This window comes from [Clostridium] scindens (genome assembly GCF_019597925.1).
Classification (GTDB): domain Bacteria; phylum Bacillota; class Clostridia; order Lachnospirales; family Lachnospiraceae; genus Clostridium_AP.
The window spans coordinates 1,393,015-1,623,700 of sequence record NZ_CP080442.1; the positions used below are offsets into that span (position 1 = coordinate 1,393,015).

Below are 230,686 nucleotides of genomic sequence, written 5' to 3' on the forward strand. Positions count from 1 at the left end.
GAAAAAGCGGCAGTGCAGATGGCCCATAGGATTTACCCTGCCATCGATGGCGCTGCCTGGTTCCGACCGCTGTCCGGGGAGGATGATCTGGCGGAGGTATTCAGGCTGGCCTGCTAGAGGTATTGCAAATTGGGAATGGAAGGAGGGCATCGGGAGAACCTGATGTCGTGAAAAACGATGAGCCAAAGTACGATAGCGATCATTATTATATTGATCATAACAGTTTTATATGCAACCGAAGTGTTTCCGCTGGCTGTCACCTCGCTTCTTGCCATGTCCGCGATGGTGGTCACGGGAATCATTGATTGGACGGAGGCTTTTTCCGGGTTCTCTTCTTCCATTGTGCTGATGCTCATAGGCGTGTGCATTATCGGAGAGGCCTTTTTTACCACAGGGCTGGCAGAATCCCTGGGAAATATGCTCAAAAGATTTGCGGATCTGAAAGAGAAATATTTTGTGGTCATCGTATATGTAGTGGCATCCCTGATGTCAGCCTTTTTGAATGCATCTGCGGTTATGGCGATCCTGATGCCGGTGGTTGACAGCCTGGTCTTTTCCACAGACGGGAAGATATCCAGAAAGCATACCTATCTTGCCATGGGGATTGGCTCCATATTTGGCGCGAATCTTTCCATTATCGGGTCTACGTCCATGTACATGGCCCATACTTTGCTGAAGGAATCAGACGGAGCAGGAATGACATTCTTCGAGCCTGCGCTATCGGGGGCTGCGGCTTGTATCGTGGGCATGCTGATCTATCTGACCTTCGGCTATAATTACCAGAAGAGATGCTTTGATTTTAAAGAGAGGCTGCCGGAAATCATGACGCGGACGAATGCATGCAGTTCCAGGGAAATCCGGGAAAGAAGTATGACCTATAAGCCATGGAAGCGCAACTTTGTGGCGCTTACCATGATTGGCTGTATCATTGCGTTTATCTGCGGCTATGATATTGGCGGCGTGGCAATCATCGGCGCCAGCATCGTGATGGCGGCAAGATGCATCAGCGAGCGCAGGGCCTACCAAGGGGTCAGCTGGGAGACGGTATTCATAACGGCGGCATCCATGGGATTTGCAGCCGGCGTAGGAAAGAGCGGCGCCGGGGAAGAGATCGCGAATTTCGTGATCAGAGCCAGCGGCAGGATTGGAGAGACCAGTGTTGGCATGTGCATGCTCATTCTGGTGCTGAGCACAGTCCTTTCAAATTTTATGTCCAACATCGGCGTAGTCGTCTTGATTGTGCCTATCTGCCTGAAACTTGCCGCAACCATGGGAGTGGACGCGACACCCTTTGTTATGGCCTGTGCCATCGGAACGAATGTATCTGTGGCTACGCCAGTCTGCGTAGGACCGATTACCGTTACCACGGTGGCCGGGTACCGATTCAAGGATTATGTGAGGGTGGGAGGCCTGTTCAATTTGCTGGCTACCATTGTAACGGGGATTTCGCTTTGGGCGGTCTATTATAGATAAATGCAGGATCAATGAAAAGAGGGCCGGATTTTATTCCGGTCCTCTTTTTATAATGGAGTCTCTATGATAGCTTGTAATATCAGTACCCAATTGTTGGTAAAGTTCCTTGACGGAGAGGCCCTTTTCCTTGACAGTTAGAAGTTCCTCGTTGGTAACGCCTATAAATTCTACAAAATCTACGGCTCCATTCGGCGTGTCTATCTTCTCGATCTTTGGCTCTGGAATCGTAATAAAGCCTGTAATGTTGGAGTTCATCTGCGTATCAATGCCCTGGGTCTGGCCGGTATAGACAAATTCATACGCGTGAAACAACTCGCCTTTTGTAAAAGTGATTCGGGCAAGGGACTGAAGAATGCTGCAGATTCCCTTGATTTCGGCCTCTTCATCCTCGTAGGAGCCCTTTTCCAGCTTGAATGTAAATTCCATCCCGTAACCGCTGATCTCTGGTTCATCTGTTTCCTTTTCATAGATTTCTGACAGTCCATAGGTTATGAAATGCCAGTAATCGCCTCCGTCGTAGATGCTGATGCCATCCAGAGGATCATTTCCGCCAAGCCGCCATTTTATCAGTGTTCCGTAATGCCTGGGGTTCTCTTGGCCAGGATACAAGGCATCAAATGCTTCTGAAATGGCGTCCCAGCCGGGCGCCTCTGAGTTTTCGCCTTGCACCTCTTGCTGAGGAGGTTCGTTAGCTTCCTTTTTTCTTTTGAATTTATCTAAGATTCCCATACATTTATATCCTTTATATGCTTGCTGATATATAGTTCCATGCCATAACCAACTGGGTATGACCTTATATAGAAGTATAATTGGGCTTATTCCTTGCGTCAAGCAGGAAAGAAACGAGATAAAAATGATTGGAATTGGCTAAACCAGATACCAAAAATGAAAAAACAAAAAATGTGCATAAAAAGCGAAAGAATAATAGTGCATTATACACAAAAATATTGCTTTAAATTGACAAATATTCTATAAAATATTATAATAATCATACAATGACAGAAAAATAACAAAAACTGGTATGACCAGAAAAGGAGTTGTGAGTGATGGGAGAATTCAGGGTTCTTGAAATCAAGCAGAGCGTTTTTGCGGATAATGACAGGCGTGCAAAGGAACTGAGGAAAGAATTAAAAGAAAAGAAGGTATTTCTGCTGAATCTTATGTCTTCGCCGGGATCAGGAAAGACGACGACTCTGTCGCGTACGATCGAGCGGCTGAAAGACGAGATGAAGATCGGCGTTATGGAGGCAGACATCGATTCCGATGTGGATGCGAAGACGATTGCCAGCCTCGGAGTTAAGGCAATCCAGCTTCATACCGGAGGTATGTGCCATCTGGATGCAGATATGACGGCGCAGGGACTTGCCGGACTGGAGACTGGAGATGTGGAACTTGCCATTCTGGAAAATGTGGGCAATCTGGTATGTCCGGCGGAATTTGATACGGGAGCGGTAAAGAATGCCATGATTCTAAGCGTGCCGGAGGGAGACGATAAGCCGCTTAAATATCCGCTCATGTTTTCCATCTGCGATGTAGTCCTTATTAACAAGATTGACGTGCTGCCGTATTTTGATTTCGATATGGAGGCATGCAGGAAGAATATTCTGATGCGTAATCCCAATGCACGGATCATTCCAATCTGTGCCCGTACCGGGGAAGGCATGGAGGAATGGACGGACTGGCTGAGAGATCAGGTAAAAGAATGGAACGCATAGCGGACAAAAAGATAAGCGGAGAGGAGAGAGAATGTCAGAACGAAGGGAATTGATTTTGCAGTTGGGTCAGATGATCACAGACCGGATCGGCCATAAAGTGACTATGGAGGATCCGGAATACTGGGGGCTTGCCTGTATCGTCACCGATGAGATGGCAGAAGTAGCGTTAAAGATGAAGGTGCGAAAGCCTATGACGTTTGAGCAGATGCTGAAGGCTACGGGGAAAGAGGAAAAAAAGCTTCAGGAACTGCTGGATGAAATGAGCCGGGTAGGGCTTATCGAATACAACTGGGAGAATCCAAAGCGGGAGAAGCAGTATGTGCTTCCGATGTTCGTGCCGGGCAGCGCGGAATTCACCAATATGAATAAGCAGCAGCTGGAAGAGCATCCGGAACTGGGCAGGTTCTTCGAGCGGATGTCCAGGCTTCCTTTGGAGAAGGTAACCCCTATGGTTCCTCCGGGAGGCGCAGGCATCGGCATGCATGTCATACCAGTGGAGAAAGCCATTGAGATGGAGAATCAATCCATTGATATCGAGCATATCTCCCATTGGCTTAAGAAGTATGACGGCAAATACGCCGCAAGCCCCTGCTCCTGCCGAATGTCCCGCCAGACTTATGATGAAGGCTGCGCCGATGATCCCGAAGACTGGTGCATCGCGGTAGGAGATATGGCGGACTATGTGGTGGAGACGAATAAGGGTGGAAGATATATTACATACGACGAAGTGATGGAGATTCTTAAGCGTGCGGAGGATAACGGGTTCGTGCATCAGATTACCAACATTGACGGCGAGAACAAGATATTTGCCATCTGTAACTGCAATGTGAATGTCTGCTATGCCCTTCGGACCTCCCAACTGTTTAACACCCCCAATATGTCCCGCTCTGCCTATGTGGCAAGAGTGGAGACGCAGGACTGCGTAGCCTGCGGACGCTGCGTGGAGTATTGTCCGGCAGGCGCGGTCAAGCTGGGACAGAAGTTGTGCACCAAGGATGGTCCCGTCTCCTATCCGAAGCATGAACTTCCGGACGGCGCAAAATGGGGACCGGAGAAATGGGATGAGGACTACAGGGATAAGAACCGGATCAATTGCTATGATACCGGAACGGCTCCATGCAAGACCGCCTGTCCGGCGCACATCGCGGTACAGGGATATCTGAAGAAGGCAGCCCAGGGCAAGTACAGGGACGCGCTGGCGCTGATCAAAAAGGAGAACCCATTCCCCGCAGTCTGCGGGCATGTGTGCAACCGCCGATGCGAAGATGCATGTACCCGGGGAACGGTGGACCAGGCAGTGGCCATCGACGAAGTGAAGAAGTTTATCGCCCGGCAGGATCTGGAAGCAGAGAACCGGTATATTCCGCCAATCGTTCCTCCTACGACAGGACGGCTGTTCGAAGAGAAGATCGCGATCATCGGAGGCGGCCCGGCCGGACTAAGCTGCGCATTCTATCTGGCGGAGAAGGGATATCGTCCGGTGGTATTCGAGAAGAATGAGAAGCCGGGAGGCATGCTGGTGTATGGCATTCCATCGTTTAAACTGGAAAAGGATGTGGTGGATGCGGAGATAGAGATTATCCGCCAGATGGGCGTTGAGATACGCTGCGGCATCGAGGTGGGAAAGGATATCACCCTGGATGAACTGCGCGCCCAGGGATATCAGGCTTTCTATCTTGCCATAGGGTGCCAGGGAGGAAGGCTGGCAGGCATCCCTGGCGAGACGGCAGAAGGCGTGATGACGGCGGTAGACTTCCTTCGCAAGACGGGAGCAGATGAGTCCTATCCGATAGAGGGACGCACGGTCGTTGTGGGCGGCGGAAATGTAGCGATCGATGTGGCACGCACCGCGACAAGATGCGGCGCTTCGGAAGTGTCTATGTATTGTCTGGAAGGCAGGGACATTATGCCGGCATCCGCAGAAGAAGTAGAGGAAGCAGAGGAAGAAGGAATCGCGGTGAACTGCGGCTGGGGGCCAAAAGAAATATTGACGCAGGATGGGAAGGTCACTGGCATCGTATTCAAGAAATGCCTGTCCGTGTTCAATGAAGAAAAGCGCTTTGCTCCGGTCTATGATGAAGAAGATACGGTTACGGTTCCCTGCGAGCGAGTGTTCTTAAGCATTGGACAGAGCATCCAGTGGGGAGAACTGCTGAATGGTTCCAAAGTAGAACTTGGAAGAGGAAATGCGGCGGTAGCGGATCCGGTGACCTATCAAAGTTCCGAGCCGGATATCTTTGTAGGCGGCGATGTATACACAGGCCCTAAATTCGCGATTGACGCCATTGCGGCGGGCAAGGAAGGGGCCATCTCCATCCACAGGTTTGTGCAGCCTCGCAGCAGCCTTACCATCGGAAGGAACCGGCGTCAGTTTATCGAACTGGATAAAGAGAATATCAAGCTGGACGCCTATGACAATTCCTCGCGCCAGATACCGGGAATCGATGAAGCCATTGATCGGCGCAAGTCATTCAGGGATGCGCGCAAGACATTTACGGAAGAACAGGTGAAGATTGAGACTGCCCGGTGCCTGGGCTGCGGCGCGTCTGTCGTGGACGAGAATAAGTGTATCGGCTGCGGCGTGTGCACGACAAAATGCGAATTTGACGCGATCCATCTTTACCGCGAACATCCGGAATGCAGTAAAATGTACCGGTCTGAGGATAAGTTCAAGGCAATCCTGCCATATGCGATGAAGCGGGGACTTAAGATCAAGTTCGGAAGGAAGAGCCAGTGATAGAAAGGAACGGTAGATTATGCACGAACTGGGAATCGTATTTCATATCATCGACAGCCTGGAATCGGTGGGCAGGGAAAACCAGCTTACCCAGGTGGCAAATGTAACCCTGGAAATCGGGGAAGTCTCAGGCGTAGTGGATTCTTATTTAAAAGACTGCTGGAAATGGGCATCTGAAAAATCGTCTCTGCTGCGGGGAGCCAAACTGATCACCCAGGAGATTCCAGCAGTGACATATTGCGAGGACTGCCATCAGACCTATGGAACGGTGGAGCACGGAAAGGTATGTCCATTCTGCTCCGGTGGAAATACATATCTGGTGGCAGGAAACGAATTTAATATCAAGGAAATAGAAGCATGCTGAGAAAGAGGGAGGGATAATCATGCTATTTCAAATCTATGGAGAGAATGCCGGCTGGCAGCTGCTGGGATGGCTATTGGTATTTGCGGGACTGATACTTGCGAATGAACTGGCAAGACGTACGAAGATGGGAGGGATATTCTGCTTTCTGATCGTGCCGGCAGCATTGACCGTGTACTTCATTGCCATCTATGTTGGCGCGGCAAACGGCGCGGAGTGGGCGCTTAATAATCCTACCTATGTACATATGAACAGCTGGTTCCACTATGCAAAACTATACGCGGCTACCGCGGGATGTATTGGTTTCATGATGCTGAAGTATAAGTGGAAGATCGGCAAGACTAACTGGTTCAAGGTGTTCCCGTTTGTGATCGTGGCAATCAATATCCTGATCGCGGTTGTAAGCGACTTTGAGTCTGGCGTCAGAGGCGCAATGGCCCTGGCAGAGTATGGGGACCGCTGGTGGCTGTCATCCGAGAATGTATGGCTGTATGGCGGATGGTGGAACTGGGTCAACGGAATCGCCGGCATATTAAATATCCTGTGTATGACAGGATGGTGGGGAATCTATTCCTCCAAAGACAAAAAGGATATGCTGTGGCCAGATATGACCTGGTGCTTTATCATAGCCTATGACCTGTGGAACTTCGAGTATACTTATAACAACCTTCCGACCCACGCATGGTACTGCGGACTGGCGCTTCTGCTGGCTCCTACTTTTGCCAATGCGCTGTGGAACAAGGGCGGATGGATTCAGAACCGTGCCAATACGCTGGCATTGTGGTGCATGTTCGCGCAGGTATTCCCAATGTTCCAGGATACCAGCCGGTTCGCCACGATACCGATCCTGTATTCCGATGGATTTATGGATGCGGCCACAAGACCTGCGGCAGCTGATCCGACCATGCAGGGCGTAGTGGCATTGCTGGCACTGGCAGCGAATGTGATCTGCCTGGCTGTGATTATCAAGCGGTCAAAACAGCAGAAGAAGAACCCCTATAAGAACGAGATCTTCACGGATCAGAAAGATTTCCAGATTGCAATGGAGAGAGCGGAGGTATAAGGGAGGGATTTGTGGATTGGTGGACGCCGGGGCGGCAGAAGCGGGTTTTCTGCGACGTTCCGGCACCTGCGGCTAGTCCACCGGTATGTAAGTCTGCAGAAGAGTTGTCATAGGACTCCTCTCCTGCGGACTAACATATCGGGGACGGATCCTCCGGATGCCTTCACTTACCTTCGAAAACCCGCTTCTGCCGCCCCGGCTTGCGCCAATTTGCTGGCAATCCGCGAGGAGTGCGGGCGTTAAGGTACACTTTGCAGGTAGTGGATTGTGGCAGAGGAGCGGTTGAAAGAGGGGATAAGAGCAGGGGTTTTTAGTTAGAGATTAGACAATACTGATATTTTAGAGATAAGCCTACAGCGGGAGCGATGGAGTCGGTTCTGCTGTAGGCTTATTTTATTGGAGTTAGACAGGTCGAGGCCGCAAAAAAAGTTTCGGCGTAAGGTGTGCATGTGGGGCAGCGCGGGCGCTGAATCGCCGGTAAATTGTCGGGAGCCCGGGGGTGTCTGGGGAATTCTGGAGGTAAGCGGATGGGACGAAGAATCCGCGCCTGAGATGTTAGCCTGCAAAAGAGGAGTCAGCCGACGACTCTTTCGCAGGGTTACAGATCAGTGCGTTAGTCGCAGTCCCAGGAGCGTCGGAAGAATCCCCCAGACACCCCCGGGCGGTCGCCAACTTGCCAAGATTCCTTTACTCGTAATAGATCTGCCGGCTTCCGCTGATGCATTCGCCAAGGGAATAATTAATCCACTCGATGGCGCCTTTGGTGTCCCGGTTGCGGATATAGGTCCACATGGCATAGTTGCTCTCGTAGAGGGACTGGATGCCATAGAGGTCGCAGTAGCGCTCCCACATCGTGAAGATAGGAGCCCGGAAGGACTGGAAGATCAGTGGGAGCAGGGTGTTCTGGGATGCCAGGGCGAATTCATGCTGGAATTCGAACGCGGCCTGGATTGCCTCTTGATTGTCTTTGGCATCCCGAATCTGCTCGATGATTTCCAGAAGCACCTGCACTTCCTCGTCGCTGATACGGTCAATACACAGTTGGGCGGCCAGAGTGTCAAGCGCGATTCGCACTTCAAAGATGGAGCGGATTTCTTCGTTCCGGATGCGGCCTCCGTTGTATTTCATTATGGACATCAAGGTGTCCAAGGTTCCCTTGCGTCGGTAATCGGCCACATAGGTTCCGCTTCTTGGCTTTACGATAAGGAAGCCTTTCTTTTCCAGTTCAGAGATGCCGCTGTTTACGACGGCGCGGCTTACCTGCATCATTTCTGCCAGCTGGCGTTCGGGAGGCAGTTTTTCGCCAATTTTTAGTTTGCCGGACAGAATCATATGTTCCAGCTGGTCTACGAAGAGTTCCCGCAGAGACGGAGAACTGATCTTTTGAAATTCCATGAAATCCCCTCCTTTGTACTGGCTTGATTGTATCATATACCATTGGACGGTTCAAGAAATTGGAAGTATATTGGCGCAAACCACTTATTTAAGAAGTGACAGCCAGACGGCGTAAAAATGTAAGGACAATGAAAGGTTCCGGAAATGTCCACGTAAGGATGGCGTGATAGAATTTTCCTAGAAAGAGATAGGAGGATACTATGAGACGAAGAATGATTACGATAATACTAATATCCGGATGCATGATGTTCCTGGCCACAGGCTGTTCCAAGGCTCAGATCATAAAACAGTATGACAATGTGCTGCAGTCCATCGGAGAGAAAAGCATTACAAAGAACCGGAAGCTGCAAGGGGAGCGAAAACTTGGGGAAGATAGTTATGTGGGGAGCTATAAGGCAGATTATGAGTCCTTTAGCGGAGAAGAAATCGTGTTCGGGGGAACAGGACTTTCGCGGGATGCGGGAAATAAAATTAAGGTCTCCTGCAAGATTGAGGCGGAAAACGGCACGGCGAAGATCACCTTCCAATCAGGAATGGAGGATGCAAGAATATTGTGCGATGGCACAGGGGAACATACGGAGACGATAGAACTGCCCCCTGCCAGCAACTATCTGAAAATCGAGGGGAAAGATTTTACCGGGACAATCGAACTGGACAGCGAATAGGAGAAACAGAGGCATGATCTGGCAGCGGGACCAAAAGGTAGGCGCATCCCGAAAGCCGAGATTGTGGATATGCCATTGAGGATCAAGATTGTCGGACAAGAAGGACTCCGGGAATGCGTGGAGGGATGCCCTGGGTTTTCGGGACGCTTTGTCCAGGCCATCCACTCCATCGAAGAAGTGCGGTTAACGCAGCAGAGGCAGGCTTCCGGTCAATTTATTAATCTTCTTTTTGCTGCCACATATGGCAAGGCCGATATACTTAAGATCCGTTTCGGACGTAGCGGCCATCTTTTCTATGAATTCTTCATAAATATTGCAGCATTGGGCCTGTTCTGTGAAGTCTACCACCGTCAGGTCTTCGTAGTCCGTGGTGAATAGCTTGGTTCTTAAGTCGTTCAGCAGTTGCGCATTTCCTTTCAGGATGGGAACAGGAAATTGGATGATTCCGATATGGGAGTTTCCTTCCTTATCGGCAACATCCCTTCCTACCACATCCGGCATCTTCATGCCCATTGTAATTCCAAGAATGGCGGCGGTATTGGCAATTATGCCCAGCGGGAGCGCCTCGTCGATAATCATTACGCATTTTTCGTTTTCCAGATTCATAGCTATATCCTCATTTCCATTTTAAATTTCATGCGATAAATATCATGCACCATTCTATTTTACTTGGCATTAGAATTCATTTCTTGTAAGATATCTTCAATTTTATAAATTCAACTTCAAATGCAGAAATTTTAGTAGGCCCTGATTATACGGGGCTTCTTTTGGCTTGCATGTTGACTTTGCGACAGGCGTGTCTTATAATGCAATTACAGACACGTGTGTCGTAAAAAGTGAGAAAAGAAAAGGAGTTTGATATGAACAGAAAGGGAATGGAGACAAGGCAGCATATAAAGACTAAGGCCTGCCAGCTGTTTGCCAAAAAAGGATTTAAGGAAGTGACGATGAAGGATATCTGCGAGGCTACAGGATTAAGCCGTGGCGGGCTATACTGCCATTATGACAGTACTGTCCGGATATTCGATGAGATTCTGAATGACTTTATGGATACCCAGGATGAAGAATTTCGCTCTAAAATGCAGGAAGGGATGTCTGCTGTAGAGATACTGGACGATGTTCTTGATCGTTACAGGGCAGAGATGATCGATCGCGAGGCATCCTTGAGCGTCGCGATTTTCGAGTACTTCAGCGGGAGAGGGAACGCTTGCGGGGAAAATCCTCTGTATCAGCAGTACCTGTCTTCACGAAGGATGTGGGAGGAATTGATCCAGTATGGCATTGACAGGAAGGAGTTCTACCAGGTAGACAAGACAGCGGTATTTGATCTGATCGTGTTTTCCTATCAAGGGGTGCGGATGTACAGCCGGATCATGACCATTACAGAGGATATTCCGCTGCGGATCATGTCTCAGATCAGGAAGATCTTAGTAAGGAGGAAAGGATAATGGCAACTGTATTTGAAAATTATGATGCTGCCAGGACAGCGTTTATCAATCCTGGAGATTGCGTAAAGGCAAAGGAAAACTTTCCGGAAGTCTGCGTCACGACTTTTTCAGAGAATATTATCGAAGATTTTGCCAAAAAGAATTCTGCAGAACAAATCGCGGAGCTATACACGGCAAACGGAGTGCTGCCAGTCTATGGCATCGAATATGCAGGGATAAGAATGGCTTTCTTTCTATCCAGGGTAGGCGCGCCGGCCTGTGTGGCAGGACTGGAAGAGGTGATTGCCATGGGAGCGGGAAAGATGGTTATCTTTGGCTGCTGCGGCGTTCTGGATGAGGTGGCGGTGCAAGATAAGATCATTATTCCCAGCAGTACCATCCGGGATGAAGGAACCAGCTACCATTATCTTCCCGCCGGGGAGGAAATCGGGCTGGAGGATTCCTGCGCCGGGGTATTGGAGGACTGCCTCTTAAAGACTGGAATACCTTATGTTAAAGGAAAGATCTGGACGACGGATGGAATTTACCGGGAGACTCATAGACGCTTGAAAGAGAGGAAGGAACAGGGATGTATTGCGGTTGAGATGGAATGTTCCGCTATATTGGCAGTGTGCAGGTTCAGAGGTGTTCCGGCCATCCAGTTTCTATATGGAGCGGATAGCCTTTCGACAGACAAATGGGAGCCCAGGGATCTGATGGATTATGGAATCAGGGAATGCGACAGATATATGGCCCTTGCGCTGGAATGCGGGGCTAGATTGTAGCCGGAGCCTCCTGATATCCAGGAAAATAAAGAATAATCATAAAATCCAAAGAGAATCTTTCAGATATGTTAAGAATTACTCCAAGGAAATCTTTAGAATTGGCGAGTAAGATAAGGACAAAGATGAAGAAAGAATGGGGGAAGGAACATGAACGTACTTATACTCAGCAGTCAATTCGGGATGGGCCATCAGATGGCAGCAAAGGCAATTGGAGAAGAGATTCTTAAGTTGGATAAAGATGCAAATGTTATAGAACTTGATTTATTAAGATATTATTATCCAAAGGCAAGCCGATACATTTTCCGGCTGTTCCAGATGATGGTGGAACATTGCTATGGGATATATAATCTGGTATATAAGACAACCGGAAAATTGAAGGTAGATCTGAAGCCTATGGGCATTAATCTCTACAGGAAACTGGAAAAATTGATGGAGGATCATCATCCGGACATGATCGTATGCACCTTGCCGCTGTGTGCCAAGTCGATTGCCTCGTATATGGAAAAGACCGGGAAGCATATTCCGCTGGTCACCTGCATTACGGATATCAGCATCCATCCGGAGTGGATCACGCCTCAGACGGATGCTTATCTGGCGCCGACGAAAGAGGTCAAGGAGAATCTGGTACGCAATGGCGCCCGCCCGGAGCAGATATTCGTTACAGGAATTCCGGTCAGGCAGCAATTCCTGGGAGAAGTGCCGAAACGGGATAAGGAGCAGAAAAAGATACTCATAATGGGAGGAGGGCTTGGAATTATCCCGAATCTGGATCAGCTGATGCAGATGCTCCACCGTATGCCGGGCATCACAGCAACCGTAATAACCGGGAAAAACCGAAAGGCTTATGAAGCGTTCCAGGGAAAATATGAAGATATTGAAGTACTTGGATACACGGAGAATATCAGCAAATATATGAAAGAAGCAGACCTTGTAATAACAAAAGCGGGAGGAATTACGCTCTTTGAGCTGATCCATTGCCAGGTACCTCTGTTCGTCATCCACCCCTTCCTTGAGCAGGAAGTGAACAATGCAAGATACGCCCAGAATATGGGGATTGCAAAGGTTATATGGAATAAAAACAGTAATTTTCTCCAAATATTAGAGGAATTCTTATCCGATGGAAGACAATGGGAGCAGATGGCGGAGAATATAAGCAGGGCAAAAGACGAGATTATGGAATGGAACCTGGATGATGCGATGAATACGGTGATGGAAAGGATGGCGGCATAATGAAGAAAATGATATTGATGGCTGCATTAGCGGGCGCGTTAGGCTACAGCATCCTCCCATCATTCGGACTCAGGCATTATCAGAGCCTGCGCTGCAGGAAGAACAATGAAGGCAAGATTCTCTTTCTGACCTTTGATGACGGGCCAAGCGAGGCATATACGGAGGCTTTGCTTGACCTGCTTGATGAATATGATATCAAGGCATCCTTCTTTGTAGTGGCAGAATTTGCGCAGAAGAATCCGCGGATCATCCTGAGGGCCAAAAAGGAAGGCCACCTTATTGGCATTCATTCTGTGAATCATCAGAACGCGCTTTTTCGGGGGAATAGATTTGCCTTTTCTGACCTGGCAGCATCCATTCTGACTTTGAAGAAATTAGGATGCGAAGCAAGATATTACCGTCCGCCGTGGGGCCACCTGAATCTATTCATTCTGCACTGGGTAAAGAAGATGAATCTGAAACTTGTATTTTGGGATGTTATGGCCCAGGACTGGGCAGCGGACGCCACGCCGGCATCCATCCGCACGAAGCTGCTTCGGCGCGTTTATCCGGGCGCCGTCATCTGCCTGCATGATGGAAGAGGCGCCGCGGGAGCGCCTGGAAGGACCATAGAAGCATTGAGAGACGCGCTTCCCCAATTGCTGCGGGAAGGGTATGAATTTAAGAGGCTAGACCAATATGAATGATACGATATCAATAAAAAAGACAGGAAAACAGATACTGGTATTTCTCTTTTTTCTTTTTTTGATTTTTTTCTTTCTTTTTAAAGGAAAAGACGTAAGCCAGATACTTAAGATCGCCGCTTCTGCTTCCTTTCCTGCTATTGTGGCAGGAATTGCCATGGCTGGAGCCTTTAACCTCTCAGAAGGCTTGAATCTTGGCATTCTGCTAAAGGCGATGGGCCATAAGGTGTCTTTTGCCCAAGGGATGAAGTATGCCTATATGGGATTCTTTTTCAGTTCCATCACTCCTTCGTCTACAGGGGGACAGCCGATGCAGCTCTATGCGATGAAAAAGGATGGAATAGACCTGTCCCATGGCTCGCTGGCACTTTTGATGGAACTTGCCAGCTTCCAGGCCATGGCGTTCTTGTTTGAACTATTCGCGGTGGCTATGATTCCTGTGCTGGGGATAAGCCTGCCAGCGACGATCAAGATCCTGGTCGTTGCCGGATTTATCATGAACGCGGCTTTTGTCGCTTTCCTGCTGGTGGTGATTTTCTCGGAATGGATGGGGCAAAGGATATTCGGCCTGGTAAAAAAGATCTTGCCGCGACTCCCATTTGTGAAGGAAGAGACCAAGAGCCAATGGATTAGGAAAATGGAAGAGGGGCTTCTGGAATTCCATGCCTGCGCCCTATTGATGAAGGAACATAAGAAGGCCATCGCAAAGATGTGCATTATCAGCGCAGGCCAGATTATCTGCTGGTTTGGCGTGCCGTATATGGTGTATCTGGCGCTGGGGTATCAGGGGAGTTCCTTCCTCCATATCTTTGTACTGCAGATTCTGATCTATATGTCCTCGTCCCTTCTGCCGCTGCCGGGAGCCATGGGCATCAGCGAATATGCCTTCCTTCAGCTGTTCGGAAGCATTTACAGTGGCAGTTCCATGACGGCGGCGGTTCTTTTAAGCCGGGGGATCAGTTTCTACTTCCTGCTTGCATTGAGCGGCATCATGCTGCTTCTCATCTACGGCGCTGCGCGGCAGCGCAAATGTAATACTATTTTTTCCTGATTTTTCTATACTTTAAGCAAGCCATGGGGTATAATGGGAAAATAAGATTTTAAACAGAGAGGTTAGAGACAGAATGAGCAGGAATGATAGAGATACGAATGTAAAACAGGATACGATGGAGAAAATGCGTAATTCTGAAGCAGTCTATGTGATTTTATCGGATTATACGCATATGCCATATGTGGCTTGCGATCCTAAGACTTTTGATGACCAGGTGTTCTTATATTTTAAAGAGGACGATGCCAAAGAAGCGGTGGGAAGATTTGCCGGGAACCAGGAGAGTACCCGTGCGGCAAAACTTGAGAAGAATGGGTTCCTTGCATTTTATACGAATCTTTTCGCGATGGGAGTGAACTGTATCAAGATGAACCAGGGGACCAGCCAGGAAGTGGATGTCCAGCTGGGAGAACTGGTGAGAAGGCCGGAGGCGGACAAATTGCCGCAAGGGCAGGTGAGGATCGAGAATCCTGAACTTCATCTGACTGCCCTGTATTATATGCAGGAACTGCGAAAAAGCCAGGATGGAGGAACCGATCAATTAAAGGAATTGAATGAGGAATTAATGATTCATTTCAAAGAGGGCAGATATATCGTCGCGGTGCAGGAGGGACAGGGAATCCCGATGCTGCAGAAAGAGGGGAAGATATACCAGCCATTATTCACTGACTTCCAGGAATTCCAGAAGTTTAACAGGGAGAAGAAGTTCAAGACAGCAGTCGTAGAAGCCGGCAAGATAACAGAATTCCTTTCATCACAGGCGGTTGGCGTAGTCATTAATCCGATGGGCGTAAACCTTCTGCTGAACATTGCAAGATAAGGAAATGGCAATGCAAACAAGAGCGAGGAGGAAAAGCGTATGACAGAGTGGTCATTGGTGACGGAAGTTATTGCGCTGCTACTGCTGGAAATACTTCTGATGAATCTTGCCGCATATAAAACCCCAGCGACCCACTCTATAAGAATGTACAGAAACTGCCTGTTTATATCGGTGGGCACGATTCTGTGCGATATGCTATGTATCGTCCTCCTGCATGGAGGATTTTTGGTTCCTAAAGCAGTGAATATATTTACCAACTCGGTATACTTCTGGCTTACTGTTATCATGAGTTCATCCATAGCACTCTATATATTTGAAAAGATGCTGGAGCATGTGTATGACCGTTACTGTATCGTGCGTGCGCGAGTGCTGCTGACGATCCTGGTGATCGTCTATACGATGCTTGTGATCATCAATGTGCCTGCCGGGCTGCTCTTTTGGCTTGACGGGAAGGGGGCTTATCACAGAGGGCCTTTGAATACGGTGGGCTATGGATTCGTATTTATTGAAATGATATTGGTATTTATATGTTTTGCAAGGCACCGCTCCAGCGTATCGAAGGAGATGAAGCATGCGCTTAAGACGATTCCTCCGCTGCTGGCTATTCTGGTTGCGATTCAGCTATTGAATCAGGGCCTGCTGCTGAACGGCATTATGGCTGCTGTTGTGGATGTAATCTTGTATGTCAGCTTCTTCAGCCAGCGCCGCGAAAGCGACAGCGTGACAGGCGTAGGCAACCGGGATGGATTCTTTTCAGAACTAGCGCTGCGGATTGCCGGAAAGCAGCAATTCCAGGTGATTCTGGCCATTCCAAGGGATTTTGGACTGATCAATCAAAGATATGGCCATCAGATAGGAAATGAATTCTTATATTCCATTGCAGCATGGATGGAAGAACATTATAAGGAAGCGGCAGCCTTCCGGTACATAGGAGTTTCATTTGCGCTGGTGCTTCCCTATAGCGGGAGGGAGCAGGCGGAAAAGTATGTGAAAGAATTAATGGACCGGTTCCAGGAGCCCTGGAAGATTGGCCCTTGCGAAGAGAGCATAACTACGGTATTCAGCGATCTGATCTGTATGGAAGACGATCTGGGCGAGAATCAGGTTATGGAATTCCTCGATTATATGCTCTCGCTGACCAAGCGCTCGACGCAGCAGTATATGCATTTTGACGACGCTTTGACGGAAGGCTTCTTCCGAAGAAGAATGGTTGCACAGACTGTACGCGGGGCATTGAGGGAGCAGCTGTTCGAAGTATGGTATCAGCCGGTCTATGCGCCGGGCAAAAAGAAATACGTATCTCTTGAGGCGCTGGTGCGGCTGAAGGATAGGAATGGATGCTTCATTTCTCCGGCCGAATTCATTCCAATCGCGGAGGAAATAGGAGTCGTCAATGAGATTTTCTGGCTGGTAATAGAAGAAGTGTTCGGCTTTTTAAAAGAACACGAAGATCTGGATATCGAGACTATATCCATCAATATGTCTATGGAACAGTTTGATAATCCGCAGTTATGCCAGAGTATAGAAGCGATATTTAAGAAATGGATGATCTCTCCGGAAAAGATCCGGTTTGAGATAACGGAACGCATGATATCGGAAGACGCGGTCAAAGCAAAAGAGACGGTGCAGCAGATGGCGGACTTAGGATTCTGGTTCTATCTGGATGACTTTGGTATTGGATACTCTAATTTTGCGACCGTTTCTCAGTTTCACTTTGAATGCATTAAGCTTGATAGAAGCCTGGTGGATGTAATGGAGGAAGGCCCTAAAGGATTTGACCTGGTACGGGGATTGATCCAGCTATTCCACAATATGGGCATGCAGGTCGTGGCCGAAGGCGCGGAAACATACCGGCAGGCGGATATGCTGATCGGGATGGGGGCAGACCGGATCCAGGGATTCTATTACGCCAGGCCGATGCCGGCGGACAAGCTGATAGAGTTCTTAAAAAGAGAGCAATAGCCCGGACAGGGCGCGGGATATGAAAAGGCCAGGCAGCGTATCGCTCCCTGGCCTTTGCCATAATCTCATTTCGTGTAGTTCTTTTAAATATCTAAATCAAATCTTGCTTTATATATATAAAAGGTACAACTAAATTCCGATTAGTGCTTTGAAATTAAAGTCTTGTTACGTTAACTGCCTGAGGTCCTTTTGCTCCTTCAGTTACATCGTATTCTACTTCCTGTCCTTCTTCCAGTGACTTGAAGCCATCCATGTTAAGTCCTGAGTAGTGTACGAATACGTCGTTTCCAGCCTCATCAGAGATGAAACCGTAGCCTTTTTGGTTGTTGAACCATTTTACTGTACCTTTCATTACGATACCTCCATAAAAATAAAAAATAAATAATTAGATACCGCATTATCCATAAAACTCATCTATAGATAATACCCCGTCAGATTAGCATATATTTATAAAAAAGTCAATGGAGTTGACAATATTTTTATTATTTTTCACAAAAAACCGGACATGAGAATTGCCTTGGGCCACTTTTTCAGATACAATGAATATTAAGAACAATTAGGAAAGAAATGAGAGGCCTATGAAAATATCGACAAAGGGAATCTACGCATTGGAGATCATTACGGACCTGGCCATGCATACAGAGAATGGAGCGCTGGAAAGCATCGGCAATATTGCCAGGAGAAGAGGGCTTTCAGTCAAATACTCCGAACGCCTGATCAAGGAACTGAAGGATCAAGGCCTGGTGCTCAGCCTAAGAGGCGCCCATGGGGGTTACTGCCTGGGAAGGGATGCCGGGGAGATAACGGTCAGGGAAGTGCTGCAGGCTGAAGAAGGAGAACTGGCGCCTGTGGAGTGCCTGACGAAGGAGACTACTTGCGGAATCGACTGCAATACCTGTGCCACCCGGGAGATATGGAGCCAGATATGGCAGATCATTCTCGATACGGCACAGGAGGTGACGATCGGGGATATTATCGAAAAGTCAAAAAGTTTGAGATAAGTATTGACATATGGAAAAAATAGGTGTATAAAATAACTCATATAAAACCTATTGGTTTAGTAGGATATAGAGGAGGAAGCATGAAGATATCAACGAAAGGAAGATATGGCCTTCGGGCATTGGCTGATCTTGCGGCATATTCGCAGGGCGAGCCTATCGCGCTTGCTATGGTGGCTGCCCGCCAGAAGATATCGCTGAATTATCTGGAGCAAGTATTCGGACAGCTTCGGAAGGCTGGACTGGTGCGAAGCATCAAAGGGCCTAGCGGAGGATATCTGCTGGCAAAGCCGGCAAAAGATATTACGGTGAAGGAGATACTGGAAGTCCTGGAGGGGCCATTCTCCATCGTGGGAGAAGAAATAGACAGAAGCGGCCAGGATGCCATGCAGCTGGCGATCAAGAGCCTGGTGTGGGATGAGATCGACGCCCGGATCAATGAGTTCATGGAGAAGCGTACGCTGGAACATCTGGTAAACGAGTATAAAAGCTATCAGGAGAGTCAGGATATGATGTACTATATCTGATATTTTTAGAAAGTTAAATCCTACTATACTGATAAGTAATATATGTTATGAAAATTATAAAGAAAGAAGGACAACGATATGAGCCAGAGAAAAGAATTGAGATTTGAAACGTTACAGCTGCATGTAGGGCAGGAACAGCCGGATCCGGCAACAGATGCAAGGGCAGTTCCGATCTATCAGACTACGTCCTATGTATTCCGCGACTGCCAGCATGCCGCGGACAGATTCGGACTTGCGGATGCAGGCAATATATATGGAAGGCTGACCAATTCCACGCAAGACGTGTTCGAGAAGCGGATGGCGGCTTTGGAAGGCGGGGCAGCAGCTCTTGGAGTTGCCTCAGGAGCGGCGGCCATCACTTATACATTCCAGAATCTGGCACAGGCAGGAGATCATATCGTGGCCAGCAAGTACATATATGGCGGTTCCTATAATCTTCTGGAACATACGCTTCCAACCCAGGGGATTGCCACTACATTCATAGATCCGGACGAAGAGGGCGCGTGGGAGGCTGCGATCCAGGAGAATACCAAGGCATTGTTCGTGGAATCCATCGGCAATCCTGGCGCTAATCTGGTGGATCTTGAGAAGGTGGCAGAGATTGCCCACAGGCACGGCATCGTACTGGTCATGGACAGCACGTTTGCTACGCCATACCTTCTGCGCCCGTTTGCGTATGGGGCGGACATTGTGGTACATTCCGCCACCAAGTTTATCGGAGGCCATGGCACGGCTCTTGGCGGCGTCATTATCGATGGCGGCCGTTTCGACTGGGAGGCATCCGGGAAGTATCCGCAGCTGACTGAGCCGGATCCCAGCTATCATGGCGTGATATTTACCAAAGCGGCAGGGGAGGCGGCATTTGTGACCAGAATCCGCGCGGTGCTGCTAAGGGATATGGGAGCGACCATCGCGCCGCTTCATGCGTTTTTATTCCTGCAAGGGATAGAAACCTTGTCTCTTAGGGTGGAGCGCCATGTACAAAATGCATTAAAAGTAGTAGAATATCTTGAGAAGCATCCCAAGGTAGAGCGGGTGAACCATCCGGCGCTGCCAGGCAGCAGATATCATGGCTTGTATCAGAGATATTTTCCAAAGGGAGGCGCATCCATCTTTACTTTCGAGATCAAGGGCGGGGAGGAAGAGGCCAGAAGATTCATCGATCACTTGCAGATATTCTCTTTGCTTGCCAATGTGGCTGATGTGAAATCCCTGGTGATCCATCCGGCCAGTACCACCCATTCCCAGATGACGGAGGGAGAACTAAAAGCCTCGGGGATTCAAAAGAATACAATACGCCTTTCCATCGGAACAGAGCATATTGATGACATTATTGAAGATCTTGAACAGGCATTTCAGGCAGTATAGACGGTGATAGAACGCATATCATGGAAGAAGGACGATTTATTATATTAATATGGAGGAGACAGACATGGGAAAAATATATCAGAATGTAGAAGCATTAATTGGAAGGACGCCTCTAATGGAGGTGTCGAGGATTGAAGAGGAGGAAAAACTAAAAGCCAGGATCTACGCAAAACTGGAACTATTCAATCCGGCGGGAAGCGTGAAGGACAGAGTAGCGTTCTCCATGATCCTGGATGCGGAGGAGAAGGGGCTGATCGGCCCCGGAGCGACGATCATTGAGCCAACCAGCGGCAATACCGGTATCGGCCTGGCTGCCATAGCCGCGTCAAGAGGATACAAGGCCATATTCACCATGCCGGAGACGATGAGCATTGAGAGAAGGAAACTCTTAAAGGGCTATGGAGCCGAGATTGTGCTAACGGACGGCAAGGCTGGCATGACAGGAGCGATAAAGAAGGCAGAGGAACTGGCAGGCGAGATGGACAATGCCATTGTCCTGGGCCAGTTTGTGAATGAATCCAACCCCAGAGCGCACATCAATACTACCGGGCCGGAGATCTGGGAGGATACGGAGGGGAAGGTAGATATATTCGTGGCTGGCGTAGGAACAGGGGGGACGATTACAGGAACCGGCAGATACCTCAAGGAAAAGAATCCGCTGATCCAGGTAGTAGCAGTAGAGCCAACCGATTCTCCCGTACTCTCGGGCGGCAAGCCAGGGCCTCATGGCCTGCAGGGGATCGGTGCGGGATTCGTGCCAGAGATTCTGGATACGGATATCTATGATGAGATCTTAAAGGTGGAGAATGAGGAGGCCTATCAGGCTGCCCGCCTGGTCGCAAGGAAGCAGGGGATTCTGGTGGGGATCTCTTCAGGGGCCGCGCTTCACGCTGCGATCCAGTTGGCGAAGAGGCCGCAGAACGCAGGAAAGACCATCGTCGCGCTGCTTCCGGACACGGGCGAGAGATACCTTTCAACCCCGCTGTTTGACTAATCATTTCTCTTGACGAAACGCCCGTAAGCGTGTAAAGTATATAGTGCTAATTACCAATAAAAGATACGAATGAAACAGTAGAGGGTATAAGGTATGATTACACTGACGGGGAAAAAGGTGTCCGAGGGCATAGCCATCGGGAAACTGACTTTTTACAAGAGAGATACAAAGGAAAATCGCCGCATCTATGTAAAGGATGTGGAGAAAGAGGTCATGCGTTTCCAGAAGGCCCGGCAGAAGGCAATATTGGAATTGAAGATTCTCTATGACACAGCGGCGAAGGAAGTGGGAGAAGCCAATGCCGCCATTTTTGAGATGCAGCAGGCAATCCTGGAAGACCAGGATTTTATAGATCAGATTACGAATATCATCGCAACCCAGAAGCTGAATGCAGAATATGCCGTCCAAAGCGTAGCGGAAGGCTTTATATCAGATGCGGTAGCGAAGGAGAAAGACTATGTGCAAGGACACGATGCAGACGTGAAAGATGTGGCAAACCGTGTCCTTCGCATTCTGTCCAGAGGCTGGAAGGACAAGATGCTGACGGATGAGCCTTTTGTACTGGCGGCGGGCGAACTGTACCCGAGCGAGGCAGTGCAGCTGGATAAGACCAAGGTGCTGGGATTCGCTACGCGGTATGGAACGATCAATTCCCATACGGCGGTACTGGCGCGCACGAAAGGAATCCCCTCTGTTATCGGACTTGGGGAGGCGCTTAAGAAAGATTACGAAGGCAAGACGATCATCGTTGACGGTTTTGAAGGCAAGGTTTATATTGAGCCTGATTATACTACGATTACCAGGATGAAGCAGAAGCAGGATGAGAAGCACACTCATGTGAAGAACCTGGAGCGTCTGAAGGGAAAGGACAATATTACCCAGAGCGGACAGCGGATTGATGTCTGCGCCAATATTGGAAGCCGGGAAGACGTAGAGAATGTTATCCGCTGCGACGCAGGCGGAATTGGACTGTTCAGGAGCGAATTTTTGTATATGGAGAATGGGGCCAAGCCTCCGACAGAGGAACAGCAGTTCCAGGCTTACAAACTGGCGGCGGAATCCATGGGCGCGAAAAAGGTGGTTATCCGTACTGCCGACCTTGGAGGAGACAAAGTGGCGGAATGCCTGGATCTGGGCGAGGATGACAATCCAGCCATAGGGTATCGTGGAATCCGCGTCTCCCTGGATAAGGAAGAACTATTCAAGACCCAGCTGCGGGCAATTCTGCGGGCATCCGCATTCGGAAATCTGTCGATCATGTTTCCGATGATAACATCCATTGAAGAAGTGACACATGCCAAAGTCATGCTGGAAAGAGCCAAGAGGGAATTAAAGGATGAAAAAACTTCCTTTGATGAGGAGATCCCTGTAGGCGTTATGATCGAGACTCCGGCGGCTGTCATGATAAGCGGAGAATTAGCCAGAGAGGTTGATTTCTTCAGTATTGGAACCAACGATCTGTCCCAGCTTACTCTGGGGATGGACAGGCAGAACAGAAGGCTTGATAAGTTCTATGATCCTCGTCATCCGGCATTGCTTAAGATGATTCGGATTATTGCCAATAATGTTCATCTGGAAGGCAAGCATATCAGCATCTGCGGAGATCTGGCAGCAGATTTGGAACTGACGGAATATTTTATCCAGATAGGAATCGACGAACTGTCGGTGGCTCCGAACCAAGTACTGAGCCTTCGCAAGAAGATCAGAGAAATTCAGTAAATTCAGATAAGATGATAGAGAATAAGAATAAGAATCACCATGATATCACATGATAATCATGGTGATTTTTCTTTTGCGCCAGCTGTCTATTGTGCATAATTTTTGCCGGTGTGATTTGGTGATTATTTTTGACTGAATATGATTGACTTTGACTGAAAGTGATTGTATCATAAGGATAAAGATGAACGAAATTGAATGAAGTTGAACGAATATGACTGAGGGAGGGACAGGAGATGCTGGCAGAAGAACGCTACAATGAGATATTAAGGCTTGTAAATGAGAAAAAGACGGTTACCGTACAGGAATTGACGGAGGTGCTTGATACTTCCGAATCGACGATCCGCAGAGATCTGACCACGCTTCATAAGAAGGGAAGCCTGATCAAAGTGCACGGAGGGGCCACGGCTCTTAGCGTGGAAGGAATGACCAGGGACGCATCCCTCACTGTTCGCAGAGATATGAATATAGAGGAAAAGGTAGCAATCGCGAAGTATGCGGCAGCTCTGATTGAAAAGGATGATTTTGTCTATCTGGATGCGGGAAGCAGCGTAGATCTGATGATCGACTATATCGTAGAGCAGGAAGCCATCTATGTCACCAACGCGATTGGCCATGCGCAGAAATTGTTGCAGAAAGGGTGCAGGGTCTTTCTGCTGGGCGGCGAGTTAAAAGAAGTGACAGAGGCAATCGTAGGCGCAGAGGCGATCGACAGCCTGAAAAGATATAACTTTACAAAAGGCTTTTTCGGGGCTAACGGAGTACATAGGGAGCGCGGCCTGACGACGCCGGATATTACAGAAGCGCTGGTGAAGGAAAAGGCAATGGAACAGTGCGCGAACCGCTATGTACTGGCGGATTCTACCAAGATCAACCAGATCTCTTCGGTGACCTTCGCCGGATTTGAGGAAGGAATGATCCTGACTACCAGGCTGCGGGATGCGTCCTACAAGGCATGCAAGAATATATTGGAGGTTGGATAAAACATGATTTATACGGTAACATTTAACCCTTCCCTGGATTACGTCATCCAGACGGAAGAACTGGTGCCCGGCAGGATTAACCGGACCACCCATGAATGCATCTACCCGGGAGGAAAGGGAAACAATGTATCAGTGATACTGTCAAACCTGGGACTAAAGAGCAAGGCCCTTGGGTTCGTGGCCGGCTTTACCGGCGAAGCCCTTGAGAAGATGCTCAATGATTATGGGTGCTACACGGATTTTATCAAATTAAAAGAAGGATTTACGCGGATCAATGTAAAAGTCAATGCAAAGGAAGAGACGGAGATCAATGGACAGGGCCCGGTGATTACCAATGAGGCGATCGATCTTTTGTATGAGAAGCTGGATCAGCTGGAGGAAGGGGATGTACTAGTGCTTGCGGGAAGCATTCCCAATACGCTGCCCTCGGATATGTATGAGCGGATCATGGAAAGACTTGAAGGCAGGAATATCCGGGTGGCGGTAGATGCCACAAAGGAACTGCTGCTAAATGTGCTAAAATACCATCCTTTCCTGATAAAGCCCAACAATCATGAACTGGGCGAGATGTTTGGAACTACCATTGAGACGCAGGAAGAGATCATCGAATATGCGGGAAGACTAAAGGAGATGGGGGCCAGGAATGTGCTGGTGTCAATGGCCGGTGACGGCGCGCTTCTCCTGGCGGAGGACGGAAGCATTCATAGCGGGAAGCCTCCCAAAGGCAAGGTACTCAATTCCGTAGGGGCAGGCGATTCTATGGTGGCGGGATTTTTAACCGGATACCTGAATACCGGAGATTATGAAAAGGCGTTCAGACTGGGAGTCGCAACCGGAAGTGCAACGGCATTTCTTTATTGGCTGGCAGCCAAAGAGGATGTAGCGAGGCTGCTTAATGAGGATCCAAAGGAATATGGATTATAGGAGGGAAAAAGAGATGAAAATTGTAGACTTGCTCAGGAAAGAGAGCATTAACCTAAATGGAGAGGTCCGCTCAAAGAAGGAGACCATTGACCAGATGGTAGATCTTATGGCTGCGGGAGGCAACATTGCGGACGTGGATATATACAGAGAAGGCGTATATAAAAGAGAAGAGGAAGGTACCACGGGGATTGGGGAAGGAATCGCGATCCCGCACGCCAAGACTGATGCCGTCAAGGCACCGGGGCTAGCGGCCATGGTGGTGAAGGAAGGCGTGGACTATGATTCTCTGGATGGAGAGCAGGTTCATTTGATCTTCCTGATTGCCGCGCCGAATACAGAAGACAATGTTCATCTGGAAGTATTGAGCAGGCTTTCCATGCTGCTGATGGATGACGGATTCCGTGAGAATCTTATGAGTGCCGGGACAAAGGAGGAATTCCTGGGCTATATCGACGCCGCGGAAAAAGAGAAGTTCCCCGAAGAATCCAAAGAGCAGAAGGAAAATGATAAAGAGGATAAAAAGGCTATCAGATTCTGGCAGTCACCGCGTGCCCGACCGGTATCGCCCATACCTATATGGCGGCCGAAAGCCTGGAGAACAAGGCGAAAGAGATGGGCTACACGATCAAAGTCGAGACCAACGGGTCAGGCGGGGATAAAAATGTGCTGACAGCCGATGAGATCGCCGGATGCGACTGCATCATCATCGCTGCGGATAAGGATGTAAAGATGGCAAGATTCGATGGCAAGCCAGTCATTATTACGAAGGTTGCTAACGGAATCAGCAAAGCAGAAGAACTGATTACGGAAGCCATGAGCGGCAAGGCGCCAATCTATCGCAGCAAAGGCACGGATGAGGCGGCGTTAAGCCAGGACGGGGAAGGCCTGGGAAGAAAGATCTACAAAAGCCTGATGAACGGCGTATCCCATATGCTTCCATTCGTGATCGGCGGCGGCATCCTGATCGCCCTGTCCTTCCTGGTGGACAGCGCCAATGCGGGAGCCGCGGACTTTGGATCCGGGACGCCGCTTGCGTTGTTCTTCCATACGGTGGGCAATACTGCGTTTGGCATGATGTTCCCAATCCTGGCCGGATATATCGCGATGGCAATTGCGGACAGGCCGGCGCTGATGCCCGGCATCGTGGGCGGATTACTTGCCAAGGCGGGAACATCCGTATTCCTGCCGGAAGACCAGTGGGTATCTTCCGGCTTCTTCGGAGCGCTGATTGCCGGCTTCGTTGCAGGCTACCTGATGGTGCTGATTAAGAAACTGCTAGATAAGCTGCCCAAATCCCTGGAAGGCACCAAGCCGGTACTGCTGTATCCTTTCCTTGGCATCCTGGCAATGGGGGCGATTATGATATTCCTTGTAAACCCTCCGGTAGGAGCCTTTAATACCTGGCTGAATGATATGCTGGCAGGCATGGGAGAATCCAGCAAGATCCTGCTGGGAGCCGTCTTAGGCGGGATGATGTCCATTGACTTCGGAGGACCATTCAACAAGGCGGCCTATGTGTTCGGAACAGCGGCCATTGCAAGCGGCCAGATTGACATCATGGCAGCAGTCATGATCGGGGGCATGACGCCGCCAATCGGCATCGCGCTGGCGACGACCTTCTTTAAAAACCGGTTTACCAAGAGTGAGAAGCAGACCACGGTTACGAACTATATCATGGGTCTATCCTTTATTACGGAAGGGGCCATTCCTTTTGCGGCATCCGATCCGCTAAGAATCATACCTCCATGCGTAGTGGGCTCTGCTGTGGCAGGGGCATTGTCCATGGCATTTGGATGTGGTTCAAGAGCTCCTCACGGAGGAATCTTCGTTATCGGGATCGTGGAGAATGCGCCGATGTTTCTTCTGGCGCTGGCAATCGGGGCCGTGGTAACCATGGCAGGAATTATACTTTTGAAAAAACCGCTTCCTGTAGAAAAACAATAGACAGCGAAAATAAAAATAATTATAATAAAGAAGAGGAGAATGAAACGATGAAAGAATTCCAGTACACCATTACGGACCCGGAGGGAATCCATGCAAGACCAGCTGGCCTGCTGGTTAAGAAGGCCAACGAATTTACATCCAAGATTATGATTGGAAAGGGCGGCAAAAGCGCGGATGCCAAGAGAATCTTTGGAGTTATGGGCCTTGGAGCCAAAAAAGGCGACGAGATATTCATGACGGCAGAAGGCGCGGATGAGGATACAGCGGCCCAGGCACTGGAAACATTTTTAAAAGAGAACCTGTAAAAGGGGATGATGAAAAGATGATTACACTAACAGGAAAAAGCGTATTTGGCGGAGTCGCAATCGGCAAGATTGCATTTTACAAACGAAATGAGATTACGATCAAAAGGATTCATGTGGATGATACCGAAGGGGAAGTAAAGAGATTCGAGACGGCGAAGGAAAAGGCAGTGGCCCAGCTTCAGGAATTATATGATAAGGCGATGGAGGACGTGGGCGAATCCAATGCCATGATATTCGAGATCCATCAGATGATGCTGGAGGACCTGGACTATGTAGAGTCTATCGTAAATATCATTACCACCCAGGAAGTGAATGCCGAATATGCTATTGGCACCACGGCAGATAACTTTGCAGCCATGTTCCAGGCTATGGATGATGCATATATGCAAGGACGGGCAGCCGATGTAAAGGATGTATCCGAACGGCTTCTTCAGGTGCTGTCCGATAACAGCACCGATGCAATGAAGATGGATGAGCCGGCGATCATCGCTGCGGATGACCTGGTTCCAAGCGAGACGGTACAGCTGGATAAAGAGAAAGTACTGTCCTTCATCACCATGCATGGATCTGCCAATTCACATACTGCCATTCTTGCAAGGACGATGAACATACCAGCAGTGATTTCTCTTGGAGAAGACCTGAAAAAGGAGTATGACGGGAAACTTGCCATTGTTGACGGACTGGAAGGAAAGGTCTACATCGAGCCGGATGCAAAGACCATGGAGGCCATGCAGGAAAAGCAGAGGAAGGACCAGGAGCAGAAGGAACTTCTGGAGCAGTTAAAAGGCAAGGAGAACATAACAAAGAGCGGACAGAAGGTAAATCTGTACGCGAATATCGGGAACCTTGCCGATGTAGGCGCTGTTCTCAAAAATGACGCTGGCGGCATCGGGCTGTTTCGAAGCGAGTTCCTCTATCTGGAAAGCGAGACGTATCCGACAGAAGAACAGCAATTTTCCGTATATAAGACGGTGGCGGAGAATATGGCCGGCAGAAAGGTCATTATCCGAACCCTGGATATCGGCGCTGACAAGCAGGTGGATTACTTTGGGCTTTGCAAGGAAGAGAATCCGGCTATGGGATACCGGGCAATCCGTATCTGCCTTACAAGGCCGGAGATATTCAAGACCCAGCTTAGGGCATTGTACCGGGCATCCGCATTCGGACAGATCGCGATCATGTTTCCTATGATCATCTCGGTTAATGAAGTGCGAAGAATCAAGGAAATCATTGAGGAAGTGAAGAAGGAACTGACGGAAGAAGGGATTGCCTTCCGGGAGGATGTAGAGCTGGGCGTCATGATCGAGACGCCGGCGGCAGTCATGGTGAGCCGGGAACTGGCAAAGGAGGTTGATTTCTTCAGTGTCGGAACCAACGACCTGACGCAGTATACGCTGGCGATCGACCGCCAGAACCAGCAATTGGACGCATTCTACGACTCCCATCACCCCGCGGTCCTGGAGATGATCCGCATGGCAGCGGCGAATGCCCATGCAGAAGGAAAATGGATTGGCATCTGCGGGGAACTGGCGGCGGACTTAAGCCTTACGGAGACATTCCTTGAGATGAAGATTGACGAGCTTTCCGTGGCGCCTGGCATGGTGCTGCCACTTAGAAAACGGATCAGGGAAGCCCGGTAATAGTTATTGATAACAATAATTAATAGATAGACCCATTTACTTTATGGGTCTATTTTGTTAATATTAACTTGTTATTGTTTCTAATGATGAGAGACGAAAAGGAGGGAAACACATGTTAGAAAAGTTTTTTAAACTGAGTGAGAATGGCACGGATGTAAAGACTGAGATCCTGGCCGGAATCACGACATTTATGACAATGGCCTATATCCTTGCTGTTAATCCCAGCATTCTTTCCGCTACAGGAATGGATCAGGGAGCCGTATTTACTGCTACGGCGCTGGCATCTTTGATTGGCACATTGCTGATGGCATTATTTGCGAATTATCCGTTTGCACTGGCTCCGGGCATGGGACTGAATGCTTACTTTGCATACACGGTTGTCCTGGGAATGGGATACAGCTGGGAGGTTGCGCTTACCGCCGTATTCGTGGAAGGTATTATATTTATCATCCTTTCGCTTACCAACGTGCGTGAAGCGATCTTCAATGCGATTCCGAAGAACTTAAAGGCTGCTGTCAGCGTAGGTATTGGTCTGTTTATCGCATTTATCGGCCTGCAGAACGCAAAGATCGTTATCGGAGGCTCCACGCTTCTCCAACTGTTCTCTGTGGACAAGTACAATGAGGCAAATGGAGTGGCAGCATCCTTTAATGATGTAGGAATCACGGTACTTCTTGCGATTATTGGCATTATCATTACCGGAATCCTTGTAATCAAGAACATCAAAGGCAATATCCTGTGGGGCATCCTGATTACTTGGCTGCTTGGAATCATCTGCCAGTTTGCCGGCTTATACGTTCCAAATCCGGAACTTGGATTCTACGGGCTGCTTCCTGATTTCAGCAGCGGACTGTCAGTGCCAAGCCTTGCGCCGATATTCTGCAAGCTTGACTTTACAGGAATCTTCTCATTGAACTTTATTGTTGTAATCTTTGCATTCCTGTTTGTTGATATGTTTGACACCATTGGAACATTGATCGGCGTATCATCCAAGGCAAATATGCTGGATGAAAACGGCAAGCTGCCACGTATCAAAGGCGCGCTTCTTGCAGATGCGGTTGGTACGACGGCAGGCGCACTGCTTGGTACTTCTACTACCACGACATTCGTAGAGAGTGCATCCGGCGTATCAGAAGGCGGAAGAACAGGCCTTACGGCAGTGACTACGGCGATCCTGTTTGGGCTTGCCCTGTTCCTGTCGCCAATCTTCCTCGCGATTCCTTCTTTCGCGACAGCGCCGGCTCTGGTAGTCGTAGGATTCTATATGCTGACTAACGTTGTCAACATCGACTTTGACGATATCGCAGAAGCGCTTCCTTGCTATATCTGTATTCTGGCAATGCCATTCTTTTACAGCATTTCAGAAGGTATCTCCATGGGAGTCATCTCTTATGTAGCCTTGAATCTTTTGACAGGAAAGGCTAAGGAGAAGAAGATCAGCATACTGATGTATGTGCTGGCAGTATTATTTATATTGAAATATATATTCCTGTAAAATATAATGGGAATAGGAGATTTGAACGACAAGGGACCGGAATTTCCGGTCCCTTTTTTAAAAGGAGGTAAGGGAATGGACAGAAAGTATATGGAGATACCAGTGGTGAAGCAGATCGCGGAGGCAGAAGAAGTAGGATGGGTGAATCCAAAATGGAGGCCATGGAGTGAGGCAAAGGATAGCCTTGGCATATCGATGGAGGACATTGAGGACGCAGAGGCGAGACTTTTACGCTTTGCTCCCTTTATAATGAAATGCTTCCCGGAGACAGCGGAGCGAAATGGGCTGATTGAATCCGCCCTGACACCGATACCGAAGATGCAGGAATTTCTGAACCAGACGTATGGAGATCCGATTCAGGGACGTCTCCTTCTGAAGCAGGACAGCCACCTGGCAGTGGCTGGCTCTGTGAAGGCAAGGGGAGGGATATACGAAGTGCTGAAGCATACGGAAGACCTGGCTTTGGAAGCAGGGCTTATCACGCTTGAAGATGACTATTCCAAACTGGCAATGGATGAATCCAGGGAATTCTTCAGCCAGTATACCATACAAGTAGGCTCTACCGGCAACCTGGGCCTGAGTATTGGAATCGCCAGCGCGGCGGTGGGGTATGAAGTTATCGTGCATATGTCTGCGGACGCAAAGCAATGGAAGAAGGATATGCTGCGAAGCCATGGAGTAAAAGTGGTGGAATATGAGTCGGATTACAGCGAGGCAGTAAAGAATGGCAGAAAGGAATCAGACGCCAATCCGAAGAGCTACTTTGTGGATGATGAGAATTCCAAGAATCTATTCATGGGATATGCAGTGGCCGCGAAGCGCCTGATCGGACAGATGGAAGAACTGGGCATCCAGGTGGATGAAGAGCATCCATTGTTTGTCTATATTCCCTGCGGCGTAGGCGGCGCTCCAGGTGGCGTGACGTTTGGCCTGAAGGAGATATGGGGGGATCATGTGCATGTGTTCTTTGTAGAGCCTACCCAGGCTCCTTGCATGATCCTTGGAATGGCGACCGGGCTCCACAATCAGATCTGCGTGCAGGATGCAGGGCTTACCGGGCTCACCCATGCAGACGGCCTGGCGGTGGGGCGTCCGTCGGGATTCGTAGGAAAGGTTATGGAGCCTCTGCTAAGCGGCGAATTTACGCTGAAGGATCAATGGCTCTATGAATATATGAGGGCTTTATGGGATACGGAGAATATCTTCATCGAGCCAAGTTCCTGCGCGGCATTTGAGGGACCGCTGAAACTTATGCGTTATGATGAGACTCGGAAGTATATCAAGGAACATGGCCTGGAGGACAAGATGGAGCAGTCTGTCCATATCGCGTGGGCGACCGGAGGAAAACTGGTTCCGGAAGATATCCGTGAAGAGTATAAGAATACATATCTGGACTAGGACAGAAGGCAGGAGGAGAAAAAATGGAATTCAGTCATTTTGATGAGGATGGCAATGCGGTAATGGTAGATGTCTCCGGCAAAGAAATCACGCAAAGGAGAGCCCTGGCGGAGGGAAAGATCCGGGTAAGCCGGGAAGTGTTTGAAGCCATCGCCGGCAGGAAGGTGAAGAAGGGCGATGTGCTGACGGTAGCCCAAGTGGCAGGGATTATGGGAACGAAGAGGACGGCGGAACTGATTCCTATGTGCCATCTGCTGAATCTTACCAACTCGGAAGTCAGGTTCGAGATGAACCCCGAAGAACTTGAGATCAAGGCCTTCTGCCAGGTTAAGACGGAAGGAAAGACAGGGGTGGAGATGGAGGCGCTGACCGGCGTGTCGACGGCGCTTCTGACCATATATGACATGTGCAAGGCCATTGACAAGCGGATGGTGATCGAAGAGATCCATCTCTGTGAAAAGAGCGGCGGCAAAAGCGGAACATTTATGTTTGAAAAGTAGAGGAGAACGGGATATGGCGGCAGACAGGGTAGAAAAACTATTAAAGAAGCAGGCATTCCAATATGAGATCAGGGACTGCGAGCGGGATTTCGAGAGCACGGAAGATTCCATGGAGCTGCTCCATATCCCGGCGGAAAAGATTGCAAAGACGCTGGCCTTTGCTGCGCCTATCGGGGCTAATATAATCATATTGTCAGGGGATGCCAGAATCGACAATGCAAAGTACGAGAAATGCTTCAAAGTTAAGCGCATCGTGCTGGATGAGGAGGACCTGTTGGACTATACGGGCTGCAGGCCTGGCTCCGTTAGCCCTATCGCTCTTCCCAATAAGCGGGCAAAGGTCTATATGGACATTTCCCTGCAAAGATATATGGATGAATATGTATATACATCCGGCGGCACAGGAAACAGCGCCATCGGCATCTGCAGCAGAGATCTGTACCAAGTGACCGCATGCAAGGGCTGGGTAGATATAGGTACAGGCTGGAAGAAAGAAATGGCAGATGAAGAAGAATAGTCTTCCCCTAGAGCCGGATCAGCATGGTTACCGTGAAGGTATCCTCCGTGTAGGAGATATCCAGCGTGCCATTATATCGATCTATGATTTCACGTATATTTCGGATGCCGAGTCCATGGGACTTGGCATCTTTTTTGTCCGACAGGATATGGCCGTTTTTCTCCACGATGGGGTTTGCCTTCTGGTTCGAGATCTCATAGCTGAAGTAGCCGGAATCCGTGGAACGGGCCTTTACGGAGATCTTTCTTGCGGCAGGCTCTCTGATCTTCAGGGAAGCCTCTATGGCATTGTCCAGAGTATTGGAGAACAAGGAGCAGAGGCTGACAGAGTCGATGCTCTGTATATTATGGAGATCGACATGGAAGAAGCAGTCAATGCCTTGCCCGACTGCCTGGCTGTATTTGGCATTAAGAACGGCATTGACGATGCTGTTCTTGCAGAATACCCGGTTTTGCACGGCAATCTGGGACTCTACTTCTTTAAAATATTCTTCGGCTTCCATTCTGTTTTCGGAATAAAAAAGATCCTTTATCACACTTAAGTGATGATTCATGTCATGGCGTAACTTACGGATCTCCGTCTGATTGCGTTCCAGTTCTTCATAATATTCCTGCTGCAGCTTCAGGTTATTCCGCTCTGCCTCAAGGCGGATGCTGTTGGAAAAATATCCGGCCAGGCAGAGGCTTCCTATGTTGGTAATGATGCAGGCCAGGGCGCATAGCCAGATCTTGTAGCTTTGTGCCGGCGCATAGTAGATGACGGTAGTGATGCTGACCAGCGAAGCCAGACAGACCGTGCCCAGCAAGATCCAGGTGTTCTGGTCGAAGAGCCTGCTGAAATCATAAAGTCTCTGGTGGAAAAGCCTATACAGCACATACCAGAAGAGGATATGCAGGAATGCATCTGACAAATAACAGAATATGCTTGCAAAAAGTGTGGCATCTAAAGATAAATATACTACACCCAACAGATCCTGGATGAGAAAATTTAATGAGATGACCAGCGGATAAAAGATTGCCACCGACGCAAGCTTGGGTAAGGCTCTTCCTTTGAACGCAACCAGCATCAGCGCGGTAAACCACAGAAGATCTAAGGTCACATTGAACATATCGTTGGTAAAGATGGTCATTCCAAAGAGAAAGTAGCAGGATACGCCTATGACGGCGGTCCAGAACTTTCCGTCCTTTCTTGGAACTACAGAGTACAGCAGTCTGCAGAAAAAAGGAAGCCCAAAGGCGTACAGGCATTTGGAAAAGACTTCTATTATTGTGGATACGGACTCTTGATTTTGCATTTTTTTCCTCCCTTATTGGAGCAGCGCCCGGGCAAAGGCGATCTCCAATTGCTGTCTGTAAGTCCTGCTGACAGGCAGGAAATGATCCCCGCACACGCATCCGTCAGGTTCCAGGGCTGTGATGTGGTTGAGGTTTGCCAGATATCGGTTATGAATTCGGATGAAATAGTCCGGCAGCTGCTTTTCTACTTCTCCCAGTTTTCCATAAAAGTCCAGTTTCCCATCTGCTGTTAAGATGGAGATCTTTCTTCGGTCGCTGCAAAAGGCCAGGATCTGTTTTAATGGGACTCTCAAGATGCCGGATTTCTGCTCAACCGTATAGAACTGCTCGCCCAGATTGCCAAGCAGTTTTAATGCCTGTTCTAACACCTCCAGGATTTTCCGGTCTTCGTAAGGCTTCAGGATATAGTGGAATGCATGGACGTCATAGCCCTGGAATACAAAGTCAGGGTAAGCGGTCACGAAGATCAGGATGGTGTCGGACTCCATCCGCCTTAAGGAGCGCGCAGTCTCCATGCCATTTAGTCCATCCATCTCAATATCCAGAAAGAGGATATCAAGTCCATCCGTCTGGGAGCCTGCGAGCAATGCCTCGCCGGAAGCATATTCCAGGATGCGGTATTCTTCCCCCCAGTAGCTGAAGCTTCCTTTCAAGCGGGACTCTCAATGCCTTTTGCATCTTTGGGTCGTCATCGCATATTCCGATCGTGATCATATTTCCACCGTCTCCTTATCATGCCTCTGCCGTCAGGCAGAAGGCTTCTAAACGATATTATACAGAAATATCCGGGTTTTGCAAACTTTACAGAAACCATGTCAAACTTGACATCCTGAAGGAAGATATCCTTGCTCTCTTCTTCTAGAATAGAAGGCAGAAAGAAGAAGGGAGCAATCATTATGTTAAAAGTAGAGCATTTAACCAAAAGCTATCAGACCGGAAGCCAGGTATATCCGGTCCTTAAGGATATATCGCTGGAAGTGGAAAAAGGAGAGTTCGTGGCTGTCATGGGGCCTTCCGGCAGCGGTAAGACTACGCTTTTAAACTGCATTTCCTGCTTTATTCCTTACGAAGACGGGAGCATCCTGCTGGCAGGCAAGGATCTGTCAGGGCTTAAGGAGGAAGGGCTTGCAAAGGTCCGTAATCAGAGCATGGGGTTTGTGTTCCAGGACTTTATGCTGCTGGACGGCTTGAGCGTATTCGAGAATATCTGCCTGCCCCAGATCATTGCGAAGCGGCCGATTCCTCAGATGGAGGCAAAGGCCAGGCATATCTGCAGCCTGTTCGGTATTGAAAAAATTATGGAGAAGTATCCGGCGGATATCTCAGGCGGGGAGAAGCAGAGGACAGCTGTCGCAAGGGCCCTGATGAACCAGCCCTACGTGATTCTGGCCGATGAGCCTACCGGCAATCTGGACAGCAAGTCCTGCAAGGCAGTGATTGATGCATTTCTCCAGGCCAGATCAGAGATGGACGCCACCATATTCATGGTGACCCATGACAGTTATGCGGCATCCTTCTGTGACCGGGTGATCGTGCTTAAGGATGGCAAGGTCCATGGCGAGTTGAAAAGAACTGGTACCAGAAGAGCGTTCATGGATGAACTGCTGAACACCATAAGGGAACTGGGAGGGGATTCGGATGACGATGAATAAGATTCTAGAGAAATTGCGGAAGGAGAATAAGGACCAGTACAGGATTCTTGGCATCTGCATCTTCCTGTCCATCCTTCTGGTATCTTCTTACGCTATGATGTATTTTTCGCCCGCCATCCAAAAGATGCTGCCGGAGGGAGGCGATACGAGAAAACTATGCTGGCTGATGTTCGGCGTGACGGTAGCCGGCTGTACCATATTCACGATATACGGATCGAGTTTGTTTTTTAAATACAAAAGCAGGGAATTCGGAGTGCTTCTGGCGCTGGGAGAGCGGAAGAAGCAGCTGGCCGGCTGCCTGGCAAGAGAACTCGCCGCTGTGATCCTGGGCTATATGCTGCTGGGCATTATCGGCGCCTTCCCTATATCCTTCCTTATCTGGAAGGGATTCCAGGCCTTGCTCCTTGATGCCCGGAATCTTAGGTACAGTATCAGTATGATGGGAATCGCCGCGGGCGTCCTTTTTGCCTGTCTGCTTGCTTGCTGCATATTTGCCGCCGGATACCGTTTTATCAGGCGGGCAGATATTATGGAGATTCTGAAAACCCAGCGAAAGAGCGAGATCGTAAAAGATATCAGGCCATGGACAGGAAAACTAGGCCTGGCCTGCGTAATAATAGGCCTGGCGCTTACGATGGCCGTGCCGCCGATATGGGCCAGGGTGTTTCATCATCAAGCATCCCCGCTTTGGAATGGAGCCTATCTGATCAGCGCCGCGGGCCTATATCTATTCCTCCTAAGCGCGGTAGGCAGGACAAAAAAGGGACGCCATCCGGAAAAATATTATAAAAATATTATTTCCACCAATCTAATGCGATTCACGGCAAGACAGACGACAAAGAATATGTGCGTGATCGCGATGCTGATCTTCGTACTGCTGATCTCTGCTTTTTGGGGAATGCAGTATTATGATTCTGCATTCCGAAACGGTGAAAATGCTCCGGTCGATTATTCCCTGCATTATCCGGCGGCAGAACAGCAGATTACGAAAGAAGAGATCTATGATCTGGCAGACAGGCATGGGGTAGAAATCACAGATTATAAGGAAGCACAGGCAGCAGAACTTCTGATCATCTACGCCGGCACCGAATTAAACGATGACGGGGAATACTATGATGTGAAGAGGGAAAAATATGCCACATTCCTTTCTGCCTCTGAATTTTCCAGAATCGCGGGGGAACCGGTGTCTTTGAAGCCGGGAGAGTATAAAGCCATTGTCCAGCAGAACTATCAGGAAGAGATATGGGCAAAGCCGGAATGCCTGCTGAAGGTGGCAAGCCCGGCTGCCGGGGAAGAAATGGAGCCGGTTTATAAAGGAACGGTCGCATTCGATAATCTGACACGCGTAAGCGATCCATTTGCATTTATCCTGTCTGATGCGGATTATGCATCGTATACCGCTGGCCTTACAGAGGATAACAAAGAGGATATGGTTTTCTTTAACGTGAAGGATGTGATGGATACTTATCCATTCGCCAAAGAACTGGAAGAAGAATATATCGCGCATGCCACAGATATCTCGGACCATTATTTTCTTTATGATGCCCGCGAAGAAGAACTTGCAAAAAAAGCAGGGGAACCCTACACATATTCAGGCAGGGTAGGGATGACGGCGGACAATCCGGAACTTCTTCAGGACTGGAAATATGCGCCTGCCTTCAAAGTTCTTACAAAAGGGGAGGTTATGCAGATGATTGCGGTATTCGTGATGCTTAGCGCCTACATTGCGATAATTGCCCTGGCGGCAATCGGGGTTATGACTTATGTAAGAAGCGTTACCATTGCTGTCGATAACAGGCAGCTGTTCGAGGATATGAAGAAGCTGGGGGCCAGCCGGGATTATGAGACGCGGGTGGTAAAAGTACAGCTTCGCAAGATCTTCTTATATCCCGGTATCGCAGGATGCGGGATATCCCTGGTCTTTACGGTCCTGATGCTCTTTTTTAACAATATGCGCCTGGAAATTGAAGAAATCAGGCTGATCGGAATCGAGAGCATTATGATTGGGGCATCCGCCATCTTCCTGTACGTACTGTACCGGATCTCTTTTCGGAAGATGAGAAGCATGCTGGATCTATAGGGAAACAAAATAGTGATAGTGTTTGCAAACTTTTTGTCCATGGACTGCTTATATTTTGCAATTAAAAAAGAACTCTACAAGTTGTAAGATGCCGTGTGATTTTCCAATGTCGCGTCCTGTAAAATGTTAAAGTTGTATCAATCGATACGATACTTTGGCAGATATGATAAGCCAAAGGAAAAGAAAGGAAGGAAAAGTTCATGAAACTTGTACAGGACAAAATTACAATTATCACAGGCGGAACCCGTGGAATCGGATTCGCAGCAGCAAAACTCTTTATTGAGAATGGAGCAAAAGTCTCCATATTTGGCGAGACCCAGGAAGAGGTAGACACAGCGCTGGCTCAGTTAAAGGAACTCTATCCGGAGGAAGAGGTATTAGGATTCGCTCCAGACCTTACATCAAGAGATGCTGTTATGGCAGCAGTTGGAACGGTTGCACAGAAGTACGGAAGACTGGATGTCATGATCAACAACGCAGGCATTACAATGAATTCTGTATTCTCCAGGGTATCAGAAGAGGATTTCAAAAATATAATGGACATCAATGTTAACGGCGTATTCAATGGCGCATGGTCTGCTTATCAGTGCATGAAAGATGCAAAGCAGGGCGTTATCATCAATACGGCATCTGTAACCGGAATCTATGGTTCCTTATCAGGAATCGGATATCCTACCAGCAAGGCGGGCGTAATCGGCCTGACTCATGGTCTTGGAAGAGAGATTATCCGTAAGAACATCCGTGTAGTTGGCGTTGCACCTGGCGTTGTAGATACAGATATGACGAAGGGGCTTCCACCGGAGATCCTGGAGGACTACTTGAAGACACTGCCAATGAAGAGAATGCTTAAGCCGGAAGAGATCGCGAATGTATATCTGTTCCTTGCATCCGACCTGGCTAGCGGCATCACGGCTACGACGATCAGCGTAGATGGGGCTTACAGGCCATAGAAAAGACATACTGCTATTAATTCCATAGTTCATACTCCAAGAACAGGCAGGCAAGAGGCATTTGCGTTTTAGCGCGGATGCCCCGGGCCTGCCTGATTTAATTCAGCTGGTATATCATGAAATTCAGATATGCGGCGAACAGGCACCATATAAGGTAGGGGATCTGTAGATAGGCGGCAACAGGACTTATCTTGTGAAACTGATATATCATCAGGGCTATGAGGATGATAAGCACGAGAAGCCATAAAAATGCAAAGAGGTACATGGAAAAGCCGAAAAAGAATATGCTCCAGAGGAAGTTGAAGAACAGCTGGATAAAATATAGTCGAAGCGCCTTATTCTTTTCAGGAGTTTCGGATTCATAGATTATATAAGAAGATATCCCCATTAATATATATAATATGGTCCAGACGATGGGAAATAGGAAGGACGGAGGACTAAGAGGCGGCTTATTCAATGCCAAATAGGCCGCCGAATTGCCGCTTAAGAGAGCAGACAAGGATCCTGCCGCAAGAGGAATAAGGATAAAAATAATGAGAGCGCTTTTGTTTTTGATGTTCATATATACCGGCTCCAGGCATGACTTTCAATATTATATGAAAAATCTCCGGGAAATATGAACGGTATCTCCGGCTTTACTTGCCGCTCTTTGACTTGCCCGCCGTCTCTTTGAGCAGTTCCAGGAATTCTTCCCTGGCGGGGTTCATGCTGTTCTCCATATAGATTACGGAACATCCGGTGTTCAATGTGCGTCCGGCCATGGGAACGTAGCGAAGTCCATCCATGGGCATATCCTTCATGCAGGCGGGGACAATGCCAAAGCCAATATCAGATTTGGCAAGCAGAGCCATGCTGTAGTAATCGTTGGCATAGATTACTTCGTTGCTGCCCAGGCCGAGAATATTCATGACATTCCATATCTGCCATTCATAGGAGATGATGTCATTCTCTATCGTTCGAAGCATTGGCTTTCCCGTAAGACTAGCGGGTTCCAGGCTGTCCTGCTGCGCCAGTTCATTGTCCGCGCTCAGAAGAAACAGGCATTCATCCTTCCTCAGGGGATGGACTTTGAGCCATTGGCTATAATTGCGGTCGTAGTCGGATACTACCGCCAGGTCCAGATATCCATCTTCCAGCTGCTGCAGGACTTTCCTCTTTTTCTTTCCATAGATGAGATCTACCTGGATAGATGGATGGTCCTTATAGAACTGGCTTACGATGGGCGTGATGGCAAACTGTTCGTATGCGCCGGGATACCCGATCTTAATCAGAGGCTTATCCTCTTGCGAAACCTGGCGGGCATGGGAGATGGCCTGGTTGTAGTCTGCCATAATGTACTGGCAGCGCTTATAGAGATAGCCCCCGGCTTTGGTAAGCGTCACGCCGGTATTGCTTCTGTGAAAGAGCTGGAAGCCCAGCTCGTCTTCATATTTCTTGATCTGCAGGCTCATGGCAGTCTGGGATATGAACTGTTCATTGGCAGCCTCTGTAAAGTTCAGATATTTGGCGGCGGAAAGAAAAAATGGGAGCCGTTTGATGCTCATATGAATACCTCCTATCGTGGGAAGGATGCCAGGCATCCTTCTTTTTTTCATTCTACCATAAATTAAACTTATTGCGGGGGATTAATTTTAAATTATACAGCCTGAATTATAAGTGTTAGAATGAACTTAATAAAAAATGTTATTAAAATAACAAATGGTAAAAATAAGGAGGAAATGTTATGGCACATTATGTTCCAGGCGCTTATGAAGGCATCGGCCGCGGATACCGCGGCAAACTTATCGTGAATGTAACCGTTACAGAAGAAAGGATTGAAAAGATTCAGATCGTCAAGCACAAGGAGGTGCGAGGTCTTGCATGGGATCTTCCCACCTCTCCGATCGAGGTCATCCCTCCACAGATTATCGAATACCAGTCGCTGAATATTCCACTGGTAAATGGTGCGGATCTGACCAGCGCGGCCATACTGGACGCGGTTGCGGCCGCTCTGAAAGCAGCAGGGGCAACGGATGAGGACATAGAACAGCTAAGACAAGCGCCGGGGCCTGAGGCTCCAGAGCCAAAGGACGAGGTGCGCACGGTTGATGTTGCCGTATTCGGCGCAGGCGCAGGCGGACTGGCGGCAGCAATCGAAGCAAAGGAAGGCGGCGCGGACGTCATCCTGATCGAGAAGCAGGGAATTACAGGAGGCTCCACGGCGCGTTCCGGCGGAAAACTTCTGGGCGCAGGCACCAAATGGCAGAAGGAGCAGGGGATCTATGACACGAAAGAGATGTGCTATGACTATTTGATGGAAGTAGGAAACCGCAGGGGAGACTTTATGGATGCATCCAAGAACCGTTACCTTGTAGAGCATCTGAATGAGACCCTGGATTGGCTGGGAACGATGGGCTACCAGGTTCAGGACGTGGAGGCGATCCATGTATCCCTTCAGCCATGGAGAGTACATAACAGCATGGGCGGCGGCGGACAGACCAACGGCCAGGGCGGAGAGATTACCACTCCCCTTACCCATCATTATGTAGACAAACTGGGCGGTGAGATTCTATATAATACGGCGCTTAAAGAATTGCTTACCGATGAAAACGGTACTGTAAACGGGGCAGTGTGCGAGAAGCTTGACGGTTCAAAACTTACGGTATACGCCAAGAAAGGCGTGATCCTTGCCACCGGAGGATATTCCCGCAATAAAGAGATGTGCGCGCGTTACCCGGTAGCCCATTATTTCTCAACCACTCCAAAGAGCAATGTAGGAGAGGGGCTGATAGCGGCAGAGAAGATCGGCGCCCGCAACTTCGTGCATCCGGGAATCCAGGTGGTTTATACCAGCCTGACCTGCGGCATCGGCATCAATGACGAGTCCGGGCTGATTGTCAATGAACGCGGAGAGCGTGTGGTGAATGAGTGGAGCTACCAGTATCATGTATCCGATGCGCTGGCGGCCTCCGGAAGCAATTGCGGATGGTACATTACCAGCGGCGACGAGCCTTACAGCGGCGTACAGTATGGGTTCAAGCAGGCAGTGGAAGGAACCAGCAGGGATAAGGCGGCGGACAGCATCGAAGAACTGGCGGCAATGATAAAATGCGATCCTGCCGTTCTGCGCGCTACATTTGACCGGTACAGCGAGCTGGTTGACAAGGGCGTGGACGAAGACTTTGGAAAGCCATCCAGATTCCTGCATCCTATCAATGGGCCGAAATATGCAGCCCTCAGGCTTCACCCTTGCGTTACGGTTACCTTTGGAGGCCTGGAGACGGATGTAGCCGCACGGGTGCTGGATACAGAAGGAAGGCCGATACCTGGCCTGTATGCTGCTGGCGAAGTTGCCGATACGGGCATGTTCGGGACAGAGTATCCTACCTGCGGCACATCCATAGGCGGCGCATTGTTCTACGGCAGAATCGCCGGACGGGTAGCATCGGGACAGTCAATGCTTTAAAGAACATGAAGAGATAGATTGTGTAGTATGGAAAGGAGATTATAGGAATGAAAGGAACAGGCCTTAACAATTTTCCCCAGTTCGGCGTGATGGAGGGAGTCAAGATTCTGGTATGCGGCGGCGCGATCGCGGGACCCTTCGGGGCTACGCTGCTAGGAGAGATCGGAGCGGAAGTCGTACATTTTGAATCGCCGAAGAACCCGGACAGCGTCCGGGGGCATTATGGATATTCCCAGAATCACCGCAACCAGCTGTCCATGGTTGCCGATATGAAGACGCCGGAGGGCCTTGAGATATTTAAGAAATTGATCAAGTGGACGGACATCTTCATTGAGTCATCCAAAGGAGGCACCTACGAGAAAATGGGCCTTACGGATGAGGTCCTCTGGGAGATCAATCCCCGGCTGGCAATCGTGCATGTTTCCGGATTCGGCCAGACCGGCGTGCCGGAGTATATCGGCCGCGCTTCTTATGATGCGGTGGGGCAGGCATTCTCAGGCTATATGAGTTTTAACGGCACGCCCAAAGAGGCTATGAAGGTATCTCCTTATCTTAGTGATTATGTGACGGCCCTTAATACATGCTGGACAGCATTGGCCGCTTATGTACATGTGCTTCGCACAGGCAAGGGAGAATCCGTGGATGTGGCCCAGTATGAGTCGCTGGCGCGGATTCTGGATACGCGTCCTATGGAATACTTTACCGATGGGAAAGAATTTCCGCGTACGGGCAATAAGGATACCCAGGCTGCCCTGTTCAGTTTCTATACGTGCAAGGACGGCGGCGAGATATTCATCGGAATGAACGGCTATGGGCCTGTTCGCAGGGGGTATCCCCTGATCGGCCTGCCCAAGCCAGGGGATGGAGATCCGGAGATCGACGAGATCCTGTCTGGCTGGATGGCTGACACGGATCTGGGACGAAGGCTGGAGGCAGCCATGGAGAAATTCGTCTCAGAGCATACGGTAGATGAAGTGGAAAAGATCATGCTGGAGAACCAGATTCCATGCCAGAAAGTCTATACCCTCAAAGATTGTGCAAAAGATCCGCACTGGAAGGCAAGAGATATCTTTGTCGAGTGGGATGACCCTATGATGGGAAGGGTAAAAGGCCTTGGTATCATCAATAAGTGGAAGAATAATCCGGGCGAGATCAAATGGGGCGCCCCTCTGTTCGGTGAGAATAACGAGGAGGTGCTCAAAGATCTGGGCTATACCGAGGAAGAGATTGAAGATTTTGCCAAACGGGGCATTACGGCATCCTTTGACTTTGATCAGACGTATGAAATATATAAGCTCGAAGAACTATTTCCGCATTACAGGGAAGGATTTACCGAACGTTGGAAAAAGGAGGAAGAATAGTATGAGATTTGAAGGAAAAGCAGTCATTGTCACGGGCGCAAGTTCTGGCATTGGGCGCGCCTGCGCAAAGATTTTTGCAATGGAAGGCGCCAAGGTTGTTGCTGCGGCCCGCCGGCTGGATAGGCTGGAAGCGCTGAAGGCAGAAGTAGAGGCAGAAGGAGGAGCAGGCTGCATCCTGCCTCTTCAGACGGACGTGCGCGTTCCAAAGCAGATTGACAGAATGTTCGATACCTGCCTTGAAGAATTCGGGCATCTGGATATCCTGGTTAATAATGCCGGAGTACTGGATGGACAGCTGCCGATACATGAGACCTCCCAGGAAATCTATGACTACGAATATGAGACCAACCAGCGCGCGGTCTACCTGGGCTGCCAGCGCGCGATCAAGATATTCCTGGAGCAGGGAACGCCTGCCAACATCGTGAATGTTGCGTCTGCGGCGTCCATACGCGGATTGAAAGGCGGCGCCACATATGTTATGACCAAGCATGCCGTGCTGGGCCTTACTCGGAACCTCTCGGTCAGCTTCTATGAGAAAGGGATCCGCTGCAACTGCATCCTGCCTTGCAATATCAAGACAGAGATAAACCGCGCGGCCAGAGAGAAGAATATCGGCATCCTGGAGTGGCAGCTTCGGGCGGGCAATGCCGCGCCGCTTCATACGATCACTCCTCCGGTGGAGGGAGCCAAGCCGATTCTGGGACAGCCGGAGGATTGCGCCAATATCATCACATTCCTGGCAGATGATAAGGCAGCCCGCTATATCTCCGGCGCAGAAGTAAAGGTGGATGCGGGATTCCTGAATATGTAACGCCTTATGTCCGCTTTGCCTTGTGATTTCGCTCTGTATTCTGTATAATAGGGAAAGAAATTGCGAAGAGGAGCAGGCGATAAAGATGAATTTGCTGACAATGGAACATATAACGAAGTCTTATACGGACCGGGTGCTTCTGGACGATGTAGGATTCAGCATCAATGAGAATGAAAAGATCGGCGTAATCGGGATTAACGGGATGGGCAAGTCCACGCTGCTTAAGGTGGCAGCCGGGATCGAGCCATGCGATTCGGGAAAGATCAGCATGGGCGGCCAGGTGAAGATCTGCTATCTGCCCCAGACCCCTGTCTTTCAGGAAGGAACCACGATACTGAAGGCTGCGGTGGAGGGCAATGTGGATGAATTGAACCGCTGGACCATAGAGGCGGATGCCAAGGCCATGCTGAACCGGCTGGGATTCACGGATTATGAGGAACGTATCGGGCACATGTCAGGCGGGCAGAAGAAGCGGGTGGCTCTGGTCAATGCGCTTCTTACGCCTGCGGACATCCTGGTATTGGACGAGCCGACCAACCACCTGGACAATGCGATGTCCGAGTGGCTGGAAGAGTATCTGATCAGTTTCCGGGGAGCCATCCTGATGGTGACCCATGACCGTTATTTCCTGGACCGGGTGGCTACCAGGATCGTGGAAGTGGATCAGGGCAAGATATACAATTATCCGGGCAACTATTCTCAGTTCGTACGCCTGAAAGAGGAGCGCCAGAACATGGCGCTGGCAACAGAGCGCAAGCGAAAGAGCATCCTGAAGACGGAACTGGAGTGGCTAAGCCGTGGGGCCCGGGCAAGAAGCACGAAGCAGAAGGCTCACATAGACCGCATCAAGGCCATGCAGGAGATCCGGGATATCCAGGAAGAAAAGCGGGTTGCCATGGATTCCGTGGCATCCAGGATGGGCAATAAGACCATCGAGCTTGCGGGTATATCCAAATCTTATGATGACAGGAAATTGATAGAGGATTACAGCTACATCTTTCTGAAAAACGACCGCATCGGCATCATCGGGCCAAATGGGTGCGGAAAATCCACGCTCCTTCGGATTATCAATGGGATCGTAAAGCCGGACGCGGGCAGTTTGGATATAGGACAGACGATCCGCATGGGATATTTCTCCCAGGAGAATGAATACATGGATGATTCCATGCGGGTCATTGACTATGTCAAAGAAGTGGGAGAGTATATCACGACTTCCGACGGCAAGATCACTGCCTCTCAGATGCTGGAAAACTTCCTGTTTGACGGGGCGCTTCAGTGGTCGAAGATCGAGAAACTCTCCGGCGGGGAAAAGCGCAGGCTGTATCTGCTGCGGATTCTGATGGGCGCGCCCAATGTGCTGATCTTAGATGAGCCAACCAACGATCTGGACATTCAGACGCTGACCATACTGGAGGATTATCTGGACCGGTTTGACGGCATCATCATCGTCGTATCCCATGACCGCTATTTCCTGGACCGTACGGTGAACCGTATCTTTTCTTTTGAAGGGGACGGCGTGATCCGCCAGTTCGAAGGCGGCTACTCCGATTATCTGATCCGTAAAGAATTAGAAGCGCTTCCAGAGGAAATGGATGCACCCGGCGCAAGAAAGGAAAGCCGGGATGACAGGACGCCTAATGTGGAAGAAAGTCCGGCAGAGAATTCGAAGGACACGTGGAAGAAGCGTGATAAGAAATTAAGGTTCAGTTTTAAAGAGCAGCGTGAATTTGAGGCTATTGACGATGAGATTGCAGCCCTGGAAGCGAAGATAGAGGAACTTGACAGCCGGATAGCGGCAAATGCGACCAATTCAGCCAGGCTTAATGAACTGCTTAAGGATAAGGAAGAGATGGAGCAGAAACTGGAAGAAAAGATGGAGAGATGGGTATATTTGAATGACTTGAATGAACAGATCCAGAAGTCCCAATCCGGCATGTAAAATCCATTGACGGTTTTTTAATCCTATGATACGATAGATTTATAAAAAATGAAATAACTGGAAACTTATATAGGTTCATAATCGGTTGAACGTTTCTACCAACTACCGGAATAGTTGTCTATAAGTATCCGCATGAGAAGTCTGCGGATATCTTGCGGACTTCGGGAAAGGAGGATATTGCCGATGAATGAACCTATTTTTATTTTACGGGGGGATATCTGCTACAGCAGGAATCTGACGGAGCTGGCAGTCATGAAGCAAGGCTATGTGATCTGCAAAGAGGGGGTATCCCTGGGGGTATGCCAGGAATTGCCCGGAGAGTATCAGAATCTTCCTATCAGGGACTGTGGAGAAGATCTGATCCTGCCGGGGCTGTGTGATCTGCACGTCCATGCGCCCCAGTATACTTTCCGGGGACTGGGAATGGATCTGGAACTTCTGGACTGGCTGAATGAGCATACATTTCCAGAGGAAGGCAAGTACCAGGATCTGGAATATGCCAGAAAGGCATATGGAGACTTTGTACATAATTTGAAGGAAAGCGCGACGACAAGGGCCTGCATATTCGGAACTATCCATGTGCCAGCAACGGAACTTCTAATGGATATGCTGGAGGCGTCGGGCCTGCATACTATGGTAGGAAAAGTGAATATGGACCGCAATTGTCCGGCTTATCTGATAGAAAAGAGCGCGGACATATCCGCGGAAGATACCGTAGAATGGATTAAGGACTGTAAGAAGCGCTACCAGATTACCCGGCCGATCCTGACGCCGCGGTTTATTCCCAGCTGCAGCGACGCTTTGATGGAGAATCTCAAGAAGGTGCAGATGCATTTTGGCCTTCCGGTACAGTCCCATCTGTCGGAGAATCAAAGCGAGGTGGCGTGGGTGCAGGAACTGTGTCCCCAGTCAGAATTCTATGGGGATGCCTATGACCGGTTCGGGCTGTTTGGGGCAGACTGCAGCACGGTGATGGCCCACTGCGTATACTCAGACGTGAGGGAGCGCAGGCGCATGAAGGAAAATGGCGTCTATGTGGCCCATTGCCCGGAGTCTAATATGAATCTGTCTTCCGGCATCGCGCCGGTACGGGCATTTCTTAATGAGGGAATTCCTGTCGGGCTTGGAAGCGATGTGGCAGGAGGAACGAGCGAAGATATCTTTGCCGCCATGGCACATGCCATCCAGGCGTCGAAGCTCAGGTGGAGGCTGGTGGATGATACGTTAAAGCCTCTGACGGCTATAGAAGCATTCTATCTTGGAACCAAGGGCGGCGGCTCCTTCTTTGGCAAGGTGGGAAGCCTGGAAGAAGGATATGAATTCGATGTGCTCATCGTCGATGACAGCGCCATCTCCAGCCGGGATATGGAGGTGAAAGAGCGGCTGGAGCGCCTGATTTATCTTAGCGGGGGCGCGAAGATCAAGGGAAAATATGTAGCAGGAAAAGAGATATTCTGGAGGTGATAGGATGGAGGAACGCAGAGAAGTTATTGGCGCCAGCGTAAAGAGGGTGGATGCCTTTGACAAGGTTACGGGCTATGCAAAGTATACGGATGACCTCTGCGACAAAGGCGCATATATCGCGAAGATATTGCATTCTACGGTCGCAAACGGGAGGGTGACATCAATAGATGCGGACGAGGCCAGAAAGATACCGGGCGTGATCAAGGTGGTTACTTGCTTTGACGTGCCGAAGAATTACTTCCCTACCGCAGGCCACCCCTGGTCTACGCAGGAAAGTCATCAGGACGTGGCGGACCGCCTGATGCTGACGGACCGGGTCCGTTTCTACGGTGACGATGTGGCCGCGGTCATTGCAGAAGACGAGGTGGCGGCCAGCCAGGCCCTTCGGGCCATTCAGGTACAGTATGAGGAGTATCCCTTCGTGCTGGATGTACAGGAGGCCATGGAAGAAGGCGCGCCCAGGCTTCATGAGGAATATCCGGGGAATGTACTGAAGCATACCAGCATCCGGAACGGGAACTACGAGGAGGCAATCAAGGAGATGGGCCTGATCAAAGTGGAGGGATGGTACGATACGCCTTCCGTGCAGCACTGCCATATCGAGAACTTTATCTGCTACGCTTATCAGGCCAATCATAAGATGAATGTGGTCAGTTCGACCCAGATCCCGCATATCGTAAGGAGGGTCGTAGGCCAGGCGCTGGGAGTCCCCTGGGGCAAGGTAAGAGTCATCAAGCCATACATAGGGGGAGGATTCGGCAATAAGCAGGATGTGCTCTATGAACCGCTGTGCGCTTATCTAAGCCAGGTGACGGGAGGCCATCTGGTCAAGCTGGATGTAAGCAGGGAAGAGACCTTTGCCTGCAACCGGGTAAGGCATGCTATCCGAAGCCATATTATATCCTATGTCAGGCCGGACGGGACATTCGTGGCCAGGAAACTGGAGGCGTTCTCCAATCAGGGGGCCTACGCGTCCCATGGTCACAGCGTAGTGGCAAAGGGAATGGGCGCGTTCCCGCAGCTGTATCCCTGCCCGAATGTGGAGGCAGATTCCTATACGGTATTTACCAACCGCCCGGTGGCAGGCGCCATGAGAGGATATGGGATTCCCCAGGCTATGTTTGCCGTGGAAAGCCACACGGACGACGTGGCAAAGGCGATTGGCATGTCCCCGCTGGAATTCAGGAGAAAGAACCTGATGCCGAAGGGATTCGTGGATGGATTCTCTAAGAACGAGAATTATGAGGACACCTTCAGCCAATGCATGGATAAGGCGATCGCGCATACGGATTATGTCAGGAAGGCAGAAGCGTATGGCAATCAGACGGGAAATATCAGGAAGGGCATTGGCATTGCGGCTTTCTGGTACAATACGGCGGTGTGGCCGATCTCTTTGGAGTCCTCTTCCTGTCGCATGGTACTGAACCAGGATGGGTCCATCCAGATTCAGCTTGGAGAGACGGAGATTGGACAGGGGGCGGATACGGCGTTTGCCCAGATGGCAGCTTCGACGCTGGGAATCCCGCTGGAAGATGTCCATGTGATATCCAATCAGGACACGGATCTTACGCCATTTGGAACGGGGGCCTACGCTTCCAGGCAGACGTATGTGGGCGGCTTTTCGATCCAGCAGACCGCGCTCCTTCTAAAGGAGAAGATCTTAGGCTATGCCCATGAGATGACAAGGATGCCCGCTGGAATTCTAGATATTGTGGACGGGATGATCGTTAGAAAGTCGGATGGAAGAGAACTGCTGTCCATGGAAGAACTGGCGCTGGAAGCATTCTACAGCCTGAGCCACAGCCAGCATATAACGGCGGAGAGCACCTATCAGATCAAAAGCAATGCTTATTCCTTTGGATGCACGGTTGCGGAAGTGGAAGTAGACATCGAGGCCTGCAAGGTCAAGCTGGTGGATGCAGTCAATGTCCATGACTGCGGCAGGCTGATCAACCCGGCGCTGGCCAAGGCTCAGGTTCACGGCGGGATGAGCATGGGAATCGGATATGGCCTGTCAGAATGCCTGAAGTTCGATCCCAAGACCGGAAAGACGTTGAACGGAACGCTATTGGACTATAAGCTGTCCACAACCATGGACCACCCGGAACTTAAGGCAGACTTTGTAGAAAACTATGAGCCTACCAGCGCGTACGGAACGAAAGCGCTGGGAGAGCCTCCGGTCTGTTCCGTGGCTCCAGCTATCCGCAATGCAGTATTCAACGCGACAGGAGTCGGCGTAGACACGCTGCCTCTAAGTCCCCATGTCTTATTCGAGGAATTTCGGAAAGGAGGGCTTCTGGATGTATGATATAAAAGCATTATATGAGGCAGATAATATATCGCATGCAATTCAATTACTAAAGGAGCACCCGGAGGCTTTGATCATCGCAGGAGGAAGCGATGTCCTGATCCAGATCCGGGAAGGCAAGAGGGCTGGAGAAGAACTGGTCAGCATCTATGGATTGGATGAACTGCGGGGCGTGAAGATGGAAGAAGATGGAACCATCCGCATCGGTTCCCTCACCAGCTTCTCCCATATTACGAAGGATGAAGTGATTAAGAAGTACATCCATGTATTGGGCGAGGCTGTCGATAAGGTGGGCGGTCCGCAGATACGGAATATCGGAACCATCGGCGGCAATACCTGCAATGGAGTGACCTCGGCAGATTCGGCCTCCACCCTATTCGCCTGGGATGCCATTATTGAACTGACAGGGCCGCAGGGCGTAAGAAAGGTGCCGATCCAGGAGTTCTATATCAAGGCCGGGAAGGTAGATCTAAGACCTGCGGAGATTCAGACAGCCATCCTGATACCGAAGGAATCTTACGATGGCTATAAGGGCCACTATATTAAATATGCCATGCGCAATGCCATGGATATCGCAACGCTTGGATGTTCCGTGAATGTAAAATTATCCGCGGACAGACAGATGATTGAAGATGCCAGGATCGCCTACGGCGTCGCAGGGCCCGTGCCTATGCGCGCGCCGTCGGCAGAGAAGGCGGTGGCAGGGTGCAAGGTGTCAGCCGAAAGCGTCGAACGGTTCGCAAAAGAAGTTCTAAAAGATATCCGTCCAAGGGACAGCTGGCGCGCCAGCAAGGCATTTCGGGAGCATATCTCCTATGTGCTGGCAAAACGTGCCCTTACGGAAGCGATTGAGAGGTCAGGAGGTGCGGTGGTATGAGTGACAGGCAGTTCAAAAGAATTCATTGTACCATTAACGGGAGAGAAGTGGAAACCATGATAGATGTCCGCGCTTCGCTGACAGACCTTCTTCGCAATGATTTCCGGCTTACCAGCGTAAAGAAAGGATGCGAAGTGGGCGAATGCGGAGCCTGCAATGTGATCATAGACGGCGAGTGCTTTAATTCCTGCATCTATCTGGCTGCGTGGGCGGACGGAAAGAATATCCGCACGCTGGAAAGCCTGATGGGGCCGGATGGGGAACTATCTGACATCCAGCAGGCATTTATCGATGAGACGGCCGTGCAGTGCGGCTTCTGTACGCCGGGCTTTATTATGAGCGCGGTGGAGATCCTGGAGTCAGGAAAGGAATATTCAAGAGAAGAATTAAGAAAGATGCTTTCCGGACATCTGTGCCGGTGCACTGGGTATGAAAATATCATTAACGCAGTGGAGAAGACCATGAAAAAAAGGCTGGGCATTTAAATTGTCCGCGTCAGCACCTGACTAAGAGAGGAGCTGACGCGGATATTCTTATTGGAATTATATATTACAAGAATTCAATGCCTGCCACAGCCTGCTGCCGGAAAGCGGCATATTCTTCGGCAAGGACAAGGATATCCTGCCGCCGGATGTGTGTATCCCACAGAGCGGCCTTGATGTCCATGCCCTTTCCTTTCTTGCGGCTGTTCCAGATGCCTACGATCTCTCCGCGGTAAATGATGGCGCCCGGGTTTGCTACCAGCTGCCAGATTTTCCGGTGCAAAGACTTGTCCGGCTGCAGTATGAGGCGGTCACGCTGGTCGAGATAGGGATCGTGGCCGCCCAGGAAGAGAAGTTCCTTTTGGAGCGGAGAAGGCGAAAAAAGGCGCTCTCTGTCAGAGGACAGGATGAATGCCTTCTTGCCCAGTGCAAGGACCGGCTCCATTTCTTCTTCTACGGCTTTCCACAGCCTTTTTCCCTGGGAGTTGGAGCATCCCAGCCAGCGGATGAACATATCGAGGGTCGCAGGCCCATAGCAGTGCAGGAACTTGCGGACCAGCCTTTGGGGAGCATCCGCCCTCACCTGCATGGGATGGCCCACCCAATTTTTATAGGAAGTAAAGGCGGGCGTGGTTTTTTGGCGTTTTGCGAATACTACCAGGCCGTGAAAGGAACAGGGACGAAGAAGGAAAGACACCACCGCGCCGCCGACCGTCTGCCTGTTTGGATCCCCATACATGGAAGGCTGGTTCCACAAGTCCTGTTTCCGGGCCGGTAGAAACGGCAGCATCCAGCTAGCCAGGGTCTGATCCAGGGAATTCTTGCTGATGATCAAGGCATCATCCAGCCTTGGCATGACTCGCATCAATAATTCCAGCAGTTCGTCAAAATCCATCTGTAGATACTCAAGGGCAAGGGAGATGCCGCTGGTATAGATCCAGGGTTCTTTTTCACCTCCATGATCTATAGAAGCTAGCGAATAGAGGAAGACATCGCTTTCCGCTTCCGGGAATACTACCGGTGCTCCTCGATAGCTCCATGCCTGCAGAAGCAGCCTGTCCTTATTAAGCAAGTCTTCCATCTGCGACATGGTGCAGCCGGGAACCCGGTTATGAAGCGCAGTTTCCCATGCGCCTGGCGGCGTATTCTGCATGCCGCATGCTCCTGCGAGCATGGCAATGTCCGACATCTGGTAATCTGCATCCAGATGATGGGAATGAAGTCGGAAATTTCGTATTTGTTCAATGGCTGGCTCTTTCATGTGTGGGATCCTTTTTCTCCTTTTTAATCTTAACTACTTGTGCCTGAGTTCTATGTCTAGAATACATCGATTTCTAATGTCTCGCAATATCCTCTTTGGAATCCTGGATGAAACTGCCTGTTTCAGGCAAATAATAGAATGATAGAAAGATGATTGAAGACAACAATATATTGTGGTATGATGTTGAGTGGAATCAATAAATTGTATGTGAGGTAGACGTGTATATGAGAATCAGCAAGAGGAACGGAACAAACGAAGCGTATTGCCCGGAAAAGATCAAGCGGGCAGTCAGCCTGGCATTCCAAAGTGTAGGAAATCTGCTTTCTGATGAAGAGGCAGACAGGCTTCTTAAGAATGTAGAGCAAAAGATTGATGATAGAGTTACAGATGAGCCATCCGTATCCGTGGAAGAGATTCAGGATTTTGTGGAACAGGCGCTGATGGAAGCAAACCATTATAAAGCATTAAAAAGTTACATTTTATACAGAGAGGAGCGTGCTAGGAAGCGAAAGTCAAGAAAGAAGCTGGCTGACAAGATTCCGTCCTTTGACCGGCTGGCTTTAGTACTGGCGGAGATCCAGAAGGAATTTACGCAGGAAGAGTATGACCTGGAGCATCTGTATGCCAAGTTCCAGGCTTTTGGAAAGCCGGAACTTGACGACCAGGAGAAACTTTCTATGCTGATCAAGGCGGCGGTAGAACTGACGACCCAGGAAGCGCCCCAATGGGAGATGATCGCGGCCAGGCTTCTGATGCTGGACTTTGATCAAAAATTGGAAAAGAATATGAGACGCTGCCATATCGAATGCTTCTATGACAAACTGGCATATCTGACGGAACAGGGATTATACGGAGACTATATCTTAAAAGCATATGACAGGGACGAGATCGAGCGTCTGGCCCTTTTTATCGAGCCAAAGCGGAATCACCTGTTTACTTATAGCGGGCTTGAACTGCTGCTTGGCAGATATGTAATCCGCACGGGAAAGGGAGTGCCGATGGAATCGCCTCAGGAAATGTTTCTGGGGATCGCCATGCATCTTGCCATGAAGGAGAAAAAGGACAGGGAATCGTGGGTGAAGCGATTCTATGATATGCTAAGTCAGCTGAAGGTGACGATGGCCACACCAACGTTATCCAATGCAAGAAAGCCCTATCACCAGCTGTCTTCCTGCTTTATAGACACGGTGCCGGACAGTCTGGATGGAATTTACAGAAGCATTGACAATTTTGCCAAGGTCAGCAAATTCGGCGGCGGCATGGGCATGTATTTCGGAAAGGTGCGGGCCAGCGGCAGCGCGATCCGCGGATTCGAGGGGGCAGCAGGGGGCGTTATCCGCTGGATCAGGCTGGCCAATGATACCGCGGTCGCGGTGGATCAACTGGGCATGCGCCAGGGCGCGGTTGCGGTCTATCTGGACGTATGGCACCGGGATCTTCCGGAATTCCTTGGCCTAAGGACGAATAACGGGGACGACAGGATGAAGGCTCACGACGTATTCCCGGCAGTCTGCTATCCGGACTACTTCTGGAAGGAAGCGAGGGATAACATCGAAGGAGACTGGTATCTGATGTGTCCTCATGAGATACTGACGGTGAAGGGCTATGCGCTGGAAGACTATTTTGGAGAAGAATGGGAAAAAAGGTATCAGGACTGCGTCCGGGATTCCCGGATACAGAAAAGGGTCATTCCCATCAAGGATATTATAAGGCTGATCATCAAAAGCGCGGTGGAGACGGGAACGCCTTTTACGTTCAACCGGGATACGGTAAACCGTGCCAATCCCAACAGCCACAAGGGAATCATCTACTGCAGCAACCTGTGTACGGAGATCGCGCAGAATATGAGCGCCATCGAGCAGGTGGAGCAGAAGATTGAAGAGATCGATGGGGAGACGGTGGTGGTGACGGTTACAAAGCCGGGCGAATTCGTGGTGTGCAACCTTGCCAGCCTCTCCCTTGGAAGATTGGATCTTGCGGATGAGGAGGAGATAGCCTATATAACGGAGAGCGCCGTAAGAGCATTGGATAATGTGATCGACCTGAATTTCTTCCCGGTTCCCTATGCCAGGATCAATAACCGAAAATACCGGCCCATCGGGCTGGGAGTCAGCGGCTATCACCACATGCTGGCCAAGCATGAGATTGCCTGGGAGAGCGAGGAGCATCTGGAATTTGTCGAGAAGGTGTTTGCCGATATCCACTATGCTGCCATAAAGGCCAGCAGCAGGAGTGCCAGGGAAAAGGGAAGTTACGAATATTTTGAAGGAAGCGGATGGCAGAACGGCAGCTACTTTGCCGACCGGGAACTTACGGATGGCCGGTGGGAGGAACTGCGGGCGAAAGTGGCGGAATATGGCCTTAGAAACGGCTATCTTCTGGCCGTGGCGCCTACCAGCAGCACCAGCATCATTGCCGGTACCACCGCGGGGCTGGATCCGATCATGAGCCGATACTTCCTGGAAGAGAAGAAGAATGGCCTGATGCCCCGGGTAGCGCCGGAACTTTCCATGGATAACTTCTGGTATTATAAGAATGCCCATTATATTGACCAGTCCTGGTCCGTGCGGGCATGCGGAGTCAGGCAGCGGCATATTGACCAGGCCCAGAGCATGAATCTGTATATTACCAATGAGTATACCTTCCGGAAAGTGCTGGATCTCTATATACTGGCCTGGGAAGAGGGCGTTAAGACCATCTATTATATCCGCTCCAAGAGTCTGGAAGTGGAAGAATGCGAAGTATGCTCTTCATAAATATTCGAAGAAGACGGAGGAAACGATATGTCTGAATTAATGAAAAAGCCGCTGTTTAATCCATCCGGGGATACGCAGGTGAATAAGCGCAGGATGATAGGCGGCAATACGACGAATCTGAATGATTTTAACAATATGAAGTACGACTGGGTCAGCGACTGGTACCGGCAGGCCATGAATAACTTCTGGATACCGGAAGAGATCAACATGGGCGTGGATATCAAGGATTACCGAAAACTGCCGCAGGCAGAGCGGAGAGCCTATGACAAGATCCTGTCCTTCCTGATCTTCCTGGACAGCATCCAGACGGCGAACCTGCCAAATATCGGGGAATACATTACGGCAAATGAAGTGAACCTGTGCCTGTCCATCCAGACCTTCCAGGAGGCTGTGCACAGCCAGAGCTACAGCTATATGCTGGATACCATCTGCGAGCCTCAGGAGCGGAACGATGTCCTGTACCAGTGGAAGGAGGACCAGCACCTTCTTAAGAGGAATGAGTTTATTGGCAATCTGTACAATGAATTCCAGAAGAAGAAGGATGCAGGCGTGCTGGTTAAGACGCTGGTAGCCAACTATATTCTGGAAGGAATCTATTTTTACAGCGGATTCATGTTCTTCTATAATCTGGGAAGGAATAACCGGATGCCCGGCTCTGTCCAGGAGATCCGATATATCAACCGGGATGAGAATACCCATCTGTGGCTGTTCCGCAATATCCTGCTGGAACTTAAGAAAGAAGAGCCGCAATTATTTACGGAAAGCCGGATAGAAGAATACCGGGAGATGATAAAGGAAGGGTGCCAGCAGGAAATCAGCTGGGGGCATTACGTGATCGGTGACGATATCCAGGGATTGAACCGGGATATGATTACGGATTATATCCAGTATCTTGGAAACCTGAGGTGTACCAATCTGGGTTTTGCGCCAATCTATGAAGGGCACGTAAAAGAGCCGGACAGCATGTCCTGGGTAAGCCAGTTTTCCAATGCCAATATGATCAAGACGGATTTTTTTGAGGCGAGAAGCACGGCTTACGCAAAAAGCAGCGCTTTGGTGGATGATTTATAGAAAGGGGCCTAAAAACAGTGGAATATCAGTGGACAAAGCAAGACGGCGCATACCAGGAATCTGACGTGCCTGCAAGACAGAACTGCCGGATCAATATTATGACGGAAGAGGAATTTCAGGAAAAGTTCCCGGTATTATTGTGCAGAGGGTTCATAGGCGGTAAGGTGAGCCATAACCGATTCTGCAAGGCAGACCGGCTGAATAAGACGGTCGCGGGGACCTTTTCCATTCCTTTGAAGGAATCCCCGTCAAAGGAAAAGACTACATTTGGATTCTGCATGAGGAAGGAAGAACTGATATTTATCGACGATGCTGGCAAGGTAAGGCAGATCCTGGATGAGATGCAAGGGTATCCGCTGACGGACAGTTCCTCTCCGGCCTTGCTGCTGTTTGACTTTATGGAGTATCTTCTGAAGGATGATATGATATTTTTGCAGGAGTATGAAGAACGGCTGACAAGGCTGGAAGAAGAGCTTCTGAATGGAAAGGCGGAAGGATTTGACCGTAAAATCCTGTCTTTTCGCAAGGAATTATCCGCATTAAGCGCCTATTATGAACAACTGTCGGACATGGGAGAGACGCTGCAGCAGAATGCGGCGGAGCAGGGAGATGAAAAGGACAGCCTGCTTTTCGGCCTGTATTCAGATAAGGCAGGGCGTCTGTATTCTGCCGTCCAGATGCTGAAGGAATATTCCATGCAGTTAAGAGAGATGCACCAGACCCAGATAGACGTGCGCCAGAATGAGATCATGAAGATGCTTACGGTGGTCACCACCGTATTCATGCCGCTTACGCTGGTGGCGGGATGGTATGGGATGAATTTTGTCAATATGCCGGAACTGGCATCCCCTTATGGCTATATTGTTATCTGTGCCATCTGCCTGCTGGTCATCGTTGTGGAGATTCTGATATTCAAGATCAAAGGATGGTTTAAGTAGAATGAATACAGAAGAGCCAGAGGAAGGAATCGCGGTATGGATTCTCCTCTGGCTCTTCTGCTGAAGTGCAATTATGGTAAAATGTGCTTTTTATAAATGAAAGGTGGTTCCGGTGGTTCCCCTGACGGCCTCCCGGGCCTTCTCAAGCAGCGTGATCAAGGCGGTTCGCCCTTCCTTGGAACTTGCAAAGTCTACGGCTGCCTGTACTTTGGGGAGCATGGAGCCCGGCGCGAAATGGCCTTCTTCCATATACTGCCTGGCTTCGTCTATAGACAGATCGCCAAGCCATTTCTCCTCTGGCTTTCCAAAGTTGATCGCCACTTTTTCAACCGCGGTCAGGATGATGAGATAGTCCGCGTCCAGTTCTTTGGCAAGCAGGCAGCTGGCGAAATCTTTATCGATGACGGCGCTTGCGCCTTTGAGGTGATTGCCCTGACGGACGACAGGAATGCCGCCTCCGCCGCAGGCAATGACCAGATCGCCGGATTCTACCATGTTCCTTATGGTGCCGATCTCTATGATTTCCACTGGCTTGGGGGAAGCAACCACGCGGCGGTAGCCGCGGCCGGAATCCTCCATCATGATATAGTCGTATTTCTCTTCCATCTCCCGGGCCTGTTCGGCGGATACGAACTTGCCGATTGGCTTGGAGGGACTCTGGAAGGCCGGATCGTTCTCATCCACGCGTACCTGGGTGATCATGGTAGCAACGGGAATGTCTGTGATGCCTCGGTTCAGCAGTTCTTCGCGTAGCGCGTTCTGCAAGTCATAGCCGATATAAGCCTGGCTCATGGCCACACAGACGGAGAGAGGAGTATTGGGCTGCTCTTTATCTTCATGTGTCAGAGCAATCATGGCATTGTTCACCATGCCGACCTGTGGTCCGTTTCCGTGTGCGACGACGACTTCGCAGCCTTCCTCTATGAGATCCACGATTGCTTTGGCGGTAATCTTAACAGCTGCCATCTGTTCCGGCAGGGTGTTCCCGAGCGCATTGCCGCCAAGCGCGATTACAATTCTTTTCTTTTTTGCCATAGGTTAAGCCTCCGCTTCTTATTTGAATACTCTTGGCTTTCCGTTTTCTTCCAGTTTTTTTAGGACTTGTGCTGGATCAGCGAATTTGGCCAGGAAGATCATGGCAGCTATGATATAAGGCTTATAGCTGGCTTCCTTGTATAATGGGGTACGGTAGCGGTCGAATACGCTTGCGTCCACTTCGCCGGTCTCGCAGCTTACGCCAGTGATATCCGCCGGCAGGCAGTGCAGATAGAGCGCCTTGCCGTCTTTGGTGGTGGACATCAGTTCTTCCGTGCATGCCCAGTCCTTATGCTGGGCATTCTGTGCCAGAAGTTCTTTCTCAAGAGCATCTATGCCAGCCTGGTCGCCCTGCGCATAGAGTTCGGTTCTCTGTTCCATTGCCGCAAAAGGAGCCCAGCTCTTTGGATAGACGATATCGGCATCTTTGAAGGCTTCTGCCATACTGTTGGTCTTGGTATAAGAGCCGCCGGATTTCTTTGCGTTTTCCGCCGCCACAGCCTCGACTTCCGGGAATACTTCGTATCCTTCAGGGTGCGCCAGCACGACGTCCATTCCAAATCGTGTCATCAGTCCGATGACGCCCTGCGGAACAGAGAGCGGCTTTCCATAGGAAGGAGAGTAAGCCCAGGTCATGGCAAGCTTCTTGCCTTTTAGGTTTTCTACGCCGCCGAATTCGTGGATGATATGAAGCATATCTGCCATTACCTGCGTGGGATGGTCAATGTCGCACTGAAGGTTGACAAGGGTAGGCTTCTGCTCCAGGATGCCATCCTTATGACCCTGGGTAACGGAATCCACCACTTCGTGCATGTAGGCGTTTCCTTTGCCAATGTACATATCATCCCGGATGCCGATGACATCGGCCATGAAGGAGATCATGTTGGCTGTCTCGCGGACCGTCTCGCCGTGGGCGATCTGGGACTTGCCCTCGTCCAGATCCTGTACCTTAAGGCCTAAGAGGTTGCAGGCAGAAGCGAAGGAGAAGCGGGTGCGGGTGGAGTTGTCACGGAATAAGGAGATGCCAAGGCCGCTTTCGAATACCTTCGTGGAGATATTATTCTCCCGCATGTAGCGGAGCGCGTCCGCCAGCGTAAATACGGCTTCTATCTCGTCGTCCGTCTTCTCCCAGGTGAGGAAGAAGTCTCCATTGTACATTTCCTTAAAGTTCAGTCTGTTTAATTTATCAATATAATCCTGTAATGTTTTCATAATTTATATCCTCCTGATATTGTGATACTAAGATACAAAGGGCTGCCTGGGGCAAGAGCCTACTTGCAGTACATGGCTGGCAGGGCCGCATAGACGGCGGCGCACCTTACCAGATCGTCTTTCCAGGTCTTTTCATTGGGAGCGTGGGCCTGAGCCTCGGCACCGGGGCCAAATCCTATACAGGGGATTCCGTTTCTTCCCATGATGGATACGCCGTTGGTGGAGAAGGTCCATTTGTCAGTCAGGGGCCTGTTGATCCGGGATGGAGCCGTCTCTTCATTTCCCAGGCGCTTGTCGCCGTAGAGTCCTTTATAGGCTGCCTCCAGAGCCTTGGTCACTTTATGGTCTTCTGGAATGACCCAGGTCGGGAAATAGCATTCGATGGGATAGACGCATCCGGTGTAGGATGGACGGTCATAATTGTACATGGATACTTCTACATCGTCTCCATACTTCTGTACGCTTGGCAGCCCGCGGATCTCATCCAGGCAGCTCTCCCAAGTCTCGCCTGCGGTCATGCGGCGGTCCAGAGAGACTGCGCAGGAGTCTGCAACGGCGCAGCGGCTGGGAGAGGTGTAGAAGATCTGGGAAACCGTGACGGTCCCTTGGCCGAGGAAGCGGGCCTCTTTCCACTCTGGATTATATTTCTCATCCAGCATCTTTACCAATCCTTTGATGCTGGTTTTTTCATCTGCGTCATTCTCATTTAACGCGCGGATCTCCTGCAGGATATCGGCCATCTTGTAGATCGCATTGTCTCCGCGCTCCGGAGCGGAGCCGTGGCAGGATACGCCTTTTACATCCACGCGGATCTCCATGCGTCCCCGCTGCCCGCGGTAGATGCCGCCGTCGGTAGGCTCGGTGGATACGACGAATTCAGGCTTTACGCCGTCCTCGTTGATGATGTACTGCCAGCAGAGGCCGTCACAGTCTTCTTCCTGGACGGTTCCAGTGACTACGACCCGGTATGTATCATCCAGAAGTCCCAGATCCTTCATGATCTTTGCTCCATATACGGCAGATACGATGCCGCCGCACTGATCAGAAGTTCCGCGTCCGCCAATCTCTGTCTCGGACTCAAAGCCTTCATAAGGGTCGAACTCCCAGTTGTCGATGTTGCCAATGCCTACCGTGTCGATGTGGGCGTCGTAGCCGATCAGCGTCTTGCCGGTTCCCATATAGCCCAGCACATTACCCTGTGGATCAATCTCTACCTTGTCAAAGTCTAATTTGCGCATCTCCTCTGCGATCCGGTCAATGTGGGCTTTCTCATCGCAGCTTTCTCCCGGGAATTTGACGATATCCCTTAAGAATCTGGTCATATCCGCCTCATATTTTTGCGCCGCTTCTTTTATCTGATTAAAATCTAACATCTTTTTTACCTCCTATATGCCTTCAAATGGTTCTTTATCGGTTCCACATAAGCCTTCCCAGACGATTTCCCGGTAACGGTCCGGATCGGTATCGCCTTCTGAGGATACCAGCAGGACTTCGGAACTGTCATCCAGCTTCAGTGCATCCCTTAACTCTCTATACTCGGGCTTGGTCATAAGGGCTGCAACCAGTCCCATGGTGACGGAGCCGGATTCGCCGGAGAAGACTCTGTCATCGCCGCGAAGAGGCGCCCCATAGATGCGTGTGCCGTTGGCGCTTACCCAGTCCGGGCAGGATACGAACGCGTCCGCATGATTTCTCAGGATATCCCAGGATACGGTGTTGGCTTCCCCGCAGGCGAGGCCGGCCATGATAGTCAGCATATCCCCGGTGACATCGATTCTGCTTCCGTCGCCCTTGACGGCAGAGCGGTAGAGGCAGTCGGCAGCCATGGCTTCCACGACGACCATGATGGGAGGATTCTCTTTAAAGCGGTTGGCAAAATATCCGATGACCGCTCCTGCAAGGGATCCGACGCCAGCCTGGATAAAGATATGGGTTGGACGGCATCCATCCTTGGCAAGCTGCTGGTCAGCCTCCAGGGCAAGGGTTCCGTAGCCCTGCATGATCCAGGTAGGAATCTCTTCATAGCCTTCCCATGCAGTATCCTGCACCATAATGCCATGTTCCGTATTCTCGGCTTCCCTGGCGGCCATCCGCACGCAGTCGTCATAGTTGAGATCTTCGATGGTTACGGTGGCATTTTCTTTTGCGATATTTTCAAGACGGGTCTGGGTAGAGCCTTTCGGCATTCTTACCACGCATTTCTGGCCCAGCTTGTTGGCAGCCCAGGCAATGCCTCTTCCGTGATTGCCGTCGGTCGCGGTAAAGAAGGTGGCCTGGCCGAATTCTTCTCGCAGTTCTTTGGAAGTAAGCACATTATAAGGAACCTCGCTTACATCCTTTCCCAACTGCTGCGCGATGTATCTTGCGATGGCGTAGGAACCCCCCAATACTTTGAAGGCATTCAGGCCAAAACGGTAAGACTCGTCTTTGACGTACAGCCGTTTCAGGCCCAAGTACTCCGCCAGATTGGAAAGCCTGGTCAGCGGGGTCACGCTATACTGGGGAAAACTTTGATGAAAGGCGTGCGCCTTCGCCATCTCTTCCTCCGACATATTGCTTACTTGCAGGTCATCCGTCTTTGGCATGGTATTGAGTGTCCATTTTAATTGATTATCTGATGCTTTGCTCATGATCGATCTCCTCCAAATCATATATTTACTTGTTGATATCTACATAACTATAGAGCGTGTACTTGGAGATGCCAAAGTATTTGGCAACTTTATCTCCAGATTTTGTAATAAGAAAGGCGCCTGCATCATTCAGGAAATTGATTGCCTTAATCTTATCTTCCTTGCTCATCAGAGGTACAGGTACTCCGACCAGCGCTACGGACTGCTCGATTAATTCATCCAGAAGTTCGTTCACGTCGTGGGTGATCCGTCTTGGCGAGTTGGAATCTTCGCTGCCGGATTCCTCCGGAACCTTGCAGGCGGTGAGAGAGTGGATGCTCCCTTCCAGAGCCAGAAGGTTGGTGATGTCGTAATTAATAGATAGTATATAGCGCGGTTTTCCGCTGTCGTCGTTAATATAGATGGTACTGGACTTTAAGATGCGTCCGCTGTCCGTCTTGGTCAGGTAGGATAGTCTGTCGGCAAGCGGTCCGTCCTGATGGCGGATTGCATTGAGCACCGCGCCGGACGGCCCGTCGCCTACCTTCCTTCCTGTAATATGGCCATTTTCAATATGGACAATGGAACTTTCCGCTACATTGCGTGCCAGATCGTGGACCACGACTTCGCAGTTATCGCCGAACTGGGCTGCAAGTCCTGTAGCAATCTGTTTTAACATGTCTAACCTGGACCCTGCCATGATCGTACCTCCTTCGTAAGGTTTTTCGTCTCCCTAAGTTCATCATAGCAGATAATTTTAGAAAATCAATAGAAAATCTAAAAATTTTTTAGGAAACAAAAATATTTTTGTAAAATCCATTGCAATTTATATATAATGATGATAATATGGTAGAAACAGAAGGGTTCTTTGTAAAAAGTGTACGAAAAACAGCAAAGGAACAGAAGAGAAATATTAAGCAGAATGCCGGGTTGCATGGTCTTTCCTGCCTGATGCGGACAGAGAAATCGACAGATATCCGAATCCCAAATCCGCAGGGAAGAACCGGCAAATATCAGTCTTTCGTATATTGGTTCGGTCTCCCCGGTCTTGGAGCCTTTATACAAGAGACAGAAACTACAATTTTATAACGCAGACTGCGAAGATGCCGGTGGGCGCCATGGGAACGGCCGGTGTCCGGGCGGTCTGCAGCAAGGCTCTCCCTGGATAGTCAAGGGAGATAACCGGGAGGTAGAAATGGATACACGCGAAGTAAGTAAAGCAGGAGATGCCTTATTTAAGCTGGACGGAAAGCCTACGGCCCGTCAGGCATTTCCCCTGGCACTGCAGCATGTGGTAGCCATGGTCGTAGGATGTGTAACCCCGGCAATTATAATAGGAGGAATCGCGCAAAGAAAAGGCGAGATCAGCCAGGCGGATATTACGGTTCTGGTGCAGTCAGCGCTTCTGATCGCAGGCATATCCACCCTGATCCAGCTGATTTCCTTCAAGTATACGATAGGCTCCGGGCTGCCGGTCATTATCGGGGTCAGTTTTGCCTATCTTGCAAGCCTGCAGGGGATTGCGGAGCAGTTTGACCTTGCAACCTTGTTCGGAGCCCAGCTGGCTGGCTCCCTGGCTGCCATACTGGTGGGAATATTTATTAAGAGACTCAGATTCCTGTTTCCGCCTATGGTGACAGGCACGGTGGTATTCGTAATTGGGATTACGCTGTACCCTACAGCCATCAACTATATGGCAGGGGGAAGCGGAAGCAAGGATTACGGCAGCTGGCAGAACTGGACGATCGCGCTTGTGACGCTGGCGATTGTCACGATCCTGAATCATTTCGGAAAAGGCGCGGTGAAGCTATCTTCCATATTACTTGGAATCCTGGCCGGCTACGGCATGGCCATGTTTCTTGGAATGATTGACTTTATGCCGGTACAGCAGGCAGAATGGTTCCATCTGGCGAAGCCGTTTCATTTTGGAATCAGATTTGAGCCTTCTTCTATTATTACGATGGCTATTCTCTATATCATCAATTCCGTACAGGCCATCGGAGATTTTACTGCCACCACGGAAGGCGGCCTTGGCAGGGAGCCTGCGGGCAGGGAACTGTCAGGAGGCATCATAGGCAATGGCTTGGGAAGCATGATCGGGGCCTGCATCGGCGGCCTTCCGACGGCGACATTCAGCCAGAATGTAGGAATTGTGGCGACAACCAAGGTTGTGGCAAAAAGGGTATTCTATATGGCGTCAGGGATTATCCTGGCAGCTGGGATCATACCGAAGTTCGCATCCGTGCTTGCGACGATTCCGGCCTGCGTGCTTGGTGGGGCGACGATCAGCGTATTCTCATCCATAGCTATGACGGGAATGAAGCTGATCGCGAAGGAAAAGATGGGATACCGTAATTCGGCAGTGGTAGGACTTGGCGTTGCCTTAGGCGTGGGAATTACTCTGGTGCCGGAGTCATTGGCCATGTTTCCGGGATGGGTAACCCTGATTTTCGGAAAATCAGCGGTGGTACTATCCACGATCGTAACGGTGGTGCTAAACCAGGTACTTCCAAAAGAACAAGAAGAAGCAGCAGAATAGGAGGCGGACATATGTTAATAATCGGAAATGGAAAGACCATTACAAGGGACGCTAATCTCCCTTTTATAGAGGACGGGGCAGTGGCTATCGAGGGAACCCGGATCAAAGAAATAGGAGCCACCAAAGATATGAAAGAGAAATATAAGGATGCAGAATACATAGATGCCAGAGGCGGAGTCATCATGCCGGCGTTCATCAATGCCCATGAGCATATCTACAGCGCCATGGCCAGAGGATTAAGTATTAAGGGCTATCATCCGAAAGGGTTCCTGGACATCCTGGATGGCCAGTGGTGGACCATCGACAGGAAACTTACGCCAGAACAGATTCGATACAGCGCGGCTGACACCATGATCTCCTGTATCCGCAACGGCGTGACAACGATCTTCGATCATCATGCAAGTTTCGGGCATATCAAAGACAGCCTGTTTACCATCGCGGAGGTGGCGAAGGAACTGGGCGTACGCTCCTGCCTGTGTTATGAAGTATCGGACCGGGACGGCATGGAGAAGGCAAAAGAGGCGGTCATGGAAAATGCGGCGTTTATCAAGTATGCGCTTCAGGATGACTCAGATATGCTGGCAGGAATGATGGGAATGCATGCGCAGTTTACCATCTCGGACGCGACTATGGAACTGGCAGCTGCCAATAAGCCAAAAGAGACAGGCTATCATATCCATGTGGCCGAAGGAATCGAAGACCTTCATGACTGCCTGAAGAAGTATGGCAAGCGGATCGTGGACCGGCTGATGGATTGGGATATTCTGGGAGAGAAGACGCTGCTTGGCCACTGTATCTATATTAATTCCCACGAGATGGATCTAATCAAGGAGACGGGCACGATGGTGGTCCATAATCCAGAATCCAATATGGGCAATGCCTGTGGCTGTCCCCCGACTATGGAGCTGGTGCGCCGCGGGATACTGACCGGACTTGGAACCGACGGGTATACCCACGATATGACGGAATCCTACAAGGTAGCCAACGTGCTGCATAAGCATCACCTGTGCGATCCCAATGCGGCATGGGGCGAAGTGCCCAGGATGCTTTTTGAGAACAACGCCGTTATTGCTGGCCGCTATTTTAAAGCGCCTCTTGGCGTGCTGAAAGAAGGGGCCGCGGCAGATGTGATCGTCGTAGACTATAATCCGCCCACCCACCTGGATGAGAACAATATCAATGGCCATATTTTATTTGGAATGACCGGGAGAGATGTGGTGACCACCGTCGGAAACGGCAAGGTACTTATGAAGGACCGGGAAGTGAAAGTGATCGATGTAGAAGAAACCATGGCAAGATGCAGGGAAGAGTCTGCGAAACTGTGGAAGAGCATCAATGATTAGGAGGAAGGGTATATGAGCGATATTATGACATGCATGCCTTTTGAGCAATTGTTAGATTGGATCAGGACAGAGCATGATACAAAAGGAACCGTATTTGGAGTACGCCGACCTTATGTGGCGGCAGAAGGCAGGAACCTGTCCATCTTCGGAAGAAATCTGGAGACGCCCATCGGCCCGGCTGCCGGGCCAAACAGCCAGCTGGCCCAGAACATTGCGGCAGCCTATTATGCGGGCAGCCGATTCTTTGAACTGAAGACGGTGCAGATCATGGACGGCGCGGAACTGGCGGCATGCGTAAATAAGCCGTGCATCAAAGCGGATGACGAGTGTTATAACTGCGAGTGGTCCACCGAATTGTATGTGCCTCAGGCACAGGAAGAATATATCAAGGCGTGGTTCCTACTGGCATTCATGGCCAGGGAGTATGGCCTTGGCAGCATGGACGGCTACCAGTTCAACATCAGCGTAGGCTATGATCTGGCAGGAATCAAGTCGAAGAAGATTGACACCTTTATCGAAAGCATGAAGGATGCATCTGCTACCGAGACGTTCAGGGAATGCAGGCAGTATCTTCTGGACCATGTGTCGGAGTTTCAAAATGTGGCGAAGGAAGATATTGAAGGGATATCAGCCTGCATCTGTAACTCAGCCACCATCTCCACGCTGCATGGATGTCCGCCTCAGGAAATTGAAAGTATTGCCGACTATCTGCTAAAAGAAAAGAAGATGCATACATTCATCAAGTGCAATCCTACGCTGCTTGGCTATGAGTTTGCCCGGGAAACGCTTAATAAGATGGGATATGACTATGTGGCGTTCGGGCGCTTCCATTTTGAAGACGATCTTCAATATGAGGATGCCATCCCAATGCTTGGAAGACTGATGGAACTGGCAAAGAGCCTGGATCTGGAATTCGGGGTCAAGATTACGAATACCTTCCCGGTGGATGTTAAGGCCGGGGAACTGCCAAGCGAAGAGATGTATATGTCAGGAAAGTCTCTGTATCCCTTATCCATCTCGCTGGCCGCAAAATTGTCCGAAGCATTTGAAGGGCACCTTCGCATCGCCTATTCCGGAGGCGCGGACGCGTTTAATATAGGCAAGATCGTGGGAACTGGCGTGTGGCCGGTAACGGTAGCCACTACCATCTTAAAGCCCGGCGGATACCAGAGGCTTAAGCAGATGGCAGAGACGCTGGACGATATGGGGGTTTTGCCTTTTAAAGGAATCGATGTAGAAGCACTGAAGCGGGTAGCGGAAGATGCCATTACAGACAGGCATCATGTAAAGCCGGCAAAACTGCCGGTATCCAGGAAGTCGAAGGAAAAGGTTCCGCTTCTTGACTGCTACACGGCACCTTGCGAGGATGCCTGTCCCATCCACCAGGAAGTCAGCACCTATATGCAGCTGGCAGGGGAAGAGAAATATAAGGAGGCACTGCAGGTTATCCTGAACCGGAATGCGCTGCCATTTATTACGGGAACCATCTGCGCCCACGGCTGCCAGAGCCATTGCACGCGCAACTTCTATGAGTCGCCGGTACAGATCCGCGATACCAAGCTGGAGTGTGCAAAAGCCGCATATGAGTCTGTTCTTTCCTCTCTGAAAAAGGAGGATTGCTGCCATAAGAAGGTGGCCATCGTTGGAGGAGGTCCATCCGGCATGGCGGCAGCCTTCTATCTTGCAAGGATGGGGGCTGACGTCGCCATCTATGAAAAGCGGCAGAAACTGGGCGGAATCGTGAGCGCGGTGATTCCGGACTTTCGGATTGATGACAGCGTGATTGAAAAGGATGCTGCTCTGCTTGAGAAACTGGGGGTTAAGGTTTTCTATGGCAGGGAAGTGACTTCCGTCAAGGAACTTCAGGAAGAATATGATGCGGTTATTCTTGCCGTAGGCGCGTATAAGCGGGGACAGTTCAAGCTGGATGGCAAGGAAGTAAGAAATGCGCTGGAGTTTCTGGAAGAATTCAATCGGGCGAAGGGAACTGTCAATCTTGGCAAACATGTGGTGGTGATCGGAGGCGGCAATACGGCCATGGATACGGCCAGGGCAGCCAAGCGGTGCGCGGGCGTAGAGCACGTCTACCTGGCATACCGGCGCACGAAGCGGTATATGCCGGCAGACGAGCATGAACTTCTGCTGGCGATTGAGGACGGGGTGGAGTTTAAAGAACTGCTGGCTCCGGACCGGATGGAAGAAGGCCGCCTGATCTGCAAGGTGACGAGGCTTGGCGAGCCAGATAGCTCCGGACGCGCCAGTGTCATCGTAACGGATCAGACAGAGGAAGTTCCTGCGGATACGGTGATCGCGGCAGTCGGCGAACAGGTTCCTACCGACTTCTATGAAGCCAACGGCATCCATGTGGACGGCAAGGGCCGCGCCCTGGTAAGCGATTCTCTGGAGACAAATCGGAAGGGCGTTTATGTGATCGGAGATGGATTATTCGGACCATCCTTGGTGGTAAAGGGCATGGCCAATGCAATAAAGGCAGCGGAATCTATTCTGGGCATGGAAATATCCGGCAGTATGGCGAGGGCAGCCAGGGAAGAAGAGATCTACGCAAAGAAGGGAATTCTCGCGGAACCGGGACAGAAGGAGGCGGACAGATGCCTAAGCTGCTCTACCGTATGCGAAAACTGCGTGGATGTCTGTCCAAACCGGGCAAATATATCCATTCACGTGCCGGGTATGGACAAAAGGCAGGTCATCCATGTAGACTATATGTGTAATGAGTGTGGTAACTGCAAGAGTTTCTGTCCATATGAAAGCGCGCCTTATCTGGATAAGTTTACCCTGTTCGCCAGCGAGGAAGATATGGCAGACAGCAGGAATGAGGGATTTACAGTGCTGGATAGGGAAAAGGCCTCCTGCAAGGTGCGGTATCTGGGCGAAGAGTTCGCATGGGAAAAGGGAAAAGATGCGAAGCTTCCGCTGGGCCTTATGAGACTGATAGAGACCGTGTGCAGAGACTATATATATTTACTCTATAAATAATAACTAAGATTTGTATAGAAAGAAGGCAGATGCTATGAAACGATTATTCCGCGGCGGCACCGTGGTAAGCGGTGACGGACTTAAGAAAATGGATGTCCTGGTGAAGGGTGAGAAGATTCTTGCCATGGGCGAGGATCTGGAATTTAAAGACGCAGAGATAGTAGACGTGACGGGGAAACTACTGTTTCCTGGGTTCATTGACCCGCATACCCACATGGATCTGGAGGTGTCGGGTACCGTGACTGCTGACGGGTTTGATACAGGAACCAAGGCAGAAATCGCAGGAGGCACCACCTGCATCATCGACTTTGCCACTCAGAATAAGGGGGAGAGCCTTTCCTTTGCCCTTCAGCACTGGCATGAAAAGGCGGACGGCAAGGCCAGCTGTGATTATGCGTTCCATCTCGCCCTGTCGGACTGGAGGGAAGAGATCTGCGAGGAACTGGAAGCGGTGGCAGCAGGCGGAATACATTCGTTCAAACTATATATGACATACGATGCCATGATGGTAGATGATAAAAGCATGTATGAGGTTCTTCTAAGGCTTAAGGAACTGGGCGGGATCGCAGGCGTGCACTGCGAGAACCATGGCATCATCGGGGCAAGGCTTGATGAGACGCTAAGGAACAAAGGTTCCAGGAAAAATGTGGCGGATTATCCGGATACCAGGCCGGCCCTGGCTGAGGCCGAGGCAATCGGCCGTCTGCTTAAGATAGCCAGATGCGTGGATGCTCCGGTCATCATCGTGCATCTAAGTTCCAAGGAAGGATACGAAGAGATCCGAAGTGCAAGGGAGGCAGGGCAGACGGTGTATGTGGAGACCTGTCCGCAGTACCTTCTGCTGGATAGAAGCAGATATGAGCTGGAAGGACAGGAAGCCAGGAAATATATGATCGCACCTCCTTTAAGGAATCAGGAAGACCAGGAAGTACTGTGGAATGCCCTGAAGGAGGGAACGATACAGACGATTGGAACAGACCACTGCAGTTTTACCGCCCAGCAGAAGGAGATGGGGGCAGAAGACTTCTCCAAAACGCCATGCGGCATGCCAGGCGCACAAGAGCGTCCGGCGCTCATCTATCATTTCGGCGTGAATGAAGGAAGGATTACTTTGGAGCAGATGTGCAGCTATCTGGCGGAGAATCCGGCGAAACTGTACCACCTTTATCCAAGGAAAGGGGCAATCCTGCCGGGAAGCGACGCGGATATCGTGGTGTGGAATCCTGAGACTGCGTGGACTCTTGCCGCCGAAAACCAGCAGTCGGCATCCGGGTTCTGCCCGATGGAAGGAACGCAGGTCAAAGGAAGGGCAGAGCAGGTCTATCTGCGGGGAACCCTGGTGGCGGAAAATGGCGAGGTGAAAGAGGCATATCAAGGAACGTATGTAAAGGCAGAAGCATGAGGATAGAAAGTTTTATAGAGGACGGCTGGAAAAAGCAAGGCAGCCTGTATGAAGCACTAGGATTGAATAACAGAGAGCCCGGGATTCTCTCGGTCGTGGGAGCAGGAGGAAAGACGACGGTAATTGCCAGGCTTATGAAAGAGCATGAAAAGAGAGGCATTCCCGTCGTGGTATCCACCACTACCCACATCCAGCAGATCCAAGCATCTTATTTCCTGGATAAGCCGTCCGTGCAACGCATGAGACAGATTCTGAAGGATACGGGAAAGGTCTGGATGGGAGATCCCTGCGGGAATGGAAAGATCCAAGCATTTCCGGAACAGGAACAGAAGAAACTGCTTGACGAGGCAATTGCGATGGGAGCCTGCGTGCTAATTGAGGCAGATGGCGCGAAAGGGCGTCCCTGCAAGGCGCCGGCGGACTACGAGCCGGTACTTCATCCCGATTCGGTCCTGGTGCTGTCGGTCTATGGGCTGCAGGCAATCGGCGCAGCCATCGAAGATTCCTGCCTGAGAGTTGATAAGGTGGAGGAAATATTGGGAAAGAGTGGTCAGGACATCCTGACCACTCATGATATAGCGATATTAGCCGCAAGCCGAAAAGGCGGAAGAAAAGGCGTTGCCTCTTCTATGGATTATCAGGTGATTCTGAATCAGGCAGACGATGAAAGGTTAAAAGAGGCAGCGGCTGGAATCGGAGAGGAACTTTTCCGGCAAGGCGTTCGAAGAGTACACAGGACGACGGGGCTGTCAGAAGAGACCGAACAGTTACGGGTACCGGGGCAGACAAGAATAGGCGGGCAGGAGGAGACAGAAGAATGAAGATCTTGATAAAAGGCGCGGGGGATCTGGCCACAGGAATTGCGGCGAGGCTGCATGCGTGCGGTTATAAGATAGTGATGACAGAGATCGCGGTTCCTCTTACTGTGCGAAGATCTGTTGCATTTTCCAGAGCGGTCTATGAAGGGGAAGCCCAGGTGGAGGATGTGCGCGCGGTACTGGTGCGGGACCTTAAAGGAGCCGAAAAGGTGCTGGAAGAAGGCCGGATTGCGGTGATCGTGGATGAGACCGCAAGCATACGGGAAGCATATCAGCCGGAAGTCGTGATCGACGCGGTGATGGCAAAGCGTAATATAGGGACCTGCATCACGGATGCGCCTTTGGTCATCGGAATTGGCCCGGGCTTCACCGCAGGAGAGGACTGCCACTTTGTCATTGAGACGAAGCGGGGGCACGATCTTGGACGGGTGATTGCGAAAGGGTGTGCTATCCCTGATACGGGCGTGCCAGGAGAGATCGGAGGATATGCGTCCGAACGGCTGATACGCGCCCAGGCGGACGGAATCATGGAGCCTTGCGCCACGATCGGCGATGTGGTGGAAAAAGGACAGAAGGTGGCAGAGACAGGCAGCGCCGCAGTATATGCCGAGATGACGGGAATTGTCCGGGGAATGCTGCAGCCGGGCGTGCGTGTGACAAAGGGATTAAAAATCGGCGATATTGACGCGCGCCAGTGCCGGGAGTATTGCGAGAGCATATCGGATAAGGCGAGGAGCATCGGCGGAGGCGTGCTGGAGGCAGTGACAAGGTATGAGCGGCAGAAATATGAATGGGGCAGCAAGTATGCCATCATCCTTCTGGCTGCCGGAAGCAGTGTCAGGTATGGCGCCAACAAGCTGCTTGAGGAGACGAAAGGCATGCCCATGTACCAGCATATGCTGAAAGTCTTAAGCGCGTTTCCGGCCCTTTATAGGATTGTGGTGAGCCGCTATCCTGAGATTCTTGAGGATGCCGAAAGGCTGGGCATGCAGGCGGTTGTAAATCAGCAGCCCGCGCTTGGCATTTCCCATTCCCTGATTCTGGGCCTTCGGGAGGCCATGGCAGAAAATCCGGAACTGAAAGGCGTCCTGTTCGCCGTGTGCGACCAGCCGGAACTTAAGGCCGATACCATCAGCCGCCTGCTGCGAAAGGCACAGGAGAATCCCGGGAAGATCGTATGCGCGGGAAGGAACGGACGGCCAGGGAATCCAGTAGTCTGGGATCAGAGATACTTTAAGGAATTGCTTGGCCTTGCCGGAGATACCGGAGGACGCCAGGTAATGAAAAATTATCCCGGGGACATCCTGGTATTGGAGACGGCAAAGGAAGAACTGCGGGATATAGACAGGAAAGAAGATATGACCGAGTAGGGAGGGGTTCTATGTATCGGTTACATATAAATGGACAAATTTATGAGTCAGAGACGGATAAGAAGCTTATCCGGTACTTAAGGGATGACCTTCGCCTGACATCGGTAAAGGACGGATGCAGCGAAGGCGCATGCGGCACATGCACGGTGATTGTGGACGGGAAGGCTACAAGGGCATGTATTCCGATGGTGTCAAAGATGGAAGGAAAGAAGATTCTTACGGTGGAAGGATTAAGCCAGCGGGAAAAGGACGTATATGGCTATGCTTTTGCCAAGGCAGGGGCTGTACAGTGCGGGTTCTGCATCCCGGGAATGGTCATGTGCGCCAAGGCTCTGCTGGATGTAAACCCGGCTCCTGACAGGCTGGAAGTCATAGCGGCAATCCGTAATAATGTCTGTCGGTGCACCGGCTATAAGAAGATCATTGAGGCGATTCTTTTAAGCGCCCGGATCTTAAGAGAAGGTCTTCCGGTGGAGGAAGAGCAGGGAAAGGTTCCTGTGGGAATGGCCATGCAGAGGATCGACGCGCGAGAAAAGGTGCTGGGGACGGGGGAATACCCGGACGACGTCTATCTGGAGGGCATGATCTATGCAAGCGCGGTCAGATCCAAGTATCCCAGGGCCCGGGTGCTGGCGATCCATACAAAGAAAGCCCGGGGACTGCAAGGGGTCGTAGGCGTATTTACCGCCAACGACATTCCCGGCGATATCAAGGTGGGCCATCTGAAGCAGGATTGGGATGCCCTGATCCCGGTAGGAGGAATGACTCATTATCTGGGAGATGCCATCTGCCTGGTGGCAGCGGAAAGCATGGAAGTGCTGGAAGAGGCGAAGAGCCTGGTGGAAGTGGACTATGAAGTGCAGGAAGGGGTATTCGACCCATTCGAGGCCCTTAAAGAAGGCGCTCCAAAGGTTCATGAAAGCGGCAATATATTGGCCCATGAACATCTGATAAGGGGAGACGCAGGCCAGGCAATCGCCGGGGCAAAGTATAAGGTGACCAATCATTATGAGACCCCCTGGACAGAACACGCCTTCCTGGAGCCGGAGACAGCGGTGGCAATGCCTTTTGACGACGGGGTATTCATCTACTCTACAGACCAGGGAACCTATGACACGCAGCATGAGTGCTCCTTGATGCTGGGCCTTCCCAGGGAAAAGATCATTGTGGAAAATAAACTGGTGGGAGGCGGATTCGGCGGCAAGGAAGACGTGACCGTGCAGCACCATGCGGCGCTGGTCGCTTATCTGACCAAGCGGATCGTGAAGGTGAAATTGACCAGGAAAGAGAGCATCCTGATTCATCCAAAGCGCCATCCGATGTGGATTGACGTGACTACGGCCTGTGACGAAGAGGGATACCTGGTAGGGATGAAAGCAAAAGTAGTGTCAGATACCGGCGCTTACGCATCCCTTGGCGGGCCGGTGCTCCAGCGGGCCTGTACCCATGCGGCCGGACCCTATAACTTCCAGAACATAGACATCGACGGTACGGCAGTCTATACCAATAACCCTCCGGCAGGGGCATTTCGTGGATTCGGCGTGACCCAGACCTGCTTTGCGTCGGAGATGAATTTGAACCAGCTGGCGGAAATGGTGGGGATCTCGCCATGGGAGATTCGCTACCGCAACGCGATCCGTCCGGGACAGGTACTGCCAAATGGCCAGATTGCGGATCCTTCCACAGCAGTGGCAGAGACGCTGGAAGCGGTAAAAGACATCTATGACAGCGAGCCTTATGCCGGAATCGCCTGTGCAATGAAGAATGCGGGCGTGGGCGTAGGACTGCCGGACTGGGGACGCTGCCGCCTGCTGGTCAAGGAAGGGAAGGTCCAGATTCATACCGGCGCTTCCTGCATCGGGCAGGGACTAGGCAGCGTGCTGGTGCAGGTGCTATCGGAAACCACAGGCCTTACGCTTGACGAGATCGAATACTGCAGGCCGAATACTTCCATGGCTCCGGATTCCGGCACCACATCCGGCTCCAGGCAGACGCTGGTAACCGGAGAGGCAGCCAGGCGGGCGGCCTTGAAACTGTGCGAGGACTTAAAAGAGCATAGCCTGGGTGGGCTGGAAGGAAAGGAATATTATGGAGAGTATCTGGCAAAGACGGATAAGATGGGGGCGGACGTGCAAAACCCCGTATCCCATGTGGCCTACGGATACGCCACCCAGCTGTGCGCGCTGAATGAGGACGGAACCGTGAAGAAAATGGCGGCGGCCCATGCCCTTGGCAAGGCGGTCAATCCGCTGAGCGTGGAAGGCCAGATTGAAGGCGGCGTAGTCATGGGCATGGGATTCGCCCTGACGGAGAGGTTCCCTCTGGAAGAGGGGATGCCGAAGGCGAAATTCGGAACCCTGGGGCTGTTCAAAGCAGACAAGGTTCCCAAATTACAGTCTATTATTGTGGAGAAGCCGGGCATCGAGGAGGCATACGGGGCAATCGGAATCGGAGAGATCACTTCTATTCCGACGGCGCCTGCCATAGCCGGGGCATATTACAGATGGAACGGCAAGTTCCAGACGCAGCTGCCTCTGGAGGGAACGCCCTATAAGAAATAATACATAAAGCAACTTTAGGTCTGGAGGTCCTTTGAATGAAATGTGGAATAACGGATATTGCCAGGATACTGGGAATTACGACCAGCGCGATCCGGTATTTTGAAAAAGAGCATCTGATCAACGTGGGAAAAGAGAAGAACGGGCACCGCTATTATAATGAAGAGGATGTATTCCGGCTTCTTTCCTACACAAAATACCGGTCCATGGAGATTCCGATGAAACAGATCGTAACGCAGTTCAGCGGCGAAGAAAATAACTGGAAGAAGATCTGCGAAAGGGAGATAGAGGCAAGGAACGCGGCTCTTGAAAAAGCGCGTCATTATCAGGAACTGGCCGCTAATATAAAGGAGCATATCAAAAGCATCCAATTGATTGAGAGACTGAACGGAAGATATGAGTTTGACAAGTCCCCGGGGATCATCTTTGCACAGGATGACATCGGCGGCTGGCTTCCGAAAGAACGTGACAGGCAGGACATGGTAAAGCAGTGGGTAAAGAATATGCCGGAAGTCTGCCTTGCCGTGCGCAGAAGTTCGGATGAGAGCAGTGGCTTTGGCTATATCATCGACGCTGACAGCCCCTTGAAGGAACAACTCCCGATGGGGCTTAAAGTTCTGAGGCTTAACGCGGCTTCCTGCCTCCACACGATTGTAAAGGCAGAGGATGATTTTGCATTCCATCCCCAGAAGTGCTTCCACGGCGCATATGAGTATGCTAAGGGCAGAAACTTTCAGGTCTGCGGCCAGCCGTGGGGGAAGATCCTTCTTGTCGAAGTGGAGAGAGGCCAGCATCTGCATACCTATGTGGAACTGTGGATGCCAATTTGTTAAATAATTCCCAATTAAGGCTTGCAAGTAAAGGAACTTTATATGATAGGATGAACTTAAAGAAAGATGGATCCAATCTTTTGCAACTATTGAATATGAATGCAAAGGGGTAAAGAATTATGATGAAAGAGAATCATAAGATATTGTTCGAACCTATCAAGATCGGCAAGCTTGAATTAAAGAACCGATATGTCATGGCTCCGATGGGGCCCGGCGGACTCTGCGATGAGCAGGGCTGCTATAATGAAAAAGGTGTGGAGTACTATGTAAGGCGTGCCCAGGGCGGTACCGGGCTGATTATGACGGGCGTTACCTATGTGGAGAATGAGATCGAGAAATGCGTGATGCCTTCTATGCCTTGTCCTACCGTCAATCCATTAAACTTTATCAAGACGGCAAAGCCAATGACAGAAAGAGTCCATGCCTATGGGGCAAAAATATTTTCCCAGCTTTCCGGAGGCTTCGGGAGAGTCAGCATCCCAAGCATCGTAGGGAAGGTGGCGGTAGGGCCATCCCCTATTCCGCACCGGTTTCTGGATGATGTCATCTGCCGGGAACTTACGGTAGAAGAGATACATACTTATATCAGAAAGTTTGCCGAGGCAGCGGCAGTCTGTAAAAAGGCGGGATTCGACGGCGTTGAGATCCATGCCGTTCATGAAGGATATCTGCTGGACCAGTTTGCAATCTCATTCTACAATCAGAGGACGGATGAATATGGCGGTTCTCTGGCAAACAGACTCCGGTTTGCGACGGAGATCGTGCAGGCGATCAAGCAGGAATGCGGCCAGGATTATCCGGTTTCCCTCAGATACAGTCTCAAGAGTTTCGTAAAAGACTGGAGAGAGGGCGCGCTTCCAGGCGAAGAATTCCAGGAAAAGGGACGGGACATCGAAGAAGGAAAAGAGGCTGCAAGACTTCTTGTAGAAGCAGGCTACGATGCGTTGAACGCGGATGTAGGCACCTATGATTCCTGGTACTGGAACCATCCGCCGATGTATCATGAGAAAGGAATGTATCTTCCTTACAATGAAATTCTCAAGACGGTGGTTGACGTTCCGGTCATTACGGCAGGACGTATGGAAAATCCGGATCTGGCCAGCGAAGCTATAAGGAAGGGCCAGACGGATATGATCGCTCTTGGGAGGCCGCTCCTTGCAGACCCGGATATTCCGAACAAGATCATGCGTGGAGAATTTGAAGAGGTACGTCCCTGCCTTTCCTGCCAGGAAGGATGTATGGGAAGGCTGGCGGCCTACGCTCAGATTTCCTGCGCTGTCAATCCTGCGTGTGGCCGGGAGGCGGAGTATGGCCTGACACCGGCTATGGCATCCAAGGAGATATTGATCGTGGGAGGCGGAGTTGCAGGAATGGAAGCAGCCAGAGTCAGCGCGATGAGGGGCCATAAGGTGACCTTATGCGAGAAGGCCTCATCTCTGGGCGGCAATTTGATCCCAGGCGGAGCGCCTGGATTCAAAGAAGACGACCATGCCTTGATCCGCTGGTATGATCTCCAGTTAAAGAAACTTGGAGTCGATGTACAGCTTAATAAGACGATTACCATAGAAGAATTAAAAGCGTCCAAGGCGGACGAGATCATTCTGGCTACGGGCTCTAACCCGAAGATGCTGAAGATTCCGGGAGCAGAGATGCTTGCTGCCGAGGATGTCCTCACAGAGAAGGCGGATGCGGGAAAATCTACGATTATTATCGGCGGAGGACTGGTTGGATGCGAGACTGCCCTGTGGCTGAAAAAGGACAGGAACGTAGATGTCACCATCGTGGAACTTATGCAGGATATCTTAAGCGTGGGCGGGCCTTTATGCTCGGCGAATAAGGATATGCTTCAAGATCTGCTGAAATTCCATAAGATCGATATTCTTACCGGCAGCTGCGTGACGGAAAAGACGGCAGAAGGCTACCGGGTAAAGACTCCGGACGGAGAGAAGACGATCTCTGCCGACACGGTAATCTGCGCGGTAGGCTATGCGCCTGAACGAGGAATTTATGAAGAAATCAAGGCATCCATGCCATACGTGCATCTGCTCGGGGATGCGGAACAGGTGAGCAACATCATGTACGCAATATGGAATGCGTATGAATTGGCCAGAAATATATAGATGGATCAAGACAGCGTTATCCGGACCGATCCGGCAATCCTTTTAAGGAACTGCCGGATTGGTCCTTTTTTGATATGTTCTGGCAATGTATGCTGACTTAGAGTATAATAGGAGTAACATTTAGGGAGGGCATGAGATTATGTGGACTAGAGAACAATTGAAGAGGAATGGAAAGTTTGCTTTTCAGAGAAATTACTGGCCTTGCGTAGGCGTAACTTTTATTATGATGGTGGTGTCAGCCGTTTTTAGCGTAGGCAGTTCCTGGGGGAACCGGAGATATTCGATATCTGCCACCAATTATTATAACAGCGGCCATCATCTTTACAGTCACAGCTATACCAGATATTTTCCCAGGGTCGGGGTGGCAATGGGCATCGTCATATTGCTGGTGGCTCTGCTTGTCGCGCTGCTTCGGATATTTATAGGGAATCTTCTGGAAGTCGGCGGCAAGCGTTTCTTTATATTGAATAAGAATGGAACCCCGGATGTGGCCACCATATTTGACGGATTCAAGTCCGGACATTACGGGAATATCGTGCTGACAATATTTCTGAGGGACCTGTTTATATCCCTTTGGACTCTGCTTTTAGTAATACCGGGAATTGTCAAGATTTATGAGTATCTTATGGTGCCTTATATCCTGGCGGAGAATCCGGCAATGGATAGAAAATCGGCTTTTGCGATCAGCAAGCGGATGATGGATGGGGAAAAACTGAAGGCATTTGAACTTACGCTTTCTTTTCTGGGCTGGTACTTCCTGTCCCTGATCACCTGCGGGATAGTGGGGATCTTCTTTGTGAATCCATATGCGGAGGCAACAATGGCGGAACTGTATGCCTATAATAAGGCAAAGGCATTCCAGGAAGGATATATCAGGTAGCATCAACGCGCGTGCTTAGAATAGTCAAGGAGGGGCAGTTATGGAACTGGAAAGATACCGTCTGTGCGCAGAGGCGGCAAAGAAGAATGCGAAGGCAGAACTTGTGCTTAAGAATGCAAATGTGGTCAATGTATTTACCGGAGAAGTCATCAAAGGGGATGTGGCTATAGCAGAGGGCATCGTCGTGGGCGTAGGCCAATTTGATGGAATTGAGGAAAGAGATATGGAGGGAAAATACCTCTGTCCGGGATTCATCGACAGCCATCTCCATCTGGAGTCTACGCTGGTGACGCCTTCTGAACTGATTGGCCAGGCGGTGCAGTGCGGCACCACGACCTATATTGTGGATCCCCATGAATCTGCCAATGTATCAGGGGCGGCGGGAATTGACTATATACTGGAACAGACCGAGAATGTGGAGGCGAATGTGTATGTGATGATGCCTTCCTGCGTGCCGTCTACGGAATTTGATGATAATGGATGTGAATTTACGGCCGATAAGATGAAGCCTTATCTGGATCATCCCCGGATACTCGGCCTGGGGGAAGTGATGGACTATGTATCCGTGGTAAGCGGGGATGCCAGGATGCACGAGAAACTGGATCTATTTCAGGGGAGGACATTGGATGGCCATGCGCCAGGGCTTGGCGACGAGGATATGGCAGCGTATGCAATGGCTGGAATCGCTACGGATCATGAATGCACGGACTTTGATTATGCGCTGAAAGAACGCCGCTTAGGCATGCAGATCTTAATCCGGGAAGGCAGCGCCGCCAGGAATCTGGAGGCAATCGTGAAGGGAATCGTAGAGCATGGAATCAGTACGGAAGGCTTCTGCTTCTGTACGGACGACAAGCATATAGAAGAGATTCAAAAAGATGGGCATATTAATTATAACGTTAAGAAGGCCGTGGAATTAGGCATCCCTGCCGTACAGGCAATCCAGATGGCCACGGTCAATGCGGCAAAATGCTATGGGCTTCGGCATATCGGGGCGATTGCGCCGGGATACCAGGCCGACATCGTGGTGCTGGATGATCTATGCAGCATGAATGTCAGCGAAGTGTTCTTTAAAGGGAAGAAAGCAGGCGGGAATGAACTGGATAAGAGAAGAGAATGCCCGAGTGGACTGAAGCACACGATACATCTGGAGAACTTCTCAAAAGAATGCCTGAAGCTTCCGCTGCAAGGGAAGCGTGCGCATGTCATCCAGATGGAGGAAGGACAGATCACCACGAAGGACCTTGTATGCCAGGTTCCGGGAGAGAAGGAGTTCGAGGCAGACCAAGAATTCAATAAGATTGCCGTGATCGAGCGGCATAAAGGAACCGGCAGAACCGGAGTCGGCATCCTGTCCGGGTTCGGGCTTCGCGGCGGCGCCATCGCTTCCAGCGTCTCCCATGATTCCCACAATATCATCGTCGTAGGAGATAATGATGCGGATATGGAACTGGCGGTCAACGAGCTGGTACGCACCCAGGGCGGCTATACCATCGTCGAGAATGGAGCGGTGTCTATGACGCTGGCGCTTCCAATCATGGGGCTTATGAGCGACGCAGGATATGAAAATGTCAATGCCACGCTTAAGAAGATGCTGGCAAAAGCGCATCAGATGGGCGTTCCGAAGGGGATGGAGCCATTCATAACCCTGTCTTTCATGGCTCTTCCGGTGATACCACAACTGCGGATCACGCCCAGGGGACTATTTAGCGTCTCCGAGTTTTGCCTGCTTGATACAATTAGAAATGGAGAAGACAATGGCAATTAACAGATCAATGAGAATGGTACTAAAAGCACTGTCGTTTGACGGAATAGAGGTAGAGGCTTCCCGGCATCTCGCGAATCTTAAGGCGATCGATCCTATGAAGATATTCTACCGTACCATGGATTATAAGATATATAATGATGACTATGAGATTCCGGTAAGGATCTACCTGCCAAGGGAAAAGGAGACGGAAGGCCTGCCGGTCATGCTGTTCTTCCATGGCGGTGGCTGGGTCACTGAGAGCATCGATAATTACGAGCGCATCTGTGCCAGAATGGCGGAGGCCACGAATCATATCGTGGTATCCGTGGGCTACCGGCTGGCCCCGGAATATAAGTTCCCGATTGGCTTAAATGACTGCTATGCGGTGGCCAAGGCCGTGTATACGAATCGCTTCATTCTGGAGGCGGACCCGGATAGGATTACGCTGATCGGAGACAGCGCGGGAGGAAATCTTGCGGCAGCATTGTCGCTGATGGCAAGAGATAAGGGAGAATTCCTGCCAAAGCGGCAGATCCTGATTTATCCGGCTACGTACTGCGACTATGGGGAGAATACGCCTTTTCGCTCCGTGCGGGAGAATGGGAGCGATTATCTTCTGACAGCCGGAAAGATGCAGGATTATATCAATCTGTATGCTTCCTGCGAGGAGGATAAGAAAAATAAATATTTCGCGCCTCTAAGGGAGCGGGATTTTTCGAATCAGCCAAAGACATTGATCCTTACAGCAGAATATGACCCCCTCAGAGATGAAGGGGAAGCATACGGCAAGCGGCTTGCCAATGCCGGAAACGAAGTGGAGATCCACCGGATCAAGGACGCGCTCCACGGGTATTTTGCTCTTGGAATCAAGTATTACCATGTCCAGGAAAGTTTTGAGATTATCAATCAGTTTTTAAGGGAGGACTAGCCAGTGTTTCAGCAAAAAAGGGCATATTGGAGGAATCTGGATAATGCAGCGAAGTTATTTTCCGCCACAAGCAGTCCGAAAGATACCCGGGTATTCCGGTTCTACTGCATATTGAAAGAAGAGATCGATCCAGAACTTTTGCAGGAGGCATTAAACCGGACGGTCAAACGATATCCGGTATTCCTGTCTGTCATGCGAAAGGGGCTGTTCTGGCATTACCTGGAAAAGAGCGAGCTAAGGCCGGTTGTTAGAGAAGAGTACAAGGAGCCCTGCAGCTGCCTGTATGTAAGAGACAAGAAGGCGCTTCTGTTTGAAGTGACATATTATCACAACCGGATCAATTTTGAAGTGTTCCACGCCTTGACGGACGGAACCGGGGCTACCCAGTTTTTGCGGGAACTGGTGAAGAATTACCTGCATCTCGCGCACCAGGAGGATGGCCTTGCAGATGTGATACTGACGGATGAAAAGGTTACGATACGCGATCAGGAAGACGACAGTTTCAGCAAATATTACAATCCGGATATGAAAAGGAGCAAAAAGAAAAAGCCGCATGCCTACCAGATAAAAAAGATGCGCAAAGAATATGACGAGTTACGCGTAATCGAAGGCACGGCATCGGTAAAAGATGTGCTTGCGGTATCCCGGGAAAAGGGCGTGTCTATGACGGTGCTGCTTACGGCAGTCTATCTGTGCGCGATCCATGAGGAGATGTCCAAGCTTCAGGAAAAGCGGCCGGTAATATTGATGGTGCCGGTGAATCTGAGGAAGGTATTTCCATCGGATTCCATGCTGAACTTTTTCGGATATATTGAGCCATTCCACAAATTTGGAGAAGGCCGTGACGAATTTTCGCAGATATTGGAAGAAGTAAAAGAATATTTTGATGAAAATCTAAAAAAGGAACAGATTGCCCGTGGAATGAATGAATTAATCGCCTTCGAGAAGAATAGGATTCTAAGATGGGCGCCTCTGGAACTTAAGAATCCCTGCATAAAAGTAGGAGCAAAGATGGCAGAAAAGGAAGTGACGGCAATCTTTTCCAATATGAGCGCGGTCAGGATGCCAAAGGAATATACGCCGTATATCGAGCGCTTCGGCGTCTATACAAGCACGCCGAAGGTTGAACTGTGCGTCTGCTCATTTCAGGATGTGCTTTCCTTTGGCTTCACATCCCGGTATGACAGTTCCAATATCCAGCGTAATTTTTACCGTATCTTGGAGGAACTAGGAATTCCCAGCAAGATTGAAAAGCCGGATTTCCCGGAAGAGGTAAAGCCGAATTATGAAGGAATGAAGTTCTTTAAGGTGTTCTCATTCTGCTGCATCGCGGCAGTCGTCATAGGGATCATGGGAAATGCCATATTTACGCCTGAAAGGTACTGGGCAGCATTTGTCGCGGCGGGGGCGCTTAGCATGTGGTTTGCCCTGGCCGTGGGATATCTGAAGCGGCATAACCTGCTTAAGAACGCCATGTGGCAGCTGCTTGTGGTGACGATTGGGTGTATCCTATGGGACTTGTGCACCGGATGGCATGGATGGTCGGTGAATTATGTGTTGCCGGGCGTATGCATAATCATCCAGATCTCCATGATGATCATATCAAAGATTCAATCCCATTCGCCGCGGGAGTATATGATCTATTATGTCATGGCAGCGGGATACGGGATTCTACTTCCGTTCATACTATTATTGACAAAGGTCATCACGTTTACTGCCCCGGCGGTGGTGTGCGTGGGATTCAGCTTCTTATTCCTGCTTGCGCTTATCCTGTTTAAGGGACGGGAGTTCAAGGAAGAGATGCATAAGAAGCTGCATGTATAAAAATGGCATGTATAAAAAAGCATGTAAAAAGGAGCATGATTCTATGGGAAAACGAGTATTCCTGATTGTACTGGACAGCGTTGGAGTAGGCGAAGCGCCGGATGCGGGCAAGTTTGACGATGTCGGATGCGATACATTTGGCACCTGTGTCCGAAGCGGCAAACTGAAGGTGCCGAACCTGGAAGCCTTAGGCATCTATAATATCCAGGGGACATCTTTTTACAATCCGGGGAAAGAGGTGGCCGGATGTTATGGCCGTATGCAGGAGAAGTCGGCAGGAAAGGATACGACGGTAGGGCACTGGGAGATCGCGGGCGTCGTGTCAGAAAAAGCAATGCCTACCTATCCCCATGGATTTCCGGAGGAAATTATTGAGGAATTTGAAATGAGCACCGGAAGAGGAACGCTGTGTAATCTTCCATACTCCGGGACAGATGTAATACGGGATTATGGAAGGGAGCATGTCCGTACCGGAAAACTGATCGTCTATACTTCCGCGGATAGCGTATTCCAGGTTGCGGCCCATGAAGATGTGATCCCTCTGGAAGAATTATATGAGGACTGCCGGAAGGCAAGAGCCATACTGAAAGGCGAGCACGGCGTAGGACGCGTGATCGCAAGGCCCTTTGTTGGAGAATATCCGGATTATGCAAGGACGGTGAACCGCCATGATTTTTCCCTGGAACCGCCAGGACAGACGATTCTGGATGCGCTTAGGGAGGCAGGATATGCGGTCATCGGCGTAGGCAAGATCTATGATATCTTTGCAGGAAAAGGGATAACCGAGACCTATCCCAATGAAGGGAATACCCGGAATATGGAACGAACCCTGGAATTGACAGACAGAGATTTCGAAGGGCTGTGCTTCGTGAATCTGGTCGACTTTGACATGATGTACGGGCACAGGAATGATATCGACGGGTATGTAGCGGCGCTCAATGAAGTGGATATCCAGATTGGGCGGCTGATGGAGAAGATGGGGCCTGAGGATCTGCTGATGATTACGGCTGACCATGGGTGCGACCCAGGCTTTAAAGGCACGGATCACAGCAGGGAATATACGCCCTGCCTGTGTTACGGCAGGAATCTAAAGAAAGGAATCGACCTTGGCACCAGAAGCAGTTTTGCTGATATCGCGCAGACGATCGCAGACATATTCGGGGTGGCATACGGAGGTGACGGAGAAAGTTTTTACAAAAATATTCTTACATCAAAAAAATTTGCATGATATAATATAGCGTATAGAGGAATTATGTCGGTATAAAAAGAACTTCATAGATGTAGGTCCGAACAGGAGGGAATTATGTGTTTAAGATTGGTGATTATGTAACTCATTATAAAGAAGGGGTCTGTGAAGTAATTGATATCGGAAAACTGGACATGAGATGTTCAGACAGGAAGAAGGAATATTATACGCTGAAGCCATTATATGATACCGGTGGAACATTGTATATGCCAGTTGCCAACGAAAGAAACCAGATACGGGGAGTCATCACTCACGACGAAGCCCAGGCTTTGATAGAGGATATCCCGAATATTGAAGCGCTGTGGGTGACAGACGAGAAGAAGCGGGAATCCTTATATAAGGAAGCGGTATTTAAGAATCAATGCAAGGAATGGATCGCGATTATCAAGACATCCTATCTGCGCAAGATGGATCGTTTGTCTTCCGGGAAAAAATCAATAAATGTAGACGATAAATACCTGAGCATCGCAGAGCAGTTCCTGTATGGGGAACTGGCTGTGGCTCTTGCAATACCTAAGGAAAAGATTCGCGAGTATATTACAGAGCGAATGGGAAAACTGGAGGCATAGGAGAAGAAGGCTTCCTGCAGCTTGCTGCGGGGGCCTTTTTTATAGTATTCGGGAGCTGAGGAGACTGAATATAGAAAGTGAAATGATAGAGTAACAGAAAATATAAAAATAATTGAAAAACATATTGACAAATCAGTGGAAATATACTAATATTATAAACAAATAATAGACGAGGCAAAAAAACAAATAGTTCTATAGTATATTCGTTTGGAGTCAGTTTATTATTTCAAAGATTTGAAGAGCATTGTATCATTTATAAAGGATTTTGGAAAGATATTTTATCAGAGGATAAATCATAGTTTCAAAATAAAATAATTATAAATGTGAAGATGCAGATTCAAATTATAGTTTATGAAAGGGAGGTACAGACCGCCAAAGAATTAAACTATGAATGCTGATTCAGGTTAATGGACTTGAGGAAGGCACAGATCGGAAAGCAGAGTACCGTGAGATGGAGATCAAAAGATTGAAACAGTAACGGGAAAGTTATATGCCGGAAGATGGAATGCCAGAAGAGGAGGTTAAGAGGAATCAGTAAAAAAATTACCAGACCCTGTATACAGGAGAAAGAGGTAAGAATGATTGAAGAATCAAAGTAAAGATGGGTATCAATGTAAGATTAGTTGATACCCATCTTTACTGTTGTATTTTAGAAGATGATCCGAATAATAGAGAAAGGAAATGTATGAGTATTCAAAGGTAATATCATATAAACACTACTATGCAGATTGATATACAGGCAGTCATGAAACTCCCTGCTCTTGCGGAAAGCAATTTCGCGGCAGGGAAAGAAGGAAGGCATACGAAGGTAAAAGGAGTCACCGTGCTCGAAATTACGGATCTGGATGACCAGGGCAGCGATCTGCTGAGCATTCACGAGGGAGATCTGGTACTGAGCGCTTGCAATGATATCAGGGATGATCTAGAGAAGCAGCTGCTTCTGGTTCAAGTGCTTAAGAAGTGCAAGGCCTCGGGGCTCGTATTGTTCTACGTGGGCGAGGTAATCCGCAATCTTGATGCAGAGGTGCTTAGACTCTGCGACCAGCTTAGTTTTCCCTTGATCTGTCCTCGGGGAAAGAGGGGAAAGCGGCTGGAATACTCTTCTGTGATATCGGAGGTAACAGCCTTGCTGCTGCAGAAAGGCAAGCAACAGGAGAAGCGGGAGAGGGAGAATATAAACGAACTGCTTAAAATGGTACAGGATGGAAAATCGCTGCAAGAAGGGCTGGCTTACATCAGCGGCCAGTACGGAATATCCGTTGTAATTCTGAATGAGAGAAGGTCGGCAGCGTTTGCTGCCGGGGAACGCCAGGAATACTTAAGAACGGCAGTCTTAGAAGAACTCAAGGATTTTGAATGTAAGAGAGTGCGGTTTATCAAAGAGCAGTTCTGGCTCTGCTTCTGCGAGAACGAGGGTGTAGAGATTGAGAAAAGCGTGAAGTATTCTGTATTTTCTATTCTGGAATTTTCTCTGGAACTTTGGCAGAACGAGCTGGTATCCCAGAGCAAGAAGGAACTGATCCGGGCAATTGTCCGGGGGAGAGAGGAATATGCCCAGACTCTCGCAAAAGAGCAGGGAATCGACCTTGGGAAAATCAGAGGATTCTTTCTGCTGTCGGAGGACATGCCAGAAGAGGCCTTCGAGAAATTTCAGGAATTTGCAGAGGAAACAGCCAAGTGGCACGGAGTCCGGCTGGTGAAAAGCGGATACCAGAAAGTTAAGGTATTTCTGATGTTTACGGCGTATGCGTTTCCCATTCTGGAATTCTTTCATACGCTGGAGGCGGAACTTCCTGGAGAGGCTATATTGCTGGCTTGCCATACGAATATGGAAAAAGAACTGTTCCTTCTGCTGCCCAGGGCCGTAGAATTCTACGCATTTCTGGGAAGGATATATGGAAAGAGGAAGGCATTGGGCAGATACGAATTGCAGATGTGCATGCAATACAGACTGCTTGCGGAAGGCAAGGAGAAGCAAGTGCTTTGCCTCTATGATTCCATGCTGTCCGTCTTAAAGGATTATGATGAGAAAAATAACAGCAGTATTGTGGATACACTGCTGGAAGTGATGCTGAACCATGCGATGAACCTTAAGAAAGCAGCGGAAAATATGTTTGTCCACTATAATACGGTCCAATACCGCATTAAGAAAATAGAAGATCTGCTCCAGATGAATATTAAGTCGCCGGAAGACTTGAGCGCGCTGTATATGACAGCGCTGCGGGAAGCCTGCCTGCGTATTGGTGAAAACTGACAAAAAAAGCAGCCCCTTTTTGGTAGAAGGGGTTGTTTTTTTTATAACAGCAGGCTGTGCTGTTTAGTTTTATTACAATTGTAAATCGACCGCTTCTGACATAGAATCAGCATATCCTAACACAATAAAGAAAGGCGGTAGAAAAATGGCTACTATGAAATTAACCAATCAGGAACAGGTGGAAGACTTTGTCAGGGGGTGCACCCTGTACGCAACAGGCGGCGGCGGACTCCCGGAAAACGGAATCGTTTCGCTTATGAGCGAGATTGAGAAGAATGGAAGCGTAGGCTGGACGGATGTTACGGAGATTCCGGATGACGTATTGGCTGTCTGTCCGTTCCTTATGGGATCCATCGCGCCTCATGACGAGTACACCATAAAAGAAATGGAAGGCTTTGGATATACAGAAGGGGTCAACAAAGAAAAGGAGAGGCTTGCCAAGGCGATTCAGGAACTGGAGGACTATACTGGAAAAAAACTTGGAGTCGTGGTACCTATCGAACTTGCGGGAGCCAATACATCGGGTCCTGTATCAGCGGGCAGTTCCCTGGGCATGCTTGCCGTAGATGGAGATTACTGCGGAAGGGCAATTCCTGAGATCCTTCAGATTACTCCATATCTGAACGGAAAGGAATGCCTGCCAGTGACTTCCGTGGATGAGTGGGGAAATACGTGTATCATTAAGGATGCCGTGAATCTGCGGGTAGTCGAAAAAATCGGCAAGCTGATCAGCGCTGGAGGCTATGGCCTGGCAGGACAGGCAGGATTCGTCATGACAGGCAAGGAGTTAAAAGAGACGGTGATTCCAGGCACGCTGACGAAAGCCTATGAAGTGGGAAGATTTATACGCGAGGCAAGGGAAGCCGGAGAAACGCAGATGGTAAAGAAACTGGCGGAGAAGATCGGGGCTTATATTCTTGCAGAAGGAACGGTCGTGTCGGTGGAAGATGAGGATAGAGAAGGATATTACTGGGGAACAATTACAGTACGCAGCATAGAAGACGAAGAGTTTAAAATCTGGTTTAAAAATGAAAACCATGTATGCTGGAAAAACGGACAGCCTTATGTCTCCAGCCCGGATTTGATCTGCATCGTTGACAAAGATACGGCAGAGCCTATTCCTAATCCTAAGATGAAAGGAGCGAAAGAAGTGACGATTCTGGCGCTTCCATGCAAGCCGCAGCTTAGAGAGGAAAAGATTAAGAATGTACTGTGTCCGAAGTATTTTGGATTTGAGGATATTGAGTATGTACCTGTAGAGACTGTGATGGAAGGAAAGTAAAGAAAGGGTAGAAGAATGAGAGAAAATGCAAAGCAGGAGATGCCTGTGGAAGATCAGTTTTATGATTATCCAGACAGGCCGGTTCCTGCAGATAAGCGTAGGACACAGTTAAACATTGCGGTAGTGACTACTGGCATGGCCGTTGCCATGTCAACCTTGTATACCGGTTCGGCGCTGGCTGAGGTAATGTCTTATAGGGACGGCGTCATTTCGATACTGGCAGGCTGCGTCATCTTGATGGTGATCGCCACGCTTACCGGAAATATCGGGGCGGATCATGGCGTTTCTACATCCATGCTGGCGAGACATCCCTTTGGAAGAAAAGGATCGAATATCGTAGGCCTCATTCTTGCGATATCCATGCTCGGCTGGTTTTCCTATCAGTGCGGCTATTTTGGGGAGACCATCTCCCTTCTGCTTCCCGGGCATCTGCTGACCAGTCCGGTGGCTGCTACAATTTGGGGAGGAATTTTCATGATGTCTACGGCTATCGTAGGGTATAAGGGGATGACTTATCTGAGCATGGCGGCAGCGCCGCTTTTGCTGGGCATGTGCCTGTACTGCGGAGTAATGGCAGTATCTCAGACGGGAATGCAGACAATCATGTCACAGAATCCGGAACATCCGGCGGGCATTGGAATAGGGATTACCATCGTGGTGGGCGGCTGGATTACAGGCGCTGTGCTGCAGCCGGATATCTCCAGATATGCCAGAAACAGAATGCATAATACCAGAGGCGTACTGATGGCAATCATCGTATTCGCGGCTGCCAACTGGGGCGGATTCGTCATAGCAAAAGCCACAAGAAGTTCTTCTATAATGGAAGGCCTGCAGCTTCTGGGAATGGGCACGATTGGTCTTCTGATCGTCGTGCTGGGGCAGTGGACGAGCAATGATAACAACCTGTACTCAGCAGCTTTGGCTATTATCAACGTGAAGCCTGGCATCAACAAGCATATTGTATCTGCGGTGTGCGGCGTCGTATTTACCTTGCTGGCAGTGACAGGAATACAGAATCATTTTGTGGGATTTCTATCTTTGCTCGGAACTTTCCTGCCGCCGATCGGAACCGTGCTCGTAGCGGACTATAACCTGGGCAGGAAAAAGAAAGAGTATCATTTTGAAGGGACGGAAATCTTTGCGGACTATAAGCCGCTGGCCTTTATCTCCATCATTTTAGGAGGGGGAATCGCATACGTGATTCCTTGGGGATCGACGGCGATCAACTCCATGATTGTCACATTCATCATTTATGTGGCAGGCGATAAGATCATGGCATTGGCAAGTTCTGATGAAGGAGCAGAAAATGAAGCGTGAGATAAAAAGACGAATTGACCAGTACCTGGAGCAGACGGAAAAGCAGATGCTTGACGGAATCAAAAGAAGCGTACAAATACAGAGTGTAAAAGGGGAGCCTTCCAAGGAGGCTCCTTTTGGAGAAGGACCCAGATTGGCGCTGCTTGACGCACTAAAGCAGGCAGACGAATTGGGATTTAAGACAGAGAATCTGGACAGCCGGATCGGGTTTGCGGAGTATGGGGCCGGAGAAGAGATGGTTGCGGTGCTGGGACATCTGGACGTAGTGCCGGCTATCGGCGAGTGGACGCATGATCCATTTTGCGCAGAGATATATGACGGCATGCTGTATGGCAGAGGCGTGCTGGATGATAAGGGACCGGTGATAGGCGCGTTGTACGCGCTTGCCGCAGTCAGGCACAGCGGAGTGGACTTAAAAAGAAGAATCCGCGTGATTATGGGGACGGACGAGGAAAGCGGCTCGTCCTGTGTCGCGTACTATAAAGAGAGAAAGCAGGAACTTCCGGTGGCAGGATTTACGCCGGATGCCTGCTTCCCGGTTATTTTCTGTGAGAAAGGCTGCCTGGTATTTGAAATCGGATGCGAACTGTCAAAAGAGACCCTGGGAAGGCTTCAGAAATTCCGGGGCGGTACCGCGCCTAATGTGGTTATGGAGGAGTTTGAAATCCATATGCTGACGGAAGGAGGCTCATGTTCCATGTATAAGAAGGGAAAGAGCGCCCATGCCGCCGCGCCTTCTCTTGGCATCAATGCCGGAGTGGCTGCCGCAAAAGAACTGGCACAAGTAAGACTGGCACCCGAGATAGACGATATGATGAGATTCATTGCGGATTACATTGGAGATGAGACGCAAGGAAAAGGCCTTGGGATCGATTATACAGACGAGGAGACCGGCTGCGTATCTGTTAATCTGGGAATTCTGGGAATCCGGGAAGGCCGGGCATATCTGACGCTGGATATCCGGTATCCCAACAATGCTGACCCGGAATGGATAAAAAAAGAAGTGGAAAGAAAAGTAAGTTCCCGGAATCTGGAAATACAGAGCATAAGACATTCGCCTCTTATGTACCTCTCCAAAGAATCTGCGCTTATTAAAACCCTGATGAATGTATACGAGCAGGAGATGGGAGCGGGAGCAAAGCCTGTTGCGATCGGAGGCGGAACCTATGCAAAGTCATTTTCCAATATGGCGGCATTCGGGCCGCTTTTCCCGGGACAGAAGGATTGCATCCACCAGCCGGATGAACAGGTGGAGGTGGAACTGCTTAAGAAGGCCGTGCGCATGATGGCGTATGCGATGGCAGAACTTGCGCAGGCAGAGGAGGTGAACGAATGGATGTAAGTATTTTCAGCGTGCTGGGACCCGTGATGATCGGACCGTCCAGCTCGCATACGGCAGGGGCTGCCAGGCTGTCAAAGGCGGCTGCCAGGATTGCGGGTGGCCGGATTAAAAAGGTCTCATTTGGGCTGCACGGCTCATTTGCCAAAACGTATAAAGGACATGCCACGGATAAAGCGCTGCTTGCCGGGGTGCTGGGCCTGGACGAACAGGATGAGAATATCATCCGCAGTTATGAACTGGCTGACAAGTCAGGGCTTAAGTATGAATTTTATACGACGGATCTGGGAGACGTCCATGAGAATTCGGTAAAAATGGACTTTTTGATGCAGGATGGGCGGACCGTCTCCGTGACTGGCTCATCCGTAGGCGGAGGAGAGATAGAAATTCTGGAAAAGAGATATGGCAGCTTGTTTTAAACGAAAAAGGAGAAGATAGAATGTACCATAATTTCAGCGAGTTACAAGATTACTGCAACCGCAGCCACGTACTTTTGTGGGAGGCAGTACTGAAAAATGAAATCAGGATTACCCATGAGCCAAAAGAACTGATCTATGACAGGGCCAGAAGACGTCTGGCAATTATGGAGTCCGCGGTAAAAAAGCATATTGCCAGGCCTTCAGAGCCGGACGGAAACTACATAGCAGGAATGTCCGCAAGGCAGCATGATCACAAGGACAATGGCATCTGCGGCGCATTCATCAATAGGGTCATGGCCTATGCGCTGTCCTGCAGCGAGGCAAACGCTTCCATGGGAAAGGTATGCGCCGCGCCCACCGCTGGCTCCTGCGGAATCCTTCCGGCCGTCCTGATTGGGATGAAAGAAGAACTGAGTCTTGAGGAAGAGACGGTTCTGAATGGCTTTATCACGGCGGGAGGCCTGGGCGCTATTATTACGCGCAATGCCACCGTTTCCGGTGCAGAAGGAGGATGCCAGGCAGAGTGCGGGGTAGCGGCAGCCATCGCCGCGGCGGCAGCCGTCCAGATGTGCGGCGGCATCGCAGAGCAGTCCATTGCGGCCAGCGGATTTGCACTGATGAATATTATGGGGCTCGTTTGTGATCCAGTAGCCGGGCTGGTACAGATTCCCTGCGCCCAGAGAAATGCTTCCCAGGCAGTAAACGCTTTAGTGTCCGCAGATCTTGCGCTGGCAGGCCAGCCGCTTCTTATCCCCATGGATGAGATCGTAGAGGCAATGTATCAGGTGGGAAGGCAGCTTCCTCCATCGCTTCGGGAAACTGCGATGGGCGGCCTTGCAGCCACAAAGACCGGCAAGAAGATGGGCAGATGCCTGACAGAAAAAAACCTTCAGGCCGAAGCATAGCATGCTCAGCCTGAAGGGGAAGCAGGTAGATGGGCTGCCGGATTATTTTGCAGCCTTATCAGCAAAATCTGTTGTCACTAGGTCTTCATACGGCGCACGTTTATCCAGTTCGCCGGCGTCTTCCAGGATATCCTGCAGAAGGTTGAAGCTGTCTTCTTCAAATACCAGATTGTCTTTCCAGGTATCCTGATCGTAGTAACGTTCCACAATCGTAGTAATCGTGTCCAGATCGGTCTCTTTAAACTGAGGGGCTATGATGCCGGCAATGTCTTCCGGCGTGTGGGACTGGACATAATCCATGCCTTTTTGAAGCGCATTGGTAAATCCCTGGATGACTTCCGGGTTCTTGTCAATATAACTCTGCTTTGCGGAGAAGGCAGTGTATGGCACATAGCCGCTGTCTGTTCCGAGAGAGGCAACAACATAGCCTTTGCCTTCTTTTTCGAGGTTGGTCGCGCCTGGCTCGAATTCAACTGAATTATATAGTTTACTACACCATCAGAGTAAAAATTTAAACCCGCAGATCTTGTGGGTATCCTTATCTATGTATATCTCCTCAATAATACTCTTCCAGAATGTCTTCTTATGGGAATAATCCAGTCTTTCATAGACGTCGCGCCAGTTTCCATTAAGTTTCGTTTCGATAGGGCGGTAGGATTCAACAGTAATAATCTTTGAGTCCTGACGCTCCTTCTCCAACGTCTTTTCCAGTTTCTCGTATTGCTCATCATAGTATTCCATGGTTATGCGGCCCTTCTGGAATAGGATATTCAGGCGGTCTAATTCGGCCTTGATCCTGTAGGTGCTGTCCTTCTTCTTGGCGGCCTTCTGCTGCAGGCTCTTGACTTCATATATGCAATGCTGTAGTTCCGGATATACATGAGCAAGCATATATTCTTCCACGACGGACTCTGAAATGCAAGGCCCGGTATGCTTCGTAAGTTTCTTCTCGCATCTGTAGCGCTTATGCTCTGTACGCGATCCGTCTTTACAGGTATGACGCTTCGTATATCCGGTCATAGTAGCCCCGCAATGAGGGCATTTCACGAGCTGGCTGAACAAATACGGCACCTTGGTGCCAGGATAGGTCTTGGACTGGCATATCCTGAGTATCTTCTCGTGCTGCTCGGGAGTGATGTACGGCTCGCAATATCCAGGCCTACCATACCTCATTCCGGCATACACTTCGCTTGTCAGCATGCGGTCCACCTGGTACTTGGAAGGTGACCGATCTCCATATTTTTCCAGCGAATAAAAAATCGTGGCGCGCTTAGAGTAGCAGGTAAAGTAATACCGGAAGATATCATCGGTTATGCTTTTGGTAGCCTCGTCTTTTGCCAGATGCTTATCTACATTCTTATACCCAAATGGAATTGGTCCATTAAGGTGCTCCTGGTTTCGCTTCTTGTGCTCGAAGACTACCTTGATTCTTTCGGATGTCCGATCGGACTCGTTCTGTGCCACGGCCAGCATGATGTTGATCTTCAACTGGCCATCAGCGGTTGAAGTATCATAGTCTTCTAAGATGGTTTTCCAGTTGCAGTTATGTTCTTCCAATATGGCCTGCGTATTGTGGTAGTCCTTCACATTGCGGAACCACCTGTCAAGTTTCGTTACAAGAACAATATCTATCTTATTGGCCTTGATATCATCTAGGAGCCGCATGAAGTCTTTCCGATTCTGGAGTTTCTTTCTGGCCGTCAGCCCCTCATCAATGTAGTAATCGACGATCTCATATCCATGGCTTTTCGCATACTCGGTCAAGAGTTCCTTTTGCGTATCAAGAGACAGTCCCTGCTGAACCTGGATGTCTGTAGATACGCGGTCATAGATTGCGCATCGAATTATTTTTCCCATCATATCACTTCCTTGATTATAAATTCTATTAAAAAAGGTTTAAAAAATACGCCCACTTGCGGGACGCATCCAGAAATGATATAATGCTCTTGCGAAGGAGATTCTATCATCCGGCACGTCCGGCAGGTAGTATCTGTGAAACCGTCTCAGAAATGGGGCGGTTTTATTTATTATTATTCTTCTTCCTCATCTTCCTCTGGCATATAACTAATTGAGTAGTTTTCGTCACTTGATAAGGATTGCCTGAATTCTTCTGCCAACATGGTTTTATTAAATTCAGCAGTTGGTTCTATATCAGTTACTAATTTTTCGAGTTCGTCAATTGTGGTGTAGAAAAACTCCTTTCTCATATTAACTTTATTTACGCGATTATTATTTAAAATTTGATGAAGTTTGCTTTCAAGCCCTACAGCATCATCAGAAAAGATAAAACTATGTACATCAAATTTGAATGGAACGGAAGCATCTCCTAATTCGTTAACTCGATCCTGGGGATTAAGGCGTCGAGTCATCCCTATCTTGAACACATTATCTCCAAATGAACCAAGGTTGCTGATTATATATACATTTCCGGCTTTTCCATTAGCAAGGTTGGATATTTCTTCTTTTTTTACTACAACATCCGCAAGTTGAGACTGTAATTCAAGGATGCGGTCATTAAGTTTTGCTAGTTCAATATCATTTGCTGATGACAGTTGCTCTTTAAGTTTTTCAATTTCGCTTTGATATTTCGATTCTTCTTGTTCTACTTTCTTACGCTCTGCCTCTAACGCCTTTCGCTCTTCTGCCTCTTGCCTCATTTGCTCGCGTAGAGCCAATTGTTCTTGTCTAGCCTGCTCTTTCTTTACATAATAATTATATTCGATTTTTACAGCATTGATAAACAGGTACTCTATTTCACCTATAAATTTCGTGAGTGTTCCAGCAATGCTTTGATTTCCATCGCCGGCTATTTTAAGATATTTCTTAGTTACGGATTTCACATCTTCTATAGAATTATCTAATTTCTCGTATTTTAAATTATAGAGAATATTTTGCAACTCTGCCCTTAATGCAATTACCATTAACTGGTAAATGGCTTGGTTGGCTTTCGTAGTATATCTGGATGAATATTTTTTTAGAATAGAGTCTATTTGCTTGTCGTTTTCCCTATATGCCTTTCTTAAGTCCTTAACGTCCATGCAATGCAATTTTAAGATTACGGAAGGGCTGATCTCTTCGAGATCAGTCAATTCGTTGTCCGGGAAACGTAATATGCTTTGTTGCGGCTCATAATTTAAATATTTATCAAAAGTATAGTTAATAGCCTTTACGAGTTCTTTCGAGCGGCTAAGTTTATTTGTCTGCGTCTTAACCTTTTTATTTAGTGACGCTTCTTCTAAACGAAGAGTATTCAAAGTATTTAAAACTTCTTTACATTTTTCATCCCGATCTGAAATCATTCTGTCCAAATCATTTATTTTTTTCTGCAGATCTGCCTCAGCAATTCTCTGCTTTTCAGAATACTCATATTTGAGTCGGATCTGTTTTTCATGGGCCTCCTTGTCTAATGCATCAGTCATTTCTTTGACTTTAAAATAATCAAATCCGCCCAATTCATCTAGCATTTTTTTCATACTATCCGTAGAATCCTGCAAGTTTTGATTATTTTGAATCAAATTCTGATTTTCCTGTTGTAATCGCGCGATTTCGGCTTTGAACTCGTTAATTCTAAAAATATCCCCTAATCCCATTTGTTTTTCCTTTCTTTAAAAAAATATATACCATAAATTACCAGTTATATCTAGATATCTATATTGTAGAATTAGTGTATGAAGATACTGCTGGACGAAATAATGTATAAGAAAAATCTAACTGTAAACCAGGTATCTCAGATGACCGGCATTCCACATACGACCATAGTGGACATTAAGAACGGTCATTCTAGCCCTCGAATGGATACCATGGAAAAAATAGCCAAAGGCCTTCATATCCATATCACAGACCTTTTTGATTCAGAATATAAATAAAGTGGTCGAGATCTCGACTGATTCCAAGCACTTCCAATAGATATACCCCAATTATGTGTTTATATAAGTAGGAGAGTGGAAAAGTTATCCACATACTTATCAACAAAAAAGTACAAACAAATGTTCGAAACCTTATTGAACATCCTCAGTCCCCGTGCTAATATATTTTCAAGGGTAGAACAAATGTTTGTGGTGCGGAGGTATTACATATGGAAAGCGATGAGTACAGAAAGCAAATTATTCAAATGGTTGGCCAAATTACAGATGACGTCATTCTGAGGCGTATTTATTTTATACTGGTTGTTATTGCGGGAACTGATTTTTAAATCGGTTCCTTTTTTAATCGATGCCTAAGCACGCTTTCATGAATTCCTCTATGTGCTGTAGTTTTTCAGGGGAAGCCTCTGCTATTGCATTAAGCATGTTGCGGGCAATCTGGTTTTCTGTGACGCTTAACTTTCCTAAATTAAGGGAGAATCTGTCATCTTCATTTACTTTAGTGAACATATTCTCGTCTCCACCTTCTCCGGTACGGAGCCAGACTTCATTTATGCCAAATTCTGAGCAGATTCTATTAATATGTATATCTTTGGGTTTTCGATCACCTGTTTCAAACATCGCAAGAGTAGATGCACCTATATCTATTTTTTTTGCGAATTCCCTCTGGCTTAATCCTAATTGCTTTCTTATTTTTTGGATTCGTTCGTTCATTATGAAACCTCCTTCTTGAAATTACTATATCATAAAAATGTTCACAATGCAAGCATGAAGTATTGACATGGTGCTTACATTGTGTTAATATATGCTTACAAAGCAAACTGAAAGTGAGGTGGAAATAATGAAAAAGGATATTGTTAAGGACATCAGACTTACTGATGATACGGTGGAGAATATCAAGATTATGGCCCCATACCTTGATGAAACATCGCAGAACCGCGTGTTTGGCATGATGCTTGAGGCGGTTAAGAATTTGGAATCTGATGCTGAAAAGAAGGCTGGATAGGGAGGGATGGGTGAAGCGTAAAGATATGACATCCGAAGAGGACAGAGCGTAATTACAAAGTTGCTGACAGGTGCGCAAATGTAGCAATAATAATTGGCGTACTGACAGTACTGATTAATATTACAGCGAACTTAGATAAGATATTATCATTCGGATATTATGTACTATCTTGTCTACATTGATTAAAAGCGTTGCTACAAAAGCTGAAATGGATATGATGATAGAAATATTAGCACGGAATTTGGCTGCTATAGACTTTTTCTCAGCCGATTTTGCAATTTCCAATGCTCTTGCCTGCGCAATGGAATCCATTAGGGAGAATCCCTTAAAAGTAACAAAGGATGTTCCTGTTTTTTGAACATGAGGAATACCATCTGCTGTTCTTCCAACAGCAGAGTAACCGCCGATTAGTTCATCTTTTACGCATTGATAAAATATTTCGTTGTACTCTTCAGGAGTGCATTCGGGGAATTCACTATAAGACAAATTTTGTTCGGATATTACATAGTTTAGTATTTTAACAACAACGTCTTCATATTCGGTTTTACTTTTTATCACTTAAGATGCCTCCTTGTTCACAGGCTCCTTTTAGTAAAAATACTAAATTTCTATACTTATAATAATTCTAAAAAAATTAAGAGTCAAGCGATATTACAGATAATGGAAAGCGAGGTGATATGAGGCTCCTTCTTATGTACTTGGAATTACAATTCCTGTACATAAATTATAAAAGATGGATGATTGAAAAGCAACAGTTTGATGATAGGAGTTATAGAAAGAAAGCAGGGCAGGTAGGGAAGGAGATGATGTAAGTGTTAACGGTGCTATTTGCAATTACGACAATTATATGTGCTTTGGGATGGCTTAAGAGGTATGTGTCGTGTGGAGCAATTATTTACTACATTCAAAAAAAGCAGTACATGCTTCCAAGTGATTCTGAACTGAAAGAATGTACTGACTTTGTAGTAAAAAATATGCTGAAAGATATTTTTAAGTAATTCCAAGTTCGCTTTTTATTATAAGTGTGAGAATGCCAGAGGCGACCTGTGAAATTGTTGATACAGAGTTTGAACCGACTTTTGATAATACGCCCTTGGTCTTAGACCAAACATTATCAGAGCGGATATCTGCTAGAAATTGATGTCCGGTATAAGTAATATCTCTTATTTTCAATATTAGTGTTCCGTGATTTGTTTCACGCTTAAGAACTTCAATAAAGCCGGCTTCATATAATTTTAGACATGAGTAGCGAAGGTCATCTTCATTATAAGAAGTAAGTTCATTGGATAGTTTGGAAAATGATAATGATTCGTCATACGGGATGTCTTCCATTACGAGAAGGATATCTCTCATACAGTCAGGGTTAAGTTTCATAATTGTATCTCCTTTCTATGTACTTGGCTGCTGCAATAGCCTGTAATTACAGTATAGGAGGTCTGAAAAAAATTATCAAGAAGAGATAGAGGGTTTAAATCATGCCAGATTATCGCAACAAGTACAAACCGTAAGGCATATACATATAGTGGAAAGAAGGGAGGGATCGTATGGCAGCGGATGCATCAGAAGCAAAGGACGCTGACATTGGGAAACAGGTCATGGATCTGCTGATCTTCCTGCTGGAGGATCAGACGGGAACGCCATACGAATATCGTCGGATTGATGATGAGGATAAAACCGCTTAGGCGGTAGAAGGGAGGACAAGCCTATGAGCGAAGAGGGGTACCGCAGGAAACTGATCCTGCATAAACGAAGAAAGCGGGACAGGCTTATAAAAATAGCGCTAGGAATACTGGCCGCGATGTTAGCAGGCCTAGGCGCAATTATAGTAGTGCTGATCTACTGCCGGATGGTGGGGCCGTTATTTTGAAGAAGGAGGAAATTAGGATGAAGCATTATAGGATATGCATACAGGCAGAGAGGCATGAGTTTGACTATCTCTGCAGCACGATCAGCGATGCATACGGCGCGGTCGAGGACGCGTCGATCGCATTTAATCTTAACCTCGACATGGATAGCATCATGCGCGTGCTGGTCGATATGGATCGAAGGAACCTTATTGAGACGGATCGGTATCACATCCGAATCCGCGTGGAAGATGGAGAAGTGTAGAAGGGAGGTGAGGAAGTTGACGAAGGAAAGATGGATGGACATCGGGCTTGGTATGGAGCCGCACCTGAAAGGGATCGCAAGGATCGCTTCGCTGGCTGGCATGGATATAGTAAGCATTGCGGCCACGGATGGCGGACATATATGGGCAACCCACATCGATGACGATGACGGAAGACATTATACCATTGACATCAGGCCAAACGGGATAACGGAACTGTCGATAGACAGAAAAGTGTTCTATACAAAAAATTAGAGCGCCTTCATAGGCCGGCAAGCCTCGGGCGCTCAAGAAATTTAACCAATTAAATTATAACAGATACGGAGGAAAATGCAAATGAATCTTTACGAACTAACAGAACAATACGATGAGGTAATGAGCCTGCTCTATGATAACGAGACGGACGAGCAGACGATTCTGGACACGCTGGAATCCATTGACGGCGAGATCGAGGACAAGGCTGACAATTACGCAAAGATCATCAAAAACATGCTGGGCGAGGCGGAAGCGGTCAAGAGGGAGAAGGACAGGCTGCAGGCAAGACAGCAGGCGCTGGAGAATCGTGCGAAGTGGCTGAAGGATACCCTGCAGGCGAACCTGGAATTTATCGGAAAGACCAAGTTTAAAACAGCACTGTTCAGTTTTTCCATATCCCAGAATGGAGGAAAGCAGCCGCTTGCCATTACGGAGAACATCGAAGAGATCCCAGGAAAGTACCTGATAGCACAGAAGCCCGTGCCAAACAAGGATGCGATCCGCGAACTGCTGCAGAGCAGGGAAGTCGAGTGGGCCAAACTCGAGCCGTATGGCACGCATCTTAATATCAGGTGATGGCCATGGAAGAAAAGAATATGGATGGGATCCCTCCATACCGCATGAACCAGATCGTGAAGACGGCCAGCGTGATAACGGAGCAGCTGGTCAATGGCCGGCATCTCTACCAGCCGACCTATCATGAATGCGAGATCTGCATAGAACTGGTGGCGGAGGCGATCCGAAAAAGCAAGAATGAATATAGGAGGAAATAGGATGTTTTTGAATAAGACGAAGTTAAAGCAATTGATCAAGAGCTCCTTCCGATGGGAAGGGCTCACGGTAGGGCGGGTCTATGAGGGCCTGGTCGTAGCCGGAGGAAGATGGATCACATGGACGGAGGATGGGTACATACCGAACTGGCTGAAGGCGGCCGTAATGGAATATACCGGGGAGCTGCCCAAGCAGGGATGCATGTTCAAGGCAAGGAAGGATGAGCCGATCCAGTATGAGATAGCGGAAAACAGCCTGTATGATCTGCCAGAAATGAAGCGAAAATGCAGATTTGCCTATACGGTCACGCCGGTCGTCATAAAAGACCAGCATTCCCAGATGCGGCTTCTGCAGCAGAATACGTCCGGAAGCATTCTGGCCGTGCCGGAAACCTGCTGCGAGATCATCGACCTGAGCGAGCTGGGAGATGAGAATGCGCCATCCGGACCGGCATCCGTAAGCGAATCCGGAGGCATCCTGCTGTATAAAAACGAGCATTCAGCATATGCATTTACACCGCTTGACGGGGTTAGGGATGATACAAGAGAAATCATGGATGCTGTTTTCGCGATTAATTTCAGCAGAATGGGGGAGGGGAAATAATGGCAATACCAGTTCTAATTATAGGAAAATCCGGAAGCGGAAAATCCGCAAGCATGAAGCGTTGCGTTGGAAAAGACTTTAATCTGGTCCGCGTGCTGAATAAGCCGCTCCCTTTCAGGGGGAAGATCAATGGCTGGATAACGGATGACTATCAGATCGTGTATAAGGCACTGAAGTCGGCGCCGGCAAAGTCGGTTATTATTGACGATGCAGGCTATCTTATTACGAATTACTTTATGAAGAACCATAGCACAAAGGGGAAGGGAAATGATGTTTTCGGGCTCTATAATACCCTTGGAGACAATTTTTGGGGCCTGATCCAGTACATTATCAATGAGATGCCAGCGGATAAGATCGTCTATGTCATCATGCATGAGGATACGGACGACTACGGAAACGTGAAGGCAAAGACGATCGGGAAACTGCTGGACGAGAAGATATGCCTGGAAGGGATGTTTACGATTGTGCTAAGAAGTGTAAACAATCTTACAGAACATAAATTTATCACCCAGTCAGATGGCGGTGCGATCAGCAAGTCTCCGGAAGGGATGTTCGAGGATCTGGAGATACCCAATGATCTTCTTTATGTAGACAATAGAATCAGGGAGTATTACGGCATACAAAATTCAAAGAATCAAGAAAGAGAGGATGAGACATTATGATAGCAAAGCCACAGGGATACGATGAAGCACAGGCATTTACGGGGGAGTTTGCGTCTCTTCCGGCTGGATGCTACATATGCATTATCAAGCAGGTGAGCATGGTGCAGAGCCAGAAGGGGCGCGACCAGATTGCCGTCCTGTTTGATATCGCAGAAGGAGAGCAGAAAGGATTCTATGACAGGCAGTTCAAGGCGGCAAGGCTCCAGGATCCTGAAGCAAAATGGAAAGGCGTACATAAGCAGATTATGGATGGATCTAGTCTTCCATTCTTCAAGGGGATGATGACCAGCATTGAAAGATCAAATCCGGGATTTTCCTTCCCATGGGGCCAGAAGGATAACGAAAAGACTCTGGTAGGCAAAAAATTTGGCGCAATTATGGGAAGGGAAGAATTCCTTACGTCTGGAGGGGAAAAGCGCATGGCAACCAAGATAGCGCAGATCCGCAGCATAGACGGCCTGAAGGACGCAAAGGTGCCGGAGGACAAGCTGCTCGGGGATGATGCAGGAGCCGCCAGCACGCCCTCGCAGTATGGACCGGCAGACGAGAACGGATTCATGAATATTCCGGATGGCATCGATGAAGAACTGCCATTTATGTAGGGAGGACTACGAGGAGGTAAAACAGGCATTAAGCATGAAAAAGGTGGCCGAATTTTACGGGCTCCAGACAAACCGGCAGGGGTTCTGCCTCTGCCCCTTTCATGCGGACAGCCATCCCAGCATGAAGATCTACCAGCATGACAAGGGATATTTCTGCTTTACCTGCCACGAAGGCGGCGATGTGGTGAAATTTGTGGGAAGGCTTTTCGGCCTGACCAATGAAGAGGCATGCAAGAAACTGATCGAGGACTTTTCCCTGCCTGTAAAGACGGAAGGGCTTTCCTACCGAGAGAAGAGGGAGCGTCAGGAGCGGCAGGAAAGATACAGGGAACTCCAGAAGTTCAAGGCGATGGCAATGGCGATCCTGAAGGGCTACTGGATGCTTCTCTGCGAGGCGGCGAACGATTTCGCGTCCCCGCATTTCGAGGAGGCGCTACAGGAACTGTCCATTGTGGAATACAGGATGGACTGCCTGGAGAAATGCCCGGAAAAGTACTACGCAGACAGGAAGGCGGTGAGAAGACTTGGAGAAATCAAAAGACGAATTGCTGGATGGAATGATGGAGCTTACTCCCGCTGACCCGTTCCCAGATGAAGTTTTTTATAAGATTTTTGAGATAGAGGATATCGTAGAGCGGACAAGGTATATCGAAGGGATGAAAACCAGAGCCAGGCAATTGAAGCGGATCAGCGAGTTTAACTCGACATTAAAGGCCTTCTTCCAAGACTATGCGCAGAAGATGAAGGAAACCGGAAATAAGACCGCCTTTACCGGCCAGCCGGTAGAATTGGAGTGCGGGCAGTGGAGGGCGAATGATCTGGGCGTAACCATGCAGCGTTTTGACAATAAGGGGATGCCGGTTATTGTCAATGCCTGCACGCATCCGATTCTGCCGATGGAGATTTTGAAAAATGTCGATACTGGGGATGAGCGGATCCGCCTGTCCTATTTTAAGTATGGGACATGGAACCAGGTTACGGTTGGACGTGATGTGTGCGCAGATAACAACTCCATTGTAAAGGTATTGAGCAAGATCGGTATCGAGGTTACCACGGAGAATGCCAAGAGCCTTGTGAAGTATATCAGTGACTGTGTGGGATATAATCCAGCAAAATTAAGCCCTAAACGGTCAATTAACCGGCTTGGCTGGGCTGGCAATGAGTTCATGCCCTATGCTCAGGATATTGTCTATGATGGCGATGAAGAGTTTGATTCTATTTATCATAACATTGGACAGGGTGGAGATTATGAGATTTGGAAAGAGCATTGCGGCGCCTTAAGAAAAAACAAGATTATCCGTCTTGCATTCGCGGCCAGTGCAGCCAGCGTGGTGATAAGCCTGGTGAATGCCCTGCCATTTGTTTTTCACATTTGGAGCGGGGAATCTGGCACGGGAAAAACCGTGGCTATCATGGCGGCTATGTCCATCTGGGGCAATCCCAAGATGGGCGGGCTGGTCAAGACCATGGACGTCACCCAGTACTATCTGACGAAGTCAGCGGCGTTCCTGCACTCAATCCCATTTGCTGGAGACGAGCTGCAGACCATCAAGGATCGCTGGACAACCAACTTTGACAAGCTGATCTACAGGGTAACGGAAGGAATCATGCGCGGGCAGGGAAAAGCGTCTGGCGGCGTAAAGGAGACCATGACATGGAGCAACAGCTTCCTGTTTACGGGCGAGGAGCCCATCACGAAGCAGAACAGCCGGGCAGGATCAAAGAACCGGGTAATAGAGATTGAAGTAGAAGAAAATCTGATCGAGGATGGAAATCATACCGTATCTGTCCTTACAGCGAATTACGGCCATGCCGGAAAAATTCTGGTAGAGTACCTGCAGAATACGGAGGCGAAGAAACTCAGGGAGGAGTATAAGCGTTATTTTGACGCCATGTGCAACCTGGATACGACGGAAAAGCAGGCGATGGCGATGGCGTGCATCCTTCTGGCAGATCGAATTCTGACAGAAGTGATTTTTACCGATGAGGAGCCGTTAAGGATCAAGGATATTAAAACATACCTGCGAAGCGCAAATGAAGTGGATGTAGCGGAACGGTCCTATCAGGCAGTGCTGAACTGGATTGCCAAGAACCCGGTGCGGTTCCAGAACCCGAATGGGACAGACTCCCTGAATAAGGGAGAGGTCTGGGGCAGGATCGATGAGGATGAGGAGCATCAGGAAAAGCCTCCAGTAGCCGTGATCAATAAGGATGTGCTGTGCGAGTTTCTGGAAAAGGCGGGATTCGATTATGCGGCTGTCAGCAAGAAATGGGAGGCAAAGGACCGGATCCAGCGCAACTCGCAGGGGAAATACATCCACAATACAAGGGTGTATGGAATCAAGGCAAACTATATCAAGCTGAATATGGAGCCAGGAGCAGATGAGGAAGGCTTCATGGATATCGAGGAGGAGCAGGCGAGGCTTCCATTCGACTAAAAATGTCTAACCTTTTAGAAATTATCATTTTGGTTAGACAAAAGGTTAGACATAAGATTGGCTTAAACACGCGGTTTATAATATACAGTCTAACCATCTAACCTGTCTAACCATGATTCATATATCGTAACGCGCGTAAAAATCATAGTGAATTTTTTTCTTTAAAAATCTGTGGTTATGGTACAGAAATTTAGGGTAGACGGTTAGACATGGCGATTTTACGGGCTTTTCAGGGTGCAAACCGGGAAAAAACAGGGTAGACATTTTCGGAAAAAGGTTAGACAACGGGATCATAGGAGGAAAAACGAATGGCAGATATGGAATTTTTAAGAAGGCTCCTTACAGATGCGGAGCTGGAACTGAAATATATGGAGATGTACCAGGAAGAGACGGAGAGGGCCAGGAAGGATAATGCAGGGTATGCAAGACTCTGGGACATGAGAGCTCCTTCCAGGCAGCGGATCAGGGACGATCTCAGAATGATCCGCAGGGTGACCATGGATATAGAGAGGGGACTGGGCAGATGAGGCACTACGGATATCTGGAACGGATCCGGCATCCGGAACGGGAATGGTTCAGCTTCCTTGGCGGCGATGACCTGACGGTAATCATTCACAAGGACGCAGGGCAGAAGCAATTATTTTTCCCAGACTGGCAGTCGTGCGATAACGGGGATGGAATGCTGACGCTTGATTCCATCAGAAAGCAGGTAGAGGACATGCATGGAAGGGCGATAATCGTAGTCATGGCGGAAAACCCTTTGAACGGGTATGTATACCGATATGGGAACTATGGAGATTTCTGGGTACAGATCGGAAGCGTCAGAGGATATGCGTAAGGAGGAATTGAATATGAGTAACAAAAGCAATGGAACAGCATTCGAGAGGGAATTTGCCCAGATGCTTTCGGAGCATGGATTCTGGGCGCATTGCCTGAAAGACAATCAGAACGGGCAGCCATTCGATGTGATCGCGGCAAGAAATGGAATTACTTATGTATTTGACTGCAAGGACTGCCAAGGCGGATCCTTCAGGCTGAGCAGGATAGAGGAGAACCAGCACAATGCGATGTCATTATGGAGCAGCACAGGGAACCGTCCGGGACTCTTCGCGATTAGGATGCAGGGCATGGTCATTCTGGTGCCTTACCGCATGCTTGCAATCATGATGGAGAGCGGGACGAAGCAGGCGACCAGAATCGAATTAATGCGCTGCGGGAGGCTTTTCGAACGATGGATCGAGCATCGGAACCGCCTTGATAGGAAGGTGACGGGATGCAGGTAACAATCAGCAATGAGATATATATCCGCGACCCATCCCCTGAAGTTGTTCAATGGGCCCGGGAAAATCTGATCATCCCAAATCCCGAGTATGCGAAGAAGCAGCGCATGGGACTATGGACCGGAAGCACTGAGAAGCAGCTGCACCTGTTTTATGTGGATGGCGACAAGATCGCCCTTCCATGCGGAACGGGGAAGCAGATCCGGAAACTTCTGTCCGGAGCAGAATTTCATCAGGACCTGGCTGACAATGGAGAATTGGAGTTTCCTGGAAGCGTGCCGCTGTATGAATATCAGGAGGAGGCGGTAAGCGCCATGAAAAAGGCTGGATGCGGGATACTGCAAAGCCCGTGCGGATCCGGCAAGACACAGATGGGCATCGCGCTGGCGGCAAGGCTGCAGCGGAAGACATTGTGGCTGACGCACACGCAGGATCTGCTGTGCCAGTCCTATGACAGGGCGAGGGAATACTTTCCGGACGAAATCCTGGGGAAGATAACAGACGGAAAAGTTCACATTGGCAGCCACCTGACATTCGCTACCGTGCAGACCCTCAGCAAGCAGGATCTGACGAAATACAAGTACGCTTGGGATGCAGTGATCGTTGACGAGTGCCACCGGGTGTCCGGGACGCCGGCAAGCATGAAGATGTTTTACCGGGTGATCAGCAGCCTGGCATCCAGATATAAGTACGGCCTGAGTGCCACGGTGCATCGCGCGGACGGGCTGATCAAGAGCACGTTTGCAGCGCTTGGCGATGTGCAGTATCAGGTGCCGGATGAGGTGGTCGCAGAAAAGACCATGCAGGTCAATGTCCTGCGGCGCGATACTGGGATCAAGGTCAGCAGGGTGTGTCTGGATACGGACGGGACGCTGGTATACAGCAAGCTGATCAATTACCTGACAGGAAGCCAGGATAGATGCCTCGTGATCGCAGAGGACCTGAAATCAAACCGGGATCATTTCAACCTGATCCTATCTGACCGTCTGGAGCACCTACATAGCCTGCAGAACATGCTTCCGGAGGACCTGCGGAGGCAAAGCGTGATGATTGATGGGAAAATGACGAGCAAGAAAGCAAAAGCGGAACGGGAGCAGGCCATAGAAGACATGCGATCCGGGAAGAAGCACTTCCTGCTCGCCACCTACAGCCTGGCAAAGGAGGGGCTGGATATTCCAAGGCTGGACCGCCTGTACCTCACTACCCCTAAGAAAGACTATGCGGTGGTGACGCAGAGCATCGGCCGGATCGCCAGGACATTTGAAGGGAAGGATCAGCCAGTCTGCTATGATTACGTGGACCAGATTGGATTTTGCGAGAATCAATATAAGAGGCGTAAAACCAGTTATAGGAAAGCGAGGTGCAGGATTATTGAATGATGCGGACATGATCCAGCAGAAAGTGAGAGGGATCTATAATGACTGCTGGGGATCTTATAAGCAGTACCTGAACGATCATGATATGGGGGAATTCAACAAGCGTGTAACAGCGTTGAAGGAAAAATACGGAAACGACGAGTTTCTGATTGGTATCCTGTATGCATTTGCGCCGATCATCAATACATTGCATGCGGAATACCTGATGGGAATTTCAAGGAGATAGTAGTAATTGGGTGAGTATACATGAGAGCAAAAAACAAGCAGCAGACCGTCCGGCAAGACTAGAATCTGCTGCAATTCCCTAAAAAGAGTATAGCATATATCCTCTTTTGGGGCAATACGAAGGAGGAAAAATCATGTATACAGAGAGTGTAGATATTAAGAGCAGCGTGATTAACAATGTGCTGATGCAGATGAGCGTGTATATTGAAAAGGCGGCAATAGACGTGCTGCAGCGCATTCTAGAAGAACAGTTCGTCTTTTTGAATATGGAGCAGATTACTACCCTGCCCTCGGAAATAAGCGAGACTGCAGAGGAGAAGAACCGATATCTGATCGAGCTGTTTAAGATCAAGAAGAGGAACCTGTCACCGCGGACCATGGAGCAGTACCTAAGAGCGGTCGGAAGCCTTGCGGCGGTCATAGACAAGCCATTGACAGATGTCGACCAGGTAGACATAGACTATTACTTGCGATGGTACCAGCAGCGCAATGTCTGCAATAATGGACTTCAGAACCAGGCATCCACCTGCAACAACGAGCGTAGATACCTGAGCGCGTTTTTTACATGGTTGCGCAAAGAACGGTTTGTATCCTGCAATCCGGTGGAGGCGGTGGAGCCGCTGAAGGAGGCCCGCAAGCCAATCGACTACTTCCGCCCATCGCAACTAGAGGAACTAAGGGACGGATGCAGGACGGAAAGGGACAGGGCACTGGTCGAGGTGCTGCGCAGCACGGGGGCGCGCGTAGGAGAAGTGGTCCAGATCAATACGGCGGACATCGACTGGCAGACGGGAGACATCCTGATCAGAGGGGAGAAGGGCGGCAGATACAGGACCATATATCTTGACGAGCCAGCGAGATATTACCTGCAGAAGTACATTGCGGGGCGAACTGACGGCAGCGAGGCCTTATTTGTTGCCTGCAGGGCGCCATATGGACGCCTGCACAACAGCGGGATACGCGCCAGCCTCAAGCAGATAGCCAAGAGGGCTGGAATGCAGTGCCGCGTATATCCGCACAAGCTGCGAAAGACGCTTGGCATGAACCTGAAGAACTCGGGGGTAGACCTTGGCTGCATCCAGGAGATCCTCGGGCATGGGAACCCGGGCGTGACGGCAAGATACTACGCGGAATCGACGCCTGACACGCTGCGGAGCGTCAGGAAGCGAGTGGCCGCGTGATTAACTAGGAGTTAGGAGGAAAATACAATATGGCAGAAAGAACACCAGATAAACAAGGGTTAGAGTCTGTTATCAAGGTTATAGAACAAGTATGCGAGGATATCTGCGATAACTATTGCATGTATAGGGACACGGCAGATGAGGAAGGTCTGTGTGATGTTACCCGGAATGACGGGAGATGTCCACTTGATAGACTGAATTAGCATTTAGTGGAGGTATGGGATGAGCAATGTTTTGAAAAGAATGAAAAAGAGGATTGCAAGGCAGGAAAAAGAACTGCAAGAAGAACTGCAAGAAGAGGAAAAGCAAAAATCTGATGAAATACTTGTACATGGAGTAATGAAATACAGGTGTGAATCATGTGGGCATAAATGGCTGATGTTTCTGGAAAAAGGTATAGAAGAGTTTGGAGAGGATCATAAGCCGTCACCGTTCGTAATTCGTTGTAAGTGCGGCGGGATGGCGAGAGATATATCCGGGAAAATGGGATTCGCAGGAGGTGGGTATTATCCGCTACCAGACGGAGCAAGTTATTTTGCAAATCGAAAAGATTCGGATTGCGGAGTGCCGATTTTAAAAGATTAAACTGAGATTATATTTTAAAAGTGATACTGGCGAATGTGCTGGAGCGGTACTATCGACACAGCATATATAACATTAGCAGTTAGGAGGAAAACATGAAAAGATATACCAAAAAAGAGGTTTTCATTGAAGATGGGAAAACGTTTGTGCTGTGCAATGCACATGAGGAGGATTGTGATGGTAGTTGCTTGTATAAAGGGTGTGAGTGGGGTAGAAAATCGCTATTGCGATTGAGGGAATATGAAAACACTGGAATAACGCCGAAGCAGATCTTAGAGATGGATAGATTGTATACGAAGAAATGCCAGGAACTGGCAGAATGCAGGAAGAAGATATCAGAGATATTGAAAGAGATTGAGGAAATTGGGAATATTCAATTTTCAAATTACACAAAGCCACTAATAGCCGTGGAAGATGTAATAAGGATTATCCATTCTCACAAGGAAAACAATGAGCGGATTCCGGGATCTGAAAAGCCGTCACAGAGATAGGATTTAGTAGAGATTTTAGAAAGGAGCAGGAGATTTGTGCGCACAGAAAATCATGATTTGCTCCGATAAAAAATGGAACAGAGGAAGAAAAGAATCAAATGTGAACTGTATAGGGATTCTATGCAGAATTATAAAAAATATGCAATACCGCCAGCGCAGTTAATTATTGCAGACGTGCCATATAACGTTGGAAATAATTTCTATGGGAGCAATCCTATGTGGTATAACGGCGGAGATAACAAAAATGGAGAAAGTAAACTTGCTGGAAAGGCAGCCTTTAATTCAGATTTTAACTTTAACCTGTATGAATATTTTCATTTTTGTTCAAAAATGCTCAAGAAAGATGATACGAAACCAGTTGCTAGAGGGCGTAGCAGTAATTCCCCTTGCATGATTGTTTTTTGTGGCTTTGAACAGATACAAACACTTATAAATGCAGCTGCTAAACATGGGTTTATTCATTACATACCGCTTGTATTTTGTAAAAATTACAGTCCACAAGTGTTAAAAGCAAATATGCGAGTTGTAGGAGCCACAGAATATGCCTTATTGCTTTATCGTGACCGCTTGCCGAAGTTTAGAAATGGAGTACAGACAGATGAAAACGGTAAAACAATTCCAGGAACAGGGCATATGGTTTTTAACTGGTTCACATGGGAACGTGATGGAAAAGAGATTCCCAAAATTCATCCGGCGCAAAAGCCTGTAAAAGTTCTGAAAAGGCTGATTGAAATATTTACAGATCCGGGAGACGTAGTGATTGATCCGTGTTGTGGAAGCGGCTCAACGTTAAGAGCGGCAGCAGAACTAGGTCGGAGTGCTTTTGGTTTTGAAATTGATAGGAATTTTTATACGAGAGCAAAAGAGGAAATGCTTATATTTGAGAAAGATAATCAGATGTCGATATTTGACTATACTGAGATTTAAGGAGGGCTAAAGGTGGAAGGGAAAAAAATACTAGATGTCACATGCGGATCCAGGACAATCTGGTTTAACAAGAATAATCCTGCCGCACTATACTGCGATAAAAGAAAAGAAGAAGTATATGGCATTTGGAAATCAGGATCCGGAGAATCAGAGCGAAGTTGTTTAATAGACCCAGATATTCAATGCGATTTTACGAATCTTCCGTTTGATAATGATACATTTTCACTCGTGGTCTTCGATCCACCCCACCTCAAATATGTCGGGGCAACCGCTTGGATGGCAAAGAAGTATGGGAGAGTCGGAGAGGGATGGCAGCGAATGCTACATGATGGATTCAAGGAATGTATGAGAGTATTAAAACCGGATGGAGTTTTGATTTTTAAGTGGTCAGAATATGATATTCTGGCAGCCGAGGTTTGGAAGGCGATAGGAAGGAAACCGTTATTCGGACACCATAGCGGCAAAAAGTCAAAAACATTCTGGGGATGCTATATGAAAGGGACTGAGTAACTATATGGGCATTTAGCGAAACAAACGAAGGAAATGGAGATGATAGATTGAAGGATCGGAAAATGGACAGGGATCCCGGGGAGAAGGCGAGGGAATGGATGCGCCGGCCGGCCTATGCCCCTGGGGAGTTATCCTTCCAGGCAAGGCGCCTGATCCGGCACCAGGGCAGGCAGATGGAGCACAAAGATGTGGAACAATACTTGAGAGATAGGGGAGTGACCGGGCTTGGACAAAAGAACATTGAGGCAGTACAGACCGCTTCTGAAAGAGATAGAGTTACTGAGCAAAAAACTGGATAAGCTGCAGGAACGGGCGTATAATGTGCCGGAGGTATTGGGGAAAGTGACCGGGTCCAGCAAGGATTTCCCTTACACAGAGGAGCACATCACTGTCAGGATGGATGAGCCGAAGGAGTCAGACGAGATCAGAAGCATGATGCGGATCAATGAGAGGCGCCTTGATAAGGCAGAAGCAGCCAGGCTTGAGATCGAACAGTTTATAGCCGCTATTCCCGACAGCACAGACCGGCAGATCTTCGAACTGTCATTCCTGGAAGGGAAGAAGCAGAGAGAGGTTGCGGATGTTGTGGGATACAGCAGGGGAAGGGTATCGCAGATAATTAGTAAATACGTAAAGGATTAACACAATTAACAAAAATCTGTGGTATTATTTAAAGTGAAGAAAGTGGATATGATTGACGTGTCACTTGTTTCCTCCCAACACACATAGACGATAGGGCGTCCCGCAGGAATGCGGGGCGTCTTTTCGTTGTGATAAAACAGACAGAACAGAGGTGAGGTGATTGCCAAAGCAGAGAAGCCCGGACTCTTACAGGGCCGAAGAACTGTACAAGTCAGGAATGAAGTTAGTTGAGATTGCAAGTCAACTAAATGTATCCGAAGGCACGGTTAGGAGTTGGAAAAATAGATATCGTTTTGATGGGTCAAACGCAACGTTGCGAAAGAATAATCGCAACGTTGCAAAAAAGAAGCACGGCGGACAGCCCGGGAACAAGAATGCGGTCGGACACGGCGCGCCTAAAAGGAACAAGAATGCCGAGAAATTCGGATTCTTCTCGAAGTACCTTCCGGAAGAGACCGTCTCCATCATTCAGGAGATGCCCGCCGATCCCCTGGACGTCCTATGGGACCAGATACAGATTGCCTATGCCGCTATCATACGGGCGCAGCAGATCATGTACGTCCGTGACCGGGATGATCTGACCACGACGCAGATCCAGGAGAAGAACGGGGATTCTGTGACTGAGGAGCGCTGGGAGGTGCAGCAGGCCTGGGATAAGCAGGGAAGCTTCTTGAAGGCGCAGGCCAGGGCGCAGTCGGAACTGCGCAGCATGATACGGCAGTATAAGGATCTGGCAGAGAGGGTCGGAGGAAAGCAGGAGGCGATAGACCGCCTGGATGAGATACTGAAGGGAGTGCGCGAGAATGCAGCTAAGCAGGAAGCAGAATGAGTACATCGTGCATGCGACGCATAGATGGAACATCAAGTCCGGTGCCGTTCGATCGGGGAAGTCGTATGTGGATACGGCCTTCGTGATTCCCTTCCGGATCCGGGAGAGATCAGGCAAGCCCGGGCTGAATGTGATCCTGGGCGTGTCCAATGAGTCGATAGAGCGTAACGTGCTGCAGCCGATGCGGGAGATATACACGGAGGAACTGGTCGGCACGATCAACAGCCGGAACGTTGCCAGGATCTGCGGCGAGGATGCCTACTGCCTTGGAGCCGAGAAGATCAGCCAGGTGGCCAAGATCCAGGGAGCCAGCATCAAGTATTGCTACGGGGATGAGGTGGCGAAATGGAATAGAGAGGTATTCCAGATGCTGAAATCCCGTCTGGATAAGCCGTATTCCTGTTTTGACGGGTCCTGCAACCCGGAGCATCCCACGCACTGGCTCAAGGAGTTCATAGATGATGACAGGCTGGACATCTACCTGCAGAGATACACAATCTTCGATAATCCATTTCTGGATCCTAGATTTGTGGAAGAACTATGCAAGGAATACGAGGGCACGATCTACTATGACCGCCTTATTCTTGGATTATGGAAGCGAGCAGAGGGTGCCATCTACAAGAAATTCGCGGATAATCCAGAAGCATTCCGGTGCCGGATAGTGGATCAGTACTCACAGGCTCCGCCTTGCAGGGAATTCCGGAAAGAGGATATCACCTCTATCGAGATTGGCATTGACTTCGGGGGGAACCAGTCTGGCCATGCATTCGTTGCCCGCGGGTACACAGATGACTATAGAGAAGTGATAGCGCTTAAGAGCCGGAGAATTAGGGCGATGGATGAGAACGAGGATATTGACAGCAATCGGCTGGACGAACTCTTCTGCGAATTTATGCGCGATGTGATCAATCAGTACGGGGTAACAGTCCGGCATGGGGATTACGTAGAGTACTGCAACGTCGAGTCGGTGTACTGGGACAATGCTGAGACCGTCCTAGGCAACTCCATCCGCAATGCAGTAGAGAGGAGATTCCCCTGGATCTCCGTACGCCCGGCGAAGAAGAGGGCAATTAATGATCGGATCAGATGTACCGTCAGGCTCATGGGAGCAGGACGGTTTTTTATTACAGATGACTGTGAATCCCTGCAGTGTGCCTTTACAGATGCCGTATGGAACCAGGAGGTTAAGGATAAGGAGGAACGCCTGGACGACGGAAGCACAGACATTGACAGCCTGGATGCATTTGAATACACGATAGAACGGGATATGCGGGAACTTATAGAAGAGGTGGAAAATGTTTGATGGACTGAAAAGATTATGGAGAGGGATTGTGAAGATGTTTGATTATACAACAGTAAAAAATGTGATTGGCAGTGACGTGGCATTATCACAGACCATGATTGATGCTATCAATGAGTGGAAGAAGATGCAGAACGGAGCTGCAGACTGGATAAATGAAGACGTCAAGTCCCTGCGCATTGAACATGGTATCTGCCGGGAATTTGCCGATGCGGTCATCGTGGAAATGGAAGCGAATATACAGAACAATGACCGGCTGGATAAGATTTTCCAGAAGAGCCTGGCAGACTTAAATGAGAATCTGCAGGACGGCCTGGCTCTTGGATCTTTTGTGCTGCGCCCCTTGGGGGCTGACAGAGCGGAATATGTGGCCGCGGATAAATTAATCCCTGTAAGTTTTGATGATTCGGGGAAGCCGAATGATATTGCCTTTTTGTCTGTTAAATGTATCGGTAAAAATGACTATTACACCAGGGTGGAACGGCATTATTTTACAAATGGCAATCTAACCATTGAGAACAGATGTTACTATTCTCAGACAAAAGGAGATATTGGGCAGCGGTGCAGCCTGACAGATGTAGACGCCTGGAGCCAGATAAATCCCGGCCCGGTGACTTATCCTGGCATGACACAGATGGATTTTGGGTATTACCGAAATCCCCTGAAGAACAAAGTGGACGATTCGGCGTGTGGAGTCTCCATCTATGAATCGGCAAAAGAACTGATTGAGAAAGCAGATATCCAGGCTGCACGGCTTGACTGGGAGTACGATTCCGGTGAGCGTGCTATTCATGTGGATGATCGAGCCCTCCGAAAAAAGGGCGGTAAGCAATATATGCCGAGGCTGAAAAAGAGACTTTACAGAGGGCTGAATTTGGAAGACGGAAAAGACAAGGATCTGTACAAGGAATATTCCCCCGAGATGCGGGATGAGTCCTATATCCGAGGCCTGGAGAAGTACTATCGTAGCATTGAGTTTAATGTTGGACTTGCCTACGGAGATCTGTCCGAGACCAACGAGGTGGATAAGACGGCCACTGAGGTAAAGGCATCAAAGATTCGCAAGTACAACAGGGTGAATGCGATACAGAGAAACCTCGAGGAATGCCTGATGGATTTTGTCACAGGGCTTGCCTTCTATAACGGCATGTACAATTCGGAGGCTGAACTGGCCTGCACATTTAACGACAGCATCTTGACGGATGAAGAGACGGAAAGGGCACAGGATCGACAGGATGTCAGCATGGGGGTTATGTCCCTGGCTGAGTATCGGGCAAAATGGTACAACGAGGATATTGATACCGCGTTGGCAAACCTTCCGGAGCAGAACAGGGTAATGGAGTGATGTAGACGTTGAACGGGGATTATAGAGAGCAACTGTCCAGGAAGATAGAAGGGGCGTATTCGGACCTGGAAGTGCGGATTATGCAGGATATCGTCAGGAGGATACGCCAGACCGGAAAGATTACGAGCACGGCAGACTGGCAGATCAACAGGCTGAGGATACTTGGGAACTCTTCGGAGGATATCGAGAAGATGCTGAAAGAGGCGCTGGATGCGTCCTACCCGGAGATGTTCGAACTGTATGACAGGGTCATTGACTGGGAATACGTCCGCAGCAAGGATATCTACGAGCAGATTAATGCAGAGTTCATTCCTTACGAGAAGAATAAGCAGCTGCAGCAGATCACGGAGGCCCTCATCCGGCAAAGCGGCGAGGATCTGGACAATATTACGCGATCACTCGGATTCTATCTGGACTATGGGAATGGAAGAAGGATCCTTACGCCTCTTGCGGAAGTATATCAGAAGTACCTGGATGCTGCCTGCATGGATATCGTGTCAGGCGCTTTCGACTATAACAGCGTCCTGCGCCGGGTAGTTACGCAGCTGACCAACAGCGGATTGAGGCAGATTGATTATGCTTCAGGGCATGCCACCAGAATCAATGTGGCTGCGAGAAGAGCGATCATGGCAGGAGTTGCCAAGTTGACAGGCCATATCTCGAATATGAACGCCGAGAGGCTTGGCGCAGAGTACTATGAGGTTGCCTGGCATTCCGGGGCGCGTCCAGCGCATCAGGCCTGGCAGGGGAGAGTCTGGACAAGAGATCAACTGGTAACGGTCTGCGGCCTTGGGACCGTGACAGGACTCCTTGGAGCGAACTGCTACCATGAGTACTATCCGTTCTTCCCGGGCATTTCTGAACGAAACTGGTCGGACGCATGGCTGGAAGAGCAGAACCGGAAAGAGAATACGCCTAAGGAATGGATGGGGAGGAAGTACACCGTCTATGAGGCGAAGCAGCAGCAGCGGCAGATGGAAACGGCCATGCGGGCGCAGCGCGAGAAGGTAGCGCTGCTTAAGGAGGGTGGCGCGGATCCGGATGAGACCATGCTGGCCAGGTGCAAGTATCAGGCCCAGCTGGATGAATATGGAAGGTTTTCACGGAAGATGAATCTCCAGCAGGAGCGAGAGCGCATCTATTACGATATGCGAGGAAGAGTAGCGCCAGAAAGCATGAAAGCCATGAGGATGTTCCCTCCGCAGATGATACAGAACGCCGGAAGGGATATCAAGCAGTATGAAAGATACAAGAAAATCATTGGAAAAGATGCAGGTTCCCTTGCGCAGTTTGGACAGAATAAATATAATGATAATGAGAGATGGAAATTTATGAAACTCGATTATCAAAGACGTAATGAGTTAATTGAGCATCCGGGACTAAAACTCCCCCATGCAGAGGGGGCAGTCCTTCCAGATGGGAAATTTACAAGGTATCTATTCGGCGGCGATCATGCGGAAGGCCTGGCAAAAGGCAAAGCATTTTCTTCCCGGCTGGGCTACTCAGAAAAAAACTGGAAGGAGCTGCGGGACGAAATAAGGCAAAGGGCATCAAAGTATCCGGCAGTCTACAAAGGCAACAATGGGTATGGCGATAGGTACGAGCAGAAAATGATTATTTACGGAAAGAGCGCAATGCCTGCAAATGTCGTTGTTGGGTGGCTGCATAGGCCGGACGGCTCTACATCAATGTCAAGCGCTTACATTAAAGAGGTGAAGTAAAATGGAGGTTAAGGAATTTGATACCGTGCTTTTGAAAGACGGAAGGAAGGCGTCTATCATGGAAGCCTTTGAGAACAAAGTATTTATTGCGGATGTCGGGAGTTCCCCCAAAGACTGGGAGACAATCGATATCACGATTGATGATATTGAAAAAGTCCTATAAATGCCATTCGTGCTGCGGCGCGAGTGGTATTTTTATGCTCTTTTTGAGGTGGCGGCGATGGAAAGATATAAGGTAACAGAAGATGCGGATAGGCTGGCTCCTGATTGGCTGGCGGTCCGCATTAACTATAAGACAATTAAATTTGTTTACAGCATCTTAGACGGCTACAGTTTTCTGAAAGGGGTGAGAATCGATGGCCAGATGGCGAAAATCGGAGATACGATATGCTTTGATGATAACGGGCTATCAGTAGAAAGGCGGTGATCCATATTTCTCCCTTTGGGCGCGGGGTTATGCGTCCTGTTTTTTTATGCCCTGCCACAAGGCTATAAACTGGACAACTACCCGGCGCGAGGTCTAACGTGCTATATCCCATACCGCTGAAAGAGCGGTCAATAAACTATTTCAGGAGGAATGAAACAATGAAAAATATTTATGAGATTATGAAGGAGTTTGGTCTTGAACTTTCAGAAGAGAAAAAGGCGGAGTTTGATAAGGCATGGAAAGAAAATTACCGGACAAAAGCAGAGTACGACAAGGCGGTAGAACAGAGGGACAACTATAAGTCCCAGTACGACACTGTATCCGGCGAACTGAAAAAGTTCGAGGGCGTGGATCCTGAAGGACTTCAGAGCGAGATAATGAGACTGCAGGATGACCTGAAGAAGAAGGATGACGAGTATGCACAAAGAGAAGCAGACAGGGCTTTCACAGACATGCTTACGAAGGCGATCAAAGAAGCGGGCGGGCGCAATGAGAAAGCGGTAATGGCGCTTCTGGACGTAGAAACTTTGAAAGCATCTAAGGATCAGACGGAAGACATCAAAAAAGCATTGGAGACCGCAAAGGAATCCGATGCCTATCTATTTGGAGCAAATGAACCAATCAACAACCCGGTAGGAAGCACAGGCGGAACGGAAATCCAGGGAATGGGAGACGACATGTCAGCAGTCCGTATGGCTATGGGACTTCCGGCGAAGAAAGAATAAGAGAGGTAATTAAGTTATGGCAAATACAATCGAATTAAGAAAGCAGTATTCCACAATGCTGGATGAGGTATACAAGCTCGCATCCCTGACCTCGGTCCTGGATGGCCCAAACGATCTTGTCCAGGAAGGGGCAAACGCAAACGAGATCCTGATCCCTAAGATGTCTATGCAGGGGCTGGCAGACTATAATAGGCAGTCCGGTTACGTTCCCGGCGATGTAACCCTGGAATACGAGACCAAGAAGTGCGGATACGACAGGGGACGCATGTTTACTATTGACGCTATGGATAATATCGAGTCTGCAGGAATCGCATTTGGACGCCTATCAGGCGAGTTCTTACGGACCAAGGTAGCCCCGGAACTGGATGCATACCGGCTTGCGGGATACGCCCAGATCAGTGGTATTAAGACCGCTTCTGCGGATCTGGCTGACGGGAAGGCCGCACTCGCCGCCCTGAGAACAGCAAGAGGAGAGATCGAGAACGCGGAGGCGAACCTTGCAACCTGCTATCTGTTTATCAACCCGACAGTATACGGCCTGATCGAAGATCTCGACACCACGGCTTCCAAGAAGGCAATCGAAGGGTTTGCCGGAATCGTTAAGGTTCCGAGCGGAAGATTCTATAATAAGATTGCGCTGACAGCATCTGGAGAAGGCGGATTCTCCAAGGCAGCAGGGGCGCTCGCAATGAATTTCCTGATCGTTGACAAGCAGGCTGCAATCCAGTACCAGAAGCACACGGTGTCTAAGATCATCACGCCGGAGCAGAATCAGGATGCGGATGCATGGAAATTCGGATACCGTACGGTCGGGATTGCGGAGTGCAAGGACAATAAGAAAGAAGGCATCTATGCACATACGGTGAAAGCCACTGCCTAGGAGGTGATGAGGCATGCTGATGGTAACCTATGATTATTACAAGGATTCCTATGGAGGGCATCTGATACAAGAGCCCTCCTGGAAACCCATTGCAGTCAGGGTGGAGGCGAGGCTTGACGGCTATACCTTCGGAAGGCTTCCGGGCTCCTGGCCAAATGAAGCCAAAACTGCAGTCTGCGAGATGGCAGAGTGCCTGTATAAGCATGACAAGCGGGACGGAAAGATATCCGAGAATAATGACGGCTATTCCGTATCCTATGATACAAGCCAGTCACTTGATAGCCTGCTGTATGGCATTGCGAAGGTATATCTGGGGGATACAGAATACATGTACCTGGGGGTGGGGGAATGCTGACAAATGCAGACATTACCATCTATAACCACATATACGACAAAGCCACGCGCCTGGATGAATGGCGCAGGACCGTCATCCACGGCGTGCATTTTTATGTGGATAATAAGGTGTCTGTCGGGGATTCGGGCCTGAACAGCGCGGACGTCTATAAAATCCGCATTCCGGAAGATGCCGAATGTGACAGCCAGTATGCCCCAGAGGACGAATACGCTTCTGCGGATAGCACAGCGGGGATCTGGACCCTGCAGGACGGGGATTATGTCGTGATCGGCAAATGCGATCTGGAAATCGAGAGGCCGGCTGACCTTTCGAAGACGCATAGGCAGCACTGCAAGATCACGTCCTGGTCAGACAACCGTTTTGGCGGCCTTCCGCATTGGAGGATTGGGGGCGAGTAGAGATGGCATCACATCTGAAGATCAATACGCCAAGAGGCAGCATAATTTCTATGAGCACCCAGGGCGGGACAACCACAGTGCAGCTCAAGTGGAATTCGGGATTCGCGCCGGAAAAGGAAGCGTGCTTCAATCGTGCGCAGGCGTTTGTCGACAGCGAATGCCTGCGGTGCATGAATCCGCTGACGCCGAGACGGACGGGGATGCTGATCAAGTCCGGCACGCTGGGGACCGTGATCGGAAGCGGCGAGATTGAATACCTGGCCCCTTATGCCAGACATCAGTACTATAAGCACAAGACGAAGGCAAAATGGTTCGAGCGCATGAAGGCGAGCCATAAGGAGCCAATACTGAAAGGAGCGATGATGATTGCAGCAGGAAAAAAATAAGCCGATTATCGCAAGCATCCGCGAGTACGTGCTTGCCTGCCCGTTCTTAAAAGACGGGAAGGTAAACATCGATTATCTCCCGGACGAGATGGCATACTCGATTGATCCGATAGGCGGGGATCCCATCTACAAGAGATATACAGACGGGAAGTGCATAAGGCAGTTCCAGTTCTCCCTGACATCAAAGGAAGCCTATGACGGGGATGCGCGGACTGGAATAGAGAACAGCGGGTTCTACCAGTATTTCGAGGAATGGGTGGAGCAGAACAATATGAACGATGTCCTGCCTGAGCTTGATGGGCATGCTCCGATACGGGTAGATGTTCTGCTAAGCGGATTCCTATTTTCCATGGATACGGAGTTCGGCAGATACCAGCTACAATGCAGGCTAATTTATGAATAAATAGAAAGAGAGGAAGAAAATTATGGCAAATGATCAGAAACTAGTAGGACGGCATAAACGGCTATCATTCATGAAGACGGAGGCTGACAAGTTCGTGAGGATGACGGGCTTTACATCCATGTCGGAGTCGAAGGAATCAAAGGAATACAGCCGGCAGTATATTGACGAGGCAACAGAGAGGACGGACGTGGTGGGCTATGCCACAGGCGTGGAATACGAGTTTGACAGGCATACGGGAAATGCCGTGCATACAAAACTGGCAGAGATCGCGGATGACGAGATCGTGGGAACGGATGCCCAGGTAGAAATACTTACGGTAGACCTGTTCGAGCCGACCGGGGCCGATAATAAGGCATGCAAGGCCAGGCTGAGGACCTACAGCGTTATCCCGGATGCGTCTGGCGACGGCACGGATGCCCTGATCTATTCCGGAACCTTAAAGGCGGCCGGAGAGATCGCCCAGGGCACCGCGACCACGACAGATGGCTGGCAGACATGCACCTTTGCACAGGGGGCTGCTCCTACAGCATGAAGGACAGGGGGCTGCTCCTACAGCATGAAGGACAGGGGCGAAGCATCCTCCCAGCAAGAGGATAATGCAGATACCGTAGTAGAAGAAGACAATGAACAGATAATCAAGGAGGAGAGCCTATGAGCCGTTGGAAGTTTGGAAAATTTGAGGCAGAAGTAGATTTTACGGATGCGGATTTCATGGATGCGCTGGAAGAGGCGCAGAAGGAACTGGCAGACAGGAGCATGGAAATCCCGAAGGTGGGAAAGAAAAGCGATATCATCCGCGCCCAGGTAGGCTGCTTTGCCCAGTTCTTTGACCATATATTCGGTCCGGGAACCAGCGAGAAGATGTACGAAGGAAGAGCCAGCCTGGAACTGGCGATCCAGTCAGCAGAATCATTTTCCAGGTTTGGAGAGCAGGAGGGCAGACGGATGGACGACAGCTACAGCAAATACTATGTGAACCGGAACAGGCAGCAAAGGCGGAGCAGCCCGAAAGGCCAGAGCCATAACAGGTGATCCCTATGAATCCCTTATATGAAAAGTTTCCTGACTATGTGGAAGTCAGAGGAAGGCGGTGCCGTATCGTGACGGATTTTCGGGAATGGATCAAACTCTCCGAACTGCTGGGAATGGCAGGCCGCCTGAATGGGAAGGTGCTGGATATGGTGCTGGACTGGTATATAGATCCGCCAAGCAGCGTGACCGATGGAGTATATGCCCTTCAACGCTTCCTTGCAGGCGCAGAACTGTATGAGATTGACGGCAGGAGCCTAGAAGGGAATCAGGGATGCGGAAAGCCCGTCTATTCTTTCGAGCACGACGCGCGCTGCATATACAGCGATTTCCTGCGCTGCTACGGAATCGACCTGGAGCAGGTGCCATATATGCATTGGTGGAAGTTCCTGATCCTATTCGAGGGGCTGCCGCAGGACACGGAGACGAAGGAGAGGATCTATTATAGGAGCGTCAACCTTAATGAGATCAAGGATAAGGAAGAAAGAAAGCGGATAAAGGAGATCAAGAAGCGCATCGCGCTTCCTATGCGGAAATCCGGGCCAGATGATTATCAGATAGGGGAGTTTTTTGGATGATGACGAAGATATGCCTTCCGACAAAGCGCATGTGGTATCGCTGTCCGTACTGCGGGCAGAAATTGCTGATATATGACAATGCCGCTAAGTGCAGCGGGATATACATCCAGTGCAAGAAATGCAAGAGAGAAGTAGAAGTGAGAATAGCAGAGCATCTGTGAGCCGTTGAGCCGTGCGAATCAGGAAAGGTGGAGAAGCATGGCTGTAGATGGATCATTGAAATTTGACACGAAGATTAATACCGATGGCTTCAATAAAGGCGTAGCATCCATTGGAAAGATGGTAAGCGGCGTTGGAAGCAGGGTGGCCGGGCTAGGAAAGGCGTTTACGCCAGTCACGGCGGCGGTTGTAGGAGTCGGCGCTACCGCAGGAAAGACGGCCATAGATTTTACCAAGCTCTACGAAAGCACGATGGTCGTATTCGAGAAGATGCTGGGAGGAAAGCAGGCTGCAGATGAACTGTATAGCAGCCTGCTTTCAATCGCAAAGGCATCCACGTTCTCACAGGAGGCCTTCCTGACCGCGGGCAAGAAACTGGTGGGCATGGGGATCGATGCCCAGTCTACGACAAAATACATGCAGGCCATTACCGACGCCGTGGCCGGATTTGGCGGCACGTCTGAAAACCTGACGAATGTTGCGGAGAATTTCGCGAAGATTTCGACTGCCGGAAAACTCAGCATGGAAGATGTGAACATGCTGTCGGATAACGGGATCCAGGCTCTTAAGATACTTGGAAACCAGTACGGAAAGACAACGGACGAGATGCGGGACATGATCTCGAAAGGGGCTGTGCCCGCAAAGGATGCAATGGACAAGCTGGCCGACGGGATAGAGATGGGCACGGAAGGCGTAAACGGAATGACCTCGGCCATGGCCGGAATGTCGCTGGCCATGAAGGGCAAGACCCTTACAGGTGCCCTGGATTCCCTGAATTCCGGATTCCGCGGATTTGCGCTTAACCTGATCGGAATCAATCCTACGCTGAAAGAGACCGACGATGGATATGAGGAGAGCACCCAGCGGCTTCAGCAGCTGACGGCGGCCATATCCACCATAGCCGGGATTATGCCATCCGTGGCAACGGTATTCAGCACCTTTACAGACGCGATCGGGCGGATGCTGGATAAACTAGTCGGCGCGAACGTGGCCTTTGACGAGGCTACAGGGAAATGGGAGAACGTAGGGGGAGTCCTTGGAACTCTAAAGGACAAGCTCGACACGATGAATCCGGACAAGCTGAAACAGGTCGGGGATGCGATCCTGGCAATGGCCGTGGCTGGCGCTGTACTGCCAGTACTGGGCGGCGGGATAAGCAAGATTGGCGGGATCATAGGCGGCACTGCAGGCGTGTTTGGCGGCCTAGGGAACAGCGTATCAGATGTGACGGGAAAGATAGGGGGATTCGCGTCCGGTTCCGGGAAGACGATGCAGGCAGCCGGCAAAGAATTCAAGAAGAATTGCGGGATCATATCGCAGAATACGATAGGAGTCGTGTCGGATGTGACAGGGAATGTCGGAAAGATAGGCGGCACCGCTGCTCAGATGGCGGGAAAGACCAGCAGCGCGCTAGGAACGATGACCAGTGTCGCGGGGCAGTTCGGCGGCGTGCTGCTGAAAGGATTCGGGATTGCCAGTGCGGCAGGGATATTCCTTGCAGGCCTCGGGCTTCTGCAGAGCAATTTCGGCGACAGCATCAATAACATGCTGCAGAAAGCCACCACGGAAGGCCCACAGCTTATCAAGAAACTATGCGATGGCATCACATCTGCGCTTCCAGGGCTGATAGAGCAGGGGACGCAGCTGGTCATGAACGTGCTGAATGCGATAACGGCCAATCTGCCGGCACTCGTTACAGGAGGAATCCAGATAATCGTCACCCTTGCCACTGGCGTCGCGCAGGCGCTTCCGCAGCTGATACCCGCCGCGGCGCAGGCGATCGTGACCCTCGTGGACTCGCTTATCAGCAATATGCCGCTCCTGATACAGGGCGCGCTGCAGCTTGTCGTCGGATTGACTCAGGGGCTTGTACAGGCAATTCCGATGCTGATCCCGGCAGGCATGCGGCTGATACTGTCATTGATCATGGGGCTCGTGCAGATGCTTCCGACGCTGATAGAGTCAGGCGTGCAATTGATCGTGGCGATTATCCAGGGGCTGGGAGAGGCCATCCCAATGCTGATCGAGATGGCGCCACAGATCTTCCAGGCATTCGTTGACGGGATAATGAGCGTTGACTGGCTGGCTGTTGGCAAGCAGATCCTGGAGGCGATTGTGGATGGCCTTAAAAGCATAGGGTCTAGCCTGTGGGATACCGTCAAGGGGATATTCACAGATGGCGAGGACGAAGCGGCGGAGTCGGGAAAAGCGGCAGGAAGGAAGTATGCTTCCGGAATGGACAGCACGAGTGCGGATGCCCAGGCGTCAGCGGCCAGCGTTGCGAATGCGACAACAGAATCCTTTGCGTCCACGCTGGACATGAACGGGGAAACCGTTAGCCTTGCCGCAATGAATATGGGAAATAACGCAAGCGCCGGGCTGCAGTCAGCGGATCTGCCTGGGGCTTTCCAGTCAGAGGCGGGTGGTGCGGCAAGCGGGCTTGCAAGCACGCTTAGCGCCAGTTCTGTGTCGGCATCGGCTGCAGCACAGGGTGTCGGAAACAGCGCGAACCTGGGACTGGATCTGGCAAATATGGGAAGCGCCTTTTCTGGTGCCGGAGCAGAAGCGGGGCTTGGATTAAGTTCCGGACTGTCGGCACAGACTGGATCAGTATCGATTGCCGCCGGCCAGGTGGCAAGTTCCGCACAGTCATCCATATCAAGCATTGATCTTGGGGGATCCTATTCGGCTGCCGGCATGCAGGCCATGCAGGGCCTGACAAGCTCGATATCGTCCGGAGGGGCTGCGGTGAACGCGGCCGCAAGGTCTGCGGCAGAGGCAGCCATCACAGGGCTGGCAAACGCAAAGATTCCCGATAAGGCAAAAACAGAGGGAACAAACTTTGCGAAGGCGCTGGCGGATGCAGTCAAGTCAGGTACCGGAACTATCCGCACGGCGGTAACTGTGGTGATGGCTGCTGCGAAACTGGCCGCGAATGGCTTGGGGAATGCCGGGCATGAAACCGGAAGCATGTTCAGCGCGGGTCTGGCTCGCGGGATACTTGCCGGCGAGAGCGGTGTAATATCGGCAGCCGCCAAGGTGGCGCAGTCGGCAGTCAGGGCGGCGCAGCAGACCCTGGATATCAATAGCCCTTCAAGGGTAGGCGCATGGATCGGAAAGATGTTTGACAGCGGGATCGCAGTAGGGATTACGAAGCATGCAGGCATGGTAACGAAGGGTGTCAGACGCATGGCAGGCGAAATTGAGTCCGGAACAGAAGCGGCCCTAACGAGCCTGCAGAGGCAGGCGGCCATGGGAACAGTAGCGGCGGGGAATGGCCTGTATAATTCTGCTACCAGCAGAATGTACAGCCAGCCGTCAGCATGCATTACGGAAATCCTTGACGACTGGGAGCGCAGGCAGAAGCGCATTGACCGTGAAAGGGATGACAGGCCCGTGCTGCTTGACGGGCGGCGGATCGACCGGGCGAGAAGCGTGAAAGGGATGGTGACAGTATGATCTGCTATTATCAGAATAGCAAGCAAGAGAAGATCAGCCTGACGGAGTATCCATACAGGCTGATCACAGGAGGAATCTATGATTATGAATGGGACGAGATAACCTATAGCAGCAAGATATACGGATTCTCTCGGAAGATCTTTGAGAAGGAGCTCAAGCTGGACGTGTTCTGCGGCCAGGACGAGTTTGCGGACCGTATGAATGATTTTGAGAGCATCATATCCGTGGACATCGCGAGCAATACCCCGGGAAGGCTGTATGTCAATGGAGAATACCTGTCATGCTATGTCAACCGCGTCAAAAAGGATGACTGGGAGGCGGGGCTGTATACGATAGTGACGCTTGGCATCATATCGGATTATCCATTCTGGGTTACCGAGATGACGAAGCAGTTCTTTAGGAAAAGCGTCAGCGGAAAGGCAGGCACCGGATATAACTTCAACTATCCGTTCAATTACCCATGGAACTATACGGTGACAGAGATTGGATCGGAGCAGTGGCACATAGACCACGTCAGTTCCTGCCCATTCACACTGACGATATATGGGCCGGTTACAAATCCAAGGATCCTGATAAATGGCTATCCCTATGAGATCTACACGACGCTGGAAGGCAACGAGTACCTGATACTGGACACGCGGACGCATAAGATAACCAAATATCTCTCGAACAGCACGACATCCAACCTCTATAATAGCCGCAGGATGGAGCAGAGCGTGTTCGATCCGATCGGCCCCGGGCCGATAAGCGTGAACTGGAGCGGCACGTTCGGGTTTGACATCACTGCGTACATAGAAAGGAATGAGCCGACATGGCAGAAGAAATGCTAATACTTGCCGGAAGAGACGGAAGGGAGATCGGCTCCCTTCTTAACGTTGGCCTGGACATAGATCTGAACGGGACAAGGGATTTCGAGGTGTCCGTGCATCGGAGCGCCTGGAGCACTGCATTCGAGTATGGCGGGTATATCTTCCGCCCCGGGACAGAGATTGGCGGGCGGATCGGGCGGATGTACACGGATACCGCTCTCGATGTCATCAAGATCTGCGGCCTGACCTGGAGGGGCATGCTGAATGGAAAGGCAATAGTTCCTCCGGCCGGGCAGGACTACAGGAAGGTGTCAGGGGAACTGAATGCCGTACTGAAGAGCCTTATAGAGCCCGAATTTGAAGGCCTGTTTGCTGTATCAAGGGAAAGCACCGGGGTCACGGTCAGCAATTACCAGTTCGACAGGTACGTGGATCTGCTAAGCGGAATCGAGAAGATGCTTAAGAGCAAGGGACACCGACTCCAGATATCGTATATAGAGGCCAACAGGGAGCCAGGATATGTCCAGGTCAAAGCGGTGAAGATAGTCGACTATTCGAGCGAGATAGAATTATCCCAGGACAGCGGTCTGGACTTCCAGCTGAACGATATCCGTAATGGATATAACCACATGATCGTTGCCGGAAAGGGAGAGATGTCCAGCAGAAACGTATTCCACCTGTATGCCTGGCCGGATGGCTCGATCAGGAGGGAGCAGTATTACAGAGGCATTGACGAGCGCGTATACATCTACGAGAACACATCCACGGAGACGGCAGAGGTCGAAGAGAAGGCGCGGGAGGAATTCCTGAAGATCATGAATCGGAAGGAATTCGGGATGAACACGTCCGCCTTGAGCCTTGCGGCGGATATAGGAGACATCCTTGGTGGGCGCGATTACCTTACGGGCGTCTATATGGCCAAGCCGATCACGAATATTATATATACCACGGATGACGATGGTACAGTAAGCGTTGAATACCAATTGGAAGGAGAAGACTAAATGCAGATCATAACGGGAATAGGCGAAAGCGAGCATGTCACAAGCATGCAGCATAGAGCAATATTTGAAATGGTGATAGGAGATAACAGTTACATATTAAATAAGGGGGAACTGCTTGAGCCGGAACTGCAGTCAAACAATGCGCTCAAGATCAGGAGCGGGATGCTGGCCCATCACGGCTGCATATGCGAGGTTGCACCCAATACCTATGATGAGGTGGCGATTGGAAACGGATCGCAGAGCATGAAGCGCATCGACCTTGTGGTGGCAAGGTATACGCAGAATGCAGAGACCAAGGTGGAAAGGACGGAATGGACCGTGATCCAGGGGCAGCCGGTAGAAAGCAATCCAGTAGCGCCTGACTATATCCACGGCAATATGCAGGACGGAGACCTCACGGATGACTGCCCGGTGTTTGAGGTGCATCTGGACGGGATCCAGGTAGTGGAAATTAAGAAACTGCTAAACGTTTTGGGCGGCAGCCTTGCTGAACTAAATAGAAAATTGACGTATGTCAAAACAGACATCTCGCAGAATCTTAAGGTATATCGCGAGGGGCGCAGGGTAACTGTCCAGGGGCTTGTACTAATCAATGGTACAAGCACGACGTTCGAACTGCCATACACAGCGACAGACGTTACAAGATTCTCAGCCGTTGGACTGTCTAATTCTCTGGCACTTGCCGGATATAGTTTCGGAACGGTGAAAGGTGCAGCGTGTGAAATCACATTTGGAAATGCGATCACTTATGCCGCTGTAAATTTTGCTTATTATACCAATCTATAGCTTAGCCTTGGTGATTATCACAGATACCGCCAGCATATGACCGGATACAAAACTTCCCCAGGCGTGGATTACAAGTAGGTTGCCACTTCGGATTTCGTAGGTGAGTTGGGATACTTGCCTGTATGGGGTACTATCATTACGTAACATTGTAATGGATATGGCATATGCAGACGCATTAGCGGTGATATCACTGATATCCCTTATGACTCCCTCAAGGACACCGCCGGAGTATTGCAAGGTTATTGTTCTGGAGTATGCGATCTGTGGCATGGCCGTTATTTTTCTATTTAGTGAATAAGTAACTTTATTAACCCGGAGCCAAACGGCTCTTAGTATAATGTGCGACGTCGCACGGAAAGGAGAAGATTTGAAGATTATATTCAATGACGCATCGGAATTGTCCGTACAAGCGGTACGGTGCGAAGGTGATTATTTGACAGTATTATCCTTAATTGATCCCACGCAATTACGTCACGCTTTCGAGGATCCGGTAAAGACCAAGAAGATTCAGGTAAAAGAAAGAGGACAGATTACTGCAGAGTATGAAGGTCATACTGAGTTTTATAGAACAGAAGAGTATACTGGAGGAATTTATGGGATTGTAATGTATAAGCCTGGAAAAACTCCGGAAGAGAAGGCAGTGGAGATGGAAAAAACAGTTGAAGCAAATGTGACACAGATCACTGATCTACAGATGGCCATTTGTGAGATTTATGAAGGGATGGTGATGTAAATGCCGTATATGCCAAAGATATATGCGTACTTAATCCGAAAAGGGGAGAAAACCATTGATCAGGTTCCGGGAAATATTAGGGAAGAAGTTCAGCAACTTCTGGGTGATGCAGATGATCAGAGAATTCAGGACATTGATTAAGGATGTCCTGTTTTTTATTTCCAAAATAGTCTTTCGGAAGGAGGTGGAAGTGATGGCAGTTATCTATGCTACCCTGATTGTGAAGGGCAAAAAGACCATTGCCCAGGTGCCAGATACGATTAGGGAACAGGTGAAACAGATCCTGATTGATCTGGAGGTGCCAGAACTGGCAGAAAAATTGATGGAATAGGACCTGTGTTAAAGCGGGTCCTTCCAGGTAGTAAAGGAAGTGAGGTAAATGAATAAAATGAACATGAATTATGCAGATGCAATCATTGATGGATACAATGCAATTGTTGGGACAGTGGTGGCTGTGCTTTCTTACATATTAGGAGAACACTGGATTTTGTTCGTGGCGTTTTTACTGCTTAATGTGGCGGATTGGATCACCGGCTGGATGAAGAGCCGGATGGCCGGGAAAGAGAATTCAGTCAAGGGGTGGCAAGGTGTTTTGAAAAAACTTGGATACTGGATCATGGTAATGGTGGCATTCGGTGCTGGTGCAGTCTTTATTGAAATTGGAAAGGCGATAGGGGTTAACCTGGGAATCACAACATTATTAGGCTGGTTCGTCCTAGCATCCCTTATTATCAATGAAATCAGATCTATTTTGGAGAATTTCGTAGAAGCTGGCTATAATGTTCCAGCCATATTAACTAAAGGTCTGCAGGTGGCAGACAGCATCGTGAATAATGATTCAGAGGACGCGTAACAGCGTCCTCTTTTTATGCGACGTCGCACAGGAAGGAGATAGAACATGGGAACTTATAATGTACATGCAGGACACTGCCCTCAGGGGCAGGGAGCGAGTGGAGCAGTAGGATTATTGCAGGAGTCAGTAGAAGACAGGAAAGTTAAGAACAGGGTAATCTCAGCATTGCAGTCAGCGGGCCATGTAGTCTATGACTGTACGGATGACAGCAATTGTAACGTAAGCCAGAACCTCCGAAACATCGTTGCTAAGTGCAATGCACACTCGGTAGATCTGGACGTATCTATCCACCTGAATGCCGGAGGAGGCACAGGGGTGGAGGTCTGGTGTTATGATGGCAAGACAGCGAATATCGCGAGTGCGATCTGCCAGAATGTATCTACTGCGCTGGGGATTTCTAACAGAGGAGTCAAATATTCGACTGGTCTGTACGTCCTTAGAAAGACGAAAGCGCCAGCATTGCTGGTGGAGTGCTGCTTCGTGGATAATCAGAATGACTATAGCCATTGGAACGTTGAAAAATGCGGTGATGATATTGCTTCCGCCATTGCGGGTAAAACTGTACAGGGTAATGCATCCGCTCCTGCACAAAATCCAGCGCCGACACCAAATGCAGGGTTTGACTTTGCAGGATGGGTAGGCAGGCTGCAGGCAGAATGTAATGCTCAGGAATTTTCAAGACAAAAAGTAGATCGCATTCCCGGCCCGATCACTCTGGCCGGATGCCCGCTGATAAAACGTGGGGCGAGCGGTAATATTACAAGGCTTGTACAGGAGCGGCTGAACTCTTTGGGCTTCTGCTGTGGTGTAGATGGCGATTATGGCCGGGCTCCGTTCCATGAGACCTATGACGCTGTAATAGCATATCAGAGAGCCAACGATCTTGTACCAAATGGAATCGTTGGACAGAAGACTTGGAGCAAGCTGCTGGGATTATCATAATGGCATTATTAAGGCCACGAAGCGTAAGAACTTCGCGGCTTATTATTTTGACAAGCTGAGAAATGTTAAAAGAATAAAGCCCGCTGGAAAAACCAACGGGCTTAGAATCAAATATTGAGCCACGAACACTGCGGTTACTATTTAGTAAATGAAATCTCCTATGCTGCTGGTGTAGTATTCATCATAATTCAACCGTAAAGTCAGCCTGCCCTTCCGAGAATGCGGCAGCAGTAGAGCCAAAGTCAATGCTCTGATCGATATTTACATCCTTTGCAGGGTCGATATTGTTCTGGTTAAGGATGTATTCAAACACCATCTCAGGCATGCCGCCTTTGCGGCCGCCAAGAACATCTTTGCCTTTGATATCTTCCCAGGTGAAGTCTGGCATCTCTTCCCGGGCTACCAGGAAGTTGCCGGCCCGCTGGGTCAGCTGGGCGAAGTTGACGACGTAGTCGTTGGCACCCTCGTTGTAGGTGTAGATGGATGCTTCAGATCCCATGAAGCCGATGTCTGCACTGCCTGAAAGAACGGCGGTCATGGTCTTATCGGCGCCAAATCCTGTAACAAGATCGAGGTCGATCCCTTCATCCGCAAAATATCCTTCCTCAATGGCTACATACATCGGTGCATAGAAGATGGAGTGGGCCACTTCATTTAAGATGACCTTTGTTGGCTCCTTCTTGGTCTCTTCTTTCTTTGCCTTCGTATCTGAAGATGCGGTTTCTGCGTCATTCTTGGATGAGCAGGCAAGAAGAGAGGTCATTGCCATGGCAATGACGAGAGATACAGCAATGAATCGCTTTTTCATATAATCCTCCTTAAAATTCTAATGCTATAGTATATTCGGCTAAGAAGGATTTGTTACCATCCATATAGATTAGCAGATTACGATGATTTTTCGAGGCGTGGTCTGCGGCGGAATACTTCTGGTTGTCGTGGAATAGTATACGATTAGCAGCTTTCCTCCGAGAGAGCATTCGAAGGGCTGGCCATTGGAAGTCACGACTGGCGTGTAACGCTCCACATTCAATTTAAGAGACCCATCCAGGGCTTCCAGATTGTCATCGAAGTAGCCTGCATACATAGTCTCGTACGGATTGCGGCGTCCAATAAAGACTGCCTGGTATTGTGGTGGAAATATGAGTGGTATGGGAAGGCTGGCATCATAGAAGGCGGCCACATTCATGCCGGGCCGCAGACGTACTTCATTGATGACGTACGTGTCCGGCCCGACGATAAAGTTGCTGATCCCGTCAGAATTGCGTATGCTGACCTGCCGCTGGCAGCAGTCATCGCCAAATGCTGTGATGTCCTGGATTACTCCGGTAATTGGAACTAGATTCATAGAAGGCATAATTAATCCCCCGTTTTTGATTAATATATGCCGGGATTATTTGGATTGTTCTTCTGGCTTGATATTGGCTACCTTGGCATTGGGAGGAAGGAAATGGTACAGATCCTCATAGGACTCAAGTTCCTCAATGGAGATGGGCTCCGAAGGGATCAGTCCGGTACAGTCCTGCATGGAAGCCGCATTGGACAAGTAGTCATAATCATCAATAATTTTCTGGTTTTTCTCATCTTTCATAAGTATATTACCTCCGGTTCTTTGCAAAAATATAAAAAGATTAAGATTAGATTGTGTAGAAAAAGAGAAGGGTATACTGTATAATATTTCCATGAGTGTTTAGATTGAAGAAAGAAGGTCCTGCTATGAACATTGAAATTGACACGCATACCCATACGCTGGCCAGCGGCCATGCATATAATACCCTCAGGGAGATGGCGGCCATGGCTGCCGAAAAAGGCCTTAAAGGACTGGCCATCACCGAACATTCTCCAAAGATGCCCGGAACATGTCATATCTTTTACTTTCAGAACCTTAGAGTAGTTCCAAGAACCATGTACGGTATTGAACTGCTGCTGGGCACGGAGTTGAATATTATGAACGAGCAAGGAGAGGTAGACCTGCCGCAGACTCTATTGAAGGAAATGGATATCGCCATTGCCAGCATGCATACACCCTGTTATGAGGGAGAGAAGACCACGGAGAAGATCACGCAGGCATATTTGAAGGTGATGGAAAATGAATATGTAGATATTATCGGACATCCGGATGATGGAAGATTCCCGGCAGACTACAAGGAACTGGCGAAGGCCGCCAAACGGACCCATACATTGCTGGAGGTCAACAATTCCTCGCTCCGTCCTACTGGCTTCAGGGTGAATACCCAGGAGAACTGCCTGAAGATGTTAAAAGCATGCAAAGAAGAGGGCGCCATGATCGTGCTTGGAAGCGATTCTCATGTGGATGTGGATATTGCTAATTACCAGTATGCCGCAGAATTGGTAAAGAAAGCGGATTTTCCAGAAGAATTAGTGGCTAATTCCAGCCTGGAAAAATTGAAGGCTTCTTTAAAACGGAATAAAAAGGTATAGACTTTACGAATTTAGTGTGTTAAAATGTAACAGTAATGAAATCTGTTACAAAGGAGATAATGCTATGAGTAAAAAGATTAGGACTGAGGCAGTAGATTATCTGTTTAGTGCTATATTAAGTCTGAAAGATAAAGAAGAATGCTATACTTTTTTTGAGGATATCTGTACGATTAATGAATTGCTGTCATTATCCCAGAGATTCGAAGTGGCAAAGATGCTCAGAGAACATAAGACATACCTGGAGATTGCAGAGAAGACAGGTGCATCAACAGCGACCATAAGCCGTGTAAATCGTTCGTTAAACTACGGGAATGACGGATATGACATGGTATTCGAAAGAATCAAGACAAAAGAGGAAGAATAAAAAAGAAATAAGGCTGGCAGGCCTTATTTCTTCTTTTTATCCTGAATTGGCTCAGGAAGATCATCGATTAATTTTTCAATCAGCAGTTTCTTTACGTATACGTCGAAACTCAGGCTGCAGATGAATGCAAAGAATTGCAGATAATCCTGTTCTGTGCCAGGGACATCGGCAAAACTGCTAAGCGCAGCATTGTAGGACTTTGCAACGTCCTTTTGCAGGTTCTCAATCCGGGATTTTTCCAGTTTGCAGATCTCTTCGTAGATAGAAGTAATATTGAAGTCCTCGTGATTATCGAAATATTTCTCTGTGATGGGTGCCAAAAGCGCCTCGATATCCTTGATCGAAAGGATATTTTTAAAATAGTATATGAAAATCATGACCAGGACATGCTCTTTGGAATACTTCTTCTTTACCGGAGGCGGCAGGAGATTATTTTTTGCGTAATTGTTGATCATCGTCTTAGTCAGAATCTTATCGTCTTTATGCCTTTTGGTAGACTGAAGCTGTTCCTCCATAAAGGTAGTTACCTGATCCATGTATAGATCTATATTCGGGATATTCCCCGGTCTCACGTAATCAATTCGCGAGATGCTGGATAGAATGCTGTTCAGCATATCTTTTGTATCAATCGTCATGTTAATCACCTCAATATAGATATTATATAGTATTAAAAACTAGATGACAAGGGGTTTTTGCTTCTAAGACAGTTTTTGCCAGAACATTTTTATTAGGCTTGATTTTAGAGACCAATGTTGATATTCCGATTTTCATAGGCTATAATGGATAAATCTCAATCCGGCAAGCAGCAGTTTGAAGGAATTGTCAAGATTCTGGGAGCAGGTAGAGCCTATGATGGAACTATGTCATAAGAAAAGTCAGGAGGAAATGAAGGTATGAGCGTATATTCAATATATTTCAGCCCTACAGGGGGCACGGCAAAAGTAATGGACATTGTTGCGGATGTGTGGAAAGCGGATGCGCAGATTGATCTGTCCGTATTAGAAGATGATTATGAGAACTATCAGTTTAAGCAAGAAGACATCTGCCTGTTTGGCGTTCCATCCTATGGAGGAAGGGTTCCGGAAGCTGCGCTTGCCCGGATTCGGAGGATGAAGGCTGGCAATGCTTCGGCAGTCATGGTGGTGGCATATGGAAACCGCGCTTATGACGATACATTATTGGAACTTAAGAATGAACTCTGTGAATGCGGGTACCGGGTAAAGGCGGCCATTGCCGCAGTTACAGAGCACTCTATTATGAGACAGTTCGCAAGCGGACGGCCGGATCCGCAGGATGAAAAGGAATTAAGGGAGTACGCCCGCAAGATTCAGGACTCCATGGCTCAGCCTGGGGATGTGGAATTGAGAGTGCCTGGAACTGTGCCTTACAGGGAATATAATGGGGTGCCTTTTAAGCCAAAAGCAGGGAGCAAGTGCACCAGTTGCGGCAAATGCGCGGCGGAATGCCCGGTAGGGGCAATCCCGAAGGATGCGCCGTCAACGGTAGATGAAAAGAAGTGCATCTCCTGCATGCGCTGCGTGGCGGTCTGTCCTTATGGGGCGAGGACGCTTGGAAAGGTAATGCTGCTTGCCGCGTCCCAAAAGATGAAGAAAGCCTGCAGCGGCCATAAGGAAAATGAATTGTTTTTACCTTAGTAAGTTCAAGAAGGGAATACTTAGAGATGTTAAAAGCAGTATTTGTAGACTATACAGGCACGATAATAAAGGAAGACGGGCCGGATATCCAGCAGCTGATCATGCGGGCTTATCAGAACAGCAATATCGAAAGCCCCAAGGCAATGGTGGCTTATTGGTGGAACAAGGTCAAACGATATGAGGAGGAAAGTTTTGGAGAGCGGTTTATTACAGAGGATGAGATTGTAGACCAGATTCTGGAAGACTGCAGGGAGGAGATTCATCTGGAGGATGACAAGAATCAGCTGCATGAACTGTGCCGTCGCTTCTGGGTTCATGCCCCGGCATTTGACGACACGGCAGAATTCTTCGCAAGATGTCCGCTGCCTGTCTATATTATCAGCAATAATGGCGTGAAGTATATTGAAGAAAGCATGGCGGAAAAAGGACTGAATCCTGCGGGAATCATCAGCGGAGACATGGCAAGGGCATACAAGCCGCATAAAGAATTGTTTGAGAAGGCGCTGGAGATCGCTGGAGTGACCGCCAAAGAAGTGATTCACATAGGAGATTCGGCCGCGTCCGATGTAAAGGGGGCGCTTGCCGCCGGGATTACGCCCATACTTCTTGATCGGACCGGGAAAGAAGAGGCGGGGGAGGCCAGGATTATCCATTCTCTGCCAGAGATTTTGGACTATATAGATGAGTAAAGTGGATGATTGAAAAAAGGACCGGCAGCATGCTTTGCTGTCGGCCCTTTTCGTGAGGGGGATTATCCTTCAATCGCAATATACTTGTTATTTTCGATTGCCTTCTTATCTTCACTCTTTGGCACGGAAAGTTTCAAGATTCCATTTTCAAATCTAGCTTTGATGTCGCTTTCCTCTACATTCTCGCCAACATAGAAACTCCGGCTGCAAGAGCCATAGTAGCGTTCGCGGCGGATATACTTGCCGTCTTTATCTTTTTCATCATTATTCTTATCTGTCGTTGCGCTGATGGTCATATAGCCATCTTTGAGTTCCGCCTTGATATCCTTCTTGTCAAATCCCGGCATATCAATGTCCAACTCGTAATGGTCGCCAGCATCCTTTACATCTGTCTTCATTACATTGCTGGATGCATGTCTGCGGAATGGAAAATCCATAAAGTCTTCAAATAAACTATCTCCAAAAATACTAGGCATCAACATAAGTCATCTCTCCTTTTCTATCTGAATGTTGTTTGTTTTAATTGTTCTATATGTAATATAACAAATATAATTAGCACTGTCAAGAGGTGAGTGCTAAATTTTATAAAAAATGAGCGACAGAATTTGCCATCAAATATCTGCCTTGCACTTCTTCTCCAAAAAACTTATAATAGAAACAGACTTTTTGGCGGAGGTGAAAACATAGATGAAATCTACCGTATTATGTTATAATTTGAAAGGCACGAAAAAGGGAAAGCAGATTGCCATGATCTTCGGATTCCTTGGATATAAGATACGCCATGTGGAGAAAGAAGAATATGAGGTTCCCATTGGCGTGCTGGCGGGGGCAAGCAGCCAGGATCAGGAGGCTGCGCAGTATGAAGGAGAAGGATTTCCGGAAGAGATGCTGGTTATGCATGCCGCGACAGAGGACATGCTAGACAAGGCGTTATTCCTGATGAAGAAGGAGAAGGTACAGGTAGGCCTGAAAGCCATGGTGACTGAGACCAACCAGGAATGGACATCTCTTGCGCTTCATGATGAGATACAGAAAGAGCATGAGTATATGAAACAGAGGAAGGAAGAAAGGAAACAGGAAGATTGAGTATATACGATACATTGAATGAACAGCAGAAAGAGGCGGTGCTTCATACAGAAGGCCCGCTTCTGATACTTGCCGGGGCAGGCTCGGGAAAGACCAGGGTGCTGACCCACAGGATCGCATATCTGATAGAAGAGCAGGGAGTAAATCCCTGGAATATACTGGCCATAACCTTTACCAATAAGGCGGCAGGAGAGATGAGGGAGCGTGTGGACAAACTGGTAGGATTCGGGGCGGAGAGCATCTGGGTCAGCACGTTCCATTCCACTTGCGTGCGGATCCTTCGAAGACACATCGATCTGTTGGGCTATGATAATAACTTTACCATCTATGACAGCGATGACCAGAAGACGCTGATGAAAGACGTATGCAAGCTGCTTCAGATTGATACGAAGATTTTTAAGGAAAGGGCTTTGCTTGGCACCATCTCTCATGCCAAGGATGAACTGATCACGCCGGAAGAATTCCGGATCCGTGCAGAGGGCGATTTCAGCCAGAAGAAGATCGCGGAGGTGTATGAGGAATATGAGAAGCAGTTGAGGGCCAATAATGCCCTGGATTTTGATGACCTTCTTGTTAAGACGGTGCAACTTTTCCAGACGCAGGCAGATGTGCTGGAGTATTACCAGGAACGCTTCCGTTATATCATGGTGGATGAGTATCAGGATACGAATACGGTCCAGTTCGAACTGATCCGGCTGCTGGCTTCCAAGTACCGAAACCTGTGCGTAGTAGGTGATGATGACCAGTCTATCTATAAGTTCCGGGGAGCCAATATCAAGAATATCCTGAATTTTGAGCATGTGTTCGAGGATGCCAAAGTGATCAAGCTGGAGCAGAACTATCGCTCTACCAGCAACATCCTGAATGCTGCCAATGCAGTCATCCGCAATAACCGCGGTCGTAAGGATAAGACCTTGTGGACGGACAACGGGGACGGCGAGAAGTTGGAATTCCGCCAGTTCGATACCGCATACGACGAAGCGGAATATATTGTGGGAGATATCCGGGAACATGTGGACCGGGGCGAATGTACATACAATGACAATGCCATCTTATATAGGACAAATGCGCAGTCCCGTATCTTTGAAGAAAAGTTCGTGACTGCCAATATTCCTTACAAGATCGTGGGCGGCGTCAACTTCTACGCAAGAAGAGAGATCAAAGACTTGCTGTCCTATCTGAAGACGGTAGATAACGGCCAGGATGACCTGGCAGTGCGCCGGATTATCAATGTACCCAAGAGGGGAATCGGTCTTACCAGCATCAACCGGGTGCAGGAATACGCCGTCCGGCATGAGGTGGGATTCTATGAGGCTCTGCGGGCTGTGGATCTGATTCCCAACATTGGCAGAGGGGCGTCAAAACTGGAGTCCTTCGTGGCGCTGATTGAGCATTTCAAGACGGATGCGCAGGAGATGAGCATTTCCGGACTGATGAAAGAAATAATTGAAGAGACCGGCTATGTAGAAAGCCTGGAGGCTGAAGACAGTGAAGAAGCGGAGGCAAGGATCGAGAACATCGACGAGTTGATGAGCAAGATCGTGGCCTATGAGGATGCCTGCGAGGAAATGAATGAACCGCCCACTTTGAGTGGATTTCTGGAGGAAGTTGCCTTGGTGGCGGATATCGACAGCCTGGATGAGAACAGCGACTATGTGGTGCTGATGACTCTGCACAGCGCAAAAGGGCTGGAGTTCCCGCATGTATATCTGGCAGGGCTGGAAGACGGAATATTTCCAAGTTATATGACCATTACGGCAGATGACCCGGAAGAAGTGGAAGAGGAGCGAAGGCTCTGCTATGTGGGAATTACCAGGGCAGAGAAGGCGCTGACGCTGACCTGCGCAAGGCGGCGGATGATCCGGGGGGAGACGCAGTATAACAAGATGTCCCGTTTCCTAAAAGAAATACCCATGGAACTATTGTCCACAGGGGCAGTCTTTGAAAAGGAAAAAGAAGAACCTGCCAAGCAGGCAGCGTATATGCAGGCCAGGCAGGCATTTCGGACGAAGGCATTTGCAGCGCCTAAGCCAGCCAGGCAGTTTGGCACTCCAGCCGGAGACGGGCCCGGGTATGGCGTAGGCGACCGGGTGCGGCATATGAAGTTCGGGGAAGGAACGGTAACGGCGATCGTGGAAGGCGGAAGAGACTATGAAGTGACGGTTGATTTCGACGGGCCGGGGACGAAGAAGATGTTTGCGACATTTGCAAGATTACAGAAAGTATAGATAGAAAAGATGAAGGCGGTGCCGCTCTGGAGGAGACGGCATCGCCTTTTCTTTAATAGCGCATATCTATATAACATTGTAACAGCATCCTGCTGCTATCTGGGGCCTCAGCCAAAGGAAGAGTCTGCCGGATGATCTCCAACACAGACTTTCTGGTGATAGTTCTCTATCTCGGATTTCCATTGAAGGGCATCCTGGCTGCCGCTTTCCATCTGGCCCAGGACATTTCCCTTACGGTCAATAAAAATGGTGGATGGAAGAGGGCCCAGATCCTTTAAGTATAACTGGCTGAATTCCTCAGAATCCAGCAATTGGGTATAGTTGATGCCTGCGCTGTTTACGACGGCAAGGGAATCTGCATCCTTTACGTCGGTGACGCCCTGAATCAGTCCTAATATCTGGACGCCCCTACCGGCATATTCCTGGCTCAGCGACTCCAGTATCCCCATTTCTTTTTCGCAGGAGGTGCAGGAAGAATTCCACACATTTATAACGGTTAGTTCTGATTGCGTGAAAAGGCTCTTGGAATCCATTTCATATCCGCTCAAGGTCTTCAATTTTATGTTATCGGAGTCCTTTTCCTGGGTCTTCTGCTGCGTGTCGCTTTTTGTGGCGCCACTTGCAGGCGCTTTTTTATTGTCGGTGTCGGTTTTCGCACTGCAGGCCGCAGTGAAGATGATTGTCGCCATGAAAATAGGGAAAAGCAGCCTTTTCGTTGTTTTTTTCATTCATACACGTCCTTTCTGTTAGTGGAAATGTTACAGTTATACTGTAATAATAGCAGTTACAGAATGAAATGTCAATAGGATTTTGAGAAAGTATGTGTCGGATAAAAAATGTTGATTTTGGTATAAATATATAGTAATCTCAAAATGATAGTGTTATAATAAATACAATATTTGAACTTGCTATGATAGCAGAAAGGATGTGGGAGCATGAGTAAAGTAGAGGATATCATTGCAGCAACAAAATTAAGCGAGCTGGTGAATAAAAAGGAAGAAGACAGCCATTGCAAGACTGTTCTTTGGATTTTGGCAATCGTAGGAGCAGTTGCTGGAATTGCAGCGATTGCTTACGCCGTATATTGTTTCTTTACACCGGATTATCTGGAAGATTTTGAAGAAGACTTTGAAGATGATTTCGACGATGATTTTTTCAATGATGATGATCAGGTATAAGGGTTAACGGAATAGTCTGAGAACGCAATAGAGGAAGCAGGTTGGAAGCCTAACTGGTGTATAGAAGGGCCTCTTGCCTGCTTTTATCTTGGAAGGAGAAGAAGATGGACGAGCAGTGTTATGCACTATTGATAGATGCGGACAACGTATCTGCCAAGTATATCAAGCCTATATTGACGGAGTTGTCTAAATATGGGGTTATCACATACAAAAGGATATATGGAGACTGGACGAGCACGCAGAATTCCAGCTGGAAAGACGAACTGCTGACCAATTCCATAACGCCAATCCAGCAATTCAGCTATACACAAGGAAAAAATGCGACAGATTCCGCTATGATTATAGATGCCATGGATATTTTGTATACGAATGATGTGGATGGATTCTGCATCGTATCCAGCGACAGCGACTTTACCCGGCTGGTAAGCCGTATCAGAGAGAGCGGAAAGATGGTGATCGGCATGGGCGAGAATAAGACGCCGGAGCCATTCAGAAAGGCATGTGATAAATTCACGATTCTCGAGAACCTGCTAAATGAGCAGGAGCCGGGAAGCCCGAAGACTGAGGATACCCAGGATACGCTTGGCAGGGAGAAGATTGAGATTGAAGACGCGATCATCAAGATGATCATTGAGAACCAGGACAGCAATAAGGCTACCGGCCTGGGCGAGGTGGGAAGCCGCCTGGTCAGCCTGTATCCGGACTTTGACGTTCGTAGCTACGGCTATAATATGCTGTCAAAGTTCCTGGAGGAATTCACCAGAATCCAGTTGGTCAAGCATGGAAATATCGTGTCCGTAGCCTTGCGGGAAGACTGGGGTATGAAAGAAGACATTGACGGATATGTGGTTTATATCGTAAAGAGGGCTGGAAAAGACGGCATAGAACTCAGCACCCTCGGCAATAAAGTGTATGAAAAATATAAGGATTTTAAGATCAGCGATTATGGATATGCCCAGCTGAATCAGTATGTTAAGAGTATAGAACATATTAAGGTGGAACAGGTTGGCACCATATTGAAGGCAAAATATATCAAGTAAGCATAGAGGAGAATTACGACATGAAAAAAGGGCAGGTATACGAAGGAATCATTGAATCAGTAGACTTTCCAAATAAGGGAAAGGTATTCCTACCTGAAGAAGACAGATATGTAATTGTAAAAAATGGAATTCCGGGTCAGAAGGTCCGTTTTTCCGTCAATAAGATAAGAAATGGAAAGGCAGAAGGAAGGCTGCTGGAAGTGCTGGAGCCTTCGTCTTTGGAGATTGCTTCCTCTTGTCCTCATTTTGGACAATGCGGAGGGTGTACTTACCAGAATCTTCCCTATGAAGAGCAGCTTAAGATGAAAGAAGCACAGGTGAAGGCCATGATGGATAAGGCAGTAGATGGGGCTTACTGCTGGGAAGGGATCATGCCGAGCCCTGTGAAGGAGGCCTACCGCAACAAGATGGAATTCTCGTTCGGCGACGAGTATAAGGATGGCCCGCTGGCTCTGGGAATGCATAAAAGAGGCAGTTTCCATGATATTGTGAATGTAACGGACTGCCGAATCGTGGATGAAGACTATCGGAAAATACTGGCATGTACCCTGGATTTTGCCAGGGAGACCGGACTTCCTTATTATCACCGCATGCGCCATGTGGGATATTTCCGTCATCTGCTGGTCAGAAAGGCCGTAAAGACCGGGGAGATTCTGATTGATATCGTGACAACGACAGAACATGACTTCATTGAAGGAGCAGGAGGAAAGCAGTGGGTCAGCCAGTTGCTTGCGCTTGAACTGGATGGAAAGATTGCCGGCATACTGCATACGAAGAACGATAGCCTGGCGGACGTGGTAAAGGATGATGGGACCGAGATTCTGTACGGGCAGGACTTTTTCTATGAGGAATTGCTGGGACTGAAATTCAAGATCACGCCATTTTCCTTCTTCCAGACCAATTCCCTTGGGGCGGAGGTTCTATATGAGAAGACCAGGGAGTATATCGGAGAGACCAAAGACAAGGTTCTCTTTGATCTGTACAGCGGGACAGGTACTATTGCCCAGATTGTGGCTCCTGTGGCAAAGAAGGTGGTAGGCGTGGAGATCGTCGAGGAGGCTGTGGAGGCTGCAAGGGAAAATGCGGCGCTCAATGGCCTGGATAACTGTACCTTTTGGTCAGGCGATGTCCTGAAAGTCATCGACGAACTGGGCGAAGTGCCGGATCTGATCATTCTTGACCCGCCAAGAGACGGCGTACATCCCAAGGCGCTTGAGAAGATAACGAACTTTGGCGTGGAACGGATGGTGTATATTGCATGCAAGCCTACCAGCCTGACGAGGGATCTGGAGATGCTGCAAGGAAGAGGCTACCGGGTGGAACGGATAGGATGCGTGGATCTCTTTCCTGGGACGGTGCATGTTGAGACGGTTGTTCTTTTGTCCCAACAAAAACCAGATGACACGATAGAGATCGACTTAGACCTGGACGAGCTGGATGCCACCAGTGCCGAGTTGAAAGCAACCTATCAGGAAATCAAAGATTATGTGCTGAAAGAATTTGGCTTGAAGGTTTCAAGTTTATATATTTCTCAGGTAAAACGCAAATGTGGAATTGAAGTGGGAGAAAACTATAATCTTCCAAAATCAGAAAATGCAAGAGTTCCACAATGCCCGAAAGAGAAAGAAGATGCTATCAAGGCTGCCCTGAAATATTATGCGATGATCTAAGGACATCGCTGATTTCAAGGAGGAATAACACATGAAAAGCACATTTGAAAAAATGGGTGGAACCTACACACTTGGCGCAGACGGAATTTACTATCCGAATCTTGTCAGTACAGATGAAGAACCGCATTATGGGAAATACGGAATGTTGCGGAAAACATATCTGAAAGAGCATCGTCCGGCAATGTATTCACTGTATATGTTGGAAGACAGATTGACAGAACATCTGAATGCGGTGGACGATGAAACACAGGAGAAAATGGATATTCTGGTGAGTCAGATGATGGAGAAGCAGGGCATTACGGAAGAATTGAAAGCTCGTGACCAGATGGAATGGGTTAGAGCGGTAAATAATGTCCGGAATGCTGCAGAAGAGATTGTGTTGAAAGAATTGATTTACAGGTAAACAAAGGGCTGAACAGGTAGGACGAAAAATCCTATTTGTTCAGCTCTTGTGTTTATAATGGGCAAAGAAGAACCAAATTATAATTCCATATCATACGACCTTTTCTTAGTTCGAGCAGGCTGATTTCGCCGTATTTCCTGTTTCCTCTGATATTCAAGTTCCCAGGCACGATGGGAAAAAACATCAGGATCTTCCACATTGAGATAATCTACCTCATTGGCTGCAATATCACGGCGGTGATAGTCATAATACTTACCAAAAGTACCTTTGAGCTGTTCGATCAGCTTATCCCGAAAATCAGGACGTATCTGGATTCGGGTGTCCAGCAATTCTGTATACTGTTCTGGTTCAGGACGAAATTTTTCTTCCCGGAAAGCGGCGGCGTCTTTTTCAAGCTGCTTTTTGAGCGAGGTGTCCTGAGAATACAGGATATCCAGATTTTTATTCATCTGGTCATATTTCTTGGATAGATTCGTCATATCTTTATTGGTAGAGCATTCTGCCTGGAAGATTAGCTGCTCTTTCCTTGATTTCAGTTCTTCGATTTCTTCGGTAATAGTGGTAAGCTGCTGATTTAATTTTATATGCCGGATGGGATTCAAAATACTGGTTTTATCCTTTTGCACATTCAGTTCTTTCCGTTCCGTAACTTTAGCTTTGAGTTCCTTTTTAACTGTGTTGTATTTATTCAGTATTGGATTGAAATGATTCATCCAGTCATGGATCACTTCTTTTTGCATCTCATTATGAAGTAAATGATACTGTATAAAAATCATATGATTGCGGATCGCTTCTAACGTTTCAGCTATTATTGGAATAGACTTTTCTACAGCTTCAGCCAGTTTTGCTACCTTTGCTTTTAATTCTCGGAGCATTTTGTTATCCGCACGAATCTGACGGTTGATTTCACAGCGGTCTGCTATCATGCCTTTCTTTTCCATATTCTGGGCAATGTAGCCTTCATGGATGGTTGGCTGTTCGGTGATTCCCTGATCTGCAAAGCTGCGGTGATCAATGGTAGCATTTATCTGATTACGTGCAAGCATTTTATTTACGGCATCTGCCCAGTTTGCCCGCCAGATACAAAGTTGTTCATCACTGTTCCATTGTTGGGAAATAGGATTCTGTCTGCCATATCGGCTGCTCTTGGGGTGTTTATCAATTCGTTCATATCCTTTTTCCTGTGCAACAGAAGAAGTCAGATATTCTTTCTTTTTCCCAACTTTATAGCGATATTGCTTTTCCCATCCCTGTTTCTGAGCAGTTTTAAATTCAGAAGCAGTAAACCCTTTTTCTTCCCCATCTTTGATACAGAGATATTCTTTTTCTGTTTTATACTGCCATGTTCCATTTTCATTTAATGGTCGGACAGTAAGAAGAATGTGTGCATGGGGATTGTGACCATCTGTATCGTGAATGGCAAAATCAGCACACATCCCCATATCTACAAAATTTTTTTTAATAAAATCTTGAAGAAGAGAAATATTGCTGTCTTTATCCAACTCAACGGGGAGTGCGACAACAAATTCTCTTGCAAGTCGGCTGTCTTTGGTCTTTTCGTTTTCTTCCACAGCATTCCAGAGTTGTTCCCGGTCATTCCATTCCAATGGAGCCATTGGAGGAAGCATCACCTCCTGATAGATCAGCCCCTGCTTTCTGGTATAGTCATGCTGGATGCCGTCATAATCATTGTACATGCGGCTACAGCTCATATAAGCAGAAGCAGCAACAGCAGACCGACCGGAACCGCGGCTGACGACTTTGGCTTGCATATGATAAATTGCCATATCTGGCACCTCCTTTCGATGTTGCCTGCAACAGCGGATAAAGCCCTCGGCAGAGCGCACGAGCCCCGAAGGGGATACCACTGCCTGATTTATCAGGTGGTGAGTAAGTGCGCCCTTCGGGATGAGAAATTGCTGGTGTCAACTAGTGTCAGATTCTTTTGAAACGGTTTAACAATTCCTGTCTGATCTGCGACGGCTCCATTGTCTGGAATTCCGGGAAGATGCTCTCCAAAACGGCACCCTCCTGAATCAGCCTGCGTGTCCGGGCATTTCGCTCTTTCACACGGTTCCGTGCCTGTGCTTCCTCTGCTCTGTGTCTTGCCTGTAATAATTCTTTTCTGATTTCTGTTTGTGTTTTTTTATCTGTCATATTGGCCTCCTTTCTTCTATGACCGTTTCCGGTCAGATTTTTAAGCAAGTAGTTTTCGGGCTTCTGACATATTAGCTACAGCGTTCAGTTCCCGGATATTCTGGTTGTTGATCTTTAGTGGGACACAACGCTCCAGAATCCGGTCATAGATCCTGCTGTGTGCTAAATCTTCCGGATGTTTTAATTCTTCCAACGTCAGATTTGTTGTAATGATCATAGGTTTCATACTGCGGTAACGGCTGTCGATTACATGGAAGACCTGTTCTAAAGCAAATTCGGAATTTCGTTCCACACCCAAATCATCAATGATCAGCAGGCTGTACTGATTTAAACTATTGATAAATTCATTCCGATCCTGCGGATATATTCCGGTCAGAGAATTTAAGATTTTGGCGAAGTTCGTCATGAGTACGGGAACCCCTTTATCTAGCAGAGCGTTTGCAACACAGCCTGCAAAAAAGGATTTCCCAGTGCCGACATCACCCCAGAGCAGCAGCCCCATGGCCTTGGATTTTATTTCCTCCCAGTGAGTAACATAATTTTTTGCCTTTTCAATTTCCGGGTTGATACCGTTATCGTGAGCAAAAGTGAATTCTCTTAAAGCCGGGTCTTGCAGACCGCTGGATTTCAGCCGGGAGATGTGTTCTAGAAATTCCTGGTGTTTTCGTTTTGCTTCTTCTTTTTCATATTGTTCCTGCTGGCATTGGCAGCGGATGATCGGAAACATGATTTTTCCTAAAAATTCTATCTTTTTCTGCCGTGGGGTGTGGCACTTGGAACAGTAGATCAGACCGTCCGTTTCGCTGATATATTCATCTTCTAAAGGCTGCCGGGGAGAAAGGTTCGGCAGTAGGTTTTGTGGTTTTATCATAGGCTTTCATCCTCCTTACATTCATAATGGCGTTTTACTGAATCATTATTTTTCTTCTCTTTATTATTAGGGGACAGTTTTCTGACTGTCTGGCGGACAGAATTCTGTCTGTCAAAGGGACGGTTTTCTGACTGTCTAACAGACAGTTTTTCTTCTGTCTGTGTTGAAAAATCAGCCGGGACTTTTACATAAATCCGGTTGGGATTCCCGGTTCCCTGACGAGCACGACAGATAAGGTCTACTTGTTCCAAAGCACTCAGAGATGTTTTGATGGTTGTCTGGCTTTTGCGAAGTGTTGCTGCCATATCTTCAATGGTGAAATAGGAGAACACATGACCTTTTTTATCAATCCAGCCGTCATTTTTTTGTGATAATCTTGCCCGGTTTAAAAGCACCATATAGAGCAGTTTTGTGGTTTCGGAGAAATCACAGTCCAGAAGAAAACTGGGAAATGCCATATATGGCGGTAGAGTACTGTTTGCAGTAAGAAAGGTTGTCATGCACTCACCTCCCCTCAGATGACGAACACTTATCTATTGCAGTATTTTTCATCTGTAACAGGACTTCCTCTTTGTGTTTTCATAAAAATCCTCCTTTCCGATAATCTTTTGTGCGGATGTTTCGCACAGGATTAGTTTATTGAAAAGAAGGGGGAATGGCATTGAGCCGGGATTGAGTGAGAATTGAGTTACAATGAACTTTCAAATATAAACAGGAATAGTTACAACGAAAAAACGGGTGTATAATCAGGTTAGTAAATATTATTTATTAATCACATCTATTTATGGATTGACAACAGTGAAAAAATAAAGTAAACTAAAGTTAGTTAAAGCTAATTAAAAAACGGCTTATGTTTAGATAATGGGATAGGTTTATAAAATTATAGAAACGTACATCTGATGTTTTTAATGAAAGCAAGGTGTGCATATTTTTTTCACATGAATTAGTTAAAACTAACTATTGATAAAGAAAACTTACTGGGTAGAGTAGATTCATTTTCAGAAAAGATGTTTAAGGAGAAGTGAAAGAAAATGTCAGAGGAAATGTTAGTATGCCATTGTTCACCTACGTTAGCAGGACTGAAAACGGGAAGTCTTTTTTCATGCCCTTATAGTTCACAAAAGATGATTATAAAAGAAATACGTGAATTTAATCAAAAACTGACACAGAAAGGGATCCGGATTATCCCGGTTCGCATATCAGACAAACGGATGCTGGTTTATGTCTATCGTCCAGAAAAGTTAAAAGAAGATTTTTCTGATGAGAAAACTCAGATCATATTGAAATGTAAGGGATATGATTGTACGAATCTATCACAGTGCATCTGCAGACTGATTCAAAAACTGCAGAGTGACCCAGACTTTCCGCATGAAATAGGTTTATTCTTAGGGTATCCGGCAGAGGATGTAAAAGGATTTATTGAGAATAAGGCGGCCTGCAGCAAATGTTCTGGGTGTTGGAAGGTGTACGGGGATGAACAGGCCGCGAGGATTCTGTTTAAAAAATATAAAAAATGCACAGAAATTTATTGCAGGAGATGGAAAAGTGGCGTGGCTGTTGAACAGCTTACGATTACTATATAATCACAAACTTCAGAAAGGAAGGTAAAAATCATGAGTAAAATTGCAGTAGTTTATTGGAGTGGCACAGGAAATACAGAAGCCATGGCAAAGGCAGTACTGGAGGGCGCGAAGGAGAAGGGGGCAGAGGTTGTATTATTAACTCCGGATGAATTTGATGTTTCTATGATGGATTCTTATGATGCGATCGCTTTTGGATGCCCGGCAATGGGAGCAGAAGTATTGGAAGAAGAGGAATTTGAACCGATGTTTGCTTCTTGTGAATCAAAACTTTCAGGAAAAAGAATTGCACTGTTTGGCTCTTATGGCTGGGGAGATGGAGAGTGGATGAGAGACTGGGAGACAAGATGCAAAGAGGCGGGAGCTGTCTTGATTTGTGAAAGCGTGATCTGCAATGAAATGCCCGATGATGAGGGGATTCAATCCTGCAAAGCGTTGGGTGAAAATCTGGATTAATAAATATTGGGGAATGCTGCGAGAAAAGATTTTAATCAGTTAATAGCAGCGTTCCCATAATACGATTTAGAACGCAACCGATGATCAAGAACGGATGATTTTGTAGATATCTGCTATCGGAGCGTTTTATGAATATATTAAAAATGGGAGGTTGGGTATGAGTGTTGTTATTATAGGCGGGCATGATAGAATGGTCTGTCAGTACAAAAAAGTTTGTAAAAGTTTTAATTGTAAAGCGAAAGTCTTTACACAGATGTCTGCAACTTTAAGTAAACAGATTGGGAATCCAGATTTGATTGTACTGTTCACGAATACGGTTTCCCATAAGATGGCCAGGTGTGCAGTGGAGGAGGCGGAACGCTGCAATGCGGATGTAGTGAGATGCCATTCAAGTAGCAAAAATGCGTTACAGGAGATTCTTGGAAGTATCTGTATGTAGCGAAATTTTTTTATATATTAAGAATAGATATTGTTTTGGTGAGTTGATAGAGGTATAGGTTATGTCTTTTTTTCAAAATACTTGTAAGCCAAAAGGAATCGGCGGCAAAATTATGGTTCATATGATGAATACTGGTCATTCATCTATGGCTGAATGGGGATTTACACATATGGAAATTCAAAGCGATAATGTATGTCTGGATATTGGATGTGGCGGTGGGGCAAATGTCAGAAAGTTATTAGAAAAAAGTCCGTATGGCAGAGTGGTTGGCATTGATCATTCAGAAATCAGTGTAGAAAAAAGCAAAAAAATCAATAAAGCAGGGATAGAAAGTAAGCGTTGTGAAATCCTGCAGGGGGATGTCATGAAACTCCCTTTCAGAGGTGAAACTTTCGATGTAATTACTGCATTTGAAACAATATATTTCTGGCCGGATATTAGTGAGGCTTTTAAGAAGGTATATAAAATTTTGAAAATCGGCGGAACGTTTATGATCTGCAATGAATCAAACGGTGAAAATCCAAAGGATGAAAAGTGGACGAAGATAATACAGGGGATGAAGATTTACAATTCTGAGCAAATAGAAAAATCTTTGGAGGATGCCGGTTTTAGAGGAGTAAAAGTAGATAAAACAAAAAAAGGTTGGATTTGTGTGGTGGTAAAAAAGTTATGAAAAGCAAAAGAAAACGATGGTATTTATTGTGGTTTGTAGGCGCAGTAATATGGCTGACTAACTTTTTTGACAGTTTCAGAAAAGATGGGGTTGATTTTGTGGTAAGCATGCAACTTTTAGCCGCAATACTCTTCTTTGCTGCAGGTATTGTTGGGCATATTCGATATAAGAAGCACGATAAAAATCAATAATGCAATACTAAATATGGAAAATGAAAAGATTTTAGAAACCGGGAAAGTATGAAATTCCCGGTTTTAAAATGCCATTCAATTTATAGTGAGAAGAGAGTTATTTGATATGCTTTTTGAGGGCTTCAAAACTTTCAGAACTAATGACATGTTCTATCCTGCATGCATCTTGTGCGGCAATATCCGGATCAACACCAAGACGTTCTAGCCAGGAAGAAAGAAGAACATGGCGTTCATAAATCTGTGTAGCTATTTCTTTTCCAGATTCAGTTAAATTAATATATCCTTCCGGAGATACCGTTATATGTCCGCTTGTACGCAGTTTCTTCATAGCCACACTTACGCTGGGTTTTTTAAAGTCTAATTCTGTAGCGATGTCCACAGAACGAACAACAGGACGTTTTTTGCTTAATATTAAAATAGTTTCCAGATAGTTTTCACCAGACGAATTTATGTGCATAGCTTGTCACCTCCTATATCATTCGGATTCTTTTATAAAAATTGTATAGTTATTGTATCATGATTCATGGTATTCAGCCAGATATATTTATAAAAGAAAAATAAAAAAGTATTAAATAATTATTGACAACTCACCGGGATTAGAATATACTAACAACGTCAAATGAGAAAAAACATCGAATAGCTGTGAGTAAATTTTAAGTATAATTGTAAAAATGACTATAAGGAGCGAGTGGATATGAATTTAACAGAAGCCAAAGAAGGGGAAGAATATATCATTAAGGAAATTTTGACAGATGATGAAGAACTGACCTCTTTTCTGTTTTCTCTTGGCTGTTACAGTGGTGAACCAATTACAGCGGTTTCTCATCTGAAGGGTGGCTGTGTAGTTTCCATTAAGGATGGGCGTTATAATATTGATACTGATCTGGCGAAAGCCATTTCAATATAATAAAAAAATAGTAGTTTCCACTATTTTTTTGCACAAAGGTTAGTGCATACTAATAAAGATAAGATGCGTATAATTAAAGACGTCGAAAAGGAGGAGAATTATGAGGATTGCTTTTGCAGGAAATCCCAACAGTGGAAAGACGACCATGTACAATGCACTTACCGGCAGGAATGAACGTGTCGGGAACTGGGCAGGCGTTACGGTCGAAAGAAAAGAAAGTCCGATCAAGAAAGGTTATTATGACGGGACGGAGGAGTTAGTTGCGGTAGATTTGCCGGGCGCTTATTCTATGTCTCCTTTTACATCGGAAGAAAGCATTACCAGCGGATACGTCAAGAATGAGAATCCGGATGTGATCATCAATATCGTGGATGCTACGAATCTGAGCAGAAGCCTGTTTTTTACCACACAGCTTCTGGAACTTGGGATTCCAGTAGTTGTCGCACTGAATAAGAGCGATATCGTTAATAAGAAACAGACAAAAATTGACGAGAAGATTCTGTCTGAAAAGCTGGGCTGTCCGGTAATCAAGACGATTTCCACTTCTTCCGGACATGAAGGACTCAAAGAGACTGTAAATGCTGCGGCTGCATTAAGAGGAAAAGGTCAGAAAGCACCTTATGTGCAGGGGGATATTGATTTCAAAGATAAAACGGCAGTAGAAGCGGCTGACAGAAAGCGTTTTGAGTTTGTGAATGGAATTGTAAAGCAGGTAGAGAAGAGAAAAGTTTTTACAAAGGATAGAAACGTACAGGATAAGATTGACGGTATCATCACACATAAGATTATCGGTATACCGATTTTCGCAGCAGTTATCTTCCTTGTGTTCTACATATCCCAGACAACGCTCGGTACCTGGATCGCAGACTGGCTGGTGGCATGGATCGAGACTTTCCAGGGATGGGTCGGCGGACTGATGGAAAATGCAAACCCGCTTCTGTATGCACTCCTTGTAGATGGTATCATCGGTGGCGTTGGTGCAGTTGTCGGTTTCCTTCCGCTTGTTATGGTCATGTACTTCTTAATTGCATTATTGGAAGATTGTGGATACATGGCAAGAGCTACAGTAGTTCTGGATCCGATTTTTAAGAGAGTAGGGCTTTCCGGTAAATCTGTCATTCCTATGGTCATTGGTACAGGATGTGCGATTCCGGGCGTTATGGCTTGCCGTACAATCCGTAACGAAAGAGAACGTCGTACCACAGCGATGCTTACACCATTTATGCCATGTGGAGCTAAAATCCCAGTGATTGCTCTTTTTGCAGGTGCATTCTTTGCGGACGCATGGTGGGTTTCAGCAACTATGTATCTGGTGGGTATTCTCTTAGTTTTGCTTGGAGCTTTACTTGTGAAAAAGATTACAGGACAAAAATACAGAAAATCTTTCTTTATTATTGAACTTCCGGAATATAAGTTTCCAAGCTTGAAAAGGGCATGCGGCTCTATGCTGGAGCGAGGAAAAGCATATATCGTAAAAGCAGGAACGATCATTCTGGTATGCAATACGGTGGTACAGATCATGCAGAGCTTTAACTGGCAGTTCCAGCTTGTAGAAGAAGGTGCAGAAGGGACATCTATTTTGGCATCCATTGCCCATCCGTTTGCGATTTTGTTCATACCGCTTGGATTTGGAGTGTGGCAGCTTGCAGCAGCGGCAGTGACAGGTTTTATCGCAAAAGAAAACGTAGTTGGGACGCTTGCAGTAGTTTACGGTATCACAAACTTAATAGATACAGATGAACTGGCGTTGGTTGGAAGTGGGAATGAAGTAGCAACTGTTATGGGACTGACAAAGGTAGCAGCTCTTGCTTATTTGATGTTTAACCTTTACACACCACCTTGTTTTGCAGCTCTTGGAGCGATGAATTCAGAAATGAAGAGTGGAAAATGGCTGCTTGGAGGAATCTGTCTCCAACTTGCAACGGGGTATACCGTAGCTTTTGGTGTATATCAGATTGGTACATTGATCACAACAGGATCTTTTGGCACCGCATTTATTCCGGGACTTATCGCGGTTATTGTATTTGCTTTGATTATTCTCTGGAGAATCCGTAAGTCAGATAAAGAGTTTGCTTCAGAATACAGCCTGCATTCTGTAAAATCATAAAGGATAAAAGTTATAGCAGACGGTGGACAGAGAAGAAGTACTTTGTCCACCATTTTTATTAGAAAAGGATGTGAAATGCTCTATGGAAAATATGATAGCAGTTCTTGTTATTGTAATCTTAGTAGGGAGTGCAGCTGCATATCTTATTAAGGCAAAAAGAAGCGGAGTGAAATGTGTTGGATGTCCAGCGGGAGGAAATTGCAGCAGCAAAAATAAAAAGAAAAAAAAGAAATTGACGGGTCCGGTCATCGCAAAGAAAACCATGTTTATTACAGGAATGCATTGTGAACATTGTGTACAAAGTGTGACAGATAGCTTGAATCGGATTGATGGAGTCTCCGCCAGAGTAGATCTTAATAAAAGTTGTGCTGAGATATCCCTTGATCGTGAAATAGGGGAAGATATCCTGATCTGCGCAGTAGAAAAAGCAGGGTTTTTAGTTGAGTCTATTCAAAGCTAGACCGTGGTATTTCATATGGGAGAAAGCGGGTATGAACGGTGAAAAAGAAAGTATTATTATAAAACTGAAAGAAAATGGCTGCAGAATTACAAAGCAGCGTAAAATGATTTTAGATATTATCCTGGAAGACAGGTGTTCCAGCTGCAAGGAAATTTATGCCCGGGTGGTGAAACTTGACCAGAGCATTGGGATGGCAACCGTTTACCGTCTGGTAAAGGAATTGGAGAATATCGGGGTGCTTAGCAGAGAAATCGTATATAAGTAGCCTGCAAATGACAAAATTTATCAATAAGGACTGTTAGAATTGACTATCTTAAATGAAAGTTGTTACTATGAAAAAATAAACAGAGTCTTATAGAAAAGGAAGTGATGTGGTTGTGAAACAACATAGGTTTTGGGCGTGGGCGTCCGTCTTTTGCTTTTTGATGGTATTCTATACAGGCTATAAACACAAATAATCAGGAGGTACATAGGATGTTTAGTGATTCTACTTTGAAAAAAATCGGATGTTTTGTAGGAGGAGTCGTATTTGGGACTGCGGGTGTAAAGCTCCTTTCCAGTAAGGACGCAAAAAAAGTATATACAAACTGCACTGCGGCTGTACTGCGGGCAAAAGACTGTGTTATGAAGACTGCTACAACAGTGCAGGAGAACGCAGAGGATATCCTTGCAGAAGCACAACAGATCAATGAAAAGCGTGCACAGGAAGAGGCAATGCAGGTGCAGGAAGATGATGTTCAGGAGGATGGTGCGTCTGAACAGGAAGAAAACGAATAGGTAAAAGATGAGATTTCTTATCAAGCATGAAGTACAGGGCCGTCTCCGTATCCACGTTATCCGAAACCGAATGACATGTACGGAGGCGGATGTTCTTTGCTGGGCTCTTGAAAAACAGAAAAGTGTTATAAAGGTCAAAGTATATGAGCGCACCGCAGATGCTGTGATCTATTATACAGGGGACAGAGAAGAACTGATCCATAAATTAAAAAAGTTTCATTTTGAGAAAGCAGATGTTCCGGATAATGTATTATCAAGTTCAGGGCGTGCTTTAAATTCCGCATACAGGGAAAAGCTGATAGCAAAAACATTGCTCCATTATGGAGGGAAATTGCTCTTGCCAAATTCGGTGAGAAAAATATGGCTTACTTTTAAAGTGGTCCAATATATCGGAAAAGGGATTCGATGTCTGGCCAGACGGAAGATAGAGGTGCCGGTATTAGATGCTACAGCGATTGGCGTGTCCGTGCTGCGAGGAGACTTTAATACTGCCGGTTCTGTCATGTTTCTGCTGGGAATTGGAGAATTGCTGGAGGAATGGACACATAAAAAGTCTGTAGGAGATCTGGCACGCAGCATGTCTTTAAACATAAAGAAAGTATGGCTGAAAAGAGAGGAGCAGGAAATTCTTGTTCCGGCATCCGATATTTTGCCGGGTGACAGAGTGATCGTACACATGGGCAATGTAATCCCATTTGATGGAGAGGTGTCTTGCGGAGAAGGAATGGTGAACCAGGCATCTTTGACCGGAGAATCTCTTCCGGTACGAAGAACTGAGGGTCAGTCCGTATATGCAGGAACCGTTTTGGAGGAAGGAGAGTTGGAAATCATAGTCAGGGCCGTATCAGGTGCTACCCGGTTTGAAAAGATTGTGACTATGATTGAAGACTCAGAAAAGTTGAAATCCAATCTGGAAAGCAAGGCAGAGCATCTGGCGGACCGTCTGGTACCATATACGCTTCTGGGGACAGGGCTTGTCTGGGCTGTCACACGCAATATGACAAAAGCTCTTTCTGTTCTTATGGTGGATTTTTCCTGCGCATTGAAGCTGGCTATGCCGATTTCTGTCCTTTCTGCAATACGGGAAGCCGGACAGAATGGAATTACCGTAAAGGGTGGGAAGTATCTGGAGGCTGTGGCAGAGGCAGATACCATCGTATTTGATAAGACCGGTACGCTGACAAAGGCGAAACCAACTGTAAAAGAAGTCATTGTGTTTGGCGATTATCCTGAACCGGAAGCTCTGCGGATTGCTGCCTGTCTGGAAGAACACTTTCCACATTCCATGGCAAAAGCTGTCGTGGATGCTGCAAAGAGAAGAAGTCTGTATCATGAAGAAATGCATTCAAAAGTGGAGTATATTGTAGCCCATGGTATTTCCTCCTATATAGAAGGAAAGAAGACCATAATAGGGAGCAGTCATTTTGTGTTTGAGGATGAAAAGTGCCGGATACGTCCGGAATATCAGGAACGATTTGATACGCTTCCTGAAGAATACTCTCATTTGTTCCTTGCCATTGACGGAGAATTAGTTGCTGTAATCTGTATTGAAGATCCTCTCAGGGAAGAAGCCGGGGAGATGGTAAGATTTTTGAAAGAAGAAGGTGTTTCCAAGATCGTCATGATGACGGGAGACAGTGAACGTACTGCAGCATCTATTGCGAAACGAGTGGGAGTGGATGAATATTATTCCGAAGTACTTCCGGAAGATAAGGCAGGATTCATTGAAAGAGAGAAAGCGGCAGGAAGAAAAGTAGTGATGATCGGTGACGGAATCAATGATTCGCCAGCGCTTTCAGCAGCAGATGCGGGAATTGCAATCAGTGATGGAGCAGAACTTGCGCGAGAGATCGCAGACATTACGATTGCTGCTGAGGATCTGCGGGAAATCGTAGTACTGAAACGTTTGTCTAATGCGATGATGCACCGTATTCAGGGGAATTACAGGGGGATTGTCGGTATTAATGCAATGCTGATTGCACTAGGAGTGGCAGGAATTATTCAACCAACGACCTCTGCGTTACTACATAATACTTCTACTTTAGCTATCAGTTTGAAGAGTATGGGAAATTTATTGCCGACTAATTAATATAAAATATTCATATTGTTATAAGTTTTAATGTCTGAATAGTTTGATTTGTAGACTATTCAGACATTTTTAGTAGAGCTCAATAATTGTTGTCCAATTTGTATTCCAGCATTGATATACAATTCTTGTATTTGTTGGTATTTATTATCGATAGCTTCCGGTTCAGATTCCCATACTATTTCATAGATTGCCATAGCTTTTTTGAGATGGGAGGTAGCCTGTTCTATATCAGCCTGTACCAGATAGGCAGTTCCCATAGCTTCCTGAATAATGGCATAGTCCAGACACTGATCGGAATTGTATTCTTTTACCAGCCGGGCACATTTGCGTAAGGAGGATAATCCACGAGACGCTTCACCGGTATCTGTAAGGAGAGCTGCATAGTTGCAGATTTGAACAATACTGTCATTCATATAGAGAAGCTGGTATTGTTCTAATAAGCTGATTCCCTGCTCCATAGCCTGTTTTGCCAGTTCGGTATTTCCCTGCTGGTGATATAGTCCACCCAGATTTCCATATAGATTTGCGACGAGGTGGGCGTTTTCAGGTGTAACAGGAGAAAGCAAAGACATCGCTTCTTTTTCCAGCTTTACGGCTTTTCCAATATTTCTTTCAAGGGTAGCTTTATAGTCCAGTAATAATGCCCGGTCAGACACGGTTCCGATAGAAGTGTCTTCCAGCAAAGAAGATAGTTCACGCAGGATTCTTTGCATACCATTTTCTTCGTGGTATTTTTCCATATATGGGAAAACATCTTCTAAGAATAATAAATAACCAGAAATATCATCTTTAGTTGTTTTTGTAATAATGTTTTCAACGGTTTGGAAAACAAGTCTGTAGTAGGAAATATCATTGCCGTGTAAAAGGCAGATGTTTTGCAGACTTTCCAGTAAAGGGAAACAGGTTTTTACAGACGGCTGCATATCTGCAACAGCGATTTCCTGTATCATGGGATGCAGTACAATGGTTCTTCCGGTTTTTGGCTGAATAAATCCCATTTCAATTAAATCATTTACGGCATTCAAATCCGGTAAATTCAGCCATGCAGCAAATCTTCGTGCCGGAATACCGGTTAAAGGAATCAGGCACAGACATCTCATTACATCTTGTTGAGTTTCAGAAAGCTGATATAGAGAGAATAAAGTATGTATGTGTCCATAGTAGGTTTCTTTGCTGCTTTGCCCGTCTTTTATAATATTGATTTTATCAGTTGCATCAAGAGCGACATTTTCTTCCAACAATTTTTTTAAGAGCATTTCTGGTTCCAATATTCCGGTTTCCAGTAAGCGTGATGCCAGTTCTACAGCGAGCGTATGGGCATGGACAGCTTCTATGATCTGTTCTATGACATCAGATTTTTCTTCTGTGTCGGAGAAAAATTTTCCTGCAAGTTGCAGAAGCGTTGTTTTATCGGAAATTTCTTCCAACAGCATACAGGAATGTCCGTCCAGACGGCTTCTGGTAGTAAATAATATCTGACAGCGGTATTTGAGTATGACCGAAAGAAAACTGTCCTGTATGGAAGTGGCGTTGAAATTATCTACAATCATCAAAGTATCTTCTTTGAGAGAACGCAGAAAACGGTTGTGTTTTCGGAAGCGTTCTTCATCAGAATCCTGCGGAAGATCATCCGCAAAATCCATGTCTGTAATATCCTGTTTTAAATCACCGCTGTAGGTGAGATACAGGATATTGGTATATTCTTTCTTATACTGCAGGGCATAAGCCTTTGCCAGTTCACTTTTCCCGATTCCGGCAATTCCAGATAAAAATACTTTACGCTCTTTTTCCAACAGAGAATGCAGCACTTCGATTTCTTCAGAACGTCCACAAAAATGCCTGCATGGACGGGGAACGTCATTTCCCATTACAAAATCTGTTAAGACAGGAGAAAGATTTCCGGCGGCTAATAATTTCTTGGTTCGTGTGTCACGTTTCACAAAATTCCGTTCCATTCCGAAACACAGAACCCTTGTTATGAAAATATGTATGGTGTCTATATCAGCGGGAGAATAAGAACAGATTAGTTCCTGTTTTTTTGGCTCTGAAATAGATGTATCCTGTAATACTAACTCATATAATTCTTTTGCTGCCATAGCAGAATCATACATCAGAGGAATAATATGTCGCTGAATGTTTCCTGCCAATTCTAATTGATGTTCTTTATCTAAAAAGTAGGTTACGATCCGGGGACTTACTTTTGCCTGTCCTGTCATCCAACGGCAGACCTGTCCATTGTCAAAATCAAAGTCTATGGCTTCATCGCTGCACATAAACGTGTCAAATAACAGATAGGTAAAATCTATTTGATTCATTCCTTTATCTTCGCTGATATAACGGCGAATGATCGTCATAATCGAACCAAAATCACATCTTTCCAAATAGAATCCCCTCCTGTTCTGTAAAATACTCAATTTCCGCTCAATCTATGCTCAATGAGTTTCTTATGAAATTCCATTAAACTGACATCAGGCTGAACGGAGTTGGTCTAATAGAAATTATAGCACAAATTCCAGATCAGCTAAAGAGTACCGCCGAAAAATGCGTGGTGACAAGAAATATCGGTTTGGAAGGAGGAGCTATGGCACACACAGTTGAATTTGAACGATGTGTTGATTTTCTTGCCAGAATGATAGAAAAATATGGCAGTGAGCTCCTTCAGGAACTGAATGGATTACCGAAGGAGGACAAAGCAGAAGATAACTGCCAGCAAGAGCAGCAACAGAATACATTGGGAAATGATTAGGGAGAGCATAGATGTTGGCTCTCTTTTTTCTTGCGTGATATTTGTGCATTTTACCTATATTGACGAGTATGTGCAGCTACGGTAAAATATAGTTGGGACAAATAAAAAGTAAACTGTAATTTGGTATGGAGAATATAAATGAAAAAGCGAAGATGTTATATATACACAAGGGTATCTACGTCTATGCAGGTAGAAGGATACAGCTTGGAAGCACAAAAAGAAAGATTGAGAAAATATGCAGATTTTCAGGAAATGGTGATTGTCGGAGAGTATTCGGATGAGGGAAAGTCAGGAAAAAGTATTGAAGGACGGCAGGAATTTATGCAAATGCTTCGGGATATTGAAGAAGGTAAAGATCGTGTAGAGTTTGTCTTGGTATATAAGTTATCCCGTTTTGGAAGAAATGCTGCAGATGTACTTAATTCTTTGCAGAGAATGCAGGATTTTGGAGTAAATTTGATCTGTGTTGAAGATGGTATAGACAGTTCTAAAGACAGCGGTAAGCTGATGATTTCTGTTCTGTCTGCGGTAGCAGAAATTGAACGTGAAAATATTCTGGTACAGACAATGGAGGGGCGCAGACAAAAGGCGAGAGATGGCAAATGGAACGGCGGATTTGCTCCGTACGGATATAAGCTGTTAAATGGAGAACTGGAAATTGCAGAAGATGAGGCAGAAATCATTCGTATTATTTTTGATAAATATATTCATACCAATATGGGAGTAAATGGCATTGCAGCCTATCTGAATGAGCATGGCTACAAGAAGAAAAAGAGACAGAATAATACGTTGGATGCGTTTGCTACTTCTTTTATAAAGGGTGTCCTTGATAATCCTATTTATTGTGGTAAATTGGCATTTGGAAGAAGGAAAACTGAAAGAGTGCCAGGCAAGAGAAATGAATTCCGTATTGTAAAGCAGGATTCTTATATATTAAGTGATGGTATTCACGAAGCCATTATTTCCGAAGATGATTGGAACTTGGCAAAACAGAAACGAAATATAAATGGAGTAAAGCATGAGAAAATCCATAGTTTGGAGCATGAACATATTTTGTCCGGAATTCTTAAATGTCCAATTTGTGGAAAGGGAATGTATGGAAATGTAAACCGTAAGAAGAAAAAAGACGGAACATTTTATAAGGATTATTTTTATTATGCCTGCAAGCATAGGTATTATGTGAATGGTCATAAATGTGATTACCGGAAGCAGTGGAACGAAGAAAAAGTAAATGATGCGGTAGCAGAAGTTATTAAAAAGCTGGTGAATAATCCGAAATTTGAAGCCGCTATACGTGCAAAAATCAATTCTAAGATAGATACCGGAGAATTGGAAACAGAGCATGAGAACTTGAAAAAACAGCTGCGGCAAGTATTGGGAGCTAAAAATAGGTTAGGACAACAGATGGACAATCTGGATATTTCTGATAAAATGTATGACAGGAAGTATCAGGATATGCAGGATCGGTTAAATGGTTTGTATGATGAGATTGAACGACTGGAAAGTCTGATCGATGATATAGTATCCAGAAAAGAGTATATCCGTCAGCAGAAAATTTCTGAGGATGGAGTGTATCAATATCTTTTGTACTTTGACAAACTGTATGATAAATTCACCGATATGGAGAAAAAAGAATTTATGAACAGTTTTGTTGAAAGAGTTGATATTTACGAGGATGAACAGCCGAACGGAAGATTTTTGAAGCATATAAAATTTAAGTTTCCGGTATTTTTTGACGGTGAAGAAATTCAGGAACTTAGTTGGGACAACGAAACAACAGTTGAAACCGTCTGCCTGCTGTCCAAAAAAGCCCAGTAAATCAAAGGGTTTCAGCGGTTCTGGGCAGATAGAGGCGTGTGTTTTTTGTTTGGATGGACTGAACTTTGTTTGGTGTTACCGAGGCGGGGTAAGAAAAATGAACGTTTTGGCAGCGCGAAGCCTCCCCTTGGGAAAAGATATTTGATTAAAGGAGACGGGTATGGCATATGGCAAATCAATAGAACTTTTCCTGGTTAATGGAACGGCAGACAGTCTTGTAACAGCAGAACTAAGGAGAAGCTGAAAAGGTTCAGGAAAGATTAATACAGCATTTACGTGATTATCAGGCTGAAAAGGAAAAGTACTACTGGACGACCGCCGTAATTTTTGCGGGACGTGATTTGAATAAAGCCTGAAGAATTCATCGCACATGTGAGAGTGCTTATCAATGCTCTTGGTTATAAGGTATTTGAACCTGTTCTCCAACATAAGAAAGCGGAAGATGAGAAAGATGTTCTGTATATTAATACTGGCTCAGTGAAAGCCAAAGGCCTGGTAACAACAGAAGGTTTTGTTGTATTGGCAGGGAGCGGTGTGAATGAAAAGGTATCTGAGAAATCTTTGTCTCCGGGAGCAGTGAAATTGAGAGAAAAATTATTCCGTGAAGGAAAAGTTGAGAATCTGAAAACGACAGAAGATATTCTATTTTCCAGTTCTTCGGCCGCTGCGGATTTTCTTCTTGGATATAGCGTTAGCGGGCCTAGGACATGGAAAAACAACCAAGGGGTATCCTTAAAGGAATTAGATGATAAATAATAGATCGGTTGAAGTTGCAGTCAGGCTAGGTGTAGGAAAGTAACGCCTGTAAGAATGATAATCTGTTAGCTGCCCGTTACATGTAGAAGGAGGAATATAGGTATGGATATTCGTGTATTGTCATATTTTCTTATGGCTGCAAGGGAAGAGAATATAACCAGAGCCGCCCAACTTTTGCATGTCACCCAGCCAACGCTGTCACGGCAGCTCATGCAGCTGGAGGAAGAACTGGGAGTAAAGCTGTTCCAAAGGAGCAACCATAGTGTATATCTGACGGATGAAGGGATGGTTTTCCGTCGCAGGGCGCAGGAACTGGTTAATCTTGCTGAGAAGGCCCAGGAGGAACTGACTCAGAAGGAGGAAACCTTGTCCGGTATCATTGCAATCGGATGTGGGGAGATGCGTGGTGTGCAGGAGGTGGCGAAGCTGATTACCGGGTTCCAGGAGCGGTATCCCCTTGTGAAATTTGAATTGTACAGCGGAAATAACGAGGATATCAAAGAACGGATGGAGCAGGGAACTTTGGATATGGGGCTTCTTCTGGAGCCTGTGAGTATTGTGAAATACGATTTTATCCGTATGAAAACAAAAGAGCAGTGGGGCGTTCTGATTCATAAAGATGCACCGCTTGCATCCCAGGATGTGATACGTCCCGGTGATCTTGTAGGGACGCAGGTGGTAACGGTGCATCTGAATACCCCGGTGCATCATGAACTGGCAGGCTGGTCAGGGGATTTTGCAAAGCAGATGGAATCCTGCGTGAATTATAACCTGCTTTATAATGCGGTAATTGCAGCCAGGGAAAGGAAGGGTGCAGCCATCTGCGTAAAGCTGGACTGTCACTATGATGATATGAAGTTTCTTCCGTTGGAGCCGAAACTGGAATTAAGTTCGGTGCTTGCATGGAAAGATCAACAATCCTATTCAAAGGCAACAACTGCTTTTATAAAGTATGTCAAGGACGTATACCGATAGAAAGCAGTTAGGTAATGAAAGGTAATATAACCCAATGATGAAATACAAAAACTGTATTTCTGATTATGTAATATAAGCATTAGACATAGCGAAAAAATAGATTTAGAATATGGGTGTAGCAAAGAGAGAAATAAAAATCTTTGCTGCACCTATTGTTTTTAAGGAGGTGAGGCTTTTGACTGCCGATGAAATCAGTGAGAGGTATCAGATCCCACTAAAAGTCCTAAAGAAATATGAGGAATGGGGATTGTGCCGTGCTGTAAAGATGACCATGGATAAGTGGCGGTATGACAATCAGGATTTAGAACACCTTAGTATGATTATGACGCTTCATGACATGGGTTTCACCAGTCTGGAAGTGGAAACTTATATGAAACTGCTGCTTGCCGGGGATTCTACAAAATGGGAACGGATGAAGATGTTGAATGAAAAGCGCAGCCAGGCTCTGGATGAAATCCATCTGAAAGAACGGCAACTGGAAAGAATGGACTATTTAAGAAATGAAATACGAAATAACAAATAAAAAGGAGATGCAGAATGATGGAATATGTAACATTAAGTAATGGCGTAAAAATGCCTGTACTTGGATACGGTACATTTACAATCAGCAATGAAGAAACGGAGCGTTGTGTGACTGATGCAATCCATGTGGGGTATCGCAGTATTGATACAGCTCAGGCATACTACAACGAAGAAGGTGTAGGAAATGCCGTTCACAAAGCGATTGAAGCAGGAATAGTAAAAAGAGAAGAGCTGTTCCTTACAACAAAAATCTGGGTTGCCAATGCCGGATATGAAAAAGCAAAAGCATCTATTGAGGAATCTTTACAGAAATTGCAGACCGATTATATTGACCTTCTGTTTGTCCATCAGCCATACAATGATTATTATGGTACATGGAGGGCAATGGAGGAAGCATATAAAGAAGGTAAGGCAAAAGCAATCGGTGTAAGTAATTTCTACGCAGACAGATACCTTGACCTTGCATCCTTTGCAGAAATTAAGCCTATGGTAAATCAGCTTGAAACGCATGTGTTTCAGCAGCAGAAAACAATCAGACCGTACCTTGATAAGTTCGGAACACAGATTGAGGCATGGGCACCGTTTGCCAAAGGCGAGAAGAACCTGTTTTCTCATCCGGTACTTACGGAGATTGGTGCAAAGTATGGCAAGAATGCAGGACAGACAGCGCTTCGCTTTATGATTCAGAGCGGCATTGTGGTGATTCCAAAATCTACCCATAAAGAGCGTATGGCAGAGAACTTAAATGTGTTTGATTTTGTGCTTACAGAAGATGAAATGAAACAGATTGAAGGGATGGATGAGGGCAGCAATATTTTCATGGACCATGAGAATCCGGCCCACATCGAGAACTTCTTCTCCAGATTTGGGATTATGTAAAAACTAATATTCAGGAGGAAAAAGTGAATGAAGATTTTGGTACTTGAGGGAAGCCCTCACAAAAAAGGTTCTTCCAATACCCTTGCAGAGCAATTTATCAAAGGCGCGGAAGAAGTCGGGCATAATGTAAAGGTGTTGGATGTGGCACATATGAATATTCATCCGTGTCAGGGGTGTGATGCCTGTGGTATGCGTGGGAGCTGTGTACAGAATGATGATATGCAGATTGTTGAGCAGAAAATGAGAAGTGCAGATATGGTGGCTTTTGTTTCCCCTATTTATTACTTTGGGATGTCAGCACAGCTGAAACTGGTAATTGACCGTTTTTACAGTTTCAACAGCAGTATTTCAGGAAAAGGTCTGAAAACAGTCCTTATTGCAGCAGCATGGGACAGCAATCCTAAGACATTGGGCTATTTAAAAGACCACTATTTGGGGATTTGCGATTATCTTGGCTTTGAGGATTGTGGCATGATTCTTGGAACGGGATGCGGAACCGCATCTATGACTCGTGGAACCGCACACATGGATGCAGCTTATAATCTTGGAAAATCTATCTGATTGAGGGTCTATACATGAAACGTTTTTCATTATTTTGGGCAACTATGCTAATGGTTTTAACGCTTGCAGGATGTGGAAATGCAGGAAATAGCACAGAGTCTGAGAATGTGGATACAACAGAAAAGGTAAATACAGAGGCAGAGTCAGAAGAACAAAACACAGAGCCTGCAGAAGCAGAAGGTGCTGAAGGTACAGAGAAATCTGAAACGAAGATACTGGTTGCTTATTTTTCAGCGACAGGTACTACAAAACAGATTGCGGAACAGATTGCAGAAGTTACGGGAGCAGACCTGTTTGAAATCATGCCGGTGGATGCTTACAGCAGTGAGGATTTAGATTACGGTAATGATGATTGCAGGGCAAATCGGGAACAGAATGACAGCACATCCAGGCCGGAGATTTCCAATGCTATTGAAAATATAGAGAATTATGATACGGTCTTTATTGGACATCCGATTTGGTGGGGCGAAGAACCTCGCATTATAGATACATTTCTTGAAAACTATGATTTTTCCGGTAAGACAATGATTGATTTTTGTACATCCGGAGGAAGCGGTATCAGTACAAGTGAAGGCAATTTAAAGGAACTGTGTTCCTCTGATGTGAATTGGCTTGCTGCTAACAGATTTTCAAGTGATACGGATGTTGATACTGTCCGGGATTGGGTTCAAAGCCTTGGAATAGAAACGAAAATAACGAATGGAGGAAAAGATGATGGAGTTTTTTGAAGTAGTTAAAAATCGGTATGCGTGTAAAAAATTTGATGGACGCCCAGTGGCAAAGGAGCAGCTTGATGCAATCCTTGAAGCAGGGAGACTGGCACCGACAGCGAAGAACCTGCAGGAGCAGCGTATCTATGTTGTACAGTCAGAAGAAGGTCTTGCCAAAATTGACAAGGCAACTCCCTGCAGATATGGTGCGGCAACGGTTGTCGTTGTAGCGTTTGATACAACAAATGTATTTACATATCCGGGAGAAAAGCGTGATTCAGGTGTTGAGGATGCAACAATTGTAGCAACTCATATGATGCTGGCTGCAAAAGCGGAAGGTGTTGATAGTTGTTGGATTAACTTCTTCGATCCGGAAGTGTCAGCGAAAGAACTTGGACTGCCTGAAAATGAGGAAGTCTTAATGATTCTTGACCTGGGCTATCCGGTAGAGGGAACAACACCACTCGCTATGCATACGCAGAGAAAAGAACTTTCAGAAACAGTTACCTATATGTAAGAAACGGAGGAATTCATGATGAGTAAGAAATTAGTAGCATATTTTTCAGCAAGTGCTGTGACTGCAAAGGTAGCAAAGACACTGGCATCTGCCATTGATGCAGATCTACATGAGATTTTGCCCGTGTAGAAATATACATCAGCAGATCTGGATTGGACAAACAAAAAGAGCCGCAGCAGTGTGGAAATGAATGATAAATCTTTCCGGCCGGCGATTGCAAATCAGGTTGAAAATATGGAGCAGTATGATGTGGTATATGTAGGATTCCCCATCTGGTGGTATGTGGCTCCCACAATTATCAACACTTTTTTGGAATCTTATAATCTGGAAGGAAAAGTAATTGTACCTTTTGCCACATCCGGAAGCAGCGGAATGGGAGGAACAAATGCAGACTTGAAAGATTCCTGCAAGGGTGCAGAGTTGAAGGAAGGCAGGCGTTTTTCTTCCAATGTTGGAGCAGGGGAACTGAAAGCCTGGGCAGAAAAAATTTAATGAAAAGACGGAGGAAAAATATATGGTCAGACATATTTTTATAGCCACAATCAAAGATGGTGTTTCAGAGGAAATCGTAAATCAGAAAATGGAAGAAATGAGAGCCATGAAGGACAGCGTTCCGGAAATTGAGAGCATTATGGTAGGCAGAAGCCTCGGATGGGTGGGTGCCGCGAATACTGTAACAATGGTAATTGACCTGAAAGACAGAAATGCTTTCGATACACTTATGGCAAGTCCGGCTCATATAGAAGTTGGAAACAAGGCGGCAGAGGCGTTTGAAACGGATAACTTTGTGATTTCTCAGATTGAATATTAAGGAAATTGCATATGAAGAATACAAAGTCTTTGATTTTTGGACAGGTTCCTGATTGTGGAGATGCGGCGGGGAAAGATGGGGATATGAAACAATTACACGAGTTGGCAGAGCGGCTGAAAGTATAAACATTATAATTGACAGAAAGATAGAATTCTGTAAAAGTAGAGGTACATAGTTTTGCTGGAATAAAGGTCTTGGCGGTTTTGTCTGCCAGGACTTTTGCTTTATAGGATGTAAAACTGGCAATACTCTATATACGTGGAAATTCATGGAAAGTGGTGTGTCATAACATTAGGGAGTGTATCAAAGCAGGCCGCTAACACGGTTTTTCGTTCCTGCTTATCGCACAAGATCTCTCGGTGATCCGTTATTCGTGTGATGAAGTTGGTGTCATGTTCCAGGGAAAAATTATATTTACAGGAAACGTTTTTTGCGGCAAGGTCGGCAAAAAATCAGGAATGGGTACTGGAATTTGAAGGCGTGTATAGTCAGGCGGAAATATTTTTGAATGGAGTTTTGGTCGGTACGAATACATATGCCTACAACAGCTTTTATATTCCTTTACAGAGGTTGCGCTATGGAGAAGAAAATGAAATTGCTGTTTCTGCTTCTGCTTCGGTGCATGCAGCTGGGGATTTCCATGGGGGATATGGAACTGCTGTCTATTGGGTTGATTAATGATATGTATGCGGAGAGCAGGAATGATGAGCGGAAGTACCGGGAACTGGCTACGCAGGAGGATATGGATAGGTTCTGATTTTCGTTGATGTGCCAGTCTCTTTTTGTTATACTTGTTGTTAGAAAGAGACTGGCGGGAATCAGCGGTAAGTATGAATTGACCAAGCGTAAAGCGAGGGATGTTTCTTGACCGTCAGGTCAAGAAGATGGGCTATACAACAGCTTTGAATTTGTAAGGGAGACAAGAAAAAATGATGAGTAATATGAATACAAAAGTATGGTTTGTAACTGGCGCAGGAAAAGGAATAGGAAAGGCTATTGTAAATGCGATTCTGAAAAATGGAGATTGTGTCATCGCAACAGCAAGAAATCCAGAAGAGATAAGTGTTCCGAGCGAGTATAAAAATAGAATTATGACCGAACAATTAGATGTTTCCTGCCCGGATGAAACAATCTATTCGGATGTTGTTCAAAAGGGGCTGGAGAGGTTTGGACAGATTGATTTTTTAGTCAACAATGCAGGGTTTGGCGGCATTACAAATTTTGAGGAAACCAGTGAGAAAATGATTCGAGATATGTTTGAAGTCAATGTATTTGGATTGATGCGGGTAACTAGGGCGATTTTGCCGATTATGCGTAGACAACGCAATGGTCATATTTTCAATATTGCTTCGGCGGCCGGTTATTCCGCTGGTCCGGTTCCATATCATACTTCAAAATTTGCAGTGACTGGATTTTCAACATCCCTTGCTTTTGAGGTCGCACCTTTTGGCATAAGAGTAACAAATGTTGCCCCCGGCCTATTCCGTACAAATTTTTATGATAAAGGACGATGGGAGATAGAACCTGACCTCCCAATTAATGACTATGATTCTTGTCGGTGGCAGACAGAATTTGTAGCCAATGCCCAGAAAAAAGAACAGCCTGGCAATCCTGATAAATTAGCGGAATTGTTAATTGAAGTTGCTTATTCAGAAAATCCTCCATTACATCTGGCAATTGGAGAGGATGCCCCGGCTGTCATTGATGCATACTGTGATAAACTGAAATCAGATACAGATATGTGGCGAGAAAAAGCGGTTAAAACAGGATTTTCAACAAATCCCAGTTAACAGGGCTGATAAGTTTGAAGGGGAGAAACATTATGAAAATGCCAAATGAAAAAATTGACACAATTATGTTTGCTCCTTGTGGAATGAATTGTTTCGTTTGCTATAAACATTGTTATCATAAAAGACCGTGCGCAGGCTGTTTAAATGGTGATATGGGCAAGCCGGAACATTGCCGTAAATGTAAAATAAAAGATTGTATAAAAGTCAAAGGATTGTCTTTTTGTTTTGAGTGTTCCGCATACCCATGTAAGCTGATAAAAAACCTTGAAAAGAGTTATAACAAGAGGTATCAGGCGAGCCTTATGGAAAACAGTGAATTTGTCCGTCAATATGGTTTGGAACTGTTTATGGAAGAACAGAAAGAAAAATATACTTGTCCGAAATGCGGCGGGATTATTTCTATTCATGATAGGGAATGTAGTGATTGTCAGGAAAAATTGGAGTAATGAATGTTTGGCAGGAGGTGGTTGAAATGTGGGTTTGCCCAAAATGCGGAAGAGAATTTAAAAACCAGAATCAGTCCCATTACTGTGGGAAAGCACCAATGACGATCGACCAATATATAGATGCACAGTCAGAGGAAAGTCAGCCATATCTGCTGGAAGTCCGAAAAGCGATACATGAAGCGATTCCCGAAGCACAGGAGCGTATTTCATGGAGTATGCCTACTTTTTGGAAAGGACATAACATCATTCATTTTGCCGCAAATAAAAAGCATATTGGTATATATGCAGGAGAAGAAGCAGTTATTGAATTTGCTGAAATGCTGAGATTATATAAAACAAGCAAAGGAACAATCCAAATTCCTTATAAGCAGCCTTTACCGCTGAATTTGATTTCGAAAATTGCTGTTTGGTGTTATGAAACAGGCAACCGCCCATAATCTAATAGAAAGAACTGAAGATTGGTGTGGAGTATTTTGATACGGAGTCGCTGGAGATGAAAAGGACGGAGATGTTTATTGAGGGGTATAAGGCGGGGCTGGTGAAAGATACGTCTTTTAAGGGGCTGTGGAAGGTGTCGTTTACGCTGCGGGAGTTTTGAGAAGCGGTTGCCGGAGGGCGTGTGGGCATGGTATACTTTGAGGAGAAAAATTAGAATTGACCGCCAGGTCAAGTAGATGGGCAATGCAACAGTTTTGAATTTAGGATGGTAATAGACTATGCGAAAAATTATTTTATTTATTGCGATGAGCCTTGATGGATATATTGCAGATTCAAACGGAGGAACTGAATGGCTGGGAGGGCAGATACCTGGAAAAAATGATATGGTATCTTATGAAGAATTTATCCGCGATGTTGATACTGTCATCATGGGGGCGAACACATATCGTCAACTTGTAACCGTGCTGTCCCCCGATGAATGGATATATCCCAATCTTGCCAGCTATATCATTACCCATTTTCCTGAGCAGTCCACAGACAACATCAAGTTTACCATGGAAGAACCCTCTCAGTTGGTAATGCGGTTGAAAGGAGAATCAGGGAAGAATATCTGGATCTGTGGAGGAGCAGACATTGTAAAGCAGTTGGTACGGGCAGATGTGATAGATCAATATTTTATTAACGTTATGCCCACGATTTTAGGCGGCGGCATTCGACTTTTTGACGGACTAGAAAAAGAAAGAAAACTAAAATTAATCAAGACTAAAAGCTATAATGGGATTACAGATCTGGTATATGAACGAAGGATAAATGCCAGGTGATGGAACTGAAAATTAGAATTTGTTTAAGCAGGTTTCCAATATGAGGGTACATTGAGAAGCAACGCCATCAAGAACGGTAAAGTTATTGACATGAAGATGTACTCACTACTGAATACAGAATTGTAACTTCCGGTTTGTGGCTAGAAAATCCCAGTTTGCATACAAAGAATAAAAAGTTACGGAGAAGAATCTTATGGATTATTCAACAGAAGAATTGATTGAAGCAAAGCGGCAGATTGATTCAACTCTGCATAAGTTGAGAGAGACCATAAAGACGTTTGAAGCAAAAGAAAATGCTTCCCGGTATAAATCCCAGATTACACTGGCAAAAAGGCGGGTAAGGGCTTTTGAAATTGCCAATCATTTGATTGAGGCTGAGATTGACAAGAAATAGAAAAAATGGTTTCCAGTGAATCACTTTCAACAGAATAGAATTATTTTAAGGCGTCAGTCAGAAATGATTGGTGCTTTTTGTGTGTCCGAAAAGGAGGTGCTGCTTTTGTATCCGGTGAGCGAGGCGTTCCTGCAGGCGGTGCAGGAGATCACCAGGAGGTATTACTGGACGGGGAGGATTACCACGAAGGCCGGGGTGGAGTATTCTTTTGAAAATAAGGATATCGTGAAAGGCTCCAGGTATGCTTCCAGCCAGTGCTGCGGGAGTACAGAGCTGGAACTTGGCACCGTGTATGTGGCGGAGGAGACTCATGTGCAGTTCTTTGGGCAGGTGGTGATAAATGTTGCTGCGGAGCAGGTCAGTAAGGCGGGTACTGCCGCCGGGAGTATTGTGATTCCGGTTCCTTCTATCTATTATGGACGGTTAACCTTAAGTGTAGTAAACTGGACTCAGAGAAAACATGTGGAGTTGTGGAGGTGAGCATAGTGGAAATCCGGTATATTACGCCTGCTGATGACAAAATGACAATCAGCAGGATATATGAAGAAAGTTGGAAATATGCATATAAAGGCATAATACCACAGGATTATCTTGAGTCGCTTCCAGAAGGCCGTTGGGTTGCAAATTTAGAAAACTCAAATTGGGGTACGCTGGTTTGTGTTGATAGTGGACGGATTGTGGGCACAAGTAGTTTTTGTGAATCACGTTTTAATCAGTTTAAAGGGTGGGGAGAAATTATTTCTATTTACCTATTGCCGGACTATATGGGCAGAGGTTTTGGTAAAGCCCTTTTTCATTCGGTTATTGACGAGTTGAAAAAAATGGGTTATAGAAATATTTTTTTGTGGGTTCTTGAAAAAAACCTGAGAGCAAGAAAATTTTACGAAAAAGAAGGATTTTCAATGTCTGATGATTATTTAGATGATAACATTGGCGGAAAAGATGTGCGTGAAATCAGATATATTTACAGAGAAGAATAGTCTGTAATTCATTGTGTGGAATAAAAACCGAATTTGTACCTGAAGGCATGACTGCCCCGCCTGAATCATTTATAAAACAGCCTGAATTACAGGTATATTTAACGGATTTCGGGAAGAAAAAAGATGATGTGGGTTTGATGGCGGAAATTCAGGAGCAAGATGGCAGCAGGGAGACGGGCAGCAGGGAGTTAAGAGAAAAAGGAATTATTGAATAAAAGGAATGAAAAGAAACAGTCAGATTATTTGGTTTGTTTCTTTTTTATTAAATCTCCCTCAGATAATTTAATATAAGTTTTACCTACTGCGAACTTTGCAATGGTAGAAGCATACTGGAATATAGGAAAGAGTATTGTGAAACAGAAAGATGGATATAAAAAGCAGAATATGGCAGCAGATTATTTCCAAATAGTCACGTAATGGGAAAGTTGTTATTAGTCTCTTAAAAAAATAAGTGTAATGGTAATGATTTTCTTTACCGATGTTGTTGTCAGAGCATATGGTTGATATAATGGTTAAAGAATTTTAACGAAAGGATTTATAAGTATGAAACAACATCAGATAGTGATCGATGTGAATAAATGTGTCGGGTGCGGTTTGTGCAGCAAGGTTTGTGTAGCACATAATCTTGAGATAAAGAATAAAAAAGCAGGTAAAGTAATGGATAGCTGCATAATGTGTGGACAATGCTCGGCTGTCTGTCCGAAAGAGGCAATTGCATTAGAGGGATTTGATGACTGTCAAATTGAAAAAACAGAGGATATTCGCCTTGATCCAGACGCTGTTTTGCATACAATCCGATTTCGCAGGAGTGTCCGTAATTTTAAAAAGACAAAAATTCCACAAGAAGTAGTTGACCAAATTTTAGAAGCGGGCAGGCTTACTCATACTGCCAAAAATATGCAGGATGTTTCTTTTGTCGTACTTGATAAAGAAAAAGACCGAATTGAAAAAATGGCGGTCAAAGTGTTCAAAGCAATTAAGCCGATAGCAGATTTGTTCAGTCCGATGGCAAGGAATAATAAAATCAATGACAGCTTTTTCTTTTTCAAAGCCCCTGTGATAATCGTTATATTGGCAAAAGATAAAACAAACGGTATTCTTGCAGCACAAAATATGGAGTTTGTTGCGGAGGCAAATGGTTTGGGTGTCTTATACAGCGGCTTTTTCACAATAGCAGCAAATATTTCACGGAAAATCAGAAAAGAAATTGGTATTCCGAAAGGGAAAAAGGCGGCTATGACATTGGTGTTTGGCTATCCGGATGTGAAGTATCTGCGTTCAACACCCCATAAAGGCTTAGAGGTCAGATATATGTAGGAGGCTTTGGAATGGAAAGGGAATGTGAAGAAAACTTAAAACAGATTATAGAAGGATTTCAGGAATGCAGAAATGCTTTTACTGCTCTTGGAGATGAAACAAGACAGCTGATACTGCTTAAGTTGCTGGAAAGTGATTTATCAGGTATCAGGGTAGGAGAAATCGCAAAGAAAACACATCTTACACGGCCCTCTGTTTCGCATCATCTTCAAATATTAAAGGAAGCGGGCATTGTTGCAATGCGCCGTGAGGGAACAAAAAATTATTATTATTTAAGTGTTGATGAAACTGTGTGGAACGATATTGCCGATTTGGTCAATGGAATTTATGAAAGTATACAACACATCAGTTCACAATCATAAAAGAGAGGAAATCTATGATATTATATTTTTCAGGAACAGGAAACAGCGAGTACGCTGCAAAGAGGATAGGAAAAGAAATAGATGATGAGGTAACAAATCTTTTTGAGAAAATCAGAACCAATGATTATTGTACAATGAAATCTGAACGACCATGGATTATTGTTGTTCCGACTTATGCGTGGAGAATACCGCATATCGTGAAGAAATGGCTGGAGAATACAGAACTTGAGGGAACCAAAGATATTTATTTTGTGATGACCTGTGGGGGAAGTATCGGAAATGCCGCGAAATATCTTGGAAAACTCTGTGTAAAAAAGAACATGAATTATTGTGGCTGTGCAGAAATTACGATGCCGGAGAATTATATTGCATTGTTTTCTACACCGACAGAAGAAGAGGCATTACAGATTATAGAGCAGGCGGAATGTGTAATAGAGCGCACCGCGCTTTGCATCAAAAATAAGGAGAAACTCTCTCAGTCAGAAATCTCTTTTAAAGATAAAATGAACAGCGGAATTATAAATAATCTGTTCTATCCGGTATTTGTACATGCAAAGAAATTTTACGCGACAGATGACTGCATTTCCTGTGGTAAATGCGTCAATGTATGTCCGCTTAACAATGTTCGTATCGAAAGCGGAAAGCCTGTATGGGGAGATCATTGTACACACTGTATGGCATGTATCTGTCGCTGCCCGAAAGAAGCGATTGAATATGGAAAGCATAGCCATGGTTTAAATCGTTATACCTGCAAAAAAGAAGTCCGGTAAAAGGCTTGAAGTCACAAATTGTGTTTTCAAAATAGAAAAGTTGTTGTTGCAGAATTTTAAAAATGGTACATATACGCTTTCTGCTTATCTGATAGTACAGTTGGGAAAGAACTTTGCAGATGTTTTGCTGTTTATAGCACTCGTTGCGCTGCTTACGGCACTCGTTGCGTGACTCTAGCAGATAGACTTCCTAAAATGAAATCATAAAATAAAGGAGGTTCTATTTATGTTGAAATCTATGGGAAAAAGTAAGATGTGTATCTTTTGGATGGTTACCTTTGGACTGATGGGACTAACGGGAGTGTTACTAGCTCCAGTTGTAATGTACATTATAAAAGTATCAAAGCGCTATCCAAAAGCATTTGGATGGATCACCACTGCTGCATTTGTTGTTATATGCATATTATATATGTATGGATTTTTATATAGGCAGGAATGGAATGTGAGTTTTGTTCCAATATGTATTTGCATGGTTATGGCTATTGGCAGAGTTCTAAATAGCAATATTAGATAGTGGAGGAGATATGGAAATTTCAGAAGTGATAAAAGAGGCCAGAATAAAAAAGGGAATGACGCAGCAGCAACTGGCAGATGCTGTATATGTTACCAGGCAGACTATTTCAAAATGGGAGTTGGGAAAAAGTATCCCTGATGAAGCATCATTAAGTCTGTTGTACCAATGTTTGGAGATTGACAATGAAGAGAAAAAAATATTAAAGAAACTTGCCATTAATAAGCAGAACGCATTTTTACTTATTATCGCTATTGTATTTTCTCCGGCGGTAATAGGAATTCGCTATTGTTTATTTAAAATGGGGAAACTTGAAGATCAAAGATTCAAGATTTGGATTCAAAGTGTTGGATTCGTTCTGTTTGCTTTTTACTTGAGAACTTTGAAAGATAATATAGCTTATATTTTCGTTTCTATAACTGCAATTTGTTATTTGGCTTATCAATATTATATGCTTAGTCTGGACAGAGCAACGGAATAATGAGGACGTAGAAATCCTAGTTATAAAAATGCTAAGTTGGAGCGTTTGTCAGAGAAGGGCAGGCGCTTTGAGAATTGGTTGCTGGATGGAACGAGGGCATGGTATACTTTGAAGAGAAAACTTAGAATTTGCAACAAAGATTATTTATATTGGAGGAATTACCAATGCAAAATTTTTTTGAGGCATTAGCAAGTGAATGTAAAAACACAGCATTACCCGAAGAGTTTAATTATTTTGAAAAACTTATTGGCAGTTGGGCAATAGACTATATAGAGAGTAACAATTCCATTTCAATTAAGGGCGAATGGCATTTCTCATGGGTCCTTGAAGGAATGGCTATTCAAGATGTTATTATTTATTCTGCCTGATTATGAATATGGAACATCGCTGCGTATCTATAATCCTGACACACACGCATGGGATGTGGCTTATGGTTATACTGGAAAAATAATACGACTTGAAGCAAAAAAACAAGATGACATGATAATGCTCACCTTCGTCAATGATGAAAGAAGAAAGTGGGTTTTTACTAATATAGAGAATAATCGTTTTCATTGGGAAAACATTACTGTAAAAGATGATGGAGAATGGGGTATAAATGCAGAAATATATGCTGAACGTATCATATAACCACAGTTCATGTTAATGCGTTTGACATTATTATTTACAAGGTATCTAGTAATGAGTTTAGTATACCATGTGCATGTGAGAACTCTCTGTATAAAAGAATATCAAAATATTATTCGGAGCAACATATGTGACAACAGTACTTGGCAGATCTAAATATTATGCCCAAAGACGAAGTCCTTGAAAAAGATCAATTGGTTGGGGCATCTAATAAGGGAACAATGGTAATTGACCTGAAAGATAAGAATGCTTTTGATACGCTTATGGCAAGCCCGGCTCATGTGGAAACTATGGCGAATTTGAATCTGGGGAGGTAGTTATGCTTATCAATTATAATGAGATGACGGAAAGAACAGTACCAGGAATGAACGGTGGAACAGGAGAAATGTCAGCCAAGATGTTTATGGATGAACAAGGGAAAATCATCCCTTGCCGCATTCATGTTGGAGGTTCCATAGGCTTACATAGGCATGAAACAAGTGATGACATCAACTATACTTACAGTTGTCGTAGAGCGATAATCCCAGGTTATTGGAATAAAAATTGAGATTGTAAAGGGGACGAATTTATGTTTTACCGAAATGATGAACGGGATGATTATTGGCATATGGGTGCAGGGACATTAATTAAAAGTGGCCAGCCGGATGACGGTGTGATTTCCGGGAGTAAGGAACTGTTTAGACAGCGGTTCCTGCTCCCGGATTTTTGCAATTCAGAGGATTGTTAAAAGGATTGTCTTGATTGGTAGATAGAATATAAACCGAAAGGGCATTGAAGATGTGTGCCACAAGGATGGTAATACTGAATAATGAATGTGAGGGGAACCTCGTGTAAAGTTTATTCCTTATTTTGTTTGAAGGCAAATTCCTTTTAAAATTGTGTTGATGGTAAATACTATCTTTAAACACAATAAGGAGGCTTTTCATTATGGAAAACAAGACTTATGGATATGTTCGCGTATCCACCAAAGAGCAAAACGAGGATCGCCAGTTGATTGCCCTTCAAGAATTTCCTGTTTTAGAGAAATGCATTTATATGGATAAACTCAGCGGGAAAGATTTTAACAGACCACAATATCAGAAACTTCTGAAAAAAATGAGGCCCGGCGATCTATTGGTAGTAAAATCCATTGATCGGCTGGGCCGTAATTATGAGGAAATTCTACTGCAATGGAGGATGATTACCAAGGAGAAGCAGGTGGATGTTGTGGTGTTGGATATGCCGCTTTTGGATACTAGAAAATCTGGCAATGATTTGACCGGCACTTTTGTGGCTGATCTGGTACTGCAAATTCTGTCCTACGTGGCGCAGACAGAACGCGAAAACATTCATCAAAGGCAGATGGAAGGGATCGCGGCAGCTAGATTACGGGGTGTACAGTTTGGGAGACCAAGAAAGCCGGTTCCAGAATTGTTCTGGCAGTTAAAAGAGGAGTGGAAAGATAAAAAAATCACATCGCGGGAGGCTGCCAGACAGTTATCTATCTCGCAGGATACCTTTCTAAGATGGGCGCACGGAAAATAAAATGGTAATTTAGCCATGGAAATGTAGGAAATATCGGTCGTTCCTTTTACATAGAATTTGGATGTTTTTCACGCCTTTTTAGGCCAATAGGCGCAAATTTATACCCAGAATTATTATAACATACCGGAACGATAAAGTCTGATTTATCGTTCTTCGTAAAGCCTGTGAAATGTGAAGTTAATTTAGTACAGCAGGTGCAGAATTTTCGGTTGTCTGGGGGACATTCGGTTAATCTTGGTGAAAACTTTGGCATATTCAGTGCCGAACTAAGAATCATCACTTATTCTCAAATATCACTGTACCCAAAAACCAGATTTGGGGGGAAAACAGTGAAATGAGTTAGCGACGAAAGGTAAAGGAAGAGAGGTAGGACATGGAACTGTTAGAATATCTGCGCATTCAAACAGACTGCATATATATCTCTGATCTGAGAGGGAGCAAACGATACCATTCAATCTGCAACGCACTCTATAGGATTGATGCTCAGCAGTATAGTTTACAAGAATGGAATGATGCTTTAAGTTATATCACAAGCAAATCTGTTTCTTTCTCAAATCAAGATGAGGTCATAGAATATTTATCAAGAAAAACTAGTAATGAGTTATTTCAAAAATGAATATTGAAATGAGTAAAAAGTAGATAATAAATTATAATGCAGAGGGCAAGAGTGTCTGAAAATAGAGCGTTTTGCAAAGCGAGATGGGGCGAAAGATCAGTGGAATATCAGTGGAATAAGGGGAGTTATGTCTGATTTTCCCTATTTTTTAAACCACGGGTAGGAAATAAAATCTTTGGCATAGATCTGCTTCATCTACAAATAATACCTCTAAACAAGATCAGGAGGTATTACAATGAAAGCTATCGTATTTGACGGATTGCAGAAAGTTGAATGCAGGAAAGTGGAAGATCCAAGGATAGAAAAAGAGGATGATATTATCGTGAAGGTTACTTCCACGGCTATTTGCGGATCGGATTTACATTTAGTGCATGGCCTCGTAAAGGGGATGTATGACGGATACGTTTTAGGCCACGAGACAATGGGAATAGTCGTAGATGCCGGAAAGGAAGTTCGGAATCTAAAGAAAGGCGACCGGGTTGTTATTCCGTTTCCCGTCGCATGCGGACATTGCGAATTCTGCGACAGAGGCGAATACAGTCAGTGCGACAATTCCAATGATTATGCGGAATCGGGCGGATTATTGGGCTATAGTAAATATCACGGCAATTACGCGGGAGGACAGGCCGAATATATCAGGGTGCCATATGCGAATATCGGACCGAAGAAGGTGCCGGAGGGACTGACAGATGAGCAGGTTCTATTTGTTACAGACGTCCTGCCCACATCCTATTGGGGTACGGAGATTGCAAACGTAAAAGCAGGAGACACCGTTGTTGTATTAGGCTGCGGGCCGGTGGGATTGATGACGATCAAGTGGTGTATCCAAAAAGGCGCAGGCCGCATTATCGCCGTTGATAGGGTTGGGTATCGTCTGAGGCATGCAAGAGGCTATGGCGTGGAAGTCTTGAATTTTGAAGAGTATGAACAGGTAGGGGAACACATCAAGGAAATTACGCATGGAGGAGCCCACTGCGTAATTGACTGCGTAGGGCTGGATGGGAAAACCTCGGTTATGGAAAAGATTGAAACTGCGCTCAAATTACAGGGAGGGTCAAAATCAGCGATAGAGACAGCGTCCCAATGTATCAGAAAAACCGGTACAGTGGCGTTGGTCGGAGTATATGGCAATAAATATAATAATTTCCCTCTTGGAAACTTCTTTTCCAAGAATATCTCTTTAAAAATGGGACAGTGTCCGGCAACCAGATACGTTGATTTGATGTTACAGAAGATTCAAAAAGGTGAATTTGACGCGACAGATATCATAACCCATACGCTTTCATTAGAAGAAGGAAGTCACGCTTACAGTATTTTTGATAAAAAAGAGGATAACTGTATTAAAGTGATTTTAAAGCCATAATAAAAGACGCTTAATCTAGCTGGGCTGAAAGTTTTTTGTAAACTTTCAGCCCTTTGGCAATCGATGTGGTATGATATAGTAAAAAGCGAGCGTAAAGGAGTGAGCAGCATGAATTTTGAAAATTTGCAGGCGGCAAGAGAGAGTTGCAGGATTTATAGTGATAAAAAGGTTTCGCGGGAGACACTGACCCATTTGGTTGATGTGGCGCGTATGGCTCCAAGCGGCTGTAATTCGCAGCCATGGCATTTTATTATCGTGGATGAGCCAAAGGCACATGCCAAGGTGGTGGAGGCGCTGGATGACCATGGCCTGACTGGCTGTCCGTGGGGAGCAAAGGTGCCGGCCTTTATCTTGATCTGCGAGGAAGAGGCACATCTAAAGCCTGGGGTTGCGGAGCATTACGGCTCCCAGCATTTTGCGCAGATGGATATTGGCATGGCAGCGATGGGGCTGTGCTATGAAGCCACAGCGTTAGGATTAGGAACCTGTATGATTGGTACGATGAATCAGGAAAAACTGCACCAGGCATTTGAGATTCCAGAAGAGAGAATCGTACGATTAATCATTACGGTAGGGTATCCGGCTAAGAAAAGCGAGCCACGCAAAAAAGCAAGGAAGGATCTGGAGGAGATCGTAAGCTATAATCATTGGTAAAGAGGAATCTTTTTAGTTTCCTGAAATAAAAGGCCTTGGCGATTTTAACTGCCAGGGCCTTTCCCATCCGATCGCCGCATCAGACGGGCCTAATCGATTAAATGCTGCAACAATATAGGTGATGAAAACTGAGACGAAATCGTGTGTATTGTGTTATAATCAGATAAGCATCTAATGGCGCGGACGAAAAATCGAAAGTCTATCGAATGAAGCAGGAGGAATAGAACTATGAGAGAAATATTAGTAGCATATTTGATCTTGACTGGATGAATAAAAAAAGCCGGAGCAGTGTGGAGATGAATGATAAGTCATTCAGACCGGCGGTTGCTAATAAACTGGAAGATACAGAAAATATCAAAATTCTGATTCTTGCTTTTCCCATCTGGTGGTACGTTGCTCCGACAATTATTAATACGTTTTTGGAACAGTATGATTGGAATGATAAGATTATTATTCCAGTGGCAACGTCTGGAAGCAGCGGAATGGGTAATACCAACGCTGAATTGGAGTCCTCCTGTCCAGGAGCAATATTAAAGGATGGCAAGAGATTTGATGTCAACGTGAGTGAGAAAGAAATTAAAGCATGGTTTACGAAGGAGAAGCAACTCTACCGCTGGTAGGTGTTCCTTTTATATGGCCAATCTATAATAAAACAAAAAGGGAGTCGATAGACGAATGGATCAGATTAAAATCGGAAGGTTCATAGCTTCCCGGAGAAAAGGCCATGGATGGACACAGAGTCAGTTGGCAGAAAAATTAGGCATTACGGATAAGGCGGTGTCAAAATGGGAGACCGGAAGGTCGCTTCCGGACTTATCTTTGTTCACCCCTCTATGTGAGTTGTTTGAAATCACTTTGAATGAGTTGCTCCTGGGAGAATTGATACCGGACGACTGCATAAAAGAAAAATCAGAACAGGTATTGTTTGAGGTTATTTCCAGTTTATTAGGAAATGAAAAGGGGCATGTTCCTGAACTGGAGGGCCAGGACACGGTTCTGCTGCTGGAAAATGTGACAAAAGTATATGATTCCGGCGGCATATCCACAGTTGCAGTAAATAACATAAGCCTGGAAGTGGCAAAAGGAAGTTTTATCGGGATCATGGGGGCATCTGGTTCCGGAAAGTCAACTTTACTGAATATGATTGCTACGATTGACTGGCCAGATAGAGGAACGATTAAGATTGATGGGCAGGATATATCGGATTTAACGGAAAGTTCTCTGGCGGATTTTCGACGCCAGCATCTGGGCTTCATCTTTCAGGAGTATAATCTGTTAGATACACTGACCATTGAGGAAAATATCGCTTTGGCTTTGACGATAAAAGAAGAGGCAAAAGAGAAGATCAAGGATACGGTTCATTCACTGGCGGCGGATCTTGCTATAACAGAGGTACTCCATAAGTTCCCCTATGAAGTTTCCGGCGGACAGCGGCAGCGGTGTGCCTGTGCCAGGGCGTTTGTTACCAATCCCAGCCTGATTCTGGCGGATGAGCCTACCGGTGCTTTGGACAGTTATAGTGCCAGGCAGTTGTTGGAAACACTGGTGATGTTACGGCGGGACTATCATGCCACCATCTTAATGGTGACTCATGATGCCTTTTCTGCCAGTTATTGCGACCGGATTTTCTTTTTGAAAGATGGTGAGCTTAAGGATTCTTTAGACAGAAGGGAAAAGGACAAACAGAATTTTTTTGCGGACATACTGGATGTCATGGCGAAACTCACGGAGGAGGCGGGTCATGTATCTTAAATTAGCGGTTCGGAATGCCCGACGTTCCGTGATGGATTATCTCCTGTACATGGTGACTATGATTGTGCTGCTTTCCATTATCTATATCAGCAATTGTATTGCCCTGTGGGGCAATATACAGGCAAAATTCCAGACAGCCTCTTTACCATTGCTGATTGTGCTGATTATGGTATTTTTGATGTCATACATTAACAATTTTATGATAAAGCAGCGTGCGAAAGAATTTGCGACTTATCTGCTGCTGGGAATGAAAAAAGAGAAGCTGGCTGCTATGTTTGCCTGTGAGATTGCAGTTATCGGACTGATCTGTTTTGCTGCAGGCATTCTGCTTGGGATTTTGTCTTATGATTTTTGTTTCTGCTATCTGGGAGGCCTTGGAGATGAGGGTTTTTCTGCAGAAATTATAGGAAAAAGCATCTTATACTCTTTTGGATATTTTTGTATCATCGAACTGCTCTCCATGTTCCGTATGAGGCAGACGGTCTACAAGTTACAAATCTCCCAACTGATGAAGGAGCAACGCCGCAACCAGCCTTTAAATATAAGAAGAAAGACATTCTGGCTGTGCCTGTTTGCGGTAAGCATCAGCGCCTCGTGGATCATGGTTTGTGGAATTGTATTCCTGCCGGATGATATTGGTTACCCATTCATTTCTATTATCAGTATACCAATCATAGGTTGTGTCCTTGCATTTTATAAATGGCTGTATGCGGTATTATCTTCCATAAGGATAAAATCGCCAGCCGGCCTGTATGAAGGGAATCGTCTATACTGGATCGCGGAAATGACTTCCGGGGCAAAAACCAGCGCAGCCCTGAACTCCATATTCAGCCTGTGCCTGTTGTCTGCCGCTTCATCTTTCCTGTTTGGAGCAATCTTATTGCGTGGGGATATCCGTGTGTTTTCAGAAACTGCACAGAAGTGGATGGCATTTTTGCAGGTGAGCATCTGTATTATTTTTATGGTGATATACTTTTCCATCTTGTCGCTGCTGCAGATTGTAGAGTGGAGGCGTCAGGGAAAGGATATCAAGGTGTTGCGCTATATGGGCAAAACCCAGAATGCATTAAAAAGACTGATGAGAGATCAGATCCTGGTAAAACTTTTCATTCCCACAATTATGTGTTTTGTTTTGATTTTTAGTATGGCGCCGGCTGTGAATCTTAGGGTGAATCGTTTATGTTCTGCGGCTATGCCAAATTTGTTGTTAAAATCTGTGGGGGCTTTCACTTTGTGCTTTATCGTATTGTATCTTTGCTACTTCTATATAACGTATTTCATGAGCAGGCGTTATATAAAAGGGCTGGAATCCAACAAGAAACTGGAGCCCTGAAGTTTCTATATCATTTATGAAATCGTAAATCTAAGGTTGTAAGGCTGATAAATTAGAATTTATCGAGGTACATTTTTGATACAGAAAGAAAGGGTCAGATGGAAACAAAATTTTTATTTACACAATTATTGGCAATTTTGGGGGGCAGTGCTATATTTTCTTTCATATCAGTGCAAAGATAATTGCAAACTTTACGCAATGCAGTTTCTTTCATATCTTTTTTATATTGCTCATTTTATTATTTTGGGAGCGCTGACAGGAGGCCTCAGTTACATATTAAATCTGGCAAGGTCACTATTCCTTGCAAGTAAATGGGAATTTGCCCGGAGCAATAAAATGTGTGTAATTTTATGTTCTATGCAAGGTATTGTTGCTATCACAACCTGGGCGGGATGGATATCACTTCTCCCAATATGTGCAAATATTGCATCGACAATTGGAGGGTATACGCACAACGCTCAAAAAATTCGAATTGCCGGCATGTTCTTTAATTCGCCACTGTGGATTATATATGATTTGATTATTGGTTCCTGGGCAGGTGCTATAGATGAACTAGCGAGCATCATATCGGCAATGATTTCAATTCGCAGATATGGCTGGAAAAATTTAAATCAGATTGATGATTAATATATAGCGATAACTTCCAGTTTATCAAACTGGACAGATTATAATTGGAGGAAGAAATAATAATGTCGGGATTAGAAGTGAACCTAGAATATATCGAGCAGCAAACCATATACGGATTGTGGCAAAAGTCAAATGATAAAACTATTTCCAGAGATATAAAGGCTCTGTCTAAACAGTATCATGCCGTGGTTTCCATGCCAGAAGGTAAGGTGTTACCATATTTTGTCCTGTCCAGAAATTATAATGAGCAAAGCCACGATTTTGAATTGTTTATTGGCAGTATGATTGACAAAAGCAGTTTAGAAAGTTATGTCCTCTCAGCTGGCGAGTACGCCAAAATCACAGTAAAGCCTAAATTGGGCTTTTTGTGGGGCGCTTCTATTGGAGAGGCAAAACAATATTTCTATACAAAATGCTTACCCAAAAGTTCCTTTGAAGCATTGAATTTGGAATATGAGTATCACACAGAACGAAGCACGGAAAAGCAACCGACGATTGACATTATCTTTGCCATTCGACGCAAAGCGATCGATTAAAATCAGACAAATTCCAGTTTAACGAACTGGACAAAAGTTAGAGTTTGAAAAGTTTGAAGGGGAATGCAGATGACCGAAAGACCAGCCTTAGATAAACATTTAGACAGCAAAACATTTCGAGATTTTTATTATCTGAAAGAGGAATTGATAGATTTCTGCAGAAAAAACGGCTTGCCTGTCTCTGGGGGAAAATTAGAAATAGCGGATCGGATCGCTTATTTTCTAGATACGGGAAAGGTATTATCTGCCGGGGCAGGAAAGAAAAAGGCTGCAATTATTTCTTCAATTACCAAAGATACGGAAATTGAAACTGATTTTGTCTGTTCTGAACGCCATAGAGCCTTTTTTAAAGAGCATATTGGAAACAGTTTTTCTTTTAATGTAGTTTTTCAAAAATGGTTAAAAAGTAATTCCGGGAAGACCTACAAGGAAGCAATCAGTGCCTATTATCAGATTCTTGAAGATAAGAAAAAAGGGAAATCGAAAATTGACAGGCAATTTGAATACAACACCTATATCCGAGATTTCTTTGCCGATAATCAGGGGAAATCTTTGGAGGAAGCAATAAAGTGTTGGAAATGCAAAAAGCAATTGCCAGGGCATAATCGTTATGAACGCTCAGACCTTGCAGCCTTAGAATGAAAAATAAAATTGGGGGAAGTTTGCGTCCGTTTTTAGAGAGTGATCCCCCGCATATGTGTGAAAGTTTAACTTGTAATGCGACAGAATTTGCATACCAGTATATATTAGAACTCGGAGGAAAGGAACAACGTTTAGAATAGGAAATTATAAGATAGGTTTTGACATATGGGGATTAACTTTATTTTTGGCAATGATGCTCCCCAATTTTATATGGTTTGCTGTTCCTGCTGTTAATGATGTGCTAAGGGAAAAATCAGTAACTCCTTTTGTAGATATGATTGCTTCTGTTTTTCAAGTCGTAATGATTGTGGCGCTATGCATTATTATCAATAAATATCGCCAGAAGCCTATGAAAAAAGTAGTGTTTAGAGGAATTGTTATTCTATTAGCGCTGTATTACATTGGCTGGTGTTTATACTATGCAGGAATTATAAATCCTGCAGTGATATTAGATTTGAGTTTAGCGCCTTGTTTAGCATTTATATTGTTTTCAATGTCAAGAAAAAATGCAATTGCGCTATTATCGGCGATTATATTTACGTTATGTCATGTTCTGTATGGCATTATAAATTTTATTATATAACGGCAGTTCGCCATTTCATCTGTTTCGCAATATGATTGCTCCAAGTACTTGTAGCGTGAAGCAATTCCATATGAAGCACAATTAGATACAGACAATGGTTCTGATCAGGAAAAGACATTGAACAAAGTTGGAAAACAGAATTTGAAGGAGGAAAATAAGTAATGACTATAAAACAAGTTATGAAAGGGAAAAAGGAATATATAGACTTGCTGTTGTTGGCTGACGAGCAGGAAGATATGATAGATAAATACCTTGAGCGTGGTGAAATGTTCGTTTTGGATGACAACGGCATAAAAGCCGAATGTGTAATCACGCAAGAAGGTGATGGTATTTATGAGTTGAAAAATATTGCTGTTTTACCCGATTGTCAACGTAAAGGCTATGGGAAAAGTTTGATAGAATTTCTATTTTCCCATTATACTCATTGTAGGACAATGCTTGTTGGGACAGGTGATGTTCCCTCTGCTTTAACCTTTTATAATAAATGTGGTTTTACAGAGTCACATCGAATAAAAAACTTTTTTATAGATAACTATGACCACCGAATGTTTGAAGATGGGAAACAACTGATTGATATGGTTTATCTAAAAAGGACGCGGTAAATCCCAGTTTAAGGAACTGGACGAACTTGAATTTGTAAGGGAGTGAAATACTTGGAGTTTAGTGAAAAATTAAAAGAGCTTAGAAAGAATAAGGGACTGACGCAAGAAGAACTTGCAAATGATTTATATGTATCAATTCCGTAAAGAAGGGTTTGCTGAAGCGAGAAGTTCATGGAGGAAAGTGTAATGAAAAATATTTTGGTTGTACAAGGAGGCGGTCGTGTCAACGGCAATACCAGTCAGTTAGTAGATGCATTTATTGGAGGCGCAAAGGAGGCTGGTCATACAGTTGATAAGATATCCTTAAATAAAACGGAAGTGAAAGGCTGTATTGGCTGCAATGCCTGCCGTTATGGGAAGCCGTGTGTTCAAAAAGATGGCTTCAATGACCTTATTCCTAAGATTAAAACGGCGGATTTGATTGTATTTGCATCTCCATTATTATTCTGGACCTTATCATCCAAAATCAAGGCATTCATTGAGAGATTTTATTGTATCGCGGAGGAAGACCGGAATCCACCGCTTGGGCGATATGAGAGGTATCCGGTAAAAGATGCGGCTTTACTTATGACATCGGCAGATAATTATTTTTGGACATATGAGCAGGCAATATCATACTACAAATTTGCAATAATAAATTATATTGGCTTCCAGGATAAGGGAATGCTGCTTGCCGGGGGATGCGGAGATACCAATGGAAAACCGCAGATTGACAAAACAAACCATCTTAGGGATGCTTACAATTTCGGAAAAAATATTTATCGGGAATAGTCCCCTGTTCAATATACAGGATATGGAGAGGATATTTACGCGGAGCTGGCATTGGACAATTTTAGTGAAAGGATATGCTGATGAAGATTGAAACAGAGCGGCTTAAGATTGTTGCGCTTACCCCAGAGCAGCTTGACCTATGGACGCATAATATGGAGGAACTTGAGAGGCGGCTGCTATGCTCGTATAGGGCAGAACCAATGGAGGGCCTGTTCCGTGAAATCGTATGCGGACAGGTAGAGAAGGCTCAGAAAGACCCTGACAATTATCTATGGCACACGTTTTGGTTTATTGTTAAGAAATCGGATAACTGCGTGGTGGGCTCGATTGATTTTAAGGACATGCCAGACAGCGACGGAGAAGTTGAAATAGGCTATGGGCTGGGGCGTGATTTTGAACATAATGGCTATATGACGGAATCGGTTCAGGCATTCTGTGATTGGGCTTTGGAGCAGGACGGTGTAAAGCATGTGATTGCTGAGACAGATGTTGACGGCATTTCATCACAAAAGATCTTAAAAAGATGTGGTTTCAAAGAATATGCCAGAAATAATACGGTATGGTGGCAGCTATAAATTCCAGTCAGTAAGGCTGACAAACGTCAGAAGAATATGAAAAAGTATATAATTGCAATACGGACAGCAAAGACAGCAAGGAAAAGAGGCTTCCTTTTGCGAATGTTCCAGACAGGGAATGATATATGTTTTGGAAAATATGATGCCGGAAAAACACATAGAAGTGAAAATAATAGAAACCGTTTTAAGCGGCGCTGAAAAATGTAGATTTAAAGTTACGATTGACTAGAAAATGATGAGTCCAAAACCTATCATGATGGAAAAAGGGTCATGTCAAATAAAAAATAGCAGATGAGGTGAATTTGAGATTGAAAGATATTATTGAATTTCTTGAGGAGAATGTAGATGGTAAGACACTATTTACAAAGGAATTAATATATAAACTGGAAAATGGTGCACTGCAAGGCGTCTATTCTGATCAGATATCCTTTTCTAACCTTAAGTATTCTCAAAGCGGGTTTCAATTGGATATGTTCATTGTATCTAATGAGAAAATATGGCTTATGGGAGCAGGTGGCCAAAGGGAGGAATTACGGAAAGACTTTAGCGGCGTATCCTTATTTCGATTCGAGTTGGCAGAGCGAAAAAGTACGAATGCCATGACAGGCTCTTTCCGATTGATTTCTGCTTCTGGGAAAAATGTAGCGGCGGAGGCTGTAATAAGTGGTATATACGATATTCGTCTTGAAGATAATGTATTAAAACTTATGGAAGATCAGGCGTTGTATAGGGATCAGCCAGTACAAGGAGGGCGTTTCAAGCCTGTTGCATTTCAATCAGAACATCGTTTTTATTGTAAAGATGGAAAATTGCACTATGAATACTATGGAAAGTGTTTTGACGTGAATACGAAAACAATGCAGCGGATCGATAGCCCGGATCTCTTTCCGCCGTTTCTATCAATGGAAAAGTAGGCTGCGATATCAGGTTAAAAAAACAGATAGGAAGTATTTATGTATGATTGAGGTTGTATTTCATGAAAGCGCCGCGGGAAGCCTGAAATTGGCACAAGGATATAGAAGGGGGAAATTCAGGACATCACCTAAAAGTGTATTTGTTGGAAGCGGCAAAAATGGCGAATCACGAGGACTGCTTCGCCAGGAAAAGGAGCGGGAGCGGCTTGCCTGTGAAGAGGCAGTACCATTCGGAGGAACTGCTGCTGATATATTTGCTTTTCATCTGATGCTGAGTGTCGGCGATATTTCCGGAGACGGCGTTTGCAGGAGACGCTTAGAGACACTAAATTGCATGTTTGGGATGTATCCGGAAGGGGCCGGCTCTTCTGCAGCAAAAGAGATCTTTGACAGAGCCTGCAAGGACTTGGAGACCATCCGGCAGCGTTTGGATGCCGGTGAACAGGTACGCATATGGTACAGCAGCCACCCGGATGAGATGTGCGGATTACACTGGTTTTTGACACAACTTGTCCAGGATATGCCATCTACAAAAGTTTCCATCGTAAAACTTCCAGATTGGGAAATAAAAGAGCAGACCCTGGCGGTACATACTGGATGGGGTGAGGTTGATCTGGATGAATGGCACAGGTATGCAAATTTGCAAAAAGAGGTGTCCCCAGTTTTTGTGTCTGCCGCTGCATCGAAATGGAGGCAGCTGCAGGAAGAGAACGCTGTATTGCGCGCAGTAATTAACGGAAGGCTGTTCAGTGTACCGGAAGATTTTTACGATCATTTTATAAGGAGCGAGATAGAAAATCAGAATGATGAATTCCAGGAAGGACAGCTGATCGGAAGGATATTAGGGAAATACCAGCTAGGTATCAGCGATGGCTGGCTGGCGATGCGTATCGAAAAAATGATTGAAAATGGGAAACTCCAGATTATCACTAATGCGCCATCCGACTGTCCTGCGTATCATCGAGTGATCAGAAAAATAACTTAGAAAAAAGATTGCCTTTGTAAAAGGACAAAATGTGTAAGGCATGGAAATTGTGACGCTAGCCGAGAACATCACCGATTAAGCAAACACCAGTTTTTCAGCCTGCGAACGTATTGAAGCAAAAATAATATGAGATTGAGGTGAAGGTATTGAGGGCGATACATTATGCGGTTTTAAATGAAATTAGTCATTCACGGACAATTCCACAAACTATATTAGATGTCGGTTTCGGAAACGGGGCATTTACTCAAGTGGTTTCTGCTACATTCCCAAATAGCAATATTACTGCTATTGACACTTCTATTCCCCAATTATTTTCATCTGACAATATAGCATTTACTGAAGGAAGTGTTGAACAACTGTCATTTGTTTCAGAATCGTTTGATTTAGTTATTACCGTGCTGTCGTTACATCACTGGAAAGAAAAAGACAAAGGCATTAGCGAAATATATCGAGTTCTTAAAAAAGATGGCAGGCTTATAATCGGTGACCCGTTACTTGAAGATTGGATGAGCAATCGTATTCTTGGATCATTAATGCAAGTGTTGGATGGTGGCGTCTTTACAGATAAGAAAAGAGTAAGTGAATATTTAATTAGGTCAGGATTTGAGGACATTAGCATTAGACCTGTCCCTAAAACGATGAAATCGCTATATCTTATTAAGGCAAAAAAGTAATTCAACCTCCAGAAAGGTATTTGCAGAAAAAGCAAAACTATTGTTCCTTTCGTCAGCAGCGGATTTTCAGGAACCCTCACAACGATTGCGGAAATGGAATCCGGTCTGGGATTATAAAAGCTGGCTTGCAGAATGTAAAGTTCTGAAAGTCAGCTTTTTAAGTGGCATTTGTGTACTGTGGCATATGTTCTTTTTGCAGTTCGTACTGCACCATCACAGAAGTATAGAAGATCCCCTCTTTCCATTCAAAGCGCACTGTGCCGTGGTAACGCTCTGCGATATCCTGCATGGAAGATGTCCCGATCCCCATGCCGTCGCGCTTTGAGGATATCGGCAAGCCTTCCTTGAATATAACAGGAGTACTGCATGTATTGTCCGCAAGAATCAGGATTTCCGAACTGCTGCGGCGCAGAACTCTGAGTTTGATGAAATTTTGACCTTCTGACTGGCGCTGGCAGGCTTCTACTGCATTTTCCAGAATGTTTCCCAACAGAACGGTGATATCTGTTTCCGATATGGAACAGACCTCAGGATAGTCTGCCTTGGCATCAAAGCGTATATGGCAATCCCTGGAAAGAGCTGCATAATAACAGATGATGGCATTTACCACGTCATTGCGGCAGTAGAGTTCCAGCATATCAGGCGGAAGTTCGCTGCGGTATAGGTCGATATAGGTTCTAAGCCCTGTCTTATCATCCTTTTCAATATAAGACTGCACGACCGCCAGGTGCTGGCGCAAGTCATGTCTGGCTCTGCGCATATCATCCATGTGCCTTGCAAGGCTGTCGAACTGCTTCTTCTGTATCAGTATGCTGTGGTTGGCGTATTTCAGCGCTTCTTCCAGCTGGGTACGGCTCTTGGATATCTCCAGCACTTTTAGCGCCACATAAGACACATAGCATGTGCCAAACAGCATGAGATAGCGCGATACCATGAACTGCCAGGTGGCATAGGCATAGACATCGTCACTGAAGCAGTACAGCATTCCAAACAATGACGAGAACAGCGGTATCTTCCAGAGGTGGCGCCACATCGTCTCATCCTGTATCTTTATGGCATCTGTAATCGTATGCCTGAAAAAGTGGAACAGGAAAGGACAGGTCAGCAGGTATACAATGACGCGGGCGATGTTGTATACAAGATAAGGATGCTGGTCTGAAAAATCCCAGAAGAACCTGCTTTCTATGTAGTTGGCGTTTCCAAACACAAAGAACGACCAGGCAAACAGCAATAAATATGTGAACATTAGTTTTGAAAAACTTTCTTTTATGAGTGTAAAGGACAATGTCAGGTTGACGATCATAAAGCCGTAGCGCATGATGGTCGTCCACTGCACCGCCATCTCATACCCACCTCTGTTGATGAGGTAAAAGCACAGGCTGTTGAGCGTTGCCACAGCCGTTATCAATACCAAGACATATCGAAACGGGATACGCAGCTTCTCCTTGAACATCAAGTAGCGTGGAATCGCAAAAGGGATGAAATCAAGGTATGGAAACAGTATCACCATCCATGTATCTATCACAGCAGTTCCTCCTCTCTTGCTTTTTGGAACAGATAGGTATGATAGTCGCTTTCTATCTTCTTTCTGTCCCTCTTTGAAAATAAAACTCTCTCCCCATTCGTCAGCAGAAAATCCAGATCGTCTATGCGCTCTACGTGGTCAAGATTGACGATACATCCTTTATAGCAAGTCAAAAACTGAGGGTAGTCAAATAACTTGTCCGCCACTGCGCCAAAGGATACCCGGAAGCGTAGAATCCCTCTTCGATGCGTGTGGATCTGGACGTAATGTCCATCCATGTCACACCAGAAAATCTCACGCAGCAGTATCTTTTCATCCTGCACGCATATAAAACGGGCATTTCGTAACCTGGCTATGCCGAGCTGGAGCATGGCCTGTTCGAAATCCGCATAGGAGAATGGCTTCAGTACATATCCGCCTGCCCTAACCTGATAGCTTTCTATGGCGTGGTCCCGGCTAGTCGTGATGAACACGAGTGTAACAAAGTTATCTCTCTGCCTGATCTGCCTTGCAGTATCAATGCCCGAGCGTCCCTGCATGTACTGGTCTATGAATATCAGGTCGTAGGCTGCTTTCTGGAATGAGGACAGAAAATCTTCCCCGCTGGAAAATTCCGTAACGCAGGGAGATCCATCATCATAATGCTCCGAAAAGAACCGGCGCAGACAGACATGGATTTCATTCCTGCATTCCAAAAGGTCATCAATGATCGCAATTTTCATGTTCAGTCCTCACTTCCTTGAACGAGTCAAAATGATTAGTCAATCCTATTTTACACGAAAAAAGGGCGCTGAACAATGTAAGTTGAAGCCAAAAAGTGTAAAATTCGGCCAGCCTATTGTTGTATCCCTGTCTTTTGATATGGTAAAGACAGGAAATAAATGCGTAGGAAGGAGTGAGAATGTATGGAAACAATTATCTGTGATCCTGATGTTAAGACGAATTATCTGATAGAAAGGTGTGTCCGTAACTATTACAGGAATAAAGATATAGACGTACAGATACGCAGCTGTGGGGACTGGCAGGAACTGTGCGCAGAAATCAGGCGGCGGGAAGCGGATGTGATTATCATAGCGCAGAGCGGAGTAAAAGGACTGGATATCATTACAGGGCTGAATGTCCCGGCAGGTAAGATCATCTGGTTCTCTGATCTGGACTTTGCGGTACAGGCATATCGCCTGAACGTTTCCTACTTTAATCTGTTACCCGTCACGCAAGAGAAGATATCCCATGCTCTATGTCAGATTGAGACAGCGATAAAGTGCTGATGATTGGTATGGCGGGCTGTGTTGCAAAACTCGAAGTACAAAAAGGGAGGATATGAAATGAAACTAAAAACATTTTATAAAGCAATGATCAGCGCAGGAGTATTTTTACTATTCTGCACATTCCCAGGCGCAGATGTCAAAGCAGGGGACACGGCAGAAAACATATACTGCAATATCAGCTATGAATATGTGATCAAGTCGGCCGATGGAACCACCGCCCTGGCGGATGGGGATGAGAAGGCGAGGCTCGACAATCAGAATAGTGCTAACCCTACATCATATGATCCGGAGTATGAGGCAACTAAGGAGGAGCTAAAACTGCAGGCATTTGATACAGAGCGATATTATGATTTTAAGGGCTGGTATGAGACCCAGGAGAAGGCTGAGGAAGGAAAGGAAACCGACCAGGTCTGGTCCATTCCCAGTGATCTCTCAGAGGAAAATAAAAACAAAGATATTACACTTTATGCCAGACTCGAAGAGACTGTTTATAACATCGCATACATACTGGATCCCGGGGACTCCGAGAACCCCGGTCCGGACCCCAACGAAATGGGTTCCGACTGGAACGACGAGAGGAATCCGTCTACTTATACCGCGAAAGATGTTGACGCAAAAAAACTAGTATATTCGGCAAAGAATCAGTTCCGTACCGTGAGCGGCGTGAGATATCTGGCGGCGTCGTTTTCTGGCTGGCATACGGAAGGCGAGGAATTGGCAATTGGGGGTTACTGGCTCAAACTACCGGATAATGGAAAAACATTGATTCTGTACGCCCAGTACGTATGCAAATGGATATTCTATGATCCAGACGTAGCGCTCATACAGCAGACAGTGAAAGAGGGGAAAGTGGCATTAAACGGCATGATCTATCCCGGTGCGCAGGTCTATGCCTCTAAGTACACCCTGCCGGATGACACAAAGGAAAAGATATGCAGCGGGCTTTCAAAGGACGGGGAACTGCTGGGCGCTTACCAGGTCCGGCTTCTATGCCCCGCGAACCCACTAAACCCAAAGGATAAGGACCCGGAATCCCGTTGGGACGTGCCTCATGTAGGCGACCTGGACCTGACTTTGCAAGTTGCTATCCCCGGCGCGGCGGCATTCGAATCCGACGGATTCAAACTCTGCCGGATAGAGGCAGACCAGAGCTTCACCTGCATACCCCTTAAGAAGTCCAAGGACCAGGGAATAGGCAGTGAGGGAACCTGGTATGAGGCAAAAGTCACAGCCCTCACCGAACGGGAAGCTGACCGGGCATTCGCCGTCACAGGAATACGGAGGGAAGAGACAAAGCCTGTACCGGACGATCATAAAAGTCCTGACAATCCGAAAGGGCAGGGCGCCAAATCAGATCCTGCCAAGAATGTAAACAAAAGCAATACAGTGAAAAAAACAAAAGTAGTTACCGGAGACGACAGCAATGCAGGGGCGTTGCTGGCAGTTATGGCCTGTGCATTGGCGGCAGCCGGCGTCAGTGTTGTAATGCGTAAAGGCAGGAAGCGGAACCAGCATTAGGGCAGAATCTATGGAGGAAATGACTATGAAAGTTATTACGATAATAATAGGTATCTTACTGACCGTCGGAGGGTTTTTCTGCATATTCCGTCCGGGAATGACATTTCTAAGTACCGGCTGGATGTTAGGTCTTATGCTGGTAATTGCAGGCATGAATATGACTGCCGCCTATATACCGGGGAAAGGCCGGGATAAGAAAAAGGACACGGATAAAGGCAATCTGCTGTGCGGAATCATAATCTCAGTGCTGGGACTGTTTCTGATCGTGAGCGGTATATCTCGTGCTGTGGCGGACATCATAATCCTCTATGTGTTCGGGGCAGGCATGGCAATCAGCGGCCTGCTTAAGATTAGCGGAGGCCTGTTTCAGAAGAAGAGAGGAATCAGGGAGTGGGGATGGAGCCTGGCATTTGGCATACTGACCATATGCCTTGGAGTCTACTGCTTTTTCCATCCGCTTGCCAGCGCCTACGCAATCGGATACATGCTTGGATTCATTGTGCTGATGCAGGGATTCAACTTGATCAGTCTCGGTTCTAATCTGGAATAAAACTGTAAGGATAGGAAAAGTTAGGAGGAAACGCCTATGAAGTATAGAAAACTCTGGTCCTGCATACTGACAACAGCCTGTGTGGTAAGCCTCACAGCATGCACTGCCGCTAAGGGCAATGAAAACAATGATCAAAAAGACAGCGCGCCGTCAGAGGCTGGAAAGAAAGCGGCGGACAGCGCAAAAAAAGCCACTGACGTCACAAAGAAAACAAACGAAGAAGTCTATACCCTGCTGGACTTCGACGACCAGCAGGAACTGGAATCTGCTCAGAAGAACCTCATCGTCGCCCCCGAAGAACTGGAGATCAAGGACGACAGCGGCAAGGTGGTGTGGAGCCAGAAAGCATACGCTTTCCTGGAAGATACGGACGCGCCCGATACTGTAAATCCAAGTCTCTGGCGCCACACCCAGATGAACCATCTCTACGGGCTGTTCCGGGTGACAGACGGTATCTACCAGGTGCGGGGATACGACATGACCAACATCACCTTCATCGAAGGAGATACCGGATGGATCGTTTTCGATCCCCTCATCAGCACCGAATGCGCCAGGGCAGCCTTAGAACTGGTGAATAAGGAACTGGGAGAACGCCCGGTCATGGGCATCGTCATGAGTCATCCCCACGTGGACCATTACGGCGGCATTAAGGGAATCATATCCGCGGAAGAAGTGGCAGAGCGGAAGATCCCCATCATAGCCCCGGAGGGATTCGAGGAACACGCGGTCAGCGAAAATGTATACGCCGGCACAGCCATGGGCCGGAGGGCAGGCTATCAGTACGGAACCATACTGGACCCCGGTGAGACAGGCTCCATGGCCATCGGCATCGGAATGGGACAGTCCACCGGCACCATTTCCTACCTGCCCCCCAACGACAGTATCAAAGCCACCGGCGACACCCGCACCATCGACGGGATAGAGATGGAATTCCAGATGACCCCTGGCACAGAAGCCCCGGCGGAGATGAACACCTGGTTTCCACAGAAAAATGCCCTCTGGATGGCGGAAAACTGCACAGGCACCCTGCACAACCTCTACACACTTAGAGGCGCGCAGGTGCGGGACGGAAACGCCTGGGCCGGGTACATCATGGAGGCCCTCACCCGCTACGGCGGCAAAGCAGAGGTTGTATTCCAGGCCCACAACTGGCCCCACTGGGGAAATGACATAATCACAGAATACATGAAAAATACAGCCGCAGTATATAAATTTATCAACGACCAGACTTTAATGTACATCAACCAGGGCTATACCTCCGATGAGATCGCAGGCATGATCACACTGCCGGAGAAACTAAGCGAGATCTGGTACACCCGCCAGTATTACGGCACCGTTGCCCACAACTCCAAAGCCGTATACCAGCGGTACATGGGCTGGTACGACGCCAACCCTGTAAACCTAAACCGCCTTGCCCCCACAGACCGGGCACAAAAATATATGGAGTACATGGGAGACGCGGACGAGGTACTGAAAAAAGCGAAGAAAGACTTTGAAAAGGGAGAATACCAGTGGGTGGCGGAAGTCACCAATATGATCGTATTCGACGACCCGGATAACCAGGAAGCAAGAAACCTTTGCGCCGACGCTTTAGAGCAGCTGGGCTACCAGGCGGAATCCGGTACCTGGCGCAACGCCTACCTGTCCGGCGCCAGAGAACTAAGAGAAGGAACTATTAACGACCCCGCCGTAAAAGCTACCGGAAGTTTCGAGCTTATGCAGTCCATGAGTCCGGAAATGATGATGGATTACTTAGGGATCCTCCTGGATGCCAATGCCGCCCAGGACCTGAACTTAAAAATCAACCTGGACTTCACAGATGAAGAACCCTACCTGCTCACTGTAGAATCCGGCGTGGTCCTCTACCAGAAAGGGGCAAAAGCCCCGGATGCTGACGCCACACTCACCATGCCCCGCTTAGGGATGTTCTCTATCCTCGGCGGCGACAAAGAACAGCAGAAAAAAGCCATCCACATAGAGGGGGACCAGGATGTGATTACAAAACTCACGGAACACATGGTAGAATTCGAATTTTTCTTTAATATAATAGAGCCTTAAATCAGGCAGCACAAGGAGACCAGCTTATGAAACGGAAAAAATATTGGAATAAATGGGTTACAGGAGTCATTCTGTTGTTATGCAGCATGTTCCTCTGCCCGGATGTCAGGGCAGAGGGAAACGAGAATCTCCCGGACAATCCTTATGTATACGCAGCTCTCACCAGGGAGGCCATCCTGGCCTGGGATGTTCCCGACAGTAGTGAGTCCGGGTCCTACTCTTATACCCTGTGTGAGAAACAAGGGGACGGAGGCTATGTTCCCGTGGAAAACGGGACGGGAATAGATCCGTCAAAGGGCTATTTCACCCTTTATAAACTCAAGCCCGATACAACTTATACATTTGCTTTTCAGGGTCAGTCCCCAGGAGGCGGCAGCGTGATGGGAGCAGACATCCATCTGGCAACAAGGCAGGAAAATACACTCAGATTTTCCCAACAGCCAGAAAGTATAACGACTCAGATAGGGAGATTGGCGGCATTTGAGGCCACTGTCCGTGGCGAGATAGGTAAAATGGCCGAAACGATCCTCCAGTGGCAAAAGCTTGACAATGACGGAAACTGGGTAGATATCGATGGAGCCTGTTCAAGGGAGCTAGGGGATAATGATATAATAACCGTATATCCAATTCACTCTGTTTCCCAGGAAGACGCAGAATCTAGGTACCGGGTCCGGGTGACCAGGTATTATGGGAATTCAAGCCAGCCCTCTGTGATTGACTCCAAAAGTGCGGCACTGTATGTGGGAGAGGGGCCCTATGACATAGACCTGCAGATCCAGGATAAGCCAGAGGAGGGGATTTTTACCTACACTTACCTGGATAGCACCGGAAGTCTGCGTAATAGAACAGCCGTGCTGATTGAACCTGTTTCCGGGATTTCTATCCCGATAACGGCGGAAATTCAGGGCGATCAGAATACAGCGTTCAAATGGGAAGCCACTATGTTCTACAGGGATATGGCAATAGCTCAGGAAGCGTATAATATTTCGGAGGACGGCAAGGACGGCAATTTAAGGTGCCCAGCCACTATGTTACCCGGAGGGGCGCTCTCCGGGAAGGAGGTTAAGCTGAAGGGAGAGCTTATGGATAAAGAGGATAAGATTCTGGCAAGTTCTGACCTGAAGCCGGTAAGCATACTGAAACCCGGCGCTGACAGGTATGCATTATTGTATGATGTAAACGGAGGAAATAACGCACCGGAGAATCTGGCTTATATCGGCGCAGAGGCGGTGGGGATTACCCTGTATGCCCCTGCAAAACAAGATAGTGTATTTCAGGGATGGCGGTTTGAAGGCTCCCAGGATCTGCTCCCTATGGATGCGGACAGCCTGCAGACCTATCTTACGGTCGAAGAGATCAAAGGGGCGGACATAAAAGGAAATAAATCCATTACACTGGAGGCAGTCTGGGCGGACAAGGAGCACGCTATTACTTATGCAGGCGCGGACGGCATAGTCAATCCAAACCCTGCCGTGTACACATCATACAGTAATGTGGATCTTGCAGACATTGGTAAGGAAGGGTATGAGTTTGCCGGCTGGTACGAGGATGAAGCGCTCACGAAGCAGATCAGAACGATTCCGGGGGATATATCCCCGGAAAAGAAAGGACAGGACATCACCCTTTACGCCGGCTTCAGCCCGCTGAAAGAAGGAGACGGTCCTGGCGGCAATACAGACCCTGATATCAAACCAACCCCTGTCCAGAATAGCAATCAAGGCAATGGGGCAAAGAACACAAGTGTATCTACCGGAGATAACAGCAATATGTGGACGCTTCTGGCGGTTATCTCAGCAGCGCTGGCAGTTGGAATCAGCGCAGCCGTGTATAAGGGCAGGAGACGTAAGCAGCGTTAGAATATCAACACTACCGCTGCAGAGGAAGGGGAAATGAAAATGAAAAAGAAGTACAAAATATTCGCCGCCCCCGCATTCCTGGCGGCAGCCATAGCAGGAGTCCTGATAGCAGGGACGATACCAGGCATTTCAGGCGTCTTCACCAGCACCGTACACGCAGAAGGCGAAGGAGAAAGCGGCAGTGACTATGACAACGAATACAACATGCTAAGCGACGAAGGGTACAAGGACTTCTCCTTAGACATTACGGACCCGGCAGAATTTACTTCCGACGACCATCCACTTGAGAACTATGACCCCAACCCACTGTCATGGCTCTATGTGGCCACCACGAACCGCTACACCAATATGTCCAACAAAGGAGACTTTGCGGTCTATAACACCATGCCCTTTCTGGATACAAGCAATACACAGAAGGCCACCATTAAAGATAGCGACCACAAGATCAATGGCGAACTGCAGCTTAACCCCATATCAGCCATGCGCGGCCAATACACGCCCAGTTCAAATGTAAGCGTTGAGGGCTACAAGCCGAAGCAGATAGGGCAGAACGCGGTATCCATAAGAAGAGGGGTGGACAAAGAAGAAGCGATCGTACAGCTCTTCATTGATTACGCCGAGACAAGAAATAACTCCAAACAATATAAAGAATACATGCGTCTGACCCTCCTCGAGCGGGAGAAAAACACATATAACCTAAAGTCAGAGAACATATTTACCCTGACAAACACCGCGGTGTATAAAAACCTGGACACCCGCGCCATGAGCGCGGTCACCGCTATGACAGCCGTAGATTTAGACGGCGACGGCAATGACGAGGTCGCAATCTACATGGCAGACCCCGAACGGCCAAGAATACAGATCTTCTCTATCCATGACGACAAGATTGACGATTACATACCAGGCGGCGGCAGCCAATGGGAGAAAAATGTTATCGACCTCTCAAGGCTCAATGACCCCTCCGATTCCTACCAGTTTAACAAAGGGGCCGGGAGCGAAATGCCCATCGTAAGCCTTAGCGCCACCAGAATCTCCGGGGAAACAGCCGAAGACCTGGTCATAACAGCAAGCGTACCCTGGTCACAGAGTTGGCACTCCATGAAGTCCGCGGTGGGGATCTTCGGCATGTCAAAGGACGGCCCGATAGAAAAATTTTCCTGCCATCCCGAGTTTCAGTCAAAGGGCAGTAATTGCTTCCTCAGATACCCTTCCGCCACAGACGCGGACGTAGACGGCAACCAGGTAAAAGAACTGGTCATCGGCGGGTATGAATCCTTTAACGGCAGACAACTTGGAGGGTCCTATCAGTTCCAGTTCATTATCTGGAAGGACGGCGGCTACCATCTGCTCTCCGATACACCGGCGGCAGTACCAATCTACAACACAAACAGTATAAGTATCCATGAGAACTTCAGCATGGCCGCCCCGGCGGTACTGTCTGCTGCCCGGCTGAACAAAAGTTCCGATAAAGACTACCTGCTGATCGAAAATATAGTGGCAGAATTCAAGCCAGCAGAAAAAGAGACGAAAACAGATCCATCCAGCGATGGCAAGGATACACCCGGCGGCACGAACATCACCGACGACGGTTACCAGGCGCTTCGTGTCGGAACATTTGAGCAGAAACTGGAGATAAACAGCAATATAGAATCAGGCTGGGGGCAGAACCATTACGTGGCACAGGCCGTCAGCAGCCATTTCGTACAGAACAACGCTGCCGCCGAGCAGATCGCCCTGGTTATTGCCGACACCAACACCACAAGTCTGGGACATAATGAGGTCACCCTAAGCATTGCATGGCTCTGGATGGAAAATGGCAAGATCGTGCAGTATAACACAAACCCCCAATACATCAAGCGGCGCGGGGCAAATGAATACGGCACCTCCCTGATCCTCTGCCCGGTAGCCAACACCTCCACCGCTGATTATTACAAATACATGGGCAAGAATTACGGCTGGACCATGCCCACCCCCTTAATCGCCACAGCAGCCATTCCCTACTGGAAAGAACTGCAGTATGGAGGTTCTCCCGGCAAGACCAGTTTCCAATTCGCAAACACAGTCTCACAAGGAGCTGATTTCCAGGTGACGCTTAAGGGCTCCGTTAATGTGGATGTATCGCTGCAGGTAGGCCTTAAGTTTCTCGGCGAGGAACTGCAGGTAGGCGGAGGCGGAGGATTAGACGTCGGCGCCCAGGTAGCAGGAAAAGTAGCGCTTTCCCATGAGAAGACATCCAGTGTCAGTAAAGAAGGCAGAGGTGAGAATGAGGAATTATTTGTCTACGCAAGGCCGGTCATCAATTATCATTACAAAAAATATGTGCCCGAAACCCAAGTGACTCAGGAACTTCTTACTGAGTACAAAAAGAGAACAGGAAAAGACGCGGAGATAGACGGCGCGCCGGTAAAGGCAGGGGATGTCATAGAAGCCGGATGGTATGACTATTATGTCCTTAACCAGCTCCCCGGCTCTTCTAGCATGATGGACATGGATACCTATACAGAACTATACAATAAATACAAAGCACAGGGACAGAAGGTAACAGAAGTGAACCTAAAGGACCTATACTATGATTATACTATCGGGGATCCCACCACTTATCCCTCCAGCCGGGACAAGATAAAGACCTGGATACCAGGAGAGGGACTTACCCCGCTGGGACAGTTTTCCCCATCGACGGTAATTAGTCCGGGAAACGGACAGACTACCTCAATCAGCCTAAGCCAGAGCGTGGGAAGGACATTGGCAGTATCGTTGGGGTTCGACATAGATTCTAAGACCTATGCCAAGGGACATGCAGATCTGGGATTTGTAGCCGGCGGAGAAGTCGACGGACAGATCGGGTATACGGTAGGATCAAGCCAGGAACTGGGGGCAGAACTCTCACTGTCCGTAAACGGCGCAATAGGAGGCACTCTTAATTCCCCGGATACGAAGAATACAGCCTACCAATTCAGCACCGCCATGGCGGCATGGGCGACGTTCAGAAAAGTACCGGTTGCCGTAGGCTTCACTGTAACGGGAACTGAGCCTGGCAAAGAAATGCCGCTTCCACCTTTGCATCCATACGTGTACGCCACCGGAAAGACCTGGGCCATGCTCGCGTGGGATCAGCCCCCGGAGGGCGGCCGCTGGGCGGACGGTTATAAGATCTACCAGGACGACGCAGCAACTCCACTGAATGGTGGGAAACCAGTAGATGCTGCTGCTTGTCATTACCTTGTGACAAACCTTACCCCGGCCACCACCTACCAGTTCCAATTTGCCGGCATGAAAGGAGACATCGAGGCGGAGAAATCTGCCACCGTACAGGCAACTACCCTGCCCGACAGTGGTCCCGCCCTCACCGGCCCGAAGGATCAGTTTAAAAAGGAAGGGGAGACGGCGGAGTTTGAAGTGGAGGTTCAGGGCATAGATGAGACAAAGGACATCATAACCTACACATGGCAGCAATATGACGCAGCCGGTATCTACCAGGGTCAATGGAACAATATAGAAACGTGGGGAGAGCAGACCAATGTGCTTAAGAGGACCATCCACGCGGATAACCGCAGTGAGTTAAACGGCAAGCACTACCGGGTAAAAGCAGATATCCAAAAAGGAGGCATACATTCCGCCATCACCACCCTATATTCACGGGCAGCCACCCTGTATGTGATAGAGAGCGACGACGAAGCCAGGGCATCTGTAGGGCTCACCGCCGTCTATGAAGACGGATCTCCACTTCTGGAATATAACGGGGAATACTATATAAATCCTGGAGAAAAAGTAACATTAACAGCTACAGCCCTTAAGTCGGGCGGTCAACCGGTAGATTCGGGAGCGATAGATATTGGGTATCAAATGAACCAGGCTTTCGAGCGTATATATAAATTGGCTGAGGATGAGGGCCCAGATGAGAATGGACAGGTAACAGCCTCCCTTCAGACAGGCCCGGGTACAGACGCAGATGAAGGAATCTGCAGACTGGCTGCAGAATATAGAACTGGTAATCCGGATGATCCCAGGGCATACTCTGCCCCGGTTATCATCCATATAGGGGACGAGGATTTTGTACAGGAATCCTACCAGATCGAATACCAACTGAACGGCGGCGTAAATGCCCCGGAGAATCCATTGGCCATACCTAAGAATACCCAGGGAGCCACCCTTGCGGATGCGTCCAAAGACTACGCTTCCTTTACCGGCTGGTATACAGCCCCCGACACAGGAGCAGACAGCCTTATTGCAGATGGAAGGCTGACCCCGGATTTGCTGCAGACCCAGGCGGAGGAGAACGGCGTTGTCACCTTATACGCCGGATGGCAGGAGAACGAATACCCGGTAACCTACGATTTAGGGGACAGCGAGCCCGCGGATACAGCCGCGCCGGCGGTCAACCATCCGAACAATCCGGACACCTACACCATGAACGAAAGCATACTGCTCAGAGACCCGCAGCGGCCGGGTTACACATTCCTCGGCTGGTATACAGACCCGGAGCGTACCAACCGGGTAGACCACCTGCCCCCATACGACGCCTCCAACGGGAATATTTTTACCCCTCCTGAGCCAGTCACCCTGTATGCGAAATGGCAGCTTGAGGCATATACCATTACCTACATCCTGGACGGCGGAACCAATGACCAGAATAATCCGGTTTTCTACACCGTAGAGTCACCAGACATCCCGCTGAAAGCCCCGTCAAAGGACGGCGCGGTATTTACAGGCTGGTACAGGAACACCCTCCCCGCAGATGACACAAACGGGAAGCTTGACACCATAATCAGGGGAAGTACCGGAGACCTGACTCTGTATGCCAGGTGGGACGACGAGAACAAAAAAGACCCCCTGGATAAAGACAAAGACGGTTACTGGCTGATCCACAACCTGGGAGAACTGCAGGTCATGAGAGACATGGTCAACAGCGGTGGGGACTACGCCACAGACCACTACCGGCTATGCGCCAATATAAACGGGCAGAACAGCCCCTGGAGCATACCGGCAGGGACAGAAGAGACGCCATTTAACGGCACATTCGAAGGAGACGACTACATCATAGACGGACTCATCCTCCAGGGAACAGGAACCTGTCAGGGGATATTCGGAAAGATTGGTCCCGAAGGTCTCGTAAATAATCTGAAAACCATTGATCTTTACACCGACGGAACCTTTACATACGCAGGCGGAATCGCGGCAGTAAACGAAGGAACCATCGTCAAATGCACCAGTGGCCTGAACGTAGGAACAGCCCCGGTAATCAATGGATACGAGATAGAAGACATCTCCGAGTTCAATAACAAGATTACCGCCACAGAAGCCGCCGGAGGCATAGTCGGACAAAACGAAGGAACCATCCGCGACAGCAGTTCCAACGCCATCGTCCTGGCCGGGGACACAGCGGCCGGAACCCTTGGCAAGGCAGGCGGCATCGCCGGTATCAACCACGGCTCCATCGCCAACGGATACAACACCGGAGAAGTAACCTCCAGCGGCCCCGCAGGCGGTATCGCCGGACAGAACAAAGGCAGCATATTCAATCAGTATAATGGCGGCAAGGTAAAGAGCAGCGCCGCTGCAGGCGCAGGAGCTATCGCAGGAGCCATGGCGGTCGACCCGGGAGAAAGTGAGGGAATGGTCACAGAGTGCTGGTATAACAATTCCGAATTACCAGCCTGCCCGGATCTGGATCTGGGCGGCAGTGCACAGTACAAGAAAGGCTCCGACATGAAGAAAGACGCGTTTGCCGAAGCGCTGACAGTTGTAGCGCAAAGTTCAGATCCCAAGTACAACGCGTGGAATCAGTCCAATATCAAAAATGGCGGCTATCCCCGTATTGACAGCAATATTTACCAAAAAGATACTTCCATGGACGATACCACGGATATCCAGGTGCAGACATTAGGAGTACATCCACACTCCCGGCTTAACGTCAGGAAGGTTGACGAAGAAAGCGGCAGGTACAAGGAAATGCAGGAGGAGGCAAAGAGACAGAACGCAGAACTCTTAGGCGTCTATAATATCTCCTATATGTTCCCGGACGGATACAGTTCAGACACCGAACAGGACTTAAGGATACACTTTCCCATGCAGGCCGGATGGAACAGCAGGAATCTGGCGGTGCTCCACAGAGTCAACGAAAGGAATTACCAGATCCTGGACGGCGCGGAGCAGGGTGGAAATTATATGGCTGCTTCAGAAGGTCTGTCTACATTCGCAGTCCTGCAATACAAGGAGGAAATCCCGAATCCCGACGGCCCGGATATCGGCGGTAATCCAGGCGATTCCGGTTATCTCCCGGTAAAGAAGACCACAGGCAGAACAAAGACCGGGGATACGGCGAGTCCTCTTATCTGGGTATGCCTCCTGCTGGCGGCAGGAGCAGGGATCACGATCGGAGTCAGGAGGGAGAAGAAACATGGACGCAGGAAATAAAAAAGAGCCAGGTCATAGCAGAACAGATACGGCCCGGAAAATCGTGGTCGCCGTGCTGGTAGTCTTATGCATCACCCTTCTGGCGGCGGTAGCCTATCTTTTGAAGGAAAAGAAAACCGTCCCGGCAGCGGACCAGATTACAGATTGGGATACTGGCATAGAGGAAGATCCGCCCCAGGGGGCGGACGCCGGTATCCTGGTCCCCGGATACGACACGGCAGTGATGGATGCAGGAAGCGACCATTTGCCCATGAGTATCGGCAATCCCAAAGACAACCAGTGCCTGATGAAGGTCACCCTTTGTCTTGAGGACGGTACAGAACTATATGAGTCCAGTCTGCTTGCCCCGGGCGAGGGAATGGAGAAAGTTATACTCAATCAGAGCATGAAAGAAGGAACCTATGATATGAACGCCAGGTTCGAATGCTTTTCAAAGGACGATAAACACACGCCGCTCAACGTGGCGGATTCTGGTTTTGTGCTCATTGTGAAAGAGAAACAGTAGATTCAGACTTTGTGTCAACGAGGAAGGGGTAAAATATGGCGGAAATAAAGAGGAAAAGTAAAAACAGTAAAAGCAGGTTACAAAAGAGTATGAAATTGTGGACAGGAATCTTAATGGCGTGCGTGCTGCTGGGGGTCAGCGTCCTTCCGCTTCACGCGCAGGAACTTGACTCAGAGCAGAACCAGGAGGGAGATACCAGTGTGGAGGGAACCGTTCTGGACGTATCACCCGGAACTCCAACCTATGTGCTTAGAATTCCCAGCGCTATTTCGTTTAATCGGCTGAAGGCCCCGGCAACAGACACAGACAGCTTTGAAGACACCGGCTTCCAGGTGCAGCTGGTTAGTATAGACAATGTGTCAAAGGGAAGTGTGGTGGCAGTTATGCTAAGGGACGAGACGGCGCCGGCACAGGCAGATAATCCAAACGTGCCGTTCACCATCAAAAAAGGGAATATTACGCTGAACTATGCTGTATACAACAGGTCTTCTGACCCGGATCAGGGAACCAACTTAGAGGATAACGCAACCTGGTATGAAAATGGATACCATTTTGGAAGCTTCCTCCCCAACGCCCAGCCAGGATCGTCACTTCCAGGCGCATTAAGAATAAATACGAGGCAGTTGTACGGCAAGAATATGGCGGACTATGCAGGGGATTATCAAGGCAAACTCCATTTTTACTCTAAGATAGCCAATGCGGCAGATTATAATTAGTGGTCAGAGGCATGAAGCAGAACATTCGAAAGCATTCTCACTTGGCAGCGTTACTAGCCGCATGTTTCCTTTCACTTTCCTTCCAACTTGCGGCCAGCGCCGGGGAAGAAAAGTCCGTCGCAGGGCAGGAACAGTCTGCAACTATGCAGGAGCAGTCCACCATCGTGACGGCAACCGTAGAATCCCCTAACGAAGATGACAAGGAGCAGCCGGGCGAAACGGTGGCAAAGACAGGGGACAAAGCAGAAATGCTGTTATGGATATGCCTCATCGCGGCGACCAGCGCAATAGCGCTCAAGATAAAAAAGATAAGACATTATTCCAGAATGATAGAATAGTTAAAAAAACGTGGCTGGTGCTTTGGTTATTTTGGCACCAGCCATGCACATTATAAAGGACACCGGTCAGACTGCCGCCGGATAAGCATTTCTATATTAAGATTAAGCGATTGCAAGAAATATAAAGTGGATGAGGAGGCGAGAATATGATATAGTTAACCTGATGGCAGCAAGAAGAAGTTAGAGATTTGCCCTGTACATAAGGCTGTCATGTTGATGTATTAACAGCCAGGACGTAATACGAAAGGAGTTTAGACATGGCAATTTCAAATATAAAGGTATCACTCCCATGTGATATTCAAAACGTATGGGAGGCAGTGACATCTCTTGAAGATTGTGCCTGGCGCAGCGACCTGGGCAAAATTGAAATCGTAAATGAGAATCAGTTTATAGAGTATACGAAAGATGGGTATGCGACGACATTTACAATTACAGAAAAAGAACCTTGTAAACGATATGAGTTTGATATAGAGAATGGGAATATGCAAGGCCATTGGACTGGAATATTTACTAAGAAGGGAAATAGTACGGAATTAGATTTTACGGAGGATGTTACTGCCAAAAAGTTATTTATGAAGCCTTTTGTAAAGGGATATCTGAAAAAGCAGCAGCAGTTATATGTATCAGATCTAAAGAAGTTCTTGGAGAGGTGAGCTTTAATGGGAAATCAAGATAAAAAGAAGGTTCAGAAATATATGGCGATATATATGAGCATAGGGATGTGCTTTGGAGTTTCAGGCGGATTAATATTCGGAATGATTTTATATCCGGATAACAGGACTCTTGGGATGTGCTTTGGGCTACCAATCGGAATGTGTATTGGCATGGCAATAGGTTCTGCAAAGGATAAACGGCTTTCAGAAAATATGATGAAAATAAGCAGAGTAGAAATGATACAAGAATCATCTGACATGTTGGTTTATGCTATGGATAAAAACGGAGTAGAGAAAAAATATAAGGTTTCCGAGAAAAAAATGAAAGAAGAAAAATTTTCAGTCGGAAATCGTGTTGCCGAAGAAACAGAGGGTTCTTTGGTGTCTTTGGAAAGCGAATAGTCGAAACATAAGCACGAAAAGAAAATCTTGAATTTATAAGGAGTATTGCTATGGGATTTTGGCTTTTTATGTTAATTATGGATCTTCTTATTCCATTTACAATGATAGGCTTTGGCAGATGCTTTTTGAAAAAGGCGCCGGATAATATCAATTCTGTATTCGGCTATAGGACATCTATGTCTATGAAAAATAAGGATACATGGATTTTTGCCCATAAATACTGCGGTAAAATGTGGTATATCTGTGGGCTGGTTTTATTGCCGATATCATTTATCGTTATGTTAGCGGTCGTGGGCAAAGAGAAAGATATCGTTGGAAATGTTGGGGGAATTCTCTGCGGCATCCAGATGATACCATTAATCGGCTCCATTATTCCTACGGAAATAGCACTTAGAAAAGTTTTCGACCAATATGGGAACAGAAGACATTGAATCATACGATTTCGGTCTGTCGAGATAAAGAACTATGAATTTGGGGATGAGAAACATGAATAAACAGCAAAGAGCGGATTTGTTATTGGTGATGGTCACGGCATTTTGGGGGCTGTCTTATTATTTGACTGACTTGTGTCTGACTGATTTGCCACCTATGTGTCTGAATGCGTTTCGATTTATTTCGGCTTTTTTTGTGCTTGGCATTATATTTCATAAAAACCTTTTTTGTTTAAATCTTGCTACGATTCGTTACAGTTTTTTAGTGGGAATAGCGCTATCGGGAACCTATGTATTCTATGGATATGGAATATCCCGTACTTCGCTTTCTAACGCTGGCTTTATCTGTGCCTTACCGGTAGTATTTACTCCAGTCTTTGCCTTTCTGGTTAATCGTACACGTCCCAGCCGCAAACTAATAGCGTGTCTGTTCCTGTGCTCCTTGGGATTAGCGCTACTAACGCTGAACGACAGCCTTCGTCCGGCATTAGGAGATATCATCTGTCTTGGCGTGCCAATCTGCTATGCTTTTGACCTGCTTTTAACGGAAAAAGCCGTGCAGCATTCCGAGGTTGACGCGCTGGGGCTTGGCGTATGTCAGTTAGGCGTAGTTGGAATCATTACGCTGGTATTGTCAATGTTTTTGGAGCATCCGCATTTGCCAACCACGCCAATGACATGGGGCGCGGCATTATTCTTGGGCATATTGTGTAGCGGCGTGGCATTTATTATTCAGTCGGTACAGCAGCAATATACGACAGCCAGCCACGTTGGCCTGATTTTCACTCTGGAGCCAGTATTTGCTGCTATTGTGGCTTATTTTTTTGCTGGCGAGGTACTTACTTCCCGCAGTTATGTGGGAATGGCATTCATGCTTTTAAGCCTCGTGGTTATGGAAGTGGATTTTCCTATAAAGAGGCAGGAGGTGACTATGGAATAGCAATGTAGCTTCATAATCAGTTATGTTGTTTTAGTAGCGAATGTTAAGGAAACTGCATAGAATAGATCATGGATGCTTGAGGATGAATCAATCTCAAAATAGGGAGGATTCTTATATGACAGCCAGCAAAGACATTTTGGCAGATAGATATTCGGCTAAATCGTCTATTCATGAAAATGCAATCATTAAAAAAATATCTTTGGTCAGCATTATCGGAAATATTATACTTTCTGGATTTAAATTGTTTGCCGGGATTTGTGGCCGCTCGGGGGCAATGATTTCCGATTCCATTCATTCTATGTCAGATGTAATTACCACATTTATTGCTTTTTTAGGAGTTAAAATATCAAAAAAACCTGCGGATAAAGAGCATCCTTATGGACATGACCGGCTGGAGTGCGTTGCCGCGCTGCTTCTGGGATCCATTCTTCTAGTTACCGGTATTGGCATTGGAAAAGCAGGGCTGCAAAATATTATCGCTGGAAATTATGATACTCTTGTAGTTCCCGGCATGATCGCGCTAGTTGCGGCAATTGTGTCTATTGTTGGGAAAGAGGCTATGTACTGGTACACAAGGTATTATGCCAAGATCATTGATTCTGCGGCATTTATGGCGGATGCATGGCATCATAGATCGGACGCTTTTTCTTCCGTTGGCTCTCTGATTGGCATCAGCGGCGCAATGCTTGGCTTTCCGGTGCTGGATTCGGTAGCAAGCGTTGTAATATGCTTATTTATATTGAAAGTCTCGTGTGATATATTGCGGGATGCTATAAGGAAGATGCTGGACACTGCCTGTGATGCGGACTATGAAAAAAAACTGACGGATTACATCCGTTCGCAGGAAGAGGTAATTCGCGTTGATTTGCTTCAATCCAGAATGTTTGGGAATAAGGTGTATATCGACCTGGAAATTGCGATAGAAGGCGATAAGTCCCTTCGCGCTGCCCATCGCATTGCCGAGCAGATTCATGATAAGGTAGAGAAGACCTTTCCCGAGATCAAGCACATTATGATACATGTAAATCCGGCTGGAAGCTGATTGCCTTGCGATCTCATCACAGGAATAAAATATAAGCAGAAGATATACGCCCCTGCCTCTCATGCATGAGAAGCAGGGGCATTTTGAGCATTCTGGCTTGTGAATTAGAATCAGGCTTCTGAATCCAGACATCCTTCCAGCTGGCAGGAAACATTCTGCAGTTTCGCCTGGAGAACGATTTCCAGCCTGGAGACGGCTCCAATCATGCTAGTTACGGAACGGTTGAGTTCAAACAACTCATCATTCGTCACATCTTCCATATTGATGAATGCCTGCATTTTCTGACCTTCCGCATTTAAGATGCGGGCAAGCGCAGCTTCTTGAAGAGCCACCGAGTCGATCAGGTCAATAAGAGCCTGGCATCTGGGCGTGAGAATATTCGTGGTTATGGTCGACGTATTATTGTCTGGGTTGGGATCCGGCGTCGTGGATGTCACCGATGCTGTATTCGTAATGGTTCCCTGTGCCTGCGGACTGATGGTACCCTGAATGATAATTGTCCGGGATGCTCCGGCCGCTATGGTTCCGAGATTCAGGCTTCCCGTCCATGGGCTGAAAGTAGTTCCGTTGTCTGTAGAATATTGCGCATCCGTAATACTGGATGGGAGATTGTCTGTGAGTATGACATTTTCAGAAGAAGAAGGACCTGCATTTGCTACTGTAAGGGTATAGGTCAGTTCTCTTCCTGGCAGCGTTGCAGCGCTTACGGTTTTTGTCACCGAGATATCTGCGGATGTGCCTGTAATCAGCACAGGGACCTCGTTGGACTCCACCTGGAAGACTGCGGGAATTCCACCTTCGACCGGCGTATAAGAGTAAGTGATGGACGCCCGGTTAAGGGTTGGGTTCTGGGCAGGGATGGAGGTGGCTGTGGCTGAAAATGTGACTGTAACACTCTGGCCGCCAGGGATATCCGGCAGTGAAAATCCTGTATTCGGGTTAGCGGATGGGAAGGTGGCCCCATTGACCCTTACGCTGCCTGGAACAAAGGTTACGCCTACCGGAAGGATATCTCTAAAGAATACTTCGGTCAGTGGATTGGCGCAGGTATCAGTCAAGGTTACGGTGTAATCGAAGACTTCTCCGACGCTGACAGAAGACGCGCTGGCTGTTTTTACAGGCGTGAATTGGCGTATCTGTATCTCCTGGAATGCAACATCGTCGATTGCGTAATCATTTCCGATTACTTCAGGCCCTTCGCTCAGAAATTCCACGGTGAGGCTGGTGTTGTCCTGGGAATTGATGACGCTTCCGATCTGTTTCCATTCCGGCGCATTCACATTTGGAGGTATGAGTATGCCTAATGGGGCACTGTACAGGACGTTATCGTCTTCATCCAGAATCCGGACGCTAAGTTCAGGATTCGGATAGCCTGTTACTTTGAAGAGGTTCATGATCCATGCGGTAAATAGATAGTTCGTGTTAGGCTGTACGGCCACGGTATCCCTGAAAAATACAGAGCCTGGATTGAAGCCATTTACAATCATCATCCGCCCTGTCTCGTTGCCCTGCGTATGATCCGCAATCCTCCACCATGCGCCGATTTCTGAACTCATGGAGTTATTCATGATGTTCTGTACCGTATACTCGCCGCCCAGGGGCGCGAATACATCAGGATTGGGCAGTACATACGTGAAGTCAGGCGTTACGCCGGGATAGGGCTCGGTAGGCGCTCCCGTATTGGCCGGGGTTCCCTGGGGAAAACTGCCGAAAGTTCCGTTATCAGCCGCGTTGATCAAGTTTTCACCAGATATAATTGCGCACTGGTCAATCAAAGCCTCCAATGGCGTATAGATAACAGGACCATTTAGGAAGTCCTGATTTGTAATATTACTGCCTTCCACGGTTACAAAAAGCGTATCCGGCGTTACGGAGTCCAGATTGGTGGAACCTGCTGGTGGATTGCTTACAGCGGTAATAGGCGGGTTGACGCCCTGCGGTATGCTGCCGCTTGCCGCATTGTTAAAGTCTCCCGGCGTTGGCAGGCCGCCGGCCGCGCCAAAGGATTCAACGATTCTATAGTTCCCATCTGGCACATTGATAAAAGAATAATTTCCGTTGCTGTCGGTAAGCACGGTAAGCCTTGCATTGGTTGCAATATTCTGTAAAACAACCGGGATATTGGCAATGCCGGAGTCTCCGGAGGAGATGGATGCGCTTCGGTTCCGGTCAAAAATGACTCTACCTGATATGGTTGCCATGAGAGATACCTCCATTCATTTCTTGATTTGGACTGCTGTCTGATGCGGCGGGACACTGGACAAAGATTTCGGCTTTTCCCTGGAGTATCAGTTCAAGCCTTGTGACTGCCCCTATCATTAATTCGGCTGATTTGTTCATTCTTAATAATTCATCGGTGGATGTGCCATCTGCCGAGAGAATTGCTTCCATTTTTTCCCCTTCCGCATTTAGGATATGCGAAAGAGAACTTTCCTGCATTGCTACGGATTCTAATAGATCTGTTATTGCCTGGTCCGCAGTTTTATCGCCAGGCGTTATAATAGGCATGCCCATAAGATTACCTCCTGAATTCAATTTTAAAATATTACTCTACTTATATATATGCATATATTTTGCAGTAGTTAATTCCCTGGAAAGTGTATCCGCAGTAGACGAAGCGCATATAGTAAATACGAGTAAACTGTACGTAATTTCATAGGGAGGGCACGATGAATCAATCACTGGAACCGGAGTCTTCTACAATCTTATCCGGGCATCTTTGCAAATGCTATGAGGGAATCGCGTTTGACTGCAGGTTTTTCTACCTGACTTTGCCTTCGGAAAATAAAATATTTAAATTCAGCCGGGAATTTATCTTTATAAAATATTATGAAGTGCGCAGGCCTTATGCCGCTATTACTTTTGACAGCATTGAAAATTGTTTTTGGGCGTCGGATGAAAGGACGCGCGATATCATCTTTAAACTTGACGGTGATTTCAGAGAAATGGGGCAGATCAAAATATCACATTGCCGCGCGGAGGATTCCTACATCTGCTCTTTGAGCCATAACTGTGAAAATGACACGATTCTCGTCGCATATGAAAACTGTATTTTAGAGGTTCCAAAAGAAGGAAACCCAATCCGTATTCTACAGCAGTCTGATTGCAGCATTTATCTGGGGGTTCTTTCGATACCGCCATACCATGTGGTGATCCAGTCATGCAGGCGTAAGCAGTCCATAGATATTTTCCTTGAAGATCAATTGATAAAAAACTGCTGTATCTTTGATTCTTCGGAGCATCAGCTCAAAGACTTGGCATTCGTTCCCTGCTGTGATGATGAGAGACAGACCATTGTGCTTGTGATTCTGGCAGAGGATTCCTGCAAACGTCCCTGCCTGCTGAAATGCGTCCTGGATTCCTGCGGCATGAAACTTAGCGATTGTAACTTTATCTGCTGCTGCAGGCAAGGAGGCTGTTCCTGCGATGTGATAGAGTCGATTGCCAGAGCGGAATGTGCCTTGGCACACATCCTGAACGCAGAGGGAGAAAAATTACAGAAGGCAGTGGAAATTGCAGATAACATATGTGAACTGCTTGAGATTAATCAATCTGTCAATAAGACAATTACTAAAATAACATTTTTAGAGCAAGTGCTTTATGCGAAACTAGAGGCTGTCAGTGACGGTAAGGCCTGTGATATCTGTAAAGGGCAGAAGAAGTAATAGAAAAAGTTCCGAGGATGGTGGTTCATCATCTCCCGGAACTTTTTAAAGGTATTTTATTACTTTTTAAAATAGTCCGATATAGGAACCGGGCCTTCCAAGATTTCTCTCTCCACAGACAGGTACCGGTCTCTTCCCGAACGCACGGACCATTTTATTAAGGTTATATGATTATTTTCTATTTCAATGCCAGTAATACACCGGGGATGCACGCAGCTTCCCGTATTAAAATAAGTTCCTTCCCGCGGCTGCGAAAATACGGGCCTGTGCGTGTGGCCGGCAATCAGAATGGGGTAGTGCTCCTGCGCGTAAGACGATAGTTTCTTTTCTACGCGTTCTTTTGCCTTCCTGGGGCGTCCTGCGCCTGTGGGATCTAAAAAGCCGACTAATTCCAGATGCCGCCATACATATCTTACCAGGAATCTTGCAAGCGGCCACAACGTGTCATTTAGGAGGTCGCCCTGATGTCCATGAACCAGGAACAACTCTTCATTTCCGCAAGTGCTCTTTAGAATCAGGCCTTCTGTGGCGGTTTCCGTTAAGAGAACTTTTTCACAGCGGGATGATTCGCAGTAATAGGTGCCGCAGTGGCGTTCCATATAGCCTTTTCTTCGCTTTACGATGTCGTGATTGCCATACAGCAGATGGAGCCTGCCTGCCTTGTTAAATTCAGACAGCATCCAAAAGATGTCGCTGTGTACCTCTACAATGGTTTTTAACTGCCTGTTTTCCCACAATTCATCTCCATCGCCCAGTTCAATATAGTAAAACCATTCTGGTAATAATATTGCAGGGCTCCGAAACAGACTGTCTGATTTGCCAGGAAATTATCCCCTGCATTTCCCTGGCCACGGTGGCAGTCGCTCATAAGAATCAGTTTCGAATCGGAATCAAAGGGGATTTCCTGGGCGTGCCGGTATATTTCATCCAGTCTTTTAGGTGTTGAGACAGCCTTCATGGGAACTACCTCCTTGCGCTATCATAGCAGTCATCTTCCGGCGGATATTCGGTATCCTGGTCATAGCCGCAATCACAAGAACCATAATGACAGTTACAGCTGTTGTGGCTGCCGTAGCGATACTCACAGTTCCGCTCATGGCTGCAGCGCTGCCTGTAAGGATCACATGGGGGCTTAGGCGGGCACGGCGGACAAGGGTGCACAGGCGGGTGAGGGGGCTTAGGCGGACATGGGGGCGCAGGCGGCTGAGGCGGCTCTGGCGGCAGCGGATCAGGAGCCGGGTGAGGCGGGCGACCCTCCAGCCATTCCTTAATCCATTCAAACGCGTCGTAAACGCCTCGTGCGTAAAGCGAGTCAATGAATAATTGATAGAGTTCTGGAACCATAGCCTTTATATACTCCAGTTTGTCGAGGGTCTGGCTGTATTTGGCGGTGGTGAATTCATATAATTTGCAATTATTACTGTTTGTCTGCTGTACTATGGCTTCGGCAGCCTCATTGCGTGACAGGGGCTGTGGGGAATGAGGGGCAGCATAGTGAATAGATACGGTCTTTCTTCCAGAGGAATATTCCTTTTTGGTGTATCCGATTTCGATCAATGCCTTTAGGAAGGCATCTTTCATCCCCTGATCCGGGAATGTGATCTTGGCATCCATAGTCAGCATATCCGTATCGGAAAATTGTCCTAGTTTAAATCCTGTTAGCCACCAATGCATGGCACTGCGCTTCAGTATGACTTTTCCATTTCGACGCAGCACAAAGGAGAGATTAAGCATCTCTTCATTTCCGATATTTTCATAAAAAGTTCCTTTAAATTCGTCGGTATCCACATCTTCGCGAGTTGTATTATATACTCCGATTTCTCCTCCGGTCGTGATTCCATACTGGCCTTTCCACAGTTCGATAAGCCAGCGCTTTCCCCTATAGGAGAAGGGAATGGGTTCGCAGTCCATAATCATATTAAACAGCGGCGCGGCGTCATCATAGAGACGACAGTATCCTACTTGTCTCTGCCAGCAGTTCATAAGGGAATAAAAATAATCGCCTTTTATTTCGTAAGCAAAACCAGTTTCTTTGAGATCGGCATTTAATTCTCTTTGCTGGCGTAATTTATCAGGATCCGGATGGAATCGATGGCTCCGAACCCGCCAGATTATGAGAACTACAATGACAGCAGCAAGAATAGCCGCCCCAATTATTATTAATATTGCGGGCATGATATGTGTCCTTTCTTTTCATGTTAATATATTCTATTCTTCGTCATTTTTTTGGTGAAAACGACTGGTATAGACTATGAAAATGGACAGTAAAAAGCACGCTATTTCTGTCTGACTAGAAATAGCGTGCCTGTTGCCTGTTCCGCCAGGCTGCGGCATGTAACCTTATAACGGCAGTTCTTTCGTGTACCGAATCATAGAAACCGTGGCAAACAGCGCGACAATCGACTCTGTTATTGGCATGGTAAGCCAAAGGCAGCTGTCCTTTACCAACGGGAGAATAAATATTAAAATACCGCTTACTACAAGCCCTCTTGCTACAGAAACAATGAATGAGGCCTTAGGCTTTAGCAGCGCCTGAAAATAATATGTAGAGAAAATATTAAACGGCAGGAGCAAAAAAGAGAGTCCATAGCAGTTGATGATGGCCGGAGCCATTGTCAATATTTCTCTGGTCGGCGTCATAAAGATCCTCACAAACACATTTGGTACGAACCATGATAACGAGGTCCATAAGAGGCTGAAGAACGCTACCGTATATAGAGCATATTTTAATGTCTGCTTTATTCTCTGGCCTGACCCTGCGCCATAGTTGACGGAGATAATCGGCTGCGAGGCCTGCCCGACGCTGTAGGCGCAGCATTGGACGAATGTGCTGATATTCACGATAATCCCGTAGATAGAAAGGGCGCTTGTGCCGAAATATTTCATAATCTGACGATTGAATAAAATCGTTAAAATTCCCATCGCGATATCAATAAAAAAGGTTGAAAATCCTGTTACCAGTATTTCTTTCAATTTATAAAATATCCTGGCCGGTTTTACAAAAGCCAGTGAATTTTTAGAGGAAAAGAAGTGGGACAGCATTACGATGCAAGAGATGACCGAACCGATAGCCGTCGCTAATCCCGCCCCCAAAATTCCCATATCAAAAATAAAGACGAAGATATAATCGCCAAACACGTTGAATATGCCGCCGGACAAGACGCCAGCCGTTGCAAGCGCCGGATTTTTGTCATTCCTTAAAAAGGCAGCCAGCATTTGAACGAATAAAAAGCATGGAACGACAAATTTTATAGGGATCAGATAGGTTTGGGCTAATTCTAACAGGTGTTCTTTGGCGCCAAAGAACAGCAATAATTCTTTGTCAAAAAATAGTATGGCGATCCATGCAATGATAGATAAAAAGACTGAGCCAATTACTGCCGCGGTGAAATACTCGTTTTCGTTTTTTGGAAAGCCTGTCAGTTCTTCCTTTTAAGATACTGTAGATGACGGAGCCGCCGATTCCCATAAGCAATCCAAGACTGTATATAATATTCCAGATAGGGGCAACAACTGCCAGCGCGGCAGTGCCGTCAGGGCCTTGATATTGTCCTACGACAGCCATATCTACGATAGAGTAGATGGAAGTGATCAGGGCGCTTCCAAAAGCGGCAGAGAAGTATTTAAGGTAAATAGGCCTTACTTTTCCGTTTAAGAAATCCATACATTTCCCTCCTTTTTCCAAAAAAAGAACTGGGCAAGGAACAGATATTTCAATCTGCCGCCTTGTCCAGCTTATCATTTCTAAAATGAATGACTCGCCCTCCGAGCAATGCTTATTATAGCAAAATCAATTTTATTGTCAATCGCTTCCTTGAAATCCTTAATCGAACTAGACTTCTTCAAGGAAACTTTTGATTGTCTGAAATAACTGCTGATAGTCTACCGGCTTGGCCAAATGGCCGTTCATTCCAGATTCATAGGCCTTCACAACATCTTCATGGAACGCATTGGCTGTCATGGCAATAATAGGAATGGTCTTTGCCCTGGCATGCCCTGACCTGCGGATGGACTCGGTGGACTGGTAGCCGTTCATAACTGGCATCTGCACATCCATAAGGATTAGATCTAGTTCGTCGGCATCAGACATAAATATGTCTACAGCCTCCTGCCCGTTGCAAGCGCAGGTAACGTCGATATTCATCATTTTCAACATCTCCATGGCGATCTCGCGGTTTAGTTCATTATCCTCAACCAGCAGCACGCGGCAGTCCGCCATCTGCATATTCTCATACTCTTGTCCCTGGGAATATACTCTTTTTTCTGTACCGGTAACGGAAAGCAGCGTATTATAGAGAGTGGAAGAGAAGATAGGCTTTGACAGGAATGCATTGGCTCCTGCCTCGCGCGCGCTCTTTTCAATGGAACTCCAGTCATAAGCCGTAATGATGATGATCGTGGTATCAGGCCCTACAAACTCTCTTACCTTCCGTGTCACCTCTATGCCGTTCATATCAGGCATCTTCCAGTCAATAAAGCATACGTCATAGTCTTCCCCGATTTTATGTGCAGAGATGACCTTTTCTACACATTCCGTACCACTTAGAACCCAGCTGGATGAGATGCCCAGATTCTCCAATGTCAGAGATGTATGCAGACAGCTGTCACGGTCGTCGTCTGCAATAAGGACATTCAAGGCATCAAGATCCTGGGGACGATGATGGATTTGCTTTTCATTCACCGGCGTATCAAAATCTAATTCAACGGTAAAGGTACTTCCTTGATTTGGCTCGCTCTCAACCGCGATCGTGCCGCCCATCAAAGTAATCAGATTCTTGGTAATAGACATTCCCAATCCGGTACCTTTACTTTCCTGATTGTTACATCGGTTTTCCTGCTCAAAAGGCTGGAACAGCCGCTCCATAAATTCCGGAGTCATGCCGATGCCTGTATCCTTAACTGTAAAACGTAGGCGCACCCGGTTTTTCTTTCTCTGAAGCTGACGAATCTCCAAGACCACTTTGCCGCCTTCCGGCGTGAATTTCAGCGCGTTGGACAGAAGATTGATCAAGATCTGGTTGAGACGGAGGGAATCCCCTAACAGATCTGTATCAGTAATATCTACCAAAGGCATACTGAAATCTATATTCTTGTCCGCAGCCTGCTGATATATGATGGACGTAATATACTCCGCAACATGTTCCAGATTAAAGGTCTCCTTGGAAACAGTCATCTTGCCTTCATCAATCTTTGACATGTCAAGAACATCATTGATCAAGGTCATAAGGTGCTTGGATGAATAGCCGATTTTTTCCAGACAACTTTCTACGCGCGCCCGATCTTCTATGAAAGCGGCGGCAATCGTCGTCATGCCAATGATTGCATTCATAGGAGTACGGATTTCATGACTCATTTTGGAAAGGAAATTCTGCTTGGCAGAATTTGCGTTTTGCGCATTGATAAGCGCATCCTCCAAAGTCTGCTTGATACGCATATCTTCTGACTGGTCAGACACAGACAGTATGCAGCGGACAATCTTGCCATGGACGATATATGGAAACATCTGGAGGCGTATCCAACGGATCTCTCCGGAAGAAACGCGCATATGCAGATCAATGCTTTTGTCGCCGTCAAGTCCTCTTTGCTGTAGAAATTCATCAAATGCCTTCTGATCTTCTCCGGCAATCCGATCGCGAAGAGCCGTCAAGTCCTTGGTAAATTCAGTTTCTTTTATTTCCAGTACCCGCTCGCAGTTTGAACTCACATATTCCAGGGAATCATGTTCTTGATTAAGAATCAGAAATACCATATCTACGCTTGTGGAAAGGTTGTCAAACAGCTGCTCCCGGTATCGGACTTCCTGGATGTTCTTCTGTTCTCTCCAGAAGGCCAGCAGGAAATAGGAGGGAAGGAAGAGTGTAAGCAGCACGGAGGCTGCGGTAGCCTTTGTAGCCATGCCTCTTGAATCTTTTTCCAGATTCTGTACTTTCTTATCAGCATAATCGATGATTGTCTCCAGCGCGTCGTTTACCGCATCGTATTTAGGATACAAGTTTGCTTCAACATATTTGATTGTCTCCTGTTCATCTAGATTTACCACAATGGGCAGCGCCTCATTCTGCGTTTTCTCCAACGCCTCCATTGCCTTCTGAAGCCGGTCGGCATCCTCTTTTGGCCCCAGGTACTGGCGGCTAATTATGCCGATTGAATGATACTGCATCTCATATCTTTCATTCAATAATTGCTGTAAATCCTGTTCGCTCCAGTCCGGCCGGGTAAACATACTCATAATGAAGAAGCGCATATCCAAAAGACGGGAGCGGGTAGCCCTTGATTCATTTGAGACAGTATATGGATGTTCATAGATGATGGATGCCATTTTCTGCATCCGGTAGGTAGTAATAATACTTGAAGCAGACACAATAATGGCCAGTATGCATACCGCGATCAGCCCTTTGCCAGGAATGCCAAATCGCTTCTTCTCTGTTTTCATCCGTTACTTCTCCTTCTTTCCCAGTTTAAAACTGCTGGCCAGCCTGCTTAATAACTGCGCCTGATAGGATAGCTCTTCACTAGTGGCAGCGATTTCTTCTGCCGTAGCAGAACTAGACTGTACAATATCGGAAATTTGATTGATTTCCTGCATGATCTGGCGGACAGATAATTCCTGCTTCACCGAAGCATCGGTTATGTAATGAATGGATTCGCTTATGCTTTCCACTTCATTTGCCACTCTTAATAGCGAATTGGCAGTGAGGTCTGCAATTTTGTCTCCCTGAGTGACTTTATCAAGCGATTTTTTTATCAAGTCTGCCGTACTCTTTGATGCTTCTGATGATTTGGTCGCCAGCTGCCGGATCTCATTGGCCACAACGGAAAATCCTTTTCCGTGTTCCCCTGCCCGTGCCGCCTCGACGCCCGCATTCAAAGCGAGGATATTGGTTTGGAAAGCGATATCATTAATGGTGTTGATGATTTGTCCGATTAAATTTGAACTGCTACGGATTTCTGCCATGGCTGACAGCATGTCCTGCATCTGCCTGCGGCTGCCTTCCGCATCCGCCCGCACTGCCTTGGACTGCTCATTTACTGCCTTGGCATTCTTTACGTTATTTGCAACCTGTTCCGAGATGTCATTGATGGCAGTCGACAGCGCTTCTATGGAGGCAGCCTGTTCCGTAGCTCCCTGGGCCTGGATCTGAGCGCCTGAAGCTACCTGCTCTGATCCGGCGGCCACTTGCTGCGCAGATTGGCTGATCTGCAGCAAGGCGGCTCTCAGATTACCGATAATCATATTCAAGGAGGAGAGTACGCTGTCCAATTCCCCGACGTAACTGTCCTTTGCCTGGCTGCTTATGCCAAAGTTGCCATTGGCCATCTCATTCAGCAGGTATGTCTCGTCCCTGATGACCGTTGAAAGTATGGTGATCATGCTCCTCATATCATTGGCAAGATGCCCCATCTCGTCTCCGGACTCATAGGTAACCTCTGTAGTTGAAAACTGACCGCTGGCGATGCCGAGCGCGGCCTGCTCAAGTTCCTTGATTCCCTTGGAAATCCCCCTGGAGATAGACATGCAGAAGCCAATGCTAATAATCAGGCTGGCAATGCCTAAGGCTACCAGCATCGTAATGGCATTCGCCTGCTGGCTTTTTAGTTCCTCCATCAGCTGCAGCCCTTTGCTGTTCCCGCTTTCAATCAGTTTGTCCAGGTTTTTCTGGGCCTCTTTTATTACTAATATGTTATTGTGTTCCATATAATCTGCAGCTTCTTCATTTTTATTCTCGCTCGCCAGAGAAAGGACGTGTTCCCGCATAGGGGTGAGCCGGGTCAGGCAATCTTCGAGATTCTCTATAATTTGCTGATCGCCCAGAAAGTGTTTCTTGACGACAGGAAGTTCATCCTGAATTGTTGCAGCAGAATCCAGCGCATTGGCTTTTGCCTCCTTAATAATATCCTCATCTGTATTTACAATGGTACGGTAGGTGGCTTTCTGCATTCTTTCAAAATTTGAATTAATGATGTTGGCACTCTCATTGACGACGAATGGTCCTTCATAAAAAACCTTCATCTTAGAATTCAGATTCACTAGATTTACGATACCTACGCCAAAACCAATACACATCAACGCCAGAATTACGGAATATGAAACCAATAATTTTCTGCCTATACTGAACGTTTTCATCCTTAACCTCCATTATGCTCTTTGTTATTTCCATCCTGTCTTCGAACTCTGCTCACATTATGAATATAGTCTATCATAGTCCATGAACATAAGCAATTCATTTGTCCTTATAAAATTGATATGGGTTGAAAACAATGGCAGACATGTGCCGCTTATGCTAGAATAGAATCAGGAGGTGTATGAATGGAATCGAATAATCAATTATATCAGATTGTTTACGATTATTATGCTACCAGAATTCTTTTTGGATACTATAAATTGGGGGAGTCCCTTCCGACAATATCAAAGATCAGCGAATCTTTCCAGCTGTCCGTGCCAACCGTCAGGACGGCGCTGGCGCTTCTGGAAAAGGACAGATATATCATAACTAAGGCTCCAAAGGCAGCCAAGGTAATCTATAAAGTCTCTCAGGATGATTATTTTCAGTATGCTTCTGAGTACCTGATGGCGCGTAAAGATGGACTTGCAGATATTGGACGCGTGAATCTGTGGCTGTTTGGCCCTTTATTAGACGCCGGTATCAGACAATGGAATGAGAATGATTGGAACATGTGCTGGCAGGAGATCAAAAACTATGATTCTGATGAGATGTCTCTTGCCATGCGCATATATATGACAGCTCTGTCTTCTCTGAAAAATGATTTGATTCTCAATTTTTTCTGGGAAGTAAACCGTTATACGCGTTTCCCCTATCTATGCAGCGAGCGTGAGATTCTGAAGGAAATAGGCAGAGATGACGTGATGGATAAGCTGATTGAAAAAATAGATACGCTTTCCAAAACTCAAATCGCGGAATACCTCACCCATGAATTGGGCCTGGTGTATAAAAATGAGAATGATTATCTGCTTGAGAAAATTCAGACAATAAAACCAGATGCTTCTTTGGAGAGGGTGATGCAGATTCCGTTTGAGTGGAAGTTCTATCATAAGCGTTCTCAGATTCGTTATTCCATCGGGGCACAGATCATATTAGAGATTCTAAATGGGCGCTATCCTGTGGGAAGCTATCTTCCATCCCTGCCTAAGATGGCAAAACTTTACCAGGTATCTGTAATTACCATACGCCGTACCCTAATCTTTTTGGCTGATTTTGGCGTGGTGCGGTCTTATCAGGGAAAGGGTACGCAGGTCTGTCTGGGGCAGGGAGAGGTGGATCTGTCTCATGATAACGTACATATTGCCCTGAAATACTTTTTAGAGAGCCTTCAATTTCTTGCCCTTACAATCCGGTCCGTCTGCCGATTCACTTTTGGAGAGATCTCTGATGAGGCATTTCGTGAATTGATGCAGACGCTGAACCGGATTCATGAACAGGAGATGGATTATAAGATTCTTGATATTTTTCTGACTTTTATTATAGAACATTGCCCATCGGCTATAATTAGCCATTGCTACCATAAACTGGCGAAATGCCTGACGGTAGGATATCCATTTTATCTTCAGCAATGGAAGGCAGAAGATTACAAGCAGATGTTTATCGATATGATTCTGCGAGTGACTAAGAGTTTAGAATGCAGGGACATAGAGGGCTTGATTGAGCAATGGGGAACGTTTTTGGAAGAGCAGGTGCAGTATAGCCGGACATTTGTTGAACAGACAAAAGGCTAGAGTTCAAGGAAGACATATCCATTATTAGAGCAGGAGGTTTTAACATGAAAGTATTGATGATTAACGGAAGTCCTCACAGCAATGGAAATACATTTACAGCCTTGCAGGAGATGGAAAAGATATTTAAGGAAGAGGGAATCGCAACCGAAATAATTCATGCGGGCAATCAGGATATAAGAGGCTGCATTGCCTGCTATTCCTGTAAGGATAAGGGGCGGTGCATATTTGATGATATCGTAAATGAAGTGGCGCCGAAGTTTGAAGCGTGTGATGGACTGGTCGTGGCAAGCCCGGTCTATTATGCATCCGCCAATGCCACGCTGATCGCTCTTCTTGACCGCCTGTTTTACAGTACCCGTTTTGACAAGACGATGAAGGTCGGGGCCAGCGTCGTAGCAGCGAGAAGAGGAGGGCTGTCAGCCACGTTTGACGAACTGAATAAATATTTTACCATTGCGGGAATGCCGGTTGCATCCAGCCAGTACTGGAACAGCATCCACGGGAGCGCGCCCGCAGAAGCAAGGCAGGATAAGGAAGGGCTTCAAATCATGCGTACGCTGGCAAGAAACATGGCATTTCTCATAAAAAGCATTCAATTAGGAAAAGAGACTTACGGGCTGCCGGAAAAAGAGCCGGCCACGCCTATGAATTTTATAAGATAAAGATTAGAGGAAGCAGCAACAAACAAGGCAGGAGAGTCAGATCGACTCTCCTGCCTTGTTTTGGAGTTTTGAATTCGAATAGATTAAGAGGCGGTTCATCTTGACAGTTGTAGGAAAGGATGTTACTATAAAATAACAGACCGACGGTCGGTCTATATTTAAGATGAGGAGATTATTATGAGAATCGTAAAAGAAGCAAACGAAAGAAAAAATGAAATATTAGATGCCGCGGCAGCATTGTTCGCGCAAAAAGGATTCGATCATACCAGTACCAGTGAAATTATGGAGGCAGTTGGGATTGCAAAAGGCACGCTTTATCATCATTTTAAGTCGAAAGAGGCTATCATGGATGCGATTATCGAGAGACAGAGCGAGCGTATGCTTGCTGCGGCCAGGAAGACGGCCGAAGATCGCAGCATCCCTGTGCCGGAACGCATGCTCCGCGTAGTGATGGCGCTGAAGCTGGAAGGCGCGCAAGGGGAAGGAGGCAGGGATATGATTGAGCATCTGCATAAGCCCCAGAATGCGCTGATGCATCAGAAATCGAAACAGATTATTATGAAGGAGGTTCCGCCAATTTTGGCGATCGTCCTGCAAGATGGCATAGAACAAGGGCTTTTTGATTCGCCCTATCCTCTGGAATGCATGGAGATGTCCGTAGCCTATCTGAATACGCTGCTGGATGACGGAATCATAGAACTTACGGAAGAAGAGCGCCGTGGACGGATCCAGGCCTTCATCTTCCATTTGGAACGGCTTTTGGGAGTGGAGCAAGGTCAGTTTGACTTTATCGAAAAGATGTTTGAAGGTGGTGAATAGGATGGATGAGACGGGAAAGTCTTTTCATAAATTTTTACTTCTTTGGGCCGGAAATTTTGTTTCCTCTGTGGGAAACGGACTGACTTCCTTCGGGCTGGGCGTGTATATCTTTAAGCAGACCGGAAGGGCGTCCCTGATGGCGCTGGTGACCCTGCTTGCTTTCTTGCCTTCCTTACTGTTGAGCGTACCCGCCGGGGTACTGGCAGACCGCTATGACCGCAGAATCCTGATGGTTCTGGGAGACAGCCTGTCTGCCTTGGGATTGTTGTATATCCTGCTATGCTTAATGCAGGGAGAGGCACAAATCTGGCAGATCTGCGTAGGAGTTACAGTAAGTTCTGTATTTGCGTCGCTTCTGGAGCCAGCATACAAATCTACGATTACGGATCTCCTGACGGCGGAACAGTTCAGCAAGGCAAGCGGGCTGGTGCAATTGGCCGGCTCCGCAAAGTATCTGCTATCCCCTGTTCTGGCAGGATTCCTTCTGGGGATTGCAGACATACGCCTTTTGCTTATCATTGATATCTGTACATTTTTCGTGACCGTCTCTACCACCCTTGTTGTTCGAAAAGGGCTGACAGGCAGAAGCGTTCCTGTTTCTAGTTCTATGGCTAGCGAATTACGGGAAGGATTTAGAGGTCTTACGGAGAAGAAAGGCGTTTTTTTATTGGCGGCGATGGGGTCGGCGATTACATTCTGCCTGGGAGTAGTCCAGACCCTGGCTTCTCCTATGGTGCTTAGTTTTTCCAATAGTACCGTACTAGGAACGATGATGACGGTGGTAGCGTTAGGGATGCTGGTATCCAGTTTCATTTTGGGAAGCATTACCATAAAAAAGGGATATTCAAGACTCCTTGCCTCTTCCCTTTTTGGCGCCGGAGTCTTCATGGCACTATTCGGGCTTCGGGAAGATATTATTTTTATCAGTGTATCTGGATTCCTCTTTTTTGCCATGCTGCCGTTTGCCAATACCAGTATAGACTATCTGATTCGTACCAATGTAGACAACCAGATTCAGGGACGTGTCTGGGGAATCATCGGACTGATTTCCCAGCTTGGGTATGTGGCAGCCTATGCGGTCTCCGGAATATTGGCCGACTATGTGTTTACCCCTTTGCTGCTCCCGGAAGGAGTCCTCGCGGGCAGCGTAGGGAAAATCCTGGGTACAGGTGATGGAAGGGGGATTGGCTTTCTCATCGTCCTTGCGGGGCTGCTGCTCTGCGCAACCGCTGTTATGCTCTCGGGTATGAAATCTATCCGCGGGCTGGAAAAAAGAGGTGTCTATGAACCGTAAATTAATTTGGAAAGATATCGTTAGAAATAAAGTAGTGTCTATTGCTATTATGCTGTTTATCGCTGCGGCATCTATGCTGCTGTCCTTAAGCGGCATCCTTGCGACCCATCTTTTGGGCTCCATTGACCAGTTGATGCAAAAGGCTAAGACGCCGCATTTTATGCAGATGCATTCCGGCGAGGCAAATCTAGAGCAGGTGGAGCGCTTTGCGAAAGAGGACGGCCGGGTGGAGAAGTATCAGGCCTTGGAATTCTTGAATATGGCAAGTGAAAAAATCATCATTGGCGGGAAATCCCTTGCTGGAAATGTCCAGGACAATGGATTTTGTACGCAGAGCGGGGAATTTGATTATCTATTGGATATGGACGATCAGCCAGTTCGCCCTAAAGACGGAGAACTCTATGTCCCGGTCTGCTATTATAAGGATCAGACTGCTAAGATTGGAGATCGGGCAGTGATAGCCGGGCAGGATTTTGAGGTGGCGGGATTTATCAGGGATTCACAGATGAATTCTTCCCTCGCTTCTTCCAAACGTTTTCTGGTGAGCGGGCATGACTATGCACGGTTGAAATCTTTCGGCACCGTGGAATATCTGATTGAATTCCGGCTAAAAGATCTATCGGAACTTGGAGAATTCGAGACCGCCTATGAGGACGCCGGACTTCCCTCCAATGGGGCGGCTCTTACCTGGCCGCTGTTTCGAATGATCAGCGCGGTCTCGGATGGAATTATGATTGCCCTGATTTGGCTGGCCAGCATGCTTGTAATTTTGATTGCCCTGCTGTGCATTCGATTTACCTTGCTTGCAAAAATTGAAGATGACTATCGGGAGATCGGAGTCATGAAGGCAATCGGAATGAGGGTGTCTGACATCCAAGGCATTTATCTTTCCATCTATGCCGCTGTGGCGGGAGTTGGATGCTTGCTTGGATTTTTGCTGTCTCTTCTGTTTCGCAAGCCGCTTCAGGATGGAATCCGCCTGAACTTTGGGAACGGAGGGAGCGGCGTTATGGCTTTGCTTCTGGGGCTTGGTGGAGACCTGCTTTTACTATGCATGATTCTTTTGTATCTGCGAAGAATCCTAAAGCGATTTCGCAAGTTATCAGCGGCGCAGGCGATAAGATCGGGCAGCGCTTGGGAGAAGGGGAACAATCCTGGGATCTTTCGACTGTCAGGAAACAGATGCCTTAGTACGAATCTTTTTCTGGGATTGAGAGATATAATAACCAGAAAACGCATGTATCTTACGATGCTGGTGACGGCTGTGCTGGCCATGTTTCTCATGATTGTACCGCAAAATCTTTCCCATACGATTTCAGATAGCGGGTTCGTATCTTATCTGGGAATCGGGCATTGCGATTTGAGAATGGACATACAGCAGACAGAAGGGATTGGGAAAAAAGCGGAAGAAATTGATCGTTATATGGCAAAGGATCCGGACATTAAAAAATATGCTGTCTTTACCACCAGGTCTTATCGGATGAGGCTTGAGGACGATACACAAGAGAATATAAAGGTAGAATCCGGTCGCCATGATGTTTTCCCTGTCCAGTATACCCAAGGGAGCCTGCCGATTTCTAAACAGGACATTGCCTTGTCTGCGTTGTATGCCAAAGAACTGGAAAAGCAGGTGGGAGATCGGATTACGCTTTTGACGGGAACCGGGGAGAAGGAACTGGTGGTATGCGGCATCTATTCTGATATCACGAATGGGGGGAAAACCGCGAAAGCGGTCTTTCCAAGTGATGAAGGGGAGGCGATCTTTTGTACCGTCTGCGCAGAGGTAGGAAAGACTGGCCAGCTGCCGGATAAGATTGCCCAGTATGAAAAGTATTTTCCCTTTGCCAAAGTGACGGACATCGAGACGTATATTGGACAGACATTTGGCCAGACCCTGCGTTCAGTAAGGACGGCAGCGGTGGTGGCAGCGGCGGTTACGCTTCTGATCACGCTGCTGTTTATGAAACTTCTGACCGCAAAAGACAGATATTCCATTGCCATTATGAAATCTACAGGTTTTTCCAATTCCGATATTACGAAACAGTATGTCTGGAGAGCAGTTCTTGTGACGATTGCAGGCATTTTCCTGGGTACGATGCTGGCAGGAACGGTGGGGGAACAGCTGGCCGGAGCGGCGATGGCATCTTTGGGGGCAGCGGCCTTCCAATTTCAGGTGAATCCGCTATCATCCTATCTATTGTCACCTGCGATCTTGCTTTTGACAGCAGTGATCGCAGCGATAGCCAGTACAAATAACGCGGGAAAGGTACACATTTCCCAATCAATAAAGGAGTAAAAATGAAAAACTTATTATGTGGAAAAGAAATCGTAAAATCGTTTGGAGAGGGCAGTGAGAAGACCAGAGTCTTGAACCAGGTGTCCCTGGAGGTTGAAAGGGGAGAATACCTGTCGGTCATGGGGCCGTCCGGCTCTGGAAAATCCACGCTTTTGTATGCGCTTAGCGGCATGGACATCATAGACAGCGGCAGCGTGTCCCTGGACGGATTAGAACTGTCGGGGCTTGAGGATGAGGAACTGTCCGATCTTCGCAGGAGGAAGATGGGATTCGTGTTTCAGCAGCCTGCGCTTCTTAGGAATCTTAATATTCTGGATAATATCATCCTTCCTATGATGCGGGACAACAGGAAACAGGTGGGAACGCTTGTCCAGAAGGCCAAAACGCTGATGAGGCTGTCAGGCATCGAGGGTCTGGAAGAAAGGGAGATTACCCAGATGTCAGGAGGGCAGCTCCAGCGCGCGGGCATATGCCGGGCACTCATGGCGGATCCAGATATTATCTTCGGGGATGAGCCTACCGGAGCCTTGAATTCCAAGGCGGCCCAGGAGATCCTGGATCTTTTTGACCAGATACAGAAGGCAGGGACAGCGATCCTTCTGGTAACCCATGATGTACAGGTGGCAGCCAGGACGAACCGCGTGCTTTTTATGCAGGATGGAAGGATTGTCAGCGAACTTAGGTTTCAAAAAGAGAAGCTGGATTATAAGGCACGTGCAGAGCAAATCATGGTGCAGATGCGAAGAGTTGGAATATAAAAATAGCACTTTTTATTAAGACAAATTTGTTTGCAAACTGCTATAATAGATGAGATGGAAGAGGAGGGATACCATGAACGTGTATAAAAAAATTGTGAAAAAGGTTATTGACTATATAGAAGACAATTTAGAAAACGAAATTGATTTAGATAAGATAGCGGAAAATATTGGCTATTCCAAATTTCATCTAAATCGGATTTTTACAGAAGAAACAGGCTACACGATTTACAAGTATCTGCAAATGCGCAGACTTACGATTGCCGCCCAAAAGCTGGTCGATACGGAGAAACCGATTACCCAGATTGCTTATGAAGCAGGGTACAATTCGCAACAGGCATTTTCACTGGCATTTAAGCAGATTTATCTATATCCTCCTAAAACATACAGAGATATAGGTGTTTTTGTTCCCAAGCAAAACAAAATCTCCATGAAATGCCGTGCTTATTCTGGCTATGGAAAATATAAAGTTTATGTAAGAAAAATTGGGGGGATGGCAGCATGAGTACAGTTCCTTATGTGATTGAGCAGACAAGTCGCGGAGAACGCAGTTATGATATTTTTTCAAGACTTTTATCCGATCGGATTATTTTTTTAGGAGAAGAGGTGAGTGATACCTCAGCAAGTTTGATTGTAGCGCAATTACTTTTTCTGGAAGCGCAGGATCCTGGCAAAGATATTCAATTGTATATCAATAGTCCGGGCGGATCTGTAACTGCCGGATTTGCAATCTATGATACGATGCAGTATATCAAATGTGATGTATCAACCATATGCGTTGGACTTGCGGCGAGCTTCGGGGCATTCTTATTAGCGGGCGGTGCAAAGGGGAAAAGAATGGCATTGCCAAACGCTGAAA

Annotated in this window: 241 protein-coding genes, 8 pseudogenes and 1 riboswitch (2 of these 250 running past the window's edge); of the genes and pseudogenes, 205 read left to right on the plus strand and 44 right to left on the minus strand. The window is 47.1% G+C overall.

Annotation, left to right across the window (positions count from 1 at the left end):
- Both K0036_RS06665 and K0036_RS06670 read left to right on the plus strand, forming a co-directional pair.
- Positions 1-117, plus strand: partial view of an iron-containing alcohol dehydrogenase gene (locus tag K0036_RS06665; RefSeq protein ID WP_220431008.1) — the 3' end only. The gene continues 1,056 nt to the left of window position 1, outside the view; the window shows 117 of its 1,173 coding nt (coding positions 1,057-1,173); the start codon falls outside the window, past its left edge; the stop codon is at positions 115-117.
- A gap of 60 nt (positions 118-177) precedes the next feature.
- The gene (locus K0036_RS06670; protein ID WP_025644180.1) at positions 178-1,473 is read left to right on the plus strand and encodes an SLC13 family permease; all 1,296 of its coding nucleotides are present in this window, start codon (positions 178-180) and stop codon (positions 1,471-1,473) included.
- Between the two features lie 30 nt (positions 1,474-1,503).
- On the opposite strand, the gene K0036_RS06675 is transcribed toward K0036_RS06670, so the two are convergent.
- Positions 1,504-2,202 (minus strand): suppressor of fused domain protein, encoded by a 699-nt coding sequence (locus K0036_RS06675; protein ID WP_173692987.1) that lies wholly within the window; start codon positions 2,200-2,202, stop codon positions 1,504-1,506.
- Positions 2,203-2,519: 317 nt separating this feature from the next.
- Between K0036_RS06675 and hypB the strand changes: the two genes are divergently transcribed.
- Genes hypB through K0036_RS06695 form a run of 4 tightly spaced genes read left to right on the plus strand, consistent with a single transcriptional unit; the run spans position 2,520 to position 7,349 of the window.
- Positions 2,520-3,188 carry a hydrogenase nickel incorporation protein HypB gene (gene hypB / locus K0036_RS06680; protein WP_025644175.1) on the plus strand — a complete coding sequence of 223 codons (669 nt, stop codon included), beginning with the start codon at positions 2,520-2,522 and terminating at the stop codon, positions 3,186-3,188.
- Between the two features lie 31 nt (positions 3,189-3,219).
- Complete coding sequence (locus K0036_RS06685) at positions 3,220-5,925, plus strand: FAD-dependent oxidoreductase (protein WP_220431009.1); 2,706 nt, start codon at positions 3,220-3,222, stop codon at positions 5,923-5,925.
- Positions 5,926-5,944: 19 nt separating this feature from the next.
- The gene (locus K0036_RS06690) at positions 5,945-6,289 is read left to right on the plus strand and encodes a hydrogenase maturation nickel metallochaperone HypA (RefSeq protein ID WP_025644171.1); all 345 of its coding nucleotides are present in this window, start codon (positions 5,945-5,947) and stop codon (positions 6,287-6,289) included.
- 19 nt (positions 6,290-6,308) lie between these two features.
- Positions 6,309-7,349 (plus strand): DUF5692 family protein, encoded by a 1,041-nt coding sequence (locus K0036_RS06695; protein ID WP_025644169.1) that lies wholly within the window; start codon positions 6,309-6,311, stop codon positions 7,347-7,349.
- A gap of 687 nt (positions 7,350-8,036) precedes the next feature.
- Here K0036_RS06695 and K0036_RS06700 read toward each other — a convergent pair.
- On the minus strand, positions 8,037-8,744 hold the full coding sequence (locus tag K0036_RS06700) for a FadR/GntR family transcriptional regulator (RefSeq protein ID WP_025644167.1): 708 nt from the start codon (positions 8,742-8,744) through the stop codon (positions 8,037-8,039).
- A 200-nt stretch (positions 8,745-8,944) separates the two neighbouring features.
- Between K0036_RS06700 and K0036_RS06705 the strand changes: the two genes are divergently transcribed.
- The gene (locus K0036_RS06705) at positions 8,945-9,409 is read left to right on the plus strand and encodes a hypothetical protein (protein ID WP_220431010.1); all 465 of its coding nucleotides are present in this window, start codon (positions 8,945-8,947) and stop codon (positions 9,407-9,409) included.
- A gap of 183 nt (positions 9,410-9,592) precedes the next feature.
- Here the strand turns inward: K0036_RS06705 and K0036_RS06710 are convergent, their stop codons facing one another.
- Positions 9,593-10,015, minus strand: a complete 423-nt coding sequence (locus K0036_RS06710) for a DUF2000 domain-containing protein (protein WP_220431011.1) — start codon at positions 10,013-10,015, stop codon at positions 9,593-9,595.
- 254 nt (positions 10,016-10,269) lie between these two features.
- Here K0036_RS06710 and K0036_RS06715 point away from each other — a divergent pair, with 254 nt between their 5' ends.
- The 7 genes from K0036_RS06715 to K0036_RS06745 all read left to right on the plus strand — a co-directional run bounded on the left by K0036_RS06715 (position 10,270) and on the right by K0036_RS06745 (position 17,364).
- Entirely contained in the window at positions 10,270-10,857 is a 588-nt protein-coding gene (locus K0036_RS06715) for a TetR/AcrR family transcriptional regulator (RefSeq protein WP_220431012.1), read from the plus strand.
- Positions 10,857-11,621: a nucleoside phosphorylase gene (locus K0036_RS06720; RefSeq protein ID WP_220431013.1), complete on the plus strand. Its 765-nt coding sequence runs from the start codon at positions 10,857-10,859 to the stop codon at positions 11,619-11,621. Before K0036_RS06715 ends, K0036_RS06720 begins: the two co-directional genes overlap by 1 nt.
- Positions 11,622-11,768: 147 nt before the next feature.
- Positions 11,769-12,851 (plus strand): MGDG synthase family glycosyltransferase, encoded by a 1,083-nt coding sequence (locus K0036_RS06725; protein WP_173692993.1) that lies wholly within the window; start codon positions 11,769-11,771, stop codon positions 12,849-12,851.
- Positions 12,851-13,537, plus strand: coding sequence for a polysaccharide deacetylase family protein (locus K0036_RS06730; protein WP_220431014.1), 687 nt, complete (start codon positions 12,851-12,853; stop codon positions 13,535-13,537). Before K0036_RS06725 ends, K0036_RS06730 begins: the two co-directional genes overlap by 1 nt.
- The gene (locus K0036_RS06735; protein WP_220431015.1) at positions 13,530-14,585 is read left to right on the plus strand and encodes a lysylphosphatidylglycerol synthase transmembrane domain-containing protein; all 1,056 of its coding nucleotides are present in this window, start codon (positions 13,530-13,532) and stop codon (positions 14,583-14,585) included. Before K0036_RS06730 ends, K0036_RS06735 begins: the two co-directional genes overlap by 8 nt.
- A gap of 73 nt (positions 14,586-14,658) precedes the next feature.
- Positions 14,659-15,402 (plus strand): SseB family protein, encoded by a 744-nt coding sequence (locus K0036_RS06740; RefSeq protein ID WP_220431016.1) that lies wholly within the window; start codon positions 14,659-14,661, stop codon positions 15,400-15,402.
- Between the two features lie 39 nt (positions 15,403-15,441).
- Positions 15,442-17,364, plus strand: coding sequence for an EAL domain-containing protein (locus tag K0036_RS06745; RefSeq protein WP_220431017.1), 1,923 nt, complete (start codon positions 15,442-15,444; stop codon positions 17,362-17,364).
- Positions 17,365-17,518: 154 nt separating this feature from the next.
- On the opposite strand, the gene K0036_RS06750 is transcribed toward K0036_RS06745, so the two are convergent.
- Positions 17,519-17,716 (minus strand): cold-shock protein, encoded by a 198-nt coding sequence (locus tag K0036_RS06750; RefSeq protein WP_009249381.1) that lies wholly within the window; start codon positions 17,714-17,716, stop codon positions 17,519-17,521.
- Positions 17,717-17,942: 226 nt separating this feature from the next.
- On the opposite strand from K0036_RS06750, the gene K0036_RS06755 reads away from it, so the two are divergent.
- The 14 genes and pseudogenes from K0036_RS06755 (at position 17,943) to K0036_RS06820 (ending at position 32,673) form a co-directional block, all read left to right on the plus strand.
- Positions 17,943-18,365 carry an RrF2 family transcriptional regulator gene (locus tag K0036_RS06755; RefSeq protein ID WP_220431018.1) on the plus strand — a complete coding sequence of 141 codons (423 nt, stop codon included), beginning with the start codon at positions 17,943-17,945 and terminating at the stop codon, positions 18,363-18,365.
- Between the two features lie 80 nt (positions 18,366-18,445).
- Positions 18,446-18,889 carry an RrF2 family transcriptional regulator gene (locus tag K0036_RS06760; RefSeq protein ID WP_220431019.1) on the plus strand — a complete coding sequence of 148 codons (444 nt, stop codon included), beginning with the start codon at positions 18,446-18,448 and terminating at the stop codon, positions 18,887-18,889.
- Between the two features lie 78 nt (positions 18,890-18,967).
- Positions 18,968-20,257: an O-acetylhomoserine aminocarboxypropyltransferase/cysteine synthase family protein gene (locus K0036_RS06765; protein ID WP_220431020.1), complete on the plus strand. Its 1,290-nt coding sequence runs from the start codon at positions 18,968-18,970 to the stop codon at positions 20,255-20,257.
- Positions 20,258-20,321: 64 nt separating this feature from the next.
- Entirely contained in the window at positions 20,322-21,251 is a 930-nt protein-coding gene (cysK, locus tag K0036_RS06770) for a cysteine synthase A (protein WP_220431021.1), read from the plus strand.
- A 93-nt stretch (positions 21,252-21,344) separates the two neighbouring features.
- Positions 21,345-22,970, plus strand: coding sequence for a phosphoenolpyruvate--protein phosphotransferase (ptsP, locus tag K0036_RS06775; RefSeq protein WP_025644133.1), 1,626 nt, complete (start codon positions 21,345-21,347; stop codon positions 22,968-22,970).
- A 233-nt stretch (positions 22,971-23,203) separates the two neighbouring features.
- On the plus strand, positions 23,204-23,950 hold the full coding sequence (locus K0036_RS06780; protein WP_220431022.1) for a DeoR/GlpR family DNA-binding transcription regulator: 747 nt from the start codon (positions 23,204-23,206) through the stop codon (positions 23,948-23,950).
- A gap of 3 nt (positions 23,951-23,953) precedes the next feature.
- Positions 23,954-24,874: a 1-phosphofructokinase gene (gene pfkB, locus K0036_RS06785; protein ID WP_025644129.1), complete on the plus strand. Its 921-nt coding sequence runs from the start codon at positions 23,954-23,956 to the stop codon at positions 24,872-24,874.
- A 13-nt stretch (positions 24,875-24,887) separates the two neighbouring features.
- A pseudogene (locus K0036_RS06790) lies at positions 24,888-26,818 on the plus strand (PTS fructose transporter subunit IIABC).
- 47 nt (positions 26,819-26,865) lie between these two features.
- Positions 26,866-27,123 carry an HPr family phosphocarrier protein gene (locus tag K0036_RS06795; protein WP_025644127.1) on the plus strand — a complete coding sequence of 86 codons (258 nt, stop codon included), beginning with the start codon at positions 26,866-26,868 and terminating at the stop codon, positions 27,121-27,123.
- A gap of 17 nt (positions 27,124-27,140) precedes the next feature.
- Positions 27,141-28,763, plus strand: a complete 1,623-nt coding sequence (gene ptsP / locus K0036_RS06800) for a phosphoenolpyruvate--protein phosphotransferase (RefSeq protein ID WP_173693001.1) — start codon at positions 27,141-27,143, stop codon at positions 28,761-28,763.
- A gap of 112 nt (positions 28,764-28,875) precedes the next feature.
- On the plus strand, positions 28,876-30,258 hold the full coding sequence (locus K0036_RS06805; RefSeq protein ID WP_173693002.1) for an NCS2 family permease: 1,383 nt from the start codon (positions 28,876-28,878) through the stop codon (positions 30,256-30,258).
- Between the two features lie 90 nt (positions 30,259-30,348).
- Positions 30,349-31,656: a D-serine ammonia-lyase gene (gene dsdA, locus K0036_RS06810; protein WP_420341582.1), complete on the plus strand. Its 1,308-nt coding sequence runs from the start codon at positions 30,349-30,351 to the stop codon at positions 31,654-31,656.
- 23 nt (positions 31,657-31,679) lie between these two features.
- The gene (gene moaC / locus K0036_RS06815) at positions 31,680-32,156 is read left to right on the plus strand and encodes a cyclic pyranopterin monophosphate synthase MoaC (protein WP_025644119.1); all 477 of its coding nucleotides are present in this window, start codon (positions 31,680-31,682) and stop codon (positions 32,154-32,156) included.
- A 13-nt stretch (positions 32,157-32,169) separates the two neighbouring features.
- Entirely contained in the window at positions 32,170-32,673 is a 504-nt protein-coding gene (locus tag K0036_RS06820) for an aminoacyl-tRNA deacylase (RefSeq protein ID WP_025644117.1), read from the plus strand.
- A 7-nt stretch (positions 32,674-32,680) separates the two neighbouring features.
- Here the strand turns inward: K0036_RS06820 and K0036_RS06825 are convergent, their stop codons facing one another.
- Positions 32,681-33,967 carry a sensor histidine kinase gene (locus K0036_RS06825; RefSeq protein ID WP_173693005.1) on the minus strand — a complete coding sequence of 429 codons (1,287 nt, stop codon included), beginning with the start codon at positions 33,965-33,967 and terminating at the stop codon, positions 32,681-32,683.
- 12 nt (positions 33,968-33,979) lie between these two features.
- Positions 33,980-34,621, minus strand: coding sequence for a LytR/AlgR family response regulator transcription factor (locus tag K0036_RS06830; RefSeq protein WP_259283404.1), 642 nt, complete (start codon positions 34,619-34,621; stop codon positions 33,980-33,982).
- A 243-nt stretch (positions 34,622-34,864) separates the two neighbouring features.
- On the opposite strand from K0036_RS06830, the gene K0036_RS06835 reads away from it, so the two are divergent.
- From K0036_RS06835 to K0036_RS06845, 3 genes are all read left to right on the plus strand, one after another.
- Positions 34,865-35,620, plus strand: a complete 756-nt coding sequence (locus K0036_RS06835) for an ABC transporter ATP-binding protein (RefSeq protein WP_173693007.1) — start codon at positions 34,865-34,867, stop codon at positions 35,618-35,620.
- Positions 35,607-37,700, plus strand: coding sequence for an FtsX-like permease family protein (locus K0036_RS06840; RefSeq protein WP_220431024.1), 2,094 nt, complete (start codon positions 35,607-35,609; stop codon positions 37,698-37,700). Before K0036_RS06835 ends, K0036_RS06840 begins: the two co-directional genes overlap by 14 nt.
- A 200-nt stretch (positions 37,701-37,900) precedes the next feature.
- Complete coding sequence (locus tag K0036_RS06845) at positions 37,901-38,650, plus strand: SDR family NAD(P)-dependent oxidoreductase (RefSeq protein WP_025644109.1); 750 nt, start codon at positions 37,901-37,903, stop codon at positions 38,648-38,650.
- 97 nt (positions 38,651-38,747) lie between these two features.
- On the opposite strand, the gene K0036_RS19545 is transcribed toward K0036_RS06845, so the two are convergent.
- Together K0036_RS19545 and K0036_RS06855 are read right to left on the minus strand one after the other, a co-directional pair.
- Positions 38,748-39,212, minus strand: a complete 465-nt coding sequence (locus K0036_RS19545) for a TspO/MBR family protein (protein WP_025644107.1) — start codon at positions 39,210-39,212, stop codon at positions 38,748-38,750.
- Between the two features lie 73 nt (positions 39,213-39,285).
- A complete protein-coding gene (locus tag K0036_RS06855; protein ID WP_025644105.1) occupies positions 39,286-40,194 on the minus strand; it encodes a LysR family transcriptional regulator in 909 nt (302 codons plus the stop codon).
- Positions 40,195-40,373: 179 nt separating this feature from the next.
- Between K0036_RS06855 and K0036_RS06860 the strand changes: the two genes are divergently transcribed.
- From K0036_RS06860 to xdhC, 8 genes are all read left to right on the plus strand, one after another.
- The gene (locus K0036_RS06860) at positions 40,374-42,095 is read left to right on the plus strand and encodes an FAD-dependent oxidoreductase (protein WP_025644103.1); all 1,722 of its coding nucleotides are present in this window, start codon (positions 40,374-40,376) and stop codon (positions 42,093-42,095) included.
- 47 nt (positions 42,096-42,142) lie between these two features.
- Positions 42,143-43,456: a bile acid CoA-transferase BaiF gene (gene baiF, locus K0036_RS06865; protein WP_025644101.1), complete on the plus strand. Its 1,314-nt coding sequence runs from the start codon at positions 42,143-42,145 to the stop codon at positions 43,454-43,456.
- Position 43,457: 1 nt separating this feature from the next.
- A complete protein-coding gene (locus K0036_RS06870; RefSeq protein WP_220431025.1) occupies positions 43,458-44,267 on the plus strand; it encodes an SDR family NAD(P)-dependent oxidoreductase in 810 nt (269 codons plus the stop codon).
- A gap of 85 nt (positions 44,268-44,352) precedes the next feature.
- Positions 44,353-46,206 carry an ABC-F family ATP-binding cassette domain-containing protein gene (locus tag K0036_RS06875; RefSeq protein ID WP_220431026.1) on the plus strand — a complete coding sequence of 618 codons (1,854 nt, stop codon included), beginning with the start codon at positions 44,353-44,355 and terminating at the stop codon, positions 46,204-46,206.
- Positions 46,207-46,251: 45 nt separating this feature from the next.
- Positions 46,252-46,347, plus strand: a riboswitch (purine riboswitch).
- Between the two features lie 42 nt (positions 46,348-46,389).
- Positions 46,390-47,670: an amidohydrolase family protein gene (locus K0036_RS06880; protein WP_220431027.1), complete on the plus strand. Its 1,281-nt coding sequence runs from the start codon at positions 46,390-46,392 to the stop codon at positions 47,668-47,670.
- A gap of 4 nt (positions 47,671-47,674) precedes the next feature.
- Positions 47,675-49,978, plus strand: a complete 2,304-nt coding sequence (gene xdhA / locus K0036_RS06885) for a xanthine dehydrogenase subunit XdhA (protein ID WP_220431028.1) — start codon at positions 47,675-47,677, stop codon at positions 49,976-49,978.
- Positions 49,971-50,855 carry a xanthine dehydrogenase subunit XdhB gene (gene xdhB / locus K0036_RS06890; protein ID WP_220431029.1) on the plus strand — a complete coding sequence of 295 codons (885 nt, stop codon included), beginning with the start codon at positions 49,971-49,973 and terminating at the stop codon, positions 50,853-50,855. Before xdhA ends, xdhB begins: the two co-directional genes overlap by 8 nt.
- Complete coding sequence (gene xdhC, locus K0036_RS06895) at positions 50,852-51,340, plus strand: xanthine dehydrogenase subunit XdhC (protein ID WP_220431030.1); 489 nt, start codon at positions 50,852-50,854, stop codon at positions 51,338-51,340. The genes xdhB and xdhC overlap by 4 nt, the downstream gene beginning before the upstream one ends.
- 64 nt (positions 51,341-51,404) lie before the next feature.
- On the opposite strand, the gene K0036_RS06900 is transcribed toward xdhC, so the two are convergent.
- The gene (locus tag K0036_RS06900; protein WP_220431031.1) at positions 51,405-52,598 is read right to left on the minus strand and encodes a winged helix DNA-binding domain-containing protein; all 1,194 of its coding nucleotides are present in this window, start codon (positions 52,596-52,598) and stop codon (positions 51,405-51,407) included.
- A 224-nt stretch (positions 52,599-52,822) separates the two neighbouring features.
- Between K0036_RS06900 and K0036_RS06905 the strand changes: the two genes are divergently transcribed.
- From K0036_RS06905 to K0036_RS06915, 3 genes are read left to right on the plus strand one after another with little or no spacing between them, the layout of a single operon-like run.
- Complete coding sequence (locus K0036_RS06905) at positions 52,823-55,354, plus strand: ribonucleoside-diphosphate reductase subunit alpha (RefSeq protein ID WP_220431032.1); 2,532 nt, start codon at positions 52,823-52,825, stop codon at positions 55,352-55,354.
- A 27-nt stretch (positions 55,355-55,381) separates the two neighbouring features.
- The gene (locus K0036_RS06910; protein WP_025644086.1) at positions 55,382-56,425 is read left to right on the plus strand and encodes a ribonucleotide-diphosphate reductase subunit beta; all 1,044 of its coding nucleotides are present in this window, start codon (positions 55,382-55,384) and stop codon (positions 56,423-56,425) included.
- Between the two features lie 17 nt (positions 56,426-56,442).
- A complete protein-coding gene (locus K0036_RS06915) occupies positions 56,443-57,363 on the plus strand; it encodes a CorA family divalent cation transporter (RefSeq protein ID WP_025644084.1) in 921 nt (306 codons plus the stop codon).
- Between the two features lie 90 nt (positions 57,364-57,453).
- Here the strand turns inward: K0036_RS06915 and arcC are convergent, their stop codons facing one another.
- Genes arcC through K0036_RS06940 form a run of 5 tightly spaced genes read right to left on the minus strand, consistent with a single transcriptional unit; the run spans position 57,454 to position 62,919 of the window.
- Positions 57,454-58,398, minus strand: a complete 945-nt coding sequence (gene arcC / locus K0036_RS06920; RefSeq protein ID WP_173695058.1) for a carbamate kinase — start codon at positions 58,396-58,398, stop codon at positions 57,454-57,456.
- 18 nt (positions 58,399-58,416) lie between these two features.
- Complete coding sequence (gene ygeW, locus K0036_RS06925; protein ID WP_173693017.1) at positions 58,417-59,610, minus strand: knotted carbamoyltransferase YgeW; 1,194 nt, start codon at positions 59,608-59,610, stop codon at positions 58,417-58,419.
- Positions 59,611-59,669: 59 nt separating this feature from the next.
- Positions 59,670-60,983, minus strand: a complete 1,314-nt coding sequence (locus tag K0036_RS06930) for a YgeY family selenium metabolism-linked hydrolase (protein WP_220431033.1) — start codon at positions 60,981-60,983, stop codon at positions 59,670-59,672.
- Positions 60,984-60,995: 12 nt separating this feature from the next.
- Positions 60,996-62,240, minus strand: a complete 1,245-nt coding sequence (gene dpaL, locus K0036_RS06935; protein ID WP_220431034.1) for a diaminopropionate ammonia-lyase — start codon at positions 62,238-62,240, stop codon at positions 60,996-60,998.
- 25 nt (positions 62,241-62,265) lie between these two features.
- Positions 62,266-62,919, minus strand: a complete 654-nt coding sequence (locus tag K0036_RS06940) for a helix-turn-helix transcriptional regulator (protein WP_025644078.1) — start codon at positions 62,917-62,919, stop codon at positions 62,266-62,268.
- Between the two features lie 146 nt (positions 62,920-63,065).
- Between K0036_RS06940 and K0036_RS06945 the strand changes: the two genes are divergently transcribed.
- From K0036_RS06945 to sdaAA, 22 genes are all read left to right on the plus strand, one after another.
- Positions 63,066-63,308, plus strand: a complete 243-nt coding sequence (locus tag K0036_RS06945; RefSeq protein WP_155854995.1) for a hypothetical protein — start codon at positions 63,066-63,068, stop codon at positions 63,306-63,308.
- 106 nt (positions 63,309-63,414) lie between these two features.
- On the plus strand, positions 63,415-64,758 hold the full coding sequence (locus K0036_RS06950) for a uracil-xanthine permease family protein (RefSeq protein WP_025644074.1): 1,344 nt from the start codon (positions 63,415-63,417) through the stop codon (positions 64,756-64,758).
- An 11-nt stretch (positions 64,759-64,769) separates the two neighbouring features.
- Entirely contained in the window at positions 64,770-66,101 is a 1,332-nt protein-coding gene (gene ssnA / locus K0036_RS06955) for a putative aminohydrolase SsnA (protein WP_220431035.1), read from the plus strand.
- A gap of 12 nt (positions 66,102-66,113) precedes the next feature.
- Complete coding sequence (ygfK, locus tag K0036_RS06960) at positions 66,114-69,098, plus strand: putative selenate reductase subunit YgfK (protein ID WP_220431036.1); 2,985 nt, start codon at positions 66,114-66,116, stop codon at positions 69,096-69,098.
- Positions 69,099-69,132: 34 nt separating this feature from the next.
- Positions 69,133-70,500 (plus strand): dihydropyrimidinase, encoded by a 1,368-nt coding sequence (hydA, locus tag K0036_RS06965; RefSeq protein ID WP_220431037.1) that lies wholly within the window; start codon positions 69,133-69,135, stop codon positions 70,498-70,500.
- Positions 70,497-71,321, plus strand: coding sequence for a selenium cofactor biosynthesis protein YqeC (gene yqeC / locus K0036_RS06970; protein ID WP_220431038.1), 825 nt, complete (start codon positions 70,497-70,499; stop codon positions 71,319-71,321). Before hydA ends, yqeC begins: the two co-directional genes overlap by 4 nt.
- Entirely contained in the window at positions 71,318-72,688 is a 1,371-nt protein-coding gene (gene yqeB, locus K0036_RS06975) for a selenium-dependent molybdenum cofactor biosynthesis protein YqeB (RefSeq protein WP_220431039.1), read from the plus strand. Before yqeC ends, yqeB begins: the two co-directional genes overlap by 4 nt.
- Positions 72,689-72,699: 11 nt before the next feature.
- The gene (gene xdh, locus K0036_RS06980) at positions 72,700-75,249 is read left to right on the plus strand and encodes a selenium-dependent xanthine dehydrogenase (protein WP_220431040.1); all 2,550 of its coding nucleotides are present in this window, start codon (positions 72,700-72,702) and stop codon (positions 75,247-75,249) included.
- 35 nt (positions 75,250-75,284) lie between these two features.
- A complete protein-coding gene (locus tag K0036_RS06985) occupies positions 75,285-76,079 on the plus strand; it encodes a MerR family transcriptional regulator (protein WP_220431041.1) in 795 nt (264 codons plus the stop codon).
- 116 nt (positions 76,080-76,195) lie between these two features.
- Positions 76,196-78,196: an FAD-dependent oxidoreductase gene (locus K0036_RS06990; RefSeq protein ID WP_330627254.1), complete on the plus strand. Its 2,001-nt coding sequence runs from the start codon at positions 76,196-76,198 to the stop codon at positions 78,194-78,196.
- Between the two features lie 139 nt (positions 78,197-78,335).
- Entirely contained in the window at positions 78,336-79,076 is a 741-nt protein-coding gene (locus tag K0036_RS06995; RefSeq protein ID WP_025644061.1) for a DUF975 family protein, read from the plus strand.
- 40 nt (positions 79,077-79,116) lie between these two features.
- Complete coding sequence (gene ade / locus K0036_RS07000) at positions 79,117-80,844, plus strand: adenine deaminase (RefSeq protein ID WP_220431042.1); 1,728 nt, start codon at positions 79,117-79,119, stop codon at positions 80,842-80,844.
- The gene (locus K0036_RS07005; protein ID WP_025644058.1) at positions 80,834-81,751 is read left to right on the plus strand and encodes an alpha/beta hydrolase; all 918 of its coding nucleotides are present in this window, start codon (positions 80,834-80,836) and stop codon (positions 81,749-81,751) included. Before ade ends, K0036_RS07005 begins: the two co-directional genes overlap by 11 nt.
- A 3-nt stretch (positions 81,752-81,754) precedes the next feature.
- The gene (locus K0036_RS07010; RefSeq protein ID WP_220431043.1) at positions 81,755-83,575 is read left to right on the plus strand and encodes a DUF6320 domain-containing protein; all 1,821 of its coding nucleotides are present in this window, start codon (positions 81,755-81,757) and stop codon (positions 83,573-83,575) included.
- Between the two features lie 43 nt (positions 83,576-83,618).
- On the plus strand, positions 83,619-84,803 hold the full coding sequence (locus K0036_RS07015) for a phosphopentomutase (RefSeq protein ID WP_025644054.1): 1,185 nt from the start codon (positions 83,619-83,621) through the stop codon (positions 84,801-84,803).
- Positions 84,804-84,880: 77 nt separating this feature from the next.
- Positions 84,881-85,390: a CarD family transcriptional regulator gene (locus K0036_RS07020; RefSeq protein ID WP_220431044.1), complete on the plus strand. Its 510-nt coding sequence runs from the start codon at positions 84,881-84,883 to the stop codon at positions 85,388-85,390.
- 721 nt (positions 85,391-86,111) lie between these two features.
- Positions 86,112-87,644 (plus strand): PucR family transcriptional regulator, encoded by a 1,533-nt coding sequence (locus K0036_RS07025; protein WP_220431045.1) that lies wholly within the window; start codon positions 86,112-86,114, stop codon positions 87,642-87,644.
- Positions 87,645-87,789: 145 nt separating this feature from the next.
- Positions 87,790-88,926, plus strand: a complete 1,137-nt coding sequence (locus K0036_RS07030; protein ID WP_220431046.1) for a DUF917 domain-containing protein — start codon at positions 87,790-87,792, stop codon at positions 88,924-88,926.
- A 15-nt stretch (positions 88,927-88,941) separates the two neighbouring features.
- On the plus strand, positions 88,942-90,243 hold the full coding sequence (locus tag K0036_RS07035) for a purine-cytosine permease family protein (RefSeq protein WP_220431047.1): 1,302 nt from the start codon (positions 88,942-88,944) through the stop codon (positions 90,241-90,243).
- Positions 90,233-91,585: a Sapep family Mn(2+)-dependent dipeptidase gene (locus tag K0036_RS07040; RefSeq protein ID WP_220431048.1), complete on the plus strand. Its 1,353-nt coding sequence runs from the start codon at positions 90,233-90,235 to the stop codon at positions 91,583-91,585. The genes K0036_RS07035 and K0036_RS07040 overlap by 11 nt, the downstream gene beginning before the upstream one ends.
- Positions 91,576-92,001: an L-serine ammonia-lyase, iron-sulfur-dependent subunit beta gene (gene sdaAB / locus K0036_RS07045; protein WP_025644045.1), complete on the plus strand. Its 426-nt coding sequence runs from the start codon at positions 91,576-91,578 to the stop codon at positions 91,999-92,001. Before K0036_RS07040 ends, sdaAB begins: the two co-directional genes overlap by 10 nt.
- Before the next feature lie 20 nt (positions 92,002-92,021).
- The gene (sdaAA, locus tag K0036_RS07050; protein ID WP_220431049.1) at positions 92,022-92,906 is read left to right on the plus strand and encodes an L-serine ammonia-lyase, iron-sulfur-dependent, subunit alpha; all 885 of its coding nucleotides are present in this window, start codon (positions 92,022-92,024) and stop codon (positions 92,904-92,906) included.
- Between the two features lie 42 nt (positions 92,907-92,948).
- On the opposite strand, the pseudogene K0036_RS07055 reads toward sdaAA, so the two are convergent.
- From K0036_RS07055 to K0036_RS07065, 3 genes and pseudogenes are all read right to left on the minus strand, one after another.
- Positions 92,949-93,383 (minus strand): annotated as a pseudogene (locus tag K0036_RS07055) (ABC transporter substrate-binding protein); the annotation flags it as partial.
- Between the two features lie 21 nt (positions 93,384-93,404).
- Entirely contained in the window at positions 93,405-94,763 is a 1,359-nt protein-coding gene (locus tag K0036_RS07060) for a recombinase family protein (protein ID WP_243749024.1), read from the minus strand.
- 173 nt (positions 94,764-94,936) lie between these two features.
- A complete protein-coding gene (locus tag K0036_RS07065) occupies positions 94,937-96,496 on the minus strand; it encodes a GIY-YIG nuclease family protein (protein ID WP_009249694.1) in 1,560 nt (519 codons plus the stop codon).
- A 102-nt stretch (positions 96,497-96,598) separates the two neighbouring features.
- Between K0036_RS07065 and K0036_RS19550 the strand changes: the two genes are divergently transcribed.
- The gene (locus K0036_RS19550; RefSeq protein ID WP_310593078.1) at positions 96,599-96,772 is read left to right on the plus strand and encodes a helix-turn-helix transcriptional regulator; all 174 of its coding nucleotides are present in this window, start codon (positions 96,599-96,601) and stop codon (positions 96,770-96,772) included.
- 339 nt (positions 96,773-97,111) lie between these two features.
- Here K0036_RS19550 and K0036_RS07075 read toward each other — a convergent pair whose 3' ends face one another.
- Positions 97,112-97,483, minus strand: coding sequence for a helix-turn-helix domain-containing protein (locus tag K0036_RS07075; RefSeq protein WP_009249692.1), 372 nt, complete (start codon positions 97,481-97,483; stop codon positions 97,112-97,114).
- Positions 97,484-97,610: 127 nt separating this feature from the next.
- Here K0036_RS07075 and K0036_RS07080 point away from each other — a divergent pair, with 127 nt between their 5' ends.
- A complete protein-coding gene (locus K0036_RS07080) occupies positions 97,611-97,775 on the plus strand; it encodes a hypothetical protein (RefSeq protein ID WP_009249691.1) in 165 nt (54 codons plus the stop codon).
- A gap of 120 nt (positions 97,776-97,895) precedes the next feature.
- Here the strand turns inward: K0036_RS07080 and K0036_RS07085 are convergent, their stop codons facing one another.
- Both K0036_RS07085 and K0036_RS07090 read right to left on the minus strand, forming a co-directional pair.
- On the minus strand, positions 97,896-98,333 hold the full coding sequence (locus K0036_RS07085; protein ID WP_009249690.1) for a hypothetical protein: 438 nt from the start codon (positions 98,331-98,333) through the stop codon (positions 97,896-97,898).
- A gap of 432 nt (positions 98,334-98,765) precedes the next feature.
- Positions 98,766-99,149 (minus strand): DUF2513 domain-containing protein, encoded by a 384-nt coding sequence (locus K0036_RS07090; protein WP_208061696.1) that lies wholly within the window; start codon positions 99,147-99,149, stop codon positions 98,766-98,768.
- A gap of 170 nt (positions 99,150-99,319) precedes the next feature.
- Here K0036_RS07090 and K0036_RS07095 point away from each other — a divergent pair, with 170 nt between their 5' ends.
- The 49 genes from K0036_RS07095 to K0036_RS07330 all read left to right on the plus strand — a co-directional run bounded on the left by K0036_RS07095 (position 99,320) and on the right by K0036_RS07330 (position 131,545).
- Positions 99,320-99,457, plus strand: a complete 138-nt coding sequence (locus tag K0036_RS07095; RefSeq protein ID WP_009249686.1) for a hypothetical protein — start codon at positions 99,320-99,322, stop codon at positions 99,455-99,457.
- A gap of 23 nt (positions 99,458-99,480) precedes the next feature.
- A complete protein-coding gene (locus K0036_RS07100; protein WP_009249685.1) occupies positions 99,481-99,642 on the plus strand; it encodes a hypothetical protein in 162 nt (53 codons plus the stop codon).
- A 17-nt stretch (positions 99,643-99,659) separates the two neighbouring features.
- A complete protein-coding gene (locus tag K0036_RS07105) occupies positions 99,660-99,884 on the plus strand; it encodes a hypothetical protein (protein ID WP_009249684.1) in 225 nt (74 codons plus the stop codon).
- Between the two features lie 7 nt (positions 99,885-99,891).
- Positions 99,892-100,137 carry a hypothetical protein gene (locus K0036_RS07110; protein WP_416390501.1) on the plus strand — a complete coding sequence of 82 codons (246 nt, stop codon included), beginning with the start codon at positions 99,892-99,894 and terminating at the stop codon, positions 100,135-100,137.
- Positions 100,138-100,218: 81 nt separating this feature from the next.
- Positions 100,219-100,713: a siphovirus Gp157 family protein gene (locus tag K0036_RS07115; RefSeq protein ID WP_009249682.1), complete on the plus strand. Its 495-nt coding sequence runs from the start codon at positions 100,219-100,221 to the stop codon at positions 100,711-100,713.
- A gap of 5 nt (positions 100,714-100,718) precedes the next feature.
- Positions 100,719-100,910, plus strand: coding sequence for a hypothetical protein (locus K0036_RS07120; RefSeq protein WP_044942631.1), 192 nt, complete (start codon positions 100,719-100,721; stop codon positions 100,908-100,910).
- A 1-nt stretch (position 100,911) separates the two neighbouring features.
- Positions 100,912-101,511 (plus strand): hypothetical protein, encoded by a 600-nt coding sequence (locus K0036_RS07125; protein WP_009249680.1) that lies wholly within the window; start codon positions 100,912-100,914, stop codon positions 101,509-101,511.
- A complete protein-coding gene (locus tag K0036_RS07130; protein ID WP_009249679.1) occupies positions 101,511-102,173 on the plus strand; it encodes an AAA family ATPase in 663 nt (220 codons plus the stop codon). The genes K0036_RS07125 and K0036_RS07130 overlap by 1 nt, the downstream gene beginning before the upstream one ends.
- Positions 102,170-102,775 (plus strand): hypothetical protein, encoded by a 606-nt coding sequence (locus tag K0036_RS07135; protein ID WP_009249678.1) that lies wholly within the window; start codon positions 102,170-102,172, stop codon positions 102,773-102,775. Before K0036_RS07130 ends, K0036_RS07135 begins: the two co-directional genes overlap by 4 nt.
- Positions 102,753-103,355, plus strand: coding sequence for a CHC2 zinc finger domain-containing protein (locus K0036_RS07140; protein WP_009249677.1), 603 nt, complete (start codon positions 102,753-102,755; stop codon positions 103,353-103,355). Before K0036_RS07135 ends, K0036_RS07140 begins: the two co-directional genes overlap by 23 nt.
- Positions 103,300-105,213, plus strand: a complete 1,914-nt coding sequence (locus tag K0036_RS07145) for a DUF927 domain-containing protein (protein ID WP_009249676.1) — start codon at positions 103,300-103,302, stop codon at positions 105,211-105,213. The genes K0036_RS07140 and K0036_RS07145 overlap by 56 nt, the downstream gene beginning before the upstream one ends.
- Positions 105,214-105,521: 308 nt before the next feature.
- Entirely contained in the window at positions 105,522-105,740 is a 219-nt protein-coding gene (locus K0036_RS07150; RefSeq protein ID WP_009249675.1) for a hypothetical protein, read from the plus strand.
- Positions 105,737-106,051 (plus strand): hypothetical protein, encoded by a 315-nt coding sequence (locus K0036_RS07155; RefSeq protein ID WP_009249674.1) that lies wholly within the window; start codon positions 105,737-105,739, stop codon positions 106,049-106,051. The genes K0036_RS07150 and K0036_RS07155 overlap by 4 nt, the downstream gene beginning before the upstream one ends.
- A gap of 13 nt (positions 106,052-106,064) precedes the next feature.
- Positions 106,065-106,496 carry a hypothetical protein gene (locus K0036_RS07160; protein WP_009249673.1) on the plus strand — a complete coding sequence of 144 codons (432 nt, stop codon included), beginning with the start codon at positions 106,065-106,067 and terminating at the stop codon, positions 106,494-106,496.
- The gene (locus tag K0036_RS07165) at positions 106,487-107,872 is read left to right on the plus strand and encodes a DEAD/DEAH box helicase (protein ID WP_208062129.1); all 1,386 of its coding nucleotides are present in this window, start codon (positions 106,487-106,489) and stop codon (positions 107,870-107,872) included. Before K0036_RS07160 ends, K0036_RS07165 begins: the two co-directional genes overlap by 10 nt.
- On the plus strand, positions 107,865-108,095 hold the full coding sequence (locus K0036_RS07170; protein WP_009249671.1) for a hypothetical protein: 231 nt from the start codon (positions 107,865-107,867) through the stop codon (positions 108,093-108,095). Before K0036_RS07165 ends, K0036_RS07170 begins: the two co-directional genes overlap by 8 nt.
- 133 nt (positions 108,096-108,228) lie before the next feature.
- On the plus strand, positions 108,229-109,275 hold the full coding sequence (locus K0036_RS07175) for a tyrosine-type recombinase/integrase (RefSeq protein ID WP_009249670.1): 1,047 nt from the start codon (positions 108,229-108,231) through the stop codon (positions 109,273-109,275).
- A 29-nt stretch (positions 109,276-109,304) separates the two neighbouring features.
- Positions 109,305-109,478: a hypothetical protein gene (locus tag K0036_RS07180; RefSeq protein ID WP_009249669.1), complete on the plus strand. Its 174-nt coding sequence runs from the start codon at positions 109,305-109,307 to the stop codon at positions 109,476-109,478.
- 19 nt (positions 109,479-109,497) lie between these two features.
- Positions 109,498-109,860, plus strand: coding sequence for a hypothetical protein (locus tag K0036_RS07185; RefSeq protein WP_220431050.1), 363 nt, complete (start codon positions 109,498-109,500; stop codon positions 109,858-109,860).
- A gap of 92 nt (positions 109,861-109,952) precedes the next feature.
- A complete protein-coding gene (locus K0036_RS07190) occupies positions 109,953-110,348 on the plus strand; it encodes a hypothetical protein (protein WP_220431051.1) in 396 nt (131 codons plus the stop codon).
- A gap of 120 nt (positions 110,349-110,468) precedes the next feature.
- Positions 110,469-111,275 (plus strand): DNA-methyltransferase, encoded by an 807-nt coding sequence (locus tag K0036_RS07195; RefSeq protein ID WP_220431052.1) that lies wholly within the window; start codon positions 110,469-110,471, stop codon positions 111,273-111,275.
- 12 nt (positions 111,276-111,287) lie between these two features.
- Positions 111,288-111,785, plus strand: a complete 498-nt coding sequence (locus K0036_RS07200) for a class I SAM-dependent methyltransferase (RefSeq protein ID WP_220431053.1) — start codon at positions 111,288-111,290, stop codon at positions 111,783-111,785.
- A 47-nt stretch (positions 111,786-111,832) separates the two neighbouring features.
- A complete protein-coding gene (locus K0036_RS07205) occupies positions 111,833-112,084 on the plus strand; it encodes a hypothetical protein (protein WP_208062128.1) in 252 nt (83 codons plus the stop codon).
- Positions 112,011-112,427 carry a sigma factor-like helix-turn-helix DNA-binding protein gene (locus K0036_RS07210; RefSeq protein WP_044942398.1) on the plus strand — a complete coding sequence of 139 codons (417 nt, stop codon included), beginning with the start codon at positions 112,011-112,013 and terminating at the stop codon, positions 112,425-112,427. Before K0036_RS07205 ends, K0036_RS07210 begins: the two co-directional genes overlap by 74 nt.
- Positions 112,428-112,587: 160 nt before the next feature.
- Entirely contained in the window at positions 112,588-113,256 is a 669-nt protein-coding gene (gene terS, locus K0036_RS07215) for a phage terminase small subunit (protein WP_009249279.1), read from the plus strand.
- The gene (locus tag K0036_RS07220) at positions 113,231-114,559 is read left to right on the plus strand and encodes a terminase large subunit domain-containing protein (RefSeq protein ID WP_009249278.1); all 1,329 of its coding nucleotides are present in this window, start codon (positions 113,231-113,233) and stop codon (positions 114,557-114,559) included. Before terS ends, K0036_RS07220 begins: the two co-directional genes overlap by 26 nt.
- Complete coding sequence (locus tag K0036_RS07225; RefSeq protein ID WP_009249277.1) at positions 114,552-115,901, plus strand: phage capsid protein; 1,350 nt, start codon at positions 114,552-114,554, stop codon at positions 115,899-115,901. The genes K0036_RS07220 and K0036_RS07225 overlap by 8 nt, the downstream gene beginning before the upstream one ends.
- A gap of 8 nt (positions 115,902-115,909) precedes the next feature.
- Positions 115,910-117,622, plus strand: coding sequence for a phage minor capsid protein (locus tag K0036_RS07230; protein WP_009249276.1), 1,713 nt, complete (start codon positions 115,910-115,912; stop codon positions 117,620-117,622).
- 1 nt (position 117,623) lies between these two features.
- A complete protein-coding gene (locus K0036_RS07235) occupies positions 117,624-117,785 on the plus strand; it encodes a hypothetical protein (RefSeq protein WP_009249275.1) in 162 nt (53 codons plus the stop codon).
- A gap of 57 nt (positions 117,786-117,842) precedes the next feature.
- The gene (locus tag K0036_RS07240) at positions 117,843-118,049 is read left to right on the plus strand and encodes a hypothetical protein (RefSeq protein ID WP_156786799.1); all 207 of its coding nucleotides are present in this window, start codon (positions 117,843-117,845) and stop codon (positions 118,047-118,049) included.
- A 158-nt stretch (positions 118,050-118,207) separates the two neighbouring features.
- Positions 118,208-118,774 (plus strand): phage scaffolding protein, encoded by a 567-nt coding sequence (locus tag K0036_RS07245; protein WP_009249273.1) that lies wholly within the window; start codon positions 118,208-118,210, stop codon positions 118,772-118,774.
- A 16-nt stretch (positions 118,775-118,790) separates the two neighbouring features.
- Positions 118,791-119,654, plus strand: coding sequence for a hypothetical protein (locus K0036_RS07250; protein ID WP_009249272.1), 864 nt, complete (start codon positions 118,791-118,793; stop codon positions 119,652-119,654).
- A gap of 13 nt (positions 119,655-119,667) precedes the next feature.
- Entirely contained in the window at positions 119,668-120,009 is a 342-nt protein-coding gene (locus K0036_RS07255) for a hypothetical protein (RefSeq protein ID WP_009249271.1), read from the plus strand.
- Positions 120,003-120,407, plus strand: a complete 405-nt coding sequence (locus K0036_RS07260; RefSeq protein WP_220431054.1) for a DUF6751 family protein — start codon at positions 120,003-120,005, stop codon at positions 120,405-120,407. The genes K0036_RS07255 and K0036_RS07260 overlap by 7 nt, the downstream gene beginning before the upstream one ends.
- A 2-nt stretch (positions 120,408-120,409) precedes the next feature.
- Positions 120,410-120,793, plus strand: coding sequence for a hypothetical protein (locus K0036_RS07265; RefSeq protein ID WP_208061864.1), 384 nt, complete (start codon positions 120,410-120,412; stop codon positions 120,791-120,793).
- Entirely contained in the window at positions 120,774-121,196 is a 423-nt protein-coding gene (locus tag K0036_RS07270) for a hypothetical protein (protein WP_208061866.1), read from the plus strand. The genes K0036_RS07265 and K0036_RS07270 overlap by 20 nt, the downstream gene beginning before the upstream one ends.
- 22 nt (positions 121,197-121,218) lie before the next feature.
- Positions 121,219-121,728, plus strand: a complete 510-nt coding sequence (locus tag K0036_RS07275; protein WP_009249268.1) for a hypothetical protein — start codon at positions 121,219-121,221, stop codon at positions 121,726-121,728.
- Positions 121,729-121,847: 119 nt separating this feature from the next.
- Entirely contained in the window at positions 121,848-122,228 is a 381-nt protein-coding gene (locus K0036_RS07280) for a DUF6673 family protein (RefSeq protein WP_009249267.1), read from the plus strand.
- Between the two features lie 5 nt (positions 122,229-122,233).
- A complete protein-coding gene (locus K0036_RS07285; RefSeq protein WP_009249266.1) occupies positions 122,234-122,803 on the plus strand; it encodes a Gp15 family bacteriophage protein in 570 nt (189 codons plus the stop codon).
- Positions 122,800-122,964, plus strand: a complete 165-nt coding sequence (locus K0036_RS07290; RefSeq protein WP_009249265.1) for a hypothetical protein — start codon at positions 122,800-122,802, stop codon at positions 122,962-122,964. Before K0036_RS07285 ends, K0036_RS07290 begins: the two co-directional genes overlap by 4 nt.
- 37 nt (positions 122,965-123,001) lie before the next feature.
- Entirely contained in the window at positions 123,002-126,421 is a 3,420-nt protein-coding gene (locus tag K0036_RS07295; protein WP_009249264.1) for a tape measure protein, read from the plus strand.
- On the plus strand, positions 126,418-127,251 hold the full coding sequence (locus K0036_RS07300) for a hypothetical protein (protein ID WP_009249263.1): 834 nt from the start codon (positions 126,418-126,420) through the stop codon (positions 127,249-127,251). The genes K0036_RS07295 and K0036_RS07300 overlap by 4 nt, the downstream gene beginning before the upstream one ends.
- Positions 127,233-128,231, plus strand: coding sequence for a Gp37-like protein (locus K0036_RS07305; RefSeq protein ID WP_009249262.1), 999 nt, complete (start codon positions 127,233-127,235; stop codon positions 128,229-128,231). The genes K0036_RS07300 and K0036_RS07305 overlap by 19 nt, the downstream gene beginning before the upstream one ends.
- A complete protein-coding gene (locus K0036_RS07310) occupies positions 128,232-129,017 on the plus strand; it encodes a hypothetical protein (RefSeq protein ID WP_220431055.1) in 786 nt (261 codons plus the stop codon).
- A 367-nt stretch (positions 129,018-129,384) separates the two neighbouring features.
- Entirely contained in the window at positions 129,385-129,750 is a 366-nt protein-coding gene (locus K0036_RS07315; protein ID WP_009249260.1) for a hypothetical protein, read from the plus strand.
- Positions 129,751-129,759: 9 nt separating this feature from the next.
- The gene (locus K0036_RS19555; protein ID WP_259283436.1) at positions 129,760-129,891 is read left to right on the plus strand and encodes a CD1375 family protein; all 132 of its coding nucleotides are present in this window, start codon (positions 129,760-129,762) and stop codon (positions 129,889-129,891) included.
- Positions 129,892-129,943: 52 nt separating this feature from the next.
- Positions 129,944-130,081, plus strand: a complete 138-nt coding sequence (locus K0036_RS19560) for a CD1375 family protein (protein ID WP_230104837.1) — start codon at positions 129,944-129,946, stop codon at positions 130,079-130,081.
- 48 nt (positions 130,082-130,129) lie between these two features.
- Positions 130,130-130,603, plus strand: coding sequence for a phage holin family protein (locus K0036_RS07325; RefSeq protein ID WP_009249258.1), 474 nt, complete (start codon positions 130,130-130,132; stop codon positions 130,601-130,603).
- A 45-nt stretch (positions 130,604-130,648) separates the two neighbouring features.
- Positions 130,649-131,545 carry an N-acetylmuramoyl-L-alanine amidase gene (locus tag K0036_RS07330; RefSeq protein ID WP_009249257.1) on the plus strand — a complete coding sequence of 299 codons (897 nt, stop codon included), beginning with the start codon at positions 130,649-130,651 and terminating at the stop codon, positions 131,543-131,545.
- Between the two features lie 187 nt (positions 131,546-131,732).
- Here K0036_RS07330 and K0036_RS07335 read toward each other — a convergent pair.
- From K0036_RS07335 to K0036_RS07345, 3 genes and pseudogenes are all read right to left on the minus strand, one after another.
- Positions 131,733-132,353: pseudogene (locus K0036_RS07335) on the minus strand (ABC transporter substrate-binding protein); the annotation flags it as partial.
- 69 nt (positions 132,354-132,422) lie between these two features.
- Positions 132,423-132,899: a hypothetical protein gene (locus tag K0036_RS07340; RefSeq protein ID WP_025644038.1), complete on the minus strand. Its 477-nt coding sequence runs from the start codon at positions 132,897-132,899 to the stop codon at positions 132,423-132,425.
- 36 nt (positions 132,900-132,935) lie between these two features.
- Positions 132,936-133,133: a hypothetical protein gene (locus K0036_RS07345; RefSeq protein ID WP_044955506.1), complete on the minus strand. Its 198-nt coding sequence runs from the start codon at positions 133,131-133,133 to the stop codon at positions 132,936-132,938.
- Between the two features lie 125 nt (positions 133,134-133,258).
- Between K0036_RS07345 and K0036_RS07350 the strand changes: the two genes are divergently transcribed.
- A complete protein-coding gene (locus K0036_RS07350) occupies positions 133,259-133,984 on the plus strand; it encodes a phosphatase (protein ID WP_025644034.1) in 726 nt (241 codons plus the stop codon).
- Positions 133,985-134,048: 64 nt separating this feature from the next.
- Positions 134,049-134,348 (plus strand): YerC/YecD family TrpR-related protein, encoded by a 300-nt coding sequence (locus K0036_RS07355; protein WP_004607703.1) that lies wholly within the window; start codon positions 134,049-134,051, stop codon positions 134,346-134,348.
- Between the two features lie 23 nt (positions 134,349-134,371).
- Here the strand turns inward: K0036_RS07355 and K0036_RS07360 are convergent, their stop codons facing one another.
- A complete protein-coding gene (locus tag K0036_RS07360; protein ID WP_025644032.1) occupies positions 134,372-134,983 on the minus strand; it encodes a DUF1836 domain-containing protein in 612 nt (203 codons plus the stop codon).
- A 258-nt stretch (positions 134,984-135,241) separates the two neighbouring features.
- On the opposite strand from K0036_RS07360, the gene K0036_RS07365 reads away from it, so the two are divergent.
- Together K0036_RS07365 and K0036_RS07370 are read left to right on the plus strand one after the other, a co-directional pair.
- Entirely contained in the window at positions 135,242-136,003 is a 762-nt protein-coding gene (locus K0036_RS07365) for a 4Fe-4S binding protein (protein WP_220431056.1), read from the plus strand.
- A gap of 26 nt (positions 136,004-136,029) precedes the next feature.
- Positions 136,030-136,692: an HAD family hydrolase gene (locus K0036_RS07370; RefSeq protein ID WP_220431057.1), complete on the plus strand. Its 663-nt coding sequence runs from the start codon at positions 136,030-136,032 to the stop codon at positions 136,690-136,692.
- A gap of 62 nt (positions 136,693-136,754) precedes the next feature.
- Here the strand turns inward: K0036_RS07370 and K0036_RS07375 are convergent, their stop codons facing one another.
- Positions 136,755-137,174: an Hsp20/alpha crystallin family protein gene (locus K0036_RS07375; RefSeq protein WP_173693080.1), complete on the minus strand. Its 420-nt coding sequence runs from the start codon at positions 137,172-137,174 to the stop codon at positions 136,755-136,757.
- 205 nt (positions 137,175-137,379) lie between these two features.
- On the opposite strand from K0036_RS07375, the gene K0036_RS07380 reads away from it, so the two are divergent.
- Both K0036_RS07380 and pcrA read left to right on the plus strand, forming a co-directional pair.
- Entirely contained in the window at positions 137,380-137,778 is a 399-nt protein-coding gene (locus K0036_RS07380) for a DUF3783 domain-containing protein (RefSeq protein WP_025644023.1), read from the plus strand.
- Complete coding sequence (gene pcrA / locus K0036_RS07385; RefSeq protein WP_025644021.1) at positions 137,775-140,006, plus strand: DNA helicase PcrA; 2,232 nt, start codon at positions 137,775-137,777, stop codon at positions 140,004-140,006. Before K0036_RS07380 ends, pcrA begins: the two co-directional genes overlap by 4 nt.
- A 107-nt stretch (positions 140,007-140,113) precedes the next feature.
- On the opposite strand, the gene K0036_RS07390 is transcribed toward pcrA, so the two are convergent.
- Complete coding sequence (locus K0036_RS07390) at positions 140,114-140,734, minus strand: TlpA family protein disulfide reductase (RefSeq protein WP_220431058.1); 621 nt, start codon at positions 140,732-140,734, stop codon at positions 140,114-140,116.
- Positions 140,735-140,941: 207 nt separating this feature from the next.
- On the opposite strand from K0036_RS07390, the gene K0036_RS07395 reads away from it, so the two are divergent.
- The 4 genes from K0036_RS07395 to K0036_RS07410 all read left to right on the plus strand — a co-directional run bounded on the left by K0036_RS07395 (position 140,942) and on the right by K0036_RS07410 (position 144,297).
- Entirely contained in the window at positions 140,942-141,184 is a 243-nt protein-coding gene (locus tag K0036_RS07395) for a hypothetical protein (protein WP_004607694.1), read from the plus strand.
- A 104-nt stretch (positions 141,185-141,288) separates the two neighbouring features.
- Positions 141,289-142,224: an NYN domain-containing protein gene (locus tag K0036_RS07400; protein WP_025644016.1), complete on the plus strand. Its 936-nt coding sequence runs from the start codon at positions 141,289-141,291 to the stop codon at positions 142,222-142,224.
- Positions 142,225-142,244: 20 nt separating this feature from the next.
- Complete coding sequence (rlmD, locus tag K0036_RS07405) at positions 142,245-143,894, plus strand: 23S rRNA (uracil(1939)-C(5))-methyltransferase RlmD (RefSeq protein ID WP_220431059.1); 1,650 nt, start codon at positions 142,245-142,247, stop codon at positions 143,892-143,894.
- A gap of 31 nt (positions 143,895-143,925) precedes the next feature.
- The gene (locus K0036_RS07410; protein ID WP_008689726.1) at positions 143,926-144,297 is read left to right on the plus strand and encodes a TnpV protein; all 372 of its coding nucleotides are present in this window, start codon (positions 143,926-143,928) and stop codon (positions 144,295-144,297) included.
- Positions 144,298-144,374: 77 nt separating this feature from the next.
- Here the strand turns inward: K0036_RS07410 and mobQ are convergent, their stop codons facing one another.
- The 4 genes from mobQ to K0036_RS07430 all read right to left on the minus strand — a co-directional run bounded on the left by mobQ (position 144,375) and on the right by K0036_RS07430 (position 147,825).
- Positions 144,375-146,084, minus strand: a complete 1,710-nt coding sequence (gene mobQ / locus K0036_RS07415) for a MobQ family relaxase (RefSeq protein WP_009243499.1) — start codon at positions 146,082-146,084, stop codon at positions 144,375-144,377.
- 148 nt (positions 146,085-146,232) lie between these two features.
- A complete protein-coding gene (locus tag K0036_RS07420; protein ID WP_008689723.1) occupies positions 146,233-146,454 on the minus strand; it encodes a hypothetical protein in 222 nt (73 codons plus the stop codon).
- Positions 146,455-146,494: 40 nt separating this feature from the next.
- Complete coding sequence (locus tag K0036_RS07425) at positions 146,495-147,325, minus strand: ATP-binding protein (RefSeq protein ID WP_008689722.1); 831 nt, start codon at positions 147,323-147,325, stop codon at positions 146,495-146,497.
- On the minus strand, positions 147,322-147,825 hold the full coding sequence (locus K0036_RS07430; protein WP_008689721.1) for a replication initiator protein A: 504 nt from the start codon (positions 147,823-147,825) through the stop codon (positions 147,322-147,324). The genes K0036_RS07425 and K0036_RS07430 overlap by 4 nt, the downstream gene beginning before the upstream one ends.
- Before the next feature lie 531 nt (positions 147,826-148,356).
- Between K0036_RS07430 and K0036_RS07435 the strand changes: the two genes are divergently transcribed.
- The 5 genes from K0036_RS07435 (at position 148,357) to K0036_RS07455 (ending at position 150,664) form a co-directional block, all read left to right on the plus strand.
- Complete coding sequence (locus K0036_RS07435; protein ID WP_008689720.1) at positions 148,357-148,908, plus strand: DUF3793 family protein; 552 nt, start codon at positions 148,357-148,359, stop codon at positions 148,906-148,908.
- Between the two features lie 30 nt (positions 148,909-148,938).
- Positions 148,939-149,361, plus strand: coding sequence for a flavodoxin (locus K0036_RS07440; protein ID WP_008689719.1), 423 nt, complete (start codon positions 148,939-148,941; stop codon positions 149,359-149,361).
- Between the two features lie 157 nt (positions 149,362-149,518).
- Positions 149,519-149,800 (plus strand): DUF2325 domain-containing protein, encoded by a 282-nt coding sequence (locus K0036_RS07445; RefSeq protein WP_008689718.1) that lies wholly within the window; start codon positions 149,519-149,521, stop codon positions 149,798-149,800.
- Positions 149,801-149,861: 61 nt separating this feature from the next.
- On the plus strand, positions 149,862-150,473 hold the full coding sequence (locus K0036_RS07450) for a class I SAM-dependent methyltransferase (RefSeq protein WP_008689717.1): 612 nt from the start codon (positions 149,862-149,864) through the stop codon (positions 150,471-150,473).
- Positions 150,470-150,664 carry a hypothetical protein gene (locus tag K0036_RS07455; RefSeq protein WP_008978798.1) on the plus strand — a complete coding sequence of 65 codons (195 nt, stop codon included), beginning with the start codon at positions 150,470-150,472 and terminating at the stop codon, positions 150,662-150,664. Before K0036_RS07450 ends, K0036_RS07455 begins: the two co-directional genes overlap by 4 nt.
- Before the next feature lie 97 nt (positions 150,665-150,761).
- Here the strand turns inward: K0036_RS07455 and K0036_RS07460 are convergent, their stop codons facing one another.
- Positions 150,762-151,121 carry a metal-dependent transcriptional regulator gene (locus K0036_RS07460; protein ID WP_008689715.1) on the minus strand — a complete coding sequence of 120 codons (360 nt, stop codon included), beginning with the start codon at positions 151,119-151,121 and terminating at the stop codon, positions 150,762-150,764.
- A gap of 237 nt (positions 151,122-151,358) precedes the next feature.
- Here K0036_RS07460 and K0036_RS07465 point away from each other — a divergent pair, with 237 nt between their 5' ends.
- The 6 genes from K0036_RS07465 to K0036_RS07490 all read left to right on the plus strand — a co-directional run bounded on the left by K0036_RS07465 (position 151,359) and on the right by K0036_RS07490 (position 157,004).
- Positions 151,359-151,571 carry a FeoA family protein gene (locus K0036_RS07465; protein WP_220431060.1) on the plus strand — a complete coding sequence of 71 codons (213 nt, stop codon included), beginning with the start codon at positions 151,359-151,361 and terminating at the stop codon, positions 151,569-151,571.
- 100 nt (positions 151,572-151,671) lie between these two features.
- Positions 151,672-153,678, plus strand: coding sequence for a ferrous iron transporter B (gene feoB / locus K0036_RS07470; protein WP_008689712.1), 2,007 nt, complete (start codon positions 151,672-151,674; stop codon positions 153,676-153,678).
- 82 nt (positions 153,679-153,760) lie between these two features.
- The gene (locus K0036_RS07475) at positions 153,761-154,138 is read left to right on the plus strand and encodes a heavy-metal-associated domain-containing protein (protein ID WP_008689711.1); all 378 of its coding nucleotides are present in this window, start codon (positions 153,761-153,763) and stop codon (positions 154,136-154,138) included.
- 31 nt (positions 154,139-154,169) lie between these two features.
- Complete coding sequence (locus tag K0036_RS07480) at positions 154,170-154,403, plus strand: transcriptional repressor (protein WP_008689709.1); 234 nt, start codon at positions 154,170-154,172, stop codon at positions 154,401-154,403.
- 209 nt (positions 154,404-154,612) lie between these two features.
- Entirely contained in the window at positions 154,613-154,915 is a 303-nt protein-coding gene (locus K0036_RS07485; protein ID WP_008689707.1) for a DUF6110 family protein, read from the plus strand.
- Positions 154,916-154,922: 7 nt separating this feature from the next.
- On the plus strand, positions 154,923-157,004 hold the full coding sequence (locus tag K0036_RS07490; protein ID WP_008689705.1) for a heavy metal translocating P-type ATPase: 2,082 nt from the start codon (positions 154,923-154,925) through the stop codon (positions 157,002-157,004).
- 59 nt (positions 157,005-157,063) lie between these two features.
- On the opposite strand, the gene K0036_RS07495 is transcribed toward K0036_RS07490, so the two are convergent.
- On the minus strand, positions 157,064-159,385 hold the full coding sequence (locus tag K0036_RS07495; RefSeq protein WP_008689703.1) for an ATP-binding protein: 2,322 nt from the start codon (positions 159,383-159,385) through the stop codon (positions 157,064-157,066).
- Positions 159,386-159,585: 200 nt separating this feature from the next.
- Between K0036_RS07495 and K0036_RS07500 the strand changes: the two genes are divergently transcribed.
- The 46 genes and pseudogenes from K0036_RS07500 to K0036_RS07715 all read left to right on the plus strand — a co-directional run bounded on the left by K0036_RS07500 (position 159,586) and on the right by K0036_RS07715 (position 190,387).
- Positions 159,586-159,750, plus strand: a complete 165-nt coding sequence (locus K0036_RS07500; RefSeq protein WP_008689701.1) for a hypothetical protein — start codon at positions 159,586-159,588, stop codon at positions 159,748-159,750.
- A 138-nt stretch (positions 159,751-159,888) separates the two neighbouring features.
- On the plus strand, positions 159,889-161,568 hold the full coding sequence (locus tag K0036_RS07505) for a recombinase family protein (RefSeq protein WP_220431061.1): 1,680 nt from the start codon (positions 159,889-159,891) through the stop codon (positions 161,566-161,568).
- Positions 161,569-161,940: 372 nt separating this feature from the next.
- Positions 161,941-162,324 (plus strand): DUF4357 domain-containing protein, encoded by a 384-nt coding sequence (locus K0036_RS19055; RefSeq protein ID WP_259283405.1) that lies wholly within the window; start codon positions 161,941-161,943, stop codon positions 162,322-162,324.
- A gap of 102 nt (positions 162,325-162,426) precedes the next feature.
- On the plus strand, positions 162,427-163,299 hold the full coding sequence (locus K0036_RS07515) for a LysR family transcriptional regulator (protein ID WP_220431062.1): 873 nt from the start codon (positions 162,427-162,429) through the stop codon (positions 163,297-163,299).
- Between the two features lie 175 nt (positions 163,300-163,474).
- A complete protein-coding gene (locus K0036_RS07520; RefSeq protein ID WP_173693091.1) occupies positions 163,475-163,822 on the plus strand; it encodes a MerR family transcriptional regulator in 348 nt (115 codons plus the stop codon).
- 14 nt (positions 163,823-163,836) lie between these two features.
- The gene (locus K0036_RS07525) at positions 163,837-164,700 is read left to right on the plus strand and encodes an aldo/keto reductase (RefSeq protein ID WP_330627259.1); all 864 of its coding nucleotides are present in this window, start codon (positions 163,837-163,839) and stop codon (positions 164,698-164,700) included.
- Between the two features lie 27 nt (positions 164,701-164,727).
- Positions 164,728-165,261: a flavodoxin family protein gene (locus K0036_RS07530; protein WP_173693092.1), complete on the plus strand. Its 534-nt coding sequence runs from the start codon at positions 164,728-164,730 to the stop codon at positions 165,259-165,261.
- A 14-nt stretch (positions 165,262-165,275) separates the two neighbouring features.
- A complete protein-coding gene (locus K0036_RS07535) occupies positions 165,276-165,989 on the plus strand; it encodes a flavodoxin (protein WP_259283406.1) in 714 nt (237 codons plus the stop codon).
- The gene (locus K0036_RS07540) at positions 165,973-166,488 is read left to right on the plus strand and encodes a nitroreductase family protein (RefSeq protein WP_330627260.1); all 516 of its coding nucleotides are present in this window, start codon (positions 165,973-165,975) and stop codon (positions 166,486-166,488) included. The genes K0036_RS07535 and K0036_RS07540 overlap by 17 nt, the downstream gene beginning before the upstream one ends.
- 18 nt (positions 166,489-166,506) lie before the next feature.
- A pseudogene (locus K0036_RS07545) lies at positions 166,507-166,980 on the plus strand (flavodoxin).
- A 22-nt stretch (positions 166,981-167,002) separates the two neighbouring features.
- On the plus strand, positions 167,003-167,299 hold the full coding sequence (locus K0036_RS07550) for a Dabb family protein (protein ID WP_220431063.1): 297 nt from the start codon (positions 167,003-167,005) through the stop codon (positions 167,297-167,299).
- A gap of 378 nt (positions 167,300-167,677) precedes the next feature.
- Positions 167,678-167,977 (plus strand): sugar-binding domain-containing protein, encoded by a 300-nt coding sequence (locus K0036_RS19660; RefSeq protein ID WP_227066531.1) that lies wholly within the window; start codon positions 167,678-167,680, stop codon positions 167,975-167,977.
- A gap of 251 nt (positions 167,978-168,228) precedes the next feature.
- A complete protein-coding gene (locus K0036_RS07560; protein ID WP_173693097.1) occupies positions 168,229-169,089 on the plus strand; it encodes an SDR family NAD(P)-dependent oxidoreductase in 861 nt (286 codons plus the stop codon).
- A 32-nt stretch (positions 169,090-169,121) separates the two neighbouring features.
- Complete coding sequence (locus K0036_RS07565; protein ID WP_173693098.1) at positions 169,122-169,535, plus strand: DUF3795 domain-containing protein; 414 nt, start codon at positions 169,122-169,124, stop codon at positions 169,533-169,535.
- Positions 169,535-169,972 carry an iron chaperone gene (locus tag K0036_RS07570; protein ID WP_330627262.1) on the plus strand — a complete coding sequence of 146 codons (438 nt, stop codon included), beginning with the start codon at positions 169,535-169,537 and terminating at the stop codon, positions 169,970-169,972. Before K0036_RS07565 ends, K0036_RS07570 begins: the two co-directional genes overlap by 1 nt.
- A 26-nt stretch (positions 169,973-169,998) precedes the next feature.
- Complete coding sequence (locus K0036_RS19065) at positions 169,999-170,133, plus strand: hypothetical protein (protein ID WP_259283407.1); 135 nt, start codon at positions 169,999-170,001, stop codon at positions 170,131-170,133.
- A gap of 118 nt (positions 170,134-170,251) precedes the next feature.
- The gene (locus tag K0036_RS07575) at positions 170,252-170,794 is read left to right on the plus strand and encodes a dihydrofolate reductase family protein (RefSeq protein ID WP_220431064.1); all 543 of its coding nucleotides are present in this window, start codon (positions 170,252-170,254) and stop codon (positions 170,792-170,794) included.
- Between the two features lie 27 nt (positions 170,795-170,821).
- Positions 170,822-170,920, plus strand: a pseudogene (locus tag K0036_RS19665) (GNAT family N-acetyltransferase); the annotation flags it as partial.
- Positions 170,921-170,987: 67 nt separating this feature from the next.
- Complete coding sequence (locus K0036_RS07580) at positions 170,988-171,188, plus strand: hypothetical protein (protein WP_025643984.1); 201 nt, start codon at positions 170,988-170,990, stop codon at positions 171,186-171,188.
- Positions 171,189-171,293: 105 nt separating this feature from the next.
- Positions 171,294-171,491 (plus strand): annotated as a pseudogene (locus K0036_RS19565) (hypothetical protein); the annotation flags it as partial.
- A 182-nt stretch (positions 171,492-171,673) separates the two neighbouring features.
- Complete coding sequence (locus tag K0036_RS07590) at positions 171,674-172,168, plus strand: GNAT family N-acetyltransferase (RefSeq protein WP_025643980.1); 495 nt, start codon at positions 171,674-171,676, stop codon at positions 172,166-172,168.
- A gap of 11 nt (positions 172,169-172,179) precedes the next feature.
- On the plus strand, positions 172,180-172,383 hold the full coding sequence (locus K0036_RS19350) for a hypothetical protein (protein ID WP_220431065.1): 204 nt from the start codon (positions 172,180-172,182) through the stop codon (positions 172,381-172,383).
- Positions 172,384-172,711: 328 nt separating this feature from the next.
- A complete protein-coding gene (locus K0036_RS07600; protein WP_220431066.1) occupies positions 172,712-173,485 on the plus strand; it encodes a nitroreductase family protein in 774 nt (257 codons plus the stop codon).
- 11 nt (positions 173,486-173,496) lie between these two features.
- A complete protein-coding gene (locus tag K0036_RS07605; RefSeq protein WP_025643976.1) occupies positions 173,497-173,847 on the plus strand; it encodes an ArsR/SmtB family transcription factor in 351 nt (116 codons plus the stop codon).
- Positions 173,848-173,861: 14 nt separating this feature from the next.
- Complete coding sequence (locus tag K0036_RS07610; protein ID WP_220431067.1) at positions 173,862-174,617, plus strand: EFR1 family ferrodoxin; 756 nt, start codon at positions 173,862-173,864, stop codon at positions 174,615-174,617.
- Positions 174,618-174,843: 226 nt separating this feature from the next.
- Complete coding sequence (locus tag K0036_RS07615) at positions 174,844-175,131, plus strand: hypothetical protein (protein ID WP_220431068.1); 288 nt, start codon at positions 174,844-174,846, stop codon at positions 175,129-175,131.
- A gap of 10 nt (positions 175,132-175,141) precedes the next feature.
- The gene (locus K0036_RS07620) at positions 175,142-175,609 is read left to right on the plus strand and encodes a helix-turn-helix transcriptional regulator (protein WP_025643970.1); all 468 of its coding nucleotides are present in this window, start codon (positions 175,142-175,144) and stop codon (positions 175,607-175,609) included.
- Between the two features lie 164 nt (positions 175,610-175,773).
- Positions 175,774-176,239: pseudogene (locus tag K0036_RS19570) on the plus strand (hypothetical protein).
- A gap of 158 nt (positions 176,240-176,397) precedes the next feature.
- Entirely contained in the window at positions 176,398-176,553 is a 156-nt protein-coding gene (locus tag K0036_RS07630; RefSeq protein ID WP_155854998.1) for a hypothetical protein, read from the plus strand.
- A gap of 2 nt (positions 176,554-176,555) precedes the next feature.
- Positions 176,556-176,783: a hypothetical protein gene (locus tag K0036_RS07635; RefSeq protein ID WP_259283408.1), complete on the plus strand. Its 228-nt coding sequence runs from the start codon at positions 176,556-176,558 to the stop codon at positions 176,781-176,783.
- 380 nt (positions 176,784-177,163) lie between these two features.
- Positions 177,164-177,760: a recombinase family protein gene (locus tag K0036_RS07640; protein WP_025643963.1), complete on the plus strand. Its 597-nt coding sequence runs from the start codon at positions 177,164-177,166 to the stop codon at positions 177,758-177,760.
- Between the two features lie 851 nt (positions 177,761-178,611).
- Entirely contained in the window at positions 178,612-179,739 is a 1,128-nt protein-coding gene (locus K0036_RS07645) for a zinc-dependent alcohol dehydrogenase (RefSeq protein WP_025643959.1), read from the plus strand.
- 108 nt (positions 179,740-179,847) lie between these two features.
- On the plus strand, positions 179,848-180,393 hold the full coding sequence (locus tag K0036_RS07650) for a nitroreductase family protein (RefSeq protein ID WP_227035878.1): 546 nt from the start codon (positions 179,848-179,850) through the stop codon (positions 180,391-180,393).
- A gap of 266 nt (positions 180,394-180,659) precedes the next feature.
- Complete coding sequence (locus K0036_RS07655; RefSeq protein WP_220431069.1) at positions 180,660-181,013, plus strand: flavodoxin; 354 nt, start codon at positions 180,660-180,662, stop codon at positions 181,011-181,013.
- 55 nt (positions 181,014-181,068) lie between these two features.
- Positions 181,069-182,145: an ATP-binding cassette domain-containing protein gene (locus tag K0036_RS07660; protein WP_220431070.1), complete on the plus strand. Its 1,077-nt coding sequence runs from the start codon at positions 181,069-181,071 to the stop codon at positions 182,143-182,145.
- On the plus strand, positions 182,135-183,478 hold the full coding sequence (locus K0036_RS07665; RefSeq protein ID WP_220431071.1) for an FtsX-like permease family protein: 1,344 nt from the start codon (positions 182,135-182,137) through the stop codon (positions 183,476-183,478). Before K0036_RS07660 ends, K0036_RS07665 begins: the two co-directional genes overlap by 11 nt.
- Positions 183,479-183,553: 75 nt before the next feature.
- Positions 183,554-184,105, plus strand: coding sequence for a YgjV family protein (locus tag K0036_RS07670; RefSeq protein WP_259283409.1), 552 nt, complete (start codon positions 183,554-183,556; stop codon positions 184,103-184,105).
- Positions 184,106-184,167: 62 nt separating this feature from the next.
- A complete protein-coding gene (locus K0036_RS07675; RefSeq protein ID WP_220431072.1) occupies positions 184,168-184,641 on the plus strand; it encodes an AraC family transcriptional regulator in 474 nt (157 codons plus the stop codon).
- A 69-nt stretch (positions 184,642-184,710) separates the two neighbouring features.
- A complete protein-coding gene (locus tag K0036_RS07680; protein ID WP_220431073.1) occupies positions 184,711-185,283 on the plus strand; it encodes a DUF6434 domain-containing protein in 573 nt (190 codons plus the stop codon).
- 190 nt (positions 185,284-185,473) lie between these two features.
- A complete protein-coding gene (locus tag K0036_RS07685) occupies positions 185,474-185,866 on the plus strand; it encodes a hypothetical protein (RefSeq protein WP_044955505.1) in 393 nt (130 codons plus the stop codon).
- Positions 185,867-186,027: 161 nt separating this feature from the next.
- The gene (locus tag K0036_RS07690; RefSeq protein WP_025643948.1) at positions 186,028-186,468 is read left to right on the plus strand and encodes a GNAT family N-acetyltransferase; all 441 of its coding nucleotides are present in this window, start codon (positions 186,028-186,030) and stop codon (positions 186,466-186,468) included.
- Positions 186,469-186,654: 186 nt separating this feature from the next.
- Entirely contained in the window at positions 186,655-187,239 is a 585-nt protein-coding gene (locus tag K0036_RS07695; RefSeq protein WP_220431074.1) for a flavodoxin family protein, read from the plus strand.
- Between the two features lie 80 nt (positions 187,240-187,319).
- The gene (locus K0036_RS07700; protein WP_220431075.1) at positions 187,320-187,814 is read left to right on the plus strand and encodes a GNAT family N-acetyltransferase; all 495 of its coding nucleotides are present in this window, start codon (positions 187,320-187,322) and stop codon (positions 187,812-187,814) included.
- A 308-nt stretch (positions 187,815-188,122) separates the two neighbouring features.
- Positions 188,123-188,728 carry a hypothetical protein gene (locus K0036_RS07705; RefSeq protein ID WP_220431076.1) on the plus strand — a complete coding sequence of 202 codons (606 nt, stop codon included), beginning with the start codon at positions 188,123-188,125 and terminating at the stop codon, positions 188,726-188,728.
- A gap of 43 nt (positions 188,729-188,771) precedes the next feature.
- Positions 188,772-189,713: a DUF3658 domain-containing protein gene (locus K0036_RS07710; RefSeq protein ID WP_220431077.1), complete on the plus strand. Its 942-nt coding sequence runs from the start codon at positions 188,772-188,774 to the stop codon at positions 189,711-189,713.
- Positions 189,714-189,850: 137 nt separating this feature from the next.
- Positions 189,851-190,387 (plus strand): class I SAM-dependent methyltransferase, encoded by a 537-nt coding sequence (locus K0036_RS07715; RefSeq protein WP_220431078.1) that lies wholly within the window; start codon positions 189,851-189,853, stop codon positions 190,385-190,387.
- A gap of 157 nt (positions 190,388-190,544) precedes the next feature.
- Here the strand turns inward: K0036_RS07715 and K0036_RS07720 are convergent, their stop codons facing one another.
- Complete coding sequence (locus K0036_RS07720; RefSeq protein WP_220431079.1) at positions 190,545-191,912, minus strand: sensor histidine kinase; 1,368 nt, start codon at positions 191,910-191,912, stop codon at positions 190,545-190,547.
- Complete coding sequence (locus K0036_RS07725; RefSeq protein WP_173693116.1) at positions 191,909-192,634, minus strand: LytR/AlgR family response regulator transcription factor; 726 nt, start codon at positions 192,632-192,634, stop codon at positions 191,909-191,911. The genes K0036_RS07720 and K0036_RS07725 overlap by 4 nt, the downstream gene beginning before the upstream one ends.
- A gap of 183 nt (positions 192,635-192,817) precedes the next feature.
- Here K0036_RS07725 and K0036_RS07730 point away from each other — a divergent pair, with 183 nt between their 5' ends.
- From K0036_RS07730 to K0036_RS07795, 14 genes are all read left to right on the plus strand, one after another.
- Positions 192,818-193,180, plus strand: coding sequence for a hypothetical protein (locus K0036_RS07730; protein ID WP_025643934.1), 363 nt, complete (start codon positions 192,818-192,820; stop codon positions 193,178-193,180).
- 57 nt (positions 193,181-193,237) lie between these two features.
- Entirely contained in the window at positions 193,238-194,698 is a 1,461-nt protein-coding gene (locus tag K0036_RS07735; protein ID WP_220431080.1) for a hypothetical protein, read from the plus strand.
- A 25-nt stretch (positions 194,699-194,723) separates the two neighbouring features.
- On the plus strand, positions 194,724-195,248 hold the full coding sequence (locus K0036_RS07740; protein WP_220431081.1) for an HdeD family acid-resistance protein: 525 nt from the start codon (positions 194,724-194,726) through the stop codon (positions 195,246-195,248).
- Between the two features lie 36 nt (positions 195,249-195,284).
- Positions 195,285-197,306 (plus strand): alkyl/aryl-sulfatase, encoded by a 2,022-nt coding sequence (locus tag K0036_RS07745; protein ID WP_220431082.1) that lies wholly within the window; start codon positions 195,285-195,287, stop codon positions 197,304-197,306.
- A 26-nt stretch (positions 197,307-197,332) separates the two neighbouring features.
- Positions 197,333-199,162: an InlB B-repeat-containing protein gene (locus tag K0036_RS07750; RefSeq protein ID WP_220431083.1), complete on the plus strand. Its 1,830-nt coding sequence runs from the start codon at positions 197,333-197,335 to the stop codon at positions 199,160-199,162.
- A gap of 39 nt (positions 199,163-199,201) precedes the next feature.
- A complete protein-coding gene (locus K0036_RS07755; RefSeq protein WP_220431084.1) occupies positions 199,202-205,576 on the plus strand; it encodes an InlB B-repeat-containing protein in 6,375 nt (2,124 codons plus the stop codon).
- On the plus strand, positions 205,560-206,081 hold the full coding sequence (locus K0036_RS07760) for a hypothetical protein (RefSeq protein WP_220431085.1): 522 nt from the start codon (positions 205,560-205,562) through the stop codon (positions 206,079-206,081). Before K0036_RS07755 ends, K0036_RS07760 begins: the two co-directional genes overlap by 17 nt.
- Positions 206,082-206,170: 89 nt before the next feature.
- Positions 206,171-206,797, plus strand: coding sequence for a hypothetical protein (locus tag K0036_RS07765; protein WP_155855000.1), 627 nt, complete (start codon positions 206,171-206,173; stop codon positions 206,795-206,797).
- An 11-nt stretch (positions 206,798-206,808) separates the two neighbouring features.
- Complete coding sequence (locus K0036_RS07770; protein ID WP_155855001.1) at positions 206,809-207,135, plus strand: hypothetical protein; 327 nt, start codon at positions 206,809-206,811, stop codon at positions 207,133-207,135.
- A gap of 257 nt (positions 207,136-207,392) precedes the next feature.
- Positions 207,393-207,788 (plus strand): SRPBCC family protein, encoded by a 396-nt coding sequence (locus tag K0036_RS07775; protein WP_173693124.1) that lies wholly within the window; start codon positions 207,393-207,395, stop codon positions 207,786-207,788.
- 6 nt (positions 207,789-207,794) lie between these two features.
- Positions 207,795-208,190 carry a hypothetical protein gene (locus K0036_RS07780; RefSeq protein WP_220431086.1) on the plus strand — a complete coding sequence of 132 codons (396 nt, stop codon included), beginning with the start codon at positions 207,795-207,797 and terminating at the stop codon, positions 208,188-208,190.
- Between the two features lie 50 nt (positions 208,191-208,240).
- Entirely contained in the window at positions 208,241-208,621 is a 381-nt protein-coding gene (locus K0036_RS07785) for an SdpI family protein (protein WP_173693126.1), read from the plus strand.
- Between the two features lie 55 nt (positions 208,622-208,676).
- Positions 208,677-209,561, plus strand: coding sequence for a DMT family transporter (locus K0036_RS07790; RefSeq protein WP_173693127.1), 885 nt, complete (start codon positions 208,677-208,679; stop codon positions 209,559-209,561).
- A 115-nt stretch (positions 209,562-209,676) separates the two neighbouring features.
- Positions 209,677-210,603 (plus strand): cation diffusion facilitator family transporter, encoded by a 927-nt coding sequence (locus tag K0036_RS07795; protein ID WP_220431087.1) that lies wholly within the window; start codon positions 209,677-209,679, stop codon positions 210,601-210,603.
- Between the two features lie 110 nt (positions 210,604-210,713).
- Here K0036_RS07795 and K0036_RS07805 read toward each other — a convergent pair whose 3' ends face one another.
- Positions 210,714-212,804, minus strand: a complete 2,091-nt coding sequence (locus K0036_RS07805; RefSeq protein ID WP_330627271.1) for an SdrD B-like domain-containing protein — start codon at positions 212,802-212,804, stop codon at positions 210,714-210,716.
- Positions 212,785-213,117, minus strand: a complete 333-nt coding sequence (locus K0036_RS07810; RefSeq protein WP_220431088.1) for a hypothetical protein — start codon at positions 213,115-213,117, stop codon at positions 212,785-212,787. The genes K0036_RS07805 and K0036_RS07810 overlap by 20 nt, the downstream gene beginning before the upstream one ends.
- Before the next feature lie 155 nt (positions 213,118-213,272).
- Between K0036_RS07810 and K0036_RS19085 the strand changes: the two genes are divergently transcribed.
- Positions 213,273-214,268 (plus strand): hypothetical protein, encoded by a 996-nt coding sequence (locus tag K0036_RS19085; protein WP_259283410.1) that lies wholly within the window; start codon positions 213,273-213,275, stop codon positions 214,266-214,268.
- Between the two features lie 59 nt (positions 214,269-214,327).
- Here the strand turns inward: K0036_RS19085 and K0036_RS07820 are convergent, their stop codons facing one another.
- The 8 genes and pseudogenes from K0036_RS07820 to K0036_RS07840 all read right to left on the minus strand — a co-directional run bounded on the left by K0036_RS07820 (position 214,328) and on the right by K0036_RS07840 (position 222,393).
- Positions 214,328-215,005 (minus strand): metallophosphoesterase family protein, encoded by a 678-nt coding sequence (locus tag K0036_RS07820; protein WP_259283411.1) that lies wholly within the window; start codon positions 215,003-215,005, stop codon positions 214,328-214,330.
- Positions 214,984-215,226 carry a hypothetical protein gene (locus K0036_RS19090; RefSeq protein ID WP_259283412.1) on the minus strand — a complete coding sequence of 81 codons (243 nt, stop codon included), beginning with the start codon at positions 215,224-215,226 and terminating at the stop codon, positions 214,984-214,986. The genes K0036_RS07820 and K0036_RS19090 overlap by 22 nt, the downstream gene beginning before the upstream one ends.
- A gap of 5 nt (positions 215,227-215,231) precedes the next feature.
- Complete coding sequence (locus K0036_RS07825) at positions 215,232-216,443, minus strand: DUF4474 domain-containing protein (RefSeq protein WP_259283413.1); 1,212 nt, start codon at positions 216,441-216,443, stop codon at positions 215,232-215,234.
- A 165-nt stretch (positions 216,444-216,608) separates the two neighbouring features.
- A complete protein-coding gene (locus tag K0036_RS19365; RefSeq protein ID WP_330627272.1) occupies positions 216,609-217,406 on the minus strand; it encodes an MATE family efflux transporter in 798 nt (265 codons plus the stop codon).
- A gap of 42 nt (positions 217,407-217,448) precedes the next feature.
- Positions 217,449-217,691: pseudogene (locus K0036_RS19370) on the minus strand (MATE family efflux transporter); the annotation flags it as partial.
- Positions 217,591-217,932, minus strand: coding sequence for an MATE family efflux transporter (locus tag K0036_RS19375; protein ID WP_330627273.1), 342 nt, complete (start codon positions 217,930-217,932; stop codon positions 217,591-217,593). The gene K0036_RS19375 and the pseudogene K0036_RS19370, both read right to left, overlap by 101 nt.
- A gap of 168 nt (positions 217,933-218,100) precedes the next feature.
- On the minus strand, positions 218,101-220,701 hold the full coding sequence (locus K0036_RS07835) for a response regulator (protein ID WP_220431089.1): 2,601 nt from the start codon (positions 220,699-220,701) through the stop codon (positions 218,101-218,103).
- A gap of 3 nt (positions 220,702-220,704) precedes the next feature.
- On the minus strand, positions 220,705-222,393 hold the full coding sequence (locus K0036_RS07840) for a HAMP domain-containing methyl-accepting chemotaxis protein (RefSeq protein WP_220431090.1): 1,689 nt from the start codon (positions 222,391-222,393) through the stop codon (positions 220,705-220,707).
- 183 nt (positions 222,394-222,576) lie between these two features.
- Here K0036_RS07840 and K0036_RS07845 point away from each other — a divergent pair, with 183 nt between their 5' ends.
- The 8 genes from K0036_RS07845 to K0036_RS07880 form a co-directional block, all read left to right on the plus strand.
- Positions 222,577-224,001 carry a GntR family transcriptional regulator gene (locus K0036_RS07845; protein ID WP_220431091.1) on the plus strand — a complete coding sequence of 475 codons (1,425 nt, stop codon included), beginning with the start codon at positions 222,577-222,579 and terminating at the stop codon, positions 223,999-224,001.
- A 44-nt stretch (positions 224,002-224,045) separates the two neighbouring features.
- Entirely contained in the window at positions 224,046-224,663 is a 618-nt protein-coding gene (locus K0036_RS07850; protein ID WP_220431092.1) for a flavodoxin family protein, read from the plus strand.
- A gap of 177 nt (positions 224,664-224,840) precedes the next feature.
- Positions 224,841-225,482 carry a TetR/AcrR family transcriptional regulator gene (locus K0036_RS07855; RefSeq protein ID WP_220431093.1) on the plus strand — a complete coding sequence of 214 codons (642 nt, stop codon included), beginning with the start codon at positions 224,841-224,843 and terminating at the stop codon, positions 225,480-225,482.
- A gap of 1 nt (position 225,483) precedes the next feature.
- Entirely contained in the window at positions 225,484-226,776 is a 1,293-nt protein-coding gene (locus K0036_RS07860) for an MFS transporter (protein ID WP_220431094.1), read from the plus strand.
- Positions 226,766-229,072: an ABC transporter permease gene (locus K0036_RS07865; RefSeq protein WP_220431095.1), complete on the plus strand. Its 2,307-nt coding sequence runs from the start codon at positions 226,766-226,768 to the stop codon at positions 229,070-229,072. The genes K0036_RS07860 and K0036_RS07865 overlap by 11 nt, the downstream gene beginning before the upstream one ends.
- Before the next feature lie 2 nt (positions 229,073-229,074).
- On the plus strand, positions 229,075-229,830 hold the full coding sequence (locus K0036_RS07870; protein WP_220431096.1) for an ABC transporter ATP-binding protein: 756 nt from the start codon (positions 229,075-229,077) through the stop codon (positions 229,828-229,830).
- A gap of 73 nt (positions 229,831-229,903) precedes the next feature.
- Positions 229,904-230,332 (plus strand): helix-turn-helix transcriptional regulator, encoded by a 429-nt coding sequence (locus K0036_RS07875; RefSeq protein ID WP_025643885.1) that lies wholly within the window; start codon positions 229,904-229,906, stop codon positions 230,330-230,332.
- Positions 230,329-230,686: the 5' portion of an ATP-dependent Clp protease proteolytic subunit gene (locus K0036_RS07880; protein ID WP_173693140.1), read on the plus strand. The gene runs 233 nt beyond the window's last position; 358 of the gene's 591 nt are visible here — the first part of the coding sequence; its start codon is at positions 230,329-230,331; its stop codon lies off the right edge, out of view. Before K0036_RS07875 ends, K0036_RS07880 begins: the two co-directional genes overlap by 4 nt.

Coding starts and splice junctions, on each gene's coding strand:
- K0036_RS06670 (WP_025644180.1), top strand. CDS start 178: ATGAGCCAAAGTACGATAGCGATCATTATTATATTGATCATAACAGTT.
- K0036_RS06675 (WP_173692987.1), bottom strand. CDS start 2,202: ATGGGAATCTTAGATAAATTCAAAAGAAAAAAGGAAGCTAACGAACCT.
- hypB (WP_025644175.1), top strand. CDS start 2,520: ATGGGAGAATTCAGGGTTCTTGAAATCAAGCAGAGCGTTTTTGCGGAT.
- K0036_RS06685 (WP_220431009.1), top strand. CDS start 3,220: ATGTCAGAACGAAGGGAATTGATTTTGCAGTTGGGTCAGATGATCACA.
- K0036_RS06690 (WP_025644171.1), top strand. CDS start 5,945: ATGCACGAACTGGGAATCGTATTTCATATCATCGACAGCCTGGAATCG.
- K0036_RS06695 (WP_025644169.1), top strand. CDS start 6,309: ATGCTATTTCAAATCTATGGAGAGAATGCCGGCTGGCAGCTGCTGGGA.
- K0036_RS06700 (WP_025644167.1), bottom strand. CDS start 8,744: ATGGAATTTCAAAAGATCAGTTCTCCGTCTCTGCGGGAACTCTTCGTA.
- K0036_RS06705 (WP_220431010.1), top strand. CDS start 8,945: ATGAGACGAAGAATGATTACGATAATACTAATATCCGGATGCATGATG.
- K0036_RS06710 (WP_220431011.1), bottom strand. CDS start 10,015: ATGAATCTGGAAAACGAAAAATGCGTAATGATTATCGACGAGGCGCTC.
- K0036_RS06715 (WP_220431012.1), top strand. CDS start 10,270: ATGAACAGAAAGGGAATGGAGACAAGGCAGCATATAAAGACTAAGGCC.
- K0036_RS06720 (WP_220431013.1), top strand. CDS start 10,857: ATGGCAACTGTATTTGAAAATTATGATGCTGCCAGGACAGCGTTTATC.
- K0036_RS06725 (WP_173692993.1), top strand. CDS start 11,769: ATGAACGTACTTATACTCAGCAGTCAATTCGGGATGGGCCATCAGATG.
- K0036_RS06730 (WP_220431014.1), top strand. CDS start 12,851: ATGAAGAAAATGATATTGATGGCTGCATTAGCGGGCGCGTTAGGCTAC.
- K0036_RS06735 (WP_220431015.1), top strand. CDS start 13,530: ATGAATGATACGATATCAATAAAAAAGACAGGAAAACAGATACTGGTA.
- K0036_RS06740 (WP_220431016.1), top strand. CDS start 14,659: ATGAGCAGGAATGATAGAGATACGAATGTAAAACAGGATACGATGGAG.
- K0036_RS06745 (WP_220431017.1), top strand. CDS start 15,442: ATGACAGAGTGGTCATTGGTGACGGAAGTTATTGCGCTGCTACTGCTG.
- K0036_RS06750 (WP_009249381.1), bottom strand. CDS start 17,716: ATGAAAGGTACAGTAAAATGGTTCAACAACCAAAAAGGCTACGGTTTC.
- K0036_RS06755 (WP_220431018.1), top strand. CDS start 17,943: ATGAAAATATCGACAAAGGGAATCTACGCATTGGAGATCATTACGGAC.
- K0036_RS06760 (WP_220431019.1), top strand. CDS start 18,446: ATGAAGATATCAACGAAAGGAAGATATGGCCTTCGGGCATTGGCTGAT.
- K0036_RS06765 (WP_220431020.1), top strand. CDS start 18,968: ATGAGCCAGAGAAAAGAATTGAGATTTGAAACGTTACAGCTGCATGTA.
- cysK (WP_220431021.1), top strand. CDS start 20,322: ATGGGAAAAATATATCAGAATGTAGAAGCATTAATTGGAAGGACGCCT.
- ptsP (WP_025644133.1), top strand. CDS start 21,345: ATGATTACACTGACGGGGAAAAAGGTGTCCGAGGGCATAGCCATCGGG.
- K0036_RS06780 (WP_220431022.1), top strand. CDS start 23,204: ATGCTGGCAGAAGAACGCTACAATGAGATATTAAGGCTTGTAAATGAG.
- pfkB (WP_025644129.1), top strand. CDS start 23,954: ATGATTTATACGGTAACATTTAACCCTTCCCTGGATTACGTCATCCAG.
- K0036_RS06795 (WP_025644127.1), top strand. CDS start 26,866: ATGAAAGAATTCCAGTACACCATTACGGACCCGGAGGGAATCCATGCA.
- ptsP (WP_173693001.1), top strand. CDS start 27,141: ATGATTACACTAACAGGAAAAAGCGTATTTGGCGGAGTCGCAATCGGC.
- K0036_RS06805 (WP_173693002.1), top strand. CDS start 28,876: ATGTTAGAAAAGTTTTTTAAACTGAGTGAGAATGGCACGGATGTAAAG.
- dsdA (WP_420341582.1), top strand. CDS start 30,349: ATGGAGATACCAGTGGTGAAGCAGATCGCGGAGGCAGAAGAAGTAGGA.
- moaC (WP_025644119.1), top strand. CDS start 31,680: ATGGAATTCAGTCATTTTGATGAGGATGGCAATGCGGTAATGGTAGAT.
- K0036_RS06820 (WP_025644117.1), top strand. CDS start 32,170: ATGGCGGCAGACAGGGTAGAAAAACTATTAAAGAAGCAGGCATTCCAA.
- K0036_RS06825 (WP_173693005.1), bottom strand. CDS start 33,967: ATGCAAAATCAAGAGTCCGTATCCACAATAATAGAAGTCTTTTCCAAA.
- K0036_RS06835 (WP_173693007.1), top strand. CDS start 34,865: ATGTTAAAAGTAGAGCATTTAACCAAAAGCTATCAGACCGGAAGCCAG.
- K0036_RS06840 (WP_220431024.1), top strand. CDS start 35,607: ATGACGATGAATAAGATTCTAGAGAAATTGCGGAAGGAGAATAAGGAC.
- K0036_RS06845 (WP_025644109.1), top strand. CDS start 37,901: ATGAAACTTGTACAGGACAAAATTACAATTATCACAGGCGGAACCCGT.
- K0036_RS19545 (WP_025644107.1), bottom strand. CDS start 39,212: ATGAACATCAAAAACAAAAGCGCTCTCATTATTTTTATCCTTATTCCT.
- K0036_RS06855 (WP_025644105.1), bottom strand. CDS start 40,194: ATGAGCATCAAACGGCTCCCATTTTTTCTTTCCGCCGCCAAATATCTG.
- K0036_RS06860 (WP_025644103.1), top strand. CDS start 40,374: ATGGCACATTATGTTCCAGGCGCTTATGAAGGCATCGGCCGCGGATAC.
- baiF (WP_025644101.1), top strand. CDS start 42,143: ATGAAAGGAACAGGCCTTAACAATTTTCCCCAGTTCGGCGTGATGGAG.
- K0036_RS06870 (WP_220431025.1), top strand. CDS start 43,458: ATGAGATTTGAAGGAAAAGCAGTCATTGTCACGGGCGCAAGTTCTGGC.
- K0036_RS06875 (WP_220431026.1), top strand. CDS start 44,353: ATGAATTTGCTGACAATGGAACATATAACGAAGTCTTATACGGACCGG.
- K0036_RS06880 (WP_220431027.1), top strand. CDS start 46,390: ATGAATGAACCTATTTTTATTTTACGGGGGGATATCTGCTACAGCAGG.
- xdhA (WP_220431028.1), top strand. CDS start 47,675: ATGGAGGAACGCAGAGAAGTTATTGGCGCCAGCGTAAAGAGGGTGGAT.
- xdhB (WP_220431029.1), top strand. CDS start 49,971: ATGTATGATATAAAAGCATTATATGAGGCAGATAATATATCGCATGCA.
- xdhC (WP_220431030.1), top strand. CDS start 50,852: ATGAGTGACAGGCAGTTCAAAAGAATTCATTGTACCATTAACGGGAGA.
- K0036_RS06900 (WP_220431031.1), bottom strand. CDS start 52,598: ATGAAAGAGCCAGCCATTGAACAAATACGAAATTTCCGACTTCATTCC.
- K0036_RS06905 (WP_220431032.1), top strand. CDS start 52,823: ATGAGAATCAGCAAGAGGAACGGAACAAACGAAGCGTATTGCCCGGAA.
- K0036_RS06910 (WP_025644086.1), top strand. CDS start 55,382: ATGTCTGAATTAATGAAAAAGCCGCTGTTTAATCCATCCGGGGATACG.
- arcC (WP_173695058.1), bottom strand. CDS start 58,398: ATGGCAAAAAAGAAAAGAATTGTAATCGCGCTTGGCGGCAATGCGCTC.
- ygeW (WP_173693017.1), bottom strand. CDS start 59,610: ATGAAAACATTACAGGATTATATTGATAAATTAAACAGACTGAACTTT.
- K0036_RS06930 (WP_220431033.1), bottom strand. CDS start 60,983: ATGTTAGATTTTAATCAGATAAAAGAAGCGGCGCAAAAATATGAGGCG.
- dpaL (WP_220431034.1), bottom strand. CDS start 62,240: ATGAGCAAAGCATCAGATAATCAATTAAAATGGACACTCAATACCATG.
- K0036_RS06940 (WP_025644078.1), bottom strand. CDS start 62,919: ATGGCAGGGTCCAGGTTAGACATGTTAAAACAGATTGCTACAGGACTT.
- K0036_RS06945 (WP_155854995.1), top strand. CDS start 63,066: ATGGTAGAAACAGAAGGGTTCTTTGTAAAAAGTGTACGAAAAACAGCA.
- K0036_RS06950 (WP_025644074.1), top strand. CDS start 63,415: ATGGATACACGCGAAGTAAGTAAAGCAGGAGATGCCTTATTTAAGCTG.
- ssnA (WP_220431035.1), top strand. CDS start 64,770: ATGTTAATAATCGGAAATGGAAAGACCATTACAAGGGACGCTAATCTC.
- ygfK (WP_220431036.1), top strand. CDS start 66,114: ATGAGCGATATTATGACATGCATGCCTTTTGAGCAATTGTTAGATTGG.
- hydA (WP_220431037.1), top strand. CDS start 69,133: ATGAAACGATTATTCCGCGGCGGCACCGTGGTAAGCGGTGACGGACTT.
- yqeC (WP_220431038.1), top strand. CDS start 70,497: ATGAGGATAGAAAGTTTTATAGAGGACGGCTGGAAAAAGCAAGGCAGC.
- yqeB (WP_220431039.1), top strand. CDS start 71,318: ATGAAGATCTTGATAAAAGGCGCGGGGGATCTGGCCACAGGAATTGCG.
- xdh (WP_220431040.1), top strand. CDS start 72,700: ATGTATCGGTTACATATAAATGGACAAATTTATGAGTCAGAGACGGAT.
- K0036_RS06985 (WP_220431041.1), top strand. CDS start 75,285: ATGAAATGTGGAATAACGGATATTGCCAGGATACTGGGAATTACGACC.
- K0036_RS06990 (WP_330627254.1), top strand. CDS start 76,196: ATGATGAAAGAGAATCATAAGATATTGTTCGAACCTATCAAGATCGGC.
- K0036_RS06995 (WP_025644061.1), top strand. CDS start 78,336: ATGTGGACTAGAGAACAATTGAAGAGGAATGGAAAGTTTGCTTTTCAG.
- ade (WP_220431042.1), top strand. CDS start 79,117: ATGGAACTGGAAAGATACCGTCTGTGCGCAGAGGCGGCAAAGAAGAAT.
- K0036_RS07005 (WP_025644058.1), top strand. CDS start 80,834: ATGGCAATTAACAGATCAATGAGAATGGTACTAAAAGCACTGTCGTTT.
- K0036_RS07015 (WP_025644054.1), top strand. CDS start 83,619: ATGGGAAAACGAGTATTCCTGATTGTACTGGACAGCGTTGGAGTAGGC.
- K0036_RS07025 (WP_220431045.1), top strand. CDS start 86,112: ATGCAGATTGATATACAGGCAGTCATGAAACTCCCTGCTCTTGCGGAA.
- K0036_RS07030 (WP_220431046.1), top strand. CDS start 87,790: ATGGCTACTATGAAATTAACCAATCAGGAACAGGTGGAAGACTTTGTC.
- K0036_RS07035 (WP_220431047.1), top strand. CDS start 88,942: ATGAGAGAAAATGCAAAGCAGGAGATGCCTGTGGAAGATCAGTTTTAT.
- K0036_RS07040 (WP_220431048.1), top strand. CDS start 90,233: ATGAAGCGTGAGATAAAAAGACGAATTGACCAGTACCTGGAGCAGACG.
- sdaAB (WP_025644045.1), top strand. CDS start 91,576: ATGGATGTAAGTATTTTCAGCGTGCTGGGACCCGTGATGATCGGACCG.
- sdaAA (WP_220431049.1), top strand. CDS start 92,022: ATGTACCATAATTTCAGCGAGTTACAAGATTACTGCAACCGCAGCCAC.
- K0036_RS07060 (WP_243749024.1), bottom strand. CDS start 94,763: ATGGGAAAAATAATTCGATGCGCAATCTATGACCGCGTATCTACAGAC.
- K0036_RS07065 (WP_009249694.1), bottom strand. CDS start 96,496: ATGGGATTAGGGGATATTTTTAGAATTAACGAGTTCAAAGCCGAAATC.
- K0036_RS19550 (WP_310593078.1), top strand. CDS start 96,599: ATGTATAAGAAAAATCTAACTGTAAACCAGGTATCTCAGATGACCGGC.
- K0036_RS07075 (WP_009249692.1), bottom strand. CDS start 97,483: ATGAACGAACGAATCCAAAAAATAAGAAAGCAATTAGGATTAAGCCAG.
- K0036_RS07080 (WP_009249691.1), top strand. CDS start 97,611: ATGAAAAAGGATATTGTTAAGGACATCAGACTTACTGATGATACGGTG.
- K0036_RS07090 (WP_208061696.1), bottom strand. CDS start 99,149: ATGAAACTTAACCCTGACTGTATGAGAGATATCCTTCTCGTAATGGAA.
- K0036_RS07095 (WP_009249686.1), top strand. CDS start 99,320: ATGGCAGCGGATGCATCAGAAGCAAAGGACGCTGACATTGGGAAACAG.
- K0036_RS07100 (WP_009249685.1), top strand. CDS start 99,481: ATGAGCGAAGAGGGGTACCGCAGGAAACTGATCCTGCATAAACGAAGA.
- K0036_RS07105 (WP_009249684.1), top strand. CDS start 99,660: ATGAAGCATTATAGGATATGCATACAGGCAGAGAGGCATGAGTTTGAC.
- K0036_RS07115 (WP_009249682.1), top strand. CDS start 100,219: ATGAATCTTTACGAACTAACAGAACAATACGATGAGGTAATGAGCCTG.
- K0036_RS07120 (WP_044942631.1), top strand. CDS start 100,719: ATGGAAGAAAAGAATATGGATGGGATCCCTCCATACCGCATGAACCAG.
- K0036_RS07125 (WP_009249680.1), top strand. CDS start 100,912: ATGTTTTTGAATAAGACGAAGTTAAAGCAATTGATCAAGAGCTCCTTC.
- K0036_RS07130 (WP_009249679.1), top strand. CDS start 101,511: ATGGCAATACCAGTTCTAATTATAGGAAAATCCGGAAGCGGAAAATCC.
- K0036_RS07135 (WP_009249678.1), top strand. CDS start 102,170: ATGATAGCAAAGCCACAGGGATACGATGAAGCACAGGCATTTACGGGG.
- K0036_RS07140 (WP_009249677.1), top strand. CDS start 102,753: ATGAAGAACTGCCATTTATGTAGGGAGGACTACGAGGAGGTAAAACAG.
- K0036_RS07150 (WP_009249675.1), top strand. CDS start 105,522: ATGGCAGATATGGAATTTTTAAGAAGGCTCCTTACAGATGCGGAGCTG.
- K0036_RS07155 (WP_009249674.1), top strand. CDS start 105,737: ATGAGGCACTACGGATATCTGGAACGGATCCGGCATCCGGAACGGGAA.
- K0036_RS07160 (WP_009249673.1), top strand. CDS start 106,065: ATGAGTAACAAAAGCAATGGAACAGCATTCGAGAGGGAATTTGCCCAG.
- K0036_RS07165 (WP_208062129.1), top strand. CDS start 106,487: ATGCAGGTAACAATCAGCAATGAGATATATATCCGCGACCCATCCCCT.
- K0036_RS07175 (WP_009249670.1), top strand. CDS start 108,229: ATGTATACAGAGAGTGTAGATATTAAGAGCAGCGTGATTAACAATGTG.
- K0036_RS07180 (WP_009249669.1), top strand. CDS start 109,305: ATGGCAGAAAGAACACCAGATAAACAAGGGTTAGAGTCTGTTATCAAG.
- K0036_RS07185 (WP_220431050.1), top strand. CDS start 109,498: ATGAGCAATGTTTTGAAAAGAATGAAAAAGAGGATTGCAAGGCAGGAA.
- K0036_RS07190 (WP_220431051.1), top strand. CDS start 109,953: ATGAAAAGATATACCAAAAAAGAGGTTTTCATTGAAGATGGGAAAACG.
- K0036_RS07195 (WP_220431052.1), top strand. CDS start 110,469: ATGCAGAATTATAAAAAATATGCAATACCGCCAGCGCAGTTAATTATT.
- K0036_RS07220 (WP_009249278.1), top strand. CDS start 113,231: ATGCAGCTAAGCAGGAAGCAGAATGAGTACATCGTGCATGCGACGCAT.
- K0036_RS07225 (WP_009249277.1), top strand. CDS start 114,552: ATGTTTGATGGACTGAAAAGATTATGGAGAGGGATTGTGAAGATGTTT.
- K0036_RS07235 (WP_009249275.1), top strand. CDS start 117,624: ATGGAGGTTAAGGAATTTGATACCGTGCTTTTGAAAGACGGAAGGAAG.
- K0036_RS07240 (WP_156786799.1), top strand. CDS start 117,843: ATGGAAAGATATAAGGTAACAGAAGATGCGGATAGGCTGGCTCCTGAT.
- K0036_RS07245 (WP_009249273.1), top strand. CDS start 118,208: ATGAAAAATATTTATGAGATTATGAAGGAGTTTGGTCTTGAACTTTCA.
- K0036_RS07250 (WP_009249272.1), top strand. CDS start 118,791: ATGGCAAATACAATCGAATTAAGAAAGCAGTATTCCACAATGCTGGAT.
- K0036_RS07255 (WP_009249271.1), top strand. CDS start 119,668: ATGCTGATGGTAACCTATGATTATTACAAGGATTCCTATGGAGGGCAT.
- K0036_RS07260 (WP_220431054.1), top strand. CDS start 120,003: ATGCTGACAAATGCAGACATTACCATCTATAACCACATATACGACAAA.
- K0036_RS07265 (WP_208061864.1), top strand. CDS start 120,410: ATGGCATCACATCTGAAGATCAATACGCCAAGAGGCAGCATAATTTCT.
- K0036_RS07275 (WP_009249268.1), top strand. CDS start 121,219: ATGGCAAATGATCAGAAACTAGTAGGACGGCATAAACGGCTATCATTC.
- K0036_RS07280 (WP_009249267.1), top strand. CDS start 121,848: ATGAGCCGTTGGAAGTTTGGAAAATTTGAGGCAGAAGTAGATTTTACG.
- K0036_RS07285 (WP_009249266.1), top strand. CDS start 122,234: ATGAATCCCTTATATGAAAAGTTTCCTGACTATGTGGAAGTCAGAGGA.
- K0036_RS07290 (WP_009249265.1), top strand. CDS start 122,800: ATGATGACGAAGATATGCCTTCCGACAAAGCGCATGTGGTATCGCTGT.
- K0036_RS07295 (WP_009249264.1), top strand. CDS start 123,002: ATGGCTGTAGATGGATCATTGAAATTTGACACGAAGATTAATACCGAT.
- K0036_RS07300 (WP_009249263.1), top strand. CDS start 126,418: ATGATCTGCTATTATCAGAATAGCAAGCAAGAGAAGATCAGCCTGACG.
- K0036_RS07305 (WP_009249262.1), top strand. CDS start 127,233: ATGGCAGAAGAAATGCTAATACTTGCCGGAAGAGACGGAAGGGAGATC.
- K0036_RS07310 (WP_220431055.1), top strand. CDS start 128,232: ATGCAGATCATAACGGGAATAGGCGAAAGCGAGCATGTCACAAGCATG.
- K0036_RS19555 (WP_259283436.1), top strand. CDS start 129,760: ATGCCAAAGATATATGCGTACTTAATCCGAAAAGGGGAGAAAACCATT.
- K0036_RS19560 (WP_230104837.1), top strand. CDS start 129,944: ATGGCAGTTATCTATGCTACCCTGATTGTGAAGGGCAAAAAGACCATT.
- K0036_RS07325 (WP_009249258.1), top strand. CDS start 130,130: ATGAATAAAATGAACATGAATTATGCAGATGCAATCATTGATGGATAC.
- K0036_RS07330 (WP_009249257.1), top strand. CDS start 130,649: ATGGGAACTTATAATGTACATGCAGGACACTGCCCTCAGGGGCAGGGA.
- K0036_RS07340 (WP_025644038.1), bottom strand. CDS start 132,899: ATGCCTTCTATGAATCTAGTTCCAATTACCGGAGTAATCCAGGACATC.
- K0036_RS07345 (WP_044955506.1), bottom strand. CDS start 133,133: ATGAAAGATGAGAAAAACCAGAAAATTATTGATGATTATGACTACTTG.
- K0036_RS07350 (WP_025644034.1), top strand. CDS start 133,259: ATGAACATTGAAATTGACACGCATACCCATACGCTGGCCAGCGGCCAT.
- K0036_RS07355 (WP_004607703.1), top strand. CDS start 134,049: ATGAGTAAAAAGATTAGGACTGAGGCAGTAGATTATCTGTTTAGTGCT.
- K0036_RS07360 (WP_025644032.1), bottom strand. CDS start 134,983: ATGACGATTGATACAAAAGATATGCTGAACAGCATTCTATCCAGCATC.
- K0036_RS07365 (WP_220431056.1), top strand. CDS start 135,242: ATGAGCGTATATTCAATATATTTCAGCCCTACAGGGGGCACGGCAAAA.
- K0036_RS07370 (WP_220431057.1), top strand. CDS start 136,030: ATGTTAAAAGCAGTATTTGTAGACTATACAGGCACGATAATAAAGGAA.
- K0036_RS07375 (WP_173693080.1), bottom strand. CDS start 137,174: ATGTTGATGCCTAGTATTTTTGGAGATAGTTTATTTGAAGACTTTATG.
- K0036_RS07380 (WP_025644023.1), top strand. CDS start 137,380: ATGAAATCTACCGTATTATGTTATAATTTGAAAGGCACGAAAAAGGGA.
- K0036_RS07390 (WP_220431058.1), bottom strand. CDS start 140,734: ATGAAAAAAACAACGAAAAGGCTGCTTTTCCCTATTTTCATGGCGACA.
- K0036_RS07395 (WP_004607694.1), top strand. CDS start 140,942: ATGAGTAAAGTAGAGGATATCATTGCAGCAACAAAATTAAGCGAGCTG.
- K0036_RS07400 (WP_025644016.1), top strand. CDS start 141,289: ATGGACGAGCAGTGTTATGCACTATTGATAGATGCGGACAACGTATCT.
- rlmD (WP_220431059.1), top strand. CDS start 142,245: ATGAAAAAAGGGCAGGTATACGAAGGAATCATTGAATCAGTAGACTTT.
- K0036_RS07410 (WP_008689726.1), top strand. CDS start 143,926: ATGAAAAGCACATTTGAAAAAATGGGTGGAACCTACACACTTGGCGCA.
- mobQ (WP_009243499.1), bottom strand. CDS start 146,084: ATGGCAATTTATCATATGCAAGCCAAAGTCGTCAGCCGCGGTTCCGGT.
- K0036_RS07420 (WP_008689723.1), bottom strand. CDS start 146,454: ATGACAGATAAAAAAACACAAACAGAAATCAGAAAAGAATTATTACAG.
- K0036_RS07425 (WP_008689722.1), bottom strand. CDS start 147,325: ATGATAAAACCACAAAACCTACTGCCGAACCTTTCTCCCCGGCAGCCT.
- K0036_RS07430 (WP_008689721.1), bottom strand. CDS start 147,825: ATGACAACCTTTCTTACTGCAAACAGTACTCTACCGCCATATATGGCA.
- K0036_RS07435 (WP_008689720.1), top strand. CDS start 148,357: ATGTCAGAGGAAATGTTAGTATGCCATTGTTCACCTACGTTAGCAGGA.
- K0036_RS07440 (WP_008689719.1), top strand. CDS start 148,939: ATGAGTAAAATTGCAGTAGTTTATTGGAGTGGCACAGGAAATACAGAA.
- K0036_RS07445 (WP_008689718.1), top strand. CDS start 149,519: ATGAGTGTTGTTATTATAGGCGGGCATGATAGAATGGTCTGTCAGTAC.
- K0036_RS07450 (WP_008689717.1), top strand. CDS start 149,862: ATGTCTTTTTTTCAAAATACTTGTAAGCCAAAAGGAATCGGCGGCAAA.
- K0036_RS07455 (WP_008978798.1), top strand. CDS start 150,470: ATGAAAAGCAAAAGAAAACGATGGTATTTATTGTGGTTTGTAGGCGCA.
- K0036_RS07460 (WP_008689715.1), bottom strand. CDS start 151,121: ATGCACATAAATTCGTCTGGTGAAAACTATCTGGAAACTATTTTAATA.
- K0036_RS07465 (WP_220431060.1), top strand. CDS start 151,359: ATGAATTTAACAGAAGCCAAAGAAGGGGAAGAATATATCATTAAGGAA.
- feoB (WP_008689712.1), top strand. CDS start 151,672: ATGAGGATTGCTTTTGCAGGAAATCCCAACAGTGGAAAGACGACCATG.
- K0036_RS07475 (WP_008689711.1), top strand. CDS start 153,761: ATGGAAAATATGATAGCAGTTCTTGTTATTGTAATCTTAGTAGGGAGT.
- K0036_RS07480 (WP_008689709.1), top strand. CDS start 154,170: ATGAACGGTGAAAAAGAAAGTATTATTATAAAACTGAAAGAAAATGGC.
- K0036_RS07485 (WP_008689707.1), top strand. CDS start 154,613: ATGTTTAGTGATTCTACTTTGAAAAAAATCGGATGTTTTGTAGGAGGA.
- K0036_RS07490 (WP_008689705.1), top strand. CDS start 154,923: ATGAGATTTCTTATCAAGCATGAAGTACAGGGCCGTCTCCGTATCCAC.
- K0036_RS07500 (WP_008689701.1), top strand. CDS start 159,586: ATGGCACACACAGTTGAATTTGAACGATGTGTTGATTTTCTTGCCAGA.
- K0036_RS07505 (WP_220431061.1), top strand. CDS start 159,889: ATGAAAAAGCGAAGATGTTATATATACACAAGGGTATCTACGTCTATG.
- K0036_RS07515 (WP_220431062.1), top strand. CDS start 162,427: ATGGATATTCGTGTATTGTCATATTTTCTTATGGCTGCAAGGGAAGAG.
- K0036_RS07525 (WP_330627259.1), top strand. CDS start 163,837: ATGATGGAATATGTAACATTAAGTAATGGCGTAAAAATGCCTGTACTT.
- K0036_RS07530 (WP_173693092.1), top strand. CDS start 164,728: ATGAAGATTTTGGTACTTGAGGGAAGCCCTCACAAAAAAGGTTCTTCC.
- K0036_RS07535 (WP_259283406.1), top strand. CDS start 165,276: ATGAAACGTTTTTCATTATTTTGGGCAACTATGCTAATGGTTTTAACG.
- K0036_RS07540 (WP_330627260.1), top strand. CDS start 165,973: ATGATGGAGTTTTTTGAAGTAGTTAAAAATCGGTATGCGTGTAAAAAA.
- K0036_RS07550 (WP_220431063.1), top strand. CDS start 167,003: ATGGTCAGACATATTTTTATAGCCACAATCAAAGATGGTGTTTCAGAG.
- K0036_RS19660 (WP_227066531.1), top strand. CDS start 167,678: ATGAAGTTGGTGTCATGTTCCAGGGAAAAATTATATTTACAGGAAACG.
- K0036_RS07560 (WP_173693097.1), top strand. CDS start 168,229: ATGATGAGTAATATGAATACAAAAGTATGGTTTGTAACTGGCGCAGGA.
- K0036_RS07565 (WP_173693098.1), top strand. CDS start 169,122: ATGAAAATGCCAAATGAAAAAATTGACACAATTATGTTTGCTCCTTGT.
- K0036_RS07570 (WP_330627262.1), top strand. CDS start 169,535: ATGAATGTTTGGCAGGAGGTGGTTGAAATGTGGGTTTGCCCAAAATGC.
- K0036_RS07575 (WP_220431064.1), top strand. CDS start 170,252: ATGCGAAAAATTATTTTATTTATTGCGATGAGCCTTGATGGATATATT.
- K0036_RS07580 (WP_025643984.1), top strand. CDS start 170,988: ATGGATTATTCAACAGAAGAATTGATTGAAGCAAAGCGGCAGATTGAT.
- K0036_RS07600 (WP_220431066.1), top strand. CDS start 172,712: ATGAAACAACATCAGATAGTGATCGATGTGAATAAATGTGTCGGGTGC.
- K0036_RS07605 (WP_025643976.1), top strand. CDS start 173,497: ATGGAAAGGGAATGTGAAGAAAACTTAAAACAGATTATAGAAGGATTT.
- K0036_RS07610 (WP_220431067.1), top strand. CDS start 173,862: ATGATATTATATTTTTCAGGAACAGGAAACAGCGAGTACGCTGCAAAG.
- K0036_RS07615 (WP_220431068.1), top strand. CDS start 174,844: ATGTTGAAATCTATGGGAAAAAGTAAGATGTGTATCTTTTGGATGGTT.
- K0036_RS07620 (WP_025643970.1), top strand. CDS start 175,142: ATGGAAATTTCAGAAGTGATAAAAGAGGCCAGAATAAAAAAGGGAATG.
- K0036_RS07630 (WP_155854998.1), top strand. CDS start 176,398: ATGCCCAAAGACGAAGTCCTTGAAAAAGATCAATTGGTTGGGGCATCT.
- K0036_RS07635 (WP_259283408.1), top strand. CDS start 176,556: ATGCTTATCAATTATAATGAGATGACGGAAAGAACAGTACCAGGAATG.
- K0036_RS07640 (WP_025643963.1), top strand. CDS start 177,164: ATGGAAAACAAGACTTATGGATATGTTCGCGTATCCACCAAAGAGCAA.
- K0036_RS07645 (WP_025643959.1), top strand. CDS start 178,612: ATGAAAGCTATCGTATTTGACGGATTGCAGAAAGTTGAATGCAGGAAA.
- K0036_RS07650 (WP_227035878.1), top strand. CDS start 179,848: ATGAATTTTGAAAATTTGCAGGCGGCAAGAGAGAGTTGCAGGATTTAT.
- K0036_RS07655 (WP_220431069.1), top strand. CDS start 180,660: ATGAATAAAAAAAGCCGGAGCAGTGTGGAGATGAATGATAAGTCATTC.
- K0036_RS07660 (WP_220431070.1), top strand. CDS start 181,069: ATGGATCAGATTAAAATCGGAAGGTTCATAGCTTCCCGGAGAAAAGGC.
- K0036_RS07665 (WP_220431071.1), top strand. CDS start 182,135: ATGTATCTTAAATTAGCGGTTCGGAATGCCCGACGTTCCGTGATGGAT.
- K0036_RS07675 (WP_220431072.1), top strand. CDS start 184,168: ATGTCGGGATTAGAAGTGAACCTAGAATATATCGAGCAGCAAACCATA.
- K0036_RS07680 (WP_220431073.1), top strand. CDS start 184,711: ATGACCGAAAGACCAGCCTTAGATAAACATTTAGACAGCAAAACATTT.
- K0036_RS07685 (WP_044955505.1), top strand. CDS start 185,474: ATGATGCTCCCCAATTTTATATGGTTTGCTGTTCCTGCTGTTAATGAT.
- K0036_RS07690 (WP_025643948.1), top strand. CDS start 186,028: ATGACTATAAAACAAGTTATGAAAGGGAAAAAGGAATATATAGACTTG.
- K0036_RS07695 (WP_220431074.1), top strand. CDS start 186,655: ATGAAAAATATTTTGGTTGTACAAGGAGGCGGTCGTGTCAACGGCAAT.
- K0036_RS07700 (WP_220431075.1), top strand. CDS start 187,320: ATGAAGATTGAAACAGAGCGGCTTAAGATTGTTGCGCTTACCCCAGAG.
- K0036_RS07710 (WP_220431077.1), top strand. CDS start 188,772: ATGATTGAGGTTGTATTTCATGAAAGCGCCGCGGGAAGCCTGAAATTG.
- K0036_RS07725 (WP_173693116.1), bottom strand. CDS start 192,634: ATGAAAATTGCGATCATTGATGACCTTTTGGAATGCAGGAATGAAATC.
- K0036_RS07730 (WP_025643934.1), top strand. CDS start 192,818: ATGGAAACAATTATCTGTGATCCTGATGTTAAGACGAATTATCTGATA.
- K0036_RS07735 (WP_220431080.1), top strand. CDS start 193,238: ATGAAACTAAAAACATTTTATAAAGCAATGATCAGCGCAGGAGTATTT.
- K0036_RS07740 (WP_220431081.1), top strand. CDS start 194,724: ATGAAAGTTATTACGATAATAATAGGTATCTTACTGACCGTCGGAGGG.
- K0036_RS07745 (WP_220431082.1), top strand. CDS start 195,285: ATGAAGTATAGAAAACTCTGGTCCTGCATACTGACAACAGCCTGTGTG.
- K0036_RS07750 (WP_220431083.1), top strand. CDS start 197,333: ATGAAACGGAAAAAATATTGGAATAAATGGGTTACAGGAGTCATTCTG.
- K0036_RS07755 (WP_220431084.1), top strand. CDS start 199,202: ATGAAAAAGAAGTACAAAATATTCGCCGCCCCCGCATTCCTGGCGGCA.
- K0036_RS07760 (WP_220431085.1), top strand. CDS start 205,560: ATGGACGCAGGAAATAAAAAAGAGCCAGGTCATAGCAGAACAGATACG.
- K0036_RS07765 (WP_155855000.1), top strand. CDS start 206,171: ATGAAATTGTGGACAGGAATCTTAATGGCGTGCGTGCTGCTGGGGGTC.
- K0036_RS07770 (WP_155855001.1), top strand. CDS start 206,809: ATGAAGCAGAACATTCGAAAGCATTCTCACTTGGCAGCGTTACTAGCC.
- K0036_RS07775 (WP_173693124.1), top strand. CDS start 207,393: ATGGCAATTTCAAATATAAAGGTATCACTCCCATGTGATATTCAAAAC.
- K0036_RS07780 (WP_220431086.1), top strand. CDS start 207,795: ATGGGAAATCAAGATAAAAAGAAGGTTCAGAAATATATGGCGATATAT.
- K0036_RS07785 (WP_173693126.1), top strand. CDS start 208,241: ATGGGATTTTGGCTTTTTATGTTAATTATGGATCTTCTTATTCCATTT.
- K0036_RS07790 (WP_173693127.1), top strand. CDS start 208,677: ATGAATAAACAGCAAAGAGCGGATTTGTTATTGGTGATGGTCACGGCA.
- K0036_RS07795 (WP_220431087.1), top strand. CDS start 209,677: ATGACAGCCAGCAAAGACATTTTGGCAGATAGATATTCGGCTAAATCG.
- K0036_RS07805 (WP_330627271.1), bottom strand. CDS start 212,804: ATGGCAACCATATCAGGTAGAGTCATTTTTGACCGGAACCGAAGCGCA.
- K0036_RS07810 (WP_220431088.1), bottom strand. CDS start 213,117: ATGGGCATGCCTATTATAACGCCTGGCGATAAAACTGCGGACCAGGCA.
- K0036_RS19085 (WP_259283410.1), top strand. CDS start 213,273: ATGAATCAATCACTGGAACCGGAGTCTTCTACAATCTTATCCGGGCAT.
- K0036_RS19090 (WP_259283412.1), bottom strand. CDS start 215,226: ATGAAGGCTGTCTCAACACCTAAAAGACTGGATGAAATATACCGGCAC.
- K0036_RS07825 (WP_259283413.1), bottom strand. CDS start 216,443: ATGCCCGCAATATTAATAATAATTGGGGCGGCTATTCTTGCTGCTGTC.
- K0036_RS19375 (WP_330627273.1), bottom strand. CDS start 217,932: ATGGATTTCTTAAACGGAAAAGTAAGGCCTATTTACCTTAAATACTTC.
- K0036_RS07835 (WP_220431089.1), bottom strand. CDS start 220,701: ATGAAAACAGAGAAGAAGCGATTTGGCATTCCTGGCAAAGGGCTGATC.
- K0036_RS07840 (WP_220431090.1), bottom strand. CDS start 222,393: ATGAAAACGTTCAGTATAGGCAGAAAATTATTGGTTTCATATTCCGTA.
- K0036_RS07845 (WP_220431091.1), top strand. CDS start 222,577: ATGGAATCGAATAATCAATTATATCAGATTGTTTACGATTATTATGCT.
- K0036_RS07850 (WP_220431092.1), top strand. CDS start 224,046: ATGAAAGTATTGATGATTAACGGAAGTCCTCACAGCAATGGAAATACA.
- K0036_RS07855 (WP_220431093.1), top strand. CDS start 224,841: ATGAGAATCGTAAAAGAAGCAAACGAAAGAAAAAATGAAATATTAGAT.
- K0036_RS07860 (WP_220431094.1), top strand. CDS start 225,484: ATGGATGAGACGGGAAAGTCTTTTCATAAATTTTTACTTCTTTGGGCC.
- K0036_RS07865 (WP_220431095.1), top strand. CDS start 226,766: ATGAACCGTAAATTAATTTGGAAAGATATCGTTAGAAATAAAGTAGTG.
- K0036_RS07870 (WP_220431096.1), top strand. CDS start 229,075: ATGAAAAACTTATTATGTGGAAAAGAAATCGTAAAATCGTTTGGAGAG.
- K0036_RS07875 (WP_025643885.1), top strand. CDS start 229,904: ATGAACGTGTATAAAAAAATTGTGAAAAAGGTTATTGACTATATAGAA.